The organism is Pantoea sp. SGAir0418, assembly GCF_043529865.1.
On record NZ_CP027911.1, the window covers coordinates 2233065 to 2461013 of the forward strand.

Below are 227949 nucleotides of genomic sequence, written 5' to 3' on the forward strand. Positions count from 1 at the left end.
GGTGGCACAGCGGGTGAAAAACATGGCGCCCAAGGTACGCTGTTTCTGGGATTTCGCGCTCACGGCACTGCCGCCGCGACTGCAGGCGGCCGCTGAATTTCCCGCGCCCGCCCGCAATTCCTGATCGCTGTCACTGGTAAAAATTTCTGGCAGTTTTATGCTGCTGTCATCACAACAACTCATCAGGAGAGGCCATGATGAAACTCTATTGTAAGCCCGGTGCCTGTTCGCTCTCGCCGCATATCGTTGCGCGCGAATGCGGGCTGGATTTTACGCAGGTCAATGTCGATCTGCAGAAGAAAGTCACCGAGCGCGGAGAAGATTACTGGCAGATAAACCCCAAAGGACAGGTTCCCGCGCTGCAGTTTGATGACGGCAGCATACTGACGGAAGGCGTGGCGATTGTGCAGTATCTGGCGGATCTCAAGCCGGATCGCAACCTGCTGGCACCGACCGGCAGCCTGACGCGCTATCACACGCTGGAATGGCTGAGCTACATCAGCAGCGAATTGCACAAAACCTTTTCCCCGCTGTTCCGTCCGGATACGCCGGAAGAGTACAAAGCCATAGTGCGTGCACAGCTGGAGCAAAAATTTCAGCGCGTTAACGATGCGCTGCAGGATAAACAGTGGCTGATGGGGTTACGCTTCACCGTCGCCGATGTCTATCTGTTTGTGGTTACGCGCTGGGCAAAAGCCATCAAACTGAATCTGGAAGGTTTGAGCGCGCTGGAGGCATGGTTTGCGCGGGTGGCCGCGCGGCCGGCGGTTCAGGCCGCACTGAAGGCTGAAGGTCTGGTCTGACGCCACAGGCCGGCGTGCTGGCCGGCCTGTGGCTTAGCAGCGGTTACAGCTGTTCGGCCGCAAAGTGCTGCGTGGGTTGCGCAATCGCATCCTGCGCCGCCACCAGTTGCAGTTCATACTCGCCCATCTCGTGGGTTTTCAGCATCACTTCATATACTGCCGCCGTGACATGTTCCAGCGCATCCTGCAGCGATTTGCCGTGCAGCAGGTCAACCAGCAACAAGCCACTGGTCAGATCGCCAACCCCCACCGGCTGACGCACACCAAAATCCACCAGCGGACGGCTGATGTGCCAGCACTGATCGGCGGTGACCAGCAGCATTTCAAAGCGATCGCTACGGCGTCCGGCGCGCGCCAGGTGTTTCACCAGCACCACGCGCGGCCCCTGCGCAATCAATGCGCGAGCGGCTACCACCGCCTGCTCCACGTTTGCAACCGTCTGGCCACTGAGCATCTCCAGCTCCAGCAGGTTCGGCGCGATAAGATCGCTGGCCGGCATCGCCTGCTTGCAGTGAAACTCCGCCACGCCGGGCGCGACGATGCAGCCTTTTTCCGGATGGCCCATCACCGGATCACAGAAATACCAGGCGTCAGGATTCGCCGCCTTCACCATACGCACGATTTCCAGGATCTGTTCGCCCTGCTCCGCCGAGCCGAGATAGCCGCTCAGCACCGCATCGCAGGTTTTCAGACGATCGATGGCGGCGATCCCGCTGACGATATCGGTCAAATGGGTGGCGGGCATCACGGTGCCGGTCCAGTGACCATACTGGGTGTGATTGGAAAACTGCACGGTGTTTAACGGCCAGACGTTGGCGCCCATGCGTCGCATCGGGAATTCGGCCGCGCTGTTACCGGCGTGGCCATAAACCACGTGAGACTGGATTGCGAGGATATTTTTCATTATTGCCCTGTACTGCTTGCCATAAAAAAGGGCCGGAGACCGGCCCTTGCACCTTACTGCCAGCTAATCAGGCAGTAGTGTTTTTTGCCGCGACGCAGCAGCGTGTAACGACCAAACAGTTTGTCGCTGTCGCTGAAACGATACTCGGCATCAGACTGTTTCTCACCGTTGACAGACACCGCGTTGGAGCCAATCATGGTGCGCGCCTGGCCGCGTGACGGCACCAGTTCCGCCGCCACCAGCGCCTGTTGCAGATCGTCGTCCGCATTCAGGCTAATGGTCGGCATACCATCCTGTGCCAGCTGCTCAAAGTCCGCTTCGGTCATGTCGCTCAGACTGCCGGAGAACAGACTGTCGGTGATGCGCTTCGCCGCGCTCAGACCGCTTTCGCCGTGCACCAGACGCGTCACCTGCTCTGCCAGCACATACTGCGCGCGCGGCGCTTTGCCACTGGTTTTGTCTTCTTCTTCCAGCGCATTGATCTCCTCAATGCTCATGAAGGTGAAGAACTTCAGGAAACGATAGACGTCCGCGTCGGCGGTGTTGATCCAGAACTGGTAGAACTTGTACGGACTGGTTTTCTTCGCATCCAGCCATACCGCGCCACCTTCGGTTTTACCAAATTTGGTGCCGTCCGACTTGGTGATCAGCGGCACAGTCAGTCCCCACGCCTGCTGCTGATGCAGACGACGCGTCAGATCGATGCCGGAGGTGATGTTACCCCACTGGTCGGAGCCGCCAATCTGCAGCACCACGTCGTAGCGCTTGTTCAGTTCGGCAAAGTCGTAACCCTGCAGCAGGTTGTAGGAAAACTCGGTGTAGGAGATGCCCTGATCTTCACGGTTCAGGCGCATTTTCACCGCTTCACGGTTGATCATCTGGTTGACCGAGAAGTGCTTACCGATATCGCGCAGGAAGGTCAGCACGTTCATGCCGCCAAACCAGTCATAGTTGTTGGCCGCGATGGCGCTGTTGTCGCCGCAGTCAAAATCGAGGAAAGGCGCAACCTGTTTGCGGATCTTCTCTACCCACTCGTTAACGGTTTCCGTGGTGTTGAGTTTACGTTCGGCCGCTTTAAAGCTGGGATCGCCGATCAGGCCGGTGGCACCGCCGACCAGGGCCACCGGCTTGTGGCCGGCATCCTGGAAACGTTTCAGGCACAGCAGCGGCACCAGATGGCCCAAGTGCAAGCTATCAGCGGTGGGATCAAAGCCGCAATAGAGTGCAATTGGCCCTTGCGCCAGCCGCTCTGCTAACGCTTCCTCGTCCGTTACCTGGGCTACTAAGCCTCTCTCTTGCAATTGTTGTATCAGGTTACTGCTGGTCATCACTGACTCCAAATTGATCAGACTGCACCTATGCTGGTACACAGCTGTCCGCTGACGTGCGGATACGAAAAAAATGAGGGCTATAGCATAAAGCGCTGACGAGCCGTGCGCCAGCGCTGAAAGGGGATAAAACGCAGTTTTACGGTGCTAAACGGTCGATTGTCCAGCCGCTGCCATCACGCTGATAAAGGAAGCGGTCATGCAGGCGATGTTCGCCGCCCTGCCAGAACTCCATGGTGTGGAATCTGACGCGGAATCCGCCCCAGAAACTCGGCAGCGGCACTTCCCCCTGCTGAAACTTCTGCTTGAGCTCAAGGAATTTGCCCTCGAGCACGCCGCGCGCGGAAATCCGGCTCGACTGTTTTGATACCCAGGCGCCAATCTGGCTGTCGCGCGGACGGCTGTGGAAGTACTTCAGCACTTCCAGCGGCGACAGTTTCTCCACTTCGCCCAGCACCATCACCTGACGCTCAAGGAAGTGCCAGGGGAAATGCAGGGAAATGCGCGGATTGTCCGCCAGCTGCAGCGCTTTACGGCTGCCGAGGTTGGTGTAAAACACCATGCCCTGCTCATCGTAGTGCTTGAGCAGCACGATGCGCTGATAGGGCTGGCCGCTGCTGTCCACCGTCGCCACCGTCATGGCGGTGGGATCGGGTAGCTGCGCGGCGCACGCCTGCTGCAGCCACTGCTCAAACAGCGCCAGAGGAGTATCTGGCAAATCTTTGCGCCGCAGCCCGCCGCGCGTGTACTCCCGACGCAGGTGGGCAATGTGTTGCAAGCTGTCACTGTCGCTCATGCTGGTATCCCGGTTCTCTCTTACTGTGCGGAGGCATCCGCGTTCTGCAGTTCACAATCATTAATCACGATTTTATCGTTGCGTTCAACAAAGGCGCCATTGCCTTTTGACCAGAAAACGTAGGTCCCATCGCTGTAGCGCGCGCCGGAGGCAGATACCGTCTGGGTCAGCGTGAGTGGTTTGCCGTCCAGAATAAAGCTCACCTGCTGCTTCGCGTTGTCCAGAGTGACCGTCAGCGGCAGCGTGCCACACTGGTAATGTAACGTCTCTGGCGCGGGTGCGGGTTTATGCCAGATACCACAGCCGCTGAGTAAGGTCAGGGTGCCGGCCAGCACGATCATCTTTTTCATGTTTGCTCCTTAACGTATTGCGTGGGGATTGGCGGGATAGATAGCACCCAGCACGCTCATTTCGCGCGCGCCGGTTACCGCCGGCAGATTGCCCGGCAGCCCGGACAGGGTGCGGAACGCCAGCCAGGCAAAGGCCAGCGCCTCCATATCATCACCGCTGATACCGGCCTGATCGGTGGTGCCCACCTCAGTGCCAGACAGATGCGCGGCCAGCCGCGCCATCAGCAGCGGATTGCGGCTGCCGCCGCCGCACACCAGCAGACGATCGCAGCCATCGTTGAGCTGTACCTGATGGGCGATGGTCAGCGCGGTCAGCTCGCACAGCGTTGCCTGCACATCCTGCGGGGCCAGCGCCGGGAAGCGCTGCAGCTGCTGTTCCACCCAGCCCAGGTTAAAGTATTCCCGACCGGTGCTTTTGGGTGGCGGCAGCGCAAACCACGGATCGCCGAGCATCTGCTCCAGCAGCGCGGGTACGACCTGGCCACTGCGCGCCCAGCCGGCATCTTTATCAAACGGCAGGCCTTTATGGCGCCAGATCCACGCATCCATCAGCATATTACCTGGTCCGGTATCAAAGCCGCGCACCGGCTGACCAGGGATCAGCAGCGACAGATTGGCGATGCCGCCAATATTCAGCACCATGCGCCGTTCAACACTGTCCATCAGCAGCGCCTGGTGAAAAGCCGGTACCAGCGGCGCGCCCTGGCCGCCCAGCGCCATGTCGCGGCGGCGAAAATCACCCACCACCGTAACGCCGGTCGCGGCAGCGATCTGGTTATTGTCGCCAATTTGCAGCGTATTTGGTGCCGCCGACTGCGGCTCGTGCCACACCGTCTGGCCGTGGCAGCCAATCGCCATGATATCGCTGGCCTCCAGCGCCTGCTGCTGCATCAGCGTCAGTACGGCTTCCGCAAACAGCTGGCCGAGCCGGGTATCAAGCTGACCGAGCTGCGACAGCGTCAGCGTCTGTCCCTGACAAATTTCCAGCACCTGCTGACGCAGCGCCAGCGGGATGGGATGGCAGTAGCTGGCCTGTTGCGCCACCATATGCTGGTCGATCGCGGCCAGCACGACGTCTACGCCGTCCAGGCTGGTGCCGGACATCACGCCGATATAGCGTCCTGATTTCATAGCGCTTCCTTACCCGTTTGCGGGCCTGCAATGCATCTGTGTTTAGCCTGGCAAATTACCGGGGCTAATTCTATGATAAATTTCCGCTTTTCAACTGCGCTGCGACACGCATTCCGGCAGCAAACTATTTTCATCCGGCAATTGAATTTTTGTTGATGGGCGGTGGTCTATGCTTCGGCCCAGCCGCATATTGTTCGGACATCGCGTCAATTGACCATTTTCTGACTTATACTGTTGCAGTACAGGACGAGAATATGGCGTTTTTTTGCATTAAGGAGCTTTCTCATGATTAAGCGTTTCGTAGCCGTAGCCCTGGCGGGTATCACGCTGGCTGGCTGTGTTAATAACGATACCCTTTCCGGCGATGTTTACAGCGCCAGCGAAGCCAAGCAGGTTCAAAGCGTCTCATACGGTACGCTGGTCTCCGTGCGTCCGGTAAAAATTCAGGGCGGCGATGACAGTAATGTGATCGGTGCCATTGGCGGTGCGGTGCTGGGTGGTTTCCTCGGTAACACCATCGGCGGCGGCGCGGGGCGCAGTCTGGCAACAGCCGGCGGTGCGGTACTGGGCGGCGTAGCCGGTCAGGGCGTGCAGGGTGCGCTCAACAAATCTGACGGCGTAGAGCTGGAGATCCGTAAGGATGACGGCAATACCATTATGGTGGTACAGAAGCAGTCCGCCAGCCGTTACTCGGTCGGCCAGCGCGTAGTGATGGCCTCCAACGGCAGCCAGGTCACCGTCTCTCCGCGCTAAGCGCGCAGATAAAAAAAACCGACGCCAGTGCGTCGGTTTTTTTATTTCTCGCGGTTCTGCAACTCGAGAATGTTTTTTTCCAGCCGGGCAATCAGCGTCACCATCTGATTGATCTCTTCCAGGCTGATGCCGGAGAGGATGTCGTCACGCGTCGCGTCTATCACGTTTTCGACCTGCTCAATGATCGGCTCAGCCTGACGGGTCAGCTTGATGCGCTTGGCGCGGCGATCGTTAGCGCAGGTGGCGCGGGTGATGAGCCCCTTCTCTTCCAGCTGATCCAGCGTACGCACCAGCGACGGCTGCTCAATACCGATGGCTTTCGCCAGCTGAATCTGCGACTGCTCTGGCGGGAGTTGATGAATATTGTGCAACGTCACCCAGTGGGTTTGTGTCAACTCAAGCGGCTTCAGACGCTGGTCGATCAACGCGCGCCAGATGCGCACCAGGCGAGACAGATCTGTTCCAAGCGGCGTATCCATTTCATCTCCTTATAATTAGCTTGCTAGCTATCAAGCCAGATTTTACACTATTCTGCGAGTTTACAGGACAAATTACAAATCCCGGGCCAGACGGCACGCCCGCTGTCTACACTTGATTTAACCGTGCCCGGGTAAAAAGGATGATGCCACGTGTCAATCTTCGCGCTCACCGCGACGGCGCCGCTGACCGATCTGGTATTCGGTGCCTCACTGTTCTTCCCGCCGCTGTTCAAAGCGGTGCTGCTGGGCTTCTTTTTCTGGCTGCTGATTCATCCGCTGCTGCGCGGCTGGATCTACTCCGGCGATGTCTGGCACCCCACCTTAATGGATCTCTCACTGTTTGTTCTGTGCGTGAGCGGCGCACTGTGGATACTGAGCCTCGGATAAATCACCATGAAATTCAACCCCTTTAAGTACTTTTCTACCCTTGTGGTGTTTGCCCTGGCGCTGCTCGCAGGCTGGTGGATGTGGAACTACTACATGCAGGCCCCGTGGACGCGCGATGGCAAAGTGCGCGCTGAATTGGTGGACGTGACGCCCGAGGTCTCCGGCCGCATCAGCGCGCTGGCCGTGCGCGACAATCAGTTTGTGCATAAAGGCGAGGTGCTGCTGACGCTGGATCCGGTGCCGTGGCAGATTGCGCTGACCAATGCGCAGGCCCAGCTGGCGAAGGCGCAGGCCGACCTCGCCAAAGCGCAGCATGAGGCGGATCGCCGTGCCAGCCTGCCGCGTAACGTGATCTCCGCTGAAGATATGGACGCGGCGCGCCTCAACGCGAATGCGGCGGCCGCCACAGCGAAAGCCGCACAGGCGATGCTCGATCAGGCGCGCTGGAACCTGCAGCAAACCACGGTGACGGCACCGACCGACGGCTGGGTCAGTAACCTGACGCTGCGTGCCGGCAATTACGCGACCGCCGGTACGCCACTGTTCGCGCTGGTCGACAGCCACTCTTACTATGTGATGGGCTATTTCGAAGAGACCAAACTGCGCCATATCCAGCCCGGCGCGGCGGCGCAAATCGTGCTGTATAGCAACGGCGCACGACTGCAGGGCCAGGTGGAGAGTATCGGGCGGGCCATTTACGACCAAAGCATCGCCAGCGACGGCGGTCTGGTGCCTGATATCAAACCCAACGTGCCCTGGGTCAGGCTGGCGCAGCGCGTCCCGGTGCGTATCCGGCTAAACGCGGTACCGGATAATGTGCCGCTGGTAGCCGGTACCACCTGCACCATCACTGTCGCGCACTGAGGCCGGCATGAATCTGCAGTGGCTGGCCTGGCACAATCTGCCGTGGATAAAGGCAACCGGCGGCGAGTGGCGCTATGCGTTGCGTAACGCAATCGCGATGTGTCTGGCGCTCACCCTGGCGTATGCGCTGCAGCTGGATCAGCCTTACTGGGCCATGACGTCCGCCGCAGTGGTGAGTTTCCCCACCGTCGGCGGCGCCATCAGCAAAAGCCTGGGTCGCATCGTCGGCAGCCTGCTCGGTGCCAGCGCCGCGCTGCTGATCGCCGGCCATACGCTCAACGAACCGTGGCTGTTTGCCTTTTTCATGGCCGGCTGGCTGGCGCTCTGCACCTGGGTCGCCAGCCATTTTCAAAACAATGTGGCCTACGCCTTTTCACTGGCCGGTTACACCGCCGCGATTATCGCCTTCAGCAGCGTCAATGTTAGCGACGTCAGCCAGCTGTGGGACATCACCCAGGCGCGCGTGTGCGAAGTGATCGTCGGGATTCTCTGCGCCGGGCTGATGATGATGATCCTGCCCAGCACCTCGGACGGCAGCGCGCTGATGCTTTCGCTGCGCCAGATGCACACCCGCCTGCTCGACCACGCGGTGCTGCTGTTGCAGCAGAGCAGCACGGAAAATGTGCGCACCGCCCACGAAACGGTGATCAGCCAGATCCTTACCATGAATCTGCTGCGCATTCAGGCCTTCTGGAGCCACTATCGCTTCCGCCGGCAAAATAACGTGCTTAACTACGTGCTGCATCAGCAGCTGCGCCTGACCAGCGTGCTCTCCAGCCTGCGTCGCATGCTGCTTAACTGGCCCGACGCGCCGCCGGCGCTGTACAGCGCAATGCAACAGCTGCTGCACGAACTGGCGCAGCCGCAGTGTGATAAATACCGGCTGGCGCAGATTCTGCGCAGCATCACGCCGGACGTGCACGGTGATTTCCGCCAGCGTGCTTTTGTCCAGCGGCTGCGCTACTTCTGCTGGGTGTGGCTGAATGTGGAGCGCTGGATTCGCCTGATTGAGCGCGCCGACGCTGACACCCGTTTCCAGCCGCCGTACGCGCCGGCACTGGCACGTGCCAGCGACAGTGCCGAAGCTGGCTGGAGTGCGCTGCGCACGTTTAGTGTGATCATGCTGGGCTGCGCGTTCTGGATCGGGACCCAGTGGGACGCTGGCGCCGCCGCGCTGACGCTTACCGCTATTGCCTGCGTGCTCTACTCGTCATCGCCTTCGCCCGGCGGCAGCGTGTCGCTGCTGCTGAAAACGCTGCTGTGGCTGTCGCTGTTCAGCTTTGTGCTGCAGTTTGGTCTGATGGTGCAAATCAGCGCGCTGTGGCAGTTTTTGCTGCTGCTGTTCCCGCTGCTGCTGACGCTGCAACTGTTTAAGCTGCAACAGAAGCAACGCGCCGCGCTCTGGGGCCAGTTTATTGTGTTTATGGGATCGTTTATCGCGGTAAGTAATCCGCCAGACTGGGATTTCCAGAGCTTCCTTAACGATAACCTGGCAAAAGTGTGTGGCGTCCTGCTGGCGTGGCTGGCGTTTCAGGTGTTACAGCCGGGTTCTGATGCGCGCCGCAGCCGACGCCATATCCGGGCGCTGCGCCACGCTTTTCTCGATCAGCTACGTCGCCAGCCGCGCCTGAGTGAAAGCCGGTTTGAATCGCAGATTTATCATCACATCAGCCAGCTGAGCCACAGCCGTGATGAGCAGGCGCGCCTGTGGCTGCTGCGCTGGGGCGTGGTGCTACTGAACTGTTCGCACATTGTCTGGCAGCTGCGCGCCTGGCAACCCCGCTCACCGGCGCTGGCGCAGCTGCGCGACAGCAGTCTGCAGGATTTGCAGCGCATTATGAGTCTGCGCGGTGTGCGTCACGACTCGCTGCAGACCGCGCTGGATACGCTGCAGCAGGCCATTGATCAGCTTCAGGGGCAGCCGGAGAGCGACGCGAATACCCTGGCGGGTATTTTGTGGCGCCTGCGCTGTTCGCTGGCGCAGCTGCGTCAGGCGGTGCCGGATTGATCATTCACAGTACTGGGTAAACTGCCGATCAAAGTCATCGTGCAGCTGCTGCAGGGTCTTCTGCCCTTCAAAGCGGGTTTTATCCTGCTCGGACATCGGTTCTATCACCAGCGCTTTCTCGTCCGACGAGTAGATAAAGCGCCGCGCCAGCGTGCTGCCGGTAAAACTGGTGCCCTGAATGCCGCCGCACACCACGGTGATGCTGTGACGGCGGATTTCGGTATGAGTGAAATTGGTTTCGGTGGCGCTGCGCAGGACGTTCTGACAGCCTTTGGCTTGCAGCCGCTGCAGGGTATGCTGCGTCAGCCATTCGCGGCCGCGGGCAATATTTTCACAACTGGCGCGCAGCGGATTGGTATCTATATCTCGCTGCAGCTGACGGCTGGCCTCCAGTCGCAGCTGGGTATCATTCGGGCGATCGCAGCCCACCAGCGCTAAACACAACAGCAAAATCCCACGCGTTTTCATGCCTGCCCCTGAGCGGTTCCGTTCCTGAATCAACATCATAGGATGGAATGTTGCCGCTGAGTAGCAGGAAAATGGGTCAGAATTTTTCTGCGCGGCGGCGGCGGGTCAGGCCCGTCGCCGCCCGGTAGTCAGATCACGCCGCAGGCCAGACGTGCCCCGCCACCGCCAAGCGGTAGCGGATGGTCTGCATGGTTATCGCCGCCGACATGCACCATCAATGCTTTGCCTTTGATCTCGCTCAGCGATTTCAGACGGGGCGCCACCACGGGATAGCTGGCTTTGCCGTCGTCGGTGACATACAGCGCGGGCAAATCGCCGAGGTGACCGTCAGCGTACGGACCGAGGTGCTTGCCGCTGTTGTGCGGATCGAGGTGACCGCCCGCCGCGCCGGCCGCCACGGTTTTGCCGGCGGATTCGCCGGGCTCACAGCTGCCTTTGGCGTGGACGTGGAAGCCGTGAATGCCGGGTTTCAGCCCGCTCAGCGCCGGCGCGAACTGCAGACCATACGGGGTTTCGCTGATGGTCACCTTACCGATCGACTCACCGATACCCTGCGCCGTCACCTGATGCAGCGTCACGTCTTCTGACGCCGCGTGTGCACCGGCAGCACACACCAGCGTCAGCACGGCCATAATGGTTTTTTTCATAACGTCTCCTTACGGTTCAGATTCCCTCTAAGCCTGGACCGCTTTTGCCCAGGCTGCCGTAGTTTGACGCAGATTTACGCTTCAGGGCACATCGTAGCCGAGTGCCGCCTTGCGAATGCGGAACCACTGCTGGCGATCCAGCGTCAGTTCGCAGGCTTTCACCGCGTCGCTCACGCGCGCAGTTTTACCGGAACCGATAATCGGCAGCGGACGACTGGGCAGCTTCATTACCCAGGCATAGACCACCTGATCGATATTGCTGGCACCGATCTCCTGACGCACCTGTTCCAGCTCATCGCGCAGCGGCTGGTAGTGCGGATCGTTAAACAGGCGGCCGCCACCGAGGCACGACCACGCCATCGGGCGCATACGCGTCTGCTGGCACTGGTCGAGCGTGCCGTCGAGCAGCGCCGACTGCTCCAGCGGTGAGATTTCCAGCTGATTGGTGACCAGGCTAAACGGCAGACGGGATTGCAGCAGCGTGAACTGCGCAGCGGTAAAGTTGGACACGCCAAAATAACGCACCTTGCCACTCTGATGCAGCTGCAGGAAGGCGTCGGCGATTTCATCCGCATCCATTAACGGATCCGGACGGTGAATCAACAGCAGATCGAGATAATCGGTGGCAAAGTGGCGCAGCGAATTTTCCGCACTGTGCAGGATGTGGCTGGCTTCGGTGATGTAGTGACCGATTTTATGCTCGGGTTTCGCGCGGGTGGCAATGCCGCACTTGGTGACGATTTGCAACTGCTGACGCAGCTGCGGTGCCAGGCGCAGCGCTTCGCCGAACGCGGCTTCACAGCGATAGTCGCCGTAGATGTCGGCGTGGTCAACGGTGGTGATGCCCAGCGCCAGATGATGCTCGATAAACTGCACCAGTTGCTGCGGCGTCATGCCCCACTCCATCAGCCGCCAGTAACCGGCGATCAGCGGCGAAAAAGCGGGTCCCTGTGGGGCAATAGCGTGCGGTTGTAACATGGTTAAACTCCCTTCTGCGCAATAGCGAAAGCGCGAGTATAACCAAATGCGCACGGCGCGTTTTCTTAAAACAGCTCCGGTTGCTGTGGATCAGGATTTTCATCCACTTTTTGCTGACGCTGCAGGCGCAACAGGCGCTGACGACACAGGCGCAGCACCTCGCGTTTTTGCGCATCGCTGAATTTCATCCAGTTGAAGCGCTCCTCCCGGCTGCGCAGACAGCCACGGCAATAACCGCGCGCATCGCTCTGGCAGATACCGCGACAGGGGCTCGGAACCGGAAAAAACTCTAATTGCTCAGCCACATCACCTCCGCAATGAACCTATCCACTCTTATTGATAACAGCTTAATGACATAGTGCAAGGCATAAACCGTTATTGCTGGTACTGTACACGGCGACAACCACGCCAGCTTCCGTCACCGTGGCAATAGTCAGGGAATCAATCAGGTAAGGAGACGCGGTTAAGGTTTTCCTCATCTTCAATTCATACGATTGTCATATTCCGTTATTCCGATGAGTCTCCATGAAACTGACCTCTAAGTTACAGTGTCACGACAACAGTTTTAATTTACTGGCCGCGTTGTTCTTTGCCTTTGTCCTCAATGCCCTGTTTTTACTGCGCGCGTGGGAAATTATCCCCTACACCCGCGTGCATGATTACCTGTTCGCCGCCAGCATGCCGGTGGTGCTGGTCGCGGCGTTTTATCTGCTTTTCTCGCTACTGGCCTGGCCGTGGTTACGCAAACCACTGCTGATTGTGCTGATTCTCGCCAGCGCCGCCGCCAACTACTTTATGCACAGCTTTGGTACGGTCATCGACACCAACATGATCGAAAACGTGTTTGAGTCGAATGCGCAGGAAACCGGCGCGCTGATGAGCCGCAACTATGTCATCTGGATGCTGCTGATGGGCATTCTTCCGGTCGCGCTGGTGTGCAGCGTCCGTATCAGCAATCGCCAGCGCTGGTGGTGGAACCTGCTGCAGCGCCTCGCCAGTGCGCTCGGTGCCGTACTGGTAATTCTGCTGATGGCCGTGCTGTTCTACAAAGACTACGCTTCGCTGATTCGCAATAATAAAGGACTGGTGAAGATGATCACCCCTGCCAATATTGTCAGTGGCACCGGCCATTATGTCGATCAGCGTTATCTGCAGGGCAGCCAGGCGCTGGTGAAGATTGGCGAAGATGCGAAGAAAGGACCGCTAATCACCGCCGGGCCGAAGAAGACGCTGGTGGTGCTGGTGGTCGGTGAAACTGCGCGCGCGGAGAACTTCTCCCTCGGCGGCTATGCGCGCGACACCAACCCACAGCTGAAAAAGCAGCAGGTGATTTATTATCCCAACGCCAGCTCCTGCGGCACGGAAACCGCCATTTCGGTGCCGTGCATGTTCTCGAATATGCCGCGCGAGCATTATGATGCGAACCTCGCCCATCATCAGGAAGGCGTGCTGGATGTGCTGGCCCATGCCGGAGTCAGTGTGCTTTGGCGCGAAAACGACGGCGGCTGCAAGGGTGCCTGTGACCGCGTGCCGCATACCGATATGACGCAATGGCAGCTGCCACAATACTGCCACGATGGCTTCTGCCTCGATGACGTTTTACTGCATCGCTTTGATAACTATGTCGACAGCCTGCACAATGACGGCATCATCGTACTGCACCAGATGGGCAGCCACGGTCCGGCTTACTTTAAGCGCTATCCGGCCGCGTTCCAGCGTTTTACGCCGACCTGCGACAGCAATCAGATTCAGGATTGCGATCACCAGGCGCTGGTTAACACCTACGATAACTCGCTGCTGTATACCGACGATATGCTCAGTCGCACCATCGATAAGCTGAAAGGCCTGAGCGATCGCTTTAACGTGGCGCTGGTGTACCTGTCCGACCATGGCGAATCGCTGGGCGAACACGGCATGTACCTGCACGGTGCGCCGTACCTGTTTGCGCCGTCGCAGCAGACGCACATCCCGCTGCTGCTGTGGATGTCGCCGGGCTACGCCGCGGCATATCACATTGATCAGGCCTGTCTGCGCCAGCAGGCGGCAGAGACAGCGGTGTCGCAGGATAATCTGTTCCACACGGTGCTCGGCCTGTTCAACATCCAGACGCAGCAGTATCAGCCACAGCTGGATATGATCAAATCGTGCCAGAATCGCGCCTGAGGATTGCATTAGACCGACTGGTCTAATACTCTGCCTGCCATGAACAAGACAGTGCAACGCAACGAAACCCGTGAACATCTGCTCGCCACCGGCGAGCAGGTCTGCCTGCAGCGCGGTTTCACCGGCATGGGGTTGAGCGAAATGCTGGCGCTGGCGGAAGTGCCGAAAGGCTCGTTTTACCACTACTTCCGCTCGAAAGAAGCGTTCGGTGTGGCGCTGCTGGAGCGCTATTTCGTCAACTATCAGCAGCAGGTTGAACAGCAGCTGACCCAGCCCGGCGTTACTGCACGCGAACGCTTACTGCAGCATTTTCGCTACGCGGAACAGCTGTTTATTGAGCAGGGTCACATCGTTGGCTGTCTGGGCGTTAAGCTTTCCGGTGAAGTGTGCGATCTGTCAGAGCCGATGCGCGATGCGCTGCAGCGCGGTGCTACGGCCATCACGGCGGCTTACGCACGCTGTCTGACGGAGGTCGCAGCCGAACAGCCGCTGCCCTATGGGCAAAGCCCGCAGCAGCTGGCGCAACGCTGTTATCTGCTGTGGCTGGGAGCCAGCCTGCAGAGCAAGATTTCACGTGAGCCCGGGCCGATTAGCCTGGCGCTCGACACCATCGAACAGTGGCTTAATCACCGCTGATTTTTAAAAACGGCAATTTCTAGACGACCGGTCTATTACAGGAGTCATCATGGCGAGTAAACAGCTGTTCACCCCGCTGAAAGTGGGCGCGATTACCGTACCTAACCGTGTATTTATGGCGCCGCTGACGCGTCTGCGCAGCATTGAACCGGGCGATATTCCTACCCCGCTGATGGCGGAGTATTATCAGCAGCGCGCCAGCGCGGGTCTGATCATTACCGAGGCCACCCAGGTTTCGTTCCAGGCGAAAGGCTACGCCGGTGCGCCGGGTTTACACACCGCAGAGCAAATTGCTGCGTGGAAAATGATTAACGAAGGCATTCACGCCGCGCACGGTCACAGCGCCGTTCAGCTGTGGCACACCGGCCGCATCTCGCATAGTAGCGTGCAGCCGGATGGCAAAGCGCCGGTTGCACCGTCCGCGATCGCCGCAGGCACTCGCACCTCGCTGCGCGCCGCCGACGGCAGCGTGTATCGCGAAGATACCTCCATGCCGCGTGAACTGAGCGTGGCAGAGATTCAGCAGATCGTTAAAGACTTCGGTCAGGCGGCAGCCAATGCGCGCGACGCCGACTTTGATCTGCTGGAACTGCACTCTGCGCACGGCTATCTGATGCATCAGTTCCTCGCACCGGGTTCTAACCAGCGTACCGATGAATACGGCGGTTCGATTGAGAAGCGCGGCCGTTTCGCGCTGGAAGTGGTCGATGCGGCAATTGCTAACTGGTCAGCCGATCGCATTGGTATTCGTATCTCGCCAATCGGCGCCTTCCAGAATCTGGAAAACGGTCCGGATGAAGAAGAAGCGGCACTGTGGTACATCAGCGAACTGGGCAAGCGCGGCCTCGCCTACCTGCACCTGTCTGAGCCAGACTGGGCGGGCGGTAAGCCTTACACCGATGAGTTCCGCCAGAAAGTGCGTGCCGCCTTCCCGGGCGTGATTATCGGTGCCGGTGCCTACACCGTGGAAAAAGCGGACGATCTGATTGCGCGTGGCCTGATTGACGCGGTGGCCTTTGGCCGTGACTTCATCGCCAACCCGGACCTGGTAGCGCGCCTGCAGCAGGATGCACCGCTTAACCCGCAGCGCCCGGAGAGCTTCTACGGCGGCGGCGCGGAAGGTTACACCGACTACCCGACACTGTAAGTCAAACGTGGCCGCAGCGGATGTGCGGCCGCGTGCTTTCTTCAGGGCATTCCCTCGCTATACTAAGCGGGTTCCCTGATGACTTTTAAAAAGAGGATGTTATGCGTTTACTTCACACTATGTTACGCGTTGGCGATCTGCAGCGCTCCATCGATTTTTACACCCGCGTGCTGGGCATGCGCGTGCTGCGTCAGAGCGAAAACACCGAATACAAATACACCCTGGCTTTCGTGGGTTACACCGAAGAGAGCGAAGGTGCGGTCATTGAGCTGACCTACAACTGGGGCGTGGATAAATACGACCTCGGCAATGCCTACGGCCACATCGCGCTGGGCGTGGATGATGTCGCGGCAACCTGCGACCGCATCCGTCAGGCGGGCGGTAACGTCACGCGTGAAGCCGGCCCGGTCAAAGGCGGCAGCACCATCATCGCTTTCGTGGAAGATCCGGACGGCTACAAAATCGAGCTGATCGAAAACAAACACGCCGGTCACGGCCTCGGCAACTAATGCCGTTAGTCAGCCTGCTAATTTGCGGGCTGACTTCCCTCTCCTGCTGCACCCTGCGCCGATTTTTGCCATAATGCGCGCTGCCCCATTTCCTGCAATGAGATCCTGATGTCTGAATCGAACGCCTTAAACGCTCTCCATCAACGCTTCCGTGGTTTTTATCCTGTGGTGATTGACGTTGAAACCGCCGGTTTTAATGCGCAAACCGATGCGCTGCTGGAAATCGCCGCCACCACGTTAAAAATGGATGAGGATGGCTGGCTGCACCGCGATGAAACCCTGCATTTCCACGTGGAGCCGTTCGAAGGGGCGATTCTCAATCCCGAAGCGCTGGCGTTTACCGGCATCGACCCCAGCAATCCGCTGCGCGGCGCGGTGAGTGAATATGAGGCGCTGCACGCCATATTCAAAATGGTGCGCAAAGGCACCAAAGACAGCGGCTGTAACCGGGCGATTATCGTGGCGCACAATGCCACCTTTGATCATAATTTTCTGATGGCGGCAGCAGAGCGCACCGGCATGAAGCGTAACCCGTTCCACCCGTTCGCCACCTTTGACACCGCCGCGCTGAGCGGGCTGGTGCTGGGACAAACGGTGCTGGCGAAGGCCTGTAAAGCGGCGGGGATAGATTTTGACAGCACTCAGGCGCACTCGGCGCTGTACGATACCGAACAGACCGCCACGCTGTTTTGCGAACTGGTGAATCGCTGGAAACGCCTCGGCGGCTGGCCGCTGGCGGTGAGTGAAGAGCCGGCCGAAGACGATGCCTCGGCCTGAGGCCCGTCAGACCGCAGCCAAAAAAAGGCCGACACTGCTGTCGGCCTTTTTCTTATTCTGCTTCTTTGTGCTTCTCAGCGGTCTCTTTGATCAGCGGTTGCAGTTCGCCGCGCTGGAACATCTCAACGATGATGTCGCAGCCGCCGACCAGCTCGCCATCCACCCACAGCTGCGGGAAAGTTGGCCAGTTGGCGTATTTCGGTAACTCAGCGCGGATATCCGGATTTTGCAGAATGTCTACGTACGCAAAGCGCTCACCACAGGCAGACAGCGCCTGTACCGCCTGCGCAGAGAAACCGCAGCTTGGCAGTTTCGGCGAACCTTTCATGTACAGCAGGATCGGGTTTTCTGCGATCTGGCGCTGAATTTTTTCAACAGTACTCATTTTTGCCTTCCTTAATCCTTCACTTCGTGTTTGTTTATTGTAGCGACTTCGCCCCGCGACTGAAAACGGGATTTTGCCTTAGCCGGCGCATATCGCCATGTTTGTTAAGTTCGCGCGCCACGAATAACATTTTCATATCATTAATAAGCATTAATCAATTAATAATTAGCAATAATTCCGCTGGGTTAAACAGCTGAAATCGCTCATTTTTGCCCCACTTTCAGTACCGTGACAGATTAATGGAAAAAGACCTTACCTTTTGCAAAAAAAGTGGATTAGAATTGCCCCGGTGCTGATCGTCGATCAGATTTTTCTAACTTTACCGCGGTCTGGCTTCCTGCCGACGGCTTAACCTGTAACCGGACTATGCGTTTACTGATTACGCTTTTCATACTGGCTTTTGCCCAACTGTTCTTTAATGTGGCGGCGGCTTCTCCGCATGCGCCGGTTAATGCCAGTTTGCAGAAAGCGGAGAAAAAGAACGCGCGTGAAGATGAGCGTCGCAAACGACGCCCGGTGAAAACCACCAGCAAAAAGTCACGCCTGACGTCAGTACAGAAGTTCAGGCTGAAAAAACAGCAGAAAAGCGAAACGGTACTTCAGCACACCACGCAGCGCAAATCCTCACTTAAGCTCAGTGCGAAAAAATATGGTCATCAGCGGCTGGCGAAAAAATCGCGTGACGTTGCCGTTGATGATGAAGTGCAGCAGCTGAGCGGCATTAAAATGAGCAAGGCCCACCGCCTGCGCTATCAAAAAGCACGTGAAACCGCGATGACGAAACTGATGGGCCAGCTGGGTAAACCGTATCAGTGGGGAGGCACCTCACCGCACACCGGTTTCGACTGCAGTGGTTTAGTGTGGTACGCCTACAAAGATCTGGTGAAGTTTAAATTTCCCCGTACCGCTAATGAGATGTATCACCTGCGCGACGCCGCGCCGATCAAGCGCGAGATGCTGGAGAAAGGCGATCTGGTGTTCTTCCGCATCAACAACCGCGGCACCGCCGACCATGTCGGGGTTTATCTGGGCAATGGTAAATTCATTCAGTCTCCGCGCACCGGTAAGGACATTCAGATTAGCGCGCTGGGCGAGGATTACTGGCAGAAGCATTACGTTGGCGCGCGCCGTATGATGACGCCGAAAACCGTGCGCTAACCTCAGCGTTGCGCAACAAAAAAGCCGGTGGCTGTTCAGCAGCACCGGCTTTTTTATTAATGCAGAATGGCGGTAAAGCTAAAGGCAATAATCATCAGCAGAGCAGCGGCGGTGGTGGTCAATGCCAGTTTTAAATCGGTACTCATCACAACTCCTTAGTCACACAGTTTGCATGGTTAAATAATTTTCGCACAGTGATGGGCAAAAATCTCGTGTTATCCGCCCCGGCTTGCTAGAATCGCCGCCTTTCGTTGCGCAACAGATTTAGCGCATGCTGCATTGACAGCCTGCTGAAGGATGTTTCCCTGCCCGATTAAGCAGATTAGCCCTGATATTCAGGGCGCAAAACCATTAGCAGACGCAAACGTTTAACAATATACTTATCAGTAAGTTGCGATAAGCCCAGGAGTACCATTTTCATGGCAACCATTAAAGATGTGGCGAAACGCGCCGGGGTCTCAACCACCACGGTTTCGCATGTCATCAACAAAACGCGTTTTGTCGCGGAAGAGACGCGTAACGCCGTATGGGAAGCGATTAAAGCGCTGCACTACTCACCGAGCGCGGTGGCCCGCAGCCTGAAGGTGAATCACACCAAGACGCTGGGCCTGCTGGCGACCTCCAGCGAAGCGCCCTACTTCGCCGAAATTATTGAAGCCGTGGAGAATCACTGCTTTGAGCGTGGTTACACGCTGATTCTCGGCAACGCGCATAACGATCTGCAAAAACAGCGCGCTTATCTTTCGATGATGGCGCAAAAGCGCGTCGATGGCCTGCTGGTCATGTGCTCCGAATATCCCGACGATCTGCTGCAGATGCTGGAAGAGAACCGCAATATCCCGATGGTGGTCATGGACTGGGGCGAATCGCGCGGGGACTTTACCGATACCGTGCAGGACAATGCGTTCCACGGCGGTTACCTCGCCGGGCGTTACCTGATTGAGCGCGGCCATCGCGACATCGGTGCCATCCCCGGCCAGATGGAGCGCAACACCGGTGGTGGCCGTCATGCGGGTTTTCTGCAGGCGATGCAGGAAGCGGGCATCAGCGTCCGTCCCGAGTGGATTGTGCAGGGTGACTTCGAACCGGAGTCAGGTTATCAGGCAATGCAGCAGATCCTGAACCAGAAACAGCGCCCGACGGCGGTGTTCTGCGGCGGCGATATCATGGCGATGGGCGCGATTTGCGCGGCCGACGAGATGGGACTGCGCGTGCCGCAGGATATTTCGGTAATTGGCTATGACAATGTGCGCAACGCGCGCTACTTCACCCCGGCGCTGACAACCGTGCACCAGCCGAAAGCGCAGCTGGGGGAAAAGGCACTGGAGATGCTGCTGGACCGCATCACCAGCAAACGCGAAGAGCCGCAGACCATTGAAGTGCAGCCCACGCTGATTGAGCGCCGCTCCGTGGCCGATGGCCCGTTCCGCGATTACCGCCGTTAAGCCGCCTTCTCGCTGAGCCACTCGTGGTTCAGCGTCTCCGCATCGCCCAGATATTCCAGTAACCACGCCAGCGCCGGTGACGCGCGCTGCTCAGACCAACTGACGCAACACGGGCTGTCCGGAAACGGCTGCGGCAACGCCAGCTCCACCAGCGCGCCGCTGTCCAGCAGCGGGCGCGCCAGGTGGCCCGGCACCATGCCCACGCACAATCCGGCCTGCAGGCAATCCAGCCCGGTTTCCCACTCCGGCACCACCAGCCGCCGCTGGTTATCCAGCGTCCACGTCATGCGGCGCGGCAGCGCGCGCGACGTATCTTCCAGCACCAGCGACGGCCAGGCGCGCAGGGTTTCGTCATCCAGCTGCGGACTGTGGGCCAGCGCATGCTGCGGACTCACCACGCAGCGCCAGTTGAGCGCGCCCATATCCTGAAAGGCGAAGCGGCCGCCGACCGGAATGGCCTGGGTGGCGCCAATCGCCACATCGACACGACCATCAGCCAGCGCGTCCCACACGCCGTTAAATACTTCGTAGCTGATGATCAGCTCCATATCGGGGAAATGGCGGTAAAAATCCTTTACCAGCTGGCGGGTACGCTGCGGTTTGACGATGCAATCTACCGCGATGCTGAGCTGACCGCGCCAGCCGTTAGCCAGCTGCTGACATTGACGGCGCGTGGCCAGCATTTTTTTGATAACAGAACGCCCTTCACGCACAAAATGCTCGCCTGCTGCCGTCAGCACCACTTCGCGATGCTGCCGCTCAAACAGCGGTACCGCCAGCCAGCCTTCCAGCTGGCGCACGGTATAGCTGATGGCAGAGGGCACGCGGTGCAGCTCCTGCGCCGCCGCGCTAAAACTGCCGGTGCGCGCAACCGCGTCCACCACTTCAAGCGCATATTCTGACCACATAATTTTCCCTTCAAAAATTTTAACAGCACCCTGCAAATATTAGCGTTTCACAAAGCCCGCTGCCCCCTTTTACACTCCCCGCCGTTCAACCTGCCGAATGAGAAAAACCATGCTGTCATCCAAAGGATTTCTGCCTTACCTTGCCGTGCTGAGCATGCTCGGCTTTCTGGCCACCGATATGTATTTACCCGCCTTCGGCGCCATGCAGCGCGACTTTGCTTCCGCACCGGGCACCATCAGCGCCAGCCTGAGCCTGTTTCTGGGCGGCTTTGCCTGTGCGCAGGTGCTGTGGGGCGTGCTGTCGGACCGCTTCGGCCGTAAACCCATTCTGCTGGCGGGCCTGAGCCTGTTTGCGCTGAGCTGTCTTGCCATGCTGTGGGTGACTAACGTCTGGCTGATGCTGGCGCTGCGCTTTGTGCAGGCGGTAGGCGTGTGCGCCGCGGCGGTGAGCTGGCAGGCGCTGGTGGTTGATCGCTATCCGCAGGCCAAAGCCAACAAAGTGTTTGCCACGATTATGCCGCTGGTGGCGCTGTCACCGGCGCTGGCGCCGCTGCTGGGGGCCTGGCTGATGGCCCATTTTCACTGGCGCGCCATTTTCCTCGCGCTCACGCTGGTGACGCTGGTGTTGCTGTTCGGCACGCTGAAACTGGCCAGCTCGCCGCGTGCGCGCCACAACAGCGCGCCGCAGCCGGGCTGGCTGACGCTGCTGGCGACGCGTATTTACAGCGGTAACGTACTGATTTATGCCGCCTGCTCCGCCAGTTTCTTCGCCTGGCTGACCGGCTCGCCGTTTATCCTCGCCGCCGCGGGTCTGAGCCCGGCGGACATTGGCCTGAGCTATATTCCGCAGACCATCGCCTTCCTGCTGGGCGGGTTTGGCTGTCGCGCACTGCTGAACCGTTTTCAGGGTGCGCAGCTGCTGCCGTGGTTGCTGATGATTTACAGTCTGAGCATTCTGGGTCTGTTTGCGGTGGCGCTGATCACCACGCCGCCGCTGGTGGCTCTGCTGCTGCCGTTCTGCGGCATGGCGCTGGCCAATGGCGCGATTTACCCGATTGTGGTGTCCAGCGCCCTCGCCCCGTTCCCGCAGGCCACCGGCAAAGCGGCCGGCCTGCAGAATCTGCTGCAGCTGGGCTTATGCTTCCTCGCCAGCCTTATTGTATCCGCCGGTCTGCAGCAGGCGCTGTTACATACCACGCTGGTCATGGTCGCCACGGTGATCCTCGCCTGGGCCGGTTTCCTGTGGCAGCGCAGCGCCAACGCACAAAGTGATATTGCTCACGCTTCCCGTCCCTGCGAAGATAATTGCTAAGGCAACGATTATCGTTAGCAAACTAACGATAAGCCATTGAATACTGACCTGCGTGAGCATATACTCAGTGGGTCAGCATTTCTGCAACAAATCAATAACATAATGATCGTATTTTTTAGCGACACTGTCGCTGGGATGGCGTCTGCACGATATTCACCTCCGGAGTTGTGGCAGACATTTCTATTCAGATTCATACCTCTGTAGTACGTCGGCTATCTGGCGCACGGATTTTCCGTGAGTTCTCTCACAGGCCTGAGGAATTTGACTATTCTTTTTCTCAGGTTCAAATCGGAAAGGTGATGGAGAAGCTATGAGTTCATCGTGTATAGAAGAAGTGAGCCTTGAAGAAAACCAATGGTTTCGTATCGCCCATGAATTACTGGAGCGGGCGGACATTCACATCAACGGCACACGCCCCTGGGATATTCAGGTCAGACATGCGGATTTTTTCAAACGGGTCTTGCAGGAGGGATCGCTGGGCCTCGGTGAAAGCTACATGGACGGCTGGTGGGAGTGCGAACGTCTGGATATGTTCTTCCACCGCGTGCTGAAACATCATCTGGATAAGCAGTTACCGCACCATTTTAAAGACACGCTGCGCATTGCTGCGGCGCGCCTCACCAATCTGCAGTCAAAGAAACGCGCCTGGATTGTTGGTAAAGAGCACTACGATCTTGGCAACGACCTGTTTTCACTGATGCTCGATCCGTTTATGCAGTACTCCTGCGGCTACTGGAAAAGCGCGGAAACGCTGGAGCAGGCACAGCAGGACAAGCTGGATATGATCTGCCGCAAGCTGCAGCTTGAGCCGGGCATGACGCTGCTGGATATCGGCTGCGGCTGGGGCGGACTGGCGGAATTCGCCGCGCGTCATTACGGGGTGAAAGTGCATGGCGTGACTATCTCTGCCGAGCAGCAGAAAATGGCGCAGCAGCGCTGTGCCGGTCTGGATGTGACCATTCTGCTGCAGGATTACCGTGATTTGAACCAGCAGTTTGACCGCATCGTGTCGGTGGGCATGTTCGAACACGTCGGGCCGAAAAACTATGCCACCTACTTCGATGTGGTTGATCGTAACCTGAAACCGGAAGGCCTGTTTTTGCTGCACACCATTGGGGCGATCAGAACCGACATGAACGTCGATCCGTGGATCGATAAATACATTTTCCCCAACGGCTGTTTACCGTCGGTACGGCAGATTGCCGATGCCAGCGAATCTCACTTCATCATGGAAGACTGGCATAACTTTGGCGCGGATTATGACACCACGCTGATGGCCTGGTACGAGCGATTCCAGGCGGCATGGCCGCAGCTGGCGGAGAAGTATGGCGAGCGTTTCAAACGGATGTTCAGCTATTACCTCAACGCCTGCGCCGGTGCGTTTCGCGCGCGCGATATTCAGCTGTGGCAGGTAGTTTTCAGCCGCGGCGCTGAAGGCGGTTTGCGCGTGGCGCGTTGATTTCCGAGCCAGGACAAAAGGCGCTTACCGCGCCTTTTTTATTCGCGATTACTCAGCGTCCGGCAGCGTTTGTGCCGCCAGCGCGGCCGCGGCATCACGCTGCGCCAGCACACGTTCAACGGTGTCGACAATCGCCTGGGTATGCGGATCGATTTCGATATTGACCCGGTGCCCCAGCTTCTTCGCGCCCAGCGTGGTGCGCTCCAGCGTTTCCGGGATCAGGTGCACGCAGAACTTACTTTTGGTGACATCACCGACTGTCAGGCTGATACCATCGATGCCGACGAATCCTTTATGCAGAATATATTTGATCTGCTCAGCGTCCTGTAATTTAAACCACACTTCGCGGTTATTCTCTGACTGGATAATTTTACAGATTTCGGCGGTGGTCATAATATGGCCGGACATCAGGTGTCCGCCAATTTCATCGCTGAATTTCGCGGCGCGCTCAATATTCACGATGTCACCAACCTGTAATTCACCGAGGTTGGTGATGCGCAGCGTCTCTTTGATGAGATCGAAGCTGACGCGATCGCCGTCAATGGCGGTCACCGTCAGGCAGCACCCGTTGTGCGCTACCGAGGCGCCCAGCGCCAGGCCGGGCAGCAGCTCAGCAGGCAAGCGCACGGTGTGGGTGCGGAACAACTCTTTTTCTTCAATGGCGACAATTTCTGCCGTGCCCTGCACAATTCCGGTAAACATAATTTCAGCCTCTGCGAAGTTTGTGGCAGTTTATCACAGCTTGCGCCGCAAGGTTTAATTTGCCGGCGCGCAAACTTTACACAAATGGCGCAGCCAAATGCGATCAATGTTTGGCGGAAGTGCGGGCTACCGCTACACTAGGTCGCGCATTCTTTGGGGATTTCACCCCGCTCTCTTCTTAAATTACGCAGGTGATACGTGCAGAAGTATTTAACAGAAGCGCGTCAATTGCTGGCCCTCGCGATCCCGGTCATCCTTGCTCAGGTGGCACAGACCGCGATGGGATTTGTGGATACCATAATGGCCGGTGCGGTGAGCGCCACGGATATGGCCGCCGTTGCTGTCGGCACCTCTATCTGGCTTCCCGCCATTTTGTTTGGTCATGGTCTGCTGCTGGCATTGACGCCAACCGTTGCGCAACTCAACGGATCCGGGCGACGCGAGCGCATCGCAGAACAGGTGCGCCAGGGGTACTGGCTGGCGGCGGGCGTGGCGCTGCTGATTATGGTGGTGCTGTGGAACGCTGGCTACCTGATTCACACCATGCATGACATTGATCCTCAGCTGGCGGCCAAAGCAGAAGGTTATCTGCACGCGCTGCTGTGGGGCGCACCGGGCTACCTGTTTTTCCAGGTGGCACGTAATCAGTGTGAAGGGCTGTCGAAGACCAAGCCGGCGATGCTGCTGGGTTTCCTCGGCCTGCTGACCAACATTCCGCTGAACTATGTGTTTATTTACGGCCATTTTGGTATGCCTGCGCTGGGCGGCGTGGGCTGTGGCGTCGCCACCGCATCGGTTTACTGGGTGATGTATCTGGTGATGCGCTTCTGGCTGAAGCGCATGCCGGCCATGCGCGATATTCGCATGCATAACCGCTGGTCGCCACCGTCGCGCACCATCCTGACGCGCCTGTTCACGCTGGGATTACCGGTCGCGCTGGCGCTGTTTTTCGAGGTCACGCTGTTTGCCGTGGTGGCGCTGCTGGTGTCGCCGCTCGGCATTGTGAAAGTGGCTGGTCATCAGATCGCGCTCAACTTCAGCTCGCTGATGTTTGTGCTGCCGCTGTCGCTCGGCGTCGCCACTACCATTCGCGTCGGCTACCGTCTGGGCCAGGGCTCGGCCGAACAGGCCCGCATCGCCGCGTGGACCGGTCAGGGCGTGGGTATCACCATGGCGGCGATCACCGCGCTGTTTACCGTAACCTTCCGCCACGATATCGCTGCGCTCTATACCGCTAATCCGGAAGTGATTACCCTGGCGGCGCAGCTGATGCTGCTGGCGGCCATCTACCAGTTCTCGGATTCGATTCAGGTGATCGGCAGCGGTATCCTGCGCGGCTATAAGGACACGCGCTCGATCTTCTTTATTACCCTGATCGCCTACTGGGTGCTGGGACTGCCGGTGGGTTACGTGCTGGCGCTGACCGACTGGGTGGTGGCACCGCTGGGGCCGGCCGGTTTCTGGTGCGGATTTATCGTCGGTCTGACGTCGGCGGCGGTGATGATAATCTGGCGCATCCGTCGTCTGCAGCGTTTACCGGCGCAGGTGATTCTGGCACGCGCCGCGCGCTAAGTGGCTGAGCGGGCGTTTATTTGGCCCGCAATGGCGAAAAAAACGACGCATAGCACAGTTGCTGGTCAGTCGTCAGGAAAAATCACTTTTCCGCTTGCCAGCATCACGGCCTGCCGTTAATATTCGTCCCCGCTGTCGCCCTGACAGCGTGTTGCGCTCTTAGCTCAGTTGGTTAGAGCACCACCTTGACATGGTGGGGGTCGATGGTTCGAGTCCATTAGAGCGCACCAAGTGCGTCCGTAGCTCAGTTGGTTAGAGCACCACCTTGACATGGTGGGGGTCGGTGGTTCGAGTCCACTCGGACGCACCAGATTTCTGAAATGCGCTCTTAGCTCAGTTGGTTAGAGCACCACCTTGACATGGTGGGGGTCGATGGTTCGAGTCCATTAGAGCGCACCACTTTTGCTGTTATCTCCCTTGCGCAACTCGCCTTTCCTTGATCTGAGTCGGTTTTCTCCCTCTGCTTTTATATTGGTTTTCGCATACTTAGCGACTATACTATGCCGCGTTGTTCCACCTGAAAGGTTTCAGCGCTAACGTGCCTATGCCAGCCACTTACATCATTTGCGCAACGCCGTCGCTACGGTCTCTCCGCCCGGCGCATAACTTCTCTGCACGCTTAGCCGTCGTCACCTATTCTTACTTCTGTGTCAAACGTACCAACACCAAACAGATTTTTACTTCGGTGCCAGGCGCATCGAACCCCGACCTTTATCATCCATCACAACTTACAGAAATCTGACATGAAAAAGACCAAGATCGTTTGTACTATCGGTCCGAAAACCGAATCCGAAGAGATGCTGACTCAATTGCTGGAAGCGGGCATGAACGTCATGCGCCTGAACTTCTCTCACGGGGATTATGCCGAACATGGTCAGCGCATCACCAACATGCGTGCCGTCATGGAAAAAACCGGTCGCCAGGCCGCGATTCTGCTGGACACCAAAGGCCCGGAAATCCGTACCATGAAACTGGACGGTGGCAATGATGTGTCCCTGAAAGCTGGCCAGACCTTCACCTTCACCACCGATCAGTCAGTGATTGGTAACAGCGAGCGCGTTGCCGTTACTTACGCCGGTTTCACCGAAGACCTGAAAATTGGTAACACCGTGCTGGTCGACGATGGTCTGATCGGCATGGAAGTCACCGAAGTCACCGAAAACACCGTGGTGTGTAAAGTGCTGAACAATGGCGACCTTGGCGAAAACAAAGGCGTCAACCTGCCAGGCGTGTCCATTCAGCTGCCGGCACTGGCGGAAAAAGACAAGCGCGATCTGATCTTCGGCTGCGAGCAAGGCGTGGATTTTGTTGCGGCTTCCTTCATCCGTAAACGTTCTGACGTGCTGGAAATCCGTGAGCACCTGAAAGCCCACGGCGGTGAGCACATTCAGATCATCTCCAAGATCGAAAACCAGGAAGGCCTGAACAACTTCGACGAGATCCTGGAAGCCTCTGACGGCATCATGGTCGCGCGTGGTGACCTCGGTGTGGAAATCCCGGTTGAAGAAGTGATCTTCGCGCAGAAGATGATGATCAAGAAGTGTAATAAAGCGCGCAAAGTGGTAATCACCGCGACGCAGATGCTGGATTCGATGATCAAGAACCCGCGCCCTACCCGTGCTGAAGCCGGCGACGTGGCCAACGCCATCCTCGACGGTACCGACGCGGTGATGCTGTCCGGTGAGAGCGCCAAGGGTAAATACCCGCTGGAGTCGGTCACCATCATGGCGACCATTTGCGAGCGTACCGATCGCGTGATGAAATCGCGCATCGATTCCCTGCAGGATTCGCGCAAGCTGCGTATCACTGAAGCAGTGTGCCGTGGCGCCGTTGAGACCGCTGAGAAACTGGAAGCGCCGGTGATTGTGGTGGCGACCGAAGGCGGTAAGTCGGCTAAATCCGTGCGTAAATACTTCCCGGATGCCACCATTCTGGCCCTGACCACTAACCAGACCACCGCGCGTCAGCTGATCCTCAGCAAAGGGATTGAAACGCGTCTGGTGAGCGAAATCGCCTCGACCGATGATTTCTACCGCATCGGCAAAGAGATGGCGCTGCAGAGCGGCTACGCGCAGAAAGGCGATGTCGTGGTGATGGTTTCGGGTGCGCTGGTACCGAGCGGAACCACCAACACCGCGTCGGTGCACGTACTCTGATCGAGCCGGTGATGTTTATTTAAAAGAGCGCCTTTCGGGGCGCTTTTTTTTATTCCGCGCCTGAGACAGAAAGCGGAAAATTCCAATCGATAATAACTATTCAATATCCCGCAGAATTAAGGTTAATCCGATTAAATCTCTCTGTTTTCGCTAAATATTTTCATCATGTTCTGCGAAACGCTGCTTCTTTGAGCGAACGATCAAATTTAAGCATGTTCTCATCAAAAATTTATTCTCAACTTAAAAAGCTTTGTGTAATACTTGTAACGCTACATGGAGATTAACTCAATCTAGAGGGTATAAATAATGAATCGTACTAAACTGGTACTGGGCGCGGTAATCCTGGGTTCAACTCTGCTGGCTGGTTGCTCAAGCAACGCTAAAATCGACCAGCTGTCTTCAGACGTTCAGACTCTGAACGCTAAAGTTGACCAGCTGAGCAACGACGTGAACGCAATCCGTTCTGACGTTCAGGCTGCTAAAGACGACGCAGCTCGCGCTAACCAGCGTCTGGACAACCAGGCTCACTCTTACCGTAAGTAAGAGTTCTGGTTTGAAAAATGGTGCCCTTGTGGCACCATTTTTTTTGTCCGGATTCTGCCGTCCGCTGGCCCTGAATCACGGTGTCGCAGCGGCTTCGCCCTGCGCCTGACTGATGGTGGCTTGCGCACCGCCTGTTGCCCCCTGCTGCGTCTGCAGCACTGCCGGCAGCGGCGTCGCCTCACTCACCGGTTCCCCACTGCTCACCAGTACCGGCATGCCTGAGCGACGTTCAATCGCCGCCTTAATCAGCGCACTGTCGCTCTTCGCACTCTTTATAAAGGCTTTCAGCGGCGCGCTCAGCGCAATTGGCATGGTCTGCGGATCGTCCTGTTCATTACGCGACAGCGGCTGGTGTACCTCGATGTAGCGTTTGCCGTCGGGTTCGATGGCATATTTGATCGGCTGGTTAATCACCTGTACGCGTGTACCCTGCGGCACGCTGTTAAACAGCGCTTCGATATCGTCCGGGCGCAAACGAATACAGCCGGAGCTGACGCGCATCCCGATGCCGAAGTCGGCGTTGGTGCCGTGAATCAGATACTGGCCGCTGCCGCGCGCCAGACGCAACGCAAACAGCCCCATCGGGTTATCCGGCCCGGCAGGCACCATCGCGGGCAGCGTGATGCCCTCTTTGGCGTAGCGTTTGCGGATATTGACGGTGGGCGTCCAGGTGGGGTTAGGGATTTTCTGGCTGATACTCGTCACCATGCTCGGCGTGGCGGCACCCAACTGACCGATGCCGATCGGATAAACCACGACGCGATTTTCCCCTTTGGGATAGTAGTAGAGGCGCAGTTCGGCCAGGTTGATCACGATGCCTTCACGCGGCGCATCCGGCAACAGCATCTGCAGTGGCACGGTAAGCTGCGTTCCGGCTTTCGGCAGCCAGGGGTCGACGCCCGGGTTGGCTTCCAGCATGCCGAGCATGCCTATCTTATAACGCGCGGCAATGCTCTCCAGTGGCCGTTTGTCATCCAGGACGGTGGTCAGAGTGTTTTCGCCAATCAAACGGCTATCAGCGGCTGGCAGGGGATATTCCGTAGCAAACGCAGGTGCAGACAGTCCGAAACAGGACAACAGCAATGCACCGGCTAAACGAAGCGCAGGTTTCATGCAATTTTCTCTTTGTCGGATGGAACAGACCCCGGTCATGGCCGGGGTCTGGAGAGTGTAACTTAGCTGAAAGACTGTGCGTTATGCCGGATCGCGCGAATCATCGCTTCCAGCCCCTGCGAACGCGAAGGGGTGAGGTGTTGCGTCAGGGCCAGTTCGCCAAACCAGTGGGCGACATCCAGTGCCAGAATCTCTGGCGCTTTAAGCCCCTGATACAGGCTAAATACCACGGCAATCAAGCCCTTAACGATGGCGGCATCGCTGTCACCTTCAAAAGCAATGGTGCCGTCTGCCTGTGGGGTCATGCGAATCCATACCTGACTCTGACAGCCGGAAATGACGTACTGCGGCTGATGCAAGCTTTCAGAGGATTCTGGTAATTTTGCCCCGAGTTCAATGATGTAGAGGTACTTCTCTTCCCAGTTGGCGCAACGATTGAAGTTGCGCACCAGTTTCTCTTTTTCTGGCAGGTTTGCCATGCATAACTCCTGAAATCTGCTCAACCGCCCAGAAGACGATGAATGCGCGTCAGGCCAGCCGCCAGGCGATCGGCTTCCTCTTCGCTGTTGTAGAGCGCGAAAGAGGCGCGACACATCGCGGGCACCGCATAATGACGCATCAGCGGCATGGCACAGTGGTGGCCGGTGCGGATGGCAATGCCGTACTGGTCGAGGAAGCTGCCAACGTCAAAAGCGTGGTGCTTACCGAGGTTAAACGCCACCACGCCGCTGCGCTCGGCCGGGCCGTAAATAACCAGGTCCGGCACCGACGCCAGCTTGTCCAGCGCGTAACGCATCAGCTGGCTCTCGCGCTGCTGGATCGTCTCCAGACCGAGTTCGCTGATCCACGTCAGCGCTGCGCCAAGGCCAATGATGCCGCCGGTGTTCGGCGTGCCGGCCTCAAAGCGCCACGGTGCGCCATTCCAGGTGGTGCCTGTGGGCAGCATGACCTGATCGATCATCGAACCGCCGCCTTCCCACGGCGGCATGATCTCCTGCAGCGCCTTACGCGCGTACAGCACGCCAATCCCGGTCGGCCCATAGATTTTATGGCCGGAGAACACGTAGAAATCGCAGCCGATATCCTGTACGTCAACCGGGTGGTGCATCACAGCCTGAGCGCCGTCTACCAGCGTCACTACGCCCGCAGCTTTCGCCTGCGCCACGATGGCTTTCACCGGGTTAACCGTGCCGAGCACGTTGGAAACGTGCGTCACGGCCAGCAGGCGCGTACGGCTGTCGATCAGCCCCGCCAGCTGTTCCAGCGCCAGCTCGCCGTTGTCGTTAAGTGGCAGCACACGGATTTCCGCGCCGGTGCGCTGGGCCACCATCTGCCATGGCACGATGTTGGCGTGATGCTCCATCTCAGTGACAATCAGGTTATCGCCCGGCTGCAGCTGACTGCCGCCCCAGCTGTTAGCCACCAGATTAATGCCTTCGGTGGTGCCTTTCACGAAGATGATCTCTTCCGGCGCGGCGGCATGCAGAAAACGCGCCGCCTGGGCGCGCACGTTTTCCATGTCGCTGGTCGCCTGTGCGCTCAGCGAGTGAATGCCACGGTGCACGGCCGCATAGCCGTGCTGATAGAAGTGACTTTCCGCGTTGATCACCGCGAGCGGGCGCTGTGCGCTGGCCGCGCTGTCAAGGTAGGCCAGCGGATGTCCGTTGACCTCACGACTCAGAATCGGAAACTCCGCTCTGACTCGTTCGAGATCGAAACTCATGACTCAACTCCCGGGAAACGATCGGTAATACGTTGTAGTACCACCTGACGCAGCGCGTCATCTTCCAGCGCTTCCGTCAGTTCAGCGGCGAAAGCATGGATGATCATCTGCTGCGCCGCGTCTTCGGCGATGCCGCGCGAGCGCAGATAGAACATCTGCTCGTCGTCGATGCGACCGATAGTCGCGCCGTGGCTGCACTTAACGTCATCGGCGTAGATTTCCAGCTGCGGCTTGGTGTCCACTTCCGCCAGGCGACCGAGCAACAGGTTGTTGTTGGTCATCTGGCCGTCAGTTTTCAGCGCGTGCTGCGCCACTTTGATGTGGCCGTTAAACACTGAGCGCCCTTTGTCACGCGAAATGGTTTTGTGCAGCTGGCGACTCAGGCAGTGGCCTTTGTTGTGCTCCAGATAGCTGCGCGTATCCGCCACTTCGCTGCCTACCGGCAGCACCAGGCTGTTCAGCGACAGCTGGGTGTTCTCACCGTTCAGCTGCACGCTGGTGTTGTGACGCGACAAACCGGCACCCAGCAGGAAGCTGGTGCTGCTCACCTGCGCGTCACGGCCAATCACGATGTCGTTGTGCGCAAAGTGGTAGCTGCTGCTCTCTTCAAACGCCAGCTTGGTATGCTTCATCTGCGCATTGTCGCCCACCGCAAAGGTAAAACGCGCGCCGGTGAAGTGGGCGCTGCCATTCAGCGTCACGTAATGCTCGATCACCTGCGCTTCCGCGCCGGACTCCAGCTCCAGATGGTGACGATGATGCACCGTGTTGAGCGCATCCGCCTGCCCGCTGGTAATGTGCAGCAGATAGAGCGGCTGCGCCGCAGCTTTGCCGCGCGGCAGACGAATCGAGGTCACCTCTTCCGCCAGACTTTCCGTCAGGTGCAGGAACACCTCCGGCTGTACTGCGGCCGGTAACGGACGTCGCTCAGCGGCACGGCTGTGCTGCACGTCAAACAGACCGGTGTCACGCGCGCTCAGCTCAGGCTGGAAGCGGCCGTCGACGAACACCAGGCAAATCGCGTCCAGCGGCAGCGCCAGCGCAGCCACCTGCTCAGCGCTCACGCCTGGCGCTTCCGCCTGCACGAACTGCTGTGCCAGCAGGCTGTCCAGCGCGGTGTATTTCCAGTTTTCATGCTTGCGCGTCGGCAGGCCGACACGCATCAATTGCTGCCAGTGCTGCTGTGCCTGCAGCGAACGCTGTTCGCCGCGTGACTCAAACAGGTGATGCCACTGCTGCAGCGCGTTATCACTCCTGGTCGGTAAGCCAGCCATAGCCTTGCTCCTCCAGCTGTTTCACCAGCGTAAAGTCGCCAGACTTCACGATTTTGCCCTGATACAGCACGTGCACGTGATCTGGCTTGATGTAATCCAGGATGCGCTGGTAGTGCGTTACGATGATGAATGAGCGCTTGCCGTCGCGCAGGCTGTTCACGCCTTCTGCAACAATTTTCAGCGCATCGATATCCAGACCGGAGTCGGTTTCATCGAGGATGCACAGCTCAGGCTCCAGCGCCGCCATCTGCAGGATGTCATTACGCTTCTTCTCACCGCCGGAGAAACCGACGTTGACGGAACGGGTCAGCAGATCTTCCGGCATCTTCAGCAGCTTGATCTTGTCTTCGATGAAGTCCTGGAAGTCGAAACGGTCCAGCTCTTCCTGCTCACGGTATTTACGCACCGCATTGACTGAGGTCTGCAGGAAAAACTGGTTGCTGACGCCCGGGATCTCGACCGGGTACTGAAACGCCATGAAGATGCCCTCACCGGCACGCTCTTCCGGCTCCAGCTCCAGCAGGTCTTTGCCTTTAAAGGTCACGGAACCGCCGGTGATTTCATAATCTTCACGACCGGCCAGCGTGGCAGACAGGGTGCTCTTGCCGGAACCGTTCGGGCCCATAATGGCATGCACTTCGCCCGGCTTAACCTCAAGGTTCAGACCGCGCAAAATCTCTTTGTCTTCAACGCTAACCTGTAAATCTTTAATGCTTAACATACTCTTTCCTTCACATTGCTTCCGGCAACGCGTGTGGCATCAGCCGACACTGTGCTCAAGGCTGATCGCTAACAGTTTTTGCGCTTCCACGGCGAATTCCAGTGGCAGCTCGGAGAAAACGTCTTTACAGAAGCCGTTGACGATCATCGAGATCGCATCTTCTTCGCTAATGCCGCGCTGCAGGCAGTAGAACATCTGATCTTCACCGATGCGCGACGTCGTGGCTTCGTGCTCAAGCTGCGCGCTGTTGTTGCGCGTTTCCACATACGGGAAGGTGTGCGCACCGCAGTCCGGCCCAATCAGCATCGAGTCACACTGGGTGAAGTTACGCGCGTTAGTCGCAGTCGGCATGATTTTCACCAGGCCGCGGTAGGTGTTCTGGCTCTTACCGGCCGAGATACCTTTCGAGATGATGGTCGATTTGGTGTTTTTACCAATGTGAATCATCTTGGTACCGGTATCGGCCTGCTGGCGACCGCTGGTCAGCGCGACGGAGTAGAATTCGCCCACTGAGTAATCACCGCGCAGGATGCAGCTCGGGTATTTCCAGGTGATGGCTGAGCCGGTCTCGGACTGCGTCCACGACATCTTGCTGTGCTCGCCTTCACACAGCGCACGCTTGGTCACGAAGTTGAGGATACCGCCCTCGCCTTCTCCGCCCGGGAACCAGTTCTGCACCGTGGAGTATTTCACTTCGGCGTTTTTGTGGATGATCACTTCAACCACCGCTGCGTGCAGCTGGTAGGTGTCGCGCACCGGCGCTGAACAGCCTTCGATGTAGCTGACGTAGCTGTCTTCATCAGCAATCAGAATGGTACGTTCGAACTGGCCGGTTTTCGCCGCGTTGATGCGGAAATAGGTCGACAGCTCCATCGGGCAACGCACGCCTTTCGGGATGTAAACGAAGGTACCGTCGGACGCCACCGCCGAGTTGAGCGCAGCAAAGAAGTTATCGTTGTGCGGCACCACGGTGCCAAGATACTTCTGTACCAGCTCCGGATGATCGTGGATCGCTTCACCGAAGGAGCAGAAAATAATGCCCTGCTCAGCCAGCTTGTCACGATAAGTGGTCGACACGGACACCGAGTCGAAAATGGCGTCCACCGCCACTTCTCTGCCTTCACGCACCGGCACGCCCAGCTGGTTAAACGCGTCTTCCACTTCTTTGGTCAGGTAATCGCTGGAGGCGACACTGCCGGACGTCTGGGTGGCACCCGGTTCAGAGGCACAGCTGTCATCGCAATTGCCGCAGGACGGCGCGGAATAGTAGCTGTAATCCTGATAATCGAGCTTGTCGTAGTGCGCTTTCAGCCAGTGTGGCTCTTCCATCTCCAGCCAGGCGCGAAACGCCTTGAGACGGAACTCCAGCATCCACTCGGGTTCGTTACGTTTGGCCGAAATGGCACGCACCACATCTTCATTGATGCCGTGTGCCAGTTCGTCGGTTTGCAGCTGGGTGAAGAAGCCTTCTTTGTAGTTCAGGCTGCCTTCCCAGGTTTGTACATCGTCAGATGCTTCGCTGTGTCGTGACATATTTCACTTACTCGACGCCAAAGCTTTCACCGCACCCGCAGGCGTGCTGAGCTTTAGGGTTGTTGAATTTAAAAATCTGGTTCAGGCCTTCGCGGACATAATCCAGCTCGGTACCGTCAACAAACGGCATCGCCTGAAGCGGCACAAACAGTTTTGCGCCATATTGCTCGAACTGCAGGTCGTCATCGGCAGGCGCTTTCACCAGATCCATAACGTACCCAAAACCGGCACAGCCGGACTGTTTCACACCCAGTTTCAGGCCCTTAACTTCCGGGTCCTGTTCCACCAGGCTGAGAATCTGTTTCGCTGCCGACTCGGTCAGCGTGAGCCCTTTCCAGACGAAATCGTCAGGTGAAAAAGACGCTGCATTTACTGATGACATAGTGCTACCTCGTAAGTCTGGGCCTTTTCAGGCTATCCCCCTATGGTAGTGATATCAGATATCACTTCAACCTCTTGTTTTGCAGGGATAATCATCTCGTGCTGTTTTTTACTGCTGCTTTATTAAGCATAGTCCCTTCCCACCAGCTTGTGCGCGCCATTCCCGCGCGCGCCGTCAGAACGTAACCTGTTCATAAGCCGTAAATTTTCCAGTTCGCTTTTTACGTTTATGCTCTGATTGATAGGTTACGCCTTTGCTGAATGTAAAGAGATTGTTATTGCCGATTTTTGTAACAGGCAAAGGAAATCAATAAAATTTCACGGCGGGAATTGCATTCCTGGCGCGGTTTAATATGATAATGATTATCATTAACCTACTTTGGGTGGCGACATGACGCTTTCCGTCTCAGCCTGGTTACAACACAAAATCGACGAATATAAGTTTTCGGTCCGCGATATCACCGTCGACTTCTATCTGGCTCAGGCAAAGCTCAACCGCACCGATTGTTCCATTGAACAACTGCGTCGTTTTAACGATACCTGTCTCGACATGGCCGAAATCTGCCAGCTGAACGGCGACGATCACAGCTACCTGCACGCGATGGGCAAGCTGCACCACCGCTTAGTACAGGAGATGGGCAATGCCGATCGCGATCGCCTGTTCCGTATTCAGGCTTACCAGCTGGCGCGCCTGTCGCTGACCCGTTTGTGTCATCAACTGGCGCTCAGCGGCGACTGGGACCAGGCTACCCGCCTGCAAAGTGATTTCGTCCGCCACGCAGGCTGGATATTCTAATCCAGCTTTGTGACGGCTCCTACAATTTGTTTACATCAATTCCAGCAAAGCCTGTAGCGGATGGCGCATACCGTTGCCCTCGGCGCGTTTCACCTGGCTGCGGCAGGAGAAGCCGGTCGCCAGACAGCGCTGACGCGGCAGCTTCTGCAGTTGCGGATGCCACGACAGTTCATAAATGCCCAGCGAGTTGGCCAGGTTTTTACTCTCGTGACCATAAGTGCCGGCCATGCCACAGCAGCCCACGTTGATGTTCTCCAGCTTCGCGCCAAAACGGGCAAAAATAGCCTGCCACTGATTGGGCGTTGACGGCAGCGCCGTGACCTCAGTGCAGTGGGCAAACAGATACCAGGCTTCGCCGCTGGCGATCTGCACCTCGCGCCCGGCCAGCACGCCGTGCAGCCATTCATGCACCAGCTGCACACTGAACGCGCCGCGCTGCTCGCCCAGCACCTGCTGATATTCGTCGCGATAGCACAATACCGTGGCCGGATCGACACCGACCATTGGCACACCGAGCTGCGCCACCCGGTTGAGGAATTCGGCGGTTTTGCCGGCGGTGCGGGCAAAGCGCTGCAGAAAACCTTTCACGTGCTGCGCTTTCCCGTTAGGTGAGAACGGCAGCAGCACCGGCCGGTAGCCGAGTTTTTCAATCAGCCGGATGAAATCGGTCACCAGCTGCGCTTCGTAATAGCTGGTAAACGGATCCTGCACCACCAGCACGTGCTGTTCGCGCTGGGCCGCATCCATCGCCTCCAGTTGCTCCAGCGTGACCCGCATCGCCGGGTGGCCGCTCAGCTGCTGCTTCAGGCTCGGCGAGGAGAGCAGCGGCAGATCCACCATGCCGATGTGGCGCTGGCTGAGGTCGCGCATCCACGGCTGTTTCAGGAAGAAGTTGAACACCCGCGGTGCTTTCGCCATCAGCGGCGCATAGCTTTCAACCGACGCCACCAGATGGTCGCTGACCGGGCGCAGATAGCGGGTGTGATAAAGCTGCAGGAAGCGCGAGCGGAAGTTCGGCACATCGATTTTAATCGGGCACTGGGTCGAACAGGCTTTACACGCCAGGCAGCCGGACATCGCCTCTTTCACTTCATGCGAGAAGTCATATTCGCCCTGCTTCGCATGCCACGAATTGCGCGTGCGCTGAATCAGACTGCGCAGGCTGGCGCCCTGTGATGGCAAGGCCTGCTCCAGCTTAAGCGGGTCAACGCCCTGCTCCGCCAGCAGGCGCAGCCACTCACGCGTTAGCGTGGCGCGTCCTTTTGGCGAATGGATACGATCGCGGGTGATTTTCATCGACGGGCACATCGGGCTGCGCACGTCAAAGTTGAAGCACAGTCCGTTGCCGTTACACTCCATCGCGCCGCGCCAGTCATTGCGTACCGTCAGCGGAATCTGGCGATCCCAGCTGCCGCGCGTGGCCGCATCGACCTGCATCATGGGCTCGTCGTTACCCAGCGGCGTACAGATTTTGCCGGGGTTGAGACGGTTATCCGGATCGAACGCCGCTTTGATGCGACGCAGCTCATTAAACAGCGTTTCGCCAAAGAACGCCGGACTGTACTGGGCACGGAAGCCTTTGCCGTGCTCGCCCCACAGCAGACCGCCGTAGCGCGCGGTAAGCGCCACCACTTCGTCCGAGATCTGCTTCATCAGCATCTCCTGCTGCGGATCGCACATGTCCAGCGCCGGACGCACGTGCAGCACGCCGGCATCCACGTGACCAAACATGCCGTAGCTCAGGCCGTGGCTGTCGAGCAGCGCACGAAAATCCACAATGTAATCCGCCAGATGCTCCGGCGGCACGGCGGTGTCTTCCACGAACGGAATCGGTTTGGCGCGCCCTTTGGCGTTGCCAAGCAGACCTACCGCTTTTTTACGCATGTTATAGATGCGCTCAATGCCCGCCAGATCATCACACAGCTGATAGCCCATCACGCCGCCCTGCTGCTGCGCCATCAGCTCATCCAGCCGCGCGCACAGCGTGGTCACCTGCTGCGCAATCAGCGCCGCATCGTCGCCGGCAAACTCGACAATATTCAGGCCGAGCATCTCTTTGCCTGGCACATCGGTGATCAGCTCGCTGACTGAATGCCAGACAATATCCTCGCGCGCCAGGTTCAGCACTTTCGAATCCACCGTCTCCACCGACAGGGCCTGCGCCTCGACCATAAAAGGCGCATTACGCAGTGCGGAATCGAATGAATCGTACTTAATGTTCACCAGCCGGCGCACTTTGGGAATGGGTGTGATATCCAGCCGGGCTTCGGTGATAAAGGCCAGCGTACCTTCGGCGCCGCACAACAGGCGCGTCAGGTCGAAAGTTTGCAAATCATCACTGAACACATGGCGCAGGTCATAACCGGTGAGGAAGCGGTTCAGTTTGGGGAATTTTGCCAGAATCAGTTCACGCTGCTCGCGGCAGCGGTTAAGCACTGCTTTATAGATGCGCCCTTCAGCGGTCGGCGTCGTGGCCAGCTGTTCCGCCAGCGCGGTGGGCATGGCGCGCGTATCAAGAATTTCGCCGCCCAGCAGCACGGCACGCAGGCCTTCGACGTGATCGGAGGTTTTGCCATACACCAGCGATCCCTGACCGGAGGCATCGGTATTGATCATGCCGCCCAGCGTGGCGCGGTTACTGGTCGACAGCTCCGGAGAGAAGAAAAAGCCGTACGGCCTGAGCCAGGCGTTAAGCTGGTCCTTCACCACGCCGGCTTCTACCCGCACCCAGCCCTGCTCGGTGTTGATCTCGAGGATGCGGTTCATGTAGCGCGACATGTCGACCACAATGCCCTGATTGAGCGACTGCCCGTTAGTACCGGTGCCGCCGCCGCGCGGGGTAAACACCAGGCTGTTGAAACGTGGCTCACCGGCCAGTCGGGCGATCAGCGCCACGTCCGCCGTTGAACGCGGAAACAGCGCCGCATCGGGCAGGAGCTGATAGATGCTGTTATCGGTGGAGAGCGTGAGGCGGTCGGCATAGCTGGTCGCGGTGTCGCCGGTAAAACCTTGTTCTTTCAGCGACTGCAGGAATGTCAGCACCAGTTGAACGAGGCCTGGCGCCTGAGAAATCTGTGGGATCATTATTTCGTGACCGGGATGTTGTAAACGTTTGCGTGGTTAATTTTTTTCAGCTCTTGGTTGTATCACATTTTTTTGCCGCCCGCTGTTTTTTCAGGAAAACGGCCGCGTCGCGCTGCTTTTTCTGTTTAATTTTCAGGAAATAGATCATCATTGTGAAGGCGCCGCGGAGCGCCCTCCTGAAGGATTACTGAGGTCTGTGTTGTGATGAAAAGCCTGCAACGCGGTGTGGATCTACCGCAAATGTTGTTCTCGCTGATGTTTATTTTGCTGATGATCATTGCCTGTCTGTGGGTGGTGCAGCCGTTCATTCTCGGCTTCGCCTGGGCCAGCATGGTGGTGATTGCCACCTGGCCGCTGATGATTCGTCTGCAGCAACTGCTGTGGGGTCGCCGTTCGCTGGCGGTGATTGCCATGACGATTCTGCTGTTGCTGCTGTTTATTATTCCTATCGCGCTGCTGGTCAGCAGCCTGATTGATAACAGCGCGCCGGTCATCGCCTGGGCGACCCAGCGCCATCTGGTGCTGCCGGATCTCGCCTGGCTGCGCGATATTCCCTACGCCGGACGCAAACTCTATTCCAGCTACCATAAACTGATCGACGGCGGCGGCGCGGCGATCATGAGCCAGGTCCAGCCTTATATTGGTCGCACCACCGGCTTCTTTGTCGCCCAGGCCGGACACTTTGGCCGTTTCATGCTGCACCTTGCCCTGATGCTGCTGTTCAGCGTGCTGCTGTACTGGCGCGGTGAGCAGGTTGGTCTCGGCATCCGTCACTTTGCCTACCGCATGGGCGGACGGCGCGGTGGTGACTGCGCTGGTGCAGGGCGTGCTGGGCGGCATCGGTCTGGCGATTTCCGGCATTCCGTATGCCACGCTGCTGACCGTATTAATGATTCTTACCTGCCTGGTGCAGCTTGGACCGTTGATTGTGCTGGTGCCGGCAATTATCTGGCTCTACTGGAGTGGTGACACCACCTGGGGCACGGTGCTGTTAGTGTGGAGTTGCGTAGTCGGCACGCTGGATAACGTGCTGCGTCCGATGCTGATTCGCATGGGCGCTGATTTACCGATGATTTTGATACTTTCCGGCGTCATCGGCGGGCTGATCGCCTTCGGTATGATTGGACTGTTTATCGGTCCGGTCGTGCTGGCGGTCTCTTACCGGCTGGTTTCGGTGTGGATGCATGAAGCGCCGGCGCCGGATGACGATCCGGAAACGGCCATCGAAGCACTGGCCGAACACGAAGAGCCGCAGCCGTAACGCGCTTCCGGCGCATAACCGGGCGTCCAGCCCGGTTTGCTTATCCGCTTTTCCCTCACATCACCCAACGCGATTTGCATTAGTCAGCCGTGGTTAACACTCATTAATCCGTACCACTTAATTTCGCGGCACAATAATTTTTTCCATTAGTGATTTTTAAGAAAAAACGCACTTTTCAGCGTTTAAGCCCGATCGCACCGATAAAATGATTATTTTTCGCACTGATTCCTGTGCCGGATGGGTCATAAAACGTAATGAAAGATTATCAGCTTTAAACTAATAAGAGGATTCTTAAAGACGCCAGCGGCGGCGGTGAATAACATGTTCACTATGTTTTAAATCAAGCCACTGATTTTTAAACAACCTTTTTCCCCTGAGTAAAGTGAAGAATTGCTGTGTGTAGTCTTTGCCCATCCCCTGTGATGGGCTTTTTTTTGCCTGCAATTCAGCGATAAACAGAGCGGCCCGGCGGCGAACGCCGTCAGCGCTGGGTTTATGGCAATCTTATGTTTTGAAAAGTGGGATGGGATAAGGGACAGGTGCCCGACGGTTGCCGGGCACCAGGCAGGTGTAACAGATTACGCTTTGGCCGCGTCCAGCTCAGCGAGGCTCAGCCAGGTTTCCACCACGGTATCCGGGTTGAGTGACAGGCTGTCGATGCCCTGCTCCATCAGCCAGGCAGCAAAGTCCTGATGATCAGAAGGCCCCTGGCCGCAGATACCGACGTATTTGCCCTGCTTCTTCGCCGCCTGAATCGACATCGACAGCAGCGCCTTCACCGCATCGTTACGCTCATCAAACAGCGCCGACACCACGCCGGAGTCGCGATCCAGCCCCAGCGCCAGCTGCGTCATGTCGTTGGAGCCGATAGAGAAGCCGTCAAAGTGCTGCAGGAACTGCTCTGCCAGCAGCGCGTTGGACGGGATCTCACACATCATGATCACCTTCAGTCCGTTCTCGCCGCGTTTCAGGCCCTGCTTCGCCAGCTCGGCCACCACGGCCTCGGCCTGATCGACGGTGCGTACAAACGGCACCATGATCTCAACGTTAGTCAGCCCCATCTCGTTGCGCACGCGCTTCACGGCTTCACACTCCAGCGCAAAGCAGTCGCGGAAGCTGTCGGCCACGTAGCGTCCGGCGCCGCGGAAGCCCAGCATCGGATTTTCCTCTTCCGGCTCGTAACGCTCGCCGCCGACCAGGTTGGCATACTCGTTGGTTTTGAAATCCGACAACCGCACAATCACCCGCTTCGGCGCGAAGGCCGCGCCCAGCGTGGCGATCCCTTCGGTCAGCCTCGCGATGTAGAACTCCACCGGATCGTCAAAGCCTTTCATCATCTGACCAATCTGCGCCTGCAGTTCCGGCGTCTGCTGATCAAACTCCAGCAAGGCTTTCGGGTGCACGCCAATCATGCGGTTGATGATGAACTCCAGACGCGCCAGCCCAACGCCTTCATTTGGCAGGCAGGCAAAGTCAAACGCGCGATCCGGGTTACCGACGTTCATCATAATTTTCAGCGGCAGATCCGGCATGGTATCAACCTGCGAGCTGGTAACTTCAAAGTCCAGCAGATCGTTATACACATAGCCGGTATCGCCTTCGGCGCAGGACACCGTGACCTTATGACCGTCCTTCAGGTGTTCAGTGGCGTCACCACAGCCCACCACCGCCGGAATGCCCAGCTCGCGCGCAATGATTGCCGCGTGACAGGTCCGCCCGCCACGGTTGGTGACGATCGCCGACGCCTTCTTCATGATCGGTTCCCAGTCCGGGTCGGTCATGTCGGTGACCAGCACATCGCCTTTTTCGATGCGGTGCATCTCGCTGATGTCGTGAATCACCTTCACTTCACCCGCACCGATGCGATGGCCGATGGCCCGGCCTTCCACCAGCACGCTGCCTTTGCCCTGCAGGCTGTAGCGTTCCATCACCTGTCCGTTGGAACGCACGGTTTCCGGCCGCGCCTGCACGATGAACAGTTTGCCGGTGTGGCCATCTTTGGCCCACTCAATATCCATCGGACGCTTATAGTGCTGCTCAATCAGCACCGCCTGGCGCGCCAGCGCCTGCACTTCGTCATCGGTCAGGCTAAAGCGGTCTCGCTGTTCCTGTTCCACGTCCTCAATGCGCACCTGTTCGCCGTGCTCCTGCGAATCGGCATACACCATGCGGATCTTCTTCGAGCCCAGGGTACGGCGCACAATCGCCGGGCGATTAGCAGCCAGCGTCGGTTTGTGCACGTAAAACTCATCCGGGTTAACCGCGCCCTGCACCACCATTTCGCCAAGACCGAACGCCGAGGTGATGAACACCACCTGGTCGAAGCCAGATTCGGTATCAATGGTGAACATCACGCCGGAGGAGGCGAGATCGGAACGTACCATGCGCTGCACACCGGCCGAGAGCGCCACGCCACGGTGGTCGTAGCCCTGGTGCACGCGGTATGAAATGGCGCGATCGTTAAACAGCGAGGCGAATACGTGCTTCACGGCCACCAGCACCGCGTCGAAGCCCTGCACGTTAAGGAAAGTTTCCTGCTGGCCGGCAAACGAGGCATCGGGCATATCCTCGGCGGTGGCCGAAGAGCGCACCGCAAAGGAGGCTTCGGCGTCATCAGCAGAAAGTTGTTCATAGGCGCTGCGGATCGCCGCTTCCAGCTCTGGCTGGAAAGGCGTATCCACCACCCATTGACGAATCTGTTTGCCGGCCTGCGCCAGCGCTGCAACATCATCAATATCCGTGTTGTCCAGCAATGCATAAATACGCTGATTCAGTCCGCTTTGGTCGAGAAACTGATTAAAAGCGTAAGATGTCGTCGCGTAGCCGTTTGGCACGGATACCCCGAGCGACGACAAATTGGTAATCATTTCTCCCAGGGAAGCATTCTTGCCCCCTACCCGATCAACATCATGCATGCCAAGCTGGTTGTACCAGAGCACTAGCGACTGTTGGTCTTGATTGGACATTGAGATTATCCTTTTAAATGATTGGAGCACATGGAACATTTTGCTATTCGCCAAGTCAGCCTGGCACAATCAATTAATAAAGACTAAGTGTTGAATCGTTAAACCAGAAAATCAGCGTTAAAATCGGATTACTCCCCGAAAAGCGTCTCGTTGCGCAACGCAGCTATTTTTTTTCAACCTATTGGCAATGCGATATTTTTCACTTTTTCATGAGGTTAGCCGCGTTTTTTGTTGCGCAACGCTTGCCGTTTTTATTTTGCGCCCGCGCAGGCAAAAGCGAGAAATTAGCGCTTAACAACCTGGCTTTTCATCTATGATGGGTAATCAGCGCAGCGTAAAAATATATTATTCGCCGGCCAGATATGGATATTTCATTTTACCCTTAGTGAAAATGAAATATTTTAGGCGATAATGTTACGCAAAAGTAAACAAAAGCATGAGGTCAACCATGAGCACTGAACGCAGCGTATTCTATATCTCTGACGGCACCGCCATCACCGCGGAAGTGCTGGGCCACGCGGTGCTGTCACAGTTTCCGGTGAATACCAACAGCGTGACGCTGCCGTTCGTGGAGAATGTGCAGCGCGCCCAGGCGGTGAAAGCCCAGATCAATGCGCTCTACCAGCAGAGCGGCGTGCGCCCGCTGGTGTTTTTCTCGATTGTCACATCAGAGGTGCGCGATATCATTCTGGAGAGCGAAGGTTTCTGCCAGGACATCGTGCAGGCGCTGGTGGCACCGCTGCAGAGCGAACTGGGCGTGGCCTCGATGCCGGTGGCGCACCGTACCCACGGCCTGACCGCCAGTAACTTAGGTAAATACGATGCCCGCATCGCCGCGATTGATTACACCCTGGCGCACGATGACGGTATTTCGCTGCGCGGGCTGGAAGATGCGCAGGTGATTCTGCTGGGGGTATCGCGCTGCGGCAAAACCCCGACCAGCCTGTATCTGGCGATGCAGTTTGGCGTCCGCGCGGCTAACTATCCGTTCATCGCTGATGACATGGACAACCTAAAGCTGCCGCCTGCGCTGCGCGCCCATCAGCACAAGCTGTTTGGCCTGACCATCGATCCGGAACGGCTGGCGGCGATTCGTCAGGAGCGCGCTGAAAATACCCGCTATGCGTCGATGCGTCAGTGCCGGCTGGAGGTCGGTGAAGTGGAAGCGCTGTTCCGCACCCATCAGATTCGCTATCTCAACAGCACCAATTACTCTGTCGAAGAGATCGCCACCAAAATCCTCGACATCATGGGCCTGCGCCGCAGCATGTACTGACCTCACCTGCCAGGTTGTAAAGCCTGGCTGCCGTCAGTAATGAATAGCCTTTTGATTTAGCTGGTTGAATTCACGGGCTAATGGTTTATTGTGATCATCATCACTTCCCGGTATTTCACCGCTGCGAAGAACAGATTTTTGAGAATCCCAATGAACAAAACTGATGAACTGCGCACCGCGCGCATCGGCACGCTGCTGACGCCGGCCGCGCTGGCGCAACAACACCCCATTTCGGCGGCGATTGCCGCTAACGTTACCGCCGCGCGTCAGCGTATCGCGCGCATCCTAACCGGTGAAGATCCACGCCTGCTGGTGATTATCGGCCCCTGCTCACTGCACGATCCCAAGGCCGCGCTGGAGTACGCAGAGCGTCTCAATCTGCTGCGTGAACAGCACAAGGACCGGCTGGAAATTGTGATGCGCGCCTACTTTGAGAAGCCGCGCACCGTGGTCGGCTGGAAAGGCCTGATTTCCGATCCGGATCTCGATGGCAGCTTCGACGTCAACCGCGGCATCGCTATCGCGCGCCAGCTGCTGCTGGATATCAACGCCATCGGCATGCCAACCGCCACGGAGTTTCTCGATATGGTGATCGGCCAGTTTATTGCCGACCTGATCAGCTGGGGCGCGATTGGCGCGCGCACCACCGAGAGCCAGATTCACCGTGAAATGGCCTCGGCGCTCTCCTGCCCGGTGGGCTTCAAGAATGGCACCGACGGCAACGTGCAGATCGCGGTTGATGCGATTCGTGCCGCGCGCGTCAGCCATATGTTCCTGTCACCCGACAAAACCGGGCAGATGACGATTTATCAGACCAGCGGCAACCCGCACGGTCACGTGATCCTGCGCGGCGGGCGTCAGCCAAACTACCACGCTGAAGATGTCGCCGCTGCGGCCGCCAACCTGCGCGACTTCAACCTGCCGGAACAGCTGGTGATCGACTTCAGCCACGGCAACTGCCTGAAGCAGCATCGCCGCCAGCGCGATGTGGCGCAGGACGTGGCGGCGCAGATCCGTGCCGGTTCGCGGGCAGTGGCGGGAGTGATGATTGAGAGTTTCCTGCAGGAGGGGAATCAGAAAGTGGTGAGCGGCCAGCCGCTGACCTACGGCCAGTCGATTACCGATCCGTGCCTCGGCTGGGATGACAGCGCGGAGGTGCTGGCGCTGCTGGCGGCTGCCGTGGACAGCCGCTTCTGATGCCTGCTAGCTGGAGCAGCTTACCTCCAGCGTTTTTCCCCACTCCGGCGGCCGCTGGCGCAGTTCCGGACTGATGGCCGCCTCGTTAAACGGCTGCTGCAGCGCCAGATGTAATCTGGCCAGCGCCGCCGTTTCCCCCTGCTCAACCTCATCGATCACCTGCTGGGCCAGATAGTTGCGCAACACCAGCGCCGGGTTAGCCGCTTTCATGACTGCCTGACGCTGCGCATCGCTGACGCCATCCTGCAGCAGGCGCTGGCGATAGCCGTGATACCAGCGGTCGAAGGCGTCACGGTCGATAAACTCATCGCGCAGCGGTGAACGCGTCTCTGCCTGCTGCGTCTCGCTCAGCAGGCGGAACGTCAGGGTGTAATCGCTGTGCTCTGCCGTCATCAGCGCCAGCAGGTCAGTGAGAATGGCGTTATCCCCCGCATCGGCGGTCAGTAACCCGAGCTTCGCGCGCATTTTCTCGCCCCACACCCGCATCAGCTCGCTCTCGTAATGGCTGAGCGCCTGTTTCAACTGTTCCGTGCTCAGCAAACCGGACAGCGCATGCGCCAGGCGGTTAAGATTCCACAAGCCGATCATCGGCTGGTTGCTGAAGGCGTAGCGCCCCTGATAGTCGCTGTGATTACAGATGAAATCCGCATCGTAGTCATCGAGGAAACCGTAAGGCCCGTAATCGAGCGTCAGGCCGAGGATCGACATATTATCGGTATTCATCACGCCATGCGCGAAGCCGACGCTCTGCCACTGGGCAATCAGGCTGGCGGTGCGTTTGACGATATCGGTAAACCACAACAGGTAGCGATCGGCCTCCTGCTCCAGCTGCGGCCAGTGATGATGAATCGCGTAGTCCGCCAGCTGGCGCACTTTCTCCGGCTCGCCGCCGTAATAGAAATGCTCGAAGTGACCAAAGCGCAGATGGCTGTCGGCGATGCGCATCAGCATCGCGCCGCGCTCGCGGGTTTCACGCTGGACCGGTTCGTCGCCAATGGCCAGCGCCAGCGCGCGCGTGGTCGGGATGCCAAGATGGTGCAGCGCTTCCGAGGCGAGAAACTCGCGCACACTGGAGCGGATCACCGCGCGGCCATCGCCCATGCGTGAATAGGGGGTCAGGCCCGCGCCTTTCAGATGCCAGTCAAGTTTGCGGCCGTCGGCAAGTTGCTGTTCGCCCAGCAGCAGACCGCGTCCGTCACCCAGCTGACCGGCCCACACGCCAAACTGGTGCCCGCTGTAGACCTGCGCCAGCGGCGACATGCCGGGAAGCAACGCTGCGCCATACCACACGCCGTGGCCCTGGCCAGCAAACAGCGCGGCATCCAGGCCCATCTCCTGCGCCAGCGCGTCATTGTGATAACACAACCGCCCGCCGGCAAGCGGCGTTGGGTCCAGCGCGGTGTAGAATCCCGGCAACGTCTGCTGCCAGCTATTAATAAATTGCATCGACACTCCGGAAGGTGCGCAACGGTGCGCCACCCGCATTGCGTTTAAAGATAAAGCGTAGTCTACCGTCGGGGTGACGGAGAAGACAGATGAAAGGTTACTGCTGTGAAGGCGTGGTGAGCGTGACGTGCGGATAGATGAGATCGCTTAACCGTTCCGCTTTAACCACCGGGAACAGGCTGCCCTGCAGCTGCGCCCCGCTCAGGGAACTGACTTTCTCCAGCAGGGCATTATCGTCAACGCCACAAATAATTATTTGCGGGGCGTAAGCGGAAAAATTATCGATAACAGTCTGAATAAATGGCGTAAATGAGGCACGTTTCGCCAGCGCATGAATAAACGCTTTGTCCATTTTTAACACGCTAAACAGATTTTCGTATACTGCCGTAGCCGGTGCTTTTCCTGCCCCAAATTGAGAAAGCGATAAGCGAAATTCCTGTTGCAGGCGTGCTAACAGCGGCTGCTTTTTACCAGCCGATAATTGCGGAAACGTTTCACTGATATCCAAAACAATAAAGGGAAGTTGTTTAAATTTCCTTAAGAGAAACTCACTGGCCAATAGCGTTGTGGCCATAGATTCATCAATACGAACCAGCGCGATAATTTGATGTAACTCAAAAAAGTCACGGTACTTTTCCAGCAGCACTAACTGGCTCTGCAGCAAACGTAATTGCTGGGCATCGTCAAGCTGCGGCAACAGCAAGTCCTGCGGCAGCGTAATCGGCGCACTGTCGTGAACAAACTGGGTGACCAGCTCAACCGCAGTCAGCTGGCCCGCCAGAGAATAGGCAGGATAAAACCAGGTTTCCGACTGATAGTCGGCAGATAAATGGACTTTCATTTTTTACAGCCAGATGCAGTGGCAATTGGCGCATCGTATATCAATGAAAACGGTCAGGCAATAGGACCAAACGTTAGAAGAGACGCCGTTTTCTGTCTAATTACCGACTTTTCTGCATCAAATAATACTTAAGCCAAATGATCCAGGTTAATGTCCATACTGATTAAATTCACTGACGTCTATTTTTAGTCGCAAACCCGATTGCGGTAAAGTGCCATTTTAAATGAGAGTTATATCTGGCGGAAAAAAACAAATAAATCGGATCAAAACCCATCTGTTTATTACGCCTTTTTTAACACTAATGGGTTAAGCGGATTAGATGCGACGCGCCTGCCAGAATACTTTGCGCCAGTAAACATTATCCAGCGAGGAGCGGATCACGCCCTGGCTGGTGGAAGCGTGAATGAAGGTATTGTCGGTGTCATAGATGCCTACGTGCAGGCCATTTTCGCCGCTGCCGGTTTTAAAAAATACCAGGTCGCCGGGCAGCAGATCGCTTTTATCGATGCGCGTGCCAATATCGGTCTGATCAATCGTTGAGCGCGGCAGCTGCAGGTCAAAGCGGTCACGAAAGGTCAGGTAGACAAAGCCAGAGCAATCTACGCCACCACGGCTTAACCCGCCATAGCGATAAGGTGTACCGCGCCAGCGGCTGAGCTGATCGTTAAGTTGCGCAATCACGGTGATGGAGTCAGACAGACGGCCATTGGGCGGCGGCGCATGATGGCTACAGCCCGCCAGCAGCAACACGAGGAGAAACAGGGTCAGCCGCATCAGAATAGTCCTTAAAAACGTCGTCCGGCTGACACTGTAGCGACAAAGCGGCGCGGCGCGCAAGTCAGGGAAGATAAAGCAGCGGCCCCTGTGGCGTCTCCAGCCGGGCAAAATCAGCCTGATAGAGCGGCGCCAGTCGCTCGGCGGTCAGCACCTCGCGCGCCCCGCCCTGACTGACTACGCGGCCCTGATGCATCAGCCAGACGCGATCGGCATGGCGCAGGCTGTGGTTGAGATCGTGTCCGCTGGCGACAATGGCGATGCCGGCCTCGCTGAGCTGCAACAGCAGCTTATCCACCGCGCGCTGCTGTGCGATGTCGAGCGCGGTGAGCGGCTCATCCAGAATCAGTAACGCACCGCGCGGATTAATTGCCGGATGGATCTGCAGCACCACCGCCGCCAGGCGCACCCGCTGCCACTCACCGCCGGAGAGCTGCGCCAGCGGACGCGTCAGCTTATCCTGCAAGCCAAGCTGCTGCAGCAGGTCAGTGAGCGTCGCCTGCGCGTTATCGCCGCCCGGCGGGCTGTGCAGCCGCAGATAGTGCCACACCGGCAGCGCCGCAGGTGCCGGCTGCTGCTGCGGGAGCCAGGCGCGCTGCTGCGCCAGTGCGGCCCCCGACCAGCTTCGCAGCGGCTGGCCGGCCAGCGTCAGCTGCCCTTCGGCGTCGAGCAGGCCAGCGAGCGCGGTCAGCAGCGTGCTCTTGCCAGCGCCGTTTGGGCCGACCACGTGCACGCGCTCACCGCGGCAGAGCGTCAGCTCCCCCGCGCTCAGCCGTCCGGGCACGCGCAGGTCGTGGCACTGCAGCAGCATTACGCCGCCAGCGCCTGCTCAATGCGCTTCAGAATGATCGGATCGTCCGGCGTCATGTCCGGCGAGAAGCGCGCGATCACCTCACCCTGTTTGTTGATGAGGAACTTTTCGAAATTCCACAGGATATCGCCCGGCGCTTTCGGCGCGCGGCCTTTGCTCTCCATGCGCTCAAGGAAACCGCTGCCTGCCGGGCGTTCGGCTTCCGGCTGCGCGGCGACCAGCTGACGGTACAGTGGATGCCGCTGCTCGCCGTTGACGTCCGTTTTGTCGAACAGCGGGAAGGTTACGCCGTACGTGGTGCTGCAGAAGGTTTTGATCTCTTCATTGCTGCCCGGTTCCTGCTCGAGAAACTGATTGCAGGGGAAGCCCAGCACGCTGAAATCTTTGTCCTGCCAGGCCTTCTGCAGCGACTCCAGCTGTTCATACTGCGGCGTCAGGCCGCATTTTGATGCTACGTTAACCACCAGCAGCACCTTGCCCTGATACTGTGCCAGCGTGGTTTTTTCACCGTCCAGCGTAACCAGTTCTGTCTGATAAAGGCTCATCGTCGATTCCCGTTGTTGATTGCACTGTGCCAGCCGCAGCTAGCGCGAAGACTTTACTAATAACATGATAAACAGCGGCGCGCCGAGCGTGGCAGTGACCACCCCAATCGGCAGCTCGGCCGAAGTGAGCACCAGCCGTGCCAGAATGTCCGCCGCCAGCAGTACCGCCGCGCCCGCCAGCGCCGCGGCCGGCAGCAGGTAGCGATGATCGCTCAGGCCGCTGAGGCGCAGCATATGGGGGATAACCAGTCCGACAAATCCAATCGCACCGGCCATCGCCACGCTGACGCCCACCAGCCAGCCCATCGCCAGCACCAGCAGATTGCGCCACAGCAGCAGTGGCAGGCCGAGCTGCCGCGCCGACACCTCCCCCAGCGCCAGCAGATTAAGCGTCCGGGCGCTGGCCAGCAGCGCCAGCGTCACCGGCAGCAGCGCCAGCATCATCCAGCCGTAGCGCCAGTCGATGCCGCTAAATCCCCCCATCATCCAGTACATCAGCTGGCGCAGATCGAGGCTGGTGCTAAAGTACACCGCCCACGTCATGATGGCGCTACAGATAATGCCGAGCGCCACGCCAGTCAGCAGCAGACGGCTGGCCGAGAGCTGACGATGGGCAAAATGCAGCAGGATCAGCGTGATCAGCAGCGCGCCCGCCATCGCTGCCAGCGCCAGGCTCCACAGTGCGCCGTTACCCAGCAGCACCGCCAGCACCAGGCCGATGCCGGCGCCGTTCGATACGCCCAGCAGCCCGGGCTCCGCCAGCGGATTGTTGAACAGCGCCTGCATCACCACGCCGCAGACTGCCAGCGCCGCGCCCACCAGCAGCACCGCCAGGGTGCGCGGCAGGCGAAGCTGCCACACGAACAGATCGCCGCTGGCAGAAAACCATTGCAGCGGAGATATCCAGCTGTCGCCCGTGCACAGACTGAGCACCAGCAGCAGCAGCACTGCGGCAGTAAGCGCGCCGAGCCAGCGCCGGCTGCGACGGTCGGCCTGTTGGGCCAGCTGATCCAGCAGAGTCATAAGTAAGATTGGCTGAGAAAACAGAGATTTGATTGTAGAGAGATTACGCTAAAAAGAAAGCCGCGCCTGCAGCGTGCTGCCGGGATTGCGCGCATAAAAAAGGCCGCTGAGCGGCCTTTTTGTCATACTGAAATCAGTCAGCATCCTTGGGTGACGCGTTCTCCACGCGACTTTTCAACTTCTGCCCCGGACGGAATGTCACCACGCGGCGGGCGGTGATTGGAATATCTTCCCCCGTCTTCGGGTTACGGCCCGGACGCTGGTTTTTGTCACGCAGATCAAAATTACCAAATCCGGACAGTTTTACCTGTTCTCCGTTTTCCAACGCGCGGCGAACTTCTTCGAAAAAAAGCTCTACCAACTCTTTGGCATCGCGTTTGCTCAACCCGAGTTTTTCAAACAGGTACTCTGACATTTCAGCTTTTGTAAGCGCCATAGGTTCAATCCCTCAAGGTTGCCTGGAATCGCTCTTTTAATGCTGCAACGCATTTGGCAACGGTCGCAGCAATCTCCTCTTCTTCGAGTGTCCGGCTGGTATCCTGCAAAATCAGGCTAATCGCGAGGCTCTTTTCACCCTCGTTTACGCCCTTACCACGGTACACGTCAAACAAGTTTACGCCAACTACCTGATTTACGCCAACTTTCTTACACTCCGCGATGATATCTGCTGCGGGCACATTTTCAGCCACTACCACAGCGATGTCACGGCGGTTTGCCGGGAAGCGTGAGATCTCGCGCGCGTCAGGCAGGACGCGGTCTGCGACCTTATTCCAAAGCAGTTCAAACACTAAGGTGCGACCGTTAAGATCCAGCTTACGTTCCAGCTCCGGATGAACCACCCCGATAAATCCGATTCGTTCGCCGGCTAAATAAATGCCAGCACTCTGTCCCGGATGCAGCGCCGGATTGGCTTCTGCACGGAACGAAATCGCGTCGGGTTTACCGGTCAAATCCAGCAGCGACTCTAAATCGCCTTTCAAATCATAGAAGTCAACCGTCTGGCGCGCCAGATCCCAGTGCTCTTCGTAGCGGTTACCGCTCAGCACGCCCGCCAGCATAAGATCCTGACGGATGCCGAGATCGGCCTGCGTATCAGGCACAAAGCGTAAACCGCTCTCAAACAGGCGCACGCGGCTCTGCTGACGGTTCTGGTTATACACCACGGCGCCGAGCAGACCGGTCCACAGCGACAGGCGCATCGCCGACATATCGCTGGAAATCGGGCTGGGCAGAATCAACGCTTCTTCGCCCGGATGCAGCAGCTGCTGCACTTTCGGATCGACAAAGCTGTAGGTAATCGCTTCCTGATAGCCTTTATCCACCAGCAGGTTTTTGGCACGCTTCAGCGACAGATCGGCTTCACGGTGCTGGGTCATCAGCAGGCTGGCTTTCACCGGCACATCCGGAATGTTGTTGTAGCCGTAAACGCGCGCCACTTCTTCGACCAGGTCTTCTTCGATGGCCATATCGAAGCGCCAGCTCGGGGCGACGGCTTGCCATTCGCCGTTGCCGACGGTGACGTCACAGCCGAGACGGGTCAGGATATCGGTCACCTGCTCATCCGCAATGACGTGGCCAATCAGGCGGTCCAGCTTCTCACGGCGCAGCGTAATGGTGGCGCGCGCCGGCAGTTTGCTGGCATCGGTCTGATCGATAACCGGGCCGGCTTCGCCGCCGCAAACCGCCAGCAGCAGCTGAGTGGCGCGCTCCAGCGCCTTATGCTGCAGCGCCGGATCGACACCGCGCTCGTAGCGGTGGGAAGCATCGGTATGCAGACCATGACGACGCGCACGACCGGTGATCGCCAGCGGATCGAAGAACGCGCACTCAAACAGTACGTTCTGCGTCGCTTCGTTGACGCCGGAGTGCTCACCGCCGAAGATGCCCCCCATCGCCAGCGCTTTGTGGTGATCAGCAATCACCAGCGTGTCGCTGTGAAGAGTGGCTTCGCTGCCGTCGAGCAGCGTCAGGGTTTCTCCCTCTTTCGCCATGCGCACCACGATACCGCCGTCAATGCGGTCGAGATCGAAGGCGTGCATCGGCTGGCCGAGCTCCAGCAGCACGTAGTTAGTGATATCCACTACCGGATCGATCGAGCGGATACCGCAGCGGCGCAGTTTTTCGCGCATCCACAGCGGCGTTTCAGCTTTCACGTTTACGCCTTTTACCACGCGGCCCAGGTAGCGCGGGCAGGCATCGGTGGCGTCAACACGAATCGGGAAGGTGTCGCTAATGGTGGCTTTAACCGGCTCGATGACCGGCGCCTGCAGCGGCAGGCTATTGATCACCGCCACGTCACGCGCGATACCGATGATGCCCAGACAGTCGGCACGGTTCGGCGTCACGCTGATTTCGATGGTGTTGTCATCCAGCTGCAGGTACTGGCGAATATCGGTGCCCACCGGCGCATCGGCTGGCAGCTCGATAATACCGTTGTGATCGTCAGAAATCCCCAGCTCGGAGAACGAGCACAGCATGCCTTCTGACGGCTCACCGCGCAGTTTTGCCGCTTTGATTTTGAAATCGCCCGGCAGTACCGCACCAACGGTCGCCGCCGCCACTTTCAGCCCCTGACGGCAGTTTGGCGCGCCGCAGACGATATCCAGCAGGCGATCGCCACCGACGTTGATTTTGGTGACGCGCAGTTTGTCGGCGTTCGGGTGCTGGCCGCACTCCACCACTTCACCCACCACGACGCCATGAAACGCGCCTGCCACCGGGTCGACGCCGTCGACTTCCAGACCGGCCATGGTGATTTGCTCAGACAGCGCGGCGCTGTCCAGGGCTGGATTTACCCATTCGCGTAACCAGAGTTCACTGAATTTCATTGGATAACCTGCCCTTATTTAAATTGTTTGAGGAAACGTAAATCGTTTTCGAAGAAGGCGCGCAGATCGGTCACACCGTAGCGCAGCATGGTCAGACGCTCCATGCCCATCCCGAAGGCGAAGCCGGAGTAGATTTCCGGATCGATACCGACGTTGCGCAGCACGTTTGGATGCACCATGCCGCAGCCCAGCACTTCCAGCCATTTGCCATTTTTACCCATCACGTCCACTTCCGCTGACGGTTCGGTGAACGGGAAATAGGACGGGCGGAAGCGAATCTGCAGGTTCTCTTCGAAGAAGTTGTTCAGGAAGTCGTGCAGCGTGCCTTTCAGATTGGTGAAGCTGATGTCTTTATCGACGATCAGGCCTTCCATCTGATGGAACATCGGGGTGTGCGTCTGATCGTAATCGTTACGGTAAACGCGGCCCGGCGCGATGATACGAATCGGCGGCTGCTGATTTTTCATGGTGCGGATCTGCACGCCCGACGTCTGGGTACGCAGCAGGCGCGTGGCGTCGAACCAGAAGGTGTCGTGATCGGCGCGCGCCGGGTGATGGCCCGGAATATTCAGCGCATCAAAGTTGTGATAATCGTCTTCAATTTCCGGACCGGTCGCCACCGCGAAACCCAACTCGCCGAAAAAGGTTTCGATACGATCGATGGTGCGGGTCACCGGATGCAGACCGCCGTTCTCGATACGGCGTCCCGGCAGCGACACGTCGATAGTCTCAGCCGCCAGGCGGGCATTCAGCGCCGCGCTTTCCAGCGTATCTTTACGCGCGTTGAGACGATCCTGTACCTGCTGTTTGGCGTCGTTGATGACCGCACCGGCCGCCGGGCGCTCTTCCGCCGGCAGTTCACGCAGGGTGGTCATTTGCAGCGTCAGGTGCCCTTTTTTACCCAGAAATTCGACGCGCACGGCGTCCAGGGCGGCGATATCCGACGCCTCGTCGATGGCGGCCGTGGCACGGGCCACCAGGTCTGCGAGTTGGGACATGATTTCCTCTTCTTCCAGCCGGGCTGGTCAGTTCTCGTTGGGATCGTGCGATCCGATTAAGTGTCGCCGGAAACAAAAAAGCCTCCACGAGGGAGGCTTTCAGCGCGATTTTTCGTTTCTTTTCTTATGCGCAAAAGCCCCTGACGATCAGGCGCTAAAGTAAAAAAAGAAACGGAAAATAGCAGCGTGCATGCTTGCGTTACCTTGTCTTGATAGAAACCGCACTATTGAAATGCCCTGCGGCTAAAATGTCAATCATTTGCGTGGGTTGCAGGCAATAAAAAAGGGAGCAAGCTCCCTTTTTTACCTGACTTACGCCAGAGCTGATTTTGCTTTTTCAACCAGTGCAGTGAATGCCACTTTGTCGAATACAGCGATGTCAGCGAGGATTTTACGGTCGATTTCAATGGACGCTTTTTTCAGGCCATTGATGAAACGGCTGTAAGAGATGCCGTTCTGACGCGCCGCAGCGTTGATACGTGCGATCCACAGCTGACGGAACTGACGCTTACGCTGACGACGGTCGCGGTAAGCATACTGACCAGCTTTGATAACAGCCTGGAAGGCAACGCGGTAAACACGTGAACGTGCACCGTAGTAGCCTTTAGCTTGTTTTAAGATTTTCTTGTGACGTGCGCGAGCAATTACACCACGTTTTACGCGAGCCATGTGAGCTCTCCTATATCATATTCTGTGATTTCCCCATCATCTTTCGTGCTGCAGTGGCGTTGGCTGCCTTCATTCATCCCGGTCACTTACTGATGTAAGCGCAGGGATTCATTCCGTTGCCGCCTGACTGCAACCCGAAATCTATCGGGGAATTAAAAAAAGGGTTTACTTATGCGTACGGCAGGCAGGCAACAACCAGACCCAGATCGCCTTTAGACACCATGCCTTTTGGACGCAGGTGACGTTTACGCTTGGTAGACTTTTTAGTCAGAATATGACGCAGGTTTGCGTGCTTACGCTTGAAGCCGCCAGAAGCGGTCTTCTTGAAGCGCTTTGCGGCGCCACGTACAGTTTTAATCTTTGGCATTTTTACAAATATCCACTTCGCATTGTTAATAAAATGAACCAGACAGGCGAATAAAAATCCGCGCAGCGCGAACGCTACGCGGCATTATTACTTGAAAGCCTACTGTTTCTTCTTAGGTGCGAGCACCATAATCATCTGGCGGCCTTCGATCTTCGTCGGGAAGGATTCGACCACTGCCAGTTCATTCAGATCTTCTTTCACGCGGTTAAGCACTTCCATACCGATCTGTTGGTGCGCCATCTCACGACCACGGAAACGCAGCGTGATTTTGGCTTTATCGCCCTCTTCCAGAAAACGAATCAGGCTGCGGAGTTTTACCTGATAGTCGCCTTCATCGGTACCAGGACGGAATTTGATTTCCTTGACCTGGATAACTTTTTGCTTCTTCTTCTGTTCCTTAGAAGATTTGCTCTTTTCATAAAGGAACTTGCCGTAATCCATAATGCGGCAAACCGGCGGTTCGGCGTTCGGGCTAATTTCAACTAAATCTACGCCAGCTTCTTCTGCTTTCTCAATCGCTTCGCGCAGTGAGACAATGCCAAGTTGCTCGCCGTCTACGCCAGTTAAGCGCACTTCGGTGGCACGGATTTCGCCGTTGATACGGTTCGGACGCGTCGGTTGTACTCGTTTTCCGCCTTTAATAACCTTATTCCTCTAATTGGTGAAGATGTCGGCTGCGAATCTCTTGTTGCAGCTTCTCAACAAACACATCTACGTCCATGCTCCCGAGGTCTTTACCACGGCGGGTGCGCACGGCAACCTTGCCTGCTTCAACCTCTTTCTCACCGCAGACCAGCATGTAAGGGACGCGACGTAATGTGTGCTCGCGGATTTTAAAGCCTATCTTCTCGTTTCTCAAGTCTGCTTTGACACGAATGCCAGCATTCTGCAATTTCTTTGTCAATTCACTGACATATTCTGCCTGGCCGTCGGTGATATTCATCACCACTGCCTGTACCGGCGCCAGCCAGCTCGGGAAGAAACCAGCGAATTCTTCGGTCAGAATCCCGATGAAGCGCTCCATCGAACCCAGAATCGCACGGTGAATCATCACTGGCGTCTGACGATCGTTGGTTTCGCCCACGTAGGTGGCGTCCAGACGTTTCGGCAGGGAGAAGTCTAGCTGAACGGTGCCGCACTGCCAGGCGCGGTCGAGACAATCGTGCAGCGTAAACTCAATTTTCGGGCCGTAGAAGGCGCCTTCACCCGGCTGATATTCGAACGGAATGTTGTTCTCTTTCAGCGCTTCGGCGAGGTCCACTTCGGCACGATCCCACATCTCATCGCTGCCAATACGCTTCTCAGGGCGCGTCGACAGTTTCACCACGATTTTTTCAAAACCGAAGGTGCTGTACATGTCATAGACCATGCGGATGCAGCTGTTCACTTCATCACGCACCTGATCTTCAGTACAGAAGATGTGGGCGTCATCCTGGGTAAAGCCGCGCACGCGCATCAGACCGTGCAGCGCACCTGACGGTTCGTTACGGTGACAGCTACCGAACTCCGCCATACGCAGCGGCAGGTCGCGGTACGATTTCAGACCCTGGTTAAAGATCTGCACGTGACCCGGACAGTTCATCGGTTTGATGCAATATTCACGGTTCTCGGAAGAGGTGGTGAACATCGCTTCTTTGTAGTTGTCCCAGTGCCCGGTTTTTTCCCACAGCACGCGGTCCATCATGAACGGACCTTTCACTTCCTGGTAGTCGTACTCTTTCAGCTTGGTGCGCACAAACACTTCCAGCTCGCGGAAGATGGTCCAGCCGTCATTGTGCCAGAATACCATACCCGGTGCTTCTTCCTGCATATGGTAGAGATCGAGCTGCTTACCGATTTTACGGTGATCGCGCTTCGCGGCCTCTTCCAGGCGCTGCAGATACGCCGCCAGCTGTTTCTTGTCTGCCCAGGCCGTACCGTAAATACGCTGCAGCATTTTGTTGTCGCTGTTGCCGCGCCAGTAGGCTCCGGAGATTTTCTGCAGTTTAAAATGATGGCAGAAACGCATATTCGGCACGTGCGGACCGCGGCACATGTCGATGTATTCTTCATGATGATACAGGCCAGGACGATCGTCATGGCTGATGTTTTCGTCGAGAATAGTGGTTTTGTAGCTCTCGCCCCGCGCAGCAAACACGTCACGCGCTTCCTGCCAGCTCACCTTCTTCTTCACGACGTCGTAATTGGTCTCAGCCAGCTGGTGCATGCGCTTTTCCAGCAGCTCAAGATCTTCCTGAGTCAGCGTATGGTCGAGATCGACATCATAATAGAAGCCGTTATCGATAACCGGACCGATGGCCATTTTGGTATTCGGCCACAGCTGTTTGATCGCATGCCCTAACAGGTGCGCACAGGAGTGACGAATAATTTCCAGACCGGCTTCATCTTTCGCGGTGATGATGGCGACCTGCGCATCGCTGGTGATCGGATCAACCGCATCCACCAGTTCGCCATTGACGCGACCGGCAATGCAGGCTTTCGCCAGACCCGGACCGATATCCAGCGCAATGTCCATCACGCTGACCGGACGGTCAAATACGCGCTGGCTGCCATCAGGAAGAGTAATTACTGGCATTTCATATCCTTAATTGCAGTGGTAAGCCACACGAAAGCCTACATGCAACACTGAGTTTTGTTTGGTTAACCTGGCGCGATGTCAGACCCACACTGTCGGAATGACGCCAGGCGCGTAAAGCGGCAACGATGATAACAGCTTTCCGCAGTGAGCAAAACCCGCGAAGAAATGCGCTAAGCCAAAGAGAGATCAAAAAAAACCGCCGCGCGGCACAGGCCGGGCGACGGTGTAACAATGCGCTCTGGTTTACATCGCGTAAGAGAGCTGGACCGTGGTTTTGGTGTCAGTACGGTCCGGCGCAGATTCTGGCGGATTGTTATTCCAGGTAACGTTGTAGCCCAGTTTCAGCGCGAAGTGGTCGTTGATCGCTACCTGCAGTGCGGTTTCGGAGTTCAGCGTGGTGTCTTCACCAAAGCTGCTCAGCACCGACACACCCTGGATGAATTTGGTGGTGTCAGTCAGCTGCCACTGATAGCTCAGCGCGCCGTAGCCCAGTGCTTTGGTTTCGTGGCCGCCATCGTGGAAGTCATCGTAACGTACACCCGGACCGAATTCAGCACGCAGCGAGTGCACCGGACCGTTGAGGATCTGACGACCGTAACCGGCGGTCAGGACATCGCGTGAATCATAACCGTTCAGGCGGTCGCTCAGCCAGCTCGCCTGACCGAACAGGTAGTCAGCGCTGTTGAGGTTATAACGGCTACGGCCACCGATGTTATAGGTTTCCGACGAGCGCTCATCGTTGGATGAGGTATTCGCGGCGTTACCCCACAGGCTGTACGCCGTTGAGGTCTGATACCAGGTCATGCTGGTTGACGCGGTCAGCGATGAGCTGGTGGTGTTACCGGTCTGTGCCAGGTAACCGGCTGACGCGGTGCCTTCAAACGGTTTTTTTGCCGTAGAAGGGTCATCCATTGAGGTGAAGACAGCGTTATCTGCAAAGGCCTGGTGACAAAATGCTCCGGCGGAGAGCAACAAAACAGCGGACAGCTTATTGAAGGCTTTCATTAAAAGGTAACCCGTACGACAGTTGAAAAAGAGATGAGTCTGGAGAATTTTCCCGGGCAATCAATGCAATTTACGGTAAGTTTTGTAAAAAAGTATGAAAGCACCAGAATCGGCAGGTTTTGCGCTGGCACCGCTTGTGGATTGGGAATCTTCCCATTTCCGGCGCGCATTATAGGCGGCAAATAACCAAATAACAGCTTAAATGCTACAAGAATTTTCTGCCGACCCTGACAGGACTTTACGCTGTGCGCCGCAGGGCGATTGTGCAGAATTCGCTCTATCGCAGGCGCTGGTCTACGCTGAAATCTGTTCGATAACAATGAGGTGAAAAGATGAGCGATCATGATCTCAAGCGTTACGTTGTCACCTTCCGTTATCAGGAAAGGGGTCTTGGCGATCTGCAGGCGCTGAACAGCGCGATGGTTAACGGCGGTTACAGCACCACGTTACACGATGCGGACGGCCATCCGCACGAGCTGGGCACCAACAGCTTTGGCATTGTCAGTGCGCTGGAGGAGCAGGCGCTGGCGGAACACGCCGCCGGGCTGGCGGCAGTGGCGCTTGATCAGCAGCCGGACGCTGACGTCACCACGCTGGAGGCGTTTCTCAAAGCGCAAGCCTGACGCAATCCGCAAATTGCGCATTGCCGCTGGAGTTGTGCAAGTTTTGCGCGTTACAATCGATCTTACGCAGCGAATAAAGAGGATTACCCGATGTGGTCAGCCATTAGTCGTCTGTTAAGCGAGTACGCCGGCGATGCCGAAATCACCGAACGTCATGAGTTGCCCGGTGGCGATATTCATCCGGCGTGGCGCCTGCGCTACGGTGAGCTGGAGGTGTTCGTCAAATGCAACACGCGCGACATGCTGACGCTGTTCAGCTGGGAAGCCGACCAGCTTGATCTGCTGGCGCGCACCCACACGGTGCGCGTGCCGAAGGTCTACGGCGTCGGTAACGATCGTGACACCAGCTTTCTGCTACTGGAATACATTCCCCCGCAGCCACTCGACGCCCAAAGCGCATTCCAGCTCGGCCAGCAGCTGGCCCATCTGCACCAGTGGAGCGAGCAACCGCAGTTTGGTCTCGACTTCGACAACAACATTACCACCACGCCGCAACCCAACAGCTGGTTACGCAAATGGTCGGTGTTTTTCGCCGAACAGCGCATCGGCTGGCAGCTGCAGCTGGCGGCGGAGAAAGGCGTGCACTACGGTGACATGGAGTTGATCGTGGATTGCGTGCAGCGCAGCCTCGCTAATCACCATCCGCAACCGTCGTTACTGCATGGTGATTTGTGGCCAGCCAACTGCGCCGGCAGCGCCAGCGGCCCGTGGCTGTTCGATCCCGCCTGCTACTGGGGCGATCGCGAATGCGACCTGGCGATGCTCAGCTATTACGCCGATCTGCCGCGCCAGATTTACGAAGGGTATCATGCGGTGTGGCCGCTGCCGGAAGGCTTCTCGCAGCGTCAGCCGGTGTATCAGCTCTACTATCTGCTCAACCGCGCCAACGTCTTTGGCGGCAACTGGGCCGGCGAAGCGCAGTTCGCTATCGGCCAGTTGCTGGAGGAGGATGCGCTGGGCCAGCGCCAGGTCAGACCGGCCTGACGCCTTACAGCATGCCGAGCAGTTTCAACACGAAGTAACCGGCCACGGCGATGATCACCGGCAGAATATACAGCGGAAAAATCTGCAGCAAAATGGTGTGGCGCGGCACATGGATTTTCTCTTCCAGCTGCGCCCGCGTGCGCCCTTCGCTGCCCTTCGCCTGTTCCAGGATCATCTGGTCTTCAATGCCTTCTTTGATATGGCGCGCCTGACGCCACATGCGTGCGCCCGAGGCCTGCAAAGCGATGCCCACGAATATCAGGATATAGATCAGCCAGAAGCCAATATTGGCCCCGCCGTTAAATTCCGGCACCGGCGAATTGTTCCAGAACACATTGAGAAACGGCGTGTTGAACTTAATCATATCCACCATCACATGCACGAAGTCGAGCATCACGGCGTCAATGCCGGGCTGCTTTTCGCTGTGTTTAAACATGAAGCCTAAGATGGAGATAAGGGTGGATAACAGCGCCGGAATAAAAATCACCCAGCCAGCCACTCGCTTGAGGATGGCGATGCGGCCAGCCTGTTGATACGTCATGGTGTCTTCCCTTCACAAACAGTAGTTTTGCCCTAAGTCTACCTGCACTACAGCAAATTTTCCTGAAAAATGCGTAACCTGCCGTAAGTCGGTTTTCGCCGCCGCCCATGTTAAGGTAGGGCAAACTGTCAATGGAGCTGTTGTATGACCTATCGTCGCCCTGTGTTGGCCGCTATTTTTGATATGGATGGCTTACTGATTGATTCTGAACCGCTATGGGATCGCGCCGAGCTGGAGGTGTTTGCCAGCCTGAATGTGGATATTAGCCGCCGCCACGAGCTGCCGGATACGCTCGGCCTGCGCATCGATCAAACCGTGCGCATGTGGTACGAGGCGCTGCCGTGGAACGGACCGGATCAGGCCGAAGTCACTCAGCGTATTATTGCCCGTGCGCTGGCGCTGGTCGAAGAGACGCGGCCGCTATTGCCCGGCGTAGAGCAGGCGCTGCAGCTGTGTCAGCAACAGGGCCTGGCGATTGCGCTGGCCTCGGCGTCTCCGCTGGCGATGCTGGAACGCGTGCTGGAGATGTTCAATCTGCGTCACTACTTTAGCGCCCTCGCCTCGGCTGAAGCGCTGCCTTACAGCAAACCGCATCCGCAGGTGTATCTGAATGCTGCAGCAAAGCTGGGGGTTGATCCGCTCAACTGCGTGGCGCTGGAAGACTCGTTCAACGGCATGATCGCCAGTAAAGCCGCGCGCATGCGTTCCATTGTGGTGCCTGCCGCCGAACATCGCCACGATGCGCGCTGGGCACTGGCCAATGTGCAACTGGAAAACCTGACGCAGCTGCAGGCGGAACATCTGTTTAACTGATCGATGTGCGAGGCGCGTTACGCCTGGCTGATGGTTCGCCCGGTTGGCAGGTGCAAAAGTAAGCCAGACCGTTAATTTCCCGCGCTTTTTTCAGGCGCGGGTCAGCAAAAAATTCACTCTTCGTTACAGCGTCACCGTTCTCATTTACTGGATAAATCCCTATACTGGATGCATCGACAGTTTTTGCAGCCAGGTTCCATCATGACGGCCGAAGGCCATATCATTTTTGCCATCGCCAGTGCGATATTTGCCAAACGCGCCGAACTGACGCCGGTGATGGCCAGTGCCGACTGGTGGCATCTGGTGCCGGCTGCGCTGCTGACCTGCCTGCTGCCGGATATCGATCACCCTAAATCGGTGCTGGGCCAGCGGCTAAAGTGGCTGTCGCAGCCGATAGCCCGCGCTTTTGGCCATCGCGGCTTTACCCATAGCCTGCTGGCGGTGGCGGTCAGCCTGTGGCTGTTTCAGATTAACGTGCCGGCTGACTGGTTCCTGCCAGCGGATGTCCTGCAGGGCATGACGCTCGGCTATCTGAGCCACATTGTCGCCGATATGCTGACGCCCGCCGGCGTGCCGCTGCTGTGGCCGTGCCGCTGGCGCTTTCGCCTGCCTATCCTCAACAGCCAGCAAGGCAATCAGCTGGAGCGTGCGCTATGCCTCGCCCTGGTGGGTTATGCGCTGTGGTTTCCGCCCGGTATGCCGTCATTTGGCGCTAACGGCTGGCCGGAGCAGCTGTTCAACAATCTGCAGAACGGGATTGGCCGGCTGGTGAACGGCAGTACGCGCTGATGTGTTTTTCCTTCTGCCAGCGATTGCTGAAATAATCGCCTTAAATTCCATTTAGTTATAACCCAGACGATTTAGATATATTGTTCCCGCAGGGCCAACTGGTACCATGCCGCGACAGTTACAGAGGATCCCTCTGCTATTTTCGGTTACGCGGCGCGATCGCGTGGCGACCTTCAGGAGTTAACAATGAATATTCCTCTGATCATCAATATCGTGGCATTTGTCGCGCTGCTGATTGCGTTAAACCGCGTCGGCAACCAGAGCTGGAGCCTGTCGAAGCGCGTGCTGACCGGCCTGGTGCTGGGGGTGATCTTTGGCCTGGCACTGCAGGCCATTTATGGCGAAAACAGCCCGGTGGTGAAAGAGTCGATTGGCTGGTTTAACATCGTCGGCAACGGCTATGTTCAGCTGCTGCAGATGATTGTCATGCCACTGGTATTTGCCTCAATCCTCAGTGCGGTGGCGCGGCTGCATAACGCCTCGTCGCTGGGCAAAATCAGCGTGCTGACCATCGGCGTGCTGCTGTTTACCACCGCTATTTCCGCACTGGTGGGCGTGCTGGTGACCGGCCTGTTCCACCTTAGCGCCGAGGGACTGGTACAGGGCGCGCAGGAAACCGCGCGTCTGAGCGCCATCCAGAGCAACTACGTTGGTAAAGTCGCGGATCTCAGTACGCCGCAGCTGCTGCTCTCCTTTATCCCGAAAAACCCGTTTGCCGATCTGGCCGGTGCCAATCCAACGTCGATCATCAGCGTAGTGATTTTCGCTGCTTTCCTCGGCGTGGCGGCGCTGCAGCTGCTGAAAGATGACAAAGCCAAAGGCGAGCGCGTGCTGGTGGCGATTGACACCCTGCAATCCTGGGTGATGAAGCTGGTCCGTCTGATCATGAAGCTGACGCCGTACGGCGTGCTGGCGCTGATGACCAAAGTGGTTGCCGGTTCCAACCTGCAGGACATCATCAAGCTGGGCGGCTTTGTGGTGGCGTCGTATCTCGGCCTCGCGATCATGTTTGGCGTTCACGCGCTGCTACTGTCAATCAACGGTATCAACCCGCTGCGCTTCTTCCGTAAAGTCTGGCCGGTGATTACCTTTGCCTTCACCAGCCGTTCCAGCGCCGCCAGTATTCCGCTGAACGTGGAGACGCAGACGCGTCGTCTGGGCGTACCGGAATCCATCGCCAGCTTCTCGGCCTCATTTGGCGCGACCATCGGCCAGAACGGCTGTGCCGGCCTCTATCCCACCATGCTGGCGGTCATGGTAGCGCCGACCGTGGGTATCAACCCGTTTGACCCGGTATGGATCGCCACGCTGGTCGGTATTGTCACGCTGAGCTCAGCCGGTGTGGCGGGCGTCGGTGGCGGCGCGACCTTTGCCGCGCTGATCGTCCTGCCGGCGATGGGACTGCCGGTCACGCTGGTGGCATTGCTGATCTCCATCGAACCGCTGATTGATATGGGCCGTACCGCGCTCAACGTTAACGGCTCGATGACCGCCGGTTCACTGACCAGCCGCTGGCTGGGTATGACCGACAAAAAAGTGCTGGAGAGCGACGAACACGCGGAACTGGCGCACCGCTAATTAACCCGTTTTCCCGTAACGGCAGGCCGCAAAGCCTGCCGTTTTTTTTGCCGTTTTCTGCACTTTTTTCCGCAATCATGGCGCTAACGTCAGGAAAACGTTAAGCATGGTAAACGGAGGCAAAATCGACGGTTTTTTGCTTGAGTTTGCGCGCTGAAAGGCGAATGCTGCGGGGAGTTACCGCAGGAGAACCCTCATGAGAAACGTTATCGCCTCAATGCTGGCGTTAACCCTGATAGCGCCAACTGTAAGTTTTGCTCATCCGTATGGCTGGGGTCCGGGCCCCGGCCCGCACTGGGGTGGTCCGGGACCCCGCTGGGGCCATCCCGGACCGCTGCGTTTTCTGCCGGAGGCCGCGACCGCCGTGCTGATTGGCGGACTGACCTACTATCTGCTAAACGGTAGCTACTACCAGCGGCAGGGCGACACCTACGTGGTGGTCCAGCCGCCGGATGGCCCACCGGCCAGCGCCATGCGCGTTCTGGATTACAACGGCAAACGCTATTACGTGCAGGATGGTCACTACTATCAGCGCGAGATCAGCGGCAGCTACATTGAGGTGCCGCGGCCGTATGGGCTGTAAGCGCACAAAGAAAAACGGCCCGTCTGAGACGGGCCGTTTGTTATTCTGCTGCCGTTACTGCGCGGCTTGCGGATCGGTATCGTAATCCTTACAGCTCTGGAAGCCGTAGTTCATGACGCGACCGGTGTCGTTATAGCTCACAAAGTAAGTCTGCTGTTTGCCATCACGCTCACCAATCACGTAGGTCTGGCAGGTACCCCGTGCGTGAACCATGGTGATTTCGGTTGACGCCGGTCCGGCAATCTGGCGCACCTGTTCACGCGTCATGCCTTTTTTCACATCCTTCACCACAGGCTTAGTCACGTAGCTTTCCGCACGATCGTAAGTTGTACAACCAGACAGGGCTGCCAGCGTCATAGCGGCAGCGATACATCCCAGCACTTTATTCATCTTGTTGTTCCTCATACTTTGTCCATGTCCCACTAAGCCTGGAACATAATTCCAGATTTATCAACTCAATGGCGGTGCTTTCGGTCAGTTCTGAAGCGTCAGGATTACGTAAAGATGCTGTGTTGCCGTCACCGGCTCCGTATAATCGCGGCGCAAGATACATCTTAAAGCCAAAAATAACACAGAGGTTCAATGACACCTGCACACCCTAACCGGTTGGTTTATGCCATTACGCTCGGCCTGCTCGCCGCGCTCGGGCCGCTTTGTATCGATCTCTATCTGCCTGCCCTGCCTGAACTGGCGCGCGACCTCGGTACCGAAACCGCCACCGCCCAGCTAAGTCTGACCGCCGGTCTGCTGGGGCTGGGCGCCGGACAGCTGCTGTTTGGTCCGATGAGCGATAAGTTTGGCCGTATTCGTCCGCTGCTGCTGTCGCTGGCGCTGCTGTTCATCGCCTCGATTGGCTGTGCGCTGGCGAAGGATATTCACGCTCTGCTGGTGGCGCGCCTGTTTGAAGGGCTGGCCGGTGCAGGCGGCGCGGTGCTGTCGCGTGCCATTGCCCGCGATATGTATAGCGGCCATGAGCTGACGCGCTTTTTTGCCCTGCTGATGCTGGTGAATGGCCTGGCGCCGATTGGTGCGCCGGTGCTGGGCGGTGCGCTGATGACAGTGCTGAACTGGCGCGGCATCTTTGTGGTGCTGGGCGCGATTGCCGTGCTGCTGATTCTGCTGGCGCGCTGGAAGCTGCGCGAAACCCTGCCGGCCGAACGCCGTAGCCAGGGATCGATCTTCTCCGCCTGGGCAGCGCTCGGCCAGGTCATCACCCACCGGCCGTTTATGGGCTTCTGCCTGACGCAGGGCTTCATGATGTCCGGCATGTTTGCTTATATCGGCGCCTCGCCGTTTGTGCTGCAGCAGATTTACGGCCTGTCACCGCAGGCGTTCAGCTTGTGCTTTGCGGCGAACGGTATTGGCCTGGTGATTGCTTCCCAGACCAGCGCCCGGCTCTGTCCGCTGTGGGGCGAATATCGCGTGCTGAAGGGCGGCCTGACGCTGGCGTTTGTCGCCTCCAGCTGCCTGCTGCTGGCCGGCGTGAGCGGCGCGCCGCTGCCGCTGGTGCTGGTGGCGCTGTTCTTCACCATCGCCAGTAACGGCGTGATCGCCACCACCGCGTCATCGCTGGCGATGCAGAGCCAGGGCCACCGCGCCGGCAGCGCCTCGGCGGTGATCGGCGTTGCGATGTTCTCGCTCGGCGCGCTCAGCGTACCGATCACCGGCCTTGGCGGCACCTCGGTCATCAGCATGACGGCCACCATCTTTGGCTGCTTTATGCTGGCCATCATGATGTTCATGCTGCTGGCGCAGAAACCAAAAAGCGCCTGAATTGCCAACAGAAACACCGGACAACAAGCCGTTCGGCTTGTTGTTTTTCTGCGGAGGCGTTAGCTTTAGCACATGATTCGCATTGTGCCGTCAGACTACCGACTTGAGGAGAGGTTCATGTCACTGCAGCAGGAAATCATTCAGGCCCTGGGTGTTAAACCGGTTATCGACCCGCAGCAGGAGATCCGCGTCAGCGTCGATTTTCTGAAGTCCTATCTGAAAGCCCATCCGTTTATTAAGACCCTGGTGCTCGGCATCAGCGGCGGTCAGGACTCAACGCTGACCGGCAAGCTGGCGCAGACTGCCATTACTGAACTGCGTGAAGAGACCGGCGATCACGACTACAGCTTTATCGCCGTGCGCCTGCCGTATGGCGTGCAGGCTGACGAGCAGGATTGTCAGGATGCGCTGGCCTTTATCCAGCCGGATCGCACGCTGGTGGTCAACATCAAAGAAGCGGTACTGGCCAGCGAGCGCGCACTACAGGAAGCGGGCATTGCCCTGTCGGATTTTGTGCGCGGTAACGAGAAAGCGCGCGAACGCATGAAAGCTCAGTACAGCATTGCCGGCATGACCAAAGGCGTCGTGGTTGGCACCGATCACGCCGCAGAAGCAGTGACCGGCTTCTTTACCAAGTACGGCGACGGCGGCAGCGACATCAACCCGATTTTCCGCCTCAACAAAGGCCAGGGCAAACAGCTGCTGAAAGCGCTCGGCTGCCCGGAACACCTCTATCTCAAGCACCCTACCGCCGATCTGGAGGACGATCGTCCCGGTCTGCAGGATGAAGTGGCGCTGGGCGTGACCTATCAGCAGATTGATGATTTCCTCGAAGGCAAAACCATCGACGCCGACGCGGCGAAAATCATTGAAGGCTGGTATACAAAAACCGAGCATAAACGTCGTCCGCCGATCACCGTGTTCGACGACTTCTGGAAGAAGTAATCCCTGCGGCTTCCCGATCCCCCGGCGGGAAGCCTGCCTTTTCACGTCCCCGCTGGCGAGAAAACGCGCACGCTGATATACTGTATGCACAACCAGTAAGCGGAGCGTTCTTTGGTCAGACGAGCAAACCGCCATCGCCTCGAATTTGATGCGGCGGCTATCTATCAATATCCCGAACATCTGCGTCAGTGGCTGGAAGGCTTGCCTAATCAGCCGGGCGTTTACACCTTCCACGGTGATAACGACAACCTGCCGCTGTACATCGGCAAGAGTATCAACCTGCGCAGCCGGGTGATGGCCCATTTTCGCACGGCGGATGAAGCCAGCATGCTGCGCCAGGCGCGGCGCGTCAGCTGGATCCCCACCGCCGGGGACGTGGGCGCACAGCTGCTCGAAGCGCAGATGATCAAAACGCAGCAGCCACTGTTCAATAAGCGCCTGCGCAAAAACCGCCAGCTGTGCTCGCTGCAGCTGGGCGACGGCGCACCGCAGGTGGTGTACGCACGCGATCTCGATTTCTCCTCCTCGCCTGACCTGTACGGGTTATTCCGCAGCCGCTTTGCCGCGTTAGAGAAGCTGAAAAGCCTCGCCGACGAGTTGCGCCTGTGTCACGGCCTGCTGGGATTAGAGCGCCTGCAGCCGGGACGCGGCTGTTTCCGCGCGGCGCTTAAACGCTGTGCCGGTGCCTGCTGCGGGGCGGAACCGCTGGCGGCGCATCAGCAGCGCCTGCTGGCAGGGCTGGAGCAGCTGCGCGTTGTGTGCTGGCCGTGGCAGGGCCCGGTGGGTATGGTGGAGCGCGGGACGGAGATGACGCAGATTCACGTCATCGATCACTGGTTCTGGCTGGGTTCGGTCAGCAGTGAGCAGGAAGCGCGTCAGCTGCAGCGTGCGCGTCACGGCTTCGACCATGACGGCTACAAAATTCTCTGCCGACCGCTGCTGTCCGGCGTTTATCCGCTGATTGAGCTGTAACGCAAAACCGCCGACGCTGCCCAAAGCACAGTGTGCCATGGACAACGTCGGCGGTCTCAAACCGGTGAGCTAAACGGCTTATTCGCCATCAGCCGGCGGTGGCGGCATTTTACCGTCGTGCGGGCCTTTTTCTGTCAGACGTTTCTCAAAGTTGGCGTTGTACTGCTTCTTCTGGTCTGGCGTCAGCACGTTATAGATCTTGTTCTGGGTTTCCAGCATCTTCAGCGCATGCTCTTTCGCATTGGCGCTCATTTTGTCTGCCTGCGCTTCTGCTTTGGCACGGTCAAAGGTGTCGGATGCAATGATGCTGTGGTTAGCACGACGCTCTTCCAGCGATGGACGCTTCATGTCTTTGTGGCTGTCACGCAGGATGTCGCGAATCTGGGTTTTCTGCGCGTCGGTCAGGTTGAGGTCTTTGAACATCATGTCCATGCCGTGGTGGCGCATCGGCTTGTGCATCGGTTTTTCACTGCCCGCTGGCGGCGGCGTCAGGTTGTCAGCCGCAGCATGGACGATATTGGCGGCACCGAAAGCCATTGCGGTAGCCAGAAACAGGGAGGTCAGTTTACGCATAATATTGTCCTTACTTTTCAGTTTAATGACGACAGCCTGTGTCGCGTCTTCGGAAACAAGCATACGACGCTGAACGTCAACTACTCAGAGGCTGAGTAAAGCCCTGCAAGCATAAAAGACAGATATCGGGCAATCATGGAGAGATTGCGAAGAAATGCGTGAGGAATTGCAAAAGAGTATGACGATCAAGGGGAAAGCGCAGGAATTAAGGAGGAGTGTAATGGCTTTGTCGGTTTTGCGGAAGGAAAAATGTCGTTAATTTGCACACATTCTCTGCTCACCCGTGACCTCTCCCGTCACAGGGAGAGGACGCATTGCCGGGTAAAGATTTCGATTACAACTCCAGCGCCTGGGTCTGCTCACTCTCCTCTACCAGCATCAGCCCGGCGCGCAGGCCCGGTGCCACGTTGGGATTGGGGAACAGCACATATTCACGCGCCTGCTGCACGTAATAGCGCCGCTCACCCTCTTCTGCCAGCAGCGTGCCCTGCGGGAAAGCCGTGAAGTTGAGAGTTTCCGGGCCCATATGCAGAACGAACTGCTCGCCGTGCCGGGTGATTTGCTGCGCCACGCGGTAATGACGCGGCGTCTCGCGCACCGGCGGCAGCGCCTCACCGTACAGCAGCGCTGCCAGCGCACGCTGCACGCCGCTGAACTGAGTGAGATCGTTCTCGCCAAACGGCAGCGCCTTTCCCAGCTCCAGCGTACAGCTGGCTGCCGCGTAGTGTTCACAGCTGAAGTGGGTAAAAGTGCCGCCCGGCGCACGGTGGAACACCAGCGCTTCCAGTTCGGCCGCTGCCAGCCAGTGTAAAAAATCCGCTGGCCACGGCTGGCTGTTGAGCGGCATCACGCCAAAGCGCGTATGCCACGAACCGCGAATCGCGGTGTGCAAATCGAGATGCCAGCGAATTTCGTGATCGAGGCACTCACACCAGAAGTTCTCCAGCGCCTGCTCCAGCTGGAGCGCGCGCTGCGCCTCCGGTACGTCGGCCACCTGTTGCCAGCGGCCACCGAACAGCCGATTGATATCATAATGCTGGTAGCGTTTGCCGCTGCGCAGCGCCGCCGGGTTGCCGAGGATCACCAGCAGGCGCACGGCCAGCGGTTTTTCCCCCTGCAGCAGCGGCGTCAGCAACAGGTTGAGGATCTCCACCGGGGCGGTCTCGTTGCCGTGAATCCCGGCAGAGAGAACCAGCGCCTGCTGCGTGGGCGTATGCGGTGTCAGGGATAGTATGCCCTCATCATGCCACTGCCAGTGCAGGTGGGCGTTACTGCCCTGCCGCTGCGCGGGCGGGCGGCCTGACAGGGTTTGCTGTAAAAAGTCCTGCATGTTCACTCCTTTCTGACACAGGGGGTAACACATTTGCCCCCGGCGTTAACGCTGAAACGCGTAGACACTGCCTAAGTCTAGCAGCTGTGTCAGCTCGTCCAGCGCGCTTCGCCCTTCGCTCAGCAGCTGCGGATCGGCCAGGTCGGCCTGCGTCAGGCGGTCGCGATAGTGACGGTCCACCCAGTCATTCAGACGCGTAAACAGGCGATCATTCATCAGCACCGCCGGATTGACGGCCTGACGCTCCGCCTCGGTTAATACCACGCGCAGACGCAGACAAGCCGGTCCGCCGCCGTTGCACATGCTCTCACGCAGATCAAACACCTGCAGCGCGCGAATCGGGCCGCCGCTCTCCACCAGTTCGCTCAAATAGCGCCACACGCCGGGATGCTGGCGCGACTCTTCCGGCAGCACCAGCCGCATGCCGCCGTCCGGATGCTGCAGCAGCTGGCTGTTAAACAGATAGGTGTTCACCGCATCAGCCACTGACACGCGATCGCGCGGCACCACAACCGGCTGGAAGCCCGGCACCTGATCCGCCAGCTGTTGCAGCAGCTGCGGCTGGTCGACAAACGCCTCTTCGTGGCAGAAAAACACCTTCTGATTGCTGACGGCGATTACATCATTGTGGAACACCCCCTGATCGATCACCGCCGGATTTTGCTGAGCAAACAGCGTGCGCGCGTCATCCAGCTGATGCAGTCTCGCCACCGCCGCGCTGGCTTCACGCGTCTGGCGCGCCGGATAGCGCGCCGGTGCGCTGCCCTGCTGCTGGCCGTCGCGACCGTAGACAAACAGCTGCACGCCGGGCGCGCCATAGTCAGCGCCGAAGCGGTTATGGTTGGCTGCGCCTTCGTCACCAAACAGCGCCACCTGCGGCAGCGCGTCGTGTACGCTGAAGTGGCGGCCATCGCGGAAGATGGCGCGCAGCAGGTCGGCGGTTTCCGGCGCTTCAATCGCCCGGTGGAACTTATTGTTCAGGTTGGCAACGGTAAAATGCACTTTGCCGTCGGCGCTGTCGGCAGAGGGCGAAACCGTGGCCGCATTGGCCACCCACATCGCCGACGCCGAACTGGCCGCTGACAGCAGTTGCGGTGCCTTCTGCGCCGCTTTGGCCAGCACCTGCGCATCGCTGCCGCTGAATCCCAGCTGGCGCAGCAGCGGCAGATTAGGCCGCTCGTGCGGAGGGATAACCCCCTGCACATAGCCCATGTCGGCCAGCGCCTTCATTTTCAGCAGCCCCTGTTTGGCCGCCAGTCGCGGATTGGAGGGCTGCAGCTGATTGCGCGTGGAGGCTTCGTTGCCAAACGACAGGCCAGCGTAGTGGTGCGTCAGGCCGACCAGACCATCAAAGTTTGCTTCAAACGCCTTCATGATGTCGCTCCTGAAGCAGTAAAATCGAGCCCTGGCGACAGGCTGCCCGGTAGCGCTAAGCTGCTGCTCTCCAGCGAGGCCATCGGCCAGGCGCAGTAATCCGCCGCGTACCAGGCGCTGGCACGGTGATTACCGGAGGCGCCTACGCCGCCAAACGGTGCCGAACTGGCGGCGCCGGTCAGCGGTTTATTCCAGTTCACGATGCCGGCGCGCGCTTCCAGCAGCAGCTGATCAAACTGGTCACGCTGCGGTGACACCAGTCCGCACGACAATCCGTAGCGCGTATCGTTGGCGAGGCCAATTGCCTGCGCGTAATGGTCGTAGCGGATGACCTGCAGCAGCGGTCCGAACACCTCTTCGTCAGGCAGTCCGGCGACGCCGGTCATGTCGATGATGCCGGGCGTAATAATCGCGCTGTCGCGATCCGGCCAGCGCATCGCCAGCAACTCCTTTCCACCCAGCGCAATCCGCTGCTGCCAGGCAGCGAAGATCTGCCCGGCGGCGGCGGGCGAAATCACGCTGCCCATAAACGGCTGCGGTTTGGCGTCCCACGCTGCCGGTTTGAGGCGCGCACTCACCTCGACCAGGCGCTGCAGAAAGGCATCGCCTGCCGCACCGCGTTTCACCAGCAAACGACGCGCGCAGGTGCAGCGCTGGCCGGCGGTAATGAACGCCGACTGAATGGCGATATGCACCGCGCCATCAATGTCGACCGGATCTTCCACAATCAGCGCATTGTTGCCGCCCATCTCCAGCGCCAGCATTTTCTCCGGCTGTCCGGCGAACTGGCGATGCAGGTGATAGCCGGTGGCCGCGCTACCGGTAAACAGCAGGCCGTCAATCTGCTCCGCCTGCGCCAGCGCCTGGCCGGTATCACGTCCGCCCTGTAACAGCGCCAGCGTACCCGCCGGCAGGCCCGCTTCCTGCCACAGCTGCACGGTTTTCTCTGCGGTGGCGGGGGTCAGTTCGCTCGGTTTAAACAACACGCAGTTGCCCGCCAGCAGCGCCGGCACGATATGTCCGTTCGGCAGATGGCCGGGGAAGTTATACGGCCCAAACACCGCCAGCACGCCATGCGGCCGGTGGCGCAGTGAACTCTCACCCTCGGCCTGTTCGCCGGTGCGGGTGTGATAAGCCTTAATCGAAATGGCCACTTTATTGATCATCGCCTGCACTTCGGTCAGCGTTTCCCAGCGCGGTTTGCCGGTCTCACGTGCGATGATCGCCGCCAGCTCGGTTTTATCCCGCTCCAGCAGACGGGCAAAGTCCTCTACCCGCGCCTGGCGGGCAGCAAACGGCAGACGTGCCCATGCCGGGAACGCTGCGCGAGCCGCTTCACAGGCCGCCGCCACCTGCGCGGCAGAAGCAGCGTTGCCCTGCCATAAGATCTCGCCGCTCACCGGATTGTGTTTACTCAGCGTCTCCGCGCTGCCCGGCTGCCATTCACCGTTGATAAAATGCGTCATGCGTTATTCTCCTCGCGACCCAGGGTAACCACCCGCAGCAAATCGCCATAGTCGCAGCGCAGCGCGGTGCGCTGCTGCTGATTAATCAGAACCTGACCGGATGCGACATCGACCGGCAGCAGCGCCACGCGGAACTGCTGATAGTCGCAGTTCGCCACCAGACACAGCGGCCAGTGCGCCTCAGCTTCGCCTTCGCTGGCGGTCAGCACTTTGCTCTTGCGGATGGCGCGGATGCGGTCGATCTCACACTCCAGCGTCGGGCCGCCGTCAAAGATGTCGATATAGTTGAGATAGCGGAAACCCTCGGCTTCCAGCACCGCGCGCGCCGGCGCGGTTTTCGGGTGGACTTCACCAATCACCTGCTGTGCCGCTTCCGACAGATAGTGGATATACAGCGGATGCTTGGGCATCAGTTCTGCGATAAAAGCTTTTTGCCCGGTGCCGCTGAGAAAATCGGCCTGGCGAAACTCCATCGAGAAGAAACGGCTGCCCACGCTGTCCCAGAACGGCGAATGTCCCTGCTCGTCGCTGACGCCGCGCATCTCCGCGACCACGTGCTTCATGAAGCGCTCGCGGAAGTTCGCCATAAACAGAAAGCGCGACTTGGACAGCAGATGGCCATTTTTTCCGTCGCGGTAGTCAGGATCGAGGAACAGCGTGCACAGTTCGCTGCTGCCGGTGTGATCGTTACTCAGCGACAGCGTCGGCAAACTGGCGTAGACGTTCAGCTCTTTCGAGGCGTGCACCTGGGTACCGACGCGGAAGTTGTACCAGGGATCCTGCAAACCTACCGCCACTTCAATGGCGCAGATGCCGACGGCGCGGTTGTCACTGCTATCCGCCAGCACAAACACGTAGCCCTGTTCAGCGCGCGGCAGCGCGTCCTGCCAGGTTTGCAGCGAGCGCTCAATGCGCGCCTTCAGCGTCTCGCTGTCAGCGGGCAGCGAGGTCAGACCGCCGCCGGTTTTCCCCGCCAGCGCCAGCAGCTGCGGCAGATCGTCACGTTCGACGGGGCGGATCACCATCATGATGTGGCTCCTTTGAGCACGCGTGCGCAGGCGCGTTCGAAGCGCGCCAGCCCTTCTTTTACTTCACGCTCGCTGATGTTCAGCGCCGGGGCAAAGCGCACCACGCTGGCACCGGCGATCAGAACCATCACGCCCTCTTCCGCCGCCGTCAGGTTGAACTGTTTGGCTTTACCGGCAAAATCGTCATTCAGTACCGCGCCAATCAGCAGGCCCAGGCCGCGAATCTCTTTAAACACCGGCAGCCGCTGGTTGATCTCCTGCAGCGCCGTGACAAACCACTGGTGCCGCTCGGCGACGCCAGCCATAAACTCAGGCTGATTGATCAGCTCCAGCACTTTACCGGCCACCGCACCGGCCAGCGGGTTGCCGCCGTAGGTGGTGCCGTGCGTGCCGACGCCCATCACCTGCGCCAGATCTTCACGCGTCAGCATCGCACCGATGGGGAAGCCGCCGCCCAGCGCCTTGGCGGTGCTCAGCACATCAGGCGTGACGCCGTAATGCATATAGGCATACAGCGAGCCGGTACGGCCGACGCCGCTCTGCACTTCATCAAAAATCAGCAGCGCCTGATGGCGGTCGCACAGTTCGCGCAGTCCGCGCAGAAACGCCGGATCGGCCGGTAATACACCGCCCTCGCCCTGAATCGGCTCGACGATGACCGCGCAGGTCTGGTCATTAATTAAGGCCGCCGCCGAGGCCAGATCGTTAAAGGTGGCATGCTGAATGGCTGGCGGTAACGGGGCGAAATCGCGCGAATAGGCGGGCTGTCCGCCGGCTGAAACGGTGAACAGGGTGCGGCCGTGGAAGGCATTGGTGAAGGCGACGATACCGTTTTTTTCGGCACCGAAACGGTCGTGCGCCACTTTACGCGCCAGCTTCAGCGCGGCCTCGTTGGCTTCCGCCCCGGAGTTACAGAAGAACACGCGGTCGGCAAAGGTGGCATCAATCAGCTGCTTCGCCAGGCGCAGAATCGGTTCGTTGGTGTAGCCGTTGCCGGTGTGCCACAGTTTACCGGCCTGCTCGGTCAGTGCCTGCTGCAGCGCGGGATGGGCATGGCCAAGCGCGTTCACCGCGATGCCACCGGCAAAATCGATGTACTCTTTGCCCTGCTGATCCCACAGCGTAGAACCTTCGGCACGCACCGGCACAAAAGCCGCAGGGGCATAAACCGGCATCATCCATTGATCGAAATCGTGACGTGAAACCTGCAGTGACATAGCCATTTCTCCTGCCTCACTTCGGGTGAAGCTTTTGTTTTAAAATTGTTAAAAGTTGCTGAGTTGCAGCTCGACTATAGAGTGCAGTTAACGTGCCAGCCAGAGGAAAAAATGCATAAATCAGGTTCGATAACGAAATATCAATAAGTTACACCCTTTCGCTATGCACATTTAATGCATAAAAAGTGAATAACCATCCGATGACAGCGGCACCGCAGTAATTTGTTTAGCGGATTTATGCATTCGCAAAATGAAATATTGCTTTTGTGATCGCACAGCGGATATTTCGCCAAAATGAGGCGTCTGCTGCGCCATTTTGGGGCGCACTGCGCTTAACGGGTGCAAGTGACAGTCCGGTTCAGGCATCGGCATGGTGCATGTTAGCCGTTTATTAGTAACAACTGATTAACTTATTTTGGCTACCTTGTGCCAGGCTGGCCGGTAATTAAACGTATTAAAGATCGGGATATTATTTAGCCTGAAATAAACCGACACAGTGCGTCAATGCGGATAATTTACGGGGTGACTATCAGCCTGCTTTGATTCATAAGCATTGAACTTTAAGGCATAGGCTTGTGCTATTTAAGGCAATAAAACGCTATTTTTATTAAGTCATATCCCTCTTACTTTAATCATTACTTATCAATAAGATAAATATTAATCGTCGATTAAACGCTCACTTAATCATGATAAGTAAAAGCGATTCCCATTTCCGAATAATGGAATTGGCGTATGAAAATCGCACAAGTAGCCAATAAGAAATTATTTGTTACAACTATTGCACTACTGATCTTTATCCTTTTGTGTCATTTTCTTGTCACCCCACCAGGGGCTTAAAAAATTAAAAAATAACACAGGGTAAAAATATAAATGATGAAGCGCACTTTACTGGCAGCAGTCATGCCATTACTGCTGGGATTTTCTGTGGCTCAGGCCGCTGAAATCTATAATAAGGATGGTAACAAGCTGGATCTGGTCGGCAAAATTAACGTGTCGCACCTGTTCTCCGATGACACCACCAATGATGGTGATACCTCATCGTATGTCCGTATCGGTTTTAAGGGCGAAACCAAAATTACCGATAAGCTGACCGGCTACGGTTTCTGGCAATCGCAGTTCAGCCTGCGTAACACGGAAGGCGCCGATGCGCAGGCCGGTAATAAAACCCGCCTCGGCTATGCGGGTCTGAAGTTTGCGCAGTTTGGTTCGATCGACTATGGCCGTAACTATGGTCTGATTTATGACGTGCTGGGCTATACCGATATGCTGCCTTTCTTCGGCGGTGATTCCGGTTATGTCGATGCTTTCCTGTCCGGTCGCTCCACCGGCGTGCTGACCTGGCGTAACAAAGATTTCTTCGGTCTGGTTAAAGGCTGGAACGTCGCAGCGCAGTACGAAGGGAAAAACGAGCGCAGCGACAGCGCGGCAACGCCAAACCTGGCGGTACGCCGCTCCAACGGTGATGGTTTCGCGCTTTCCACCTCGTATGACACCGACTTTGGCCTGAGCGCGGTTGCCGCCTATGCCAGCCTCAATCGCGTCAGCGCGCAAAACCTTGCCACCTACGGCAGAGGTGAGAAAGCCGAACACTGGGAAACCGGGGTGAAATATGATGCTAACCAGCTCTATCTGGCGACCATCTACGGCGAATCCCACAACGCCACGCCAATCGGTAACAGCGGGTTCGCCAACAAAGCGGTGAACTTTGAAGCCGTGGCGCAGTATCAGTTCCTGAACGGTTTCCGTCCGTCGCTGGGCTACGTGAGCTCAAAGGGCAAAAATATTGAAAACGTCGGCGACGCCTGGCTGTTCAAATACGCGTCCGTGGGTGCCACCTACTACTTCAACAAGAACATGTCGGTCTATAGCGAATACCGCATCAACCTGCTGAAAGATGACAACGCGCTGCGCCTGAAAACCGACGATATTACCGCGGTCGGTCTGGTGTACCAGTTCTGATGATGATTTACCCTCATGGCATCCCGGCAAGTGTCGGCTGAGGATGCAGCAAAGGGCAGCTCCGGCTGCCCTTTTTCTTTGGTGCCGCGCTGATTATGGCGCCAGCAGGTCGAAGCGGTTTTCGCCCCCCTGCTCCAGCATCACCGGCGGCTGCACCTGCAGCGTAATCCAGTTGGAAGTCACGCGATTTTGCTTGCTGTCCTCCAGCGTCACCGACAGGCGATAACTGTTGTTCGCCTCAGGCGACGCATCCCACGCCGGCATAATGATACTCCAGCCCTGTGGATCGTTGGGATCGGCTCCCGGCGTCAGGCTCAGCGCCTGCGTATCGCCCTGCCAGCTGACTTTACTGATTGGATGCGCACTGCGGATCTGCAGTTTCAGCGGCAAACTCTCGCCCGCATTAAGCTGCCACGGCGGCGTGGCGAGGAATACCGACAGGGTTTTACGCTGGCGGAACTCCAGCACCGGCGTATTGCTGCGTGTGACCAAATCATAGCGGCTACCGCGCAGCGAACGCGCGGCGGCGACGTTATCCGGATTGAGCTGCTGACTGAGCGCCACGCCAAAGCGGTAATTAAGACGTAAACCGAGCTGATCCTGGCTCTCGCCTTCATTACTGGTTTTGTGGCTGGCCGATACGGTGACCAGCGGCACTGGCGTATAGGAGACGCCCAGCGTCAGCGCTGAAGGATTGTGATAACTGTTGCCGGAATTAAACAGATCGACATTGTTGCCGAGATACTGCTGCCAGCTGACCGACACGCCCAGCTGGCGGTAAAACGGCAGATAGCCCTGAGTGGTGACATCATACCCGCGCGCCAGCCGCTGCTGCTGGAACGGGTTGCGATTGCGCCAGCCGGACAGCGGCGTGTAGTAGTTGGCGGATAAGCGCAGGTAATCGCTCCAGGCCTCGGTGCCCAGCGAAGCGCGCTGCAAGCCGCTGTCAAACAGCCGATCAACGAAGCCGTTATAGCCCAGCAGCCAGCTGCCGGCCACCCAGCGCTGTCCCAGCCCGGCATTGCCCACCAGCCCGTCATCGGTCTGGTGCACACCCAGCTGGCTGAACGTGAGGTAATTGTAGCGATCGGCCCATGGCGTCAGCAGCGAAGCCCCGCTGCCGCTGAAGTTACCTTCCATATCGACGTTGAGATCGATCTGTGCCTGGCCATAAGGCGACAGCAGCGACTGCCCTTCATCCGCCACCCGGGTAGCAACCTCATCACGAAAATGGTTAAACGCCCAGATTCCGGCCTGCTGACCCAGCGTGGTATCGCTGTCGCTGTTCTGGCTGGCCTCACCGATGCTTTTGGCAATGCCCGCCAGCTTTTTACTGAACGCCGACGTATCGTCCTGATAGCCCAGCGCCGGTAATTCATCAGCAATTTTCTGGAAACGTGCCGGATCGGCAAACGGCGTGGCGGAGACGTCGCTGTTGCCGGTGAAGGCCTGCGCAGGCGCAACGGCCACCAGTACAGGGGCCCCTAAGCTTACAGCAGCGAAAATTTTGCGGGTCAGAACCAATGGCAGCATAGCAAAAGAGTAGTCGTTTCAGTTTAGAATTTGAAGTAGCTCACAAAACTGTACGAGATTACCTTAACATATCCTCGCGCCAACGTAGGACTTGTCTTGCTATGTTTCAGATTTTACGCCACCTAAGGGCATGAAAGGCGAGCAGACGGGAAAGCGCGTCGTGCGGTCCCCTCTCCCGGGCGGGAGAGGGTTCGGATGCGGGTTGAACACCCGATCAGCATTAAAAACCTAAACTGTCCAGCAGGTCGTCAACCTGGTCCTGGCTGGATACCACACCTGGCGCGTTAGCATGGATCTGCGGACCGTTCAGCAGGCTGTTGCCCTCTTTACGTGCCGCCGCATTGGCTTCCGGCATGTTCTCCAGCAGTACCATCAGCAGCTGACGTTCGATCTCCTGGATCACATCCATCATGCGCTTGATTACCTGACCGGTCAGGTCCTGGAAATCCTGCGCCATCATAATTTCCAGCAGCTGCTTGTTGGTGTACGCCGTGTGAGACGGAACGTCGTCAAGGAACTGGCGCGTATCCGAAACCAACTCGCGTGCATCCGCCAGCTCGATCGGGTTTTCAAACCAGGCATCCCAGCGGCCTTTCAGCTGGGTGGCGCCGGCTTCCATCTGGTCCTGGTGTGGCTGCGCCGCTTCCACACAGTTCAGCGCACGTTCCGCTGCCTGTGCGGTCATCTGCACCACATAATCCAGACGGTCACGCGCGTCCGGAATCGCTTCTGCCGCTTCGGCAATGGCCTGATCCAGCCCCAGTTCGCGCAGGCTGTCACGCAGCATACGTGTCAGAGAGCCAATCCGGGCAATAATCTCGTGTGCCGAAGCTTCTTCAGTTGGTTTCGGAAGGTCGCTCATCACATCTCCTTACATACCCAGTTTTTCGAAGATTTTGCCCAACTTCTCTTCCAGCGTGGCGGCAGTGAAAGGCTTCACCACGTAACCGCTGGCACCGGCCTGCGCGGCGGCGATGATGTTCTCTTTCTTGGCTTCGGCTGTGACCATCAGCACCGGCAGTTTGCCCAGCGTGGCGTCGGCACGAATGGTCTGCAGCAGTTCCAGACCGTCCATGTTCGGCATGTTCCAGTCAGAGATAACGAAATCGAAGCCGCCTGCACGCAGTTTGGTCAGGGCGTCGACGCCATCCTCGGCCTCTTCCACGTTATTGAATCCCAGCTCTTTCAGCAGGTTACGGACGATACGACGCATCGTGTTGAAGTCGTCCACTACCAAAAAGCGCATGTTTTTATCAGCCATATCTACTCCTGTGTTGTCTTGTCCGGCAGGACCGGCTCGTTAAATTCGCAATGCCTGTCCGGCGCTAATTTTGGCCAGCATATGCTGGCTGATGTGACCCAGATCGACCACTTCACTGGTGCCGCCCATCGCTATCGCTTCGCGCGGCATACCAAATACCACACAGCTGGCTTCATCCTGGGCGATGGTCCACGCGCCGGCGCGGTGCATTTCCAGCATCCCGGCCGCGCCGTCGTTGCCCATGCCGGTCAGAATGACCCCCACTGCATTTCGCCCGGCGTTGACCGCAACCGAGCGGAACAGGACGTCCACCGACGGTTTATGGCGGTTCACCGGCGGTCCGTCGTTCAGTTTCACCACGTAGTTGGCACCGCTGCGCGCCAGCTCCATGTGCATCGCGCCCGGCGCGATATAGGCGTGACCGGGCAAAATACGCTCGCCGTCTTCCGCCTCTTTCACGGTGATCTGGCACAGCTTGTTCAGCCGCTCGGCAAACGAGCGGGTAAAACCGGGCGGCATATGCTGCGTAATCAGCAGCGCCGGGCTGGTGGCCGGCAGCGGCTGCAGCACATGGCGAATCGCCTCGGTGCCGCCGGTTGAAGAGCCGATAGCAATCAGCTTTTCACTGCTCAGCAGCGGTCCCGCTTTCAGCATTACCGGCTGCGGCGTGGCAGCACGCGCATGCAGTTTGGCGCGCGCGGCGGCGCGAATCTTGTCGGCGATCATCTGGCTGTAGGCCAGCATGCCTTCACGGATGCCGAGCTGCGGCTTGGTGACGAAATCCACCGCGCCTAACTCCAGCGCACGCAGCGTCACTTCCGATCCTTTACCGGTCAGCGACGAAACCATCACCACCGGCATCGGCCGCAGGCGCATCAGTTTTTCGAGGAAGTCGAGGCCATCCATACGCGGCATTTCGACATCCAGCGTCAGCACCTGCGGGTTGTACTGTTTGATCAAATCCCGCGCTACCAGCGGGTCCGGCGCCGTCGCGACCATCTCCATATCGGGATGGCTGTTGATGATCTCCGTCATCAACTGGCGCATCAGCGCGGAATCATCCACGCACATCACGGTGATTTTGCTCATCGTCTTTCCTTGGTCAGTCCATAGACAGTCTGTCCACGCAGCCAGAACTCTTTACTGATCTGACTGAAGTTTTCCGAATGCCCGGCAAACAGCAGACCGCCCGGCTTCAGCAGGGGGACAAAACGGCGCAGAATTTGTTCCTGCGTCTCTTTATCGAAATAGATCATCACGTTACGACAAAAAATCGCGTCGAACGGCCCCGGCAACGCCCAGTCGTGCGCCAGTAAATTGAGCTGCGCATAGTTCACCATGTTGGCCAGCTCGCTGCGCACGCGCACCATGCCGGCGTGCGGACCGGTGCCGCGCAGGAAGAAGCGCTGCAGCTGCGACTGCGATAAGGTGCGCAGCTCCTCCTGGCGATAAACGCCCGCTACCGCTTTCTCCAGCACCTGCGTATCGATATCACTGGCGTGGACGGAAAATTTCCCCGGTCCGGTGCCCAGCGTTTCCGCCAGCGTCATGGCAATCGAGTACGGCTCTTCACCGGTTGAAGCGGCGGTGCTCCACACGCTGTAGTTGCCGCTGCGTTTGCGCGCATGCTCTGCCAGAATCGGGAAGTGGTGCGCCTCACGGAAAAATGATGTCAGGTTGGTGGTCAGTGCGTTAATAAACGCCTGCCACTCGGCACTGTTCGGGTCCTGCTCCAGCAGCGCCAGATAGCGACCAAAATCATCAATATTCAGCATGCGCAGCCGACGTACCAGACGGTTGTAAACCATCTCGCGTTTGTGGTCGGCCAGCACGATGCCCGCACGCTGATAGATCAGCTGGCTGATACGACGAAAATGTGTATCGGAAAGCGGCAGGCGCTGCACCATTTGTGAGAGCAGCGTCGTGGCTTCATTTTGATCCAATAACGTCGATTTCTTCATTTCGGGTCACCCGGCAACAAACTGATTAAATTGTGATACTGCGGTTGCTACTGTGCTGCCAGTGCACACCATTCACACGGGCCGCCCTGCGGCGGCCACAAGGGTTAAAAGGTTTCCCAGTTATCGTCAGCGCCACGAGCTCCTGCCGCTGGCGCCAGCGCCTGCGGTGCAGACTGACGCGCAATTTTTGGCGCTGTAGTTACGTTAACGGCCTGGGCGACAAATTCTTTACCAATATTGAACACCGCCACCGACTGTTTCAGTCGGCTGGCCTGATCTTCCAGCGCCGCCGCCGCCGTCGCGGACTCTTCCACCAGCGCGGCGTTCTGCTGGGTGACGCGGTCCATCTCGTTCACCGCCAGGCCAACCTGGTCGATACCGCGGCTCTGCTCATCGGAAGCCGAGGCGATTTCGCCCATGATGTCGGTCACGCGGGTCACCGCGTTGACGATCTCGCTCATGGTTTCGCCCGCGCTCTCTACCAGCACCGAACCGGTATTGACGCGGCTGACCGAATCTTCAATCAGGCCTTTGATCTCCTTCGCCGCCTGCGCGCTGCGCTGAGCCAGACTGCGCACCTCGCCCGCGACCACGGCGAAACCACGCCCCTGCTCACCGGCGCGTGCCGCTTCCACTGCGGCGTTCAGCGCGAGGATATTGGTCTGGAAGGCGATACCGTCAATCACGCTGGTGATATCGGCAATCTTCTTCGAACTGCCGGCGATGTCCTTCATGGTGCTGACCACGCCATCGACCACTTTGCCGCCCTGCTGCGCCGTTTCGGACGCGTTCAGCGCCAGCTGCGACGCCTGACGGGCGTTTTCCGCGTTCTGCTTCACGGTGGCGGTCAACTGCTCCATGCTGGCCGCGGTCTGCTCCAGCGATGCGGCCTGCTGTTCGGTACGCGAAGAGAGATCGTTGTTGCCCATGGCGATTTCGCTGGCGCCGGTGTAGATGGCGTCAGAACCGTCGCGCACGATGCGTACGGTGCGCGCCAGCTCCTGCTGCATGTGCTGCAGCGAACTGAGCAGGTCGCCCATTTCGTTGCGCACGCTGAGATCGACTGGCTGCGTCAGATCGCCGCGCGCAATATGGCGGATGTGCTCAATGCTCTGCTGCAGCGGACGGATCAGCGCCGTACGCATACCGCTCCACACCAGCGCAATCACCAGCAGCGTCACCAGCAGCGTACCGACCACCAGCATAATCGCGTGTTGGTAAGCGCTCTCATTGGCGTCAATGCCCTGTTTTGCCAGCACAATGTTGTAGGCGAGCCAGGCGTTGTAATCCTTTTCAAATTTGTCCTGAAAACCCTGCGTTGGCTGATCGACAAAGCCTTTAAAGTTACCGGCACTGAGAAAATCAATCAGCTCGGCCAGCGCCCCGCGAAACGCGTTGTAGTTAGCCTGCAGCGTCAGCACGTTCTCCGCGCTTTTGCCCTTTTCCGACAGGTTAGCGTTGAACTCGGCAAAGCTCTGATCGGCGGTTTTCAGCTCCGTATTGGCCAGCGCCACCAGATCTTTTACCGTGGCACCGGAGCCGGCCTGCTGACTGTCCAGCAGATAGCGGATACCGGCACGGTTCAGTGTGTTACGCGCCTGTACCAGCGAAACCCATGAGGTGCCCATCGCCCGCTGCAGGGTGCTAAGACGTTGGTTGTACGCAAAATTATCTTTATCGGCTTTCACCGTTGAAAAAAACATTCCTCCGGAAAACAGCTGCAGTAAGGCAAATAACGCCAGCACGCACAGCAGGCCGGATACCACTCGAACACGACTAAACATAAACACCTCATTAATTGGCGGATCGCTGGTGTTATCGGCGCGCAGGCGCGGATCTTTATGTGAGGTGAAAGGGGTAAGACCAGCAGCAAACCGGTGAAGGGCCAGCCATGCGACCCTCTCCCGCGGCGGGAGAGGGGACGATTCAGGCAGTGATTAAAACGTTTCCCAGTTTCCGTCACTCACCGGGGCCGCAGCGGCTTTGCGCGCCGCCGGCGGTGTCGTGGTCAGCGGGGGACGCACAGGGGCCGCTGCCGACGCGCGCGGAATGCGGAACACCGACACCGACTGGCTCAGGCGGCTGGCCTGCTCCTCCAGCGAGGCCGCGGCGGCGGCCGACTCTTCTACCAGCGAGGCGTTCTGCTGCGTGACGCGGTCCATCTCGGTCACCGCCTGGCCCACCTGGTCGATGCCACGGCTCTGCTCATCCGAGGCCGAAGCGATTTCGCCCATGATGTCAGTCACGCGCGTCACCGCACCGACGATATCCTGCATGGTGTCACCTGCGGTGCCGACCAGCTGCGAACCGGCGTTAACCCGGCTGACCGAATCGTCAATCAGTCCTTTGATCTCCTTCGCTGCCTGCGCGCTGCGCTGCGCCAGGTTACGCACCTCGCCCGCTACCACGGCAAAACCACGGCCCTGCTCACCGGCGCGCGCGGCTTCGACCGCCGCGTTAAGCGCCAGGATATTGGTCTGGAAGGCAATGCCGTCGATCACGCTGGTGATATCCGCGATCTTCTTCGAACTGCCGGCGATGTCATGCATGGTGCGCACCACGCCCTCAACCACGTCACCACCTTTGCGTGCCGTCTCCGACGCGCTGAGCGCCAGCTGCGAGGCCTGCCGGGCGTTCTCGGCGTTCTGCTTCACCGTGGCGGTGAGCTGCTCCATGCTGGCCGCGGTCTGCTCCAGCGACGCCGCCTGCTGTTCGGTACGCGCCGAGAGATCGTTGTTGCCGGCGGAAATTTCGCTGGCGCCGGTAAAAATGGCGTCCGAACCGTCGCGTACGTTGCCGACGGTGTGCACCAGCGACTGCTGCATCTCATGCAGACTGCTGGCCAGCTGGCTCATTTCGTTACGCCCTTCAACGGTGATGGTCTGCGTCAGATCGCCTGCGGCGATATGGCGAATGTGGCCGAGCAACTGATGCAGCGGCTGAATCAGCACCGTGCGCAGGCCAAACCAGCAGGCGACGATTACCGCGATCACCATCACGGCGACAATCGCCAGCAGCCACATCATGGTGTGGAAGGCACGCTGGTTCTGCGCCACGCCCTCAGCGGCTAAAGCACTCTGCGCGCTGCGCCACTCCTCGTAGGTGGCTTTCATTTTGACCTGTTTGGCTTCAATGTTCTGATCAAACATGCCCTGCAGATCGTTGGCTTTCAGCCGGGCCAGCATCGCCTTCAGGCCGTTATTGAACGCGGCATAATCCGCTTCCAGCCGGTCGCGCAGCGCATCAGACAGTCCTGGCGTCGCGGGCAAATCGTAATAGCGCTGATAGTGGCCGGCCGCGGTGTCGAGCTGTTTCTCCGTCTGCGCGATCAGTGCGTTAAGCTGGCCGCCGTTGGTCTGTGACGCCATGCTGCCCTGCATGCGCAGCATGGCGCGGTTGAGCACGGTACGGGTTTGATTGAGTTCAATCCAGGCATCGGACATGGCAGCGACGTTATTACTTGACGTTTGTGCCACAGCAAACGCCTCTTTATCTTTTTGTAATGCCGACCAGAACAGCCCACCGGACAGTAATTGCATAGCACCGAACACCAGCAGGACTGCGATCAGGCTGGTGACGACGTTGATTCGTTTTAACATGGTGTCTCCAAAAAGGGGGTTACGCCCTGTTTATCGACCGCTGCGCTGAATATTTGAGAGGGTTTACCGGACTTTACGAGGGATAATGCTGAATTAAAGCTTTTTTACAGCGTTTTATAAGTAAAGAAAGCAGCTGATGCGGGAGCGGCGCGTTGTCCGCTCCCGTTTCAGCTTAGAACGTTTCCCAGTTGGCGTCGCTGACCGGCGCGGTCAGCGCTTTGCGTGGCACGCTGGCCTGCGGGGGGGCGATCTGCGGATGGCGCACACCCGTGCTGCTGACAGGCTGAGCGCCACGTGGAATGCGGAACACCGCCACCGACTGGCTGAGACGGCTGGCCTGCTCCTCCAGCGAGGCCGCCGCCGCCGCCGACTCTTCCACCAGCGAGGCGTTTTGCTGCGTGACGCGGTCCATCTCGGTCACCGCCTGGCCGACCTGATCGATACCGCGACTCTGCTCGTCTGACGCCGAGGCGATCTCGCCCATGATGTCGGTGACGCGCGTCACCGCATTGACGATTTCGCCCATAGTATTGCCCGCCGTGCCGACCAGCTGTGAGCCGCTGTCAACGCGACGCACCGAGTCTTCAATCAGCCCTTTGATCTCCTTCGCCGCCTGCGCGCTGCGCTGGGCAAGGTTGCGCACTTCACCGGCCACCACCGCGAAGCCGCGGCCCTGCTCACCGGCGCGTGCCGCTTCGACGGCGGCGTTGAGCGCCAGAATATTGGTCTGGAAAGCGATACCGTCAATCACGCTGGTAATGTCGGCAATCTTCTTCGAACTGCCGGCGATATCGTGCATGGTGCGCACCACGCCTTCGACCACTTCTCCGCCTTTCTGCGCGGTTTCCGATGCGCTGAGCGCCAGCTGCGAGGCCTGCCGCGCGTTCTCGGCGTTCTGCTTCACCGTGGCGGTGAGCTGCTCCATGCTGGCCGCGGTCTGCTCCAGCGACGCCGCCTGCTGTTCGGTACGCGCCGAGAGATCGTTATTGCCGGCGGAGATTTCGCTGGCGCCGGTAAAAATGGCGTCCGAGCCGTCGCGCACGTTGCTGACGGTGCGCACCAGCGCCTGCTGCATCTCCTGCAGCTTGCTCGCCAGCTGGCTCATTTCATTACGTCCTTCGACGGTGATGGTCTGGGTTAAATCGCCCTGCGCAATGTGTTCAATGTGCTGGATGCTGTCGTTGAGCGGCTTAATCAGCACCTTACGCAGGCCGAACCAGCACAGCACGATCACGCCCACCACCAGCGCCAGTACCAGCCCCAGCAGCCACATCATGTGCTCGTAAGCGGCACTGTTCGCCGCTACGCCGGCCGCCGTCAGACGATCCTGATCGGCGCGCCATTGGGTGTAGTTTTCCAGAAAGGCACTTTGCGTCGGGGCCACCGGTACTTTGCCGGCTGCGGCGGTATCGTTGTGCTGCAGTACCTGCTGCATCTCATCCAGCGCACTGGCGTAAGCTTTATAGGTCTGCTCCAGCTGCTGATTGAGCTGCAGGTTCTGGCCCGGCGTGTCCGGCGTGTTTTTAAACAGGGTGAATTTGTCCTGCGCCGTCTGCTGGAACGTCCTGCTCTGCCCGAACAGCGTACTGATGTCAGCTTCGGTGCCGGTCAGTTTACTGGTGGCAATACGCAGCTGGATGCGCGTCAGGATCACGCGGCTTTGGTTAAGGCTCATGTAAGCATCATTGATGGCGGCAATGTTTTTGCTCGCCAGCTGAGAGGTATTGAAACTTTTTTTGTCGTCACTCAGCGCTTTAAAAAACAGCGAGCCGGAAGCCAGCTGCAGTACGCCAAACACCAACAACACCAGCAACAGGCTGGTCACAACGCGGATTTTCGTAAACATAGTTTGCCCTGGGAAATGAAGAAAAATCGTGCAATACAGTTATCGACCTGGCGGCGGGAATATTGAGCGAGGGCAGGAAATATTTGTGGGCTTTGCTATTGATTTATAACGGTTTAATAAAGAATGTAATAGTCACGGGCCGCATCAGCGACCCGTGACTCTCTGCGAACGATTATGCGCTACGCAGCGTATCCACCAGCGCCATCTCTTCACTGCTCAGCAGTTTTTCGATGTCGACCAGAATCAGCATACGCTCGCCCAGCGCACCGAGACCGGTGAGGTACTCGGTCGACATGGTGACGGCAAATTCCGGTGCCGGACGGATCTGATCCTGCGTCAGCGACAGCACGTCAGACACGCCATCCACCACGATGCCGACCACGCGATGCTCAAGATTCAGCACGATCACCACGGTGTTTTCGTTGTACTCCACGTCCGGCTGCGAGAACTTCACGCGCAGGTCGATAATCGGCACAATCACGCCACGCAGGTTAGTCACGCCCTTGATGAACTCCGGCGTGTTAGCGATACGCGTTACCTGATCGTAACCACGAATCTCCTGCACTTTAAGGATATCGATGCCGTACTCTTCGTCACCGAGGGTGAAAACCAGGAACTCCTGGCCGACGGTTTCGCCGGCGATTTTCGTCACGGTTGCCATGTCAGTCATTTTTTTACCCTTTCGTTATCTGTTACGCTGCGGCACCGGCCACACGCTTCTCACGGTTCAATGATTGCAGTGCCGATACGTCGACAATCAGCGCAACGCTGCCATCGCCGAGGATGGTGGCGGCGGAAATGCCCGGCACTTTGCGGTAGTTGCTTTCCAGGTTCTTCACCACCACCTGATGCTGACCAATCAGCTGATCGACCAGCAGCGCATAGCGACGTCCTGCGCTCTGCAGGATCACCACGATGCCCTGCGTGGCGTCGGTTTTGGCGTTCTGCACGTCAAACACATTCCACAGCTCAACCAGCGGCAGGTACTCGCCGCGCACTTCCAGTACGCGCTCGCCACCGGCCAGCGGTTTCAGCTCTTCAGCCGTGGGCTGCAGTGACTCCATCACCGCGTTCAGCGGCAGGATGAACACTTCGTCTGCCACGCGCACCGACATCCCGTCGAGGATCGCCAGCGTCAGCGGCAGCAGAATGCGAATGGTGGTGCCTTTGCCCTGCTTTGAGGAGATTTCGACGTGACCGCCCATCTCCTGGATATTACGTTTCACCACGTCCATGCCGACGCCGCGGCCTGATACGTCGGTCACCTGCTCGGCGGTCGAGAAGCCTGGCGCGAAGATCAGCATGCCGACTTCTTCATCGCTCATGCTGTCGCTGACCGGCAGGCCGGACGAGAGCGCTTTCGCCAGGATACGTTCACGGTTGAGGCCGGCACCGTCATCGATCACTTCAATGCAGATGTTGCCGCCCTGGTGTTCCGCGGACAGCGTCAGATTGCCGACCGCCGTTTTGCTGGCGGCCAGCCGTTTTTCCGGGGTTTCGATGCCGTGGTCGAGGCTGTTACGCACCAGGTGCGTTAACGGATCGATGATGCGTTCAATCAGGCTCTTATCCAGTTCGGTTGAGCTGCCGAGCAACGTCAGTTCCACCTCTTTGCCCAGCTTGCTGGCCAGATCGCGCACCAGACGCGGGAAGCGGCTGAACACGTACTCCATCGGCATCATACGAATCGACATCACCGATTCCTGCAGGTCGCGGGCGTTACGCTCCAGCTGACCCATGCTGTTGAGCAGGTCACCATGTGCCACCGGATCCAGCGCACCGGAGCGCTGCGCCAGCATTGACTGGGTAATCACCAGCTCGCCGACCAGGTTGATCAGCTGGTCAACTTTTTCTACCGCCACGCGAATACTGCTGGATTCGCTGCTTTTGGCGGGCGCGGCGGCACGCTTGCTCTCACGCTTCACCGCCGGGGTAATGTCGGTGACGGTCGCCGTTTGCTGCACCGGCGCTGCGGCTTCGGCCTCTGCGACTGGCGCGGCGGCAACGGCGGCGGGTGCGGCGTCCTGCGGGAACTGAATCTGCGCTTCATCAATCACGAAACACAGCACCGCCACGATATCGTCTTTGCCGACACCGTCGATGGTGGCTTCCAGCGAGCTGGCGCCTTTCACCACATCGGTCAGGGTGCCGAGGTTGCCCAGCTCTTCCAGCAGCAGATCCGGCTCTTTCTCTTTCAGATTGATCAGCTGCAGGCGCAGGCCGCTGCTGGCGGGCGCGGCAGGTGCTGCCACGTCGGCGAGCGCCACCACCGGTGCGGCGGCTTGCGGGGCTATTCCTTTGGCTTCCAGCGCCAGCTGGCGCAGGGCTTCACAGATGTAGTTAAAGCTTTCTGCGTTTGGCTCCTGCGCGGTTTTATAGGCATCGAGCTGTTCCTGCATAATATCTTTGGTTTCCAAAAACAGGTTGATGATGTCGGTGCTGAGCTGCATTTCGCCACGGCGCGCACCATCCAGAATGTTTTCCAGGATGTGGGTGGTTTCCTGTAAAACCGTAAAGCCAAACGTACCGGCTCCGCCCTTAATAGAGTGGGCGGCGCGGAAGATGGCATTCAACTGCTCGGAATCGGGCTCCTGGGGATCCAGTCCCAACAGGTGTTGCTCCATATCCGCTAACAGCTCATCGGCTTCATCAAAAAACGTCTGGTAAAAATCGCTGATGTCCATGCTCACGGGATCACCTCGGCTGTGAGGGTTGGTCTGGTGTCACCGCGCTGGCGGCGGGCGGTGCCGCTGCCGGCGGATTCGCCGCGGCTGCCGGTGTGGCCGGTGCTGCGGTAGAACCCGTGGGGGCAGTTGGCGCCGCCGGACCAGCCGGTGCGGTAATGCTAGGTAAAATCTGCGCCGGGTCACTCACCTGAACGGCATCGCTCTCGGCATTCTCTTTTTCAATCGCCGCTTCGGTGTCATGGTTCAACACCAGCAGGCTGATACGACGGTTCACCGCGTCGTTGGCGCCGCGGTTTTTCAGTTTCATGGTGTCGGCCATGCCGACCACGCGCAGCATTTTGCCGCCGTCCAGTCCGCCCGCCACCAGCTCGCGGCGTGAGGCATTGGCACGATCCGCCGACAGTTCCCAGTTGCTGTAGCCGCGATCGCCGCTGGCGTACTGGAAGTCATCGGTATGACCGGACAAACTGATTTTGTTAGGAATATCATTCAGCAGCGGCGCTATGGCGCGCAGGATATCGCGCATGTACGGCTCCACTTCCGCGCTGCCGGTTTTAAACATCGGGCGGTTCTGGCTATCGATAATCTGAATGCGTAGCCCCTCTTCCACCATGTTGATGATCAGATGCGGACGCAGCGCTTTCAGGCGCGGATCGGCCTCAATCAGCTGGTCGAGTTTTTCACGCAGCCGGTTCAGGCGAATGTCATCCAGCTGGCGCTTTTGCGCATCCATATCGACCTGTTTTTGCACTTCGCCTTTCTTCTGCGTCGGATCATCGCCGCCGCCGGGAATCGGACTTTCGCTGTCGCTGCTACGCTGACCGCCGGTCAGGGCGACCTTGAGCGGTGTTTTAAAATATTCGGCAATCTGCACCAGCTCCTGCGGATTGGCGATCGAGATCAGCCACATCACCATGAAGAACGCCATCATCGCCGTCATAAAGTCGGCATAGGCAATCTTCCATGAGCCATGGCTGCCTTCATGCTTTTTATGTTTGCGCCGTTTGACCAGCACAATCGGGCGATTACCGTGCTTCATGAAGGCGTATCCGAAGTCTGCTTAGCCGGGTTTTTCGCGTTACGCACGTGCTCTTCCAGCTCGGTAAAGGACGGACGCTCGGTGGAATACAGGGTTTTACGCCCAAACTCGACAGCGATCTGCGGCGCATAACCGTTCAGGCTGGAGAGCAGCGTGACTTTGACGCACTGCATCATCTTGGTGGTTTCCGCGCACTTCTGGCGCAGCACGGATGCCAGCGGCGAAATGAAGCCGTAAGCCAGCAGAATACCGAGGAAGGTTCCCACCATGGCGTGCGCAATCAGCGCGCCCAGTTCTGCCGCCGGGCGGTCCGCGGAGGCCAGCGCGTGCACCACGCCCATTACCGCGGCGACGATACCAAACGCCGGCAGGCCATCACCGACTGCCGCTAAGCTTTGTGCTGGTACTTCGCACTCGTGTTCATAGGTTTCGATCTCTTCATCCATCAGGGCTTCGATCTCGAAAGCATTCATATTTCCGCTCACCATCAGACGTAAATAGTCGGTAATAAAATCCACTAAAGGTTTATCGGACAAAATACGCGGATAGTTAGCGAAAATTTCGCTCTGGCTGGGATCTTCAATATCGCGTTCCAGCGACAGCATGCCCTGCTGACGTGATTTCGCCATCAGGCGATACAGCAGTGCCATTAAATCCATGTATACGGCTTTGTTATATTTTGAGCCGCGCATTAACAAGGGCAGCGCTTTTAGCGTCTTTTTAATCGATTTGCCGTTGTTGCCCACCAGAAACGCACCAATGCCGGCGCCGCCAATAATCAGCAACTCCGACGGCTGGTAAAGCGCGCCCAGATGGCCGCCTACCATCATGTAACCGCCCAGCACGGAACCGAGGACTACGATATAACCCACAATAATCAGCACAAAAACATCCTTACGTCCGTAACGTGTTGGTGGAAGTTAAGCCAGAGAGCCGCAGGTGTTATTCACAGGGTGTGGGCAAAAAAAAAGCAGCGGTATTAACCGCTGCTGGATGCTTTCCACGATGCGAACAAACTTAAACGGCGCGTTTAACCTGTTCATCCAGCAGTTGTGGAAAGGTATCGGCAGAATCTGCAGAAAGTTTACGTCTTTTTACGGCACGTGATGGCGGCTGGCACAGGCTGCAAACAAAGCTGCCCGGCGGCTGATGCGCGTGGTTGATGAAGCTTCCGCCACAGCATTTACAGTCAGACAATTCCAGCATGCCACTTTCAACAAATCGCACCAGGGTCCAGGCGCGGGTCAGCGCCAACAGCGGGCCCTCGTCCGATTGCGGACACTGCTCAAGATACAGGCGATACGCTTTGATAACCGCCTCTACGCCACTGCTCAGCCGGGTTTTCAGCAGAAACTGCCAGGCGTTGCAGAACATCGACGCATGAATATTTTGTTCCCAGGTCATGAACCAGTCGGTAGAGAATGGCAGCATGCCTTTCGGTGGTGGTGCACCACGCAGCTCTTTGTACAGTTTAATCAGGCGACCGCGGCTCAGCTGGGTTTCACTTTCCAGCATCTGCAGTCGTGCGCCCAATGTAATCAGCTCCATTGCCAGCTGAATATCACGCGCTTCCTGAACAATACTTTTTTCGGTCATTACACCGCCCTCTTTTTAGCAGAGACATCATCTTTCGATGCGCTGCGCAATAAACGGCTGGATAATAAAATACCGGTGTGGATTTGCTGCAAATCATCCACACGTGATTCCTGCGTTAAACGGTTAATAAGATTGTGATCGGTAAAGCGGAACTGGCAAACCAGTTGATTGGTTTCCGCTAATTTTACCATCTCAGGTAAAGTCAATTGCTGCAATGCATCCGCCATTGGCTCATCGATACCTAAACGAAACATTGCTGAAGCTTTTTCCTGGTTTATCAAACGCTGTGCAAGCAATAAATATGACAGATTGATGTCATATATGTGTTTTAGTAATTCTGATGTACCCATTTTTTTCCATCCTGATAGACGCGACATATATACGGCCACAGAATTAAGTGTTCTATGGTTCGGGTTGCTGGTTGGTAAATCTAAAGATGGCAAAAAATAATCAGGCATAAGCCAACGCGTACTGAACTGTTTCACTTCCCACCGGGATATTGATCAGTAGTAGTCAAAACTCCAGGCCAATCTTTTCTTGAGTTGTAACCATCTTCCGTGACGTCTGCTTACAGTTTTTTAAGACTAATCCGAAAACAAGGCAAATCTATATCGTCTGATTTCGACATACAACGTGATTGGTATGAAATTTTAGATAAAGTGTGATCTGCGTCACACTTTTAAGGCAAATTTTTCAAGTGAAGCTTCAGTAATGCTTTTCTGTTGTTCTTTTTTTGAGCGATTTTGAAACGTTTCGCTAATATTTCACAGGAAAAGTCTGAATTTTGAAGCGTGTCGCAGATCGCCGCCATGGGACGATCTTTTATCTGCTACGTTGGCTTTAGGCAAACACAAGACACCGAAATAAACCAAAAAGGCAGCATAAAACACCAAAAATCACTGTAATTATTCGCTTTTAAATTAATCACTTACAGGGAATATTGCCACACAGGACTAATGGCGCTGTGCTAGCGAAGCGTGAAGAGTGGATGCGGCGCGCTTGTGGTGTGTAAAGAGTTTGTAGGGAGGGTTTAGCGAGTCACAAGGGATGTAACAGCACGTTACATTAGCGATATGAATGAATTGACTAACTAACACACTGATGTATCAGAACTATCGGCCTGGCCAGCCAAATCTTTAGGGTCGGAAGAAAAAAATCATCGTTTCAGCGCTTAAGCGGCTTAATTTTAACCAATTCGTGCGTTTTTTGGTGCCGGGTCAGCGGGTTAGCGCTTAACAAAATGAAATCGATTTCATCCGGTGAGGGTGTCGCGTGAAAACGCTACGCAGCACGGTCCTGCCTGCGTCGTCTGACGGATACCTCTCCCGCGTACGGGAGAGGCATTGCCTGAGGGAAAATCGCGCCTTGCGGGGCTACTTACGCCAGCTTCTGAAACGTCGCGACCTTGTTATCGCTACCGTGGCTGGCGCTGCGTGCCGGCAGCGTGTTCAGATCGTTCAGGAAGCTTTCGCGCCAGTGCGAAATGTCCTGCTTACGCAGTACGGCCATCATGTCGTTATAGCGCGAGATACGCTCGGTGCGCGGCATGGTCAGCGCGCGGTCCAGCGCCGCCGCCACATCATCACGATCGTACGGGTTAACGATTAGCGCAGAAGTCAGCTCGTTAGCCGCTCCGGCAAAGCGCGACAGCACCAGCACGCCCGGATCGTCCGGATCCTGCGCCGCGACATACTCTTTCGCCACCAGATTCATACCGTCACGGAGCGGCGTAACCAGCCCCACGTCGGTCAGGCGGAAAATCTTCATCAGCAGGCGGCGATCAAAATGCTGGTTGAGATAATAGAGCGGCGTCCAGCCCAGCGTGCCGTATTTACCGTTAATGCGCCCTGCTTCTGTCTCCAGCTGGTGACGAATATCCTGATAGGCCTGCACGTCGCCGCGCGAGGTCGGCGCAATCTGTGAGTAGCGGATTTTGCCGCGGTGCTGCGGGAAGTTTTCCAGCAGCGCCTCATAGGCAAGGAAACGCTCCGGCAAGCCTTTGGAATAGTCGAGACGCTCACAGGCGATAATATTCTGCAAATCGCCCAGCTCACGCTTCATTGCGGCCATCTTCGGTGGCAGCGGCCCTTCTGCCATCTCTTTAATGCTGTCCGGCTCGATACCGATGGGGTAAACCTCGGTCATAAAGGTGTTGCCAAAGGCGCGATGCTTCTTCTCGCCTTTATTCTGCAGCTGCGTCAGCTGGCTCAGGCTGTCGAGAAACGCCACGCGATCGGATTCTGTCTGGAAACCCAGCAGATCGTATTCACACAGCATTTCCAGCAGTTCCTGATGCGGCGGCAGCGCATTGAAAATTTCCGGCGTCGGGAACGGGATATGCAGAAAGAATCCGATTCGGTTATTGATGCCCTGTTTACGCAGTTCAGCGGCAAACGGCAGCAGGTGGTAATCGTGGATCCACAGGATATCGTCCGGCTTGATCAGCGGTTTAAGCCGCTGCGCCAGCAGGGTATTCACGCGGCAGTAGCCTTCCCAGGCTTCACGCTGATACTGCACCAGATCGAGACGATAATGGAACGCGGGCCAGATCACCGTGTTAGAAAACTGGCAGTAGTACTGATCGTAATCGTTTTGATTGAGAGGGAATGAGGCATAGGTAATGCCGTCTTGTTCGATCTGGGTAAGTTCCTCATCTTCTTCACCGGAAAACTCACTGATCTCTCCGTTCCAGCCAAACCACAATCCTCCGGTGGTCTGCAGCGCATCCAGAATGCCGACGGCGAGACCGCCTGCGTTGGTTTTGCTTCCATCAGGAATAGCGATACGGTTAGATACGACGACTAAACGACTCATAACCTAAACTCCTTACCGACGTTGTCATGTTCTAGTTGTAATAATAGTTGTTCCAGCCAGTGCCAGACCGCTGCCACATCGGGCAGACGATAGCGCGCCTGGCTTGGACCTTCACCGACCTTGACCGAGATGCCGTGCATAGCATTGACAGCAAGAAAGCCTTTCTCATCGGTCAGATCGTCGCCCACAAATACCGGAATGCGACCGGTAAATGGCGCTTCCTGCATAAATTCGCGTACCGCAGCACCTTTATCGATGCCCTGCGGTTTCAGTTCCACCACGCATTTACCTGGCTGCAGCGCCAGCGCCGGAAAGCGGGTTACCGCCTCTTCGGCCAGCTGCATGATGGCGTTTTCATACTCAGGCGCGTTGCGGTAGTGCAGCGCAAAGGCCATGCCTTTCACTTCCAGCAGCGTACCGGGCCACTGGTCGAGGGTCTGCTGCAGTTCAACCTGCAGCGTTTGCGCCACCTCATCGGGCAGCGACTGACGGTGCAGATGTCCGCTGGCATCGCGGCGCTCAGCGCCGTGCACGCCCGCTGCCGGGGCTTCCAGCGGCGCGACCAGCTCATCCAGCTGGCTGATCGGACGGCCGGAAACCAGCGCCAGCGCGCCGTGACTTAAATTAGAAATTTGTTGCAGATGCTGGCGCACCGATGCGGGGATGGAAACCGACTCGGGCTGCGACTGAAGCGCGGCCAGCGTGCCGTCCACATCAAAAAAGAAGGCGTAAAGTCCGCCACTTAGCGACGGCAGGGTGCTGTTCTCATTAACCGCAGGGGTCACGTCTCCTCCTGTATCTGAACGTAAACGGGCAGTCTGTTCGCAGGCAGGCAGGAAGTGAGGAGGTTTTTCCGTAAACACGGTAATCGAAAGGGTAACGCTCCAGAACTAAACGAAATTTTCATCAACACTGCAACCGCACTACGAACATCGGCAACATTAAGTGTAGACAACAATTGAAGTTTCGCCAGACGGGCGCACAGAGTGCTTAGCGAAGAGTGCACTTTTCAGCGGTTTGCGCGGCAAAAAACTGAATTCTGCTGTTTTTCATACGCTTCGCTTTTTTTACCGCGGGCAGACTTGATCATAGCAAAAATCGCCTGATACTGTATATAAAAACAGTATCTATGGAATGTTCGCTATGACGCGTTTCTTTTTGCCACAGCTTTCACCGCCTTCGCGCTCCCGCCCGCTATTCCTTGACGCGGTGCACGGCGGTTTCCCCTCGCCCGCTCAGGACTACATTGAGCGCCAGATTGATCTCAATGAGCTGCTGGTGACTCGCCCGAGCGCCACCTATTTTGTGCGTGTCGAAGGCGACTCGATGCGCGATGCCAATATCCGCGAAGGCGACCTGCTGGTGGTCGACAGCTCACTCAATGCCCGGCACGACGACATCGTAATCGCCGCCATTAACGGCGAGTTCACCGTCAAGCGGCTGCAGACGCATCCCTGCGTACAGCTGATGCCGATGAATCCGCGCTATCAGCCCATCCGGCTGCGTGAAGAGGAGGAGTTAGAAATTTTTGGCGTGGTGACGTTTATTATTTACGCCGCACGCATCCAGCGTTAGCGCATCGTTTCGGCGCGGATCATCTCAATCAGCCGGCGTAAACCCGGGTGCAGCTGGCGACGGTCGGGGTAATACATCACCAGCGGTTCGTCTTCGCTGCACCAGTCCGTCAGCACGCGCACCAGCTGCCCGCTCGCCAGCTGTGCCTGTACGTAGCGCTCCGGGCAGTAGCCGAGACCGTAACCGCCGGCGACCGCATCAATAATCATGTCGCTCTCATTGAGCGTCAGCGTGCCCGGCACATCGACCTCATACGCCACCTTGCCCTGCGCCAGCGGCCACTTATACAGCGTGCCATTGCCAAGGCGCATGCGAATACAGCGATGGTTGCGCAGATCGTCCGGATGCTGCAGCGGCGGCGCGTCGCGCAGGTAATCGGGTGACGCCACCACAATCCAGCGCAGTTTGGGCGTCAGCGGCATGGCGATCATGTCTTTCGGTACGCTGGCGCCGTAGCGGATCCCGGCGTCATAGCCGCTGCCGATGATATCCACCAGATTGTTATCCACCGTAATTTCCAGGCTGAGCTCCGGATAGGTCGCCATAAAGCGCGCCAGGATCGGCCGAAACAGCAGCTGCCCGGCATCACGCGGGATGTTCAGCCGCAGGCGGCCGCTGGGTGATTCGCGATACAGGTGCAGATCGTTCAGCGCCAGCTCAATCTGCGCAAAGCCGGTTTCCAGATGGCGCAAAAAAGCGGCACCGGCGTCCGTCGGCACCACCGCCCGGCTGGTGCGGTTGAGCAGGCGCACGCCAAGACGCGCTTCAAGACTGCGCAACGTGTGGCTGATGGCCGACGTGGTGACCCCCAGTTCCAGCGCGGCGAGGCGGAAGCTCTTGCGCCGGCAAATCAGCAGAAAAACATTCAGATCGGCCAGTTCATTACGTTGCAGGGCGGGCATTTTCGTATCTCCTGACTCATTGCCACGTTGAATCTGATTCAACTTCAGATGAGCTATGATAGCGAAGCTGCCGTACCGGATGCTATACGCGCGTGGCATGGCAGGCAAAACGTCACTTTTAACCCCGAGCTCAACATGCTGCCCGAAGACCGAAAAGACGCTATTTATCGCTACCTGTTTGCGAAACGATCGGCCACCATTCACGAACTGGCCACGCTGATGGCGGTGTCGGCGATGACCATCCGCCGCGATATTAAATTCCTGCAGGACGCCGGCCTGGTGGTCGGCATACACGGCGGTGCCAGGTTGCCTGCCGTGGTCCATCAGGCATTACCGTATGTGGAGAAGGCACAGCTGAACGTGCACGCCAAACAAAGCCTTGGCCGTTATGCTGCGTCACTGGTAGAGGATGGCCAGGTGGTCTACCTCGATGCCGGTACCACCAGCTATGAAATTGCGCGTGCGTTAGGCGATCAGGCAAGTCTCACCGTGCTGACTAACGACTTTACGATTGCCGCCTGGCTGATGCGTCACAGCCACATCACGCTATTTCATACGGGTGGCAAAGTCGATAAACGGCATATTGCCAGCGTGGGTGCCATGGCGGCGACCGCCCTTGCCTCGTTCAATATTGATCTGGCTTTCCTCAGCGCCAGCGCGTGGGATGTCACGCACGGCCTCTCGACACCCGACGAAAACACCTTGCTGGTGAATCAGGCGGTGCTGGCCGCCTCAGCGCAGCGTTATCTGGTGGCTGACAGCAGCAAATATGGTCGTTACAGCGTGTATTCCCTGTGTAAGCTGCAGCAGCTGGACGGTGTGATCACCGATGACGATTGCCCCTGTGCTGCCGTTGAAGAGATGAAACAGCGTGATATTCGTCTGCACCGGGTAAATCGCCGCGGCTGAGCGGCTCTCTGCGCATCCCGGTAAAGGTCATTAATTAAAAAGGAGGCGCGAACGCCTCCGGTGGCTACAGGGAAATCACATCAACTATTTATTATGGGGCACGGTTTACGGCGTAGGGGCGACTTTAGGATTGGAGCTGAACCAGCCGCGGCGATCCTGCCAGTTGCCATATTCATCCACAATCGCCCCTTTACTGTTGGCCATCAGGAAATGATAACTCTCCAGTTTTTTCAGCGACAGCGTTTCGCCCTGATGCTGAATGACGACATTGTGGCTTTGCACCGGACCAAAACTTTTCGGCGTCGGCGGAATATCCGCTGATGCGGCGCCAATTTCTGAGAAGTTATATACCCAGCCATCGAGGACGCGCCATGATTCATGTTTTGCCGGACGTGCCGGCGGCGCGCTAATCGGCATGTGTCGATGCTCCGGAATCATCTGGTTCGGCAGCAGATACATGGTCATAGCGTAATAACCGTAATCCAGATTATTGACCCAGGTGATGCTGGCCAGGCCAACATGCTGATAATCGCCCAGCCCGAAATCATTGACCCACAGCTGCTGGCGCATGGCCGGCGTCAGCGTATGACCATAAGAGGCGAGCAGTTGCGCTATTGCATCTTTCGCCACCTCTTTCTGGAAGACGCCATTTTTATAGAAATCTTTATTGGTATAAACGTGATGCGGCTGAGCCGCAACGGATGCGGTGGCATTGAGCGCCAGTAAGGCCGCAGCGAACGCCAGAGCAGGTTTTGTCATAATTCACCTCCTGTTTATGACAGCCATGTTGATGCAAATAAAAATTTCACCGGCCGGTAAAACGCAAGGGTGGCCAGCGCGGAGAACAGAGTTGCAGATGGCGATGCGGAGGGGAAATTCATTTAGAGAATCGGATCTATCTAATTATCAGATACGGCTGTGCTTTTTTGTGATTATTAACAAATAATCACAGGCTATTCTGCCCGGTAAAGCATCCAGCTGCTGACGGGCACAATTTATCTGCTGCTAAAGAAATTCTTAAAATGTTGGTTGCGCTCGCAATTGTGACAGGCGCGCGGCCAATTGTGTTTGACCTGCTTTTCACATCAATGCACACTGGCGGGCGTGAAAAACGGCAGATGAAGAGCCAAGAGATGTTGCAGAATTATAGTCAGCGCGTCCATTTCTATTACTGCATTCTGGTTGCGTTAAAACTCTATGTGAACAGCAAGAAGTCCGGCGGCGTACGCGGGAAAAATAACTTTTTGCTGAAGTGGTTACGCAACGCGCAAAACAACACCATCTTTCATCCTGATATCACCAGTGAAATTGAATGGCTGCGCGGAAAAATTATCAGCGCCGGACCGGATGCCGATTTAGAACCGATGCTGCAATACGTTTACGAGACAGCAAAACGCGCCGAAACGCTGCGTCTCGGGCCGTAATCGCACGGGCTGCGCATTGCATTACCCCTGTCTGCAGGCAAAAAAAAGGGGGCAACGCGCCCCCAACCACTACAAAAATTTCATCCCTGACGCCCTGGTGCGGATTCCCTTCCGGCTGGCGCTAATTCTCTTCGCACTGGCTACGCGTTACAGGGTTAGCACCAGCACGCTGATCAATAACCAGCAGCCCGCGCAAAATGCGCCCGCCGCCACCCAGGTTAACGCCCGGGTATTTAAATTGCAGACATCGCGTTGCCAACGTTTAACCGGCTGCATAATCACTCCTGAAAATTTATTCTCATTATGCCTGGCAGAGGATTGCTGTGAACTGCGGATAAGCTTGTCACGTATTAATATTCCTGACCATCGGATGTGCTTACCGGTTATGTAGGCGCAGGACTACAATCCATTAATTACCGCTTATATCGCCGTCGAGACGAAAAATGCCGCAGGTGTGCAGATCGCAATAGCGTCGTTTTCGCGCCGTTTGTCATCCGGAAATGCGGTTTCACATCGTTTAGTTTTCCTAAAAAACAGGCGCAGATTTAATCGTTTTTATTTACCCCTGCTCAGGGTTATTAATAAGCACACCGGACGCGATAATTTGCAGATGATAAAGGGATGTGGCGTGACCAGTCTCTTGATGCACAGCCTGACCGCGTTCAGTGCCCTTTCTCAGGTTCTGAATTACGTTAGCATTTAACTTTGGATTCAATTATCAATGAAAACCCGTCTGGCCGTTATGGCCTCTGTTGCTGCGATATTATTTTCACAGCAGGCATTCGCCAAAAACCTGTGCACCCTGATTGTTGACGCTGAATCAGGCAAAGTCCTGCTGGAGAGTGGCAACGACTGCAGTGGAGAAGTCACACCCGCATCCACCTTTAAAATAGCCATCAGCCTGATGGGATTTGATGCCGGCGTGCTGAAAAATGAAAAGGAACCCGCCTGGGATTACCAACAAGGATACCCGGACTGGGGCGGTAAAAACTGGATGAATAAAATCGATCCTACGGCGTGGCTAAAATATTCGGTCTTCTGGTATTCGCAGCAGGTTGTTAAAAAAATCGGGCAACATCGCTTTGAAGACTATGTAAAGGCGTTTGCTTATGGAAACGAAGATGTTTCCGCCGTTGACGTCAGCGCCCCCGGTCAGAATGGGGTGTGGGTTATGTCATCCCTGCAGATTTCACCGGTTCAGCAGATTGGCTTTTTAAGGAAAGTCGTTAACCGTGAGCTGCACGTAAACAAGCATGCCTATGACATGACAGATAATATTACCCGCTACGACGTCAGCGTTAAGGGCTGGACGGTGCACGGCAAAACAGGAACCGGCTCGCCGGGGAAAAATAATCAATACGATCCGCACCATGCCTATGGCTGGTATGTCGGCTGGGTGACCAAAGGCAGGAAAAAAATTGTTTTTGCCAAACTGATTCAGGATGAACAGGTGTTAACGCCGAATGCTGGCCTGAGAGCACGTGACGAAGTGTTGAAGCAGATGTCGGCGGTCATTGCGCCGTGATGGCGTAACACATGGATGCCACGGATTTTTATTAACCTCCCGGTTTTCATGCGGCTGACAGATTGCGGCGAGGTCCTTCATTATGAAACTGACGGTTAGCCAGCCGATGAAGTGACCTCCGGACCGCCGCTTATCTTTCTTTACGCAGCGTCGTCAGCAGTGACTGCGCAGCAACAGAAGACTGACCGGATGGCGAACACACCAGTCCAAACTGACGGTGAATCGCTGGCCTGCGCTACTGGCGTATATGGCACGGATCAATGCGCGCCCAACTGTGCAGGCGGCGTTGCTGGCAGAGGCGTCTTAGTGAGACTGGCAGACAGAGTTTTGTGCCAGCGACCAGGCTCTGTCTGCAAAGTTAGATGTCAGTGTTATTGTGACAACGGCGCGCAGAAAGTTATGCTGTGCGCGCCAGGCTATGAAGCCCGCTATTGGGCCCGCGTGGCAACATCAACATCGAACCTGTGCTGTTTTGAGGACACTGACATGCCCCCTTCTTTTTATCAGTTTTCGGCCACCAGCCTGACCGGTCAACCTATCTCTATGGCCGACTACGCTGGCAAGGTGGTTCTGGTGGTGAATACCGCCAGTCATTGCGGCTTTACGCCCCAGTACGCCGGCCTTGAAGCGCTCTATCAGAAATATGCCGCACAGGGTCTGGTGGTGCTTGGCTATCCCTGCAATCAATTCGGTAAGCAGGAACCGGGAAACGCTGATGACATCTCACAAACCTGTCATGTTAATTACGGGGTAAGCTTCCCGATGTTCGGCAAAGTCGAGGTTAACGGCAGCGCAGCGCACCCGATATTTCGCTATCTGAAAGCGGAACTACCCGGCGTGCTGGGCGGACGGATTAAATGGAATTTCACCAAGTTTCTCATCGGACGCGACGGCAAACCGCTGAAACGCTTTGCACCGATCACGCCCCCGGAGAAAATGGAAGCCGCGATACTCGCTGCACTTTAAGGTAGAGCGTTACCGGATTCGCAGCATTAATTTTAGAGCACAGCGGAAATTGATGGCATCCGGCGGGAGGCTGGTTAAGTCGGGCGCCTTTCCGCCCATTTCAGCATGGCATCAAGAGCAGGACAAAGTGCCTGTCCCCATTCAGTGAGTCGATATTCCACTTTCGGTGGCACCTGAGGATACACCATCCGCGACACTATACCGTCGGCTTCCAGCTGTCTCAGTTGTTGCGCCAGCATCTTCTGCGAAATACCGGGAATTAATTTTTCAAAATCTGAATAGCGCTGTACTTTGCCGTCGAACAGATGAAAAAGGATGATTAATTTCCAGCGCCCTTCCAGCAGTTGAATAACCTGCTCCACTCCGCTTGCGGCTGATTCCGGACTGTATAACTTACTCATCATTCAGTAACTCACTTTTTTGTGCGTACTTGTCAATTTAACAGTCTATGTGGAATATGACCGTACTGTAAACAAAGGGAGTACAGGTCTATGTCATTCACATTACCGCTCGCTATTTATGATGACTTCGCGCTCAGCAAGGGTGGCGATATTGCCAGCATTACTGATTATGGTACTGCCACATCAACAGACCGGAGATTCTTCAATGCCATGTGATCTCGATTTCAACGGTAAACGCATATTGGTCACTGCGGGTACCAAAGGTGTGGGTAAAGCGGTAGTTGGGCTATTCAAACAGCTGGGTGCAACAGTATTAACAACCGCACGCCACGCATCCGCAGAATGTAGGGCAGACGCTTTCGTAACGGCAGACCTGACCACGGTTACAGGGTGTAACTCAGTCGCGGAAGCCGTTCAGACACATCTGGGAGGCGTCGACATCATTGTTCATGTGGCCGGCGGTTCTACCGCACCCGGTGGTGGCTTTGCAGCATTGGGTGAAGAGGAGTGGCAACAGGAGCTCAATCTTAATCTGTTGCCCGCGGTACGTTTAGATCGTGCGTTGTTGCCTGGCATGCTGCAGCAGGGGGGCGGAGTGATCATCCATGTCACTTCTATCCAGCGAGAACTGCCCTTACCAGAATCAACCACGGGTTATGCAGCAGCGAAAGCGGCGCTGTCAGCCTACAGTAAAAGCCTGTCGAAAGAGGTTGCGTCGCAGGGGGTTCGGGTGGTTCGCGTGGCACCCGGCTGGATCGAAACCGAAGCTTCAGTGGCCATGGCGGAACGGCTGGCGCAGCAGGCAGGAACAGATTACGAAGGCGGTAAGCAGATCATCATGAAGGCACTTGGCGGTATTCCGCTGGGACGCCCTTCCCAACCCATTGAGGTAGCTAATCTCATTGTCTTCCTCGCATCATCTTATGCTGCCGCGATCACCGGTACTGAATTTGTCATCGATGGCGGTACTATTCCAACGGTGTAGTCAGATATCCTCATCGACCCATTCGGGTAGCGATCCGGATATTTTATATACCTTAATAAGGCGCCAGCGGCTATTAGATCAAGCCATGTGCGATATCGACCTGGCCGCTGTGTGATATTCCCCGGCTCTTTGTCGCTAATATCCGCTCCTCGCTCATGGCGAATACGCAGTCCGCCTGGTGGCCGAAACGGACATGTATAGCGAAAATAAGGATGATTATTTGTGCACAAATCAGGGCTTCTTTGGCCGTCCATTGAAAAACGTTTATGACGCTTTTTCATTCACCGTCATGATAAAGTTCAGCGTGTTTTCCCCCTGGTTTGCATAGAAGTGTGGAACATCGGTTTTGGCTGTAACGGAAAATCCCGCCGTTACCTGAAATACACTCTCTTTCACGCCAAGCGTGAGGGTTCCGGATTTTACGTGCAGTAGCTCCAGCGTGCCTGAGGTATGCCCGGGTGATTCAAACTTTTCGCCTGGCCGCATTTCCCACAGCCACAGCTCAAGCATATCGGGTCCACCTGAGCCGGCCAGCAGCCTGGCGCTTCCCCCTTTGTCTCCTGTCCAGAGTTCGGGGATGTCCGTATCAGCGATGATGTGCACATCTGGCCTGGCGCTGACATCAACAAAATCCGCCACGGACACGCCCATGGCAGCAGCAAGCCGGCATAACAGCGCAATGCTGGGATTAGCCTTGCACCCTTCTATCTCAACCAGCATCCCCTTACTGACACTGGCTTTGCGGGATAACTCATCGAGAGAAATTTTTCTTTGTTTACGAAACTGCTTAATCCGCAGGGATACGGCTTCATTAACCGTGTTGACATCTGCGCCGGCAAAGGTCACTAAATTGACTTTTTTGGTCATTGGTCGCTATTATGAAATAAAATGGTCATTACAGGATTATCGCGTGTTAATCGTATCTGCGTCAATTTCCCCTGAAGTCTATCAAATCGCCCCCGGTTTTCGGGCGCTCAGCATCAGTGTACAGGCAGCGCCTGTCGTGGATCCGCACGTCGGGGTAACGGCACTGAAGGCGGCCTGTGAAGCGGTGCTGTCAGATTCCCCCGACTGGGCTGAATCCCATCTGGCCGCATGGGCAGATGTGTTTCAGAAATTTGGTGCCAAACCCAAACGCACGCCCTGTTCTGCTGATGCGCTACGCAAACGCGTGCTTCGCGATGGCACCCTGCCCGCGCTCGATCCGGTCGTTGATCTTTATAACGCTGTCAGTCTGCGTTATGCCGTGCCCGTAGGGGGAGAAAATATTGCCGCGTACAAGGGTGCACCTCGCCTGACGGTGGCAACAGGCACGGAACCCTTTGATACCATGAAAGAAGGGGTTATGGCGGTGGAATATCCTGCGCCTGGCGAAGTCGTCTGGTGTGATGATGCCGGCGTAACCTGCCGTCGCTGGAACTGGCGGCAGGGAATCAGGACTCGCTTAAGCGTTGAAGCGCAACACATGTGGTTTATTCTGGAAAGTCTGCCGCAGATGCCGCTCGATCAGCTGCATGAAGCTGGAAAGATGCTGACCGACGGCCTTGAAGAAATGATGCCCGGACGGCAGTGTAACGTCACCCTCATCGGCGAGTAACACCTTTAACTCAGTTCTGGAGACTCTGCATGTTCACCGGCTTGTCTGCTTTCCCGTTAACGCCTGTCACCGCGCGTGGTGTCGATGAACAGGGATTCACGAAGATCCTGGCTCGCCTGACGGCAGCCCGTGTCGATTCTTTGGGTGTTCTGGGTTCAACCGGCAGCTATGCTTACCTGAGCAGGGAACAGCGCAAACGCAGCGCAACGCTGGCGTGTCAGGTTGCCGGGGAGATTCCCGTGATGGTTTGCGTGGGTGCTATCAGTACCGATGCCGTACTGCATCTGGCTGAAGATGCGCAGTCCGCAGGCGCGGATGCGCTGCTGCTGCCGGCGATGAGTTACCAGCCGCTGCGTAATGAAGAGGTGTATGCCCTCTTTGAGACGGTTACCCGCCATGCTTCAGTACCGGTTTGTGTTTATGACAACCCCGGCACCACGCATTTCCGCTTTACCGACGAACTGCTCGGGCAGCTGTCGTCACTGAAAGGTATTCGCTCAATTAAAATTCCGGGAGTACCGGATACCCCCATCGCTGCAGCTGAACGCGTCGCTGCATTACGACAACATCTTCGTCCTGGCGTGACCCTGGGTATTAGTGGTGACGCCAGTGCCGGGCTGGGGCTGAATGCCGGTTGCGAAGTCTGGTATTCCGTTTGCGGCGGTATCTTCCCGGAAACCGCTAAACAAATTACGCAGGCCGCAGCCATTAACGACGCTGAACGCGTTACTGCCTTAACTCACCGCCTGAAACCTTTATGGGAGCTGTTCCGTAAGCATGGCGGAAGTATCCGCGTGATTGCAGCGGCAGCAGGCATACTGGGGCTGACCGATGCCGACTGTCTGCCTCGCCCACTGTTACCCTTATCGGCCGCAGAGGTGGCAGAAGTAGCAGCAGTGATGGCCGCTCTGGACCTGAAGTAACGCGCCGGCGGAATCGGTCCTGCACCAGGACGTTGATAGAAAGTAGGGTTTGAAGGGTGCACAAAAGGTCATGGTGCCTGCATGTATCAGCTTCTGATAAAGAATGCCCGGAGATAAACATCACCGGGCATAAAGCGGTGTTTAAGCTGATTTGTAACGCGCTTCGAGCTTATCCATGAAGCCAAAAAGTACCTGATTCATTTCGCTGTAGTCGTGCGCACGAAGTTCTTCTGGCGTATGAACAAAGCGATACTCTGCGGCTCGGCTCAGGTCTTGCTGCGAATGAGCGATGAGCCGTTCTACAACATCCAGCGTCAGTTCCATGTGGCACTGAAAACCAAAGACGCGATCTGAATAGGAAACGATCTGGCGGGGACAGCCTTCGCTGTAGGCGATGATTTTTGCATCCGCGGTCAGGCCCGGCATGTCGTTATGCCAGTGACCGACCTCAAGCGACTTCGCAAAGTGAGAAAACAACGCATCCTCGCGAGCCTCTTCAGTTAGCGTGATCGGGAACTTACCAATCTCTTTTTCAGGGCTGTGAGCAAACGGCGCGCCCAGCGCCTCACCGATCAGCTGTGAGCCAAGGCAGATACCGATAACGGCTTTACCGGTTTTAACAGCAGCAGCAATCAGCGCCTGCTCGCCTTTCGCATCGAAGTACGGACACTCTCTCTGGGTCGTGGACGGGTCCTGCGGACCGCCCATCACGATCAGGAAATCAATACCTTCGGCGTCCACGGGTAGCTCATCGCCTGCGTATACACGCGAGTAAGTCACCTTATGACCTTGATTTCTGGCCCATGTTTCATAAGCCCCTGGCGCTTCAAAACTTTCATGTACGATAAAGTGTACCCGCATAAGGATAGGCTCCTGTTATACCTGTGATAATCTGACCGATAAACGACACACTCATCCAGTGAGTTGGTACACCGGATGGTTTCGAGGCAGCATCATAGTTGCAGGACCCTAATCTGAAATGCCAGGTAGTATAGATAAAGCGCCAAGACATGAAGCATCCACTGGCTGGTCCGGCACAGCGATTAGCTATCAGCGAGGAGAAACCGATCCTCCTCATCATCACCTTGAAGGGCAACTCCTCTATGCAACCAGAGGCGTTATGCTGGTCGAAACGGAAAACAACCGCTGGGTTATCCCCCCTCAGCGTGCATTGTGGCTACCGCCTCTGCAGATACATAGTTACAATCTGCTGTCTCACACAGATCTCAGGGCCGTCTATTTCAGTGGCAGCCTTATCGCGGAATGTACAAATTTTGCGAAGAGTGACCAGGTGCATGTCATTACGGCTACGCCACTGGTGAAAGAACTGATAACCGGTCTGTTCAGTGATAACTACAACAGACCGAGCCAGCGGAAAATGGCACTGTTGCTTCTGGAAATACTCAGCGAAGCGCCTTCTCTTACTGCGGAACTTCCAATGCCACGTGATGAGCGATTATTCTCTGCGGCCAGAGAACTTGTGGTAAATCATCGCTGGGAAATACCACTGAGCGATCTGGCTTTTATCGCGTCAATGTCTGAACGTACTTTTTCGCGATTGTTTATTAAGGATACGGGTTTTAGTTTCAGAACCTGGAAGCAAAGAGCAAGAATTTATGCTTCGTTAGATCTCCTTGCGAATAACATCCCTATCAAACAGGTCGCTTATAAGCTCGGTTTTTCATGTCCGGCTGCCTATACCGCTGCTTTTCGTTCCATCCTGAATGCAACGCCGCGCGATTATTTGCCTTGATCTATGAATCAATGCCTGCTTCTCGCTCCAGACAGACATTTTCCTGTGAGTCAGTCTGCCTTATCCCAGGAACTGACGCTGCCGTTTCAGGCCATTTAATGGCTGTGCGCTGTGTCAGGGTAAATTTATCAGGCGATGTCTCTTAATCACCTGAGCAATAGCCACCCTGAGTTTCCACATCCTGTTAAACCCGGGTCCACGATGCCCCCCGATGAAGCAAGGGGGGTCATTCAGCCTTTAGCATTTTCGTGCTGGCACCGGTGTTCAGCGCCAGCACGGCAGCCTCTAGGGTTGCAGCGGTTCCGCCAGCGTTATGATAAACAACTCACTGTCCGAGCTGGCTTTATCCAGCGGCTTCACGCTGATGGTGGTGGCAACCGGCTTGTCATCTACCGTCAGCCTGCCCTGGTCGTTGACCCGATAATCCTTGCGCTTCTTACCTTCCACCGGATTTTGCAGCACCATTTTCACGCCGAAGTCATTGTCATTGATGACCGCCAGCGTGTTGCTGTCGATCAGCGCCAGCCCTTCGGCCTTCTCCTGCTGCCAGCCGAGTTGACGCAGATCCACCACCCGCGTTTTCGTTGCCAGCACGATGCCGCGCTGCGCCAGCGTTTTTGCGTCGTCAAACTCCGGGTAGTCACCGGCCTTATCGAATGCGGCCAGATCGCTAGCCTGGCTGAGATCCACCTTATAGATAAGGTTACGCATCGCGTCGTCTTTGTCGCTGCCCTGCTCAATCAGCAGGATGTGCTGATTATCGATCGCCACGATATCGCCAATTTTCGCGTCGCTGTTTTTACTGTACGCCTTGCTGTCGATAGGGTAACCATACATCGCGGTTTTCCCGGTGGCCGGATCGAAGCTAACCAGGCGGGTAAAGCGTGCCTGCTTTTTACTTTTCCCGTTGATATCCAGCGTACTCTGCACCGCGGCGATGATGCGTCCATCCGGCATGCGCGTGATCCCTTCAAAGCCACGATTTGGCTGGCGCCATTTAAGAACGTTCGGCAGACCACCCGCGATCGATTTTTCCCCTTCCATGGCCTGCGGCCCGTGAATCGCCAGGATCCTGCCCTGCTTATCAACGTTAATCAGGAACGGACCATACTCATCGCACAGCCAGTATCCGCCCTTCCCGTCCAGCGTAATGCCTTCCGTATCCAGACCCCGGTTATCGCCCTGCAGCACGTGCAACTTATCGCTTAGCGCGATTTCATTGGTTGACCCGATGACGCCATTCTGCAGCGGCAAGCCGTTAATATTGCCCTTTGCGTCGTGCAGCGGTCGGGCGTCCGTCGCCTGCGCTTTGCCGTTCTTCACCTGGATATTCATCAGCAGCGGCGCGAAGTCCGGCGTGACGAAAATTTTCGACTCCTGTTTACCCATGTCAGGCGAGTCGGCATTCGGTCCGCGATCGGTGACGGTCACAAAGTTGAGCGTATCTCCCTGCCTGCCGGTAAACAGCAAACCGGAACCGATGCCTACCGGCAAACCCTCCGGAAACGCGCTGGCGAACGCACCGCTGTAGCTGACGCGCGTCCTCTCAGGAAAAGTGACGCTATAGTGTTCGGTTGGCGGCTGCGCCGCCAGCGTGGATAACGAGAGGGTACAACCGAGAATCAGGGGAAGCGTTTTTCTTTTCATATTATTCATGTCCATACAGAGGAGCTGACACCCTAAAGACTAAAAATGACAGGAAAATGAAATGGCAGAGCAACAGTGGCGGCTGACATCCTCCCGGGCAATCTCCCCGGTTCGCAACCGCAGCGGTTTTGCTTCATTCATCAGGAACCGGCTTTCCTGTTGTCCTCCTGCAGCTCAGCCCTGCCAGACATTTCTCAGCCTTTTCCTACAACCTGACGCAGGCCGTCTGATATCGGCTCAGCGCGGTTTCCGTTCAAATGGGTTAACCGCGAGCACAGGAGGAAACAATGCTGAACATCTTCACTATGGATAGCGACCGCTGGATTACGGAAGGTCTGCGCCTCTATTTTTCCGGGCAGATGATAAGCTGCCTGACGCTCACCTCGCCGGATGACCCGATCCCCACCGGACGCGGGCGTAACGTGGTAATCAGCGAGCTGCATTTTGCCAATAAAAACCTGGAAGAGACGCTGCGTAGCCTGCTGCTGATGCAGCTCAAAACACCGGGCGTCGAGCTGGTGATTCTCACCGACATCAGCGATGAAGCCGTGCTGAATTACGTCGCCCGCTACCTGAAGAAAGCGCTGATCCTGAGTAAAAAATGCCCGCTGGCGACGCTGGTCAGTGCGGTGCTGACGCCGGAAAACGTTGCCACCGTCGCCGCACCGCACGGCAACGCCGATGTGCTGACCGAGCGCGAGTTCACGCTGCTGCGCTGGCTGGCGGGTCCGCGCCGCATGACTGAGATCGGGCATGCGCTGCACCTCAGCAATAAGACCATCAGCCACTACAAGAACACCATCTCACGCAAGCTGGGGTGTAAAAACCACATGGATTTTTACCATCGCCTCACCAGCTACGGCTTTTAATTCGCGCCTCCCGCCTCAATTCAGGATGTTCAGCCCGCTGGACATCCTGCGCCTGCCTCCTTTCCTGTTAAAAAATCAAGACATTCAGCCAATTTCCTTACCGCAAAAGGGATGACACCCGGTTTGATTCGCGCATAATGACGGGTCACCTGTACGGGCAGGATGCCCGCTGACACCCCCACTCTGCCGTAACGCAGGATAAAACATAAAAACTGAAGGAAGACTGGCATGGAATTCACCATACGCAACGCGCAGCCTGATGATGCCGAACTGCTGCATCAGCTGGGGCGCATGACCTACAGCGCCCACTTCAAACATATGTGGGTCTCCGAAGCCGAGCTGGATGAATTCATCGACAAAGAGTACGGCCTGGCCGAACTGCGCAGCAGCCTGGTAGCCCCCAACGAAAGCTGGCTGATTGCCGAAACCAACAAACCCATCGGCTTTGCCAAAGTGACCTGGAATACGCCGGTACCGGACTCCGGCATGAGCGGTGCCCAGCTGAATAAGCTCTATCTCAATCCGCAGGAAACCGGTAAAAACTATGGCCGGCGCATGTTCGAAAGCATTATCCACGCCGCGCGCGATAAGCAGGAAGGCTATCTGTGGCTGGAAGTGATGGGCGAGAACGTGCGCGCACGCAAATTTTATGAAGCCTTTGGCATGCAGCACATCAAAGACATTCCTTTTATTACTGCTTCGCAGCAGAGCATCCTGCAGATTTTAGGCATGGTTATTTAGCGTGGCTCACGGCGCCGGGTCAGCTGTCTGGCCCGGCCGGTTGGGTGCACTGGAGTGTTTCATTTTATTACTTCACCGCCGCAAAAGTTTTAAATAAGCGCAGCGACAGCGCAGAACTATTGTTATTTCAACAAACTAAGATAAAAAATAAAAACGCCCTTTTTTATGCGCCGTCACGCTTGCAGAAATAGCACCAGCGATTAGTATTAAATACGCAACACGCACATGACAGCGCAACAACGTCATGTTATTTATTACTCATGAAGAGGATATATTATGACTCAGCATCGAGGCGGTTCAGGTAATTTCGCAGAAGATAAACAGAAAGCATCAGAAGCCGGTAAAAAAGGCGGACAGCACAGCGGCGGCAACTTTAAAAACGACCGCGAAAAAGCGTCCGAAGCCGGTAAAAAAGGCGGTCAGAGCAGCAATCGCGGCTCGTGATTAGCCGGCCAGCACAGGATGAGGCGGCCATGGCGCAGGGAGCGCGCCGTTACCCCCGGATTATTATCTTACCCTGCGCTGACTTTCCTCACGTTTAACAGATAACTCTGAAACCGCCTGAATCTGGCAGAAAACGTTATATGATCAATTAACTATTTATTGCCTTACAGGAACAGCCTGACGTGATATTGCGCTATTTTACCTCTCTTTTTTCCAGTCCGGAATCATTACTGCAGGTGATGAGCCGCCAGGATATTCGTGAATCCATTCAGGAAGGTGACCGGATTATTATTGACGAAGACGGTAACGCTTCGGTTAATCCCCTCAGCCCGCAGGTACAGCAGGACTTCGCCGATCATATTAAGCGCTTAAAGGATATCTGATGGGAACCGCGATATTTATGGTGCTGATGGTCTGCGGCTACTGGTACACCAGTCGCGATATGTCCAGCCGCCTGAAAATAAAACGCTCCTTTGGCTGGGACGTCTATTTTCTCATTGCGCTGTACGGCTGCATTTTTGTCGTTCAGGGCGTGGTCGCCACCGGCCTGGTCTGGCTGCTACTGCTGGCGGCATCGGCCATCAATAACAGCCTGGCGCTGTCTGCCGATCTCCATGCGCGCTGGCACGTCGATTTCATGACCTGGAGTTTTCTCGGCATTCAGGCACCGGTGGTGATCATGCTGGCGTTTGCCGTGCTGTTTTGTGTGTATCGTTCCAATTCCGGCAGCGCGCGGCTGACCGCCGGCAGTCGCAAAGAGCTATATCAGCGCCTGTCCCGCTCTAACGGTATTGAACAACTGCTGCTGCACTGCATGGAAGAAGGCGAACTGGCATGGGTCACGCTGAAATCGCGCCGTATCTACATCGGCATGATTCACGCTGCCACCTTTGAATATCCCAGCACCGCCAATATCGTGCTGATTCCGATGCTCAGCGGCTACCGCGATTCGCGCACGCTGAATCTGGCGATTGAGCATAACTACAGTCGCTGGTATCACCAGCACGAGATTAGCTTTGTCTCCAAACCCAAAAGCGCGCTGGAGTTCCGTAAGGTGCTGATGGTCGACCAGATTGAAAGCCTGTCGCTGTTCGATCCGGCCAGCGCCAGCGCACTGGCTATGGGGAAACATCAGCACACAGAGAAGCGGCAGAATGTTCCGGGCTGAGCCGCGCAGCCACCCTTTACATCCGCGCAGCTGGCAACGGTGGCGCGGGTTCACATGGTAACCGTTAAGGAGTATAAAATGACCGATCGTCCCGTTCACGGCGACCAGCCGGATTACGATCCGCGTAAAAACAGCCCCGACCAGAAGCCGAAAGATGACGAAACCAGCGCGCCTGAATCCGGGGATAAACAGGCCGAATAAACCATAAACCGCCTTTTCAGGCGGTTTTTTTTCGCGCCCGGGTCGGGTTAGCCCGGCCACAGCCAGTTACGTACTTCCGGCACGTCTTCACCGTATTCGCGCACATAGCGATGGTGCTCCGCGATGCGCTGCTGCAGGTCGTCGAGCAATTCAGGATGGCGATCGGCCAGGCCCGGCACATGCAAAATCGCCGCCTGCGCCAGATGATAGCGGTCCAGCTCGTTGAGCACCGTCATATCAAACGGCGTGGTGGTGGTGCCCTCTTCGTTGAAGCCGTGCACGTGGAAATTGGCGTGATTGCTGCGCTGATAGGTCAGACGATGAATCAGGCTGGGATAGCCATGAAAGGCGAAAATTACCGGTTTGTCGCGGGTAAACAGCGCATCGAAATCCTCTTCCGACTTGCCGTGCGGGTGCTGCTGCTGCGTCTGCAGCGCCAGCAGATCCACCACGTTGACTACGCGAATGCGCAGCGTGGGCAGATAGTTTCGCAGCAGATCCACCGCCGCCAGCGTCTCCATGGTGGGCACATCGCCGGCGCAGGCCATCACCACGTCCGGCTCGCCGTCATCGCTCGCCCAGCGCCATTCGCCCATACCCGCCTCACAGTGGGCAATGGCGCTGTCGATGTCCAGCCACTGCGGTGACGGCTGCTTGCCGGCGACAATCACGTTGATGCGATCCCAGGTGCGCAGACAGTGATCGCCCACCCACAGCAGGGTGTTCGCGTCCGGTGGCAGATAGATGCGCACGATATCCGCCTTTTTGTTCGCCACGTGATCGATAAAACCGGGATCCTGATGGCTGTAACCGTTGTGATCCTGGCGCCAGACATGTGAAGACAACAGATAGTTGAGCGAGGAGATCGGCTGGCGCCAGCCCAGTTTGCGCGTCACCTTCAGCCATTTGGCGTGCTGGTTAAACATCGAGTCGACAATATGGATAAAGGCTTCATAACAGTTAAACAGCCCGTGTCGTCCGGTGAGCAGATAGCCCTCCAGCCAGCCCTGACACTGATGCTCGCTGAGAATTTCCATCACCCGACCGTCACGCGCCAGCTGCTCATCATACGGTTCGATATCTGCCATCCAGCTGCGGCTGGTGACGTCAAAAACCGGCGTCAGGCGATTCGAGGCGGTCTCATCTGGCCCGAACAGCCGGAAGTTATCGGCGTTGCTCTGAAAAATCGCGCTGAGGTAGTGGCCGAACTGCTTAGTGGCTTCGCCGCGCTGGCTGCCCGGCGCGCCGGTGTCGAGCGCAAACTCGCGGATGTCCGGCGTGTTGAGCGTGCGTCGCAGCCGGCCGCCGTTGGCATAGGGTGAGGCGCTCATGCGTTTATCCCCCTGCGGCGCCAGCGCACGCAGTTCCGGCCTGAGTTTACCCGCCTCGTCAAACAGATCCTCCGGCTGATAGCTGCGCAGCCACTGCTCTAACACCTGCCGATGCGACGCGTCTTCGCGACACGACGCCACCGGCACCTGATGCGCACGCCAGAAATCTTCCACCTTTTTACCGTCCACCTCTTTCGGGCCGGTCCAGCCCTTCGGGCTGCGCAGCACAATCATCGGCCAGCGCGGGATCGCCTGCTCTGCCTGGCCGCTGCGTGCCTGCTGCTGATAAGCGGCAATCTTATCAAACGCGTTATCCAGCGCTGCCGCCATCTGCTGGTGCATGTCGGCCGGCTCGTGCCCGCAGACAAACAGCGGCTCATAACCGTAACCGCTGAACAGCTGCTGCAGATCGTCATCACTGCTGCGCCCCAGCAGCGTCGGGTTGGCAATTTTGTAGCCGTTCAGATGCAGAATGGGTAGCACTGCACCATCGCGCTGCGGATTGAGGAATTTGATGCCGTGCCAGCTGGCGGCAAGCGGCCCGGTTTCGGCTTCGCCGTCACCAATCACGCAGGGTACGATCAGCTGCGGATGATCGAAAACCGCGCCAAACGCATGCGACAGCGAATAGCCCAGCTCGCCGCCTTCATTAATCGAGCCCGGCGTTTCTGGTGCCGCATGGCTGGGAATGCCTCCGGGAAACGAAAACTGCTTAAACAGCCGCTGCATACCGGCGGCATCTTCACTGACGTGCGGATAGATTTCGCTGTAGCTGCCTTCGAGCCAGCTGTTCGCCACCATCCCCGGCCCGCCGTGCCCCGGGCCGCAGACGTACAGCAGATCCACCTCGCGCTGGCGGATGATGCGGTTGAGGTGCGCATAGATAAAGTTCAGGCCGGGCGTCGTGCCCCAGTGGCCGAGCAGACGTGGCTTGATATGCCCGGGCTGCAGTGGTTCGCGTAACAGCGGGTTGGCCATCAGGTAGATTTGCCCGACGGACAGATAATTGGCGGCGCGCCAGTAGCGATCGATCAGCGCCAGTTCATCGGCGGCACTCGGATTGGTCATGCCTCTTCTCCTTTGGTTAGCCATCAGTTAACCCTAATAGAGGATAGGCGATGCTGCGAGCCAGACGGTATTTCTGCACTGTTGCTATTAACCGCTGCGCTTATTCAATCTTTCACGAAAATATAAGCGCAGCGGTAAAAGCTGTACACGTAAATATTTTTTCCATTTTGTGCACTATTTAATGGGTCGTGACCCGCAAAACTGGCGCTTTTTCACTTTTGGTCTATTGTGCCTTCTACAGGTAATACCAGTAGAAAATAGAAAAATAAAAGGATCCTAAAATGGACTACAAAATGTTCGCTAACCGACTGCAGCAGTGGCCGCAGTTACATTTTACGGCGATTGAACTGCAGCAACGCGAGATGACCTGCGAGATCTACGCCACGGCGGCTGAGCACCAGACCATGAGCCAGCTGTTTATTTGTCGCGTCAGTGATGAAAAAAATGCGCAGGAATTAATCAGGCAGTATCGCAGCTGGCTGCATAAATTTAATCTCGGTCGCAGCAGGCGCGATAATTCCCGCCCGCCGCGCAGCGTGTCGGTGAATGTTCCGGGCGCAATAAGCGCAGCGCTAAAATAGAGTTATCGGCATGCTTAACCATTTTTTAGTTGCATGAGTCTGCTACAGCAGCGTATTACTATTCGCGCAGCGTGATAACACCTGGCAATGTGTCTGACTAATAACCTGTGCCATTTTCACTGACAGCAGAAAAAGGTGTTGGGTTGTTATCACCTGTGTAACACTGTACGGATATACAAGTCCCGGAGGTGACGTGAAACAAGTTAACCGTCCTGCACCGGATCTGTATGCGCTGATAGGCATCGCGGTGACGGAATTTATCAGGGAAGGTAGCGTATTCAGGATACATGACGTGACGCAGGTGCTGCATACGATGAAAGCAGAAGCGCGTGATGAGGATTTCCGGCATCGCTGCGATGCCGCAATAAGGCTACTGGCAGATCTTATGCACTGAACCGATCCCCGCCTGCGCGGGGACCACTACCTCAGGCGTCGTCTGGCGTATAACCCACCACAATTTCCAGCGTTCTGCGCAGCACACTTGCCTGCGCTTCGTCCTGTGTCGCTTCCAGCGCCATAATCAGACATAGAATGATGGATTTGTTACTGACGCGGCCTTCGCTGGCCAGCACGCTACGAATGACATCATTCAGTACCGCGGCCTCTTCACTCAATGCCACTCCGGCATCGCGAAAATGCGCCGCCAGTTCCGTGTCCGGCAGCGCAGAATAGAGAGAGTGATTCTCCGACATCGTTCTTTTCCCGTACTGTGAGCAATACAGTCAGATTATAATTTAACTGTCAGTCAGTGCTTGCGGCTGCCGCCACCCTGACCGTTGTGGCCAAACAGCGGATGCACATTATCGCGATCCGATTGTTCGCCACGCCGCTTTTGTCCAGCCGTCATGCTCGACCGGACTTCATCGATTGCCGTGCGAATCGCAGCCGCCTGCGCATCATCGCTGGCCTGCTGCTGCATAATGTGGAGCTCATCAAGCAACGCCTGGGTGGTGACCGGCCCGGAACGCTGCAGCAGCGTTAACGCCGCTTCGCCGATGATCTCATCAATAAGAGTCTGGTGTTCGCTTCTGTTCATAACATAATAAATCTCTGCATGCTGCCTGCCCCGACCGGGAACGCGACAGAAAAACAGCGCCGCTATCCTGCGGCGCGATACAGCCCGTCACAAGTCATACATGCAGTGATACGTTATCAGAATGGCGTTTTCGTGTGTACAACCTGGACGCTTTCGCTTCGCTCTCAGCTCTCGCGTTCAAATAGCAAGCCAATCAGCTGGTGATAATGGTGCTCTTCTTCCGTGGTAGAAGCGAGCTCCAGACGACGCAGCAGCTTAGTACACAGCGATTTACGGTTCAGATTACGGCCTTCACGCAGGATTTCGACCACGACCTGGCCCAGCGTCTCCTGCTGCGAAGGCAGCGTGGCTTTGCTAAAATAGTTGGCAATCGCCTCGACTGAGTTCGGAGTGTATCCGTTCTGGCGCATAAGTGACTCCCGTTAACATTAAATTGTCAGAAAAATGTTCTGGCTAAGTTGTACAAGTTTTTCAAAATCTGTACAAGAGGATAAACAAGAGAATGGGTTTTTTTTGTTGCAAAAAGTGCTACCGAAAAGTTATTAACCCATGCATAAATTGAAATTTTTTAACATCGCCAACGCCCGATCAGGTCCACATTAATAATGAGTCGATAACGTATCGCTTCGTTATCAGTGCCACCTAATCTGCCTGTTACTTATTTCCTCTCGCGCTAACAATCGTTATTGGTGGTTGCAACCGCTGCGCTTATCAGATATTACCGCGCGTCATTTTTTCGTTCCCTGCAGCACGGCAGCTGGTGATATAAAATGCGTGCGGCGCAATGGACCACTCCCTGAATTGCGCCGCTGCGTTACCGATTAAGCCGCCTCAGGGAAGCTTAACTGATTACGCTGACTGCATTTATATTAAAGAAGGCAGTTTAAGCTTCCGCCGCTGCGGTTTTGCCGCGACGACTTACTTTTCCACCGCGTCTGCCCGCTTCTACTGCCCTTTCAGGACAGTTTTTAAAATTCCCGCTGCTGACGCTGCCGCCTTTTTTACCCGCTTCGCGAGCACGCTCGGTATTTTCTGCAAAATTACCTGCACCACCACGTCGTTGTGTCATATGTCACCCCATCCTGCACCACCACGTCGTTGTGTCATATGTCACCCCATTGATAAAAATAATTAAGTAGTTAAACGACAGAATATCTCCACACAGGAACAATATGGATGGGATTGGAGATAAAACAACATTTAATATGCATATTTGCGCTGACAAAAAGCCATGCGCAAATGGTTATTTTCACCGCTGCGCTTATAGCGGGTTGCTTGTAAAGATTTTTTTTTCAAACTTGTACAAAATAATTTTAGTGGTATAAAATCAATTAATTAACAAAAGCGTGATCTGCGTCACAAACAAGTATTGAGAGATTGTTGCTATTTTTCAGTTTTATCTGAATTTTCCGGGATGATGGAAATATGACCGCTCACTTCCAGCACCGCGTATTTAATTTGATCGATGCGTTCCAGTCCCTGACCTGAACGCGCGGCCTCGAGGATATCTTCCCGACTGATGCCCGACATTTTTAGCCGCTGCGTTAATATCCGGCCATGCTCCACCAGAATCAGCGGTCCTCCCTCCGCCATTTGTTCGAATAGCGGAAAGCGCGCTTTGAGTTTGCCCAGCACAATATCAATAGTGATTAAGGTAATGATGGTGAGGCTGGCACCGGTAACGGAAAAGTCATCACCCAGCAATGCCTGCTGCGTGGCTTCGCTAATAATCAGCAGCAGAATCAAATCGAATGAGGTCATTTGCAGCAGTGTGCGTCGACCGGCAATTTTAAATACCACCATTAACAACAGATAAATGGCGGCTGCGCGTAATACCGTTTCCATAACGCTCTCCTTTTATGGGTAAATCCACTGCGATACCTTTACCGGTACCTGATGATTGACGTGCACGCTCAGCGCAACCCGTCCCGCCGCCTGCGGCTGAATCCCCAGCCAGATCACATGACCTTCTGCCGCCTCGCTGGCGTAAGTCAGCTGCAGCGTGTTATCCCGCGTGATGGCCTGCTGTGGCTGTGGCTGTAGCGTCTGGATCTGCAAATCGTCTAACGCGCCGCTGCCTAGCGTGACGGTGAAATGCTCGCCGCTCTGCGGTGCCACGCGAATCCGCAGGTTCATATTGCTGTCGATGCGACCAAAACGTTCATAGCGAATGCTGACGGAACCATCAGCCGACTGCGCCTGTCCGTCGCTTAATATGCCTTTGGAAAACAACCCACAGGCACCCAGGATCACAATCACCATTAGCACGTATTCACCGATACGCTGTATAACGCTCTCCCTGCGTTGCCAGCGCATATCCTCCTGCACCGGATAATCACGGCTGGCTAACTCATCTTTCTTCATGGTGTTATTCCTCTTGCAGTTAATTAGCTGACATCATGTCGCTCCGGTTATTCCCTCTTCGTTCTGAATTTTAAGCTTAGCGGTAAACGCCGGGAGCTTCGGTAACAGTTTAATTCGGCTGAGCAGCGGTGCAGAAATTACTCCTATAATTCGGATGCACGCCGCTGGCAATGCATATGAGCAGCGGCAGAGACGGCGTTTATTAATTTCACTCTGACAAGGGATACAGAATATGGATGAAGAACTGGTTAATTTAGCGACCGAAGTGGGTAATAAATTACTGGCCGCCGGCCTGAGCGTCACCACCGCCGAATCCTGCACCTCTGGCTGGGTCGGTTCCGCGCTGGCGGCCGCCAGCGACAGTAGCCGCTTTTACAGCAGCGGCTTTATTACTTACACCAATCAGGCGAAGCAGCGCGTGCTGGGCGTCAGCGCAGAGACGCTGGCGCGTGATACCGCCGTCAGTGAAGCCGCGGTACGGGAGATGGCCTGCGGCGCGAAAAAGCTCTCCGGGGATACGCTGGCTATTGCCGTCAGTGGCTATGCCGGCCCGGACGGCGGTGAGGACGGCACGCCAGCCGGCACCGTGTGGTTTGCATGGTGTCTGGCAGATGGCAGCGTGCACACCAGCCGGCAGTGGTTTTCAGGTGAAGGTGAAGAAGTGGTGCGCAAAGCAACCCTTTTTAGTCTGGCGGAATTGAACCGTCTGCTCGACGCTATTTAGCGCCGCTTCGCCGTTCAATGATTAAACGTAAATAAATAAGCCGGGCGGATAAAATTCCCACCGGAGGAAAATGTGTTGAGCATAAATAATCATCAGGCGGGTTAAAAGCGAGACCGTAATATGGACCGGCTCGCTAAAAATAGCGTGGTTATTTTACACCACAATCTCCAGCCTTCTCATTAATATAGCGTTAGCGAGGCGTGAAAAATATAACCGTCGCGCTTGTCAGTGAGGCAGCCTGCATTAGTATTAAGTGTGCAAAACATGCATGGCGGCAGATGCGTCATGTTATTTATTACTCATCACGAGGTAATAGTATGACAGAGCATAGAGGCGGTTCAGGTAATTTCGCAGAAGACAAAGAGAAAGCATCTGAAGCGGGTAAAAAAGGCGGACAAAACAGCGGCGGTAATTTCAAAAACGACCGTGAGAAAGCGTCCGAAGCCGGCAAAAAAGGCGGACAGAATAGCCATCGCGATTCCTGATGCGCTGTAACGCAGAGTAAGGAATGTCTCGGAGCAGGGAATGCTCCGTCATCAACAGGATGACAGGGATTTATTGCTTCGTTTCATTCCCTCTCTTTAATCGCGTTATCACTTAATGGCTTCAGCCTCCCGTTAATCACCGATTCGGAGAATATTTCATGAAAGTTAAATCGCTACTTGATCTTTTTATTCACGATCTTTCGGACGTTTACAGCGCGGAGAAACAGATCACCCGTGCGTTACCCAAACTGGTCCGGGCAGCCTCCGATGAAAGTTTAAAAAACGCTTTTCAGCAACATCTGGAAGAGACCCAGGGACAAATTGAGCGCCTCGATCAGGTCGTAGAGAGCCACGATGAGCTGCGCATCATGCGTATGAAGTGCCACGCGCTGGAAGGCCTGGTCGAAGAAGCGCAGGAGCTGATTGAATCCACCGAAGCCGGCCCGGTGCGCGATGCTGGCCTGATCGGCGCAGCGCAGAAGGTTGAGCACTACGAAATTGCCACTTACGGCACGCTGGTGGCCATGGCGAAAAAGCTGGAGCTCAACCAGGCCGCAGAGTTGCTGGCTGCCACGCTGGCAGAAGAAAAATCCACCGATGAAAAACTCACGGATATCGCGGAAAAACAGTAACGCGACTGCCGTACAACGGAGGTAGATATGACGACCACATCCGCACTCTCGCATTATCACGATTGGCTGCGCGACGCTCACGCCATGGAAAAACAGGCCGAAACCATGCTCGAGCAGATGGCAAAACGCCTGGAAAACTACCCGCAACTGCGGGCCCGCATTGAGCAGCATATCGAAGAAACCCGTCAGCAGCAGTCTCTGCTGGAATCCATTCTCGACCGCCACGGTATTTCCCACTCCAGCGTGAAAGACGTGATGGGGAAAATGGCCGCCATGGGCCAGGCGTTTGGCGGTACCTTCGCGGAAGACGAAGTGGTGAAAGGCGCTATCAGCGGCTACGTGTTCGAGAATGCCGAGATTGGCAGTTACACCAGCCTGATCAGCGCCGCCACGCGTGCCGGGGATCAGGAGAGCGTGGCCATTCTTAAACAGATCTGTGAACAGGAGATCGCGATGGCGGACTGGATGTTAACGCACATGCCTGAACTGACCGATCAGTTCCTGCTGCGCAGCGAAGACCCGGACGCGAAAGCGAAACGCTGATTTTCTCTTTTCGTAAGAGACTTTTTGAGGTGAGCTATGTTTCGACACGTTAAGAAATTGCAGTATACGGTGCGCGTCAGTGCGCCGAACCCGGGCCTGGCCAATCTGCTGCTAGAGCAGTTTGGCGGTCCGCAGGGCGAACTGGCTGCGGCCATGCGCTATTTTACCCAGGGCCTGGGCGATGAGGATTTAGGACGCCGCGACCTGCTGATGGATATCGCTACCGAGGAGCTCAGCCATCTTGAGATTATCGGCTCGCTGGTTGGCATGCTCAATAAAGGCGCCAAAGGCAAGCTGGCCGAAGGCACTGAAGAGGAAGGCGAACTGTATCGCTCAATCACGGGTGCCGGTAACGATAGCCATCTGACTTCGATTCTTTATGGCGGTGGTCCGCCGCTGACCAACTCCGGCGGCGTGCCGTGGACCGCGGCTTACGTGGATACCATCGGGGAAGTGACAGCCGATCTGCGTTCTAATATCGCCGCCGAAGCGCGCGCCAAAATCATCTATGAACGCCTGATCAACGTCACTGACGATGTCGGCGTGAAGGATGCGTTAGGCTTCCTGATGACGCGTGAAGCCGCGCACCAGCTTTCATTTGAGAAAGCGCTGTACTCCATTCGCGACAACTTCCCACCGGGCAAGCTGCCGCCAATTGAGCAGTATGCGCACAACTACTACAACATGTCGGAAGGTGATGACGTGCGCGGTAGCTGGAACTCCGATGACAACTTCGATTATGTGGCCGATCCGCAGCCAGCCGTTGACGGCGGAGATGGTCTGCCCTCCGTGATGCTGTCGCCGGATGAGCAGCGCGACATCGATGCGCTGGCCGCACGCACCGCATCCGACCCGCTGATCGATCCGATCACCGGCGCGGAAGCGGGCAGCAAGAAGTCGCCCTGACGTTCAGTCAGACCAGGCAGTGACGCGTTTTTTTCTCGCGCAGTAACTGGCCCCTGGCCCACGGCGTTTCCCTGAGGGGAACGCCGTTTTTTCGTCCTGCTGTCTGTAACCACCCTGTTCTTTTCCCCACCAGCAACCTGGCCAGACAGATTGATTTCTGCTTCTCATTTTTCCTGCATCTGACCTATACTGTTTTTATATACAGTATTTTCAGGGTGCCGATGATGTATGCATTGGTCGACGTAAACTCTTTCTACGCCAGCTGCGAAACCGTGTTTCGCCCGGATCTGCGCGGCAGGCCGATCGTGGTGCTGTCAAACAACGATGGCTGCATTATCTCGCTGAGCCGCGAAGCGAAGGCGCTCGGCATCAAAATGGGTGCGCCCTGGTTTAAACATCGCGACGAGCTGATGCGTCATCAGGTGGTGGTGTTTTCATCTAACTATGCGCTGTACGGCAACATGTCGGCGCGCGTGATGGAGACGCTCGACCGGCTGGCGCCGCGCGTAGACGTCTATTCGATTGACGAGGCCTTTCTTGATGTCAGCGGAATTGAAGGCTACACCTCGCTGACGCGCTTTGGACAGCAGGTACGTGACTGCCTGTGGAAAGAGACGCACCTGAAAGTGGGCGTCGGCATCGCGCCAACGAAAACCCTCGCCAAGCTGGCTAACTGGGCGGCCAAACGCTGGACCAAAGCCGAAAACGTCATGGACCTCTCTGATCCGGCGCGCCAGCGCGGCCTGATGCAGCGGGTGGGCGTAGAGGAAGTGTGGGGCGTCGGCCGCCGTTTATCCAGCAAGCTGAACCTGATGGGCATTCAAACCGCCCTGCAGCTGGCGGAGACGCCCACTGCGCTGATTCGCAAGCATTTCGGCGTGGTGCTGGAGCGCACCGTGCGCGAGCTGCGCGGCGAACCCTGCCTGGCGTTTGAAGAGGTGATTCCGCACCGGCAAAATATCCTCTGCTCGCGCTCGTTTGGCGATCGCATTACCGATTATCAGGATATGCGCGAAGCCATCGCCAGCTATGCGGCACGCGCAGCGGAGAAACTGCGCAGCGAGCGTCAGTATTGCCGCTACATCGGCACCTTTATCCGCACCAGCCCGCACGATCCGCATCAGCCCTACTATGCCAACGCCGCCAGCCAGACGCTGATTACCCCTACCGCCGACAGCCGCGACATTATTCAGGCCACGCTCAACTGTCTGGATCGCATCTGGATCCCCGGCAAGCGCTACCTGAAAGGCGGCGTAATGCTGGGCGACTTTTTCAGCGACGGGGTGGCGCAGCTTGATCTGTTTGCTGACTATCAGCCGCGCCGTAACAGCGATCAGCTGATGGCGCTGATGGATAAGATCAACGCCCACCAGCGCGGTGCTTTGTGGTTTGCCGGTCAGGGGATCCAGAAACCCTGGGCAATGAAACGCGACATGCTGTCTCCGGCTTACACCACGCGTATTAGTGACGTGCCGCGCGTGAAGGCCAAATGACGCTGCGCGCGATAAGCAAGGCGCGGCGGGCTAAGCAGCGCGACGTTGCGCCCGAAATGTTAACAGAAAGCGGCTTGAATTCAGCGTGCTGAACCCCCACTCTAACGCTTTCGCCCTGACAGGAGTAAAACAATGGCAACCGAATATGCGATTATCGCGGGTGGCTGTTTCTGGTGCACCGAAGCAGTATTTAAAGATGTGATTGGCGTCGAGTCAGTCGAAAGTGGTTACACCGGCGGTGAACGTCCTAATCCCACCTACGAGCAGGTGTGCAGCGGCGCGACCGGCCACGCCGAAGCGATTCGCGTAGGCTTCGATCCGGAGAAAGTGAGCTACGGCGATCTGCTGGACATCAGCTTTGCCACCCACGATCCTACCCAGCTGAACCGTCAGGGTAATGATGTCGGCACCCAGTACCGTTCGGCGATTTTCCCGGCTAACGCGGAACAGGAAGCCGAAGCGATTGCGGCAATTGCCCGCGCGCAGGAAGATCACAGCGTGCCGGTGGTGACCACCATCGAGCCGCTGAAAGCCTGGTACCCGGCAGAAGATTATCATCAGGATTACTGGGATGGTGCGGGTCAGCGCAACGGTTACTGCCTGGCGGTGATCCCGCCGAAGCTGCAGAAACTGCGTAAAAGCTTCGCTAACCGGGTGAAACAGGGTTAACCCGCCCGCTCTCCCCCACGGAAGGTCGTCATCGCTGACGGCCTTCCTGCATTTAGCGCGACCCGCTGCGGATTATCCGTCATAATAGCCCCCCGTTTTCCGCAGAGCACGACCATGATCTCACCACAGCAAGCCACGCCAGTGCGCAGGCGACCGATGAAGCTCAACACCCTGGTGACGCTGATGCTCAGCGCGGTGATTGTGCTGGTGCTGCTGAGCGTACACATGTTTTATTTCTTCCAGATTGGCGCCGCGACGCGCAGCCAGCTGGAGGATAAAGCCATGGCAGTGGCGCGCACGCTGGCGAAATCACCCGAAATTCAGCAGGCGCTGCGCCTGCCGCCCGACCGGGCCGCTATCCAGCCCATCGCCAAAGCGGTGGAAGAGAGCAACCATCTGCTGTTTATCAGCATCACTAACATGGATGGCATCCGCTACTCACACCGTAATCCGGAGCTGGTGGGCAAACACTTTATCGGCCCGGACATCGAACCGGCGCTGCGTGGCAACGAGAATGTCTCCGTGAATCAGGGCTCGCTGGCCAAATCGCTGCGCGTGTTTACCCCGGTGTACGACGCCCAGCAGCGGCAGATTGGCGTGGTGGCTATCGGCATCTCGCTGGAGGCGGTCACCGACCAGATCAACCAGAGTCGCTGGAGCATTCTGTGGACCATTCTGATCGGCACTTTTGCCGGCGCGGTTGGCACCTTCATTCTGGTGCGCGTGCTGAAGCGTATCCTGTTCGGCCTCGAGCCATACGAAATTTCCACCCTGTTTGAGCAGCGCCAGGCGATCCTTAACTCCGTCAAGGAAGGCGTGGTGGCGATGGACGATCAGGGCGAGGTGACGCTGGTCAATCAGGCGGCGCGCCAGCTGCTGAGCGATAAAATGGGCAGCAGCGTGGTGAGTACCGCGCGCATTTATGATGCCTCGGTGATCGACCAGCATCTGCAGGAAGTGCTCAACGGCGGTCGCGCACGGCGCGATGAGGAGCTCAACGTCAATGGCCGACTGCTGCTGAGCAACACCGTGCCGGTGCGCAGTCAGGGACGCATTATCGGCGCGGTCTGCACCTTCAGGGACAAGACCGAAATCAGCCAGCTGATGCAGCGTCTGACCGGCATGGTAAACTATGTTGATGCCCTGCGTGAGCGCTCGCACGAGTTCATGAATAAGCTGCATGTGATCCTTGGCCTGCTGCACATGAAAAATTATGCGCAGGTAGAAGCCTATATTCTGAAGACCGCTAATAACTATCAGACGGAAATCGGCTTCCTGCTGGAGAAGATCAAATCACCGGTGATTGCCGGTTTTCTGCTCAGCAAAATTAACCGCGCCTCTGATTGCGGCCATCGTCTGACCATCAGCGATGCCAGTTACCTGCCGGACAGCGGCAACGAGCAGCAAATGGCGGCGCTGATCACCGTGGTCGGCAACCTGGTGGAGAATGCGCTGGATGCGATGAGTGAGCAGACCGAGGGCGAAATCCACGTCATGCTGCACTATCAGAACGGCTGGCTGACCTGTGAAGTGAGCGATGACGGACCGGGTATTGCGCCGCAGCATCTGGCAACCGTGTTCGACAAGGGCTTCTCTACCAAAGGCGAGGATCGCGGGGTCGGCCTGTTCCTGCTGAAACAGCAGACGGAGCACCTCGGCGGCAGCGTCAGCGTGGAGTCCGAGCCTGGCGTGTTCACCCAATTTTTAGTCCAACTTCCGTGGGATGGAGGAACCAAACCGCATGATTAACGTGTTAGTGGTCGACGATGACGCCATGGTGGCCGAGCTGAACCGCAGCTTTATCGGCCAGGTGCCGGGCTTTCACTGCGTGGGTACCGCCGCGACGCTGCAGCAGGCGCGCGAGTTCCTGTTTAATAGCGAAACGCCGATCGACCTGGTGCTGCTGGATATCTATATGCAGCAGGAGAACGGGCTCGATCTGCTGCCGGAGCTGCGCCAGGCGCAGAGTTCAGTGGAAGTGATCATCATTTCGTCAGCGGCCGACGCGGAGAATATCAAAACCTCGCTGCACTACGGCGTGGTCGACTACCTGATCAAACCGTTCCAGTTCCCGCGTTTTGAAGAGGCGCTGACCGGCTGGCGGCAGAAAAAATCGCTGATGGACAACCAGCACTACTACCAGCAGTCGGACCTCGATCTGCTGATGCACGGCAGCCCGGCCACCCAGCACGACAACAAACGGCTGCCGAAAGGCTTAACGCCGCAGACGCTGCGCACGCTGTGTCAGTGGATTGACGCCCACCCCGGCCATGAGTTTTCTACCGACGAGCTGGCGGCCGAAGTGAACATTTCACGCGTTTCGTGTCGCAAGTACCTGATCTGGCTGGCGCAGATTAATATTCTGTTCACCAGCATTCACTACGGCGCCACCGGCCGCCCGGTGTATCGCTATCGCCTGCAGCCGGAGTACCATTCGCTGCTGCAGCAGTACTGTCAGTGACGCAGCTGCCAGCTGAAATCCAGCTGGCTGAAGCGGAAATGGCGCGCCGGCGAGCAGATAATCTGCCGATCGCGGGTGACAAACACCGCGTCAATATCAGGCTGGCCGGCGAGATACGCCAGCCCCTGCTCTGGGCCCATGCCGTACAGCAGCGTGGTATAGATATCGCCATCCAGCGAGCGATCGGCAATCACCGTCACGCTCAATAACTCATTGTCCAGCGGATAGCCGGTGTGCGGATCAAAGATGTGATGCCAGCAGCGGCCGTCGCGTTCAAAGTAGCGCTCATAAATCCCGGACGTCACCACCGATTTGCCCTGCACCTGCAGCGTACCCAGCAGCTCATCGTCCCGGCCAAACGGTTTTTTGAGCCCGATGCCCCAGCCCTGCGGCTGATGCGGCGGGCTGCCGAGCGTCTGCACATTGCCACCGAGATTAATCAGCGCCTGCGCAACACCCTGCTGACGCAGAAATGCCTGCACCACATCGGCGATGTAGCCTTTCGCGATGGCGCCCAGATCGATCTCCATGCCCGGCAGCGGCAGAAACACCGAGCGCTGTTCGGCATCCAGTACCACCTGATGTGGATCGGTCAGGCGCAGCAGCGTCTCAATCTCCGCTGCGGGCGGCACTTCACGCCCCTGAAAACCAATCTTCCAGCGTTTCACCACCGGACCGATAGTGAAGTTAAACGCGCTGTCCGGCAGGATGCTCACCGCGTGCGCCACGCTAATCAGCGCAAAAACCGGCGCGCTCACCACCACCGGATGGCGTCCGGCGGCCTGATTAATGGCCATCACTTCAGATTCGGCGCGGTTGACGGTAAACAGGTTTTCCTGCTGTTTGATCAGGCGAAAGACCTGGCTGGCCAGCGTGGGATTGTCTTCGAACAGTTTAAGCAGAATGGGCGAACCCATGAGGACGGCAGAATAGGAATGGACGCCAGCGTCGCTTGTCATTGTGGCCCCGCAAAAGAACGATGCCCGCGGGCGCGGGCATCGTGATAGCTTAGTTACCTAACGCCAGTTTAGCGGCATTACGGCCCGCTTTGATACCAAAGATAATGATATCGGCGACGGCGTTACCGCCGATGCGGTTCGCACCGTGGATACCGCCGACCACTTCACCCGCCGCCCAGGCACCAGGAATCACCTGTTTCTGCGCGTCAAGCACCGCGGTCTCGGTATTGATGGTCACGCCGCCCATGGTGTGGTGCACGCCCGGTGCGATACGAATCGCGAAGAACGGACCCTGATTGAGCGGATGACGCAGCGCGGTGGCACGGCCAAAGTCTTCGTCTTTCTGGTTAATCACAAACTCATTGTAACGGCCCAGCGTGCTTTGCAGCGTTTCCTGATCCATGTTGAGTTTCACCGCCAGTTCGTGTGGCGTTGGCGCGCTAATCACAAAGCCTTTGGCGATGTATTCGTCCGCCGCTTTGTTGTTGGCACGTACCTGCTCATCGAACACGATCCACGCGCTTTTTTCCGGCAGCGCGATAATCTCGGCAGAAACTTTGTCACGGGTTTCCATTTCATTGTAGAAACGCTTACCGGCCTGGCTGACCAGAATCGCCCCGCCGCCGCGCATCGCTTCGGAAATCAGGTACGAGGTGGTCTGCTCAACCGTTGGGTGAATCTGGATTTCGCCCATGTCGACGGTCTCAGCGCCAATTTTCTGCAGCATGGCGATACCGCTGCCGGTGGCGCCTTTGTGGTTGGTGGTGACGAAACCATCCAGCTCCGGACGGTATTTCACCACCATCTCGCGGTTGGCACTGAAGCCACCGGTGGCCACAATCACGCTTTTCGCATTCAGGATGCGGCTGTCGTTATATTCATCGACCACTTTCACGCCGGTCACCGCACCGTTTTCAAACAGAATCTCGGCCACTGAGGTTTCCAGCAGCACTTCGATGTTGCGCTGGTTAACGTTTTTCACCAGGCCGCTAATCAGGAAGCCGCCCACCGCCGAGCGATCTTCCGGACGGTGCGTACGGTCAATGCTCATGCCGCCGGTGATGGTGATATCGCTCAGCTCAATGTCTTTCGCCGCCAGCCACTCAATGGCTTCTGGCGCACGCTCAACGAACTCACGCAGCAGCACCGGGTTGTTTTTGAATTTGCCACCTTTCAGCGTTTCCTCGTAGAACAGCTCTTTACTGTCTTCGATGCCTTTCAGTTTCTGATAACGGGTTTCCGCGGCATTCATCCCCACCGACGCTTTGATGGTGTTACCGCCAATGGTGGGCATCTTCTCAATGATCACCACGCGCGCGCCGTCATCGTGCGCCTGAATCGCCGCCGCCAGACCGGCCCCGCCGGTACCAACCACCACCACATCGTAATTGACCGGCGCATTCGGGTTACCGCCCTCTTCAATCACATACTCTTTGCTGGAAGTGGTCAGCGCGCGCGATACCGCTTTCTTCAGCGCCTCACTCTGCGTGGTAGCGCCGGTAATGGCATCGACGTGCGGACTGTTCGCCACCAGAATACGTTCACGCAGGCTTTCAAAGGTGCTGGTGAAATCGACGTCGAGGTTAGGATCCGGCACCAGCGAGATGTCGGTGATACGGTCGGTGTCGAGCGTCACGTTGATTTTCAGCTTCAGCGCTTCGGCTTCCACTTTCGCCTGGTAAACGCCGGCTTTGTACTTACGATGGCCATCGCTGACGTCACGGATCATCGCATCCACCAGCGAGAAGCGCCACAGCGGTTCCGGAATGGTCAGCGCTTCGCGTTTGGTGCTGTCGATGTACAGATCCATGTGCTCGTTTTTGATGATGCGATCGGCCCAGTCCGGATAGGCAATACAGGCTTTACCAATCGCCACCAGATCGAAGCCCGAGGCCAGCGCCAGTTCGGCATCCTCTTTGTTCACCACGCCGCCAACGCCAATCACCGGCACTTTCGCCAGCGTTGCCGAGCGCTGTTCAATGTATTTGCTGATTAAAGGCGTCGGATCCTGAGTGTCGACAATCGACGGACGCAGCAGCTGGCCGACAGAGAAGTGCACGTAATCCAGCCCGCGCGCCGCCAGTTTTTCCAGCAGGTACAGCGTGTCGTCCCAGCGGATACCGGGCACTTCCAGCTCTTCCGGCGAGAAGCGATAGCCGATGATGAAATCCGCTGCGGCGAAGCGCTCCGCCATTTTATGGGTGATTTCCAGCACTTCCAGCGGGAAGCGCGCGCGGTTGTCGCGGCTGCCGCCCCATTTGTCGTCGCGCTGGTTAGAGTTAGGCGAGTAGAACTGTTGAATCAGGTAGGTGTTAGCGCCGTGGATCTCCACGCCGTCGAAGCCGGCTTTAATGGCGCGGTTCACCGCATCACCAAACTTGGTGATCATCACCTCCACTTCTTCCGCCGTCAGCGCCTGCGGGGTGCTGGCACCTTCACGCGGCGCGGCGATAGCGCTGGGCGCGACCGGGGTTTTCCCGCCGATAAGCGCGGGCTCAACCATGCGGCCGCCGTGGTAAATCTGCAGAATGGCTTTGGAACCCTGGGACTTGATGGCGTGCGCGATTCTGGCCAGGCCAGGGATTTTGTTGTCGCTGTCGATGCCGATAGCGCCCGGGAACGCCGGACCGCGGTTATCGATAAAGGCGCACTCGACGATCACGGTGCCGATGCTGCCGGCACGCACGCGATAATACTCAACGAGATCGCTGGTCACGCCGCCGTCGTAATAGCCGGTACAGGTGGTCATCGGGGCCATCACCAGGCGGTTTTTCAGCACCGCCCCTTTCGGTAATGTCAGCGGATTAAGAATCGGGGTGAGCGTATTCATGATGAGCAACTCCAGAATTAAGAAATCGTGTATTCAATTCTTTGGCAGTTCGGAGGTCTTTATAATTAATTTAAGTGGTCCGACTTCATGGTATAAATATACCATTTTATTTAGTTACATAACCCAGAATGTTAGTTATATAAGTTTTACGCGTGAAAATACTTTTTATTGCTCATTGCTGAAATCCGCGCTCCGCTAAGTTTTAACCAATACTTGACAAAAATCAACTTTTTCCTTACATTTAAAACAAATGAAGTAATATCAAAGAGATAAAAAGAGCTTTTCGACCGACTCTGGCGCTATTTTTGCCGTTTCGTTCACTTTTAACACATATTTTACACCTGTTGGTTCATTTATTACGGCGCAAAACGTTAAAACAAAAAACCCGCTAATAATTTTATTGATCCAGATCAAAATAGATATTTTAATTAATCGCATCATAGCGTCATTCAATTGATAATTCGCGAAGCAAAATTGCAATAACGAAGATTCATGTAAAAGACACTTTAAAACGTCCCGGTTGATCTGCTACAAGCGTTTCGTAACTAAAAAAATCAACCCGACCGGGCCGTCAATCGCATTCCCATAACTTGCAGACCAAAACTATGAATACACAAACAACCCAGAGTGAACCCCTAAAGGCGCCACCTGCCGCACCGGGGAAAAAGAACCGGCTAGTCATGTTGTGCCTGCCGATCGTGGTTGCCGTGCTGTTGCTGCTGGTACCTACCCCTGCCGGGCTGGAGCCGTATGCATGGCACTTCTTCGCCATCTTCGTCGGGGTGATTGTCGGCCTGATCTTCGAACCGCTGCCGGGCGCGGTCATCGGCCTGACCGGTGTGGTGATCATCGCGCTGTTCAGCCAGTACGTGCTGTTCAGCCCGGCAGAACTGGCCGATCCGAAGTTCAAAACGGCCGGACAGGCGTTTAAATGGGCGGTGAGCGGCTTCGGCAACTCCACAGTGTGGCTGATTTTCGGCGCCTTCATGTTTGCCGCCGGCTACGATAAAACCCAGTTTGGTCGCCGCCTGGCGCTGATTCTGGTGAAATATCTCGGCCGTCGCAGCCTGACGCTCGGCTATGCCATCACCTTTGCCGACCTGCTGCTGGCACCGTTTACGCCGTCCAACACCGCGCGCAGCGGCGGCACCATCTATCCCATCATTGCCAACCTGCCGCCGCTGTACGGTTCTAAACCTAACGACCCAAGCGCACGCAAAATTGGTTCTTACCTGATGTGGGTTGCTATCACCGCCGCCTGTATCACCAGCTCAATGTTCCTCTCCGCGCTGGCCCCTAACCTGCTGGCGCTGGCGCTGGTAAAAAGCGTGGTTGGCTTTGATATCTCGTGGGGCATGTGGTTCCTCGCCTTCCTGCCGCTGGGGATCCTGCTGATTCTCACCATGCCGCTGCTGGCTTACTGGCTCTATCCACCAGAAGTGAAAGTGAATGACGAAGTGCCACGCTGGGCTAAAGCCGAGCTGGAGAAACTGGGTCCGCTGTCGCGCAATGAAATTCTGCTGCTGGTGTTCGTGGTCGCTGCGCTGATGATGTGGATCTTCGCGACCGCATGGATTGAACCGGCGATGGCCGCCCTGCTGGTTATCGTGCTGATGCTGTGGACCGGCGTGCTGAACTGGAACGATATCACCAGCAACAAAGCCGCATGGAACACCTTTGCCTGGTTTGCCACCCTGGTCGCGCTGGCCGATGGCCTGGCACGCGTGGGCTTCATCGCCTGGCTGGGTAAAGAAGGGGCGCTGCTGCTGCACGGCTACGACCCGCAGGTTTCAGCGGTGGTACTGCTGGTCGCCTTCTACCTGCTGCACTATCTGTTCGCCAGCACCACGGCGCACACCACCGCCCTGCTGCCTGCCATGCTGACCATCGCCGCGTCGATTCCAGGCATCAACATGCCGGTGTTCTGCCTGATGATGTGTACCTCACTGGGTGTGATGGGCATTATCACCCCGTACGGCACAGGCCCAAGCCCGATTTACTACGGTAGCGGCTACCTGCCAACCAAAGACTACTGGCGTCTCGGTACCATCTTTGGTGCCCTGTTCCTGGTGGCGCTGATGGTCATTGCCTACCCGTGGATGGTGATGATGTTCTGATGATGTTGCTTTGATGTTAAAAACGCAGCCGCGTAATAACGTTAAAGTGGTATGATACTCGCCAGTCAGCTCTTGCCGCGGACTGGCGAGAGAAAATCGAATAACAGATCGCCTAATTTGTCGCCCGTCATGCTGGCGGGCAACACGAAGCTAAGTGAGCCAACATGTCGAACAAACCCTTCTACTACCAGAATCCCTTTCCTCTCGCCAAAGATGATACCGAGTACTATCTGCTGAGCCGCGACCATGTTTCGGTGGCCAACTTTGACGGTGAAGAAGTCCTGAAAGTCGACCCGAAAGCGCTGACGCTGCTGGCGCAGCAGGCGTTCCACGATGCCTCTTTCATGCTGCGCGCGTCACATCAGCAGCAGGTGGCGTCGATTCTGGCGGACGATGAAGCCAGCCAGAACGACAAATACGTGGCGCTGCAGTTCCTGCGTAACTCAGAAATCGCCGCCAAGGGCGTGCTGCCGACCTGCCAGGACACCGGCACCGCCATCATCATGGGTAAAAAAGGCCAGCGCGTCTGGACCGGCGGCGGCGATGAAGCCGCGCTGTCTCAGGGCGTTTACAACACCTTTATCGAAGATAACCTGCGCTACTCGCAGAACGCGCCGCTCGATATGTACAAAGAGGTCAACACCGGCACCAACCTGCCGGCGCAGATCGATCTCTACAGCGTTGACGGCGACGAATACAAATTCCTGTGCATCGCCAAAGGTGGCGGTTCTGCTAACAAAACTTATCTGTATCAGGAAACCAAAGCGCTGATCACACCAGCGAAGCTGAAAAACTACCTGATCGATAAAATGATGTCGCTCGGCACGGCGGCCTGTCCGCCGTACCACATTGCGTTTGTCATCGGCGGCACTTCCGCTGAGAGCACGCTGAAAACCGTGAAACTGGCGTCAACCCACTATTACGATTCGCTGCCGACCGAAGGTAACGAACACGGTCAGGCGTTCCGTGACGTGCAGCTGGAACAGGAACTGCTGGAAGCCTCGCAGAAACTCGGCCTCGGCGCGCAGTTTGGCGGTAAGTATTTTGCTCACGATATCCGCGTGGTGCGTCTGCCGCGTCACGGCGCATCCTGCCCGGTGGGCATGGGCGTTTCCTGCTCGGCTGACCGCAACATCAAAGCCAAAATTAACCGCGAAGGCATCTGGATCGAGAAGCTGGAAGACAACCCAGGCCGCTATATCCCGGAAGCGCTGCGTCAGCAGGGCGAAGGCGAAGTGGTCAGCGTCGATCTCAATCGCCCGATGAGCGAGATCCTCGCCCAGCTCTCCGCTTACCCGGTGGCAACACGTCTGTCGCTGAACGGCACCATCATCGTGGCGCGTGATATTGCGCACGCCAAACTGAAAGAGCGCATCGACAACGGCGAAGGTCTGCCGCAGTACATCAAAGATCACCCGGTGTACTATGCAGGCCCGGCGAAAACGCCGGAAGGTTACGCGTCCGGTTCACTCGGTCCGACCACCGCCGGCCGCATGGACTCCTACGTCGATCTGCTGCAGGCTAACGGCGGCAGCATGGTGATGCTGGCCAAAGGTAACCGCAGCCAGCAGGTGACTGATGCCTGCCATAAACACGGCGGCTTCTATCTGGGCAGTATTGGCGGCCCGGCGGCGGTGCTGGCGCAGCAAAGCATTAAGAGTCTGGAATGCGTGGAGTATGCCGAACTGGGCATGGAAGCGATCTGGAAAATTGAAGTGGAGAACTTCCCGGCGTTCATCCTGGTGGATGACAAAGGCAATGACTTCTTCCAGCAAATCCACAACCAGTGTGCTGCCTGCGTGAAATAAGCCGGCCTGCAATAAAAAAATCCGCGGCGTAAAAGCTGCGGATTTTTTTGTCTGCCAGCCCCTGCGGCGCTCACACACCGCGCAGCTGCACGTCCAGCAACAGATCGGCATCGTCGTCGTTCTGGCCAATCACGTAGATCGCCTGGCGGCCCGGCAGATTTACGGTAATGATATTCTCTTCGACCGCATCCAGCACTTCGTCGTGCTGCTCCTGAAAGTGGTACAGGGTGTTCATCTTCTCTCCTTAAAAACGGTGCGTTACTGTATAAACTCACGTCTCTTAATATCGACAAGACGCGTCTTAATAACAGGGGGAATAATCTGTTTTTTCTGTCAGCACTGTGACAGGGCTGTGTGACGTTGCCATGAAGGCGGCAGCGGCGCGCACCGCTGCCGGTTAAATCAGAAAAAGCCGAGAGGTTGCGTGCTGTAGCTGACCAGCAAATTTTTGGTCTGCTGATAGTGATCGAGCATCATTTTGTGGGTTTCACGGCCAATACCGGATTTTTTATAGCCGCCAAACGCGGCGTGCGCCGGATAGAGGTGATAGCAGTTGGTCCAGACGCGACCGGCTTTGATCGCGCGACCTACGCGGTAAGCACGGTTAATATCGCGCGTCCACACGCCCGCACCGAGGCCGTAAATCGAATCGTTGGCGATGGCAATCGCTTCCGCTTCGTCTTTAAAGGTCAGCACGCCGACCACCGGTCCGAAAATCTCCTCCTGGAAGACGCGCATGCTGTTATCACCTTTCAGCAGCGTCGGCTGTATGTAGTAACCGCTGGCAAACGCCTCACCGATTTTCTCCACCCCGCCGCCGTGCAGCACCTGCGCGCCCTCCTGCTGAGCAATCTCCAGGTAAGAGAGAATTTTGTCGAACTGCTGCTGCGACGCCTGCGCGCCGATCATGGTCTCAGTGTCGAGCGGATCGCCACGCTTAACGGTCTGAATGCGCTTCATCACCGCCGCCATAAACGGCTCAAAAATCGACTCCTGCACCAGCGCGCGTGACGGGCAGGTACAGACTTCGCCCTGATTAAGGAAGCCCAGCACCACGCCTTCGGCTGCTTTTTCGATGAAGCTCTCCTCCGCCTGCATGATGTCTTCGAAGAAAATGTTGGGCGACTTGCCGCCCAGCTCGACGGTGGACGGGATCAGGCTTTTTGCCGCCAGCTCAAGAATGTGGCCGCCGGTGGCGGTCGATCCGGTAAAGGCGATTTTGGCGATACCCGGATGCGAAGCCAGCGCCTCGCCGGCCTCTTTGCCGTAGCCGTGCACCACGTTAATCACGCCCGGCGGCACCAGGTCTTTAATCAGCTCCATCAACAGGGTAATGGAGAGCGGCGTCTGTTCAGCGGGCTTCAGCACCACGCAGTTACCGGCACCCAGCGCCGGCGCCAGTTTCCACGCCGCCATCAGCAGCGGGAAGTTCCACGGGATAATTTGTCCGACGACCCCAAGCGGCTCATGAAAGTGGTAGGCGGCGGTGAACTCGTCAATCTCTGCCGCGGTGCCTTCCTGGGCGCGCACGCAGCCGGCAAAGTAGCGGAAGTGGTCAACCGCCAGCGGTAAATCAGCCGCCAGGGTTTCACGCACCGGCTTACCGTTATCCCAGGTTTCATTGACCGCGATGGCTTCCAGATTGGCTTCCAGCCGGTCGGCAATTTTCAGCAGCAGCAGCGAACGCGCCTGCGGCGAGGTTTTGCCCCATGCGTCCGCAGCGGCCTGTGCGGCGGCGATGGCGTTGTCGATATCCTGTTTATCCGAGCGCGGGAATTCGCCGATGGTCGAGCCGTTGACCGGCGTGGTGTTAACAAAATAGTTACCGTTTACCGGCGGAACAAATTCGCCGTTGATGAAGTTGCCATAACGCGATTGCAGGTGGATGAGAGAACCGGTTTCTCCCGGAGCAGCGTAACGCATGGTGTTTCTCCTTGCGGGACAGAGTGGCGATTAACAACATTTAAACTTGTTATTAACATTGAGCGAACAATGCCAGCCTGTCAGATCGCTCAGCGGGAAACTGTGACCGCATCGAAGGAAAAGAGGGCATTAAGAAACTGCCCTGCCGTCACGCCATAACCTGCGCCTGTCGCAGACAGATAATTCCGAGTTTGGCCATAAGCGTGATGAAAAGCGGAACATGTGCGAATTGTGCGGTCAATATGAAGCAGACCCGTGAACAGGAGAACAAGATGCTGGCTTCAGCCCTGATGGTAATGCGCGCCAAAGCGAACTTCGTTCAGCAATTTATCCGCAATCCGCGCAAAATGGGCAGCATCACGCCCTCTTCAGCCGCCCTGTGTCGCGCCATGTGTGAAACGGTCAACTGGGAGCACAGCCTGCGCATTGCCGAGCTGGGCGCCGGCGACGGCGTGCTGACCCGCCATCTGCTGGCACATATGGCACCGCAGGCGCAGCTGGATGTGTTTGAAATCAGTCCCGAGCTGGTAAAAGGGTTACGCCGCTGGAACGATGCGCGCATGCAGGTGCGCGCCTGCTCCGCAGAGTATTTGTCCGGCGAGTACGACGTGATTTTTTCCGGCCTGCCGCTGCTGTCACTGCCGCCCGCAACGCGCGACGCCATTCTTAGCGCGGTGCATGAAGGACTGGGGCCGCGTGGCGTCTTTATCCAGTTTCAATACACCTCGCTGACGCAGCCCAGCCTGTCACGCTACTTCACCTGGCAGCGCCAGCGGGTGCTGAAAAATATGCCACCCGCCTGGGTTTATCGCTGCACGCGGCATTACGCGCCCTGAGCCTGCGCCTGCGGGCGCGTTTGCTGCCAGAAACGCTGCAGCAGCTCGCGCGCCCAGTCTTCGCCTGACAGCTGCGCGCCATCATCGCTGACGCCGGAAGGCAGACAGGCGGTCATGATGTTATGGTCGAACTCCGGATGGAACTGCACCGACAGCGCCTGCGGCGAATAGCGCAGGATCTGACAACCATCCAGCGCTGAACGCGCCAGCACCTGTGCCTGCGGCGGCGGTACCAGCACCGACTGGCGGTGCGACAACCACGCCGGGAAGGCCTCCGGCAACTGTGCCAGCCACGGATCGCGGTGCGGGGTGCGCGTCAGGGTTTTCAGCCCGCGCTCCCAGCCGTTCGGGTTATCGCCCACTTTACCGCCCAGCGCATAGGCCATCAGCTGATGGCCATAGCAAACGCCGAGCAGCGGCAGTTGCGCGTCGATGGCTGCACGAATCCAGGCGGCGGTGCGCTCGCTCCAGTCGGCGTGATCGGTCACCATCGCCCACGAACCGCTGAAAATCGCGCCGCTGATGCCAGAGAAAGCCGGCAACTCTTCCCCGAGATGCGGCCGCACAATGACATAATCATCCGGCTGTAGCGCCAGGGCTGCAATAAACCACTGTGGTTGTTCACCAATTTTTGCCACCACCTGCGGCGGCGGCGTTTCGAGTTGAATCAGAGCAAGGGGTAAGGTGCGGATCTGTGTCATGCCGAATACGGTCCTCAAATGATCGTGTTTCGGACATCCACTCTGACAGTAAATTTGCCCCCTGTCCTGGATTTTTCGGCATAAGCTAATGCCATTACGAAAAAAAGCGTCGCCCGCGTGCGCTAACCGATCGCCTTCGTGCCATCATTAGACGGTGACAACATCGATAAAACAAAGGACAGCAGCGTGGCGGTGCGGCATTTTTTTCTGGTTCTGATGGTAGTTTGCATCTGGGCCTTCAATAACGTGGCGGTGAAGTGGGGATTGCTGGAGCTTCCGCCGCTGTTTCTCACCTGGATGCGCTTTGTGGTGGTGGCTATCGTGCTGGTGCCGTTTTGCCGCATCACGCGCGCCCAGCTGCCGTGGCTGCTGACGCTGGCGTTTACTTTTGGCTTCATGCACTTTTCGCTGCTGTTTGTCGGCATGCGCTATACCGATGCCGGCACCGGCGCCATTGTGGTCCAGCTGGGCACACCGATTGCCATGCTGCTGGCGATGGTGGTGCTGAAGGAGAAACTGCGGCTGGTGCAGCTGTGCGGTATCGCCATCTCGCTGGCCGGGGTGGTGGTGCTCTCCGGCAGCCCGACAATTCCGGCGTGGTGGGTGCTGTGTATTCTGCTGTGCAGCGCCACTGGCTGGGCGGTGAGCAACATGATTGTGAAAAAGTCACCGCCGATTAAACCGCTGACGCTCACCGGCTGGATCTCTTTCCTTGCGGTGCCGATTGTCGGCGCGGCCTCGTGGCTGACCGAATCGCAGCAGTTTACCGCGCTGAGCCACGCCGGCTGGCGCGGCTGGTTTGGCATCCTGTACAGCGCCCTCGCCTCGTCGATTGTCGCCTACACGCTGTGGTACGCGCTGCTGAAAAAATATAACGTCAACCTGATCATGCCCTACTCGCTGCTGACGCCGGTGCTGGCGGTACTGATGGGCGTGCTGGTGCTGGGTGACAGCATGAACAGCTTCAAAATCCTTGGAGCCTCGCTGGTGGTGCTGGGGACGGCGATTGCGGTGATTAACCTGCGTAACCTGCGTATGCATGCCCGCTTTCCGCGCCTGCGCCGCCGCTGATCCACTCTGCTATGCTTGAAGCTCGCGTGTTTTCCGGAGGTTTAGCATGGATTCTCAACGTGCTGCCGCATTGTGGCAGCAACTGTGGCAGGGATTGCGAGGTGCGGAACACGCGCCAACGATCCACTTTATTCAGACCGACAGCTTCCCCTCGGCTTTTGCCGTTAGCGAACTCGCCGCCACCAGCATCGGCCTCGCCAGCCAGGCGCTGAGCGATCTGCTGGGGCGTCCGGCCCCGGTCAGCGTCAACGTCCGCCTGGCCTCGCGCTGGTTTCAGCACAGCCTGACGCCGCTGAACCGTCCGCCAGCCGCCCAGTGGGATGCGCTGGCCGGTGACTATCCGTGCGAGGATGGCTGGATCCGCCTGCACACCAACGCACCGCATCATCGCGCCGCCATGGCGCGCGTGCTGGGCGAGCACGCCGAACGATCATCGCTGGCGGCGGTGGTGGCACGCTGGCAGGGACACGCGCTGGAGCAGGCCGTGGTCGACGCCGGCGGCTGTGCCGCCTGGATGCGCAGCTCACAACAGTGGCAGCAGCACGCGCAGGGGCTGGCGGTAAGCGAAGAAGCGCTGATTGCCCAACGGGCAACCGGCGAAGCGCCCACGCCGGGCTGGGCGCTGCTGCCGGCGCGACCGCTGCTGGGCGTGCGGGTGCTGGATCTGACGCGCATCATTGCCGGACCGGTAGCGACCCGCTTTCTGGCCAGCCTCGGCGCGCAGGTGCTGCGCATCGATCCGCCCGGCTGGCGTGAACCGACGCTGGAAGAGGAGATCAACTGCGGCAAACGCTGCACGCAGCTGGATATCAAAACCCGCGCCGGGCGCGATCGGCTGATTACGCTGCTACAACATGCGGATGTGCTGGTGCACGGCTACCGCGCGGATGCACTGGAAAAGCTGGGGCTGGATGCGGAGAGCCGTCAGCGGCTGGCGCCGGGGCTGGTGGATGTCAGCCTCAACGCCTGGGGCTGGCACGGGCCGTGGCGCAACCGGCGCGGTTTTGACAGCCTGGTGCAGATGGCCTGCGGCATCGCCGAACAGGGTATGCGCTGGCAGGCAGGCGTTAAACCGACGCCGCTGCCGGTGCAGGCGCTGGATCACGCCACCGGCTATATGATGGCGGCCGCGGTGCTGGAAGGATTACGCCAGCGCCGAATTAACGGCACCGGCTGGCAGGCGCGTTTGTCGCTGGCGCGTACCGCGCTGCTGCTTCAGCAGCACGGCGCAGCGCCACAAGGCGAACAGCGCGGCATTACGCCGCAGCCGCACGATGCGCTGAGCGCGCTGGAGATCAATCGCTGGGGGATTGGCGAGCGCCTGCGCGCCGCGGCTTATCTGCCCGGTACGCCGATGCTGTGCGCGGCACCGGCGCAGCTGCCCGGCAGCAGCCATCCCTGCTGGTGACGACTCAGGCGTCGTCGCCCTCTTCACGCAGTTCGTCATACATCGCCTGAATCGCCTCACGGCTCAGCGCCGCCAGCGTGCGATAAAACGCGGTGGTGGCGTGGGCTTCCACTTTACCGAGGAAGGCGCCGCACCACGGCAGCAGGTAGTCATCGAACAGCGCCAACTGGGCCGCCGCCTCATCTTCCGCAGACTGATCTTCCAGCCAGGAGGCCGCCAGCAGCAGCACGCCAAAGTGATCGGCCGGCGACTCGCTCAGTGGCATACCGCGTGAGGTTAAAAACGCCCGCACCTCGGCTTCCTGCGGTCCGTTCGGCCACTGTGAGGCGTACGGCGGTACGCTGCAGTCGCTGCCGACGAACAGCGCGTTGTAATCCGCCGCCAGCGCCTGCGGATCGCTATTCTGCTGCAGCCGGGTCAGCAGTTCATCCTGCTCCAGCGGCCACTGATCTTTCAGTTTGCCTTCGCGCAGCAGGGTGAACAGCGGCACCAGCAGCGGGTCCTGCGGCTGGCGATTAAACAGCGAGCCGATGACGCGGCAGAGAATGGAAAACTCATTCATGCAACAGAATTCCTTGAGGCAAAAAAGTTAAAAGTCGGCAAATTCCGCAATGTGTTTGCCGGTGCGCTGTTCGAGAAAGTCGAGCAGGCGACGCGGCGTGACATTTAACACGCGATCCTGCGGAAAATCCACTTCGCGCGTAATACGCAGGCAGTGTTCGAAATCACCGAGCGTAAAGGCGGTGTGCGAATCAGAGCCAAACGCCAGCCGGCCACCGGCGTCACGCACCGCTTCCGCAATCGCGCGGCAGTTAGGTTCACTGCCCGGACGCGAATGGGTAAACGACGAGTTGTTGATCTCCAGCGCCACATCGTAGTGCGCGGCGGCTTCCGCGATGGCGCGAATATCCACCGGGAATTTCGGGTTGCCCGGATGACTGATGATGTGCACCAGTCCGCTGGCCATGGTGGCGATCATCGCTTCGGTGTGGTGGGCCTTGTCGCGCGGCGCATAGACCGGCTCATGGAAGCCGGCGACAATCAAATCCAGCGCATCCAGCATCGGCCCGCTGCAATCAATCTCACCCTGCTGATTTTTGATGTTGGCTTCAATGCCGCGCAGCACGCCGACGCCGTCAATCACGCGCGGCCAGATGCGCATATTCACAAAATGCCAGTAGTGCGGCGCATCGGCCATGTCCGGACCGTGATCGGTAATGGCGAACAGCTTCAGGCCGTTCTGTTTCGCCTGCGCGACGTAATCGTGCAGCGTGCTGTAAGCATGGGTGCTGGCCACGGTGTGCATATGTAAATCGACGGGATACATCCTCTTCTCCTCTGCTGAATTAATAGCCACGCTGGCGATCGACCAGACCGCGCGGCTGTTGGCCCTGCTCCAGTGCCGTGATGGCACCGGCGATATAGTCCATCGCCTCATGCGGCAAGGTGGTGGCGGCATTATGCGGGGTAATCATGACACGCGGATGAGACCACAGCGGACTCGCGGCCGGCAGCGGTTCCACCTGGAACACGTCCAGCGCCGCAGCGGCCAGCTGCCCGCTCTCCAGCGCCGCCAGCAGATCGGCCTCCACCACGTGCGCACCGCGTGCGAGGTTGAGGAAACAGGCGCCGCGCGGTAGCGCGCTGAGAAAGGCGCCATCGATCAGGTTGCTGGTTTCCGGCGTGGCGGGCAGCAAATCAATTAATACCTGACTGTCAGCGAGAAAATCCGCCAGCTGGTCGCGGCCATGAAAGGTGGTGACCCCCGCTATCTGCTTCGGCGAGCGGCTCCAGCAGCGCAGCGGAAAGCCCCACTGGCGCAGGCTCTCCAGCACGCTGCGGCCAAGCACGCCGGCCCCCAGCACGCCAATGGTAAAAGTAGCACGTTCACGGTCCGGCAGCGGCTGCCATAGCGCCTGTCGCTGCTGCTGGTGATAGTCGGCGAAGCGGCGGAACCAGCCCAGCACGCACCAGTTCGCATACTCCTGCATCTGGCGTGCCATGCCGGTGTCTTCCAGCCGGTAGAGCGGCACCGCATCAGCCAGCATCTCAGGGTGCGTGCGCAGCTGCCGCAAAATTTCGTCTACGCCGGCCCCCATGGCGAATACGCCACGCAGCGCCCGTCCCGCCAGCATCTCCACCGGCGGCGATCGCACAATGGCGTAGTCGGCGGGGGCACTGTCGCCCGGCTGCCACTGGCGGATGCGCACCGACGGCAGACGCTGGCGCATGCCGTCCAGCCACGGCTGCGGATTCAGTGACGGGTGATACCAGATGATCTCCATACTGCTCTCCTTTTTTTCTTTCAGCCTCAGTCAAATAGAGGCGCAGGGCAAGTAAAAACCCGCACCGCACCGCAATTTTCCGGCGATTAATCGCGAAGGCTTCACATTTCCGCCGCTGCAAAAGGCTAAGCGGCGCGTTAACGTCTAAAGTTGTTCGGGTGGTCAATGCGTTAGCGCACCACCTTTTCGGACAAGGAGAAAAACCGATGATAAAAAATGTAGTGTTTACGCCTGCGCGTCTTACCCTGTTGCTCAGCGCGGCGCTGCTGAGCGCGTCTGCTGTGCACGCTGAGGATAACAGCCGCATGCTCAGCGCCCAGCCGCAGCCGCCGGATGTGCGACTCGGCCCACTATTCAGTGCCGTGCAGCAGGCCAGATTTTATCCGGACCAGAAAACCTTTGCCGATGCGGTCCCCAAATATGACCCGGCGTCGATTCTCGCCGACTGGCAGATGCAGAAAAATCAGCGTAATTTCGATCTCAGGCGCTTCGTGGACACCAACTTCATCCTGCCCAAAGCGCAGGATAAATACGTGCCGCCCGCCGGCCAGAGCCTGCGCGCGCACATCAATGGCCTGTGGCCGGTGCTGACGCGCAGCACGCCAACGGCCAGCCAGTACGATTCGCTGCTGCCACTGCCGAAACCGTACGTGGTGCCAGGCGGGCGTTTCCGCGAAGTCTATTACTGGGACAGCTACTTCACCATGCTCGGGCTGGCAGAGAGCGGCCACTGGGATCGGGTGCAGGATATGGTGGACAACTTCGCCAGCGAGCTGGACAAGTACGGCCACATCCCTAACGGCAACCGCAGCTACTATCTCAGCCGCTCGCAGCCGCCGTTCTTCAGCCTGATGGTGGATTTGCTGGCCAGCCACAAGGGAGATGATGTCTACCGCCAGTATCTGCCACAGCTGCAAAAAGAGTATGACTACTGGATGGCGGACAGCGATAAGGTGGCTGCCGGCCAGGCGAGCAAGCGCGTGGTGAAGCTGAGCGACGGCACCCTGCTCAATCGCTACTGGGATGACCGTGACGTGCCGCGCACCGAATCCTGGCTGGACGATGTCAACACCGCGAAAAAAGCGCCTGAGCGCAATAAACAACAGGTGTATCGCGATCTGCGCGCGGGCGCCGCCTCGGGCTGGGACTTCAGCTCACGCTGGTTCACCGATGCGCACAATCTGGCCTCGATTCGCACCACCCAGCTGGCCCCGGTGGACCTCAACAGCCTGCTGTTCCACCTGGAGCAGACGCTGGCGAAAGCCGCGAAGCTGGCAAAACAGAATGATAAAGCGCAGCAGTTTGCGGCGGATGCAGAGAAGCGCCAGGCGGCGATCAATCGTTACCTGTGGGATGACAAACAGGGCTGGTATGCCGACTACGATTTCCAGAAAAAGCAGGTGCACAATCAGCTCACCGCCGCCACGCTGTTCCCGCTGTATATGCAGCTGGCGGGCGACAAACAGGCTGAACGTACCGCCGCCGCCGTGGAAAAACAGCTGCTGAAACCGGGCGGGCTGGTCACCACGACGGTAAACAACGGCCAGCAGTGGGATGCGCCTAACGGCTGGGCGCCGCTGCAGTGGGTAGCGGTTGAAGGTCTGGAGCACTATAAGCAGAACCAGCTGGCGCAGCAGATTGGTCTGCGCTTCCTGCAAAATGTGCAGCAGACTTACGATCGCGAGCACAAGCTGGTCGAGAAGTATGTGGTCGACGGTGCCCAGCTGGGCGGTGGTGGTGGTGGCGAGTATCCGCTGCAGGACGGTTTTGGCTGGACCAACGGCGTAACGCTGAAGCTGCTGGATAAGTATTGTCCGAAAGATAAAACCTGTAACAGCACGCGCGACATCCCCTCAATGCCGACGCTAAACGCGGCGAAATAACCCTAACGTCAGGTGCGCCGCCGTGCGCACCTGCTTCTCAGGCCCGATGCCACAGCCAGGCGATGACCACGCCCGGCGCTGCAGCATCCCCCTGCGCATCACACTTTTCCATTACTTATCTTTTACATCTTGAAACACCCCTTACTAAAAGATAATAATTCTCAATCTTAAAATGACTCTTTTTCTCATCGTTAACCGCCGCGCTGGTGTGGTGCGGCTTTTGTTCTCAGCCAAAGGAATCATTATGACCGCGCTGTTCCCCCTCAACCGTGGCCGGCTGCTGTGCGCGCTGGCGCTGGCGTTTCCGGCACTCGGCGTAGCCGAACCCTCTCTGGTGGTCACCGCACAGCCGCAGGAGAGCGCCACCTCGCCCACGGCGGACTATCTCGCCACCCGCAGCGGCGCCACGAAAAGCGATCGTCCACTCGTCACCACGCCGCAGTCCATTTCCGTGGTGACGCGTCAGCAGATTGACGATCAGGGCGCGCAGGATATGAACCAGGCGCTGGGCTATACCCCGGGGGTTTTCACCAACTTTGGTGGCACGGCCACGCGTTACGACACCATTTCGCTGCGCGGTTTCCACGGCGGTGACGTCGACAACACCTTCCTTGACGGTCTGCGCGTGATGAGCGACGGCGGCAGCTTCAACATCCTGCAGGTGGATAACTGGTTCCTTGACCGCATCGACGTAATTAAAGGCCCCTCTTCTGCCCTTTATGGTCAGACGGTGCCGGGCGGACTGGTGAACATGGTCACGAAGCGGCCGCAGTTTGCTTCACAGGGCCATTTACGCTTCGCCACCGGCAGCAATGCCAGCAACAGCGCCGCCTTTGATTACACCGATGCGATTAACGATCAATGGGCGTACCGCCTGACCGGCATCACGCGCAACAGCGATACCCAGTACGACCACACGCGCGAAGAGAAATATGCGCTGTCACCCCAGCTGCTGTGGCAGCCGGATGAAGACACCAGCCTGCTGCTGCGTGCTTATCTGCAAAAAGATCCCTCAGGTGGCTATCACGGCTCGGTGCCGGCGGAAGGCACGCTGTACAGCCACAATGGCCGCTGGCTGAACGACGGCTTCTATGAGGGCGACAGCGCGCTGGATCAGTTCAAACGTCATGAGCAGATTTACGGCTACGACTTTTCGCACCGTTTCGATGAGGTATGGTCGGTGCACAGCACCGGCAGCTACAGCCATTCCAGCGTGGCGCTCGACCAGGTGTACCAGATTGGCTGGAACAGCGACAATCCGGACCTGCTCAATCGCTACTACTCCGGTGAGCGCTCTTCGCTCAGCGCGTGGGCGACTGATAACCAGCTGCAGGCGGAGTTTGCCAGCGGTGCGCTGCAGCATCGCGTCACGCTGGGCGCGGAGTATCACCGCTACAAAAATGATTTGAGCGACGCCAGCGGTGCTGCCTCACCGCTGAATGCCTGGAGCGGCGAGGCCATCGGCAGCCAGCCGGATTACCTCTGGACAGCGCAGACGCGCCGCTACTATCAGAGCGGCCTCTATCTGCAGGATGAGATGGCGTGGCAGCGCTGGCATCTGGATTTGTCTGGTCGCTATGACCGCATCGTGTCAGAGAATGGCAATAGTCGTCGTCAGGACGATCACGTCAGCGGCCGCGCCGCGCTGCTGTACGCCTTTGATAACGGCGTGTCGCCGTACGTCAGCTGGAGCCAGGCGATTACCCCGGCTTCGCTGACCGATCCCGACGGAAATCAGCTAAAACCGACCACCTCAGAACAGTATGAAGCCGGGGTGAAATACCAGCCGAACGGCACGCGCGATCTCTACAGCGTGGCCCTGTACGATCTGACACAGAACGATGTGGCCAACCGTAACGTGCAGGACGGCACCTACACCCCGTCCGGCAAAGTGCATGCACAGGGCATTGAACTGGAGGCGCGCAGCCAGCTGACCGAACGGTTCAGCACCATTGCCGGTTATACGCTCAACCATCTGCGCTTTAAGGATTCCGTGGACGGCAACGATGGCCATACGCCGTACGTCACGCCAAATAGCATGGCGTCGCTGTGGGGGCATTATCAGTTTGATTACGGCCTGAGCGCGGGTGCCGGGGTGCGCTATATTGGCCGCCAGTGGGCCGATAACGAAAACACCACCCGTTTGCCGTCGGTGACCCTGTTTGACGCCTCGCTGCGCGCCGATCTGGGCGCGTGGCAGCCGAATCTGAAAGGTGCCTGGCTGCAGCTGAATGCCCGCAATCTGACGGATAAAAAGTATCTGGCAGCCTGCTACGGCACCGGTTACTGCTATCGCGGCGCGGAGCGGACGCTGACCGCCACAATCGGCTACGATTTCTGACGACATAAAAAAATCCGCAGCCCCGGACGGGACTGCGGATCTTGTTGAATCGTGATTTGGCGTCAGCTGCGGACTTTACGGTAGATCCACAGCACCACAATGGCACCGATCACCGCGACCACAAAGCTGCCAAAGTTGAAGCCGTCAACCCGGCCAAAGCCGAACAGGGTACTGATCCAGCCGCCCACCACCGCACCGACAATCCCGAGTACCACGGTCAAAATAAATCCGCCGCCATCTTTACCTGGCATGATCCATTTAGCGATAATCCCGGCAATCAGACCAAAAATAATCCATGAAAGAATACCCATTTGCTGCTCCTTACGTTATGAATCAAGGTGTTCATCGCGCTAAGTATAGCCGGGAATTTTTTCTCTGCTACATCAACATCATGATGAATTCGTTCACGCCGGCTAAAGCTTTTACCGCCCCGGTCGATAACCGACGAAGAGCAGTGGCACTCGTAAAATAGCAATCGGACAGGTGGAGCAGGACGTGAAAGACGCCGATAAAGAACAATATCTCAAGCGCGGTACGCTGGCGGTGTTGAACGTGATGAAGGATTTGTTGCGTTATCAAACCCTGCTGATGGTCAATTTCTCCCGTGGTCAGTTCATCAGCCGGCTGCTGGCCGCGGATGAAGATCGGGTGATTTTTGATCTCGGCAGCAACGCGCTGGACAATGATTTGGCACTGCAGGGTGGCGAAGTGAATATTGCGGCCGAAACCCACGGTGCCAAAGTGGAGTTTGGGCTGCAGGGATTAACCCGCATCGATTATGACGGCCTGCCCGCCTTTGCCGCCGCGCTGCCCGACCTGGTGTGGCAGATTCAGCGCCGGGAATTCTTTCGCGTCAACGCGCCGCTCGAACCGGTATTTTACTGCCACAGCCAGTGGCCGGACGGCAGCACAGCGCGCTTTCGCCTGCAGGATCTGTCGCTCGGCGGCGTCGGCGTGTTGCTGGATGAGGCACTGCCGGAAGGTCTTAACCGTGGCGATACCTTCAAAAAGCTGCGCGTTGAGCTGGGCGAATATGGCCAGTTCGAAGTGACCGCACAGCTGCTGCACATCGGCGAGCGCAGCACCGTGACCAGCAAGAACGAAACCCGCATCACGCCGCGACTCAGCTTCCGTTTTACCGCCATCGAACCGGTGCAGGAGCGTCAGCTTCAGCAGGTGATTTTTGCGCTGGAACGGCTGGCGCGCGACAAGGCCAATCGCTTCCAGTAAACCGCCGGCGTCCCGCGCGGCGCCAGCGTAGTCTATGCTTTCTCCTTGCACATTCTTTTCACCGGCTCCCAGCAAGGAGATTCTCCCCAATGGAAAACTGGCTTTCTGCCCATCGTTTGCAACTTATCTTTCTCAATCAAAACTTCTGGATTAATAGCGCCATCATTGTGTTCGGCACGCTGATTGTTTACTGGCTGCTGCGCACCGTTATTCGCTTTGTCTCTAACCGTATCGCCCACTACAGCGAACAGCGCCACGTGCGCTTCACCGGCATTCTGGTGGAGATTCTGCGCAGCACCAGTCAGCTGCTGCTGCTGATCTTCTCGCTGCTGATCGCGCTGAAATTTGTCGACCTGCCGGACAGCTGGAGCGTCGCCATCGCCCACGGCTGGTTCCTGGCGCTGATTCTGCAGCTCACGCTGTGGATTGACGGCGGCATTCGCCTGTGGCTGCACTCGTTGCTGCGCGATCCGCTGCACGTGCGCAATCCGGTCACCACGGTGATCCTTGGCATTCTGCTACGCGTCGTGGTGTGGGTGATGATGCTGCTGGCGATCCTCTCCAATATGGGGATCAATATCACCGCGCTGGTGGCCAGCCTCGGCGTCGGCGGTATCGCCATCGCGCTGGCGATTCAGACGGTACTGAGCGATGTATTTGCTTCGCTGGCGATTGGCTTCGATAAGCCCTTTGAGCACGGCGACTTTATTGTGTTCGGCGACATCGCCGGCTCCATTGAGCACATTGGCCTGAAAACCACCCGGCTGCGCAGTCTCGGCGGCGAACAGATTGTCTGCTCCAACACTATTCTGCTGCAGCAAACCATCCACAACTACAAACGCATGCAGCAGCGGCGCATCGTGTTTAAGTTCGGGATTAATTACGGCACGCCGGCGGAGAAAGTGCGGCAGATTGGCGGCATGGTGCAACGCATCATTGAAGGCGTGCCGGACACGCGTTTCGATCGCGCCCATTTCCTGTCGTTTGACGAATCGCAGCTGACGTTTGAGGTGGTCTATTTCGTGCTGAGCGCCGATTACAACAAATACATGGACATTCAGCAGGAGATTAACCTGCAACTGATGGCGCAGCTGGAGCAGAAACAGATTCGTTTCGCCTTCCCGATGCGCCGCGTGGAGTTCACCGGCGGCGTGCTGCCGCGCATTAACCTCAGCGATGCCTCAAATGAGGGCGCGGCAGAGCGCGCACAGCACTGAGCCCCGCCAGCGGCATTAGCCGATGGTGCGATAGGCGGTGGTGACTTTCCACAGGTAGCGCGGCGCCTGGGCAGCCGGATGCTTGTTCTGCACGTGCTGGTAGAACTCATCCGGCGTCATGGCGTTGATCATTGCAATGGCGCGATCGCGGTCGCGCGAGAAGGTACGTAGCAGCGCGCCGGCACCGTTGGCATAGGAAACAATGGTGGCATAGCGCAGCGTCAGCGGATCGCGAATGCCCGCCAGCGCGGAATCCTGCAGAATCCGGATATAGGCCGCGCCGATATCAATATTTTTCGCCGGGTCGCGCAGTTCGGAGTTACTCGGCTGGCCGTGGCGTCCCTGTGCGCGATACACCTCGCGTCCGGCGGTGGCGGCTTTGATCTGCATCAGCCCGACCGCGTTAGAACGGCTTACCACGGTTGGGTTGCCCCCGGATTCGACACTAATAATGGCGCTGATCAGCTTCTCATCAACGCCATAATGACTGGCGGCATCTTCGGTAAACAGTGACCATGCATCATTCACTTTCGACGGCGGCGCCTGGGTTAATGGCGTATTCTTCTCCGGCGTCACCGGTTTTTCCGGCTCGCTGGCACAGCCAGCCAGCAGCAAAGCAGACAGCATAAGTAGTCGGATTTTCACTGATTTTTGGTTCCGCTATAGGATTGGCGCAAGCTATCATAACCATGACGGTAAAAGGTAAAATTACCGTTTATCCTAAATACGTAAAAAACCTTGTGCTACCGTGACTTCGGTAACGCATTTCGTCATCATCGGCAGGCCAACAGACAGCAGGATGGAAGTTATGCTCGCCCCTCGTTCAATACGCCTCATCGCCCCTTCCGGTTATTGCCACAATCAGGATGCCGCCCGCCGCGCGGTGGAGCGCCTGCAGGCGGAAGGCCATCAGTTGCAAAACCCGGAAGCCATTACGCGCCGCTGGCAGCGTTTTGCCGGCGATGACGCGCAGCGCCTGCAGGATGTGAATGCGCTGGCGTCGCTGGCGTCGCTGCCGGATATCGTACTGGCGGTGCGCGGCGGCTATGGTGCCTCACGCCTGCTCGATCACCTCGACTATGTGGCGCTGCAGCATCGCCTGCTTAATCAGCCTGTCGCGCTATGCGGCCACAGTGATTTCACCGCTATTCAGCTGGCGCTGCTGGCGCAAACCGGGCTGATCACCTTCAGCGGACCGATGCTGGCCGGCAATTTTGGCGCGGAGGCTTTATCTGAATTTACCGTCAGCCACTTTTGGCTGGCGCTAACATCTCCTACAGTCAATCTGGCGTGGCACAGCGCCAGTCCGGATCGCGGCCGCTGGCAGGGCACGCTGTGGGGTGGCAATCTGGCGATGATCTGCTCCCTGATTGGCACGCCGTGGCTGCCGCAGATTGAAGACGGCATTCTGGTGATCGAGGATGTGAATGAGCATCCGTTCCGCATTGAGCGTATGCTGATTCAGCTGCAGCAGAGCGGTATTCTGGCGCGCCAGCGCGCCATTGTCACCGGCAGCTTCACCAGCACCACCCTGTCCGATTACGACAACGGCTTTGATTTCGCCACGGTGTGGCAGCGGTTGCGTGACGAGTACCAGATTGCGGTAATCAGCGATCTGCCGTTTGGCCATGATGCCGATACCGTGACGCTGCCGCTCGGCGCCAGCGCCACGCTTGAGATTGACCAGGGCGCCGCGCGGTTAGCCTTTACCGGCCATCCGACGTTGCGCTGACGTGTTGCCGCAGGAGACCGCTATTGAAGCCGCTGTACGAAGACTTGTGGATCTCCACGCCGGAATTTCCCGCCGAAGAGACGGCAAATGATTTAATGATGCACGGGTTTATGCTGCGCCATCCGCGCGGCAACCTGTTGATTGGTCGCGTTGAGCAGCTGCTGGATCATGAAGTGCTCGCGGACGCGGGCGGCGTGATTCGCCACTATTTTACCCACTGGCACGAAGCCGCGCCGGGCGCACGGGCCATTCAGCAGCGCTTCAATAGTGCGCTGTATTGCCACAGCCGATCGCTCGGCCCGGTGAGCCTGGTGATTGAGCCGGACGAAACCTTCACGCATCAGGACGTGCACTTTGGCGACTTTCACCTGCTGCCCACGCCGGGCCATACGCCGGGCAGCTGCAGCTACCTGTACCATTCACCGCTCGGCCAGACCTACCTGTTTGTCGGCGACACCCTGACGCGGGATTACCATCGCTGGATCAGCGTGCTGGTGCCGGACAGTAATCCTGCGGAGCTGCAGCAGTCGCTGGAGCTGTACCGCTCGCTGCGTCCGGATGTAGTGCTGATGAGCACCACGCGCGGACATCTCTCCTGGGCGAAGGTCGATTTACAGAGCTGGCTGGCCGCGATTGATGAAGCGGAACAGTCGCCGCTGGATCTGCGCCAGCAGCCACTGCTGTGATTACAGCGTCTTGCTCAGATAGTGACGCTGATGTTCGCGCGGATAGTGATCAAGGCTAAAACGTAGCGTATAGCCAAGCTTTTCATAAAACGGCCGCGCCTGAAAGCTGGCGGTATCCACCTGCGCGTAACGGCAGCCGCGTGCGCGGGCTTCCTGTTCGGCAGCCTGAATCAGCTGGCTGCCGGCGCCCTGCCCGCGTAACCCATCGCTGACCCACAGCATATCAATGCGTAACCAGTTGCCATAGGTTGAGCCCGTCAGCCCCGCCAGCTTTTTCCCGGCGCCGTCTTTAATGAACACACCGATGGCTTTCATCTCATTGATGTCAATAAAGCGGCTGTTGAAGGCGTTCAGGCCGAGGCGCATTTCATCCAGATCCTGATGCGTGACGCTATCCGTAACGCTTAATTGCATGGTCGGCTCCTTGTGGCGGCATTATGAAGAGGGGTGCTGGCGGTCGTCGTAGCGCTCCAGCGACAGAATATCAGCATCGCGTTTTTCCGTGCGGTTGCAGGGCAACAGCTTATCGCTGTCGGCGTAGACGAAAAAGGTTTCGCCGCTGTTTTTATTCACGATCAGCTGATCGCCATTGCGGAAACGGGTGATGGCGACCTTATCACCGTCCTGCAGACGCGTGCGCTGCTGCCCGGCGGCAATCTGGAAATGCCGGGTTGGCCACATCAGCGTGCTAAGCCCGTAAGCGGCACGCGATACCGTCATGGTGGGGCGGCCCGGGCAGGTGATCTGGAATTCGCTTTCGCTCCTCGCGGGGGCAATCTGGCAGGCCATCAGGAGCGCGGCAAGGGTTATCGCCTTCATGGGGGGTCTCCACTGAGGTTAGATCATGATTTTACAGGAATTTAATTGGCCAGAGGGTAACATACAACCGCCGCCGGTGCGGTAATCTGCGACCGCGGGTCAGCCAGCGCGGGCAGGAAGAACGCCTCCACATCACTGATTTTGTGAGGTTTTATGCGATCGGGATATCTTTGTAACGAGTTAAGTAAAATGCGCTAAGATCGCGTCAGGAGGATGTTATGCGAGATGAACAGGCATTATTCGCGCGGCTGGCGCAATCGCCGTTTCGCCGCCGCTTCCATTTAGGCGCGAAAGAGCGGCAGTACTGTATTGAGAAAGGCCCGGCGGTGATCGACCAACACGCGGCCGATTTTATCCAGCAAAGACTGGCCGCAGCCGAACCAAAGAATGATGGCAAACAGACGCCAATGCGCGGCCATCCGGTATTTATCGCCCAGCACGCCACGGCAACCTGCTGCCGCGGCTGTCTGGCAAAATGGCATGGCATTGCTGCGCATCAGCCGTTAACGGCAGAGCAGCAGCAATATATGGTGCGGGTGATTCACCGCTGGCTGGTGGGTGAAATAAATGGTTAAGACCGGGATGGGATGGAGCTACTCTGCCGCGACCTGCGCGGCCACCAGCATCAGCGCCAGTCCGGCATCGTCTGGATCGAAACGCTGCATAACTTCATGGATCGCCGTCACGCAGTTCATCACCTGCTGTTTTTTGTCGGCGTCTAACTTATCAATCGCGTGCTGAAGAATCATTAAACTGGCTTCTTCTTCTCTCATGGATTTACCCTTGTTTTGCTTACCTGGTGCGCAACGCTGGCAAGAATAACGTTTATCTGCTAGCAAAGTCACCCCTTTACATGCTTACCGCTTAACGATTAAACAAATGGCAAATGGGCAGTGGCGTCAGACATGCTATGATCGGATCAGTGGCGCGCATCGTCAGGCCAGCATAAATCAGGGAATGCACCAGGAACAGGACCATGTTAAGACTCAGTTTTCTACTCACACTTATCCTGCTGGCTGGCTGCAGCTCCACGCCGAAAGGCGTCGATTGCCCCGGCGAGGTCGCAACGCTCTATGGTCAGTCGCTGGGCCACACCGAAGGGCGCATTTTCGATTTGGTGAATTCGTTTTCGGTGGCGCGCGATGGCGTAACGCTGAGCAGCGGCGCACTGCACTCCACCGACCGTTTCCGCTATGTCCCTTCTGCCGTGACGCCGGAAGGCTTTTATGCACAGCGGCTGAACGACAAGCAGTTCCGCCTGATCAACCCGGCGCGTAACACCATGATTACCTGGACGTGTCCATAAGCCGTGCGTGGCGCGCGCAGATGGTTTATTGTCAGCGTTTGTCATGCTGCGGACCTGCATTATGGAAAAGAGTCTGGACAATAACGGTTATATCGATTTCCCCTTTCCGGCCACCCGAGACGCGGATGGCTCGGTCAACCCGTGCGGTTTTGACCTGACGCTGGAAACCGATCGCATTGATGAGATCGCCGCCGGTAAACATTCTGAAAATTTGCGTCGTCTGCTGGAAGAGGTCAATCTGCAGGATGGCCTGTTTATGACGCTGGCCTGTGACTGGCAGCAGCGCGCAGATGGCGTGTGCGGCTTTCTCGACGTGGCGTTCCGCCCCACGCTGGACAGTAGCAGCGAAGAGACACAGAGCCTCGATCAGTTCTTTGAGATGTATCTGCGCCGCCAGGAGCAGCAGCACAGCATGCCACGCGACGCGCTGGTCAACTATGCGCGCGCGGTGCTGGACTGGAGCTGGTCGCCGCTGCAGCAGCGCCATCGCCGCTATGAGAAGGTCACCATTCGCTATTACTGCCAGCAGGCGGACGATGCCGAATGGTGTTTTGATCACCTGCGCCACTTCCTGGTGAGCTGGTACCCGGCGTATCGCAACCAGCAGTGAGGGCGTCCGCGTGACGCCCTGCGCTTACGGCCGTACCAGACGAATCGCGTGCTCGAGCATACGCTGTTCATCGCGTTCGTCGTGGGCGCGATGGTGGCGCGTACGCTGCAGCAAACGGGCAATCTCCTCCCGTCTGGTTTCATGGCCGCACTCAGAAAGGACAATCACCGCATCACCAATCACCCGGCAAACTTCATCGTAATCGTCTTCATTCAGGATATCGCGTTTCATTTCTCCTCCGTTCAGTGGGCGCTGCGTGAGGTTGGTGCAGCTTAACGTGGTCCTTACCAGGTATGGACAGCAATGCCGATTCCTGCAAACCACTGTTACATCCTGAAAAGCCACCAGGTTGCTGGTCTGCACTTCTCTGTCTACGCTGAAAGAGACATTCACCACTCTCAGGGAGTCAATATGACCGATAAAGCGGAAGCAAAATTGAATGAAGCGGCGGGTGCCGTACAGGAAAAATTTGGCGAGTTCACCGGTTCACGCCGCCATCAGGCACGCGGTGCCGCGCGACGCTATCCGGCGCAGGCCAGTTATGCGGTGCAGGATGCAGCAGACTGCGTGGTGAGATCGGTACGCGACAACCCGGCGACCGGGCTGGCCGTTGCCGCCAGCATCGGCGTGATTGTCGGTTTCCTGCTGGGCCGTAAATAATCCCCGGCGATCGGGGCCCGTGCGGCCCCGATACTCAATGCCGCTGCGGCACGCCGTCCCGTCGTTCCTGAATATGTTCATCCGGCGTTTCGGCGACATCTGCCGTACTGCTGTGCCCGGCAAGGTGGCGCCCATGCTGTCCCGCTATCACCACAGGCCCTACCGGTAATTGTGCACTGGCCGCCAGTGATAGCAGCAATAAAAACCATCCCGTCAGTAACGTTCTTCCCATCCTGCCCGCCTTACACGCTGATTAGTGAGCGCTCAGCTTGCCGGATGTCATGCAAATTAGCGTCAGCGCGACGCAAAGCTATGTCGGCAGTTGTGAATAATCAGGCCTGTGCGCGCCGCGCTTTGTAACGCGCCACCATGGTCATTAATGCCTGATAAATCAAACCGGCATACAGGCTCATGACAATCATCATGCCCGGCGTTTTGCCCTGTGCCTGCCAGGATACAAACCACATAAAAATGCCCCACAGCAGGGAAAAAATCAGCCAGCCTTTTACAAACTTGATCACACCTTGCATAGCACCTCCGGATTGATGAAGGCTGAAGATAGCGGTTCAGCCAGCAAATGGCACGCGCGCCAGTGCCGGGATGTTAACTGTTTCAAAGTTTTACGCAAACCCCTATCGCAGCGGGAAAAAGCCGTGGAAAACAGCACGCAGAACGCAGCATCAACGGGTGCCTGTCATGGCCGTCCCGGTTAGTTTGGCCATGACCCGCCGATGTGATGGCAGAGACCGCCTTGCATCAGTGTGTATTGTGTGTATAATTTCACCTACAGGAAGTCCGATGAAGAGCGCGACGCTGATTAAACTGCTGCAAAAGAATGGCTGGAAGCTGGAGCGCATACGCGGCAGTCATCATCAGTTCTCACATCCGGATTTTGCTCATCTGATCACCGTGCCGCATCCGCAGAAGGATATGAAGACAGGCACGCTGATGCAGATTCTGAAAGACGCCAGGCTGGATTGATCCATGCTGGTTTTATTCCGCTTGCTCAGAGGTGACATGATGCTGTTTCCCGCTTTGGTAGAGATTGACGCTGACGGCTCGGCCAGTGGTTATTTCCCGGATGTCACCGGCTGTTATTTTGCCGGTGATACGCCCGAGCAAACGCTGCAGGATGCGCAATCTGCGCTGCATGCCCACTTTGAACTGATGGCGGAGAAAGGCTTGTTGATTCCGGAGCCGGCGCAGCACTGGCAGCAGGAATTTAGCCAGCCCGGCGTGTGGATCTACGTTGATATTGATGTCACCCGCTATCTGGGCAAATCCGAGCGCATCAATATCACTATGCCGCATCTGCTGATTGAGAAGATCGATAAGATGGTCAGTAATAACGCGCGCTACAGCAGCCGCAGCCATTTTCTTGCCGAGGCGGCGCGCAAAGCGCTGGTCTCGTAGCAACACTATTGCGCACGCGTCGCTTATCGTCCGTGGCCGCTTTATGTTTGAATTCCCGCCTCAACCGGCCGGCATGTGGTTAAAATGAATTACTTACGCGACATACAAACGTTTATTGAAGGCAATACAGTGCTCGCCGCCACCTTCAGCCTGCTGCTGTTACTGGTTGCCGGCATGGTCACCCATCTGATCTGTAAGTTCTTCGTGGTAAAAGTGGTGCGCCGCGTGTTCTTTAGCACGCATAAAAACCAGGTGCCGCTGGATAAAGACGTCCGGCTCTCAGAAAAGCTGTCGAATTTTATTCCGGTGATCACCGTCTATTACCTGCTGCAGTTTATGCCGGATTTGCCCGAGCATCTGCTGATCGCGGTGAAAACCATCTGCGGCATTCTGTTTTTTGTTTATCTGTCGCTGTTCTTTAACGAAGTGCTGGAGATCGTTAATAACTCCTATTCGCGTAAGTCGAAGCGCAAGAACCACTCGATAAAAGGCTATATCCAGATCGGTAAGATTCTGGTGCACATCATTTCCGCCATCATGATTCTGGCTATCATGTCGAACAAATCGCCGGTGATTATCATCTCCAGTCTGGGTGCGGTCGCGGCGGTATTGATGTTAGTGTTTCAGCACACCCTGCTGTCGCTGGTGGCCAATATTCAGGTGTCATCGAACGATGTGCTGCAGCTTGGCGACTGGATTGAAATGCCGGATAACGGCATCAGCGGTGAAGTGATTGATATCGCTCTGCATACCATTACCATCCGCAACTGGGACAATACGCTGTCGCGGATCCCGACCAAAAATTTCCTGACCGAAACCTACACCAACTGGCAGGCGATGTTCTCCTCCGGCGCGCGGCGTATCATGCGCAGCTTTCATCTCGACCAGACCTCGATTCGCTTTCTCGATCAGCAAATGGTGCAGCAGATGAGCCAGATTCGCGGCGTCAGTGAGCAGCTTTCAATCCTGATGGATGGCCGCGATAGCAGCGTGGTCGGTGACCGCTGGTTTGCGGAAAACGGCATTACCAACCTCACGGTGTTCCGTCACTATCTTACCGCCTGGCTGGCGCAGCGCGACGATATAAAAAAAGATATGTATATCGTGGTGCGCGCGATGAAACCCTCACCGGAGGGATTGCCGGTAGAGGTTTATTGCTTTACCTCCTCGGTGCTGTGGGTCGATTACGAGAATTCCCAGTCGGCGATATTTGAATTCATCTACGCCATCGTCGGTCAGTTTTCGCTGCGGATTTACCAGCATCCGGCCGGCAATGATTTCTGGCGTTTGTCGCAGGCGCGCGATAGCCAGATCGGTCAGTTACAGCCTCCGGCGGAATAAAGCCACGCATCGCACGGTCGTCATGCATGGCAAACCGGCGGTGACAGAAGTCCTTCCCGCTGCCAGCATAAAAAAAGGGAGCCCTGCGGCTCCCTTTCATGTTGCATTTGCTCAGGGCAAATTACATGTTCGCGATGATCGCGTCACCAAACTCTGAACATTTCAGCAGCTTAGCGCCGTCCATCAGACGCTCAAAGTCGTAGGTCACGGTTTTGGCAGCGATTGCGCCTTCCATGCCTTTAACAATCAGGTCAGCCGCTTCGAACCACTCCAGGTGACGCAGCATCATTTCTGCAGACAGGATCACGGAACCAGGGTTCACTTTATCCTGGCCCGCATACTTCGGTGCAGTACCATGGGTAGCTTCGAACAGTGCGCACTCGTCACCGATGTTGGCGCCCGGTGCGATACCAATACCGCCTACCTGTGCCGCCAGGGCATCAGAAATGTAGTCACCGTTCAGGTTCATACAGGCGATAACGTCATACTCGGCTGGACGCAGCAGGATCTGCTGCAGGAAGGCGTCGGCGATCACATCTTTAACGATGATCTCTTTACCGGTGTTCGGGTTTTTGAACTTCATCCACGGACCGCCATCGATCAGCTCGCCGCCGAACTCTTCTTTCACCAGCTGGTAGCCCCAGTCTTTGAAAGAGCCTTCGGTGAACTTCATGATGTTGCCTTTGTGCACCAGCGTCAGGGAATCACGGTCATTGGTGATGGTGTATTCAACCGCGGCACGCACCAGACGTTTCGTGCCCTCTTCTGAACACGGCTTCACGCCAATACCACACTGCTGCGGGAAGCGAATTTTCTTCACGCCCATCTCTTCACGCAGGAATTTGATCACTTTGTCCGCTTCCGGCGTACCGGCTTTCCACTCGATACCGGCATAGATATCTTCGGAGTTTTCGCGGAAGATCACCATGTCGGTATCTTCAGGACGTTTAACCGGGCTTGGCGTGCCTTTGTAGTAACGTACCGGACGCAGACACACGTACAGATCCAGTTCCTGGCGCAGTGCCACGTTCAGGGAACGAATACCGCCACCTACCGGGGTAGTCAGTGGGCCTTTAATGGCCACGCGGTACTCTTTGATTAAATCGAGGGTTTCCTGCGGCAGCCAGACATCCTGGCCATAGAGTTCGACGGATTTTTCGCCGGTGTAAATTTCCATCCAGGAAATTTTTCGCTCGCCGTTGTAGGCTTTCTTCACAGCGGCATCAACCACTTTCAGCATCACCGGGGAAACGTCAACCCCAATACCGTCACCTTCAATGTAGGGGATGATCGGGTTATTCGGGACATTCAGTTTGCCCTGATCCAGGGTGATTTTTTGACCTTCCGCCGGAACAACTACTTTGCTTTCCATTAACCTCTCCTTCGAGCGATTTTTTGTTAATGATTTGTAAGATGCGCGTCAATACTACTTGAATATTTCCGCCACGCCAATCACCGCAGTTTCGCGCTATAATGCGCCGATTGTTACCAACTGCAAAGCCCATGCGAAAAACTTCTCAACGAATTCACCAGCATAAGCGCCCTGCTGCGCCGGCGCGCCAGCCCGCGCGGCGTGACACGCGGCCAAAAGGTCCGCGTCGCGTCATACTCTTTAACAAACCTTTCGATGTTCTGCCGCAGTTCAGCGATGAGGCTGGCCGCCGCACGCTGAAAGATTTTGTGCCGGTGAGCGAGGTGTATGCCGCAGGCCGTCTCGACCGCGACAGCGAAGGGTTGATGATTCTGACCAACGATGGCGCACTGCAGGCGCAGCTGACGCAGCCGGGCAAGCGCACCGGCAAAATCTATTACGTTCAGGTGGAAGGCGTACCGCAGGAATCAGATTTATCCCGCCTGCGCAGTGGCATCACCCTCAACGATGGTCCAGCGTTGCCGGCGGGCGCAGAAGTGGTGCCTGAACCCGCGTGGCTGTGGCCGCGCACCCCGCCGATTCGCGAGCGCAAAGCTATCCCCACCTGCTGGCTGAAAATCACGCTGTATGAAGGGCGCAATCGCCAGGTCCGAAGGATGACGGCGCACATTGGCTTTCCAACGTTACGCCTGATCCGTTTTGCCATGGGTGATTACCAGCTGCAGGATTTGGCACCGGGCGAATGGCGCGACATCAGCGACCGGACGTAGTTCATACATTTCGATAACGTCAGGTTAACTATTTGGGAGGAACGATGTTTAAACCTCATGTAACCGTCGCCTGTATGGTGCACGCGCAGGGCAAATTACTGGTGGTGGAAGAGCGCGTTGACGGCCGCGTTACCTGGAATCAGCCGGCCGGCCATCTTGAGGCCGATGAAACGCTGCTGGAAGCCGCGCAACGTGAGCTGTACGAAGAGACCGGCATCAGCGCGCAGCCCGACTATTTTCTCGGCGTGCAGCAGTGGATCGCCCCGGACCATACACCTTTTGTGCGTTTTCTGTTTGGCCTCGATCTGCCCGCCACCGTGACCACCACGCCACACGACAGCGATATTGACTGCTGCTGGTGGCTGTCGCCCGCGCAGATTCTCAGCGCAGAGACGCTGCGTTCGCCGCTGGTGGCCGAAAGCGTGCGGCTGTGGCAGCAGGGGGCCCGCTATCCGCTGCAGCTGATAGCCCCGTATCAGTGGCCGTTTCATGAGGGTGCGCACAACGCTTCCGCGTGATAGAATGCGCCGCCTGTTTTTATCGTAATCAAGAGTGCGTCATGTCTGACAACAGCCAGAAAAAAGTGATCGTCGGGATGTCCGGCGGCGTCGATTCTTCCGTTTCCGCCTGGTTACTGCAGCAGCAGGGCTATCAGGTTGAAGGCCTGTTCATGAAGAACTGGGAGGAAGACGATGGCGAGGAGTATTGCACCGCCGCTGACGATCTGGCTGACGCACAGGCCGTGTGTGACAAGCTCGGCATCAAACTGCACAAAATCAATTTCGCCGCTGAGTACTGGGACAACGTATTCGAGCACTTTCTGGAAGAGTACAAGGCCGGACGCACGCCGAACCCGGATATTCTGTGTAACAAAGAGATCAAGTTCAAAGCGTTTCTCGAATTCGCTGCAGACGATCTCGGCGCAGACTACATTGCCACCGGCCACTATGTCCGCCGTGCCGATGTCGACGGCACCAGCCAGCTGCTGCGCGGTCTCGACGGCAACAAAGATCAGAGCTATTTCCTCTACACGCTCAGCCACCAGCAGATTGCACAGAGCCTGTTCCCGGTCGGCGAACTGGAGAAGCCTGAGGTGCGCCGCATCGCCGAACAGCTCGATCTGATTACGGCGAAGAAAAAAGACTCCACCGGTATTTGCTTTATCGGCGAGCGTAAATTCCGCGACTTCCTCGGTCGTTACCTGCCGGCACAGCCGGGCGTCATCGAAACCGTTGACGGTGAAGTGGTCGGTGAACACCAGGGGCTGATGTATCACACCCTGGGTCAGCGTAAAGGGCTGGGCATCGGCGGACGCAAAGAGAGCAATGACGATCCGTGGTATGTGGTCGACAAAGATGTCGCGCGCAATACGCTGATTGTGGCACAGGGCGGCGATCATCCGCGCCTGATGTCGGTGGGCCTGATAGCACAGCAGCTGCACTGGGTCGATCGCCAGCCAGTGACCGCTGCGCTACGCTGCACGGTGAAAACCCGCTATCGTCAGAGCGACATTCCCTGCGAGATCATTCCGCACGGCGACGATCGCATTGAAGTGCGTTTCGATGAGCCGGTCGCGGCCGTCACTCCGGGCCAGTCCGCGGTATTTTACCTCGGTGACGTGTGCCTTGGTGGCGGTATTATTGAACAGCGCCTGCCGCTGACAGAGGCCTGAGTCGGCACTGCCGACGCGTCTACAGGAGTGAAGCGTGGCTAAAAACTATTATGAGATAACGCTGGCGCTGGCCGGCGTTTGCCAGGCAGCCCATCTGGTGCAACAGCTGGCACACCAGGGGCACTGCAACAACGCGGCGCTGCAGGCGTCGCTGCGCAGCCTGCTGGATTTAAATCCAGGCTCAACGCTGGCGGTGTTTGGCAACGATGAAGCCAACCTGCGCCCCGGGCTGGAAGCACTGATGGCGGTGCTGAACAGCGGCAGCCGGCAGGGTGCCAGCGCCGACCTGACGCGTTACACCCTGAGCCTGATGGTGCTGGAGCGTAAACTGCACGGTAACAAAACCGCGCTAAACACCCTGGCACAGCGCATCAGCCAGCTTGATCGTCAGCTGGCGCATTACGAACTGGAATCAGACACCATCACCAGCGCTATGGCCGGCATTTATGTTGATGTGATTAGCCCGCTCGGCCCGCGCATTCAGGTGACCGGCTCACCGCAGGTGCTGCAGAATTCGCAGGTGCAGAGTAAAGTTCGCGCTGCGCTGCTGGCCGGTATCCGCGCGGCGGTGCTGTGGCAGCAGGTCGGTGGCGGTCGTCTGCAGCTGATGTTTGCGCGCCAGCGTCTGCTGCGCGAAGCGAAAACCCTTTTATCCCGGCTGGGTCCGGCGTATTAAGCGCCGCCCTGCCCTATATTGTTAACGATTCAGGAGTTGCACTGATGGAATTATCCTCTCTGACCGCCGTCTCACCTGTCGATGGTCGTTACGGCGATAAAGTCAGCCCGCTGCGTGCGATTTTCAGTGAGTACGGTTTGCTGAAATTCCGCGTTGAGGTTGAAGTTCGCTGGTTACAGAAACTGGCCGCGACCGCAGAGATCAAGGAAGTTCCTGCATTTGATGCCGACGCAAACGCTTTCCTTGATGCAATTGTCGCCGGTTTCAGCGAAGAAGATGCGGCGCGCATCAAAACCATTGAGCGCACCACCAACCATGACGTGAAAGCCGTCGAATATTTTCTGAAAGAGAAAGTGGCCAACGTGCCGGCGCTGCACGCGGTGTCTGAGTTTATCCATTTCGCCTGCACCTCCGAAGATATCAATAACCTGTCACACGCGCTGATGCTGGAAACCGCACGCCGCGACGTGATCGTGCCGTTCTGGAACCAGATCATCACCGCCGTGAAGGGCCTGGCGCAGGAGTATCGCGACATTCCGCTGCTGTCGCGCACCCACGGTCAGCCGGCAACGCCGTCCACCATGGGCAAAGAGATGGCCAACGTGGCCTACCGCATGGAACGCCAGCTGCGTCAGCTGAGCAAGGTGGAAGTGCTGGGCAAAATCAACGGCGCGGTGGGTAACTACAATGCGCATATCGCCGCGTATCCGGAAGTGGACTGGCATCAGCTGAGCGAGCAGTTTGTGACCTCGCTGGGTATCAGCTGGAACCCGTACACCACGCAGATCGAGCCGCATGACTACATCGCCGAGCTGTTTGACTGCATCGCGCGCTTCAATACCATCCTGATTGATTTTGACCGCGACATCTGGGGTTACATCGCCCTGAACCATTTCAAACAGAAAACCATTGCTGGCGAAATTGGCTCTTCAACCATGCCGCACAAGGTTAACCCTATCGACTTCGAAAACTCCGAAGGGAATCTGGGGCTGGCCAATGCGGTAATGCAGCACCTGGCCAGTAAACTGCCGGTATCACGCTGGCAGCGCGATCTGACCGATTCTACCGTGCTGCGTAACCTCGGCGTCGGCGTCGGCTACGCATTGATCGCCTATCAGGCCACGCTGAAAGGTATCTCCAAGCTGGAAGTGAACCGCGATCGCCTGCTGGACGAGCTGGATCACAACTGGGAAGTCCTGGCAGAGCCGATCCAGACCGTGATGCGCCGCTACGGCATTGAAAAGCCGTACGAGAAGCTGAAAGAGCTGACGCGCGGCAAGCGCGTGGACGCAGCCGGTATGCAGGCGTTTATCGACAGCCTGGAGCTGCCGGAAGCAGAGAAAGTGCGCCTGAAGCAGATGACGCCAGCCAACTACCTCGGCCGCGCGATTCAGATGGTTGACGACCTGAAGTAATTCCTTGCTCTGAAAACTCAGGCTATGGCAAGTTGGTGTTACCTCAGTCACGCACGTCACGTGGTGGCTGAGGTTCCCCTGCCAGTGCATCACAGCGGAGTGTTAATCTGCGGTTTAGCTGGCGTAGCGTATACTTTTCGCCATCATCACTGAGTTGAAGGTAAGGAAATTCTATGCGTGTTCTGGTTGTGGAAGATAATGCCCTGCTGCGCCATCACCTCGCAGTCCAGTTACGTGACATGGGTCATCAGGTGGATGCCGCCGAAGACGCCAAAGAAGCCGACTATTTCCTGCAGGAACACATTCCCGATATCGCGCTGGTCGATCTCGGCCTGCCCGACGAAGACGGCATGTCGCTGATTCGCCGCTGGCGTGGCGATGCCATTCGTCAGCCGATTCTGGTGCTGACCGCGCGCGAAGGCTGGCAGGCGAAAGTTGAAGCGCTGGAAGCCGGTGCCGATGACTACGTGACCAAGCCGTTCCACATTGAAGAGGTCGCCGCCCGCTTACAGGCGCTGATGCGTCGCAATAGCGGACACGCCTCGCAGATTATCTCCATGCCGCCGTTCCAGGTTGACCTGTCGCGCCGCGAGCTTACGGTGAACGACGCGCCGGTCAAGCTGACCGCGTTTGAGTACACCATTGTTGAAACGCTGATCCGCAATGCCGGTAAAGTGGTCAGCAAAGACTCGCTGATGCTGCAGCTGTATCCCGATGCGGAACTGCGCGAAAGCCATACCATTGATGTACTGATGGGCCGGCTGCGCAAAAAAATTCTCGCGCTGCACCCGACCGAAGTGATCAACACCGTGCGTGGCCAGGGATACCGCTTTGATCTCTGATTTATGAAGCTGTTCCGCCGTCAGCGCCCTTTCTCCTTACGCGCGCGTTTTCTGCTGGCGACGGCGGCGATCGTGCTGTTTTTGTCGCTGTCGTATGGCATGGTGGCGGTTATTGGCTACGTGGTCAGCTTTGATAAAAATACCTATCGCGTGATGCGCGGCGAGAGCAATTTGTTCTTCACCCTCGCGCAGTGGAAAGACAACAAGCTCACCATCGCCCAGCCGGAACGCATGACGCTCAATTTCCCGACGCTGGTGTTCATCTATGACGAGCACGGTAAGCTGCTGTGGCAGCAGCGCGACGTGCCGGAAATCCGCAAAAACATTCGCCGCGACTGGCTGATGAAGCCAGACTTTTACGAGATCGATACCAGCAATCGTACCAGTATGGCGGCGATGGGTAACAATCCGCAGGCACAGCAGCGGCTGCACGCGCTGGACAGTGACAGCAATGACACCTTCACCCACTCGGTGGCGGTCAACCGCTACGACGCGACCACCAATCTGCCGGCGCTGACCATTGTGGTGGTGGACTCGATCCCCCAGGAGCTGCAGCACTCAGACGTGGTGTGGTCGTGGTTTAGCTATGTGCTGGCGGCCAATCTGCTGCTGGTGATTCCGCTGCTGTGGCTGGCGGCACACTGGAGCCTGCGTCCGATTGGCCACCTGACTTCGCAGGTGCGCGAGCTGGAAACCGGTCACCGGGAAAATCTCGACGACAACCCGCCACAGGAGCTGCGCAGCCTGGTGCGCAACCTCAATTTGTTGCTCACCAACGAACGGCAGCGCTACACGCGCTATCGCACCACGCTGTCGGATTTGACGCACAGCCTGAAAACGCCGCTGGCGGTGCTGCAAAGCACGCTGCGCTCGCTGCGCGGTGGCAAAGAGCTGACCATCGAACAGGCTGAGCCGGTCATGCTCGAACAGATCAGCCGCATCTCGCAGCAGATTGGCTACTACCTGCATCGCGCCAGCATGCAGGCGGATCACAACCCGCTGCAGCGCGATCTGCACTCGGTCTCGGCCCTGCTGGATAGCCTGTGTTCCGCGCTCAATAAGGTGTATCAGCGCAAGGGCGTTGAGATCACGCTGGATATTTCGCCGGAGCTGACCTTTATCGGCGATCAAAATGACTTTATGGAAGTGCTGGGCAACGTGCTGGATAACGCCTGCAAATACTGCCTCGAATTTATTGAGGTCAGCGCGCGCCAGACGGAAAACGCGCTGCATCTGTTCATTGACGACGACGGCCCCGGCATTCCCGAAAGCAAGCGCGATCTGATCTTTGTGCGCGGCCAGCGTGCCGATACGCTGCGTCCCGGTCAGGGACTGGGACTGGCAGTAGTGCGCGATATTCTCGAGCAGTATGCCGGTCAGGTAATCGCCACGACCAGCCCGCTCGGCGGCGCACGCATGGAGGTGATTTTTCAGCGGCAGGAAGTTGAACATCACCGCGAGTAGAACCGGGCGCGGGCTGTTATACTTGGCAGCAATTATGGCCCTAACCGGAATCCTCGCATGGACTATCAGCTCGACATCAACTGGCCCGACTTTATTCAGCGCTACTGGCAAAAACGCCCGGTGGTGCTGAAACGGGGTTTCAAAAACTTCATTGATCCGATTTCTCCGGATGAGCTGGCCGGTCTGGCAATGGAAAACGAGGTGGACAGCCGCCTCGTCAGCCACAACAACGGCAAGTGGCAGGTCAGCCATGGTCCGTTTGAAAGCTACGATCACCTGGGTGAAAGCAACTGGTCGCTGCTGGTCCAGGCGGTGAACCACTGGCATGAACCTTCTGCTGCGCTGATGCGCCCGTTCCGCTTTCTGCCCGACTGGCGTATCGACGACCTGATGATTTCGTTCGCTGTGCCCGGCGGCGGCGTAGGCCCGCACTTTGATCAATATGATGTGTTTATTATTCAGGGCACAGGCCGCCGTCGCTGGCGCGTGGGCGAAAAAGTGCCGATGAAACAGCACTGCCCGCATCCGGACCTGCTGCAGGTTGAACCGTTCGACGCCATCATCGATGAAGAGCTGGAACCGGGCGACATTCTGTATATTCCACCGGGTTTTCCGCACGAGGGCTATTCGCTGGAGAACGCGCTCAACTATTCAGTCGGCTTCCGCGCGCCTAACGGACGCGAGCTGATCAGCGGCTTTGCGGACTACATGCTGGCGCATGAGCTGGGCAGCTACCGCTTCAGCGATCCGGATGTGCCGGCGCGCGACTGCCCATCGCAAATTCTGCCGTCGGAAGTAGAAGGGATCCGCAAGGTGATGCTGGATGTGATTAATCAGCCGGAGCAGTTTAACCAGTGGTTTGGCGAATTTATTTCCCAGTCGCGTCACGAGCTGGATGTGGCTCCGCCGGAACCGCCGTATCAGCCGGATGAGATTTATGACGCGCTGCAGCAGGGTGATGCGCTGACGCGCCTCGGCGGCCTGCGCGTGCTGACGCTGGGCGACGCGGTGTACGTCAACGGTGAGCGCGTTGAGTGCGCGCATCCGTCGGTACTGGCTGCGCTGGCACACAAACACGTATTGACGCTGGAAGATTTCGGCGATGCGCTGGATGACCCTTCGCTGCTGGCTCAGCTGGCGGCACTGGTGAACAGCGGGTACTGGTTTTTTGCTGATTGAGTTGATCAGGTCCTCTGCGCCCGTTTCCCTCACCCCGGCCCTCTCCCGCCCGCGGGAGAGGGAGAAAACCGTGCGACGATTGCAGTAAAGCGCCGGCCATAAGATGCGTAAGAAAACAGGGGCACAAACAGGAGTTAAGGCAATAAACAAAGCCTGATTCCCGCTCGATCGGTCCTCTCTCCCGCCCGCGGGAGAGGGAGAAAACCGCGCGATGATTGCAGTAAAGCGCAGGCCATAAGATGCGTAAGAAAACAGGGGCATAAACAGGAGTTAAGGCAATAAACAAAGCCTGATTCCCGCTCGATCGGTCCCCTCTCCCGCAGGCGGGAGAGGGTTAGGGTGAGGGCAAGCCCCTCTCCGCCCTACTTCTTCTCCGCCGCGAGCGCGGCCAGGCGCACGATCACCTCAACCGACTTCGCCATCACATTCAGCGACGCAAACTCATGTTTACCGTGGTAATTGTAGCCGCCGGTAAACAGATTCGGACACGGCAGTCCTTTCCATGACAGCGCCGATCCGTCCGTGCCGCCGCGAATTGGCTTCACGTTCGGTTCGATACCGCAGTCGCGCATCGCCTGCAGCGCCAGTTCAATGATGTGCGGATGCGGTTCCACCTTCTCCCGCATATTGCGATAGCTGTCGCTGATCTCCACCTTGATGGAGCACTCAGCCTGCAGACCTTTACTGACGCGGCGGCCAATCTCCTGCAGCAGCTGCTTACGCTGTTCGTAGCTGTCGGCATCAAAATCACGAATCAGGTACATCAGCTCGGCGTGCTCTACCGATCCCTTAATAGTGTGCAGGTGGAAAAAGCCTTCATAGCCGTCGGTAAACTGCGGCTTCTCTTTGGCCGGCAGCTCGGCGTGGAAGCGCATTGCCAGGTCCAGCGCGTTCACCATCACGTTTTTCGCACTGCCGGGATGCACGTTGTTACCGGTGATTTTGACCAGCGCCGTCGCGGCATTAAAGTTCTCGAACTCAAACTCGCCGAGATCGCTGCCGTCAACGGTATAAGCCCAGTCAGCCGCGAACCCCTCAACGTCGAAGTGCGACGTGCCGCGACCGATCTCTTCGTCCGGAGTAAAGGCCACGCGAATGGCGCCGTGCGGCACATCCCCTTTGGCCAGCTCGGCCATTGCCGTCATGATCTCAGCGATACCGGCTTTATCATCAGCGCCCAGCAGCGTTTTACCGTCGGTGGTGATCAGCGTATGCCCGGTCAGCTTGTGCAGCACCGGGAACATCACCGGCGAGAGCACTTCATCCCCGTTGCCCAGCGCGATATCGCCGCCACGATAGTTTTCAATGATCTGCGGATTGACATTTTTCGCGGTGAAATCCGGCGAGGTATCCATGTGGGAAATAAAACCGATCACCGGCGTCGGCCAGTCGACGTTTGCCGGCAGTGTGCCCATCACACAGCAATGATCGCTTAAGGTGACGTCCACAAAACCCAGCGCAATAAGCTCTTCCTGTAACTGACGCGCCAGCGTCCACTGCCCTTCGCTGCTCGGCACCTGCCGCGCCTGAGGTTTTGCCTGGGTTTCTACTGCCACATAACTGAGAAAACGCTCAAGTAATTGATCCATCTGTCATCCCTCTAAAGAACCTGCATTATTATCATGGGGCCTGATTATCGCCATGTTGCGTCAAATCATTATCCTTCAGGTTAGCCCTCTCAGCCCAATCGTGCGCTGAAATTCGCCCTGCCAGCCACCCGTCCGGCTGGCCCGATGAGCATACTCCAGCAATTTGCAGACTTTTCAAGGTTATTCCGTGTCTGAACATGGCAATGGCGCATTTTTCAGGTATTATCGCGCCCTTCATCACGGCAAGCTGTCGCCGGCGGCTATGCTGTAACCTGATTCTCATCAGACTGAGTGACTAAAATGACGCAAACACGCGCGCAGCAGGCGCTGGTTACGCTTTCTGGCATCAGTAAAGCTTTCGATGGCAAAACCATCATCCCGGATTTCGACCTGACCATCGGTCATGGCGAATTTATCACCCTGCTTGGCCCCTCCGGCTGCGGTAAGACCACGATTCTGCGCCTGATCGCCGGGCTGGAAAACGCCGACAGCGGACGTATCCATCTGGATGAGAGCGACATCACTGAAACGCCCGCCGAGCATCGTCATATCAATACCGTGTTTCAGAGCTACGCGCTGTTTCCGCACATGTCGGTGTTTGAAAACGTCGCGTTTGGCCTGCGCATGCAGAAAACCCCGGCGGCAGAGCTGACGCAGCGCGTCAACGAGGCGCTGGCGATGGTGCAGCTGGAAAGCTTTGCCGCGCGCCGGCCGCATCAGCTCTCCGGCGGCCAGCAGCAGCGCGTGGCGATTGCGCGCGCGGTGGTCAACCGGCCCAAAGTGCTGCTGCTTGATGAGTCGCTCTCCGCGCTGGATTACAAACTGCGCCGCCAGATGCAAAACGAGCTGAAAGCGCTGCAGCGCAAGCTGGGCATCACGTTTGTGTTTGTCACGCACGATCAGGAAGAAGCGCTGACCATGTCCGATCGCATCGTGGTGATGCGCGACGGGCGCATCGAGCAGGACGGCACGCCGCGCGAGATCTACGAAGAGCCCGCGAACCTGTTTGTGGCGCGCTTCATTGGCGAAATCAATGTGTTCGATGCAGAAGTGATCGGCAGCGCGCACGCGCCGCAGGTACGCGCTCGCGTCGAAGGTCGCGAGTGTGATATTCACTGCCCGTTCCCGGTCAAACCCGGCGATCGGCTGCATGTGCTGCTGCGGCCGGAAGATTTGCGCGTCGAGGAGATTGATCACGACAGCCGCAGCGAAAACCTGATCGGCTATGTACGCGAACGCAACTATAAAGGCATGACGCTGGAATCCACCGTTGAGCTGGAGAACGGCAAGCTGCTCACCGTCAGCGAGTTCTTTAATGAGGACGATCCGGATTTTGACCACTCGCTGAACCAGAAAATGGCGGTCAGCTGGGTGCCAAACTGGGAGGTGGTGCTGCCGTATGAAACGGATGCGTAATCGTCTGCAGAAAGCCATTGTGGCGCTGATCGTCGGCTGGCTGACGCTGTTCGTGTTGCTGCCGAATCTGATGATCTTCGTCACCAGTTTTCTGACGCGCGACGACGCGCACTTTGTCAGCATGGTGTTCACCCTGAACAACTACGGCCGGCTCCTCGATCCGCTGTATGCCGACGTGCTGCTGCACTCACTCAACATGGCCTGCATCGCCACGCTGTGCTGCCTGCTGCTCGGCTACCCTTTTGCCTGGTGCCTGACCAGACTGCCGGCGCGTCTGCGTCCGCTGATGCTGTTTCTGCTGATTGTGCCGTTCTGGACCAACTCGCTGATTCGCATTTATGGTCTGAAAATTTTTCTCAGCACGCGTGGCTGGCTCAATGAATTTCTGCTGTGGCTCGGCGTCATCGACAAGCCGTTTCGCATCATGTTTACCCCGGAAGCGGTGATCCTCGGGCTGATCTATATTCTGCTGCCATTTATGGTACTGCCGCTCTACTCCAGCCTTGAAAAGCTGGACAAATCCTGCCTGGAAGCGGCGCGCGATCTTGGCGCCAGCAGGCTACAGACCTTCATCCGTATCATTTTGCCGCTGACCCTACCCGGTATCGTTGCCGGCGCGCTACTGGTATTTATCCCGGCGATGGGGTTGTTCTACGTAGCGGATTTAATGGGCGGGGCAAAGAACCTGTTGATCGGTAACGTAATCAAAAGCCAGTTCCTCAATATTCGTGACTGGCCGTTTGGTGCCGCCACCAGCATTGTCATGACGCTGCTGATGGGGCTGATGCTGCTGGTTTACTGGCGCGCAGCGCGTCTGCTGAATCACAAGGCGGCGTTGCAATGATGGCGCGCGGATTACGCTACGGCTTCATGGCCGTGATTTATGCCTGGTTCTACATTCCGATCATCATCCTGATCGTCAACTCCTTCAATGCCTCGCGCTTCGGCATCAACTGGCAGGGCTTCAGCACCCAGTGGTATCGCCTGCTGGTCAATAACGACAGCCTGATTCAGGCAGCGCAGCATTCGCTGATCATGGGCGTGCTGTCGGCCAGTTGCGCGACGCTGATCGGCTCGCTCACCGCCGTGGCGCTGTACCGCTACCGTTTTCGCGGCAAGCCGTTTGTCAGCGGTATGCTATTTGTGGTGATGATGTCGCCGGATATCGTGATGGCGATTTCTCTACTGGTGCTGTTTATGCTGCTGGGGATTTCGCTCGGCTTCTGGTCGCTGCTGTTTTCCCATATCACCTTCTGCCTGCCGTTTGTGGTGATTACCGTCTATTCGCGCCTGAAAGGCTTTGACGTGCGCATGCTGGAGGCGGCAAAAGATCTCGGCGCCAGCGAAGTGACTATTCTGCGCAAGATTTTGCTGCCGCTGGCGCTGCCGGCAGTGGCCGCGGGCTGGCTGCTGAGTTTCACCCTGTCGATGGATGATGTGGTGGTGTCGTCATTTGTCACCGGTCCCGGCTTCGAAATTTTGCCGCTGAAAATTTATTCCATGGTGAAAGTGGGCGTGTCGCCGGAGGTGAACGCGCTGGCTACCATTTTGATGCTGCTGTCGCTGCTGCTGGTGGCAGCCAGTCAGCTGTTGCTGCGTGATAAAACCAAATAGAGGATAACCGATGAAAAAATGGTCTCACTGGCTGGCGGCTGGGGCGCTGGCACTGGGTATGCAAAGCGCTCAGGCGGATGACAACAACACGCTTTACTTCTATAACTGGACCGAATATGTGCCGCCCGGGCTGCTGGAGCAGTTCACCAAAGAGACCGGCATCAAAGTGATTTATTCCACCTATGAATCCAATGAAAGCATGTACGCCAAGCTGAAAACCTGGAAAGCAGGCGCTTACGATCTGGTGGTGCCGTCGACCTACTTCATCGCCAAAATGCGCAACGAGGGCATGCTGCAGAAGATCGACAAGTCACAGCTGAGCAACTTCCGCAATCTCGATCCTGACCTGCTGAACAAGCCGTTTGATCCGAACAACGACTATTCCATTCCCTATATCTGGGGCGCAACGGCGATTGGCGTGAATACCGACGAGGTGGATGCGAAAACCCTGACCCAATGGGCCGATCTGTGGAAACCACAGTATAAGCAGAGCCTGCTGCTGACCGATGACGCGCGTGAAGTGTTCCAGATGGCGCTGCGCAAGCTCGGCTACTCCGGTAATACGCAGGATCCAAAACAGATTGAAGCCGCCTATGAAGAGCTGAAAAAACTGATGCCGAACGTGCTGGCGTTCAACTCGGATAATCCCGGTAATCCGTTTATGGAAGGCGAAGTCAACGTCGGCATGATCTGGAATGGCTCCGCCTGGGTAGCGCGCCAGGCTGGCACGCCGCTGCAGATTATCTGGCCGAAAGAGGGCGGAATTTTCTGGATGGATAACCTGGCGATCCCGGCGAATGCGAAAAATAAAGCGGGCGCGCTGAAGCTGATTAACTTCCTGCTGCGCCCGGATGTGGCGGCTAAAGTGGCGGAAACCATCGGTTATCCGACGCCCAACCTGGCGGCAAGAAAGTTGCTGCCACCCGAGGTGGCCAGCGATCCGTCACTCTATCCACCGGCTGAAGTGATCAAAAACGGCGAGTGGCAGAACGATGTCGGTGCCGCCAGCGTGCAGTACGAAACGCTGTTCCAGAAGCTGAAAGCGGGACGGTGAGGTTCTGAGGTGGAGGTTGTGCGGCCTGGCCCTCACCCTGCCCTCTCCCAGAGGGAGAGGGTTCATGCGTGCCGGGTTTAGCTGAGTTTCAGTCGGGCGCGTTTTTCCCCTTCTCCCGCCGGGAGAAGGCCGGGATGAGGGGAAACGCGCAGTACGCTGACTATTTATACAAGCCGCGCAAAAAAGTATGCACGAATTCGGGCACCACTTCGCTGGCTAAGCCGTAATGTGCTTCAGCGAATTCGTTACCGACCTGACTGGGGGCCAGATTCAGCTCCACGGTATGCGCGCCCTGCAGTTTCGCCTCGTGCACAAATCCTGCCGCCGGATAGACGTGGCCTGAGGTGCCGATGGCAATAAACAGATCGGCCTGTTCCAGCGCCTGATAAATCTCCTCCATGCCGAGCGGCATTTCACCAAACCACACCACATGCGGACGCAGCCGCGACGGGAACTGGCAGCAGGTACAGCGATCGTCCGGACCGACGTCCTCTGTCCACGCCAGCACCTGACCGCTGTGCTCACAGCGCACCTTCAGTAACTCACCGTGCATATGCAGCACGCGCTGGCTGCCGGCGCGCTCGTGCAGGTTATCGATGTTCTGCGTAACCAGCAGGAAATTATCGCCCAGCACCTGCTCCAGTTCGGCCAGCGCTTTGTGCGCCGCGTTAGGCTGGATCTCTGGCTGCTGCAGCTGACGCCGGCGCGCGTTGTAGAACCCCTGCACCAGCGCCGGATCGCGGCGAAAGCCTTCGGGCGTCGCCACATCTTCCACGCGATGCTCTTCCCACAGGCCATCTTCCGCGCGGAAGGTGCGAATGCCGGATTCTGCCGAAATTCCGGCACCGGTCAGCACCACCACGTGCGGCTGCGGATGGGCGGCAAGTTCGACCTGACGATCGCGCTCAAAGATGCGCTGGCGAAAGCGCTGATGCACTTTGCGGCGGTTCTTTTTGTAGCGGGCGAGTCGAAGGCGGCGGCGCGGTTGGCGCATAAAGGCTCCTTAATCTGCGGCGCTGAACGCCGCGCTGCGGGTGTTTTCCGGGTTACTCAGACCCGATAATAGCGGCTGGGTATGACGGCTGCATGCCGCAGACGCTGAAAATGTGCGCAGCCGCGAAGGCGGCTGCGTGTTTTGTCTTTACTGACCGCTCAGCACGCGGGCAGGATCGATGCGGCTGGCGCGCCGCGCCGGATACCAGCTGGCAATCAGGCTCAGGCCAATCGCCGTCGCCAGCACGATGGCCACATCCAGCCAGTGCAGCTCAGACGGCAGAAAGTCGATAAAGTAGATGTCGCCCGCCAGCAGCTGATGCCCGGAAAGGTGCTCCACTACGCGCATTACCGGCGTCAGATTGAGCGCCACCAGCACGCCGACCACCACACCGCTGACGCTGCCCAGCAGCCCGGCCAGCAGGCCATACCAGATAAAAATGGCACGAATCAGGCCGTCTTTCGCGCCCAGCGTGCGCAGCACGGCGATATCGCTGCTCTTGTCCTTCACCGCCATCACCAGCGTCGATACGATATTAAAGCAGGCCACGCCAATCACCAGCACCATCGCCAGATACATAATGGCGCGAATCATCTGGATATCACGATACATGTAGCCGTAAGTGCCAATCCAGCTGCGGATGGTGACATAGGAGTGGGTGGCTTCGCCGGCATCGCGCACCAGCTTCTGTGCCTGGAACGGATCGCTCATCTTCAGCGCAATGCCGCTGACGCTGTCGCCCAGATCCAGATATTTTTGCGCATCGGCCAGCGGCACCAGCGCCAGACTGTGATCCAGCATGCCGCTCAGCTGCAGAATACCGCTCACCTGCAGACGAATGCGTTTTGGCTGCAGCAGTTTGTTCTCGCCATCATTATTCGGGATCATGATGGTGATCCAGTCGCCCTGCTTCACGTTGAGCGATTTGGCGATGCCGCCGCCCAGAATGATCTGCTGCCTGCCGGCGCTGAACTGCGACCAGGCATCGCCGCTGACAAAACGCGGCAGCGCGCTGAGCCGCGACTCCTGCTGCGGATCAACGCCCTTCACCTGCAGCGCCTGCAGCTTCGCACCGCTCTCAATCAATCCGGTAAAGTTAACGTAAGGCGCCGCCGCGGCGATGCCCGGCACCTGTTCGATGGGCGCAATCATCGGCTGCCAGTTGCGAAATGGCTGGTTCACCGCCTCAATTTCGCCGTGCGGCACCACGGCCAGAATGCGGTTGTTGAGCTCCCGCTCGAAACCGTTCATCGCGCTCAGCCCGATGATCAGCACCGCCACGCCAAGCGCAATGCCGATGGTCGAGATGATGGAGATCAGCGACACCATGCCGCCGCGCCGCCGGCCGCGGCTGAAGCGCAGCCCGAGCAGCAGGGATAAAGAGGACACCATTAGATCGCTCCCAGCGTCAGGTGATCGCTCAGCTGGCCGTCGCGCATTTCCATCTGCCGGCTCAGGCGCTTCGCCAGGTTGAGGTCGTGCGTCACCACCAGAAACGCGGTGCCCTGCTGCACGTTGAGCTCGCCGAGCAGTTCAAAAATGGCGTCCGCGTTGCGCGCATCGAGGTTACCGGTGGGCTCATCGGCCATCACCAGCCGCGGCCGGTTCACCAGCGCTCTGGCGATCGCCACGCGCTGACGTTCACCGCCCGACAGCTCAGAAGGCCGGTGCGCCGCGCGCTTTTCCAGGCCAACCGCCGCCAGCATCTCGCGTGCGCGCGCTTCCGCTTCGGCTTTGCCGGTTTTGCCAATCAGCAGCGGCATGGCTACGTTCTCCAGCGCGCTGAAGTCCGGCAGCAAATGGTGAAACTGATAAATGAAGCCGAGTTCACGGTTACGCAGCTCTGCTTTGGCCGCCGACGACATGCCGTTAAGCGATTTCCCGTCAAACACCACGTCACCGGAGGTCGGTGCATCCAGCCCGCCCAGCAGGTGCAGTAAGGTACTTTTGCCGGAGCCGGAGCTACCGACGATGGCCGTCAGTTCGCCCGGCTGCAGGCTAAAAGCCACATTGCGCAGCACATCGGTCTGCACGCTGCCTTCCTGATAGCGTTTGCACAGGTCACGACACTGCAACAAAGGGGTATTACTCATAACGTAAAGCCTCAGCGGGTTGAACGGCGGCAGCGCGCCATGACGGATAGAGGGTAGACAGCAGCGCCACGGCCATCGAGACCAGCGCAATGGTGATCACCTGCCAGACATTGATATCTACCGGCAGCGCCGCGCCATCAAGGAACAGGCCGATCACCGGCATTAAATTGTTGAGCTGGCTGGCCAGCAGCACGCCCAGCAGTGTACCGAGCAGCGCACCGATAATACCGGCGCTGGCGCCCTGCACCATAAATACCGCGACGATTTGCCGCCGCGTTAAGCCCTGGGTTTGCAGGATCGCCACTTCCGCCTGCTTCTCCATGATCAGCAGGCCCAGCGAGGTAATGATATTGAAGGCGGCCACGGCAATGATCAGGCTGAGCAGCAGCCCCATCATGTTTTTCTCCATGCGCACCGCCTGGAACAGGTCGCCCTTGCGTTCGCGCCAGTCTTTCCACGTCAGCCCCTGCGGCAGCGGCTGCTGGCTCAGCGCATCGACATTCAGCGGCTTATCCAGCCACAGGCGCCAGCCGGTAATGTTGCCGAGCGGATAGCGCATCACGCGCGAGGCATCCTGCTGGTTCACCAGAATCTGATAGCCATCGACTTCGCTATTGGCCGCGTAGGTACCGGCAACGGTAAAGATGCGCTGGCTCGGCACGCGCCCCACTGGGGTAAACTGACTGACCGATGGCACCATCAGGCGCAGCTGATCGCCGCGCTTCACGCCCAGCTGCGAGGCCAGCAGTTCACCGAGAATGACTTTATACTGGCCCGGCTGCAGCACGCTCTGCTGGGTATTGACCAGATAAGGCGTCAGCGGATCCGGCTCGTCAGGATTGATGCCCAGCATCACGCCCACCGACACGTTGCGCGCACTCTGCAACACCACATCGGCGGTGGTCAGCGGCGCGATCCGCGTCACGCCCTGCAGCCTGAGATCCTGTGCGCGCATCTGCTGCGGATTGATGCTGCCGGTGTCGCTGGTCACCAGCGCCTGCGGCATCAGGCCGAGAATGTTGCCTTCCAGCTCGCGCTCAAAGCCGTTCATCACCGACAGCACCGTCACCAGTGCCAGCACGCCGAGCGTGATACCAATAGTCGAGAGCCAGGAGACGAAACGACCGAAACGGTCTGAAGCACGTCCACGCATGTAGCGCAAACCGATGAATAACGCGACTGGTTGATACATGAGATCCGTCTTGGCCGTTGCCCAAATTAAGTAGAGCGATGATAAAGGAGCCGTCTGCTTTATGAAACCTCTAACCCGCTGAGTCAGTTGCAAAGTTGCGTCAAAATGCGTCCTGCTGCGCGACAATGCACAAAATTACGACAAAATAGTGACGCTATTAGTACGATTATTCGTCAGCAGGTGGGTTAGACTTAGCTTGCAGTACCGGTTTTCGCATCACAGTAAGCGCAGTACGGAGGTTCTTACCATGAGCAGGTTTCCTAAAGGCAGTATCGTTAAACATAAATCTGGCGAGATCAAAGGCGAAGTGGTCAATGTCTTTGAGCAGGGAGACGCGCTAACCGGTTATTATGTGAAGTGGGACGATGGCAACAACAGCTACCATGTCGAGCGCGAGCTGTCATGGGCCAATGTGGATCGTCCTCGCATGCACTACACACAGCAATCCAGTAAATAACCTGACGCGGCCAGGTCGCCATCAATGACGACCTGGCAACCGGCCATACTGGCGGCCCTTCAGGGTGCCGCTGAGGTAAGGTGCGCATTCATGCACCCTGACATAAACTCAGAAAGGAGAGATGATCCTCACGGCGGAATGTGGAATGATGACGCCCTGGAAACTGAGGAGAGAATGTCGGACCTTATGTCGGAACAGCGTCGTTATACCCTGCCTGCAAAAGCAGGCGACCATCGTCAGCTCGGCCAGCTGGTCGGCGCCGCGCAGGCGGTTGAGTGTGCCAGCATCACCGAACGCCACCACGGTCCGGTGCTGATGATTACCCCGGATATGCAATCGGCCCTGCGACTGCAGGAGGAGATCAGACAGTTTACCGATCTGCCGGTCACCAATCTTGCTGACTGGGAAACGCTGCCCTACGACAGCTTCTCGCCCCATCAGGACATTATCTCCGCCCGTCTCTCCACCCTGTACCAGCTGCCCACCCTGACGCGCGGCATGCTGATTCTGCCGGTTAACACGCTGATGCAGCGCGTTTGCCCGCACAGCTTCCTGCACGGCCATGCGCTGGTGATGCAGCAGGGCCAGAAGCTGTCGCGCGATGCGCTGCGCGACCAGCTGGAGCAGGCCGGTTATCGCCATGTCGATCAGGTGATGGAGCATGGCGAGTACGCGACGCGCGGCGCGTTGCTCGACCTGTTCCCGATGGGCAGCGATCAGCCTTACCGCATCGATTTCTTTGATGATGAGATCGATAGTCTGCGCCTGTTTGACGTCGACTCACAGCGCACGCTGGAGGCGGTGAGCGCCATCAACCTGCTGCCGGCGCATGAATTTCCCACCGACAAAGCGGCCATTGAGCTGTTCCGCAGCCGCTGGCGTGAAACCTTCGACGTGCGGCGCGAACCCGAGCACGTCTATCAGCAGGTGAGCAAAGGCACGCTGCCGGCCGGGATTGAGTACTGGCAGCCGCTGTTTTTCGAGCAGGAACTGCCTACCCTGTTTAGCTATCTGCCCGCCAGCACGCTGGTGCTGAACAGCGGCGATCTGCACGCCAGCGCTGAACGTTTCTGGCAGGATGCTAACGCACGCTATGAAAATCGTCGCATCGATCCTATGCGCCCGCTGCTGGAACCGGCCACGCTGTGGCTGCGCCCGGATGCGCTGCTGAGCGAGCTGAAAAACTGGCCGCGCATGCAGCTCAGCGCTGAGACGCTGCCGGAAAAAGCCGCGAACAGTAATCTGGGCTATCAGCCATTGCCGGAGCTGACGGTGCAGGCGCAGGCCAAAGCGCCGCTCGATCTGCTGCGCCAGTTCCTCGAGCAGTTTACCGGTCAGGTGATTTTCTCAGTAGAAAGCGAAGGTCGCCGCGAGAGCCTGCAGGAGCTGCTGTCCCGCATCAAACTGCGCCCGCAGCCGATCGATCGCTTCGAGCAGGCCGATGAGCAGCCGTACAGCCTGATGATTGGCGCCAGCGAGCGCGGTTTTATCGACACCCAGCGCCAGCGCGCGCTGATTTGCGAAAGCGATCTGCTCGGCGAGCGCGTCAGCCGGCGGCGTCAGGACAATCGCCGCACCATCAATCCGGATGTACTGATTCGTAACCTCGCCGAGCTGCACCCGGGCCAGCCGGTGGTGCATCTTGAACACGGTGTGGGGCGCTACATCGGCCTGACCACGCTGGAAGCCGGCGGTATCGTGGCTGAGTATCTGATGCTCTCCTATGCCGGCGATGCCAAACTTTACGTCCCGGTGTCATCGCTGCATCTGATCAGCCGTTACGCCGGCGGCGCCGATGAAAATGCGCCGCTGCACAAACTGGGCAGCGATGCCTGGTCACGCGCGCGCCAGAAAGCGGCGGAGAAAGTGCGCGACGTGGCCGCTGAGCTGCTGGATATCTATGCCCAGCGCGCGGCCAAGGCCGGCTTTGCCTTTAAGCACGACCGCGAGCAGTATCAGCTGTTCTGCGAAGGTTTCCCGTTTGAAACCACGCCGGATCAGGCGCAGGCAATTAACGCCGTGCTCAGCGATATGTGCCAGCCGCTGGCCATGGACCGCCTGGTGTGCGGCGATGTTGGCTTTGGTAAAACCGAAGTGGCGATGCGCGCTGCCTTCCTTGCGGTGGAGAACGGCAAACAGGTGGCGGTGCTGGTGCCAACCACCCTGCTGGCGCAGCAGCATTACGACAACTTCCGCGACCGCTTCGCCAACTGGCCGGTGCGCATTGAGATGCTGTCGCGCTTCCGCAGCGCCAAAGAGCAGGCGCAGGTGCTGGAGCAGGCCAGCGAGGGCAAAATTGATATTCTGATCGGCACCCACAAGCTGCTGATGAGCGATCTGAAGTGGCGCGATCTCGGTTTGCTGATCGTCGATGAAGAGCACCGTTTCGGCGTGCGTCACAAAGAGCGCATCAAAGCGATGCGCGCTGACGTCGATATTCTGACGCTCACCGCAACGCCGATTCCGCGTACTCTGAACATGGCGATGAGCGGCATGCGCGATCTGTCGATTATCGCCACGCCACCGGCGCGCCGTCTGGCGGTGAAAACCTTCGTGCGCGAGTATGACAGCCTGGTGGTGCGCGAAGCGATCCTGCGTGAAGTGCTGCGCGGCGGCCAGGTTTACTATCTCTACAATGACGTCGAGAACATCGAGAAAGCAGCGCAGCGGCTGGCCGAGCTGGTGCCGGAAGCGCGCATCGCCATCGGCCACGGTCAGATGCGCGAGCGCGATCTGGAACGGGTGATGAACGATTTCCACCACCAGCGCTTCAACGTGCTGGTGTGCACTACCATCATCGAAACCGGGATCGACGTGCCCAGCGCCAACACCATCATCATTGAGCGTGCCGACCACTTCGGCCTGGCGCAGCTGCACCAGCTGCGTGGCCGCGTCGGCCGTTCGCACCATCAGGCCTATGCCTGGCTGCTGACGCCGCACCCGAAAGCGATGACGACCGATGCCCAGAAGCGACTGGAAGCGATTGCCTCGCTGGAAGATCTGGGCGCTGGCTTTGCGCTGGCGACGCACGATCTGGAGATTCGCGGTGCCGGTGAACTGCTGGGTGAAGATCAGAGCGGTCAGATGGAGACCATTGGCTTCACGCTCTACATGGAGCTGCTGGAAAACGCGGTGGATGCACTCAAGGCCGGACGTGAACCGTCGCTGGAAGATCTCACCAGCAATCAGACCGAGATTGAGCTGCGCATGCCTGCCCTGCTGCCGGATGATTTTATTCCGGACGTCAATACGCGCCTGTCGCTGTATAAACGCATCGCCAGTGCAGCCGATGAACAGGAGCTGGCTGAGCTGAAAATTGAGATGATTGACCGCTTCGGCAAGCTACCCGACGCCGCGCGCAACCTGCTGGACATCGCCGCGCTGCGTCTGGTGGCGCGCCAGCTGGGGCTGCGTAAAATCGAAGCCAGCGAAAAAGGCGGCTTCTTTGAGTTCGCGCCGCAGAATCAGGTTGATCCCGGCTGGCTGATCGGCCTGCTGCAGCAAGATGCGAAGCAGTGGAAGCTGGATGGCCCGACGCGACTGAAATTCACCCGCGATCTCAGCGAACGGAAAACACGCATGGAATGGGTGCAGAATTTCGTCGCCGAACTGGCGAAGAACCGGGTTTGATCGCCCAGCCGTTACGCAGCAGCGCTATGCGACGCGCTGCTGCGTACGGTGCGGGAGCCTGAGCATTAAAAAAAGCGCCTTGCGGCGCTTTTTTTGTTACTGCTGCTGTGAAGTAGCTTTGCCCAATCAGGCCTGATTCGAATTCAGGATCAGCTGACCATTACGGTCGAGCGGGATGCGGGTGCCAGGGTCATTCTCCATGCGGATTTTGCCCTGCTGGTCGCCTATTTTATAGGTCACGTCATAACCCAGCATTTTTTCCTGTTTATCGTACACGGTTTTGCAGCGCTGCTCGCTGGTGGTGTATGTGTCACGATCCTGCAGCGCACCCTGTACCTGGTTACCGCCGTAGCCGCCTGCCAGCGCACCGGCTACGGTCGCGATATCCCGGCCGCGGCCACCGCCGAACTGGTGACCAATCACACCACCGGCCACGGCACCCAGTACGGAACCGGCGATGCGGTTCTCATCCTGCACCGGACGACGGTGCGTGAGGGTAACGTTGCGGCACTCCTGACGCGGTTGCTTAATGCTCTCTTTGATTGGCGTTGCCGAAAGCACCTGAGCATACTGCGGGCCACGATCAAACACATCCATGCTGGCGACGGCGGCCACGCCCAACGCTGCTGCTACGCCGATTCCAATACCCGCTAACATTGATTTATTCACAGGAATGTCCTCCTGAAGTTGTTACCGCGCATTCCTGCCGCAACCCGATCCCGGGTTACCGAGGCATAACCGGCGTGCGCGCCGCGCCGTGTTCGTTGGCATAAGTTTTACAGATGGTCCGAAAATGCAACATCAGATTAATGGAGGAAACGCAGCGGAAAGCCAGCAGGACCAGCTTTTAGGAGAGTTCTGAGCGGCAGTGTCATTGCACCGTAACCTGGCGCTGAACGAACGGCAATCAGCAGGTTACGGCAGCCGGGCAGGCAGCGGGCGGGGGTGACCGCCCGCCAGCGATTAATGCAGTTTGAGACGCGGACGCAGCACGCGGTTGAGGCTGCCGACCAGCATCATCAGACCGGTCTTGAAGTATCCATGGAGCGCAATCTGGTGCATACGGTACAAGGAGATGTAGACAAAACGCGCAATACGCCCTTCCACCATCATCGAACCGCGCATCAGGTTCCCCATCAGGCTGCCGACGGTACTGAAGCGGGACAGCGACACCAGCGAGCCGTGATCTTTATACACGTAGGCTTTGAGCGGCTTGCCTTTGCGCTGGGCGAGGATGTTTTCCAGCGCACGCGACGCCATCTGATGCGCCGACTGCGCGCGCGGCGGCACGAATCCGCCGCCCGGCAGCGCGCAGGAGGCGCAGTCGCCGATGGCGTAAATATCGTCGTCCAGCGTGGTCTGCAGCGTCTCTTTGACCACCAGCTGATTAATGCGGTTGGTCTCCAGCCCGCCAATCTCTTTCATGAAGTCTGGCGCTTTAATACCCGCCGCCCACACCATCAGATCGGCTTCGATGAATTCGCCCCCTTTGGTATTCAGACCGTTGGCTGCTGCGCTGGTGACCATGGTTTGCGTCAGTACGCGCACGCCAAGCTTGCTCAGCTCCTGATGCGCCGCTGCGGAGATGCGCGGTGGCAACGCAGGCAGAATACGCTCGCCGGCTTCCACCAGCGTAACGTTGAGCGCGCTGCTATCGAGACCTTTATAGCCGTAGCTGTGCAGCTGTTTCACTGCGTTATACAGTTCTGCCGACAGCTCGACGCCGGTCGCGCCGCCGCCGACAATGGCGATATTGACTTTCTGCAGCTGCCCTTCGCTGGCAGAGAAGCGCAGGAACAGGTTGAGCATCTCATTATGGAACCGACGCGCCTGATGCGGGTTGTCGAGGAAGATGCAGTGATCTTTCACGCCTGGCGTGCCGAAATCGTTCGAGGTGCTGCCCAGCGCCATCACCAGACGGTCATACGCCAGCTCGCGCTGCGGTACCAGCAGCCCACCCTCCGCGTCGCGGATCTCCGCCAGTTCAATGGTTTTTGTGTCGCGATTAATTTGCGTCAGCGAACCCAGCTGGAACTGGAAACCGTGGTTGCGCGCATGCGCCAGATAGCTGAGCGCATCAATACCTTCATCCATCGAGCCGGTCGCCACTTCATGCAGCAGCGGTTTCCACAGATGGCTGTGGTTACGATCGACCAGGATGATCTCCGCCTTTTTTTTGCGGCCGAGTTTATGGCCGAGCTGCGTTGCCAGCTCCAGCCCTCCGGCACCGCCACCGACGATGACGATTTTTTCCATGCTTGTAGTCAATGAAGACCCCCTCAAAGTTGTAAACCAAAAGTTAATTAATGGTTATATAAAACCTTAATAAACATAGGGTTGGCGACATTTAATCGCGAGCTGAGGGCAGAATAGCACGGCATAATCATCCGGACATAAGAAAATTGATGTACATCAATCTTTGCACTGCATTATCAGAATGTTACACGTTTTGTGCGCCGCATCACACGGCGCAGCAGCACTCAGGCAAGGGTTTTGAACGCTTTGATGCGTTGCAGATGCGGGGCAATATTTTTGAATTTGTGGCTGGCCTCCTCGTCCCACACGATTTCGTAGTACGGGTGCAATGCGGCCGCGCTGCGCTGATTATCCAGCGCTTCATCGTGACGTGACAAAATGGTCAGGCAGCGGTCGCGGTTCTTTTCACGGAAGTTGCTGACGCATTTGGTGGCGATATCAAGATACTCTTCCGGCCGGTCGATCTTGCCTTCCATGTTTTCATCAGGAAACAGGTTGGGATTGAATATCGCCTGGCGCATGCCGCAAAGGAAGCCGATGCGTTCCGCCCAGTAGCCGCCCAGGCCGACGCCACAAATCAACGGATGCGCATCGCTGCCCTGCTGGAGCAGTTTGTCGCACTCTTTCAGCAGAAACTGCATATCGTGTTTCGGATGGCGGGTGCTGTAGCTGATAAGTCTGACGTCCGGGTCAATAAACTGCAGCTGCAACACCTTTTCATGGTTGCCCGGACTGTTGGAATCAAAACCGTGCAGATAGATGATCATGATTATCCTCAGCGTGGAGTGAGATCCGGGCAGCGGCGATTATCTGCCCGACGCTTTGTGCGCCAGCCAGCGATCCTGCAGGTCACTGAGCTGACGCTGATTTTGCCGCCAGCGCTCGCTGGCCTGCAAACTCTGACGGTCAAAACGTCCCTGATGGTATAACTGCGTGACGCGCGTCGCCTGGATCGGCGTCAAATTATCCAGCACGCTCACCGCGCCAGCACGCTGATTGCACACCAGGATCATATCGCAGCCGGCATTCAGCGACTGCTGAGCCCGTTCCGCATAGCTGCCCATCACCGCCGCGCCCTCCATCGACAGATCGTCTGAGAAGATTACCCCGTTGAAGCCCAGCTCCTGCCGCAGCACCGTTTGCAGCCAGTAAGGCGAACCACTGGCCGGCAGCGGGTCCACTTCAGTATAGATAACATGCGCGGGCATCACCGCATCCAGCAGCTGCTCATCAATCAGCTGCTGGAAGATTGCCATGTCGTGCTGGCGCAGCGTGGCCGCATCGCGCGTGTCGCGCGGCGTCTCTTTGTGCGAATCCGCGCTGACCGCGCCGTGGCCCGGGAAGTGCTTACCGGTGGTTTTCATGCCGGCTTCGTGCATGCCGTGGATAAACTGGCGCGCCATCTGCAGCGCAATCGCCGGATCGGCGTGGAAAGCGCGATCGCCGATGGCCGCGCTGATGTGGCCGATATCCAGCACCGGCGCAAAGCTGATATCGATATCCATGGCGATCATCTCCGCCGCCATTTGCCAGCCGGCCTGCTGCGCCAGCTCGCCGGCACGCGCCATGTCGTGCAGCGCGGCGAACGATTGCATCGCCGGCAGCTGAGTAAAACCGTCGCGGAAGCGCTGCACGCGTCCGCCTTCCTGATCGACCGCCACCAGCAGCCGGTTGCGCGACGCCGCGCGAATCTGGCGTACCAGCTCCGCCAGCTGCGCAACATCATGGAAGTTGCGGGCGAACAGGATCAGTCCGCCTGTCAGCGGATGTTGCAGAATTTCGCGCTCTTCGGCGTCCAGCTCGTAGCCTTCGACGTCCAGCATCAGCGGTCCGGGCGTTGTCATCGTCATGTTTCGGTTCCTGAATTAAAGATCCTGCCAGCTGGCCTGCGCCAGCCGTTGCAATGTTTGGTCATGGCTCTGCTCGGCGCGCAGCTGATACCAGCTGGCCATCAGCAGCTGCAGCCAAGGCTGCCAGCGCCGGCTTTGACGCCGCAACGCCGTTGCCGACAGACGCGCCTCGGCGGCATAGTCGGTTATCCAGTAATCGTGTTCAGCGCCATCCACCGCGCCGATAGCGGCCAGCTCCAGCGCCACGTCGCCATCCGCAGCATATTCCCAGTCAATTAAACGCAGGCCATCCGGGGTGGCAATCAGATTGCCAGGGTGGACGTCCATGTGCAGCGGTGCCAGCCGCAGCGGCGACGGTTCGCCGCGCTGCAGCAACTGGTTTAAGCGCCGCTGCCAGCGCCAGTGCCGCTGCTGACACAGCTGCCAGTAGCGCTGCAGCAGCGGTGCCAGCCGTAAGCGATAACCGGTCAGCGGCTGGTGATGCAGGCGCAGCAGCAGCGTCAGCACCGCTGCGCGCTGCGCGCTGAACTGATCCGGCGACAGCACCTCGCCCGGCAGCCAGCGCTGCAGCAGCCACGGCGCCTGCCACGTCAGCGGCTGCGGCGCCAGCGCCGTAGTACGCAACTGACGCAGGATGCGGTATTCGCGCTGACGATCGACAAACGGGATGGGCTGCGACGGTGTCCGGCGCGCCAGCAGATCGCCCTGCTCGCTGCGTACCTGCACGCTGTTACCGCTCAGTCCTGGCAGCGCGAAAAAATGACCGGCAGCTTGCGCCGTCGGCCATTGTTGCTGAACCAGATGCTGCAGCCGGGGATCAGGGTTGTGCAACGCCGTTGCCCGACCAGATGATTTCGCCGGTTTGCACCAGCATCAGCTGCATTTGCAGCGCAGGGGCTTTCACATCGCCCTGCGCGTTGCTGTACAGCACATACTGCGCGTTGACGATGCGCGCCAGGCCAATCGCTTTGCTGCGCGAGTTGAGGCTATCCTCTGGCGACAGGCCGAGCGTTTGCTTGGCCTGATTAAGCTGATCGTTTGAGACCAGGCTGAACTTGCCGTTATTGGCCAGCGCGTTCTCAATCGCTGCCGTGGCTTTTTCCGTTTGCAGCGAGCCGTTGGTGCTGTTTTTGATGCGATCCACCAGCAGCACGCTGCCCGGATTGACGCCCGCCGACTGCACCATGTTGGCGACTAACGGCTGGACGCTGGCATTCCAGTTGATGGTTTTCAGCTTCGGCGGCTGCGGCACAGTTTGCGGCGGCGGCACCGGCTGCGCGGGTGGTTGTTCTGGCTGGGTTGGCGTGGTCGGCTGCGTCGGTTCAACCGGCGCCGGGGTTTGTTGTTTCACCACACAACCGGTGAGCATCAGCGCAAACAGTAGCGCGCCGGAACGTTGTACACTGCGAATCACAGGTTACTCCTCAAAGATAAAGATAGAGACGCACCTTGCTGGCGGTCGGGTTACCCATTTGCGAGGCCACTTCTACGCTGCCGTGCGCCGGTACGGTTTGAGTCTGCGCCGGCTCCTGCGGCTCAATCTCCAGCCCTTTGTCATCGTACCAGTAGAAACGATAGTGCACGGTGACCGGCGTTTCACGCAGATTTTGCAGCACGCTGGCGGCGCGCTGCTGGCCGTCACGGCTGGTCAGCGCAGGCTCATCGGTGATGATGCCCGCCGACAGTACGGCAGACTCCATCACCAGCGACTGGGAGGTGTTGATCATCGGCTTATCGCTGCTGCAGCCCACCAGGGTCAGCAACAGCAAGCCGCTCAGCCATTGACGCATCACAAGGTCCGCCTGAGGTTAGATGGCCAGCATCGGGCCCAGCGGCTGTCCGCCGACCAGGTGCATATGAATGTGGTAAACCTCCTGCCCACCGTGACGGTTGCAGTTGATGATCAGGCGATAGCCATCCCCGGCGATGCCTTCATCACGGGCAATTTTTGCGGCGGCGGTGACCATGCGGCCCAGCGCCTGCTCATGCGCCGCCTGTACATCGTTGGCGGTCGGAATCAGTACGTTGGGGACAATCAGTATATGGGTAGGCGCTTTGGGCGCGATATCGCGGAAGGCGGTGACCAGTTCGTCCTGATAAACCACGTCGGCGGGAATTTCGCGACGAATGATTTTACTGAAAATGGTTTCTTCAGCCATGGTGCAGTTCCTTAAGCCTGAGTTCAGTCAGGCAGTATGCGTGAGGAATTCCGTTTCTTTCAACCTCGGGACCACTTTTCTTCATTAAATGGCTGCCTTTGCATCACTTTTTCACGCTGGCGCGGCGCGGCGGGTGGCGTCTGGCGGCAGTAAAATAAAAAACCCCTCGGATGAGGGGTTTTGTCGCACCGAAGTTGCAGTGCGGTGAAGCGGCGGTAGAGGAGTAAAGCGTCCCGCGACAGGGATGTCGCGGGACGAGCCCCAGGGATGGTTTTAGCGTCTTTACGATCTGACGCCGCTTCACCGCACCGGCCCGGCCTGCCGTCATGTCACTTACATACTGCGGATATAATCATCCATCTCGGTTTTCAGGTTATCGGACTTGGTGCCGAAAATCGCCTGCACACCGGAACCGGCCACCACCACACCACGCGCGCCGAGGTTTTTCAGTTCAGCCTGATCCACCTTCGCTACGTCCGCCACGCTGACGCGCAGACGGGTAATACAGGCATCAAGGTTAGTGATGTTCTCTTTACCACCGAACGCCGTGACCAGCTTGCCCGCCATTTCACTGCCGGTCGCGCTGCTCTGCTCCATGGCCGTATCTTCACGACCCGGGGTTTTCAGATTCAGTTTTGCGATCAGCACGCGGAACACGGTGTAGTACACCAGACCGTAGATGATACCGACAATCGGGAACAGCCAGATTTTGCTGCTGTTGCCGCTCAGCACGATGAAGTCGATCAGACCGTGTGAGAAGCTGGTGCCATCACGCATGCCCAGCAGAATACAGATTGGGAACGCCAGGCCCGCCAGGATGGCGTGGATCACGTACAGGATCGGTGCCACGAACATGAACGAGAACTCGATCGGCTCGGTGATACCGGTCAGGAACGAGGTCAGCGCAGCGGAGATCATGATACCGCCCACTTTGGCGCGGTTTTCAGGTTTAGCAGAATGCCAGATGGCGATAGCCGCAGCCGGCAGACCGTACATCTTGAACAGGAAGCCGCCAGACAGTTTACCGGCAGTCGGGTCACCCGCCATGTAGCGCGGAATGTCACCGTGGAAGACCTGACCAGCCGCGTTGGTGAATTCACCAATCTGCATCTGGAAAGGAACGTTCCAGATGTGATGCAGACCAAACGGCACCAGCGCACGCTCAACCACACCGTAAATACCGAACGCCACCACCGGGTTCTGATAGGCCGCCCACTGGGAGAAGTCCTGAATCGCGGTACCAATAGGTGGCCAGATGAAGGACAGCACCACACCGGTGAAAATCGCGGTCAGACCGGAAATGATCGGCACAAAGCGCTTACCGGCAAAGAAGCCGAGGTATTCCGGCAGCTTGATGCGGTAGAAGCGGTTGAACATGTAGGCCGCAATCGAACCAGCAATAATGCCGCCCAGCACCCCGGTATCGGCGAGGTGTTTGGCTTCGATCTCGGCTGCCGGCAGATGCAGCACCAGCGGCGCGACCACAGCCAGGGTTTTCACCATAATGCCGTAGGCGACCACGGCGGCCAGCGCCGACACGCCGTCGTTATTGGTAAAGCCCAGTGCCACACCGATCGCAAAGATCAGCGGCATGTTAGCAAATACCGAACCACCCGCTTCGGCCATCACGTGGGAAACCACTTCCGGCAGCCAGCTGAAGTTAGCAGAACCAACACCTAACAAAATACCGGCAATCGGCAGAACCGATACCGGCAACATCAGCGATTTACCTACCTTTTGCAGGTTCGCAAATGCGTTCTTGAACATAGAAGCTCCTGAGTATGAGTGCATTTTTTAGCGCAGTGCGCATGGCAAAGGGGGAGGATCCTTAGCCGGGGTGACGCTGAGCGTCTTTTGATTTATTACGAAGGGTAAAATAAATGACGACACGTTACTTTGACGGCTATCACGTTTCACCAAACACAGCGCTGAAATTTCAGTCATTTCTTACTGACTTGCTGCTATAAACAGCAATAAATCACTGCCTGCGCCGCGAAACACGCAGCGCAGATGAGTGATTTCAGATTAATTACAGAGTTTGAAATAAAGCGCGTTAGCCGCCGAGTCGGCTCATCGGCACCTTAAACAGGCGGGAGAAGTTTTCCGTGGTGGCGGCCGCCAGGGTCGCAAGATCGACGCCCTTCACCACGGCCATATACTCAGCTACGTCGCGGGTGAAGGCCGGCTGGTTTTCTTTGCCGCGATGCGGTACTGGCGCCAGATAGGGTGAATCGGTTTCAACCAGAATGCGATCCAGCGGTACATAGCGCGCTGCTTCGCGAATCTGTTCGGCGTTACGGAAGGTCACAATGCCGGAGAAGGAGATGTAGAACCCAAGATCCAGCAGCTGCGCCGCCGTCTCTTTGTCTTCGGTGAAACAGTGCAGCACGCCGCCGCATCGCTCTACCTGCTCTTCACGCAGAATAGCCAGCGTGTCTTCGCGCGCATCGCGGGTGTGCACAATAATCGGCTTGTTCAGCGCAATGCCGGTGCGGATATGCTCACGGAACGAGGCCTGCTGCTGGGCTTTGGTCTCCTGCTGGTAAAAATAATCCAGCCCGGTTTCGCCCAGCGCAATCACCTGCTCTTCCGCCGCCAGACGGCGAAACTCTTCCACGTCATACGGCGTTTCCTGATTGAGCGGATGCACGCCGCAGGCCAGCGCGATGTTGTCACGTTCGCCGACCAGCTGCTTGATTTTGTAGTAATCCGGCAGCGAGGTGGCAATCGCCAGCATGAATTTCACATCCCGCGCCGCCGCTTTGGCAATCACGTCATCCAGATCGCGGTGCTGGGTTTCATAATCAAGGCCATCGAGATGGCAGTGCGAATCAACAATAAACATAAATTTCTCTTTTACCCTTAGCCGACCGTAGCGGGAGACAGCAAACGTCCCCAGGCAAGCAGACAGTCGGTCAGAATCAGTTCACGATTAAGCGCCGCCACGTGCAGCAGCTGCTCGCGACACTGCAGCCACTGCTGCACGCTCGCATTCAGCGCGCTGCTGCTGAACTGCTGCGCCAGCTGCGTCACCACGTCCGGGCGATCGCCATTACTCAGCCAGTTGCTGGCGCCCTGCTGCACCTTCATCGCATCCACCAGTAGCGAAAGCAGCCAGCCGAGGCGAACCGCCACATCGTCGCTGTTGAGCGCCGGCAATAGCTGCAGAATATCGCCGCTCAGTGCGCTGTTCAGGCTGTCGCACAGCGTTTGCCGTGCCTGCCAGCGGTCCGGCTGTAACAAGGCCAGCGCCGCAGCCGGTGCACCGTTGCTCAGACGCAGCGCCGCGCGCAATATCGCTTCCGGCTGCGGCTGCTGTTTCTGCAGCCATTGCAGGCTGTGCGTCTCTTCCGGCGGCGACAGATGCCACGTCATACAGCGGCTGCGCAGCGTGGCCAGCAGTCGCGACGGCTCGCGCACGCTGAGGAAAAACCAGCAGTTGGCGGGCGGCTCTTCCAGCGTTTTCAGTAGCGCGTTGGCGGCGGCTTCGGTCAGTTGCGTCGCATCCGGCAGCCAGACAATTTTCGCGCCACCCTGCTGGGCAAAATGGTACAGCTTCTCACTGACGTCGCGAACCGCATCAATGCCGAGCGAGGCTTTTCCCTTTTCCGCTTCCAGCCGATACCAGTCCGGATGGGTGTGCGCCTGCATCAGCTGGCAGCCGTGACACTGACCGCAGCTTTTCAGTCCCTGCGGCTGCTGACACATAAGCCAGCGGCTGACGCCCCACACCAGCGCATCGTCGCCCATGCCCTCAATGGCCTGAATCAGCAGCGCATGATGTGCCTGTCCACTCTGATGGCGGGCAATGATCTGTCGGTACGGCTGGTTCAGCCACGGATACCAGTTCATGCCGCCTGACCTGCCAGCCACTGACGCAGCACGGCTTTAAGTGACGCTGTCACATTCTCAATCGGCTGTGTCGCATCGATGGTTTTGATGGTCGGATCGGCAGCAGCCAGCGCCTGATAGCGTTCGCGCGTGCGGGTAAAAAAGTTCAGCGACTCCTGCTCAATGCGATCCAGTTCGCCGCGCGCCCGGGCACGCTGCAGGCCAATCTCCGGCGTGACGTCGAGATAGAGCGTCAGGTCGGGACGAAAATCGCCCAGCACCGCATCACGCAGCGTGGTCATCAGTTGGGTGTCGAGCCCGCGGCCACCGCCCTGATACGCCTGCGACGAAAGATCGTGACGGTCGCCCACCACCCAGGCACCGCGTGCCAGCGCCGGTTTGATGACGTTTTCTACCAGCTGCACCCGTGCCGCATACAGCATCAGCAGCTCGGCTTTATCACTCACCTGTTCGCCATCAATGCCCTGTTTCACCAGCACGCGCAGCTGTTCGGCCAAAGGCGTGCCGCCCGGCTCACGGGTAAAGACCACGTCTTCAATACCCTGCTCATGCAGGACCGCAACCACCGCCTCACGCGCGGTGGTTTTGCCGGCGCCTTCCAGCCCTTCGATGACGATAAACTTACTTTTCATTTTTTTCCTTCATCGCCAGCCGGTAAACCTGCACGGCTTTATTATGACTGGCCAGATTGGTGGTAAAGGTGTGACCGCCTTTGCCATCCGCGACGAAATAGAGGTAATTGGTCTTCTCCGGATGGGCCGCCGCTTCCAGCGAGGCGCGCCCCGGCATGGCAATCGGTCCCGGCGGCAGACCGCTGATGGTATAGGTATTGTACGCGGTCGGGGTCTCAAGATCCTTGCGCGTCAGCGTACCGGTATAGCTGTCGCCCATTCCGTAGATCACCGTGGGATCGGTCTGCAGTTTCATACCGGTGCGCAGGCGATTGATGAATACCGAGGCAACGCGCGCGCGCTCTTCGCTGACGCCGGTCTCTTTTTCGATAATCGACGCCATGGTGACCATCTGCTGCGGTGTTTTATACGGCAGACTGGCCATCCGCCCCTGCCAGATCTCATCCACCAGCTTGTTCATGCGCGTGTGCGCCCGCTCCAGCAGTGCCACATCGCTGGTGTTGGCAGTATACAGATAGGTATCCGGATAGAAACCGCCTTCCAGCTGGCTGACATCAAGCTTAAGCGCAGCCGCAACGCTGGCAAATTCATCATCCGGCAGCGTGTGTTTAAGGTATGGCGCTTTACGCAGCTCAGCCAGCCACTCTTTCAGCCGGGAACCCTCGACAAAGCGCAGCGGAAATTGCGCCTCTTTGCCGCTGGCCAGCAACTGCAGTAGCTGGCGCACCGTCATACCGGTTTCAAGGCGATACGTCCCGGCTTTGAAGTTAGCCAGATCGGGCTCCAGCTTCAGCAACGGGCCAAACCAGATGCTTTGTGGAATGATGTGCTGGCTCTCCAGCTGCGCTTCCAGCACCACGCGACCGCTGCCGGCCGGCAGGGTATACAGGGTTTCCTGGTGAATGGTTAATGGCGTCGCGGCAAAGCGTTTAATCTGCCAGTAGCTAAATGCGGCAGCCAGGCCAGCGATGACTACGGCGCCGGCAACTATTTTTTTCATTCGGGTCATGATGCTTCCATCGTCTGGCAACTGGCGAGCAGTTGCTGGTACAGCGTGCGTGCGGAAAAGGTGACGTCGTCAATTTGCCGCACGGGTAATACTGGCATCAGCGCGTTACAGATCACCACTTCATCGGCGCTTAATACCGCCGTTCGGCTGGCCTCCACCTGCTGGCAGTCGTGACCGGCCTGGGCCAGCTGCGCCAGCAGATAACGACGCATGATGCCATCAACGCCGGCCTGCGCGAGGCGCGGCGTGAAAATGACCTCACCGCTGCGCCAGAATAAATTGGCCGCACAGCATTCCACTACCGTCCCGGCGGTGTCAAGCACCAGCGCTTCGTCAGCGTCGCACGCGTCCAGCTGCTGGCGAATCAGCACCTGCTCCAGCCGGTTGAGATGTTTGATGCCGGCCAGCAGCGGGTTCTGCGCCAGCCGCACCGGGCTGGTCACCAGCCGCGCGCCCTGCTGCTGCAGCGTGGCGTAGTGCTGTGGCCAGGGTGCGAGCGCGATGATACGCGTGGGTTGCGTGCAGCCGGCGCGACTGTAGCCGCGTCCGCCCGCGCCCGGCGTGAGGATCACTTTGAGCACCGCTTCGCGCTGGCCCGCCGCAGCGCGGCGCATCTCCTCCGCCAGTAAGGCGCGATCCGGCGCGGCCATCAGCAAACGCTGGCAGCCGTCCTGCAGACGCTGCAGATGCGCCTCCAGCAGCTGGATTCGGCCCTCTCTGACTGCCGCCGTGGTGAAACAGCCGTCACCAAACTGCACCGCGCGATCGCGGGCAGAAAGGGTGTCCTGTACCACTCCGTTAATCCACATGCGCTTCTCCTCTGCCGCTGGCGACAGCGTTGAATAGCACTGTGGCGCGTAACATTCCACGCCACTGCGTGACAAAATATAAAAAAGGCCCGCATTGCGGGCCTCTGTTCGGCTGGATAGCGCTTATACCTTGCGGAAGATCAGCGAGCCGTTGGTGCCGCCGAATCCAAAGGAGTTACACAGCGTGTACTCCAGTCCGCTGACCTGGCGCGCCGTGTGCGGCACAAAGTCCAGATCGCAACCTTCGTCAGGATTGTCGAGGTTGATGGTGGGCGGAACCGCCTGGTCGCGCAGCGCCAGAATCGAATAAATCGCCTCTACCGCGCCCGCCGCACCCAGCAGGTGACCGGTCATCGACTTGGTCGAGCTGACCATCACGCTGTGCGCTGACGCACCAAACACCGACTTCACCGCCTGCGCTTCGGCTTTGTCACCGGCCGGCGTTGAGGTGCCGTGCGCGTTAACATAGCCAATCTGCGCCGGATCCAGCTGCGCGTCACGCAGCGCGTTAACCATCGCTGCGGCTGCACCTGAACCGTCTTCCGGTGGTGATGTCATGTGGTAAGCGTCGCTGCTCATGCCGAAACCAACGATTTCCGCATAAATCTTCGCACCGCGTTTTTTCGCGTGTTCGTACTCTTCCAGCACCACGATACCGGCACCGTCGCCCAGCACGAAACCGTCACGATCTTTATCCCACGGACGGCTCGCCGCCTGCGGATTGTCGTTACGGGTAGAGAGCGCACGCGCCGCGCCGAAACCGCCCACGCCCAGTGGCGTACTGGCTTTCTCAGCACCGCCGGCCAGCATCACATCCGCGTCGTTATACGCGATGATGCGCGCTGCATGACCAATATTGTGCACGCCAGACGTACAGGCAGTCGCAATCGAGATGCTCGGGCCTTTCAGGCCGTACATAATGGTCAGGTGGCCAGCGACCATGTTAACGATGGTTGAAGGCACAAAGAATGGGCTGATTTTGCGCGGACCGCCATTGACCAGCGAGGTATGGTTATCTTCGATCAAACCCAAACCGCCGATGCCGGAACCGATAGCCGCACCGATGCGTCCGGCATTCTCCTCGGTTACGACCAGACCGGAGTCCGCCATAGCCTGAATACCGGCCACAATGCCGTACTGGATGAAGTCATCCATCTTGCGTTGATCTTTGCGCGAGATGTATTCATCGCAGTTAAAATCTTTCACCAGACCCGCAAAACGCGTTGCGTAGGCACTGGTATCAAAATGGTCGATCAGGTTAATGCCGCTCTGACCGGCAAGGAGAGCACGCCAGGTAGACTCTACGGTATTGCCGACAGGAGACAACATGCCAAGACCGGTCACAACTACACGACGCTTAGACACGTTCGTCCTCCAGGGAGGGAAATAATGACGCTATGTGGGGCAAACATAAAACTCAGGCGGTCGAATGACCGCCTGAAGATATTCATTAACCTTTATGGTTATTGATATAGTCGATCGCTGCCTGAACGGTAGTGATTTTCTCAGCTTCTTCGTCTGGAATTTCAGTATCAAACTCTTCTTCCAGAGCCATTACCAGCTCAACGGTGTCAAGAGAATCTGCACCCAGGTCTTCAACGAAAGAAGCGCCGTTAACCACTTCGTCTTCTTTAACGCCCAGCTGCTCAGCTACGATTTTCTTAACGCGTTGTTCGATATCGCTCATACTATTTAATTTCCTATCAAAACTCGCTTTCGCGATGGTTTTCGTAGTGTATAAAATGTTGAAAAAGATGCAACAAAATCCCGGCTGGTCGAACCACGATTTTGCGTTATTCTGCGGTGTTTACCGCAGATAATGCAAATGATTTCGTGATTATCAGACCATGTACATGCCGCCATTGACGTGCAGCGTCTCACCCGTGATGTAGGCGGCTTCGTCAGAGGCTAAGAATGCAACAGCATTGGCAATCTCCTGCGGGTCGCCTAAACGACCTGCCGGCACTTCTGCCAGAATGCCCGAGCGCTGATCTTCGTTCAGTGCACGCGTCATGTCCGTCTCAATAAAGCCCGGAGCCACGACGTTTACGGTAATGCCACGTGACGCAACTTCTCGCGCCAGTGATTTGCTAAAGCCAATCAAACCTGCTTTTGCTGCCGCATAGTTTGCCTGACCCGCGTTACCCATGGTTCCAACTACCGAACCGATGGTAATGATACGGCCCACGCGCTTTTTCATCATGGCACGCATGACCGCCTTCGACAGGCGGAACACCGATGTCAGGTTGGTATCGAGGATATCCGCCCACTCATCGTCCTTCATGCGCATCAGCAGATTGTCACGCGTAATGCCTGCATTATTGACCAAAATGTCAACTTCGCCAAATTCGGCGCGAACTTTCTCGAGCACGCTCTCAATAGAGGCCGCATCGGTCACGTTCAGCAGCAGACCTTTGCCCTTGTCGCCGAGGTAAGCACTGATGGCTTCCGCGCCGCTTTCGCTGGTGGCAGTACCCACCACTTTTGCACCGCGTGCCGCCAGCGTTTCCGCGATGGCACGTCCGATACCGCGGCTGGCGCCGGTCACCAGCGCTACTTTACCTTCAAAGCTCATGATTTTCCTCTTATTCCTGGCCAGGCGCCGCAGCCAGTGACGACGGATCGTTCACCGCTGCAGCCGTCAGGCTGTCCACAATTCGTTTGGTCAGGCCGGTCAGCACTTTACCCGGGCCGATTTCCAGCAGTACGGTCACGCCCTGCGCAGCGATAAACTCAACCGCCTCAGTCCAGCGTACCGGGCTGTAAAGCTGACGCACCAGCGCGCTGCGGATTGCTGCAGCGTCGCTTTCGCATTTAACGTCAACGTTATTCACCACCGGCACCGAAGGTGCATTGAAGGTCACGCTTTCCAGCGCCACCGCCAGCTTATCAGCGGCCGGCTTCATCAGCGCACAGTGCGACGGCACGCTGACCGGCAGCGGCAGCGCGCGCTTGGCACCGGCCGCTTTACAGGCGGCACCGGCACGTTCAACCGCTTCTTTATTGCCGGCGATAACCACCTGACCCGGCGAGTTGAAGTTGACCGGCGAAACCACCTGGCCCTGCGCGCTCTCTTCACAGGCTTTGCGAATTGCCGCGTCGTCGAGACCGATAATCGCCTGCATGGCGCCCGTGCCTTCCGGCACCGCTTCCTGCATCAGTTTGCCGCGCAGTTCTACCAGCTTGATGGCGTCAGCAAAATTCAGCACGCCCGCACACACCAGCGCAGAGTATTCACCGAGGCTGTGTCCGGCCATCAGCGCGGGCTGCGCGCCATTTTTGCTCTGCCAGACGCGATAAATCGCGACCGAGGCTGCCAGCAGCGCCGGCTGGGTCTGCCAGGTTTTGTTCAGCTCTTCAGCCGGGCCCTGCTGGACCAGCTGCCATAAGTCGTAACCCAGCGCGTCAGAAGCTTCACGGAAAGTGGCTTCAACCTGTGGATTTTCCGCTGCCAGATCGGCCAGCATGCCGACGGTCTGCGATCCCTGTCCCGGGAAAACAAAAGCAATTTGCGTCATCTTGCGTTCCTGTCAATCAAAAGCGAACCAGCGCCGAGCCCCAGGTGAAACCGCCACCAAAGGCCTCGAGCAAAATCAGGTGTCCGGGCTTGATGCGGCCATCACGTACCGCTTCGTCCAGCGCGCTTGGCACCGACGCTGCCGAGGTGTTGCCGTGTCGATCCAGCGTCACCACCACTTTATCCATGCCCATGCCGAGCTTTTTGGCGGTGGCGCTGATGATGCGCAGGTTGGCCTGATGCGGCACCAGCCAGTCAAGCTGTTCACGATCGAGATTATTCGCCTGCAGCGTTTCATCGACGATATGCGCCAACTCAGTTACCGCGACCTTAAACACTTCGTTGCCGGCCATGGTGAGGTAAGCCGGCTCATCCTGATGCGCGCGATCCTGGTACGGCAGCGTCAGCAGCTTACCGTAGCGGCCATCGGCATGCAGATGTGTGGAGAGAATGCCCGCTTCTTCGCTTGCGCCGAGCACCACGGCACCCGCGCCATCACCAAACAGGATGATGGTGCCGCGATCCTCAGGATCGAGGGTGCGTGCCAGCACATCCGCGCCGATTACCAGCGCGTGCTTCACCGCACCGTTTTTGATGTATTGATCGGCCACGCTTAGTGCATAGGTAAAACCGGCACAGGCGGCTGCGAGATCGAAGGCGGCGCAGTCGTTGATTTCCAGCATCTGCTGAATCATGCACGCTGAGCTCGGGAAGGCGTGGCTGGACGAGGTGGTTGCCACGATGATCAGGCCAACGTCGCTGGCTTCCACGCCCGCCATTTCCAGCGCACGCTGGGCAGCGGTGAAGCCCATGCTGGCTACCGTTTCATCCGGTGCCGCAATGCGACGTTCACGAATACCGGTCCGGGTGACAATCCACTCGTCCGAAGTCTCCACCATTTTTTCCAGGTCCGCGTTGCTGCGAACCTGCTCAGGCAAATAGCTGCCCGTACCGATAATTTTGGTAAACATCTACGCTTTGTCACTCCTGGCTAATACAGCGTCAAGGCGCGCGGCAATTCTCTCGGGAACTTGCTTGCGCACCGCCTGCTCTGCCTGTTCTATCGCCACGGCAAACGCGCGTTGATTCGCCGCGCCGTGGCTCTTGATCACTGTCCCGCGCAATCCTAACAGACAAGCGCCATTGTACTGGTCGGGGTTGAGATGACCGAAACGTTTAGCCAGACGCTTTTGGATCCAGCGTCCCAGCCATTTCAGCCACCAGGCCCGTTTTTTTCCTTCACCTGACGATTTGAGCAGAGAAAGAAACATTCTTACCACGCCTTCCATGGTCTTCAACGTGACATTACCCACGAAGCCATCACAGACCAGCACATCCGTCTTGCCGGTGAGGAGATCGTTCCCCTCAAGGTAACCAATATAGTTGATCTGCGGCGAGGCCCGCAGCACCGACGATGCGGCGCGGATCGTCTCCAGCCCCTTCGTCTCTTCCTGACCAATGTTGAGCAGCGCGACGCGCGGCTGGCTGATTTCCAGCACTTCTTCCGCCATCACCGCACCCATCACTGCAAACTGCACCAGCATTTCACTGTCGGAATCGACGTTAGCGCCCAGATCCAGCACCACCGTCTTGCCGTGCTGCTGATGCGGCAGCACGGTCATCAAGGCCGGACGCTCAATGCCATCCAGCGGCTTCAGTAATAATTTTGCCAGGCCCATCAGCGCACCGGTATTGCCGGCACTGACGCACGCCTGCGCTTTCCCCTCTTTCACCAGTTCTAACGCCACGCGCATGGAACTGCCGCGGCTGTTACGAATCGCCTGCGAGGGTTTGGCATCACTTGCAATAACCGATTCGGCAGGGATTACCTGCACACGCCCCAGTAACGAGGAATCCGCTTTGGCAAGAAATGACGAGATAATGTCGGGATCGCCGACCAGAAGAAGAACCAGCTGCGAATGAGAGGCCAGTGCCTGCAAGGCTGCAGGCACTGTCACGCAGGGACCGAAGTCCCCGCCCATGGCATCAACTGCCAGGGTCAAACGTGTCAAGGTATCGCCTTGCGTAACCGCAAAGAATTACTTGGTGATAACCTTGCGACCGCGGTAGTAACCATCCGCAGTGATATGGTGACGCAGATGAGTTTCACCAGAAACTTTATCTACTGACAGAGTGGTAGTGGTCAGCGCATCGTGCGAACGACGCATACCACGCTTAGAACGGGTTGGTTTATTCTGTTGTACGGCCATGGACCTTACTCCTATTACTTACGCTTTAAACTGGCTAATACGGCAAATGGGTTTGGTTTTTCCGCCTCTTCAGGCAGCTGGCCAAAGACCATGTCCGCGTCGGACACTTCACAGTGTTCAGAATCATGCACCGGAACGACCGGCAGCGCGAGGATGAGTTCATCTTCGATCACCGCCAGCAGGTCGATTTCACCGAAATCGTTGACATCGACCGGCTCGTAGGCTTCCGGCAGTGCCTCGGCCTGCTCATCAGAAGAGACAGGACTGAAGCAATAGCTTACGTGCACAGCATGCGGGAACGGTTGGTTGCAGCGTTGACATAACAACGTTACCTGCACATCGGCTGTTCCTTGCAGAACCGCGAGGCGCTGGTTGTCAACCGCAAACGACATGGCACATTCCACATCACTGTCCACACTCACGACCGTTTCGGCCAGGCGCGCCACCAATTCAGGTGCGTAAACACCGTGATAATCCAGGCGTTTTTGCGCGGCGCGGACCGGATCGAGCGTCAGGGGTAATTTTACCTTTTGCATAGGGCGCGCATATTAACTTTGTAACGTCATAGAGTCAAAGAAAAAGGCCGGTTTACAGCATCTTTCACCCGTTAGTCGCATCCAGTGCGGCGCATAGTTTAAAATGCCTGTCATCTTTACGCTATCACTTCTGCAAAAAAATGATGACACCGCTGGTTTTAGCCTCAACCTCTCCGTTCCGTCAGGCGCTGCTACGCAAGCTCGGCCTGCCGTTTATCACTGCCGCCCCTGAAAGTGATGAAACGCCGCTGCCGGGAGAAGCCGCGCCGCAGCTGGTGCAGCGTCTGGCCATTGCCAAAGCGCAGGCACTGGCCGCGCGCTATCCTGCGCACTGGATCATTGGGTCCGATCAGGTCTGTGTACTGGATGGCCGCATCGCCGGCAAGCCGCATACCACCGAGAACGCCTGCCAGCAGCTGGCGCTGGCGAGCGGCAAAGCCATTACCTTTTACACCGGCCTGGCGCTGATTCACCCCGCCAGCGCGCAGCAGCATGTGCTGTGTGAACCCTTTACCGTGCATTTTCGACAACTGAGCGCGGCAGAGATTGCGCGCTACGTCGAGCTGGAGCAGCCGCTGCAGTGCGCCGGCAGTTTCAAAAGTGAGGGACTGGGGATTTGTCTGTTCGAACGGCTGGAGGGGCGCGATCCCAATAGCCTGATTGGCTTACCGCTGATCGCGCTGAATGGCCTGCTAAGGCAGGCGGGCATCAATCCGCTGGGCTGATGCCACGCTCTCAGGCTTTTTTCTGCTGGCGCAGCTGGGACAGGCAGTGCTTCAGAGCCTTATCCAGCGGCGCTTCCATACGCAGGCTTTCGCCGGTGTTGGGATGGGTAAACGTCAGCGCGGCAGCATGCAGGAACAGCCGCGCCAGACCGGTTGATGCCAGCTGGCGATCGAATTCGCGATCGCCATAGCGATCGTCAAAGGCAATCGGGTGCCCGCCATGCAGGGTATGCACGCGAATCTGATGCGTACGTCCGGTCACCGGACTGGCTTTAACTAATGTCGCCAGGCCAAAACGTTCTTCAACTTTAAAGCGCGTTTCTGAGGGCTTGCCCTCGGCGCTGACCCGCACCACGCGCTCGCCGCTTTGCAGAATGTTTTTCAGCAGCGGTGCCTGCACCACTTTCAGGTGCGATGGCCAGTCGCCGCGCACCAGCGCCAGATAATCCTTCTGCATGCCCTTCTCACGCAGCTGCTCGTGCAGTGAACGCAGCGCCGAGCGCTTCTTCGCCACCAGCAAAATGCCGGACGTGTCACGATCGAGACGGTGCACCAGTTCAAGGAAACGCGCATCCGGGCGCAGCGCGCGCAGCCCTTCAATCACGCCGAAGCTCAGCCCGCTGCCGCCGTGCACCGCGGTGCCGGACGGTTTGTTCAGCACCAGCAGATAATCGTCTTCATACAGAATGCATGACTCCAGCGCCGCTACTTTATCCAGTTTGGGCGACACTGCCTGCTCTTCACGCTCGGCCACGCGCACCGGCGGCACACGCACTTCGTCGCCGTCTTCCAGCTTATATTCAGGTTTTACGCGCTTCTTATTCACCCGCACCTCGCCTTTGCGCAGAATGCGGTAAATCATGCTTTTCGGCACCCCTTTCAGCTGGGTGCGCAAAAAGTTATCAATGCGTTGACCGGCATTTTCAGCCGTGATGGCGACAAACTGTACGCCGGGATTCTCTGTTTTCATGGCGGCGATTCTAAATAGTGTCCCCGGATAGCGCCACCCCTTTTTCTGTGCTTAACTCTGACTTTATCGCCGCGTTATGCGGCCAGAATGCTGGCTTTTTCAACGATGCGATGATTACCCCTGCAAATGAACAGGTTAAGGATGAACAAACTTCACAGCTCGGTAAAAGTCGCCTTGCTATAAGTTGCTAAGCAATGGAATAATGCAGAGGTTTCTGTCCTGGAAAGAGTCAGGCAGGAAAAAGAGCGAAATTAAGGTATTTTGCCGGATGAAACGGACACGCAGCAATGGCGTAAGACGTGATGTTTAATCAGGCACTTAGCGGGCTGCGGGTTGCGGCCTGGACGACAGACTGGGATGTGTGGATTTTTGAATACTCTGTAGCACTTCCACCTTCAGGCGCTGGTTTTCCTTATGAAAAACAGGCCACCGACAAGATTTGCGCCCCTTTAGCCGCCGACAACCGTGAGGTTGACGTCAGTGCATGCAGACACGGGGCCATCGGTTGATTCTCGTCCAGGGTAACGATGCCCGCAGCTTTATCACTCATGTGAGAATAACGAGTAAGTCACGATGAAAAGAATGTTAATCAACGCAACTCAGCAGGAGGAGTTGCGCGTTGCCCTTGTTGACGGACAACGTCTGTACGATCTGGATATCGAAAGCCCCGGACACGAGCAGAAAAAAGCCAACATCTACAAAGGTAAAATCACCCGTATTGAACCCAGCCTCGAAGCTGCGTTTGTTGATTACGGTGCCGAGCGTCACGGTTTCCTCCCTCTGAAAGAAATTTCCCGCGAATACTTCCCTGCTAATTACAACGCGCATGGCCGTCCGAACATCAAAGATGTGCTGCGTGAAGGCCAGGAAGTGATCGTACAAATCGATAAAGAGGAGCGCGGTAATAAAGGGGCAGCACTGACCACCTTTATTTCGCTGGCCGGTAGCTATCTGGTGCTGATGCCCAACAACCCGCGCGCTGGCGGCATTTCCCGCCGTATCGAAGGTGATGACCGTACCGAGCTGAAAGAGGCGCTGTCAGCGCTGGAGCTGCCGGACGGCATGGGCCTGATCGTGCGTACCGCTGGCGTCGGCAAATCTGCCGAATCGCTGCAGTGGGACCTCAGCTTCCGTCTGAAGCACTGGGAAGCCATCAAAAAAGCCGCAGACAGCCGCCCGGCACCGTTCCTGATTCATCAGGAAAGTAACGTGATTGTGCGCGCCTTCCGCGACTACCTGCGTCAGGATATCGGTGAAATCCTTATCGATAACCCGAAAGTGCTGGAGCTGGCGCGTCAGCACATCGCCGCGCTCGGTCGTCCGGACTTCAGCAGCAAAATCAAACTGTACACCGGTGAAATTCCGCTGTTCAGCCATTACCAGATCGAATCGCAGATTGAATCGGCGTTCCAGCGCGAAGTGCGTCTGCCGTCCGGCGGTTCTATCGTTATCGACAGCACCGAAGCGCTGACCGCCATTGATATCAACTCCGCCCGCGCGACACGCGGTGGTGATATCGAAGAGACCGCCTTCAACACCAACCTGGAAGCCGCCGACGAGATTGCCCGTCAGCTGCGTCTGCGCGACCTCGGTGGTCTGATTGTTATCGACTTCATCGATATGACGCCTGTGCGCCATCAGCGCGCCGTGGAAAACCGTCTGCGTGAAGCGGTACGTCAGGATCGGGCGCGTATCCAGATCAGCCACATTTCGCGCTTTGGTCTGCTGGAGATGTCGCGTCAGCGCCTCAGCCCGTCACTGGGTGAGTCCAGCCATCACGTCTGCCCGCGCTGTAGCGGTACCGGCACCATTCGTGATAACGAATCGCTGTCGCTGTCGATCCTGCGTCTGATTGAAGAAGAAGCGCTGAAAGACAACACCAAAGAAGTGCACGCCATTGTGCCGGTTCAGGTGGCCTCTTACCTGCTGAACGAAAAACGTGAAGCGGTCAGTGCGATTGAGAAACGTCAGGGCGGCGTGCGTGCCATCATCGTGCCAAACGATCAGATGGAAACGCCGCACTATTCGGTGCTGCGCGTGCGCAAAGGTGAAGAGACGCAAACCCTCTCCTATCACCTGCCGAAACTGCATGAAGCTGAGATGGCGCTGCCTTCGGAAGAAGAGCACGCTGAGCGTCGTCGTCCGGAGCAGCCTGCACTGGCCGCCTTCGTGATGCCGGATGCACCACCGGCTCCGGTTGAAGTGAGCGAAGAGAGCCAGCCGGCAGCGGTTGACGTCAAAGCCAAACCGGCGGTCGCAGCACCCGCGACGGTCAGCACCGGTTTTGTTGCGCGCCTGCTGGGTGGCCTGAAAAAACTGTTTGCCGGTGATGCCCCCGCCGCAGCCCCTGCTGAAGAGAAGACCGAAGCGAAAACGGCTGACGGTGAGAATACGCAGCAGCGTGGTGAGCGTCGTAACAATCGCCGCAACAACAACAATCGCCGCGAGCGCACGCCGCGTAACGGTGAGCATGCGCAGAGCCGTGAAGGCCGTGAGCCACGTGAAGCGCGCGAGCCGCGTGAACCCCGTGAGCCTCGTGAAGCCCGCGAGCCACGCGATCAGGATAACCGCCGTAACAAGCGTCAGAATGACGCGCGCGGCGAGCGTCCGGCGCTGACTGAAGAGCAACTGCAGCAGCGTGATGAGCAGCAGCAACAGCGTCGCGAACAGCGTGCTGAGCGCCAGCGTCGTCGTCAGGAAGAGAAGCGTGCGCAGCAGGAGCCGCAGGTTGCTGAGCAGGTGCCTGTTGTTGATAGCGTTGATGACAGCGTTGCGCAGGAAGACGAACGCGTTCAGGTTATGCCGCGTCGCAAACAGCGCCAGCTCAGTCAGCGCGTGCGCGTAGGTGAAAACGCTGACGCGATGCCTGCTGAGCTGCCTGCCGCTGCCGTTACTGAAGCGGTGCAGGAAAATAGCCAGCGCGCCCAGCTGAAAGAGCAAGCCGAAACCGCTCAGGATGAGCAGGATGACAGCGAGAACCGTGACGGGGCCAACATGCCGCGCCGTTCACGTCGCTCACCGCGTCATCTGCGCGTCAGCGGTCAGCGTCGTCGTCGCTATCGTGACGAGCGTTACCCTACGCAGTCTGCGATGCCGCTGGAAACAGCAGCTGCCTCACCAGAGATGGCGTCAGGCAAAGTGTGGATCACCTATCCGGTCACGCAGACTCACGAGCACTTCACCTCTAACCAGGCGCTGAACGAAATGCCAGACTATGGCTATCAGGATGCCGCCCCGGCGGAAGAACTGCCTGTGGCTGTCGAAGCCACAGCCGTGGCACAGCCAGAAACGCCAGCGCCAGAAGTGGTGCATCAGGCTGAACCGCAGGCGCACACTGAGGTGCCGGTGGTGAATACTGATGACCTGACGCCAGTGGCGGCACCGGTTGATCACCAGCCAGCAGTGATTTCCGCAGCCGATGAAGCGGTTGCACAGGAAACCGCAGCAGAAGCGCAACCGGCTGTTACGCCTGCCGAAGAGACGCCGCCAGTGGTTACCGAAGCGGTTAGCGCAGCTGAACAGGCTCCGATCGAGGTGTCACCCGCGGTTGAAGCGCAGGTAGAAGAGGTGCTGTCCGCGCCGGTCGCGGCCGAAGAGCCTGTCGCGCCGGTCACCGAACCGCACGCACCGGTTGCCGCCCGTGATACCGGGGTTAGCCATGCTGAGACCCGCTTCAAGCATCACGCTACGGCGCCGATGACAAAAGCACCGGCACCGGCATGGGAACCTGAGCCCGAGCGCCACAGTGACTGGGTTCGTCCGGCCTTCAACTTCGAAGGACGCGGTTCAGCCGGTGGTCACAGCGCCACGCATCAGGCTACCGCACCGGCTACCCGTCCGGAAAGCGCGTAAGTCTCTGCTGTAGAGCACTACCGTCTCCAAACCCCGGCTGGTCCGGGGTTTTTTATTGCCCGCATTCTCCCCTTCCACCTGACTGAACACTCTGAATAAAAGCCAAAAAAAATCCCACGGCCCTCGCAGGCAGTGGGAAAAACTAAGCGTACCCGGTTTAAGTACGCTCAAACAGTCAGGTTTATTTATTCATCTGGAACAGCGACATCTTCGACATATCGCTAAAGGTGGTGTACGACGCCTGCAGCAGCTGCTGCTGCATGGTGTAGGTAGAAATGGCTTCGGTGTAATCGACGTTAACCAGCGTGCTCATCTGATCTTTCAGCGTCACCTTGCGGTCGTCACCTTTTGCATCCAGCGTATCCAGTTCGTCCAGCTGGGTACCAATCTCAGAACGCACCGCCAGCACGTTGTTCAGCGAGTTGCTGAAGCCACGGTTGGCTTTGTCCATCGCCGCGCTGAAGGTCTGTTTAGTGGCATCGTCAGCGTCATTCTGCGGCACTTTCAGCGCCGCAATGGCGTCATCCAGCATATCGAACAGGTTAGTCTGGCTGGCGCTGCCATCCGGCTCCGGCTTGGCGTTGCTGGTCAGCTGGTCAAAAATTGAATTACCGGTATGGCCCACCGTCATGGTGCGTTCGCTGTCGACTTTCTGGGTGATCGCGTCGCTGCCACCGCTATAGATGATTTTACCGCTGGCATCTTCGGTGAACGGCGGCTTGTCGGACGCATAGCCGGCAAACAGGTAGCGGCCGTTCCCGTCTTTGCTGTTGGCCAGGTTGAGCAGCTGCGAGCGAATGCCCTCCAGCTGGGTAGCATAAGACGCACGGTCATCGTCACTCAGCGAGCCGTTACCGGCGCTGATCAGCGTGGATTGCGCCGACTGAATCGCCGTCGTGACATCACTCAGCGTGCTCTCTTCCAGCGACAGTCCCTGATTCGCGAACGAACGCGCCAGCGCGAACTGGCTGTCGCGCGCCTGCGTCTGCGACAGCACCACGGCGCGCGAAGCGGCGATCGGATCGTCAGACGGATTGGTCACGCGGCGACCGGTTGACAATTGTTCACCCGCTTTCAGCCAGGAGGATTGCGCGTCAGTGACGCCGCGCACCTGCTGGTCGAAAATCATATTGGTACTGAGTCTCATCGGTCAGGCCTCCCGTATTAACCGCGAATGCTCATCAGAGCATCGAAAATGGTATTGGCGGTTTGCAGTACCTGCGCGTTCGCCATGTAAAATTGCTGATATTTGCTCAGGTTGGCGTACTCTTCGTCGAGGTTTACGCCAGAAACCGACTGCTGACGTTCAGTCAGCTGCGTCACCACGCCCTTCTGGGTGGTGGCAGCGGTTTCGAGGTTTTTGGTTTTGTTGCCGACGGTGCTCACCAGGCTGGCATAACCCTGCGCCAGCGTGGCGTTACCATTAATCAGTTTGGCATCCTGCAGGTCCAGCAGCTTTTGCGCGTTACGGTTATCGCTGGCGCCACCCGCAGCCGAAGCTGCCGCGATCTGTGATTCACTGGTGATAGCCACTGACATGCCGCTAATCACATCCTGCACCGGTTTGACCAGGAAGCTGTCTTTGGCGTTAGCCGTTCCATTTACCGTTAATGACAGTCCATCAAAGCTCATGGTGGTATTACCGGCACCATCGCTGCCCATGGTCGGCGTCACTTTCACGTTGTCCGAAAGACGCGTCACCGACCAGTTGCTGCCGTCATAGCTGACGCTGTAGTTAGAGGCTTTCATCGCCCCGGTATCGGTCCAGCTGGCACTGACGGTAGCGGCTGAGGTGTTTTTGCTGTTGGTCACCACTGTCGGGCTACCAATATTGAAGAAGTTGATGCCGGTGTTGCCTTTGCTGTCATAGCCCTGGCTGTGCACCTGGTTGAAGCTGGTGGTGAATGCCGCTGCCAGCTGCCCGAGCTGGTTCTGCGCGTTATCCAGATCCTGGGTACGGAACGCCAGCAGGCCCCCGAGCGAACCGGTGGTCAGCGTTTTTTCCGGGATCTCAACGTTACCGGCCTGCTTATCGACATAGCCCACGGTAATGCGCGACGCATCGCTGCTGGAAGGCATGGCGATCAGCGAGGTGGTTTTGCTGCCGTTGACCAGCGTGGTGTTGCCCATCGAGACGATATAGTTACCGTCCTGCTGCGACACGTTCACGCCGACCAGGCCATTCAGGTTATTAACCAGCTGATCGCGCTGATCGAGCAGGTCGTTAGGCGCAGAGCCGCCGCCGGTGGTCAGCTTGGCGATCTGCGTGTTGAGATCGGCAATCTGGCTGGAGTAAGTGTTGATCTGCTCGACGCTGGCTTTGATGTCCGTATTGACGCTGTTTTGCATGCTGGTCAGATACTGTGCGGTAGTCTGGAACTGGTTTACCAGTCCCTGCGCATAGCTCAGCATAGACTGACGCGCAGAAGGATCGTCGGCGTTACTCACCACGTTCTGCACGTTAGTGAAAAAGCTCTGAATCGAGTCAGACAGGCTGGTGGTCGACGTCGACAACAGATCATCAATATTCGAAATCTGGTTGTACTGTGAATTGACCGCGCTGTAGTTGGCGCTGTTACCGCGCAGCTGGGCGGTAATAAACTCATCGTATTCACGCTGCACGCCGGTCACATTGACGCCGTTGCCATAATAGTTGCTGCCCTGCAGCGTACTGTTGGCCTGCGACAGCAAAATCGTCTGGCGCGAATAACCGGCCACGGTGTAATTACTGATGTTGTTACTGGTGGTGCTTAATGCGGCCTGTGCGGCGCTCAGCCCGCTCATCGCGGAGTTAATTATGCTGGACATCTCGGTTCCTTTTTCCCGTTAACCGGGCTGGCAGTCATCAGTGCGATTGCGCGGGCCACAACGCCCGCGGCATGTGAAGGTTATCGGCGTGCTTAAGCGAAACTTGAGCGGAAAAATCAGAACAGGTCGGTGAAATCCTGGCTGTAAGCCTTAACCACTTTTTCGCCCATGTTTTTGAATTGCTGAATCATTCCTACCAGTTTCTGCGCATATTTCGGGTCAGTCGCGTAGCCGGCTGCCTGCAGCGCGCGCGCGCCCTGCTCGGCGCTCGGTGCGTTCGCTACTGCCGCATAGCGTGGGTTACTGGAAATCAACCGCACGTAATCGCTGAGCGCTTCGAAGTAGGAGCCATAAACGCGGAAGGTGGCGCGCACTTTCTTCGCTTCACCGCCCTCGTATTCCGTGGTCATGATGTCGGTGGTTTCGCCCTTCCAGTCGCCGCTGGCTTTGATCCCGAACACGTTGTAGCTCGGCTTACCGTCGCGCGTCAGGATCTGCCGCTGGCCCCAGCCGGACTCCAGTGCCGCCTGCGCCAGAATCAGATGGTGAGGAATGCCGCTCTGCTGGCTGGCCACTTTCGCCGGCTGCGCCAGCTGGGCGATAAACTCATTGCTGTCACCGGGCAGGCTGGCCGGCGAGACCGGCAGACGCGGCACCGCTTTGCGCACCATCTGCTCCAGCTGCGTGGGCGCCATGCTGCTATAGATGAAGCTGTTATCCAGTTTCATCGGCACGGTACCGGCGCTTTCGTCCGGTGCCTGCGCCGGCTGCATCTGTTTGACAATGGTGTCGGCCAGACCCAGCCCGCGCTTGCCGATTTCCTGCGCAATCTGCTGATCGTAAAGCGAGGTGTAAAGCCGCGTCTGATCGTTGCTCAGCATGCCATCCTGCGGCAGCGCTTCACGCATGCTCTTCAGCATCATCTGCACGAACATCCCTTCGACCTGCTTCGCCACCTGCAGCGCTTTGCCTTTCGGGTCCACGGCAGCCTGGCGTTTCAGTTCGTTCAGCGAGCGGCTGTCATACGCCGCGTTCATCAGCGATTGCGTATCGGTCATCAGATAATTTCCAGCTTCGCGCGCAGGCAGCCCGCGCTCTCCATCGATTGCAGAATCGACATCAGCTCAATCGGTGTCGCACCCAGCGCATTCAGCGCCCGCACTACGTTGTTCAGGTTGGCACTGGCGTTAACCCGCTGCAGCGCGCCGCCGCTCTGACGCAGATCGATCTGCGTTTGCGTGGTGGCAACCGTCTGACCACCGGCAAACGGCGTATCCGGCTGGCTGACATTCTGCTGCTGGTTAACCGTGACCGACAGGTTGCCCTGCGCCACCGCACAGGTGTTGAGCGTCACTTCGCGATTCATCACCACCGAACCGGTGCGCGAGTTAATGATCACTTTGGCGTCTTCCAGCGGTACCGACACGTCGATGTTCTGGATCTCCGCCAGCAGACGTACCTGCGAGCTGTTATTTGGCGACACGCGGATTTGCACGGTACGGGCGTCCAGCGGCAGCGCTGACCCCACGCCACGACTGTTGATGGCATCAGCAATGCGCTGCGCCATGGTGAAATCTTCGTTGTTAAGCTGCAGGTTGATGGTGTTCTGGCTGCCGAAGTTGCTCTGCAGCTCACGTTCCACAGTGGCGCCACCGGTAATGCGGCCGCCGTTGAGCTGGTTAACCTGTACGCTGCTGCCACCGGCCGAGGCGCCCGCCCCGCCGACCAGGATGTTACCCTGCGCCAGCGCGTAAACCTGGTTATCGACGCCCTTCAGCGGCGTCATCAGCAGCGTACCGCCGCGCAAGCTTTTGGCGTTACCCAGTGAGGACACCACCACGTCAACCGTCTGTCCCTGACGGGCAAACGACGGCAGTTTGGCGGTGACCATCACCGCCGCCACGTTTTTCAGCTGCATGTTGGTGCCGGCAGGCACGGTGATGCCCAGCTGCGACAGCATGTTACTCACCGTTTGCGTGGTGAACGGCGTCTGGGTGGTCTGGTCACCGGTGCCGTCAAGGCCAACCACCAGACCGTAACCAATCAGCTGGTTATCGCGTACGCCCTGCACGCTGGTGAGATCGCGGATGCGATCGGCCTGCGCCATCAGGCTGCTGATGCCGAGCAACAGGCCCATGCCCAAACGCAGCAGTGTAGTGTTTTTCATCATGACCTCTTACATCGGCGAGACGTTCAGGAAGAAGCGCTGGAACCAGCCCATGGTCTGCGCCTCATTGATATAACCGTTACCGACGTACTCAATACGTGCATCGGCGACCTGCGTTGACAGCACCGCGTTGCTGGCGCTGATGGTGCGCGGGTTCACTACGCCAGAGAAGCGAATAAATTCGGTGCCCTGGTTGATTTCAATCTGTTTCTCGCCGACCACGCGCAGGTTGCCGTTCGACAGCACCTGGTTAACGGTGACGGTGATGGTGCCGGTAAAGGTGTTGTTGGCGGTTGCGCCACCTTTGCCAGCGAAATCGTTTTTGCCGTTGGCGTCGAGCGCGGCTTTTTCGCCGCCGGCACCCACCAGTCCGGCCAGGCCGGTTGGGATGGCGCTCAGGCCAAAGCTATTGCTGCCATCGCGGCTGGCATTGGCTGAAGAGCTTTTGCTGGCGCTGACGTTTTCCTGCAGCGTAATGGTCAGGGTGTCACCAATGTTACGTGGACGACGATCCTCAAACAGCGGCTGATAGCCGTAGTTGAGCGGCGCCACGCCCTGAAAAATGGAACCGTTCACCACCGGCGGTGCAGATGGCGTCGGCTCAGCCGTCGTCGCGCCCTGTACCAGTGGCGTGCGCGGCACCAGCGCACAACCGTTAAGGGTCAGTAGCAGCGTGGCTACTAACCAATGCCCAGGCTTGAGAATCACTTGCTTCGCCACGGAGTTCTGACCTTTTTCATGTTCTTAATCGGGCCAGACGCGCTGGCCCAACGATCCCGGCATTACAGCTGGGTTAACTTCTGCAGCATCTGATCGGAGGTGCTGATCGCTTTGCTGTTGATCTCATAAGCGCGCTGCGTCTGGATCATGGTCACCAGCTCTTCCGCCACGTTGACGTTGGAGGTTTCCACGTAACCCTGATACAGCAGACCGGCCCCGTTCTGACCCGGCGTGCTTTCGGTCGGCGCGCCGGAAGCCTGGGTTTCCTGATAGAGGTTTTCCCCGACGCTATCCAGTCCGGCATCGTTCATGAAGGTGCTGAGCGTCAGCTGGCCAACCTGCGCCGGCTGCGTCTGCCCCTGCTGCGTCACCGTCACCACGCCGTCACGCGCAATGGTGATGCTGGTGGCGTTCGCCGGAATAGTGATGCCTGGCTGCACCGGGAAACCGGCGTTGGTCACCAGCTGGCCGTTCTGGTCCACCTGGAAAGAGCCGTCGCGGGTATACGCCGACGTACCGTCCGGCATCTGCACCTGAAAATAGCCCTGACCATTAATCGCCACATCTTTTGAGTTGCTGGTCTGCGACAGGTTGCCCTGGTTGTGCAGACGCTCGGTGGTCACCGGACGCACACCGGTACCGATCTGCAGGCCCGACGGCAGCGTGGTCTGTTCTGACGACTGCGCACCCGGCTGACGCAGGGTCTGGTACATCAGGTCTTCGAACACCGCGCGTGAACGCTTAAAGCCGTTAGTGCTGACGTTCGCCAGGTTGTTGGCGATGACGTCCATGTTGGTCTGCTGTGCGTCAAGACCGGTTTTCGCGATCCATAAAGAACGAATCATTGTGTTTTCCTTAAGCCTTAGCTGCTCATATTGAGTAGCTGATTAGCCCGCTGTTCGTTTTCATCGACGTTGGAGATCACTTTCATCTGCATCTCGAAACGTCGGGCGTTGGCGATCATGTCGACCATGGTTTCCACGGGCTTCACGTTGCTGCCCTCCAGCACGCCCGGCATCACCTGCACGGTCGCGTCATTCGGCAGCGCCGCGCCGCGCTGTGCCTGAGTGGCGGCGCTGGGACGGAACATGCCGTCATCACCGCGCGTCAGTTCCTGGCCTGTGGCACGTACCAGCTTCAGCCGTCCGAGCTGCACCGTGGCGTTCGGCGCGTCACCGGCGTTAAGCGCGGTGATGGAGCCGTCGGCGGCAATGGTCAGTTGCGCGCCCTGCGGCACGGCAATCGGACCGCCATCGCCCATCACGGGATTGCCCTGAATGGTCAGCTGGCCGGTCGGGCTGATCTGCATGTTACCGTTGCGGGTATAAGCTTCACTGCCGTCAGCGGTACGCACCGCCAGCCAGCCATCCTGCTGCACCGCCACATCGAGCGGACGCTCGGTGTAATCGAGCGAGCCCTGCGACATATCGGCACCCGGCGTCGAAGCAGCCACCAGCGTACGTGTTGGCAGCGACCAGCCGTTGACCGGCACCGCGCGCAGCGCATTGAGCTGAGCGCGAAAGCCCGGCGTCGAGGCGTTGGCGAGGTTGCTGGCGGTGACAGACTGTTGCTCCATCGTCTGACTGGCCGCGCCCATCGCGGTATATATTGCGTGATCCATAAAGCAATCCCGTTAGCGTATTAACGAAGGTTGACCAGGGTGTTAAGAATCTGGTCCTGCGTTTTGATGGTCTGGCTGTTGGCCTGATAGTTACGCTGGGCAACGATCATATTCACCAGCTCTTTACTCAGGTCGACGTTGGACGCTTCCAGCGCGCCGGAGGTCAGGTTGCCGTAGGTACCGGTGCCTGCCAAACCGACTGCCGCCTGGCCCGAGGAGTTGGTCGCCGACCAGACGTTATCGCCTTCGGACTTCAGCCCTTCCGGGTTAGAGAAACTCGCCAGCACAATCTGACCCAGCAGCTGGGTTTTCTGGTTGGAGTAAGTCCCGGTGATGGTGCCGTCGTCGTTGATGGTGTAGCTGGTCAGATCGCCCGGTGCATAGCCATCCTGGGTTGGGTTACCGAAGTTGGTTTTGCCGGTGTTCTGCTGCAGGCTGCCGAGCACGCTGAGGCTGACCGCCTGGTTGGCCGCAGCACCGTTCGCACCCTGAATGGTCAGCGCCACGGTGCTGGCCGAGGTCAGGTTACCGCTGGTATCGAATACCATGTTGAAGTTACCGGCAGCCTGACCGGTGGTGGAATCAATCGCGTGCACCGTCCAGTTGTTGTCGGCCGTTTTGACGTAGTACAGATCCAGCGCGTGGTCGTTACCCTGCGAGTCGTATACGGTCACGGTGCTTTTAGCGTTGTAAGTATCCACGTTGGTCGCCGTGAACGCACCGCCGGTTGGCACCGCATCGGTTGAGTTCAGGTTGGATACCATAGTGGCGGTAGTGGTGGCGCGTGCCGACATCTGAGTGGTCGGAATGCTCAGCGCGACCGGGTTGGCACCGGCCTGAATGGTTGGCGGTGTGCCGTTAGCCGGATAGCCGGTTACGGTCAGGCCCTGGGTGTTCACCAGGTTACGGTTTTCGTCCAGCGTGAACTGGCCGTTGCGCGAATAGAACACGCCGCCGCTGGCGTCGGTCAGACGGAAGAAACCGTTGCCGCTCAGCGCCACGTCCAGCCCACGGCTGGTAGAGGTGGTGGTGCCGTCGTTAAAGTTCTGAATCACCGCTGCGACTTTGGTACCCATACCGACGTTCGAACCGGCGAACATATCGGCAAACGCGATGGTGCTGGATTTAAAGCCGGCCGTCGCCGAGTTGGCGATGTTGTTACCAATAACGTCGAGGTTGCTGGAGGCAGCGCCCAGGCCGCTCACCGCTTGTGAAAATGACATGCTATTTCTCCTGCTAAGAGGTTAGTCAGAGAATCTGACGAATTTCATCGAGGGTCGCGGAGCCCATGGTGCCGAGATCCAGTTTTGCGGTGTTATTCACGGTGCTGACGCCGTTGACATAGGCGTAGTTCAGCGGCTGTGCCACCAGTTGGGTGCTGCCATTGCTGGCGGCGAGTGAAACCGTATATTTGCCGTCCGGTGCGGCGCTGCCATCGTCCATCTTGCCGTCCCACGAGAAGGTGTGAACGCCGGCGCTGAGACCGCCGAGATCGATGGAGCGCACTACGCTGCCGTTGCCATCTTTGATGGTGACGCTGGTGGCGGTCGACGCGGTGCCCAGCTCCACGCCAAACGGCGTGCTGGTGCCGCTGCCGACCAGCACCTGGCTGCCCTTCACCATCACGCCATGGCCGATCAGCGTTGAGCTCTGCAGCGACTGGCTGGTGCTGATCTGACCGGAGATCGATCCCAGCGTGGTATTGAGTTTTTCAATCCCGCTCAGGGTGTTGATCTGCGTCAGCTGGGTTGTCAGCTGACTGTTGTCCATCGGGTTAGTCGGGTCCTGATTTTTCAGCTGCGTCACCAGCATGTTCAGGAACTGGTTTTGCAGATCCTGCGCGCTGTTGCCGCTGCCGGTGCTGCTGCTGGAGCTGAGGACCGTGGGGTCGAGGTTGTCTTTAATCCCTACTGCAAGGCTCATAATGCGTCTCCGTTACTGACCCATGGTGAGGGTTTTCATCATCATTGACTTCACCGTGTTTAGCACTTCGACGTTGGCCTGATAGCTGCGCGACGCGGACATGGTGTTAACGGTTTCGGCGACCACGTCGACGTTAGGCATTTTGACGTAGCCTTTCTGGTCAGCCAGCGGATTACCCGGGTCATACACCAGTTTGGCGGGCGTCGGGTCGTTCACGACACCGGCTACTTTGACGCCGCCGGTGGCCGCGCCCTGAGCGGCATCGGTCTGGAAAATCACCTGCTTCGCCACGTACGGCTGGCCGTCCGGCCCGGTGACGCTGTCGGCGTTGGCCAGGTTACTGGCGCTGACGTTGAGCCGCTGTGACTGTGCGGTCATCGCAGAACCGGCGATATCAAAGATATTCAGCAATGCCATGATTATTGCCCCTGCAGAACGCTCATCATGCCTTTGATCTGGCTACTGATGAGGGTGAGATCGGTTTGGTATTTCAGGCTGTTATCCGCAAACTGCGTACGCTCGCGATCCATATCCACGGTGTTACCATCCGCGGCAGGCTGATCGGGAATGCGGTACAGCAGATCCAGTGCGGGCTGTGAGTTGGTCTGCGCTTCAATGTGACGTGATGACGTGACATTGAGCGCCAGGCTGCTGCCTTCGGCACGGCCGTTCTGCATCACCTTGCTCAGCTGGCTGGCAAAGTCGATATCCCGCGCCTGGTAGCCCGGGGTATCGGCGTTGGCAATGTTAGACGCCAGAATCTCCTGGCGCTGCGCCCGCAGGTTTAATGCTTCTGTACCAAATCGCAGCGCGGCATCGAGTTTGTCGAGCATGCTTCCTCCGCGAATGAGAATTTCGAGCTGACAGCTTAATGGGACAAAAGCAAGGGCTATCGTCTGAATAGCAGCAAAAATCGTGGCTATTTTTCACCTTGAATTTTTGGTGCGCGGAGTAGACTCAGTGCCATCTTTTCGACAGGAGGCGTTGATGCGTACAACTTCTTCCCTGCTGGCCCTGCTGTGGCTGGCCTTCGCGACGCCCGGCTATGCCGCCGATCTCAGCGCGCAGCTGACTCAGTTCTTTCAGGCGCGCGATCCGCAGCACGCCGCCGGTATGACCGTGGTGGTCCGCACGCCGCAGACGCAGTGGCCCGCCTGCGACACACCGCAGCTGCTGCTGCCGGGTAACAGTCGCCAGTGGGGCAATCTGAGCATTGCCGCCAGCTGCGGCCAGAATCGTCGCTATCTGCAGGTGCAGGTGCAGGTCACCGGCGAGTATCTGGTGGCCAATCGTCAGCTGGCGCGCGGCAGCAACGTCAGCGCCAGTGATTTCCGTCTGGAGAGTGGCAGGCTGGATACGCTGCCGGCGCGCGCGCTGCTCAGCAGCAGCAATCTGGCGGACGCCATTGCCCTGCGTGACATTGCGCCAGGCCAGCCGGTGACGGCCACCATGCTGCGCCAGCCGTGGCGGGTGAAAGCCGGTCAGAATGTGATGGTGATTGCCAGCGGCAACGGCTTTAATGCCAGCAGTGAAGGTCGTGCGTTAAACAACGCCAGCGCGGCGCAGACGGTGCGCGTGCGCATGAGCAATGGCCAGGTGGTAAGCGGTCGTGTCAGCGAGGATGGGAATATTCTGATATCGCTATAAAGCGTTAAAGAACGCTGTTGTTCTGCCGATAGAGATATCAACAATGATATTACCCTATGCTGACTCAGTTGGCTGATCCCCAACTGACCCTAACAGGAGCCACACCATGAGTATCGACAGAACGCAGCCTTTAAAACCGGTGAGCACTGTACAAACCCGTGACAGCAGCGACAACCAGGCAAAAGTGCGTCAGAACAGCGCACCGGCCGCCAGCACCAGCCAGAATGGTGCGGAAGTGACGCTGAGTCCCGCTCAGGCGCAACTGATGCAGCCGGGCAGCAAAGATATTAACACAGCGCGCGTAGAGCAGCTGAAGACCGCCATTCGTAATGGTGAACTGAAAATGGATACCGGTAAGATCGCCGATGCGCTGATCGCCGATACCAGGGCGTTTTTAGAGGGTAAATAGTCCCGATGGATAATCTGCTGACCACCTTAGATAAAATGCAGGATGTGCTGAGTTCGCTTAACGTCGTGATGGATGAAGAGCAGCAGCAACTTTCTGCCGGACGGATTAATGGCAACCTGCTGCAGCGCATTACAGAAGATAAAAGCGCGCTGCTGACGACGTTGAATTATCTGGACGAAATGCGCCGCAAAACCGAGCTGTCGCTGGGTACCAAAGCGCCTTATCGTGGTCACAGTGATATCGCACGCCGCTGGCACAGCATTCAGCAACATACCCAGCGTCTGCGCGACGCCAATCAGCACAATGGCATGCTGTTGCAGCATCAGATGACCTTTACCGAACAGGCACTTTCGGTGCTGAAACCGCATCAGACCCAGTCCTTTTACGGCCCGGACGGCCGCGGTTTAGGCCAGAGCACGCTGAGCCGCAAAGGCTAAACGCAGCCGTGCTGCGGGTCCGCTGAATCAGGGTCGCCACACCGGGCGACCCTTTTTTATTGTGCGCTCACACCGCCGTGCGGCGGGCAAAATCGCGCGGGCGGAAGCCCAGTAAACCGAGCATCACGAAGTAAGCGCCGCCGCCAATGGCGCACACCGCCGCCAGCCGCAGTAGCCGCCACCACATCTGCCCCTCTTCCCACGCCGGCATCACCTGCAGAATGCCCAGCAGCGCAGCAGCCATCACCGCGACGGCGACCAGCAGACGCAGCAGGAAACCGTGCCAGCCCGGCTGCGGCTGAAAGATTTGCTGTTTGCGCAGCTGCCAGTAGAGCAGCGCCGCATTCAGGCAGGCAGCCAGACCAATCGACAGCGACAGACCGGCGTGCTTCAGCGGGCCGATAAACGCCAGGTTCATCAGCTGGGTCATGATCAAGGTGGCGATAGCAATCTTTACCGGCGTTTTGATGTCCTGCCGCGAATAAAAGCCCGGCGCCAGCACTTTCACCACGATCAGCCCCATCAGCCCAACCGAATAGGCAATCAGCGCGCGCTGGGTCATCGCCGCATCAAAAGCGGTAAATTTGCCGTACTGGAACAGCGCCACGGTGAGCGGACCGGAAAGAATGCCCAGCGCAACCGCGCTCGGCAGCGCCAGCAGGAAGCACAGACGCAGGCCCCAGTCCATCAGACGGGAATATTCATCGTGGTTGCCGCTGGCAAAACTCTTCGCCAGCGACGGCAGCAGGATGGTGCCGAGCGCCACGCCCAGCACGCCAGAGGGAAACTCCATCAGACGATCGGCGTAGTACATCCACGACACCGAGCCGGAGACCAGAAACGAGGCGAAAATGGTATTGATGATCAGCGAGATCTGGCTCACCGACACGCCGAGAATCGCCGGGCCCATCTGGCGCATCACCCGCCACACGCCGGCATCGCGCAGGTTGACGCGCGGCAGTACCAGCATGCCAATCTTTTTCAGGTGCGGCAGTTGATAAAACAGCTGCAGCAGCCCGCCCACGACCACTGCCCACGCCAGCGCCATCACCGGCGGATGGAAGTGCGGCGCGGCAAACAGCGCAAAGCCGATCATGCTGATATTCAGCAGCGTGGGCGCGAACGCCGGGACGGAGAAGCGGTTCCAGGTATTAAGAATCGCCCCGGCCAGCGACGCCAGCGAGATCAGCAGAATATAAGGAAAGGTGACGCGCAGCAGCGAACTGGTTAAGGCGAACTTGTCGGCGGTATCGGCAAAACCCGGCGCCGTTACCACGATTACCCAAGGCGCAGCGACCATGCCCAGCACTGTCACCACTGCCAGCACCAGCGTCAGCAGGCCTGATACATAAGCAACAAACACCCGCGTGGCGTCTTCGCCCTGCTTGCTTTTATATTCGGCAAGAATTGGCACGAAGGCCTGTGAAAAGGCGCCTTCGGCGAAAATACGGCGCAGCAGATTGGGCAGTTTGAACGCCACAAAAAAGGCATCGGTGGCCATGCCAGCCCCGAAAACGCGCGCCACGATGGCGTCGCGGGCAAAGCCCAGCACGCGGGAAAACAGGGTCATCGAACTGACCGCAGCCAGCGATTTCAGCAAATTCATAATGAGTGGCGCATCCTGAAAAGTGTCGGATAAATGAGCAACTTAGCGCGGACATCCTGCGATGTCCGGCGATAGTCTACTGCTGCGGTGGGAAATGACCAGCATTGAGTGTTACAAGGGGTTATTCCTGTACGGCGTCGCGCCACAGTTTTTCCACCAGACGCTGCGCCGCCAGCGCCTGTTCACCGCTGGTTTCAGGCATCGTCTGATTTTCCACGCACTGGATAAAATGGTGTGCCGCACCGCTGAAGCCACGCTGGGTCAGATGACTTTGCCAGGCCGGCGGGACATCACTGCGCAGGCCACTAAGCGTCTCTTCACGCCAGTCGCGCATCTCATTAATCTCGATGTAACGCCCGTCGCAGATGGCGCTGACCACTTCACGCTGCGTGCCCGCGCGGCGATGCATACTGGTAGTAATTTGCAGCGATCCGGCCGAGAAATGGTGCTCGCCGTAGAGCATTGCGCCGTCATCATGGGTGTCGATATGGCCGAGCTCCAGCCTGAGCTTGCCGCCGGCCAGCCACAGCGCGGTATCGACCACGTGCAGATAGTCATCCAGCAGGGTAAAGCGCAGGTCGTGCGGGCCGACGCTGTCTGCCCGGTGTTTTTCAATGCGCAGCGAGGATGCGCCCGGCAGCTGCGCTTTCAGCTGCTGGTAGCGCGGTGCAAAGCGCCGGTTGAAGGCCACCATCAGTTTGCGTTTGCGCTTTTCCGCCAGCGCCACCAGCGTCTCGGCCTGCTGCAGCGTTTCGGCCAGCGGCTTATCGACACAAACATCTTTACCGGCCAGCAGCAGCGCCTGCACTACCTCAAAATGACTGGCGGTGCTGCTGTGTACAAACACCGCATCGCTGGCCGCCGCCAGCGCATCCAGCTGACTAAAATAAGGAATACGGTAACTGTCGCAGATCGGCTGCGCCCGCGCCTGGCTGGGCGAGAACGCGCCCACCAGCTGCCAGCCGCTGGCCTGTGCCAGCACCGGCAGCCAGGCTTTCTGCGCGATACCGCCAAGCCCGACCACACCAATACGCAGCGTCATTTCACGCCTCCCGCTGCAGCAGTTGCTGCAGCTGAGCATCAAGGCGCGCCACCTGCGCTTCCAGCTGAGCAACGCGCGCGGCCAGATCGTCGGGTTCAGGCGACGCTGTGTGGCTCGCGGGTAGCTCATCCACCACCTCGCCGCCAAACAGGTGCATATAGCGGCTTTCACGCTTGCCCGGCTCGCGCGCCAGACGCACCACCATGGGGCCGTCGTCGCGCGTTGTCAGCCCCTCCAGCGTGCGTTCCACCTCGGCCATGTCCTGAAACTCATGCAGACGACCACTGCGGGTACGCAGTTCGCCCGGCGTCTGCGCGCCGCGCAGGAACAGCAGCGTCAGCACCGCCACTTCGGCGGCATTCAGCTGCAGATTGCCAAACGCCGAGTTGCAGAAACGCTGTTCATATTTGCTGACACGCTGACCGAAACCGCTGTTAGCGGTGACCAGATGCTTTTTCACCAGCTCATCGAGCTGAGCCTGCACCTCGCTTTCGCTCAGGTTCATTACCGGCTCACGGTTAGATTTCTGATTACAGGCGGTGACCACGCCATTGAGGGATAACGGATATTGATCCGGCGTGGTGACCTGCTTCTCCAGCAGGCAGCCGATCACGCGCAGTGCCTGCGCGGAGAGAACCATCTTCATTAAGTGTTCCTTTTATTATTGTCCGCGACGATCCGGGTTCCATTCGCGCCAGGTAAGCGCCGTCAGCACATGATCCTGCCAGCGGCCATCAATCAGTAAATAGTCTTTGGCGTAGCCCTCTTTTTCAAAACCGAGGCGCGCCAGCAAATCACCACTGCGCTGATTGTGCGGCATATAGTTGGCCATGATGCGATGAATGCGCTGCTGGCGCTGCATATAGCGAATCGCCGCCTGCAGCGCCTCAAACATCATGCCCTGCCCCTGCCACTTCTCTCCCAGCGAGTAGCCGAGATAGCAGGCATGAAACGATCCGCGCAGCACATTGCTGAAGTTGGCGACGCCGCGCACTTCATGCTCTTCCGGGTCCATCAGCACAAAATAGAACGCGGAGCCCTGTTTATGCATGTCGGCAATTAAACCCAGGCGTGCCTGCCAGCCAGAGGGATAACAGTGGCTCTCATCGCGCACCGGTTCCCAGGGTTTAAGAAAGGCGCGGTTTTCGGCGTAGTAATCCGCCAGACGCCAGGCATCGCGTTCATGTACTAAACGCACCACCAGACGATCGGTGGTAAGCCGCACGCGCGGGCCAGCAGAGCGATAGCCAAACATCATGACTCCTGAAATCCATAACGAAAGAAAGATGTACGCCAGCGGCGTTACTTCTCACTATAACCGTCACCCCGGCTGCGGTAAAACCCCGCGCATCGCTCACGGCAATTGATTCCGATTAAGGATTAATTTCTCTTCAGGCTGGATAAAAAAATATCATCCTGAAAACGCTATTTTTCCCGCCGGAGCAGGCAGAAAATAGACCAACTGGTCACTTTTCCTTCTCACTTGCTCAGGATTCAGCATGTCACGGGTTGCGCGGGCACGACGCCTTGGAAAAACGTTTCTGTTAGTCGATAACATGCTGGTGGTAATGGGATTCTTTGTGGTGTTTCCCCTGATCTCCATTCACTTTGTGGAACAGCTTGGCTGGGCCGCGCTGCTGGTGGGCATTGCGCTCGGCCTGCGCCAGCTGGTGCAGCAGGGGCTTGGCATCTTCGGTGGGGCCATTGCTGACCGTTTTGGCGCGCGGCCGCTGATTGTCACCGGCATGCTGATGCGCGCTGCCGGTTTCGCCTGTATGGCGCTGGCGCATCAGCCGTGGCTGCTGTGGCTGGCCTGCCTGCTGTCCGGACTGGGCGGCACGCTGTTCGATCCGCCACGCAGCGCGCTGGTGGTGAAACTGGTGCGGGCACGCGAGCGCGGACGCTTCTTTTCGCTGCTGATGATGCAGGACAGCGCCGGCGCGGTGCTGGGCGCGCTGATTGGCAGCTGGCTGCTGGCGTGGGATTTCCGTCTGGTGTGCTGGGTCGGTGCGGCGGTGTTTGTCGTCGCCGCCATCTTTAACGCCGTGTGGCTGCCAGCATGGCGCATCTCTACGGAGCGTATCGCCATGCGCGAGGGAATGCAGCGCGTGTGGCGCGACCGCCGTTTCCGCCTGTATGTCTTTACCCTGACCGGCTATTACATTCTCGCCGTGCAGGTGATGCTGATGCTGCCGGTCATGGTCAATCAGGTGGCGGGCGCACCGGCGGCGGTGAAGTGGATGTACGCGATTGAAGCGCTACTGTCACTCAGCCTGCTCTATCCGCTGGCGCGCTGGAGTGAAAAGCGCTTCCGCCTTGAGACACGCCTGATGGCCGGGCTGTTTCTGATGACCTTCAGCCTGCTGCCGGTTGGCATGACCGATTCGCTGCCGTCGCTGTTTTTGCTGATCGCCGTTTTCTATCTCGGATCGATCATCGCTGAACCGGCACGTGAAACCCTGAGTGCGTCCCTGGCCAGCGCCCGGGCACGCGGCAGCTACATGGGGTTCAGCCGGCTCGGTCTGGCAATTGGCGGGCTGATTGGCTACTCCGGTGGCGGCTGGATGTTCGATATGGGCCAGCAGCTGGCCCTGCCGGAGCTGCCGTGGATGCTGCTCAGCACCGTCGGTATGATCACGCTGCTGGCGCTATGGTGGCAGTTCCAGCCGCGCCAGGTGGCACCAGCGATCTTCAGCAGCTAGTTTGCCGGTTCAGGCGTTCTCTTCCATACTTCCCGCACGTCCGGAAAAAGGGTGACCTCCGTCACCCTGAGAATCACAGGAGAAACGGGATGAAACTTTACATCTACGATCACTGCCCTTTCTGCGTCAAAGCACGCATGATATTTGGCCTGAAAAACCTGCCGGTTGAGCTGATTGTGATGCTCAATGACGATGAAGCAACGCCGAAAAAGCTGATTGGCCAGAAAATGGCGCCGATTCTGCAAAAAGCCGATGGCAGTGCGATGCCAGAGAGCATGGATATCGTGCGCTTTGTCGATAATCAGGATCGCCAGCCGCTGCTGACCGGCAAGCAAAATCCCGCCATCGCCGACTGGCTGCGACGGGTCAATGGCTACATCAACAAGCTGCTGCTGCCGCGCATCGCTGAGGCCGCGTTTGCTGAATTTGCCACCCCCGAAGCGCGTGATTACTTCCGCGAAAAGAAACAGGCCAGCCTCGGTGACTTTGCCGAACTGCGTAAGCATGCCCCGGGTTTCATCAAAAATATCAGTGATGATCTGCGCCAGCTGGATAAATTGATCGTCAAACCCAATGCGGTGAACGGCGAGTTGTCTGAGGATGACATTCATCTGTTTCCGCTGCTGCGCTCGCTGACGCTGGTTTCCGGTATCGAATGGCCGAGCCGCGTCGCCGACTACCGCGATAACATGGCGAAACAGACGCAGGTGAATCTGCTGTCGTCGATTGCGGCCTGATGGCGCTGTGATGAGAAGCGCGCGGCTGCGTTTCTCATCTCTCTCCTGGTGACACCTGGCCCTGAATCAGGCAGGCTTAAGGCTGTTTGGCCGTATCAACCAGGAAGAAGAAATCATGAAGAAGGCGTTTCCCGGGCTGTTTGCCCTGTTTTTTGCCGTGCTGCTCAGCGGCTGTAACCAATTGACGCAATACACCATCAGCGAGCAGGAAGTGAATCAGGCGCTGCAAAAGCGCAACAACTACGAGAAAGACATCGGCGTGTCCGGGCTGGTGAATGCCCATATTGTACTGACCGATCTGAGCAGCCAGATTGGCCGCGAAGAACCCGGCAAAGTGACGCTGTCTGGTAAAGCCAACATCAACGTCAGCTCGCTGTTTGGTCCGCAGCAGGCCGAAATGCAGCTGAAGATGAAAGCGCAACCGGTGTATAACGCGCAGCAGGGCGCCATTTATCTGCAGGACCTCGAAATCGTCGACGCACAGGTGCAACCTGAGAAGATGGCGTCGATCATGAAAACCCTTACGCCGTATCTGGACGAATCCCTCAAGCGCTATTTCAATGAAAAACCCGCCTACGTGCTAAGCGCCGACCGCAGCAAAGGCGAGGCGCTGGCGAAGAAACTGGCTAAAGGGCTGGAAGTGAAGCCTGGCCAACTGGTGATTCCGTTTACCGATTAACGTTGCAAGCGGCCGTTCTCAGTGGCGGCCATGCATAGCGTGGCAGGATGCCGGCATGATTCTGCACGCGCCTGCCACGCTGCTACGCAATTTGCCGCGCCTGCGGTTATTTCTCTCCCGCACTGCAAAATCCCGTGCAAACGGTTGCCCGCCCCCTTATGATTAGTCCCCGGCCTAAACGAGCCATTTCGTTTTCACCTCAGCCGGAGCCTTTTTCAATGACAGCCCAACCCCAGCAAATCACGATTCGCCGCCCTGACGACTGGCACATCCACCTGCGCGATGGCGCGATGCTCAATGCAGTGCTGCCCTATACCAGCGCGGTGAATGGTCGTGCGATTGTCATGCCAAATCTGGTTCCGCCGGTCACCAGCGTTGCGGCTGCCGAAGCGTATCGCGCACGCATCATGGCGGCGCTGCCTGCTGGGCATCACTTCACGCCGCTGATGACCTGTTACCTCACCGATTCGCTCGATGCGGACGAAATCGAACGCGGCTTCCTCAGCGGTATTTTTACGGCGGCAAAACTCTATCCGGCACACGCCACCACCAACTCCAGCCATGGCGTCACCAACATTGCCTCCATTGCCAGCGTGCTGGAGCGCATGCAGGAAATCGGTATGCCGATGCTGGTGCACGGCGAAGTCACCGATGCGCACATTGATATCTTTGATCGTGAAGCGCGTTTCATCGAAACCGTGCTGCAGCCGCTGCGCCAGCAGTTCCCGGGCCTGAAAGTGGTGATGGAACACATCACCACGAAGGAAGCTGCGGAGTATGTGGCCGCCGGCAATGAACTGCTTGGCGCGACCATTACGCCACAGCATCTGATGTTCAACCGCAACCACATGCTGGTGGGCGGCGTGCGCCCGCATCTCTACTGTCTGCCCATTCTGAAGCGCAACATTCATCAGGAAGCGCTGCGTAACCTGGTGGCAAGCGGCAACCGTCGTGTCTTCCTGGGCACCGACACGGCACCGCACCTGCGCCATCTGAAAGAAGCCAGCTGCGGCTGTGCCGGCGTATTTAATGCGCCGACGTCGCTGCCCGCTTATCTGACCGTGTTTGAAGAGCTTGGCGCACTGGAGCATTTTGAAGCCTTCTGCTCTGAGAACGGCCCCAGGTTCTACGGCCTGCCGCTCAACGACGGTACCCTGACGCTGGTGCGTGAGCCGTGGACGGTGCAGGAGAGCATCACGGTCGCTGACGATACGCTGGTTCCGTTCCTCGCCGGTGAAACCCTTAACTGGCGCATCAAAGAATAATCATCTGCCGCTTGCCTTC

The 227949-nt window shown here is 57.7% G+C and carries 233 protein-coding genes, 3 tRNA genes, 1 other RNA gene, 2 pseudogenes and 1 other annotated feature (1 of these 240 cut by a window edge); of the genes and pseudogenes, 105 read left to right on the forward strand and 134 right to left on the reverse strand.

Going from position 1 to position 227949, the window contains the following annotated elements:
• Positions 1-124, forward strand: partial view of a LysR family transcriptional regulator gene (locus C1N84_RS10235; protein ID WP_058776276.1) — the final stretch only. Its footprint begins 785 nt before the window's first position; only the last 124 of its 909 coding nucleotides appear in the window; its start codon lies off the left edge, out of view; the stop codon is at positions 122-124.
• A gap of 73 nt (positions 125-197) precedes the next feature.
• A complete protein-coding gene (gene gstA / locus C1N84_RS10240) occupies positions 198-803 on the forward strand; it encodes a glutathione transferase GstA (RefSeq protein WP_031279159.1) in 606 nt (201 codons plus the stop codon).
• A gap of 43 nt (positions 804-846) precedes the next feature.
• Here the strand turns inward: gstA and pdxY are convergent, their stop codons facing one another.
• The 5 genes from pdxY to anmK all read right to left on the reverse strand — a co-directional run bounded on the left by pdxY (position 847) and on the right by anmK (position 5312).
• A complete protein-coding gene (gene pdxY / locus C1N84_RS10245) occupies positions 847-1707 on the reverse strand; it encodes a pyridoxal kinase PdxY (RefSeq protein ID WP_058776274.1) in 861 nt (286 codons plus the stop codon).
• A gap of 53 nt (positions 1708-1760) precedes the next feature.
• On the reverse strand, positions 1761-3035 hold the full coding sequence (tyrS, locus tag C1N84_RS10250) for a tyrosine--tRNA ligase (protein ID WP_058769710.1): 1275 nt from the start codon (positions 3033-3035) through the stop codon (positions 1761-1763).
• A 139-nt stretch (positions 3036-3174) separates the two neighbouring features.
• Positions 3175-3831: a pyridoxamine 5'-phosphate oxidase gene (pdxH, locus tag C1N84_RS10255; RefSeq protein ID WP_021506201.1), complete on the reverse strand. Its 657-nt coding sequence runs from the start codon at positions 3829-3831 to the stop codon at positions 3175-3177.
• Between the two features lie 20 nt (positions 3832-3851).
• A complete protein-coding gene (locus C1N84_RS10260) occupies positions 3852-4181 on the reverse strand; it encodes an MliC family protein (protein ID WP_021506202.1) in 330 nt (109 codons plus the stop codon).
• A gap of 9 nt (positions 4182-4190) precedes the next feature.
• Positions 4191-5312 carry an anhydro-N-acetylmuramic acid kinase gene (anmK, locus tag C1N84_RS10265; RefSeq protein WP_088515851.1) on the reverse strand — a complete coding sequence of 374 codons (1122 nt, stop codon included), beginning with the start codon at positions 5310-5312 and terminating at the stop codon, positions 4191-4193.
• Between the two features lie 285 nt (positions 5313-5597).
• Between anmK and slyB the strand changes: the two genes are divergently transcribed.
• Positions 5598-6065, forward strand: a complete 468-nt coding sequence (slyB, locus tag C1N84_RS10270) for an outer membrane lipoprotein SlyB (RefSeq protein WP_021506204.1) — start codon at positions 5598-5600, stop codon at positions 6063-6065.
• A gap of 41 nt (positions 6066-6106) precedes the next feature.
• Here slyB and slyA read toward each other — a convergent pair whose 3' ends face one another.
• Entirely contained in the window at positions 6107-6544 is a 438-nt protein-coding gene (gene slyA, locus C1N84_RS10275) for a transcriptional regulator SlyA (protein ID WP_010618966.1), read from the reverse strand.
• A gap of 150 nt (positions 6545-6694) precedes the next feature.
• Between slyA and C1N84_RS10280 the strand changes: the two genes are divergently transcribed.
• Genes C1N84_RS10280 through C1N84_RS10290 form a run of 3 tightly spaced genes read left to right on the forward strand, consistent with a single transcriptional unit; the run spans position 6695 to position 9803 of the window.
• Complete coding sequence (locus tag C1N84_RS10280; RefSeq protein ID WP_021506205.1) at positions 6695-6931, forward strand: DUF1656 domain-containing protein; 237 nt, start codon at positions 6695-6697, stop codon at positions 6929-6931.
• A gap of 6 nt (positions 6932-6937) precedes the next feature.
• Positions 6938-7795 (forward strand): efflux RND transporter periplasmic adaptor subunit, encoded by an 858-nt coding sequence (locus tag C1N84_RS10285; RefSeq protein ID WP_264441310.1) that lies wholly within the window; start codon positions 6938-6940, stop codon positions 7793-7795.
• 7 nt (positions 7796-7802) lie between these two features.
• On the forward strand, positions 7803-9803 hold the full coding sequence (locus C1N84_RS10290) for an FUSC family protein (protein ID WP_215480252.1): 2001 nt from the start codon (positions 7803-7805) through the stop codon (positions 9801-9803).
• Here C1N84_RS10290 and C1N84_RS10295 read toward each other — a convergent pair whose 3' ends face one another.
• The 4 genes from C1N84_RS10295 to C1N84_RS10310 all read right to left on the reverse strand — a co-directional run bounded on the left by C1N84_RS10295 (position 9804) and on the right by C1N84_RS10310 (position 12201).
• Positions 9804-10271, reverse strand: a complete 468-nt coding sequence (locus C1N84_RS10295; RefSeq protein WP_021506208.1) for a hypothetical protein — start codon at positions 10269-10271, stop codon at positions 9804-9806.
• Between the two features lie 128 nt (positions 10272-10399).
• On the reverse strand, positions 10400-10918 hold the full coding sequence (sodC, locus tag C1N84_RS10300; protein WP_264441311.1) for a superoxide dismutase [Cu-Zn] SodC: 519 nt from the start codon (positions 10916-10918) through the stop codon (positions 10400-10402).
• 81 nt (positions 10919-10999) lie between these two features.
• Entirely contained in the window at positions 11000-11896 is an 897-nt protein-coding gene (locus tag C1N84_RS10305; RefSeq protein ID WP_394541618.1) for an aldo/keto reductase, read from the reverse strand.
• A gap of 65 nt (positions 11897-11961) precedes the next feature.
• Entirely contained in the window at positions 11962-12201 is a 240-nt protein-coding gene (locus tag C1N84_RS10310) for a DUF1289 domain-containing protein (protein ID WP_021506211.1), read from the reverse strand.
• A 220-nt stretch (positions 12202-12421) separates the two neighbouring features.
• Between C1N84_RS10310 and eptA the strand changes: the two genes are divergently transcribed.
• From eptA to rnt, 5 genes are all read left to right on the forward strand, one after another.
• Positions 12422-14059, forward strand: a complete 1638-nt coding sequence (gene eptA / locus C1N84_RS10315) for a phosphoethanolamine transferase EptA (protein ID WP_394541619.1) — start codon at positions 12422-12424, stop codon at positions 14057-14059.
• A gap of 39 nt (positions 14060-14098) precedes the next feature.
• Positions 14099-14695, forward strand: a complete 597-nt coding sequence (locus tag C1N84_RS10320) for a TetR/AcrR family transcriptional regulator (RefSeq protein ID WP_264441314.1) — start codon at positions 14099-14101, stop codon at positions 14693-14695.
• A gap of 49 nt (positions 14696-14744) precedes the next feature.
• Positions 14745-15842, forward strand: coding sequence for an alkene reductase (locus tag C1N84_RS10325; RefSeq protein WP_264441315.1), 1098 nt, complete (start codon positions 14745-14747; stop codon positions 15840-15842).
• A gap of 101 nt (positions 15843-15943) precedes the next feature.
• Positions 15944-16351, forward strand: coding sequence for a lactoylglutathione lyase (gene gloA / locus C1N84_RS10330; RefSeq protein ID WP_021314698.1), 408 nt, complete (start codon positions 15944-15946; stop codon positions 16349-16351).
• A 108-nt stretch (positions 16352-16459) separates the two neighbouring features.
• Positions 16460-17128 carry a ribonuclease T gene (gene rnt, locus C1N84_RS10335; RefSeq protein WP_021506216.1) on the forward strand — a complete coding sequence of 223 codons (669 nt, stop codon included), beginning with the start codon at positions 16460-16462 and terminating at the stop codon, positions 17126-17128.
• A gap of 52 nt (positions 17129-17180) precedes the next feature.
• Here rnt and C1N84_RS10340 read toward each other — a convergent pair whose 3' ends face one another.
• Positions 17181-17513, reverse strand: coding sequence for a Grx4 family monothiol glutaredoxin (locus C1N84_RS10340; protein ID WP_021506217.1), 333 nt, complete (start codon positions 17511-17513; stop codon positions 17181-17183).
• 366 nt (positions 17514-17879) lie between these two features.
• On the opposite strand from C1N84_RS10340, the gene C1N84_RS10345 reads away from it, so the two are divergent.
• The gene (locus C1N84_RS10345; protein WP_058757687.1) at positions 17880-18671 is read left to right on the forward strand and encodes a C40 family peptidase; all 792 of its coding nucleotides are present in this window, start codon (positions 17880-17882) and stop codon (positions 18669-18671) included.
• A gap of 56 nt (positions 18672-18727) precedes the next feature.
• On the opposite strand, the gene C1N84_RS10350 is transcribed toward C1N84_RS10345, so the two are convergent.
• Positions 18728-18817 carry a cytochrome bd-I oxidase subunit CydH gene (locus C1N84_RS10350; protein WP_021506219.1) on the reverse strand — a complete coding sequence of 30 codons (90 nt, stop codon included), beginning with the start codon at positions 18815-18817 and terminating at the stop codon, positions 18728-18730.
• 273 nt (positions 18818-19090) lie between these two features.
• Between C1N84_RS10350 and purR the strand changes: the two genes are divergently transcribed.
• Positions 19091-20116: an HTH-type transcriptional repressor PurR gene (gene purR / locus C1N84_RS10355; protein WP_021506220.1), complete on the forward strand. Its 1026-nt coding sequence runs from the start codon at positions 19091-19093 to the stop codon at positions 20114-20116.
• On the opposite strand, the gene punR is transcribed toward purR, so the two are convergent.
• A complete protein-coding gene (gene punR, locus C1N84_RS10360) occupies positions 20113-21024 on the reverse strand; it encodes a DNA-binding transcriptional activator PunR (protein WP_059011034.1) in 912 nt (303 codons plus the stop codon). The genes purR and punR overlap by 4 nt on opposite strands.
• Positions 21025-21133: 109 nt before the next feature.
• Here punR and punC point away from each other — a divergent pair, with 109 nt between their 5' ends.
• Entirely contained in the window at positions 21134-22336 is a 1203-nt protein-coding gene (gene punC / locus C1N84_RS10365) for a purine nucleoside transporter PunC (RefSeq protein ID WP_264441316.1), read from the forward strand.
• A 310-nt stretch (positions 22337-22646) separates the two neighbouring features.
• Positions 22647-23795: a cyclopropane fatty acyl phospholipid synthase gene (cfa, locus tag C1N84_RS10370; protein ID WP_088515859.1), complete on the forward strand. Its 1149-nt coding sequence runs from the start codon at positions 22647-22649 to the stop codon at positions 23793-23795.
• A 48-nt stretch (positions 23796-23843) separates the two neighbouring features.
• Here cfa and C1N84_RS10375 read toward each other — a convergent pair whose 3' ends face one another.
• Positions 23844-24497: a riboflavin synthase subunit alpha gene (locus C1N84_RS10375; RefSeq protein WP_127833971.1), complete on the reverse strand. Its 654-nt coding sequence runs from the start codon at positions 24495-24497 to the stop codon at positions 23844-23846.
• Positions 24498-24695: 198 nt separating this feature from the next.
• Here C1N84_RS10375 and C1N84_RS10380 point away from each other — a divergent pair, with 198 nt between their 5' ends.
• From C1N84_RS10380 to C1N84_RS10405, 6 genes are all read left to right on the forward strand, one after another.
• Positions 24696-26069 (forward strand): MATE family efflux transporter, encoded by a 1374-nt coding sequence (locus C1N84_RS10380; RefSeq protein WP_264441317.1) that lies wholly within the window; start codon positions 24696-24698, stop codon positions 26067-26069.
• 153 nt (positions 26070-26222) lie between these two features.
• A tRNA-Val gene (locus C1N84_RS10385) sits at positions 26223-26299 on the forward strand.
• 3 nt (positions 26300-26302) lie between these two features.
• Positions 26303-26379: transfer RNA gene (locus tag C1N84_RS10390), tRNA-Val, on the forward strand.
• Positions 26380-26391: 12 nt separating this feature from the next.
• Positions 26392-26468 (forward strand) — tRNA-Val (locus tag C1N84_RS10395).
• A gap of 344 nt (positions 26469-26812) precedes the next feature.
• Positions 26813-28225: a pyruvate kinase PykF gene (gene pykF, locus C1N84_RS10400; RefSeq protein WP_021506226.1), complete on the forward strand. Its 1413-nt coding sequence runs from the start codon at positions 26813-26815 to the stop codon at positions 28223-28225.
• Between the two features lie 306 nt (positions 28226-28531).
• Positions 28532-28768, forward strand: a complete 237-nt coding sequence (locus C1N84_RS10405) for a major outer membrane lipoprotein (RefSeq protein ID WP_007374746.1) — start codon at positions 28532-28534, stop codon at positions 28766-28768.
• 75 nt (positions 28769-28843) lie between these two features.
• Here the strand turns inward: C1N84_RS10405 and C1N84_RS10410 are convergent, their stop codons facing one another.
• The 7 genes from C1N84_RS10410 to sufA all read right to left on the reverse strand — a co-directional run bounded on the left by C1N84_RS10410 (position 28844) and on the right by sufA (position 35514).
• Positions 28844-29881 carry a L,D-transpeptidase family protein gene (locus C1N84_RS10410; protein WP_264441318.1) on the reverse strand — a complete coding sequence of 346 codons (1038 nt, stop codon included), beginning with the start codon at positions 29879-29881 and terminating at the stop codon, positions 28844-28846.
• Positions 29882-29943: 62 nt separating this feature from the next.
• On the reverse strand, positions 29944-30360 hold the full coding sequence (gene sufE / locus C1N84_RS10415) for a cysteine desulfuration protein SufE (protein ID WP_264441319.1): 417 nt from the start codon (positions 30358-30360) through the stop codon (positions 29944-29946).
• A 20-nt stretch (positions 30361-30380) separates the two neighbouring features.
• On the reverse strand, positions 30381-31604 hold the full coding sequence (gene sufS, locus C1N84_RS10420; protein WP_264441320.1) for a cysteine desulfurase SufS: 1224 nt from the start codon (positions 31602-31604) through the stop codon (positions 30381-30383).
• The gene (gene sufD / locus C1N84_RS10425; RefSeq protein WP_264441321.1) at positions 31601-32878 is read right to left on the reverse strand and encodes a Fe-S cluster assembly protein SufD; all 1278 of its coding nucleotides are present in this window, start codon (positions 32876-32878) and stop codon (positions 31601-31603) included. Before sufD ends, sufS begins: the two co-directional genes overlap by 4 nt.
• A complete protein-coding gene (gene sufC / locus C1N84_RS10430) occupies positions 32853-33599 on the reverse strand; it encodes a Fe-S cluster assembly ATPase SufC (protein ID WP_021506231.1) in 747 nt (248 codons plus the stop codon). Before sufC ends, sufD begins: the two co-directional genes overlap by 26 nt.
• Before the next feature lie 39 nt (positions 33600-33638).
• A complete protein-coding gene (sufB, locus tag C1N84_RS10435; RefSeq protein WP_021506232.1) occupies positions 33639-35132 on the reverse strand; it encodes a Fe-S cluster assembly protein SufB in 1494 nt (497 codons plus the stop codon).
• 7 nt (positions 35133-35139) lie between these two features.
• Complete coding sequence (sufA, locus tag C1N84_RS10440) at positions 35140-35514, reverse strand: Fe-S cluster assembly scaffold SufA (protein ID WP_058776260.1); 375 nt, start codon at positions 35512-35514, stop codon at positions 35140-35142.
• 390 nt (positions 35515-35904) lie between these two features.
• Between sufA and C1N84_RS10445 the strand changes: the two genes are divergently transcribed.
• On the forward strand, positions 35905-36309 hold the full coding sequence (locus C1N84_RS10445) for a hypothetical protein (RefSeq protein WP_021506233.1): 405 nt from the start codon (positions 35905-35907) through the stop codon (positions 36307-36309).
• A 30-nt stretch (positions 36310-36339) separates the two neighbouring features.
• On the opposite strand, the gene C1N84_RS10450 is transcribed toward C1N84_RS10445, so the two are convergent.
• Positions 36340-39393: a D-2-hydroxyglutarate dehydrogenase YdiJ gene (locus tag C1N84_RS10450; RefSeq protein WP_264441322.1), complete on the reverse strand. Its 3054-nt coding sequence runs from the start codon at positions 39391-39393 to the stop codon at positions 36340-36342.
• A 204-nt stretch (positions 39394-39597) separates the two neighbouring features.
• On the opposite strand from C1N84_RS10450, the pseudogene ydiK reads away from it, so the two are divergent.
• Positions 39598-40654: pseudogene (ydiK, locus tag C1N84_RS10455) on the forward strand (AI-2E family transporter YdiK).
• A 330-nt stretch (positions 40655-40984) separates the two neighbouring features.
• An RNA gene (gene rprA / locus C1N84_RS10460) (antisense sRNA RprA) lies at positions 40985-41092 on the forward strand.
• Between the two features lie 140 nt (positions 41093-41232).
• Here the strand turns inward: rprA and ppsA are convergent.
• Positions 41233-43620: a phosphoenolpyruvate synthase gene (ppsA, locus tag C1N84_RS10465; RefSeq protein ID WP_031279179.1), complete on the reverse strand. Its 2388-nt coding sequence runs from the start codon at positions 43618-43620 to the stop codon at positions 41233-41235.
• A 448-nt stretch (positions 43621-44068) separates the two neighbouring features.
• Here ppsA and C1N84_RS10470 point away from each other — a divergent pair, with 448 nt between their 5' ends.
• Both C1N84_RS10470 and C1N84_RS10475 read left to right on the forward strand, forming a co-directional pair.
• Positions 44069-44896: a posphoenolpyruvate synthetase regulatory kinase/phosphorylase PpsR gene (locus C1N84_RS10470; protein ID WP_264441323.1), complete on the forward strand. Its 828-nt coding sequence runs from the start codon at positions 44069-44071 to the stop codon at positions 44894-44896.
• Positions 44897-45046: 150 nt separating this feature from the next.
• Positions 45047-46093: a 3-deoxy-7-phosphoheptulonate synthase gene (locus tag C1N84_RS10475; RefSeq protein WP_021506238.1), complete on the forward strand. Its 1047-nt coding sequence runs from the start codon at positions 45047-45049 to the stop codon at positions 46091-46093.
• Between the two features lie 6 nt (positions 46094-46099).
• On the opposite strand, the gene C1N84_RS10480 is transcribed toward C1N84_RS10475, so the two are convergent.
• The 15 genes from C1N84_RS10480 to C1N84_RS10550 all read right to left on the reverse strand — a co-directional run bounded on the left by C1N84_RS10480 (position 46100) and on the right by C1N84_RS10550 (position 59978).
• Complete coding sequence (locus C1N84_RS10480) at positions 46100-47539, reverse strand: protein adenylyltransferase SelO (RefSeq protein ID WP_150058231.1); 1440 nt, start codon at positions 47537-47539, stop codon at positions 46100-46102.
• Positions 47540-47636: 97 nt separating this feature from the next.
• A complete protein-coding gene (locus tag C1N84_RS10485; protein WP_021506240.1) occupies positions 47637-48380 on the reverse strand; it encodes an EAL domain-containing protein in 744 nt (247 codons plus the stop codon).
• Positions 48381-48695: 315 nt separating this feature from the next.
• Positions 48696-49154, reverse strand: coding sequence for an NlpC/P60 family protein (locus C1N84_RS10490; RefSeq protein ID WP_021506241.1), 459 nt, complete (start codon positions 49152-49154; stop codon positions 48696-48698).
• Between the two features lie 64 nt (positions 49155-49218).
• Complete coding sequence (btuD, locus tag C1N84_RS10495) at positions 49219-49965, reverse strand: vitamin B12 ABC transporter ATP-binding protein BtuD (protein ID WP_264441324.1); 747 nt, start codon at positions 49963-49965, stop codon at positions 49219-49221.
• On the reverse strand, positions 49965-50510 hold the full coding sequence (locus tag C1N84_RS10500; protein ID WP_021506243.1) for a glutathione peroxidase: 546 nt from the start codon (positions 50508-50510) through the stop codon (positions 49965-49967). The genes btuD and C1N84_RS10500 overlap by 1 nt, the downstream gene beginning before the upstream one ends.
• 39 nt (positions 50511-50549) lie before the next feature.
• Positions 50550-51533: a vitamin B12 ABC transporter permease BtuC gene (btuC, locus tag C1N84_RS10505; RefSeq protein ID WP_166710024.1), complete on the reverse strand. Its 984-nt coding sequence runs from the start codon at positions 51531-51533 to the stop codon at positions 50550-50552.
• A 133-nt stretch (positions 51534-51666) separates the two neighbouring features.
• Positions 51667-51969 carry an integration host factor subunit alpha gene (ihfA, locus tag C1N84_RS10510; RefSeq protein WP_021506246.1) on the reverse strand — a complete coding sequence of 101 codons (303 nt, stop codon included), beginning with the start codon at positions 51967-51969 and terminating at the stop codon, positions 51667-51669.
• A 4-nt stretch (positions 51970-51973) separates the two neighbouring features.
• On the reverse strand, positions 51974-54361 hold the full coding sequence (gene pheT / locus C1N84_RS10515) for a phenylalanine--tRNA ligase subunit beta (protein ID WP_394541620.1): 2388 nt from the start codon (positions 54359-54361) through the stop codon (positions 51974-51976).
• Positions 54362-54375: 14 nt separating this feature from the next.
• Positions 54376-55359 carry a phenylalanine--tRNA ligase subunit alpha gene (gene pheS, locus C1N84_RS10520; protein WP_021506248.1) on the reverse strand — a complete coding sequence of 328 codons (984 nt, stop codon included), beginning with the start codon at positions 55357-55359 and terminating at the stop codon, positions 54376-54378.
• Positions 55360-55430: 71 nt separating this feature from the next.
• Positions 55431-55556, reverse strand: a sequence feature (Phe leader region).
• Complete coding sequence (pheM, locus tag C1N84_RS10525) at positions 55507-55551, reverse strand: pheST operon leader peptide PheM (protein WP_121626058.1); 45 nt, start codon at positions 55549-55551, stop codon at positions 55507-55509. It overlaps the preceding feature by 45 nt.
• 115 nt (positions 55557-55671) lie before the next feature.
• The gene (gene rplT, locus C1N84_RS10530) at positions 55672-56028 is read right to left on the reverse strand and encodes a 50S ribosomal protein L20 (protein WP_010616241.1); all 357 of its coding nucleotides are present in this window, start codon (positions 56026-56028) and stop codon (positions 55672-55674) included.
• A gap of 169 nt (positions 56029-56197) precedes the next feature.
• Complete coding sequence (gene rpmI / locus C1N84_RS10535) at positions 56198-56395, reverse strand: 50S ribosomal protein L35 (RefSeq protein WP_006118955.1); 198 nt, start codon at positions 56393-56395, stop codon at positions 56198-56200.
• A gap of 99 nt (positions 56396-56494) precedes the next feature.
• Positions 56495-57037: a translation initiation factor IF-3 gene (infC, locus tag C1N84_RS10540; protein ID WP_058757673.1), complete on the reverse strand. Its 543-nt coding sequence runs from the start codon at positions 57035-57037 to the stop codon at positions 56495-56497.
• 4 nt (positions 57038-57041) lie between these two features.
• Positions 57042-58970, reverse strand: a complete 1929-nt coding sequence (gene thrS / locus C1N84_RS10545) for a threonine--tRNA ligase (RefSeq protein WP_021506250.1) — start codon at positions 58968-58970, stop codon at positions 57042-57044.
• Positions 58971-59216: 246 nt separating this feature from the next.
• On the reverse strand, positions 59217-59978 hold the full coding sequence (locus C1N84_RS10550) for a DUF481 domain-containing protein (protein WP_031279185.1): 762 nt from the start codon (positions 59976-59978) through the stop codon (positions 59217-59219).
• 332 nt (positions 59979-60310) lie between these two features.
• On the opposite strand from C1N84_RS10550, the gene ghoS reads away from it, so the two are divergent.
• Both ghoS and C1N84_RS10560 read left to right on the forward strand, forming a co-directional pair.
• Entirely contained in the window at positions 60311-60601 is a 291-nt protein-coding gene (gene ghoS, locus C1N84_RS10555) for a type V toxin-antitoxin system endoribonuclease antitoxin GhoS (RefSeq protein ID WP_058757672.1), read from the forward strand.
• A gap of 90 nt (positions 60602-60691) precedes the next feature.
• Positions 60692-61585 (forward strand): fructosamine kinase family protein, encoded by an 894-nt coding sequence (locus tag C1N84_RS10560; RefSeq protein WP_058757671.1) that lies wholly within the window; start codon positions 60692-60694, stop codon positions 61583-61585.
• 4 nt (positions 61586-61589) lie between these two features.
• Here the strand turns inward: C1N84_RS10560 and C1N84_RS10565 are convergent, their stop codons facing one another.
• Positions 61590-62126, reverse strand: a complete 537-nt coding sequence (locus C1N84_RS10565; protein WP_021506254.1) for a YniB family protein — start codon at positions 62124-62126, stop codon at positions 61590-61592.
• 144 nt (positions 62127-62270) lie between these two features.
• On the opposite strand from C1N84_RS10565, the gene hxpB reads away from it, so the two are divergent.
• The 4 genes from hxpB to C1N84_RS10585 all read left to right on the forward strand — a co-directional run bounded on the left by hxpB (position 62271) and on the right by C1N84_RS10585 (position 65889).
• Positions 62271-62939 (forward strand): hexitol phosphatase HxpB, encoded by a 669-nt coding sequence (hxpB, locus tag C1N84_RS10570; RefSeq protein WP_264441328.1) that lies wholly within the window; start codon positions 62271-62273, stop codon positions 62937-62939.
• Positions 62940-63140: 201 nt separating this feature from the next.
• Positions 63141-63728: a metal-dependent hydrolase gene (locus C1N84_RS10575; RefSeq protein ID WP_021506256.1), complete on the forward strand. Its 588-nt coding sequence runs from the start codon at positions 63141-63143 to the stop codon at positions 63726-63728.
• A 186-nt stretch (positions 63729-63914) separates the two neighbouring features.
• A complete protein-coding gene (locus tag C1N84_RS10580; RefSeq protein ID WP_021506257.1) occupies positions 63915-65306 on the forward strand; it encodes an L-cystine transporter in 1392 nt (463 codons plus the stop codon).
• Between the two features lie 196 nt (positions 65307-65502).
• Positions 65503-65889, forward strand: coding sequence for a DUF6515 family protein (locus C1N84_RS10585; RefSeq protein WP_031279187.1), 387 nt, complete (start codon positions 65503-65505; stop codon positions 65887-65889).
• A gap of 54 nt (positions 65890-65943) precedes the next feature.
• Here C1N84_RS10585 and osmE read toward each other — a convergent pair whose 3' ends face one another.
• On the reverse strand, positions 65944-66279 hold the full coding sequence (gene osmE / locus C1N84_RS10590) for an osmotically-inducible lipoprotein OsmE (protein ID WP_021506259.1): 336 nt from the start codon (positions 66277-66279) through the stop codon (positions 65944-65946).
• 192 nt (positions 66280-66471) lie between these two features.
• Here osmE and C1N84_RS10595 point away from each other — a divergent pair, with 192 nt between their 5' ends.
• The 3 genes from C1N84_RS10595 (at position 66472) to cho (ending at position 69579) form a co-directional block, all read left to right on the forward strand.
• Positions 66472-67662 (forward strand): multidrug effflux MFS transporter, encoded by a 1191-nt coding sequence (locus C1N84_RS10595; RefSeq protein WP_264441332.1) that lies wholly within the window; start codon positions 66472-66474, stop codon positions 67660-67662.
• A 117-nt stretch (positions 67663-67779) separates the two neighbouring features.
• Positions 67780-68607 (forward strand): ammonia-dependent NAD(+) synthetase, encoded by an 828-nt coding sequence (gene nadE, locus C1N84_RS10600; protein WP_021506261.1) that lies wholly within the window; start codon positions 67780-67782, stop codon positions 68605-68607.
• 111 nt (positions 68608-68718) lie between these two features.
• Entirely contained in the window at positions 68719-69579 is an 861-nt protein-coding gene (gene cho, locus C1N84_RS10605; protein ID WP_058757668.1) for an excinuclease Cho, read from the forward strand.
• Positions 69580-69657: 78 nt separating this feature from the next.
• On the opposite strand, the gene spy is transcribed toward cho, so the two are convergent.
• From spy to C1N84_RS10635, 6 genes are all read right to left on the reverse strand, one after another.
• The gene (gene spy, locus C1N84_RS10610) at positions 69658-70152 is read right to left on the reverse strand and encodes an ATP-independent periplasmic protein-refolding chaperone Spy (RefSeq protein WP_021506263.1); all 495 of its coding nucleotides are present in this window, start codon (positions 70150-70152) and stop codon (positions 69658-69660) included.
• Between the two features lie 334 nt (positions 70153-70486).
• On the reverse strand, positions 70487-71482 hold the full coding sequence (gene astE / locus C1N84_RS10615; RefSeq protein ID WP_058757667.1) for a succinylglutamate desuccinylase: 996 nt from the start codon (positions 71480-71482) through the stop codon (positions 70487-70489).
• Positions 71483-71527: 45 nt separating this feature from the next.
• Complete coding sequence (gene astB, locus C1N84_RS10620) at positions 71528-72856, reverse strand: N-succinylarginine dihydrolase (protein WP_264441333.1); 1329 nt, start codon at positions 72854-72856, stop codon at positions 71528-71530.
• A complete protein-coding gene (astD, locus tag C1N84_RS10625; protein ID WP_394541621.1) occupies positions 72853-74322 on the reverse strand; it encodes a succinylglutamate-semialdehyde dehydrogenase in 1470 nt (489 codons plus the stop codon). The genes astB and astD overlap by 4 nt, the downstream gene beginning before the upstream one ends.
• Positions 74319-75350, reverse strand: coding sequence for an arginine N-succinyltransferase (gene astA, locus C1N84_RS10630; protein WP_264441336.1), 1032 nt, complete (start codon positions 75348-75350; stop codon positions 74319-74321). Before astA ends, astD begins: the two co-directional genes overlap by 4 nt.
• Positions 75347-76567, reverse strand: coding sequence for an aspartate aminotransferase family protein (locus C1N84_RS10635; protein WP_058757664.1), 1221 nt, complete (start codon positions 76565-76567; stop codon positions 75347-75349). Before C1N84_RS10635 ends, astA begins: the two co-directional genes overlap by 4 nt.
• An 870-nt stretch (positions 76568-77437) precedes the next feature.
• On the opposite strand from C1N84_RS10635, the gene C1N84_RS10640 reads away from it, so the two are divergent.
• Positions 77438-78526: a porin gene (locus C1N84_RS10640; protein WP_132462829.1), complete on the forward strand. Its 1089-nt coding sequence runs from the start codon at positions 77438-77440 to the stop codon at positions 78524-78526.
• Between the two features lie 93 nt (positions 78527-78619).
• Here the strand turns inward: C1N84_RS10640 and C1N84_RS10645 are convergent, their stop codons facing one another.
• The 16 genes from C1N84_RS10645 to otsB all read right to left on the reverse strand — a co-directional run bounded on the left by C1N84_RS10645 (position 78620) and on the right by otsB (position 97647).
• Entirely contained in the window at positions 78620-80059 is a 1440-nt protein-coding gene (locus C1N84_RS10645; RefSeq protein ID WP_262255834.1) for a YchO/YchP family invasin, read from the reverse strand.
• A 220-nt stretch (positions 80060-80279) separates the two neighbouring features.
• On the reverse strand, positions 80280-80921 hold the full coding sequence (gene cheZ / locus C1N84_RS10650) for a protein phosphatase CheZ (protein ID WP_058757663.1): 642 nt from the start codon (positions 80919-80921) through the stop codon (positions 80280-80282).
• 9 nt (positions 80922-80930) lie between these two features.
• The gene (cheY, locus tag C1N84_RS10655) at positions 80931-81320 is read right to left on the reverse strand and encodes a chemotaxis response regulator CheY (protein ID WP_021506272.1); all 390 of its coding nucleotides are present in this window, start codon (positions 81318-81320) and stop codon (positions 80931-80933) included.
• Between the two features lie 39 nt (positions 81321-81359).
• Positions 81360-82409 carry a protein-glutamate methylesterase/protein-glutamine glutaminase gene (locus C1N84_RS10660; RefSeq protein ID WP_021506273.1) on the reverse strand — a complete coding sequence of 350 codons (1050 nt, stop codon included), beginning with the start codon at positions 82407-82409 and terminating at the stop codon, positions 81360-81362.
• Positions 82406-83281, reverse strand: coding sequence for a protein-glutamate O-methyltransferase CheR (gene cheR, locus C1N84_RS10665; RefSeq protein WP_031279190.1), 876 nt, complete (start codon positions 83279-83281; stop codon positions 82406-82408). Before cheR ends, C1N84_RS10660 begins: the two co-directional genes overlap by 4 nt.
• A 104-nt stretch (positions 83282-83385) precedes the next feature.
• Positions 83386-85065, reverse strand: a complete 1680-nt coding sequence (locus C1N84_RS10670) for a methyl-accepting chemotaxis protein (protein ID WP_031279193.1) — start codon at positions 85063-85065, stop codon at positions 83386-83388.
• A 153-nt stretch (positions 85066-85218) separates the two neighbouring features.
• On the reverse strand, positions 85219-86880 hold the full coding sequence (locus C1N84_RS10675) for a methyl-accepting chemotaxis protein (protein WP_058785636.1): 1662 nt from the start codon (positions 86878-86880) through the stop codon (positions 85219-85221).
• Positions 86881-87052: 172 nt separating this feature from the next.
• Complete coding sequence (locus tag C1N84_RS10680; RefSeq protein WP_264441339.1) at positions 87053-88726, reverse strand: methyl-accepting chemotaxis protein; 1674 nt, start codon at positions 88724-88726, stop codon at positions 87053-87055.
• A gap of 172 nt (positions 88727-88898) precedes the next feature.
• A complete protein-coding gene (gene cheW / locus C1N84_RS10685; protein WP_021506278.1) occupies positions 88899-89396 on the reverse strand; it encodes a chemotaxis protein CheW in 498 nt (165 codons plus the stop codon).
• A 22-nt stretch (positions 89397-89418) separates the two neighbouring features.
• The gene (gene cheA, locus C1N84_RS10690; protein WP_168714941.1) at positions 89419-91410 is read right to left on the reverse strand and encodes a chemotaxis protein CheA; all 1992 of its coding nucleotides are present in this window, start codon (positions 91408-91410) and stop codon (positions 89419-89421) included.
• Between the two features lie 10 nt (positions 91411-91420).
• On the reverse strand, positions 91421-92452 hold the full coding sequence (gene motB, locus C1N84_RS10695) for a flagellar motor protein MotB (protein WP_021506280.1): 1032 nt from the start codon (positions 92450-92452) through the stop codon (positions 91421-91423).
• The gene (gene motA, locus C1N84_RS10700; protein ID WP_021506281.1) at positions 92449-93336 is read right to left on the reverse strand and encodes a flagellar motor stator protein MotA; all 888 of its coding nucleotides are present in this window, start codon (positions 93334-93336) and stop codon (positions 92449-92451) included. Before motA ends, motB begins: the two co-directional genes overlap by 4 nt.
• Before the next feature lie 133 nt (positions 93337-93469).
• Positions 93470-94048 carry a flagellar transcriptional regulator FlhC gene (flhC, locus tag C1N84_RS10705; protein WP_021506282.1) on the reverse strand — a complete coding sequence of 193 codons (579 nt, stop codon included), beginning with the start codon at positions 94046-94048 and terminating at the stop codon, positions 93470-93472.
• A complete protein-coding gene (gene flhD, locus C1N84_RS10710) occupies positions 94048-94398 on the reverse strand; it encodes a flagellar transcriptional regulator FlhD (RefSeq protein ID WP_021506283.1) in 351 nt (116 codons plus the stop codon). Before flhD ends, flhC begins: the two co-directional genes overlap by 1 nt.
• A 1027-nt stretch (positions 94399-95425) precedes the next feature.
• On the reverse strand, positions 95426-96862 hold the full coding sequence (gene otsA / locus C1N84_RS10715) for an alpha,alpha-trehalose-phosphate synthase (RefSeq protein WP_021506284.1): 1437 nt from the start codon (positions 96860-96862) through the stop codon (positions 95426-95428).
• Positions 96859-97647 (reverse strand): trehalose-phosphatase, encoded by a 789-nt coding sequence (gene otsB / locus C1N84_RS10720; protein WP_021506285.1) that lies wholly within the window; start codon positions 97645-97647, stop codon positions 96859-96861. Before otsB ends, otsA begins: the two co-directional genes overlap by 4 nt.
• A gap of 358 nt (positions 97648-98005) precedes the next feature.
• Between otsB and umuD the strand changes: the two genes are divergently transcribed.
• Positions 98006-98437, forward strand: a complete 432-nt coding sequence (gene umuD, locus C1N84_RS10725; RefSeq protein ID WP_058757656.1) for a translesion error-prone DNA polymerase V autoproteolytic subunit — start codon at positions 98006-98008, stop codon at positions 98435-98437.
• Here umuD and C1N84_RS10730 read toward each other — a convergent pair.
• Entirely contained in the window at positions 98434-99339 is a 906-nt protein-coding gene (locus tag C1N84_RS10730; protein ID WP_058769675.1) for a LysR family transcriptional regulator, read from the reverse strand. The two genes, umuD and C1N84_RS10730, sit on opposite strands and share 4 nt — an antisense overlap.
• Before the next feature lie 48 nt (positions 99340-99387).
• Here C1N84_RS10730 and C1N84_RS10735 point away from each other — a divergent pair, with 48 nt between their 5' ends.
• Entirely contained in the window at positions 99388-100248 is an 861-nt protein-coding gene (locus C1N84_RS10735; RefSeq protein WP_394541622.1) for a DeoR/GlpR family DNA-binding transcription regulator, read from the forward strand.
• 105 nt (positions 100249-100353) lie between these two features.
• Here the strand turns inward: C1N84_RS10735 and C1N84_RS10740 are convergent, their stop codons facing one another.
• Positions 100354-101007, reverse strand: a complete 654-nt coding sequence (locus C1N84_RS10740; RefSeq protein ID WP_058769674.1) for a cupin domain-containing protein — start codon at positions 101005-101007, stop codon at positions 100354-100356.
• A 374-nt stretch (positions 101008-101381) separates the two neighbouring features.
• On the opposite strand from C1N84_RS10740, the gene C1N84_RS10745 reads away from it, so the two are divergent.
• From C1N84_RS10745 to C1N84_RS10760, 4 genes and pseudogenes are all read left to right on the forward strand, one after another.
• On the forward strand, positions 101382-101672 hold the full coding sequence (locus C1N84_RS10745; protein ID WP_031279201.1) for a hypothetical protein: 291 nt from the start codon (positions 101382-101384) through the stop codon (positions 101670-101672).
• A 721-nt stretch (positions 101673-102393) separates the two neighbouring features.
• Positions 102394-103197: a class D beta-lactamase gene (gene blaOXA, locus C1N84_RS10750; RefSeq protein WP_264441343.1), complete on the forward strand. Its 804-nt coding sequence runs from the start codon at positions 102394-102396 to the stop codon at positions 103195-103197.
• A gap of 214 nt (positions 103198-103411) precedes the next feature.
• Positions 103412-103504 (forward strand): annotated as a pseudogene (locus tag C1N84_RS10755) (glutathione transferase GstA); the annotation flags it as partial.
• 179 nt (positions 103505-103683) lie between these two features.
• On the forward strand, positions 103684-104163 hold the full coding sequence (locus C1N84_RS10760; RefSeq protein ID WP_264443697.1) for a glutathione peroxidase: 480 nt from the start codon (positions 103684-103686) through the stop codon (positions 104161-104163).
• A gap of 74 nt (positions 104164-104237) precedes the next feature.
• On the opposite strand, the gene C1N84_RS10765 is transcribed toward C1N84_RS10760, so the two are convergent.
• On the reverse strand, positions 104238-104564 hold the full coding sequence (locus C1N84_RS10765) for a winged helix-turn-helix transcriptional regulator (protein WP_058769857.1): 327 nt from the start codon (positions 104562-104564) through the stop codon (positions 104238-104240).
• Positions 104565-104654: 90 nt separating this feature from the next.
• Here C1N84_RS10765 and C1N84_RS10770 point away from each other — a divergent pair, with 90 nt between their 5' ends.
• Together C1N84_RS10770 and C1N84_RS10775 are read left to right on the forward strand one after the other, a co-directional pair.
• Positions 104655-104780 carry a hypothetical protein gene (locus C1N84_RS10770; RefSeq protein WP_264239643.1) on the forward strand — a complete coding sequence of 42 codons (126 nt, stop codon included), beginning with the start codon at positions 104655-104657 and terminating at the stop codon, positions 104778-104780.
• Positions 104770-105549, forward strand: coding sequence for an SDR family oxidoreductase (locus C1N84_RS10775; RefSeq protein WP_264239642.1), 780 nt, complete (start codon positions 104770-104772; stop codon positions 105547-105549). Before C1N84_RS10770 ends, C1N84_RS10775 begins: the two co-directional genes overlap by 11 nt.
• 264 nt (positions 105550-105813) lie before the next feature.
• On the opposite strand, the gene C1N84_RS10780 is transcribed toward C1N84_RS10775, so the two are convergent.
• Positions 105814-106416, reverse strand: coding sequence for a helix-turn-helix domain-containing protein (locus C1N84_RS10780; RefSeq protein WP_059010376.1), 603 nt, complete (start codon positions 106414-106416; stop codon positions 105814-105816).
• A gap of 43 nt (positions 106417-106459) precedes the next feature.
• Between C1N84_RS10780 and C1N84_RS10785 the strand changes: the two genes are divergently transcribed.
• Both C1N84_RS10785 and C1N84_RS10790 read left to right on the forward strand, forming a co-directional pair.
• The gene (locus C1N84_RS10785; protein WP_264443700.1) at positions 106460-107146 is read left to right on the forward strand and encodes a B3/B4 domain-containing protein; all 687 of its coding nucleotides are present in this window, start codon (positions 106460-106462) and stop codon (positions 107144-107146) included.
• A 29-nt stretch (positions 107147-107175) separates the two neighbouring features.
• Positions 107176-108069, forward strand: coding sequence for a dihydrodipicolinate synthase family protein (locus tag C1N84_RS10790; RefSeq protein WP_264239640.1), 894 nt, complete (start codon positions 107176-107178; stop codon positions 108067-108069).
• Positions 108070-108210: 141 nt separating this feature from the next.
• On the opposite strand, the gene C1N84_RS10795 is transcribed toward C1N84_RS10790, so the two are convergent.
• Entirely contained in the window at positions 108211-108930 is a 720-nt protein-coding gene (locus C1N84_RS10795; protein ID WP_264239639.1) for a type 1 glutamine amidotransferase, read from the reverse strand.
• Between the two features lie 118 nt (positions 108931-109048).
• Between C1N84_RS10795 and C1N84_RS10800 the strand changes: the two genes are divergently transcribed.
• Entirely contained in the window at positions 109049-109822 is a 774-nt protein-coding gene (locus tag C1N84_RS10800) for an AraC family transcriptional regulator (RefSeq protein ID WP_058769667.1), read from the forward strand.
• Positions 109823-110107: 285 nt separating this feature from the next.
• Here C1N84_RS10800 and C1N84_RS10805 read toward each other — a convergent pair whose 3' ends face one another.
• Positions 110108-111469 carry an esterase-like activity of phytase family protein gene (locus C1N84_RS10805; protein ID WP_264441344.1) on the reverse strand — a complete coding sequence of 454 codons (1362 nt, stop codon included), beginning with the start codon at positions 111467-111469 and terminating at the stop codon, positions 110108-110110.
• A 287-nt stretch (positions 111470-111756) separates the two neighbouring features.
• Between C1N84_RS10805 and C1N84_RS10810 the strand changes: the two genes are divergently transcribed.
• The 6 genes from C1N84_RS10810 to C1N84_RS10835 all read left to right on the forward strand — a co-directional run bounded on the left by C1N84_RS10810 (position 111757) and on the right by C1N84_RS10835 (position 114892).
• Positions 111757-112338, forward strand: coding sequence for a response regulator transcription factor (locus C1N84_RS10810; protein WP_150361706.1), 582 nt, complete (start codon positions 111757-111759; stop codon positions 112336-112338).
• Between the two features lie 228 nt (positions 112339-112566).
• Complete coding sequence (locus C1N84_RS10815; protein ID WP_021506315.1) at positions 112567-113079, forward strand: GNAT family N-acetyltransferase; 513 nt, start codon at positions 112567-112569, stop codon at positions 113077-113079.
• 276 nt (positions 113080-113355) lie between these two features.
• Positions 113356-113523: a con-10 family general stress protein gene (locus C1N84_RS10820; protein ID WP_021506316.1), complete on the forward strand. Its 168-nt coding sequence runs from the start codon at positions 113356-113358 to the stop codon at positions 113521-113523.
• Positions 113524-113708: 185 nt separating this feature from the next.
• The gene (locus tag C1N84_RS10825; protein ID WP_031279223.1) at positions 113709-113906 is read left to right on the forward strand and encodes a hypothetical protein; all 198 of its coding nucleotides are present in this window, start codon (positions 113709-113711) and stop codon (positions 113904-113906) included.
• The gene (locus tag C1N84_RS10830; protein ID WP_058776510.1) at positions 113906-114691 is read left to right on the forward strand and encodes a hypothetical protein; all 786 of its coding nucleotides are present in this window, start codon (positions 113906-113908) and stop codon (positions 114689-114691) included. Before C1N84_RS10825 ends, C1N84_RS10830 begins: the two co-directional genes overlap by 1 nt.
• Positions 114692-114769: 78 nt before the next feature.
• Positions 114770-114892 (forward strand): hypothetical protein, encoded by a 123-nt coding sequence (locus C1N84_RS10835; RefSeq protein WP_255412066.1) that lies wholly within the window; start codon positions 114770-114772, stop codon positions 114890-114892.
• Positions 114893-114939: 47 nt separating this feature from the next.
• Here the strand turns inward: C1N84_RS10835 and C1N84_RS10840 are convergent, their stop codons facing one another.
• Positions 114940-117291 (reverse strand): phosphoketolase family protein, encoded by a 2352-nt coding sequence (locus C1N84_RS10840; protein ID WP_394541623.1) that lies wholly within the window; start codon positions 117289-117291, stop codon positions 114940-114942.
• A gap of 281 nt (positions 117292-117572) precedes the next feature.
• On the opposite strand from C1N84_RS10840, the gene C1N84_RS10845 reads away from it, so the two are divergent.
• Complete coding sequence (locus tag C1N84_RS10845) at positions 117573-117872, forward strand: hypothetical protein (RefSeq protein WP_211075038.1); 300 nt, start codon at positions 117573-117575, stop codon at positions 117870-117872.
• Positions 117873-118065: 193 nt separating this feature from the next.
• Positions 118066-118266, forward strand: a complete 201-nt coding sequence (locus tag C1N84_RS10850; protein WP_058769662.1) for a hypothetical protein — start codon at positions 118066-118068, stop codon at positions 118264-118266.
• A gap of 31 nt (positions 118267-118297) precedes the next feature.
• On the opposite strand, the gene C1N84_RS10855 is transcribed toward C1N84_RS10850, so the two are convergent.
• The 6 genes from C1N84_RS10855 to C1N84_RS10880 form a co-directional block, all read right to left on the reverse strand.
• The gene (locus C1N84_RS10855; RefSeq protein ID WP_021506323.1) at positions 118298-118564 is read right to left on the reverse strand and encodes a biofilm development regulator YmgB/AriR family protein; all 267 of its coding nucleotides are present in this window, start codon (positions 118562-118564) and stop codon (positions 118298-118300) included.
• A gap of 53 nt (positions 118565-118617) precedes the next feature.
• On the reverse strand, positions 118618-118908 hold the full coding sequence (locus C1N84_RS10860) for a hypothetical protein (RefSeq protein ID WP_058769661.1): 291 nt from the start codon (positions 118906-118908) through the stop codon (positions 118618-118620).
• Between the two features lie 164 nt (positions 118909-119072).
• A complete protein-coding gene (ycgZ, locus tag C1N84_RS10865; RefSeq protein ID WP_021506325.1) occupies positions 119073-119318 on the reverse strand; it encodes a regulatory protein YcgZ in 246 nt (81 codons plus the stop codon).
• Between the two features lie 473 nt (positions 119319-119791).
• The gene (locus C1N84_RS10870) at positions 119792-119977 is read right to left on the reverse strand and encodes a con-10 family general stress protein (protein WP_071813571.1); all 186 of its coding nucleotides are present in this window, start codon (positions 119975-119977) and stop codon (positions 119792-119794) included.
• A gap of 314 nt (positions 119978-120291) precedes the next feature.
• Entirely contained in the window at positions 120292-120753 is a 462-nt protein-coding gene (locus C1N84_RS10875; RefSeq protein ID WP_021506327.1) for a DUF421 domain-containing protein, read from the reverse strand.
• Positions 120754-120765: 12 nt separating this feature from the next.
• The gene (locus C1N84_RS10880) at positions 120766-121272 is read right to left on the reverse strand and encodes a hypothetical protein (RefSeq protein ID WP_021506328.1); all 507 of its coding nucleotides are present in this window, start codon (positions 121270-121272) and stop codon (positions 120766-120768) included.
• A gap of 232 nt (positions 121273-121504) precedes the next feature.
• Here C1N84_RS10880 and C1N84_RS10885 point away from each other — a divergent pair, with 232 nt between their 5' ends.
• The 9 genes from C1N84_RS10885 (at position 121505) to dcuR (ending at position 129185) form a co-directional block, all read left to right on the forward strand.
• The gene (locus C1N84_RS10885) at positions 121505-121996 is read left to right on the forward strand and encodes a nicotinamide-nucleotide amidohydrolase family protein (protein ID WP_058769659.1); all 492 of its coding nucleotides are present in this window, start codon (positions 121505-121507) and stop codon (positions 121994-121996) included.
• 317 nt (positions 121997-122313) lie between these two features.
• On the forward strand, positions 122314-122481 hold the full coding sequence (locus C1N84_RS10890; RefSeq protein ID WP_021506330.1) for a con-10 family general stress protein: 168 nt from the start codon (positions 122314-122316) through the stop codon (positions 122479-122481).
• 158 nt (positions 122482-122639) lie between these two features.
• Positions 122640-123113 (forward strand): YciE/YciF ferroxidase family protein, encoded by a 474-nt coding sequence (locus C1N84_RS10895; RefSeq protein ID WP_021506331.1) that lies wholly within the window; start codon positions 122640-122642, stop codon positions 123111-123113.
• Positions 123114-123140: 27 nt separating this feature from the next.
• Complete coding sequence (locus tag C1N84_RS10900; protein WP_021506332.1) at positions 123141-123656, forward strand: ferritin-like domain-containing protein; 516 nt, start codon at positions 123141-123143, stop codon at positions 123654-123656.
• A 36-nt stretch (positions 123657-123692) separates the two neighbouring features.
• Positions 123693-124562, forward strand: a complete 870-nt coding sequence (locus C1N84_RS10905) for a manganese catalase family protein (protein WP_394541624.1) — start codon at positions 123693-123695, stop codon at positions 124560-124562.
• Positions 124563-124786: 224 nt separating this feature from the next.
• Entirely contained in the window at positions 124787-126055 is a 1269-nt protein-coding gene (gene umuC / locus C1N84_RS10910) for a translesion error-prone DNA polymerase V subunit UmuC (protein ID WP_211725515.1), read from the forward strand.
• Between the two features lie 132 nt (positions 126056-126187).
• Positions 126188-126724, forward strand: coding sequence for a peptide-methionine (S)-S-oxide reductase MsrA (msrA, locus tag C1N84_RS10915; RefSeq protein WP_021506337.1), 537 nt, complete (start codon positions 126188-126190; stop codon positions 126722-126724).
• A gap of 114 nt (positions 126725-126838) precedes the next feature.
• Positions 126839-128473, forward strand: coding sequence for a sensor histidine kinase (locus C1N84_RS10920; protein WP_058769658.1), 1635 nt, complete (start codon positions 126839-126841; stop codon positions 128471-128473).
• Positions 128466-129185 (forward strand): two-component system response regulator DcuR, encoded by a 720-nt coding sequence (gene dcuR / locus C1N84_RS10925; protein WP_021506339.1) that lies wholly within the window; start codon positions 128466-128468, stop codon positions 129183-129185. Before C1N84_RS10920 ends, dcuR begins: the two co-directional genes overlap by 8 nt.
• Here the strand turns inward: dcuR and C1N84_RS10930 are convergent.
• Positions 129179-130144 (reverse strand): FAD:protein FMN transferase, encoded by a 966-nt coding sequence (locus tag C1N84_RS10930; protein WP_238560970.1) that lies wholly within the window; start codon positions 130142-130144, stop codon positions 129179-129181. The genes dcuR and C1N84_RS10930 overlap by 7 nt on opposite strands.
• Positions 130145-130193: 49 nt before the next feature.
• On the reverse strand, positions 130194-132974 hold the full coding sequence (locus tag C1N84_RS10935; RefSeq protein WP_021506341.1) for a flavocytochrome c: 2781 nt from the start codon (positions 132972-132974) through the stop codon (positions 130194-130196).
• 605 nt (positions 132975-133579) lie between these two features.
• On the opposite strand from C1N84_RS10935, the gene C1N84_RS10940 reads away from it, so the two are divergent.
• Positions 133580-135091 carry an anion permease gene (locus C1N84_RS10940; protein WP_058769656.1) on the forward strand — a complete coding sequence of 504 codons (1512 nt, stop codon included), beginning with the start codon at positions 133580-133582 and terminating at the stop codon, positions 135089-135091.
• A 164-nt stretch (positions 135092-135255) separates the two neighbouring features.
• Positions 135256-136899 carry a class I fumarate hydratase FumA gene (gene fumA, locus C1N84_RS10945; RefSeq protein WP_058769655.1) on the forward strand — a complete coding sequence of 548 codons (1644 nt, stop codon included), beginning with the start codon at positions 135256-135258 and terminating at the stop codon, positions 136897-136899.
• Positions 136900-136969: 70 nt separating this feature from the next.
• Here fumA and C1N84_RS10950 read toward each other — a convergent pair whose 3' ends face one another.
• Complete coding sequence (locus tag C1N84_RS10950; protein ID WP_021506344.1) at positions 136970-137134, reverse strand: hypothetical protein; 165 nt, start codon at positions 137132-137134, stop codon at positions 136970-136972.
• A 167-nt stretch (positions 137135-137301) separates the two neighbouring features.
• Entirely contained in the window at positions 137302-138822 is a 1521-nt protein-coding gene (locus tag C1N84_RS10955) for an acetaldehyde dehydrogenase ExaC (RefSeq protein ID WP_394541625.1), read from the reverse strand.
• A gap of 272 nt (positions 138823-139094) precedes the next feature.
• Between C1N84_RS10955 and C1N84_RS10960 the strand changes: the two genes are divergently transcribed.
• Positions 139095-139658: a class I SAM-dependent methyltransferase gene (locus C1N84_RS10960; RefSeq protein ID WP_058776501.1), complete on the forward strand. Its 564-nt coding sequence runs from the start codon at positions 139095-139097 to the stop codon at positions 139656-139658.
• Here the strand turns inward: C1N84_RS10960 and C1N84_RS10965 are convergent.
• The gene (locus C1N84_RS10965) at positions 139646-140359 is read right to left on the reverse strand and encodes a glutamine amidotransferase (protein ID WP_058769654.1); all 714 of its coding nucleotides are present in this window, start codon (positions 140357-140359) and stop codon (positions 139646-139648) included. The two genes, C1N84_RS10960 and C1N84_RS10965, sit on opposite strands and share 13 nt — an antisense overlap.
• A gap of 186 nt (positions 140360-140545) precedes the next feature.
• On the opposite strand from C1N84_RS10965, the gene C1N84_RS10970 reads away from it, so the two are divergent.
• Positions 140546-141430: a DMT family transporter gene (locus C1N84_RS10970; protein ID WP_125309416.1), complete on the forward strand. Its 885-nt coding sequence runs from the start codon at positions 140546-140548 to the stop codon at positions 141428-141430.
• Positions 141431-141476: 46 nt separating this feature from the next.
• On the forward strand, positions 141477-142838 hold the full coding sequence (locus tag C1N84_RS10975; RefSeq protein ID WP_264441355.1) for a CoA transferase: 1362 nt from the start codon (positions 141477-141479) through the stop codon (positions 142836-142838).
• Positions 142839-142842: 4 nt separating this feature from the next.
• Here C1N84_RS10975 and C1N84_RS10980 read toward each other — a convergent pair whose 3' ends face one another.
• Genes C1N84_RS10980 through ghrA form a run of 3 tightly spaced genes read right to left on the reverse strand, consistent with a single transcriptional unit; the run spans position 142843 to position 145123 of the window.
• The gene (locus C1N84_RS10980; RefSeq protein WP_021506350.1) at positions 142843-143400 is read right to left on the reverse strand and encodes a TorD/DmsD family molecular chaperone; all 558 of its coding nucleotides are present in this window, start codon (positions 143398-143400) and stop codon (positions 142843-142845) included.
• Positions 143401-143427: 27 nt separating this feature from the next.
• Entirely contained in the window at positions 143428-144165 is a 738-nt protein-coding gene (locus tag C1N84_RS10985; protein WP_021506351.1) for a phosphatase, read from the reverse strand.
• Positions 144166-144184: 19 nt separating this feature from the next.
• On the reverse strand, positions 144185-145123 hold the full coding sequence (gene ghrA, locus C1N84_RS10990; RefSeq protein ID WP_141495544.1) for a glyoxylate/hydroxypyruvate reductase GhrA: 939 nt from the start codon (positions 145121-145123) through the stop codon (positions 144185-144187).
• 206 nt (positions 145124-145329) lie between these two features.
• Here ghrA and treA point away from each other — a divergent pair, with 206 nt between their 5' ends.
• Together treA and C1N84_RS11000 are read left to right on the forward strand one after the other, a co-directional pair.
• Positions 145330-147006, forward strand: a complete 1677-nt coding sequence (gene treA / locus C1N84_RS10995; RefSeq protein ID WP_211725093.1) for an alpha,alpha-trehalase TreA — start codon at positions 145330-145332, stop codon at positions 147004-147006.
• Between the two features lie 244 nt (positions 147007-147250).
• Complete coding sequence (locus tag C1N84_RS11000) at positions 147251-149347, forward strand: TonB-dependent siderophore receptor (RefSeq protein WP_394541626.1); 2097 nt, start codon at positions 147251-147253, stop codon at positions 149345-149347.
• A gap of 62 nt (positions 149348-149409) precedes the next feature.
• Here C1N84_RS11000 and C1N84_RS11005 read toward each other — a convergent pair whose 3' ends face one another.
• Entirely contained in the window at positions 149410-149658 is a 249-nt protein-coding gene (locus C1N84_RS11005; RefSeq protein WP_021506355.1) for a GlsB/YeaQ/YmgE family stress response membrane protein, read from the reverse strand.
• Between the two features lie 184 nt (positions 149659-149842).
• Between C1N84_RS11005 and C1N84_RS11010 the strand changes: the two genes are divergently transcribed.
• Positions 149843-150577 (forward strand): flagellar brake protein, encoded by a 735-nt coding sequence (locus C1N84_RS11010; protein ID WP_058757616.1) that lies wholly within the window; start codon positions 149843-149845, stop codon positions 150575-150577.
• 89 nt (positions 150578-150666) lie between these two features.
• Positions 150667-151794: a mechanosensitive ion channel family protein gene (locus tag C1N84_RS11015; RefSeq protein ID WP_264441361.1), complete on the forward strand. Its 1128-nt coding sequence runs from the start codon at positions 150667-150669 to the stop codon at positions 151792-151794.
• 15 nt (positions 151795-151809) lie between these two features.
• On the opposite strand, the gene emtA is transcribed toward C1N84_RS11015, so the two are convergent.
• Complete coding sequence (gene emtA, locus C1N84_RS11020; protein ID WP_021506358.1) at positions 151810-152421, reverse strand: membrane-bound lytic murein transglycosylase EmtA; 612 nt, start codon at positions 152419-152421, stop codon at positions 151810-151812.
• 181 nt (positions 152422-152602) lie between these two features.
• On the opposite strand from emtA, the gene ldcA reads away from it, so the two are divergent.
• Together ldcA and C1N84_RS11030 are read left to right on the forward strand one after the other, a co-directional pair.
• Complete coding sequence (gene ldcA, locus C1N84_RS11025; RefSeq protein ID WP_394541627.1) at positions 152603-153526, forward strand: muramoyltetrapeptide carboxypeptidase; 924 nt, start codon at positions 152603-152605, stop codon at positions 153524-153526.
• 23 nt (positions 153527-153549) lie between these two features.
• Entirely contained in the window at positions 153550-154212 is a 663-nt protein-coding gene (locus C1N84_RS11030) for an MBL fold metallo-hydrolase (RefSeq protein WP_021506360.1), read from the forward strand.
• On the opposite strand, the gene C1N84_RS11035 is transcribed toward C1N84_RS11030, so the two are convergent.
• Both C1N84_RS11035 and C1N84_RS11040 read right to left on the reverse strand, forming a co-directional pair.
• Positions 154213-154626, reverse strand: a complete 414-nt coding sequence (locus C1N84_RS11035) for a GNAT family N-acetyltransferase (protein WP_058757613.1) — start codon at positions 154624-154626, stop codon at positions 154213-154215.
• A gap of 21 nt (positions 154627-154647) precedes the next feature.
• Entirely contained in the window at positions 154648-155031 is a 384-nt protein-coding gene (locus C1N84_RS11040; RefSeq protein ID WP_021506362.1) for a hypothetical protein, read from the reverse strand.
• A gap of 218 nt (positions 155032-155249) precedes the next feature.
• On the opposite strand from C1N84_RS11040, the gene C1N84_RS11045 reads away from it, so the two are divergent.
• Entirely contained in the window at positions 155250-155606 is a 357-nt protein-coding gene (locus tag C1N84_RS11045; RefSeq protein ID WP_010617204.1) for a DUF4186 domain-containing protein, read from the forward strand.
• Positions 155607-155624: 18 nt separating this feature from the next.
• On the opposite strand, the gene C1N84_RS11050 is transcribed toward C1N84_RS11045, so the two are convergent.
• Positions 155625-155804: a hypothetical protein gene (locus tag C1N84_RS11050; protein WP_031279245.1), complete on the reverse strand. Its 180-nt coding sequence runs from the start codon at positions 155802-155804 to the stop codon at positions 155625-155627.
• 203 nt (positions 155805-156007) lie between these two features.
• On the opposite strand from C1N84_RS11050, the gene C1N84_RS11055 reads away from it, so the two are divergent.
• Both C1N84_RS11055 and C1N84_RS11060 read left to right on the forward strand, forming a co-directional pair.
• Positions 156008-156337 carry a hypothetical protein gene (locus C1N84_RS11055; RefSeq protein ID WP_264441367.1) on the forward strand — a complete coding sequence of 110 codons (330 nt, stop codon included), beginning with the start codon at positions 156008-156010 and terminating at the stop codon, positions 156335-156337.
• A gap of 61 nt (positions 156338-156398) precedes the next feature.
• Positions 156399-156947: a hypothetical protein gene (locus tag C1N84_RS11060; RefSeq protein WP_264441368.1), complete on the forward strand. Its 549-nt coding sequence runs from the start codon at positions 156399-156401 to the stop codon at positions 156945-156947.
• 24 nt (positions 156948-156971) lie between these two features.
• Here C1N84_RS11060 and C1N84_RS11065 read toward each other — a convergent pair whose 3' ends face one another.
• Complete coding sequence (locus C1N84_RS11065; protein WP_058769647.1) at positions 156972-157178, reverse strand: DUF2767 family protein; 207 nt, start codon at positions 157176-157178, stop codon at positions 156972-156974.
• A gap of 180 nt (positions 157179-157358) precedes the next feature.
• Between C1N84_RS11065 and C1N84_RS11070 the strand changes: the two genes are divergently transcribed.
• Positions 157359-157607: a DUF883 family protein gene (locus C1N84_RS11070; RefSeq protein WP_021506368.1), complete on the forward strand. Its 249-nt coding sequence runs from the start codon at positions 157359-157361 to the stop codon at positions 157605-157607.
• A gap of 332 nt (positions 157608-157939) precedes the next feature.
• Here C1N84_RS11070 and C1N84_RS11075 read toward each other — a convergent pair whose 3' ends face one another.
• Entirely contained in the window at positions 157940-158137 is a 198-nt protein-coding gene (locus C1N84_RS11075; protein WP_021506369.1) for a DUF6404 family protein, read from the reverse strand.
• Positions 158138-158405: 268 nt separating this feature from the next.
• Between C1N84_RS11075 and C1N84_RS11080 the strand changes: the two genes are divergently transcribed.
• The 3 genes from C1N84_RS11080 to C1N84_RS11090 all read left to right on the forward strand — a co-directional run bounded on the left by C1N84_RS11080 (position 158406) and on the right by C1N84_RS11090 (position 160361).
• On the forward strand, positions 158406-158588 hold the full coding sequence (locus tag C1N84_RS11080) for a type II toxin-antitoxin system HicA family toxin (RefSeq protein WP_058757609.1): 183 nt from the start codon (positions 158406-158408) through the stop codon (positions 158586-158588).
• A gap of 39 nt (positions 158589-158627) precedes the next feature.
• Positions 158628-159020, forward strand: a complete 393-nt coding sequence (locus C1N84_RS11085) for a type II toxin-antitoxin system HicB family antitoxin (protein ID WP_022548759.1) — start codon at positions 158628-158630, stop codon at positions 159018-159020.
• 84 nt (positions 159021-159104) lie between these two features.
• Positions 159105-160361, forward strand: a complete 1257-nt coding sequence (locus tag C1N84_RS11090; RefSeq protein ID WP_264441371.1) for a mechanosensitive ion channel family protein — start codon at positions 159105-159107, stop codon at positions 160359-160361.
• Positions 160362-160482: 121 nt separating this feature from the next.
• On the opposite strand, the gene icd is transcribed toward C1N84_RS11090, so the two are convergent.
• A complete protein-coding gene (gene icd, locus C1N84_RS11095) occupies positions 160483-161733 on the reverse strand; it encodes an NADP-dependent isocitrate dehydrogenase (protein WP_010617214.1) in 1251 nt (416 codons plus the stop codon).
• 101 nt (positions 161734-161834) lie between these two features.
• Here icd and rluE point away from each other — a divergent pair, with 101 nt between their 5' ends.
• The 8 genes from rluE (at position 161835) to C1N84_RS11135 (ending at position 169751) form a co-directional block, all read left to right on the forward strand.
• The gene (rluE, locus tag C1N84_RS11100; protein WP_150058306.1) at positions 161835-162503 is read left to right on the forward strand and encodes a 23S rRNA pseudouridine(2457) synthase RluE; all 669 of its coding nucleotides are present in this window, start codon (positions 161835-161837) and stop codon (positions 162501-162503) included.
• Positions 162504-162547: 44 nt separating this feature from the next.
• Positions 162548-163021 (forward strand): NUDIX domain-containing protein, encoded by a 474-nt coding sequence (locus tag C1N84_RS11105; protein WP_031279253.1) that lies wholly within the window; start codon positions 162548-162550, stop codon positions 163019-163021.
• Between the two features lie 41 nt (positions 163022-163062).
• On the forward strand, positions 163063-164175 hold the full coding sequence (gene mnmA / locus C1N84_RS11110) for a tRNA 2-thiouridine(34) synthase MnmA (protein ID WP_058780735.1): 1113 nt from the start codon (positions 163063-163065) through the stop codon (positions 164173-164175).
• Between the two features lie 34 nt (positions 164176-164209).
• Positions 164210-164851 carry a high frequency lysogenization protein HflD gene (gene hflD / locus C1N84_RS11115; protein ID WP_264441373.1) on the forward strand — a complete coding sequence of 214 codons (642 nt, stop codon included), beginning with the start codon at positions 164210-164212 and terminating at the stop codon, positions 164849-164851.
• A gap of 44 nt (positions 164852-164895) precedes the next feature.
• Entirely contained in the window at positions 164896-166266 is a 1371-nt protein-coding gene (gene purB, locus C1N84_RS11120; protein ID WP_021506377.1) for an adenylosuccinate lyase, read from the forward strand.
• 173 nt (positions 166267-166439) lie between these two features.
• A complete protein-coding gene (gene phoP, locus C1N84_RS11125) occupies positions 166440-167108 on the forward strand; it encodes a two-component system response regulator PhoP (protein ID WP_010617222.1) in 669 nt (222 codons plus the stop codon).
• Between the two features lie 3 nt (positions 167109-167111).
• Positions 167112-168572 carry a two-component system sensor histidine kinase PhoQ gene (gene phoQ / locus C1N84_RS11130; RefSeq protein ID WP_264441375.1) on the forward strand — a complete coding sequence of 487 codons (1461 nt, stop codon included), beginning with the start codon at positions 167112-167114 and terminating at the stop codon, positions 168570-168572.
• Positions 168573-168629: 57 nt separating this feature from the next.
• Complete coding sequence (locus tag C1N84_RS11135; protein ID WP_058776487.1) at positions 168630-169751, forward strand: ribosomal protein uL16 3-hydroxylase; 1122 nt, start codon at positions 168630-168632, stop codon at positions 169749-169751.
• Between the two features lie 362 nt (positions 169752-170113).
• Here C1N84_RS11135 and pepT read toward each other — a convergent pair whose 3' ends face one another.
• A complete protein-coding gene (pepT, locus tag C1N84_RS11140) occupies positions 170114-171340 on the reverse strand; it encodes a peptidase T (protein ID WP_021506380.1) in 1227 nt (408 codons plus the stop codon).
• 300 nt (positions 171341-171640) lie between these two features.
• Between pepT and potA the strand changes: the two genes are divergently transcribed.
• The 4 genes from potA to potD are packed head-to-tail and all read left to right on the forward strand — an operon-like array spanning position 171641 to position 175424.
• A complete protein-coding gene (potA, locus tag C1N84_RS11145) occupies positions 171641-172756 on the forward strand; it encodes a spermidine/putrescine ABC transporter ATP-binding protein PotA (protein WP_058759491.1) in 1116 nt (371 codons plus the stop codon).
• Positions 172749-173600 carry a spermidine/putrescine ABC transporter permease PotB gene (gene potB / locus C1N84_RS11150; RefSeq protein ID WP_104092825.1) on the forward strand — a complete coding sequence of 284 codons (852 nt, stop codon included), beginning with the start codon at positions 172749-172751 and terminating at the stop codon, positions 173598-173600. The genes potA and potB overlap by 8 nt, the downstream gene beginning before the upstream one ends.
• Complete coding sequence (potC, locus tag C1N84_RS11155) at positions 173597-174370, forward strand: spermidine/putrescine ABC transporter permease PotC (RefSeq protein WP_088517712.1); 774 nt, start codon at positions 173597-173599, stop codon at positions 174368-174370. The genes potB and potC overlap by 4 nt, the downstream gene beginning before the upstream one ends.
• Positions 174371-174380: 10 nt before the next feature.
• Positions 174381-175424 carry a spermidine/putrescine ABC transporter substrate-binding protein PotD gene (gene potD / locus C1N84_RS11160; RefSeq protein ID WP_088517713.1) on the forward strand — a complete coding sequence of 348 codons (1044 nt, stop codon included), beginning with the start codon at positions 174381-174383 and terminating at the stop codon, positions 175422-175424.
• Between the two features lie 160 nt (positions 175425-175584).
• On the opposite strand, the gene cobB is transcribed toward potD, so the two are convergent.
• From cobB to lolC, 4 genes are all read right to left on the reverse strand, one after another.
• Positions 175585-176418, reverse strand: coding sequence for a Sir2 family NAD+-dependent deacetylase (gene cobB / locus C1N84_RS11165; protein WP_010617227.1), 834 nt, complete (start codon positions 176416-176418; stop codon positions 175585-175587).
• A gap of 147 nt (positions 176419-176565) precedes the next feature.
• Positions 176566-177810 (reverse strand): lipoprotein-releasing ABC transporter permease subunit LolE, encoded by a 1245-nt coding sequence (gene lolE / locus C1N84_RS11170; RefSeq protein WP_125309344.1) that lies wholly within the window; start codon positions 177808-177810, stop codon positions 176566-176568.
• The gene (lolD, locus tag C1N84_RS11175; protein WP_125309346.1) at positions 177810-178511 is read right to left on the reverse strand and encodes a lipoprotein-releasing ABC transporter ATP-binding protein LolD; all 702 of its coding nucleotides are present in this window, start codon (positions 178509-178511) and stop codon (positions 177810-177812) included. Before lolD ends, lolE begins: the two co-directional genes overlap by 1 nt.
• A complete protein-coding gene (lolC, locus tag C1N84_RS11180) occupies positions 178504-179703 on the reverse strand; it encodes a lipoprotein-releasing ABC transporter permease subunit LolC (protein WP_264441382.1) in 1200 nt (399 codons plus the stop codon). Before lolC ends, lolD begins: the two co-directional genes overlap by 8 nt.
• A gap of 247 nt (positions 179704-179950) precedes the next feature.
• On the opposite strand from lolC, the gene C1N84_RS11185 reads away from it, so the two are divergent.
• Both C1N84_RS11185 and mfd read left to right on the forward strand, forming a co-directional pair.
• Positions 179951-180160 carry a hypothetical protein gene (locus C1N84_RS11185; RefSeq protein ID WP_021506388.1) on the forward strand — a complete coding sequence of 70 codons (210 nt, stop codon included), beginning with the start codon at positions 179951-179953 and terminating at the stop codon, positions 180158-180160.
• A 186-nt stretch (positions 180161-180346) separates the two neighbouring features.
• The gene (gene mfd / locus C1N84_RS11190; RefSeq protein WP_264443708.1) at positions 180347-183790 is read left to right on the forward strand and encodes a transcription-repair coupling factor; all 3444 of its coding nucleotides are present in this window, start codon (positions 180347-180349) and stop codon (positions 183788-183790) included.
• 126 nt (positions 183791-183916) lie between these two features.
• Here the strand turns inward: mfd and C1N84_RS11195 are convergent, their stop codons facing one another.
• The 22 genes from C1N84_RS11195 to yceD form a co-directional block, all read right to left on the reverse strand.
• Positions 183917-184459, reverse strand: coding sequence for a glycine zipper 2TM domain-containing protein (locus C1N84_RS11195; RefSeq protein WP_031279257.1), 543 nt, complete (start codon positions 184457-184459; stop codon positions 183917-183919).
• 294 nt (positions 184460-184753) lie between these two features.
• Complete coding sequence (locus C1N84_RS11200; protein WP_031279261.1) at positions 184754-186058, reverse strand: NAD(P)/FAD-dependent oxidoreductase; 1305 nt, start codon at positions 186056-186058, stop codon at positions 184754-184756.
• Positions 186059-186270: 212 nt separating this feature from the next.
• Positions 186271-186813, reverse strand: coding sequence for an alpha/beta hydrolase YcfP (gene ycfP, locus C1N84_RS11205; RefSeq protein ID WP_021506392.1), 543 nt, complete (start codon positions 186811-186813; stop codon positions 186271-186273).
• A gap of 39 nt (positions 186814-186852) precedes the next feature.
• The gene (gene nagZ / locus C1N84_RS11210) at positions 186853-187896 is read right to left on the reverse strand and encodes a beta-N-acetylhexosaminidase (RefSeq protein WP_127833925.1); all 1044 of its coding nucleotides are present in this window, start codon (positions 187894-187896) and stop codon (positions 186853-186855) included.
• A 15-nt stretch (positions 187897-187911) separates the two neighbouring features.
• The gene (gene thiK / locus C1N84_RS11215; RefSeq protein ID WP_058780745.1) at positions 187912-188727 is read right to left on the reverse strand and encodes a thiamine kinase; all 816 of its coding nucleotides are present in this window, start codon (positions 188725-188727) and stop codon (positions 187912-187914) included.
• Positions 188714-189310 carry a penicillin-binding protein activator LpoB gene (gene lpoB, locus C1N84_RS11220; RefSeq protein WP_021506395.1) on the reverse strand — a complete coding sequence of 199 codons (597 nt, stop codon included), beginning with the start codon at positions 189308-189310 and terminating at the stop codon, positions 188714-188716. The genes thiK and lpoB overlap by 14 nt, the downstream gene beginning before the upstream one ends.
• A 10-nt stretch (positions 189311-189320) precedes the next feature.
• Entirely contained in the window at positions 189321-189686 is a 366-nt protein-coding gene (locus tag C1N84_RS11225) for a YcfL family protein (RefSeq protein ID WP_021506396.1), read from the reverse strand.
• A gap of 18 nt (positions 189687-189704) precedes the next feature.
• Positions 189705-190055, reverse strand: a complete 351-nt coding sequence (gene hinT, locus C1N84_RS11230; RefSeq protein ID WP_058759480.1) for a purine nucleoside phosphoramidase — start codon at positions 190053-190055, stop codon at positions 189705-189707.
• A 333-nt stretch (positions 190056-190388) separates the two neighbouring features.
• Positions 190389-191822 carry a PTS glucose transporter subunit IIBC gene (gene ptsG, locus C1N84_RS11235; protein ID WP_021506398.1) on the reverse strand — a complete coding sequence of 478 codons (1434 nt, stop codon included), beginning with the start codon at positions 191820-191822 and terminating at the stop codon, positions 190389-190391.
• A 286-nt stretch (positions 191823-192108) separates the two neighbouring features.
• Positions 192109-192900 (reverse strand): metal-dependent hydrolase, encoded by a 792-nt coding sequence (locus C1N84_RS11240; protein WP_264441384.1) that lies wholly within the window; start codon positions 192898-192900, stop codon positions 192109-192111.
• A gap of 17 nt (positions 192901-192917) precedes the next feature.
• On the reverse strand, positions 192918-193907 hold the full coding sequence (holB, locus tag C1N84_RS11245; protein WP_058780746.1) for a DNA polymerase III subunit delta': 990 nt from the start codon (positions 193905-193907) through the stop codon (positions 192918-192920).
• Complete coding sequence (tmk, locus tag C1N84_RS11250; RefSeq protein WP_104092814.1) at positions 193904-194539, reverse strand: dTMP kinase; 636 nt, start codon at positions 194537-194539, stop codon at positions 193904-193906. Before tmk ends, holB begins: the two co-directional genes overlap by 4 nt.
• The gene (gene mltG / locus C1N84_RS11255) at positions 194529-195548 is read right to left on the reverse strand and encodes an endolytic transglycosylase MltG (RefSeq protein WP_264441385.1); all 1020 of its coding nucleotides are present in this window, start codon (positions 195546-195548) and stop codon (positions 194529-194531) included. Before mltG ends, tmk begins: the two co-directional genes overlap by 11 nt.
• Positions 195545-196357 carry an aminodeoxychorismate lyase gene (gene pabC, locus C1N84_RS11260; protein ID WP_264441386.1) on the reverse strand — a complete coding sequence of 271 codons (813 nt, stop codon included), beginning with the start codon at positions 196355-196357 and terminating at the stop codon, positions 195545-195547. Before pabC ends, mltG begins: the two co-directional genes overlap by 4 nt.
• 123 nt (positions 196358-196480) lie before the next feature.
• Positions 196481-197722 (reverse strand): beta-ketoacyl-ACP synthase II, encoded by a 1242-nt coding sequence (gene fabF / locus C1N84_RS11265; RefSeq protein ID WP_394541628.1) that lies wholly within the window; start codon positions 197720-197722, stop codon positions 196481-196483.
• Positions 197723-197807: 85 nt separating this feature from the next.
• Positions 197808-198044, reverse strand: coding sequence for an acyl carrier protein (gene acpP / locus C1N84_RS11270; protein WP_010617251.1), 237 nt, complete (start codon positions 198042-198044; stop codon positions 197808-197810).
• Positions 198045-198197: 153 nt separating this feature from the next.
• Positions 198198-198932, reverse strand: a complete 735-nt coding sequence (fabG, locus tag C1N84_RS11275; RefSeq protein WP_021506405.1) for a 3-oxoacyl-ACP reductase FabG — start codon at positions 198930-198932, stop codon at positions 198198-198200.
• Positions 198933-198942: 10 nt separating this feature from the next.
• On the reverse strand, positions 198943-199875 hold the full coding sequence (gene fabD, locus C1N84_RS11280) for an ACP S-malonyltransferase (protein ID WP_058775428.1): 933 nt from the start codon (positions 199873-199875) through the stop codon (positions 198943-198945).
• Between the two features lie 16 nt (positions 199876-199891).
• Complete coding sequence (locus C1N84_RS11285) at positions 199892-200845, reverse strand: beta-ketoacyl-ACP synthase III (RefSeq protein ID WP_104186882.1); 954 nt, start codon at positions 200843-200845, stop codon at positions 199892-199894.
• Entirely contained in the window at positions 200846-201886 is a 1041-nt protein-coding gene (gene plsX, locus C1N84_RS11290) for a phosphate acyltransferase PlsX (protein ID WP_141495564.1), read from the reverse strand.
• Positions 201887-201913: 27 nt separating this feature from the next.
• A complete protein-coding gene (gene rpmF / locus C1N84_RS11295; RefSeq protein ID WP_016192161.1) occupies positions 201914-202084 on the reverse strand; it encodes a 50S ribosomal protein L32 in 171 nt (56 codons plus the stop codon).
• Positions 202085-202098: 14 nt separating this feature from the next.
• Positions 202099-202620, reverse strand: a complete 522-nt coding sequence (gene yceD, locus C1N84_RS11300) for a 23S rRNA accumulation protein YceD (protein WP_058759469.1) — start codon at positions 202618-202620, stop codon at positions 202099-202101.
• 143 nt (positions 202621-202763) lie between these two features.
• Between yceD and C1N84_RS11305 the strand changes: the two genes are divergently transcribed.
• A complete protein-coding gene (locus C1N84_RS11305; RefSeq protein WP_185749254.1) occupies positions 202764-203345 on the forward strand; it encodes a Maf family protein in 582 nt (193 codons plus the stop codon).
• Between the two features lie 10 nt (positions 203346-203355).
• On the opposite strand, the gene rluC is transcribed toward C1N84_RS11305, so the two are convergent.
• Positions 203356-204315: a 23S rRNA pseudouridine(955/2504/2580) synthase RluC gene (gene rluC, locus C1N84_RS11310; protein WP_264441389.1), complete on the reverse strand. Its 960-nt coding sequence runs from the start codon at positions 204313-204315 to the stop codon at positions 203356-203358.
• A 573-nt stretch (positions 204316-204888) separates the two neighbouring features.
• Between rluC and rne the strand changes: the two genes are divergently transcribed.
• The gene (gene rne / locus C1N84_RS11315; RefSeq protein ID WP_264441390.1) at positions 204889-208167 is read left to right on the forward strand and encodes a ribonuclease E; all 3279 of its coding nucleotides are present in this window, start codon (positions 204889-204891) and stop codon (positions 208165-208167) included.
• Between the two features lie 181 nt (positions 208168-208348).
• Here rne and flgL read toward each other — a convergent pair whose 3' ends face one another.
• The 11 genes from flgL to flgB all read right to left on the reverse strand — a co-directional run bounded on the left by flgL (position 208349) and on the right by flgB (position 218239).
• Positions 208349-209314, reverse strand: a complete 966-nt coding sequence (flgL, locus tag C1N84_RS11320; protein ID WP_059010446.1) for a flagellar hook-associated protein FlgL — start codon at positions 209312-209314, stop codon at positions 208349-208351.
• Positions 209315-209331: 17 nt separating this feature from the next.
• Positions 209332-210975, reverse strand: coding sequence for a flagellar hook-associated protein FlgK (flgK, locus tag C1N84_RS11325; protein WP_021506414.1), 1644 nt, complete (start codon positions 210973-210975; stop codon positions 209332-209334).
• 116 nt (positions 210976-211091) lie between these two features.
• Complete coding sequence (gene flgJ / locus C1N84_RS11330) at positions 211092-212033, reverse strand: flagellar assembly peptidoglycan hydrolase FlgJ (protein WP_021506415.1); 942 nt, start codon at positions 212031-212033, stop codon at positions 211092-211094.
• A complete protein-coding gene (locus C1N84_RS11335) occupies positions 212033-213112 on the reverse strand; it encodes a flagellar basal body P-ring protein FlgI (RefSeq protein WP_241797958.1) in 1080 nt (359 codons plus the stop codon). Before C1N84_RS11335 ends, flgJ begins: the two co-directional genes overlap by 1 nt.
• A 39-nt stretch (positions 213113-213151) precedes the next feature.
• Positions 213152-213862 carry a flagellar basal body L-ring protein FlgH gene (locus tag C1N84_RS11340; RefSeq protein WP_021506417.1) on the reverse strand — a complete coding sequence of 237 codons (711 nt, stop codon included), beginning with the start codon at positions 213860-213862 and terminating at the stop codon, positions 213152-213154.
• A gap of 62 nt (positions 213863-213924) precedes the next feature.
• On the reverse strand, positions 213925-214707 hold the full coding sequence (gene flgG, locus C1N84_RS11345; RefSeq protein WP_021506418.1) for a flagellar basal-body rod protein FlgG: 783 nt from the start codon (positions 214705-214707) through the stop codon (positions 213925-213927).
• A 17-nt stretch (positions 214708-214724) separates the two neighbouring features.
• Complete coding sequence (locus C1N84_RS11350; RefSeq protein WP_058759464.1) at positions 214725-215483, reverse strand: flagellar basal body rod protein FlgF; 759 nt, start codon at positions 215481-215483, stop codon at positions 214725-214727.
• A 20-nt stretch (positions 215484-215503) separates the two neighbouring features.
• Positions 215504-216706, reverse strand: a complete 1203-nt coding sequence (flgE, locus tag C1N84_RS11355; protein WP_021506420.1) for a flagellar hook protein FlgE — start codon at positions 216704-216706, stop codon at positions 215504-215506.
• Positions 216707-216731: 25 nt separating this feature from the next.
• Positions 216732-217406 (reverse strand): flagellar hook assembly protein FlgD, encoded by a 675-nt coding sequence (gene flgD, locus C1N84_RS11360; RefSeq protein ID WP_021506421.1) that lies wholly within the window; start codon positions 217404-217406, stop codon positions 216732-216734.
• Positions 217407-217418: 12 nt separating this feature from the next.
• Positions 217419-217823, reverse strand: coding sequence for a flagellar basal body rod protein FlgC (gene flgC, locus C1N84_RS11365; RefSeq protein ID WP_021506422.1), 405 nt, complete (start codon positions 217821-217823; stop codon positions 217419-217421).
• A 2-nt stretch (positions 217824-217825) separates the two neighbouring features.
• The gene (gene flgB, locus C1N84_RS11370; RefSeq protein ID WP_021506423.1) at positions 217826-218239 is read right to left on the reverse strand and encodes a flagellar basal body rod protein FlgB; all 414 of its coding nucleotides are present in this window, start codon (positions 218237-218239) and stop codon (positions 217826-217828) included.
• A 154-nt stretch (positions 218240-218393) separates the two neighbouring features.
• On the opposite strand from flgB, the gene flgA reads away from it, so the two are divergent.
• The 3 genes from flgA (at position 218394) to flgN (ending at position 219899) form a co-directional block, all read left to right on the forward strand.
• Positions 218394-219053, forward strand: coding sequence for a flagellar basal body P-ring formation chaperone FlgA (gene flgA / locus C1N84_RS11375; RefSeq protein ID WP_021506424.1), 660 nt, complete (start codon positions 218394-218396; stop codon positions 219051-219053).
• 106 nt (positions 219054-219159) lie between these two features.
• The gene (flgM, locus tag C1N84_RS11380) at positions 219160-219462 is read left to right on the forward strand and encodes a flagellar biosynthesis anti-sigma factor FlgM (protein WP_058775421.1); all 303 of its coding nucleotides are present in this window, start codon (positions 219160-219162) and stop codon (positions 219460-219462) included.
• Between the two features lie 5 nt (positions 219463-219467).
• Positions 219468-219899: a flagellar export chaperone FlgN gene (gene flgN / locus C1N84_RS11385; protein WP_058775420.1), complete on the forward strand. Its 432-nt coding sequence runs from the start codon at positions 219468-219470 to the stop codon at positions 219897-219899.
• Between the two features lie 67 nt (positions 219900-219966).
• Here the strand turns inward: flgN and murJ are convergent, their stop codons facing one another.
• The 4 genes from murJ to rimJ form a co-directional block, all read right to left on the reverse strand.
• Complete coding sequence (murJ, locus tag C1N84_RS11390; RefSeq protein WP_058759461.1) at positions 219967-221505, reverse strand: murein biosynthesis integral membrane protein MurJ; 1539 nt, start codon at positions 221503-221505, stop codon at positions 219967-219969.
• A 121-nt stretch (positions 221506-221626) separates the two neighbouring features.
• The gene (locus C1N84_RS11395; protein WP_088516464.1) at positions 221627-222547 is read right to left on the reverse strand and encodes a Gfo/Idh/MocA family protein; all 921 of its coding nucleotides are present in this window, start codon (positions 222545-222547) and stop codon (positions 221627-221629) included.
• A gap of 1 nt (position 222548) precedes the next feature.
• The gene (locus tag C1N84_RS11400) at positions 222549-223193 is read right to left on the reverse strand and encodes a DUF480 domain-containing protein (protein WP_264441394.1); all 645 of its coding nucleotides are present in this window, start codon (positions 223191-223193) and stop codon (positions 222549-222551) included.
• A 15-nt stretch (positions 223194-223208) separates the two neighbouring features.
• Complete coding sequence (rimJ, locus tag C1N84_RS11405; protein WP_021506430.1) at positions 223209-223802, reverse strand: ribosomal protein S5-alanine N-acetyltransferase; 594 nt, start codon at positions 223800-223802, stop codon at positions 223209-223211.
• Between the two features lie 244 nt (positions 223803-224046).
• On the opposite strand from rimJ, the gene mdtH reads away from it, so the two are divergent.
• The 4 genes from mdtH to pyrC all read left to right on the forward strand — a co-directional run bounded on the left by mdtH (position 224047) and on the right by pyrC (position 227930).
• Positions 224047-225249 carry a multidrug efflux MFS transporter MdtH gene (mdtH, locus tag C1N84_RS11410; RefSeq protein WP_104092805.1) on the forward strand — a complete coding sequence of 401 codons (1203 nt, stop codon included), beginning with the start codon at positions 224047-224049 and terminating at the stop codon, positions 225247-225249.
• Positions 225250-225338: 89 nt separating this feature from the next.
• Positions 225339-225986 (forward strand): glutaredoxin 2, encoded by a 648-nt coding sequence (gene grxB / locus C1N84_RS11415; protein WP_021506432.1) that lies wholly within the window; start codon positions 225339-225341, stop codon positions 225984-225986.
• Between the two features lie 115 nt (positions 225987-226101).
• The gene (locus C1N84_RS11420) at positions 226102-226665 is read left to right on the forward strand and encodes a lipoprotein (protein WP_264441396.1); all 564 of its coding nucleotides are present in this window, start codon (positions 226102-226104) and stop codon (positions 226663-226665) included.
• 218 nt (positions 226666-226883) lie between these two features.
• Positions 226884-227930, forward strand: a complete 1047-nt coding sequence (gene pyrC, locus C1N84_RS11425) for a dihydroorotase (RefSeq protein WP_264441397.1) — start codon at positions 226884-226886, stop codon at positions 227928-227930.
• Positions 227931-227949: the final 19 nt, after the last annotated feature.

Coding starts and splice junctions, on each gene's coding strand:
- fabG (WP_021506405.1), bottom strand. CDS start 198,932: ATGAGCTTTGAAGGTAAAGTAGCGCTGGTGACCGGCGCCAGCCGCGGT.
- C1N84_RS10950 (WP_021506344.1), bottom strand. CDS start 137,134: ATGAACACCCTGTACCACTTTCAGGAGCAGCACGACGAAGTGCTGGAT.
- C1N84_RS10975 (WP_264441355.1), top strand. CDS start 141,477: ATGGATTCTCAACGTGCTGCCGCATTGTGGCAGCAACTGTGGCAGGGA.
- C1N84_RS10670 (WP_031279193.1), bottom strand. CDS start 85,065: ATGTTTAGTCGTGTTCGAGTGGTATCCGGCCTGCTGTGCGTGCTGGCG.
- umuD (WP_058757656.1), top strand. CDS start 98,006: ATGACGCGTTTCTTTTTGCCACAGCTTTCACCGCCTTCGCGCTCCCGC.
- C1N84_RS10320 (WP_264441314.1), top strand. CDS start 14,099: ATGAACAAGACAGTGCAACGCAACGAAACCCGTGAACATCTGCTCGCC.
- C1N84_RS10815 (WP_021506315.1), top strand. CDS start 112,567: ATGGAATTCACCATACGCAACGCGCAGCCTGATGATGCCGAACTGCTG.
- flgG (WP_021506418.1), bottom strand. CDS start 214,707: ATGATTCGTTCTTTATGGATCGCGAAAACCGGTCTTGACGCACAGCAG.
- gloA (WP_021314698.1), top strand. CDS start 15,944: ATGCGTTTACTTCACACTATGTTACGCGTTGGCGATCTGCAGCGCTCC.
- cheR (WP_031279190.1), bottom strand. CDS start 83,281: ATGAAGAAATCGACGTTATTGGATCAAAATGAAGCCACGACGCTGCTC.
- nagZ (WP_127833925.1), bottom strand. CDS start 187,896: ATGACGATGACAACGCCCGGACCGCTGATGCTGGACGTCGAAGGCTAC.
- otsA (WP_021506284.1), bottom strand. CDS start 96,862: ATGAGTCGTTTAGTCGTCGTATCTAACCGTATCGCTATTCCTGATGGA.
- sufA (WP_058776260.1), bottom strand. CDS start 35,514: ATGTCATCAGTAAATGCAGCGTCTTTTTCACCTGACGATTTCGTCTGG.
- C1N84_RS10640 (WP_132462829.1), top strand. CDS start 77,438: ATGATGAAGCGCACTTTACTGGCAGCAGTCATGCCATTACTGCTGGGA.
- cheZ (WP_058757663.1), bottom strand. CDS start 80,921: ATGAGCGACCTTCCGAAACCAACTGAAGAAGCTTCGGCACACGAGATT.
- C1N84_RS11040 (WP_021506362.1), bottom strand. CDS start 155,031: ATGAAGGCGATAACCCTTGCCGCGCTCCTGATGGCCTGCCAGATTGCC.
- flgD (WP_021506421.1), bottom strand. CDS start 217,406: ATGAGCCTTGCAGTAGGGATTAAAGACAACCTCGACCCCACGGTCCTC.
- C1N84_RS10840 (WP_394541623.1), bottom strand. CDS start 117,291: ATGACCAATCCGAGTGCCGCCGATGAACTGGCGCTGATCGATCGCTAC.
- C1N84_RS10470 (WP_264441323.1), top strand. CDS start 44,069: ATGAGCACTGAACGCAGCGTATTCTATATCTCTGACGGCACCGCCATC.
- C1N84_RS10575 (WP_021506256.1), top strand. CDS start 63,141: ATGACGGCCGAAGGCCATATCATTTTTGCCATCGCCAGTGCGATATTT.
- pheT (WP_394541620.1), bottom strand. CDS start 54,361: ATGAAATTCAGTGAACTCTGGTTACGCGAATGGGTAAATCCAGCCCTG.
- thrS (WP_021506250.1), bottom strand. CDS start 58,970: ATGCCAGTAATTACTCTTCCTGATGGCAGCCAGCGCGTATTTGACCGT.
- C1N84_RS10880 (WP_021506328.1), bottom strand. CDS start 121,272: ATGAAGAAAGATGAGTTAGCCAGCCGTGATTATCCGGTGCAGGAGGAT.
- eptA (WP_394541619.1), top strand. CDS start 12,422: ATGAAACTGACCTCTAAGTTACAGTGTCACGACAACAGTTTTAATTTA.
- ycgZ (WP_021506325.1), bottom strand. CDS start 119,318: ATGCGCCAGAACGGATACACTCCGAACTCAGTCGAGGCGATTGCCAAC.
- C1N84_RS11075 (WP_021506369.1), bottom strand. CDS start 158,137: ATGCAAGGTGTGATCAAGTTTGTAAAAGGCTGGCTGATTTTTTCCCTG.
- C1N84_RS10845 (WP_211075038.1), top strand. CDS start 117,573: ATGGACTACAAAATGTTCGCTAACCGACTGCAGCAGTGGCCGCAGTTA.
- icd (WP_010617214.1), bottom strand. CDS start 161,733: ATGGAAAGCAAAGTAGTTGTTCCGGCGGAAGGTCAAAAAATCACCCTG.
- C1N84_RS10375 (WP_127833971.1), bottom strand. CDS start 24,497: ATGTTTACCGGAATTGTGCAGGGCACGGCAGAAATTGTCGCCATTGAA.
- C1N84_RS11080 (WP_058757609.1), top strand. CDS start 158,406: ATGAAGAGCGCGACGCTGATTAAACTGCTGCAAAAGAATGGCTGGAAG.
- motB (WP_021506280.1), bottom strand. CDS start 92,452: ATGAAGCACGGTAATCGCCCGATTGTGCTGGTCAAACGGCGCAAACAT.
- C1N84_RS10350 (WP_021506219.1), bottom strand. CDS start 18,817: ATGAGTACCGATTTAAAACTGGCATTGACCACCACCGCCGCTGCTCTG.
- ghrA (WP_141495544.1), bottom strand. CDS start 145,123: ATGGAGATCATCTGGTATCACCCGTCACTGAATCCGCAGCCGTGGCTG.
- C1N84_RS11285 (WP_104186882.1), bottom strand. CDS start 200,845: ATGTTTACCAAAATTATCGGTACGGGCAGCTATTTGCCTGAGCAGGTT.
- C1N84_RS10900 (WP_021506332.1), top strand. CDS start 123,141: ATGACGACCACATCCGCACTCTCGCATTATCACGATTGGCTGCGCGAC.
- C1N84_RS11055 (WP_264441367.1), top strand. CDS start 156,008: ATGTTAAGACTCAGTTTTCTACTCACACTTATCCTGCTGGCTGGCTGC.
- phoP (WP_010617222.1), top strand. CDS start 166,440: ATGCGTGTTCTGGTTGTGGAAGATAATGCCCTGCTGCGCCATCACCTC.
- rluE (WP_150058306.1), top strand. CDS start 161,835: ATGCGCCGATTGTTACCAACTGCAAAGCCCATGCGAAAAACTTCTCAA.
- C1N84_RS10920 (WP_058769658.1), top strand. CDS start 126,839: ATGATCTCACCACAGCAAGCCACGCCAGTGCGCAGGCGACCGATGAAG.
- C1N84_RS10810 (WP_150361706.1), top strand. CDS start 111,757: ATGCTGAACATCTTCACTATGGATAGCGACCGCTGGATTACGGAAGGT.
- C1N84_RS11065 (WP_058769647.1), bottom strand. CDS start 157,178: ATGAAACGCGATATCCTGAATGAAGACGATTACGATGAAGTTTGCCGG.
- umuC (WP_211725515.1), top strand. CDS start 124,787: ATGTATGCATTGGTCGACGTAAACTCTTTCTACGCCAGCTGCGAAACC.
- mfd (WP_264443708.1), top strand. CDS start 180,347: ATGTCGGAACAGCGTCGTTATACCCTGCCTGCAAAAGCAGGCGACCAT.
- rluC (WP_264441389.1), bottom strand. CDS start 204,315: ATGAAAACAGAGAATCCCGGCGTACAGTTTGTCGCCATCACGGCTGAA.
- C1N84_RS10760 (WP_264443697.1), top strand. CDS start 103,684: ATGCCCCCTTCTTTTTATCAGTTTTCGGCCACCAGCCTGACCGGTCAA.
- C1N84_RS11135 (WP_058776487.1), top strand. CDS start 168,630: ATGGACTATCAGCTCGACATCAACTGGCCCGACTTTATTCAGCGCTAC.
- rimJ (WP_021506430.1), bottom strand. CDS start 223,802: ATGTTTGGCTATCGCTCTGCTGGCCCGCGCGTGCGGCTTACCACCGAT.
- C1N84_RS11035 (WP_058757613.1), bottom strand. CDS start 154,626: ATGCAATTAAGCGTTACGGATAGCGTCACGCATCAGGATCTGGATGAA.
- C1N84_RS10325 (WP_264441315.1), top strand. CDS start 14,745: ATGGCGAGTAAACAGCTGTTCACCCCGCTGAAAGTGGGCGCGATTACC.
- C1N84_RS10890 (WP_021506330.1), top strand. CDS start 122,314: ATGACAGAGCATAGAGGCGGTTCAGGTAATTTCGCAGAAGACAAAGAG.
- cobB (WP_010617227.1), bottom strand. CDS start 176,418: ATGCGCCAACCGCGCCGCCGCCTTCGACTCGCCCGCTACAAAAAGAAC.
- ptsG (WP_021506398.1), bottom strand. CDS start 191,822: ATGTTCAAGAACGCATTTGCGAACCTGCAAAAGGTAGGTAAATCGCTG.
- phoQ (WP_264441375.1), top strand. CDS start 167,112: ATGAAGCTGTTCCGCCGTCAGCGCCCTTTCTCCTTACGCGCGCGTTTT.
- C1N84_RS10745 (WP_031279201.1), top strand. CDS start 101,382: ATGTTGCAGAATTATAGTCAGCGCGTCCATTTCTATTACTGCATTCTG.
- hinT (WP_058759480.1), bottom strand. CDS start 190,055: ATGGCTGAAGAAACCATTTTCAGTAAAATCATTCGTCGCGAAATTCCC.
- C1N84_RS10645 (WP_262255834.1), bottom strand. CDS start 80,059: ATGCTGCCATTGGTTCTGACCCGCAAAATTTTCGCTGCTGTAAGCTTA.
- osmE (WP_021506259.1), bottom strand. CDS start 66,279: ATGAATAAAGTGCTGGGATGTATCGCTGCCGCTATGACGCTGGCAGCC.
- C1N84_RS11240 (WP_264441384.1), bottom strand. CDS start 192,900: ATGTTTATTGTTGATTCGCACTGCCATCTCGATGGCCTTGATTATGAA.
- flgJ (WP_021506415.1), bottom strand. CDS start 212,033: ATGACCGATACGCAATCGCTGATGAACGCGGCGTATGACAGCCGCTCG.
- flgK (WP_021506414.1), bottom strand. CDS start 210,975: ATGTCCAGCATAATTAACTCCGCGATGAGCGGGCTGAGCGCCGCACAG.
- C1N84_RS10410 (WP_264441318.1), bottom strand. CDS start 29,881: ATGAAACCTGCGCTTCGTTTAGCCGGTGCATTGCTGTTGTCCTGTTTC.
- C1N84_RS10285 (WP_264441310.1), top strand. CDS start 6,938: ATGAAATTCAACCCCTTTAAGTACTTTTCTACCCTTGTGGTGTTTGCC.
- potC (WP_088517712.1), top strand. CDS start 173,597: ATGATGGCGCGCGGATTACGCTACGGCTTCATGGCCGTGATTTATGCC.
- holB (WP_058780746.1), bottom strand. CDS start 193,907: ATGAACTGGTATCCGTGGCTGAACCAGCCGTACCGACAGATCATTGCC.
- C1N84_RS10560 (WP_058757671.1), top strand. CDS start 60,692: ATGTGGTCAGCCATTAGTCGTCTGTTAAGCGAGTACGCCGGCGATGCC.
- acpP (WP_010617251.1), bottom strand. CDS start 198,044: ATGAGCGATATCGAACAACGCGTTAAGAAAATCGTAGCTGAGCAGCTG.
- C1N84_RS11085 (WP_022548759.1), top strand. CDS start 158,628: ATGCTGTTTCCCGCTTTGGTAGAGATTGACGCTGACGGCTCGGCCAGT.
- C1N84_RS10955 (WP_394541625.1), bottom strand. CDS start 138,822: ATGCGTTACGCTGCTCCGGGAGAAACCGGTTCTCTCATCCACCTGCAA.
- fabD (WP_058775428.1), bottom strand. CDS start 199,875: ATGACGCAAATTGCTTTTGTTTTCCCGGGACAGGGATCGCAGACCGTC.
- dcuR (WP_021506339.1), top strand. CDS start 128,466: ATGATTAACGTGTTAGTGGTCGACGATGACGCCATGGTGGCCGAGCTG.
- grxB (WP_021506432.1), top strand. CDS start 225,339: ATGAAACTTTACATCTACGATCACTGCCCTTTCTGCGTCAAAGCACGC.
- astB (WP_264441333.1), bottom strand. CDS start 72,856: ATGAAGGCGTTTGAAGCAAACTTTGATGGTCTGGTCGGCCTGACGCAC.
- emtA (WP_021506358.1), bottom strand. CDS start 152,421: ATGCTGTCTGCTTTGCTGCTGGCTGGCTGTGCCAGCGAGCCGGAAAAA.
- pykF (WP_021506226.1), top strand. CDS start 26,813: ATGAAAAAGACCAAGATCGTTTGTACTATCGGTCCGAAAACCGAATCC.
- slyA (WP_010618966.1), bottom strand. CDS start 6,544: ATGGATACGCCGCTTGGAACAGATCTGTCTCGCCTGGTGCGCATCTGG.
- C1N84_RS10800 (WP_058769667.1), top strand. CDS start 109,049: ATGCCAGGTAGTATAGATAAAGCGCCAAGACATGAAGCATCCACTGGC.
- cheW (WP_021506278.1), bottom strand. CDS start 89,396: ATGACTGACATGGCAACCGTGACGAAAATCGCCGGCGAAACCGTCGGC.
- slyB (WP_021506204.1), top strand. CDS start 5,598: ATGATTAAGCGTTTCGTAGCCGTAGCCCTGGCGGGTATCACGCTGGCT.
- sufC (WP_021506231.1), bottom strand. CDS start 33,599: ATGTTAAGCATTAAAGATTTACAGGTTAGCGTTGAAGACAAAGAGATT.
- lolC (WP_264441382.1), bottom strand. CDS start 179,703: ATGTATCAACCAGTCGCGTTATTCATCGGTTTGCGCTACATGCGTGGA.
- C1N84_RS10295 (WP_021506208.1), bottom strand. CDS start 10,271: ATGAAAACGCGTGGGATTTTGCTGTTGTGTTTAGCGCTGGTGGGCTGC.
- purR (WP_021506220.1), top strand. CDS start 19,091: ATGGCAACCATTAAAGATGTGGCGAAACGCGCCGGGGTCTCAACCACC.
- C1N84_RS10980 (WP_021506350.1), bottom strand. CDS start 143,400: ATGAATGAGTTTTCCATTCTCTGCCGCGTCATCGGCTCGCTGTTTAAT.
- flgA (WP_021506424.1), top strand. CDS start 218,394: ATGCGTACAACTTCTTCCCTGCTGGCCCTGCTGTGGCTGGCCTTCGCG.
- sufE (WP_264441319.1), bottom strand. CDS start 30,360: ATGGCAAACCTGCCAGAAAAAGAGAAACTGGTGCGCAACTTCAATCGT.
- astD (WP_394541621.1), bottom strand. CDS start 74,322: ATGACGCATTTTATCAACGGTGAATGGCAGCCGGGCAGCGCGGAGACG.
- mnmA (WP_058780735.1), top strand. CDS start 163,063: ATGTCTGACAACAGCCAGAAAAAAGTGATCGTCGGGATGTCCGGCGGC.
- mdtH (WP_104092805.1), top strand. CDS start 224,047: ATGTCACGGGTTGCGCGGGCACGACGCCTTGGAAAAACGTTTCTGTTA.
- C1N84_RS10550 (WP_031279185.1), bottom strand. CDS start 59,978: ATGAAAGCCTTCAATAAGCTGTCCGCTGTTTTGTTGCTCTCCGCCGGA.
- C1N84_RS10930 (WP_238560970.1), bottom strand. CDS start 130,144: ATGACAAGCGACGCTGGCGTCCATTCCTATTCTGCCGTCCTCATGGGT.
- yceD (WP_058759469.1), bottom strand. CDS start 202,620: ATGCAAAAGGTAAAATTACCCCTGACGCTCGATCCGGTCCGCGCCGCG.
- cfa (WP_088515859.1), top strand. CDS start 22,647: ATGAGTTCATCGTGTATAGAAGAAGTGAGCCTTGAAGAAAACCAATGG.
- rpmI (WP_006118955.1), bottom strand. CDS start 56,395: ATGCCAAAGATTAAAACTGTACGTGGCGCCGCAAAGCGCTTCAAGAAG.
- C1N84_RS10960 (WP_058776501.1), top strand. CDS start 139,095: ATGCTGGCTTCAGCCCTGATGGTAATGCGCGCCAAAGCGAACTTCGTT.
- pdxY (WP_058776274.1), bottom strand. CDS start 1,707: ATGAAAAATATCCTCGCAATCCAGTCTCACGTGGTTTATGGCCACGCC.
- C1N84_RS10490 (WP_021506241.1), bottom strand. CDS start 49,154: ATGCGGCTGACCCTGTTTCTCCTCGTGTTGCTGCTGGCGGGCTGTAGC.
- C1N84_RS10885 (WP_058769659.1), top strand. CDS start 121,505: ATGGATGAAGAACTGGTTAATTTAGCGACCGAAGTGGGTAATAAATTA.
- lolE (WP_125309344.1), bottom strand. CDS start 177,810: ATGGTGTCCTCTTTATCCCTGCTGCTCGGGCTGCGCTTCAGCCGCGGC.
- flgE (WP_021506420.1), bottom strand. CDS start 216,706: ATGTCATTTTCACAAGCGGTGAGCGGCCTGGGCGCTGCCTCCAGCAAC.
- blaOXA (WP_264441343.1), top strand. CDS start 102,394: ATGAAAACCCGTCTGGCCGTTATGGCCTCTGTTGCTGCGATATTATTT.
- C1N84_RS10735 (WP_394541622.1), top strand. CDS start 99,388: ATGAGCTATGATAGCGAAGCTGCCGTACCGGATGCTATACGCGCGTGG.
- C1N84_RS11395 (WP_088516464.1), bottom strand. CDS start 222,547: ATGACGCTGCGTATTGGTGTGGTCGGGCTTGGCGGTATCGCGCAGAAA.
- sufS (WP_264441320.1), bottom strand. CDS start 31,604: ATGAGTTTCGATCTCGAACGAGTCAGAGCGGAGTTTCCGATTCTGAGT.
- flgN (WP_058775420.1), top strand. CDS start 219,468: ATGGATAATCTGCTGACCACCTTAGATAAAATGCAGGATGTGCTGAGT.
- rplT (WP_010616241.1), bottom strand. CDS start 56,028: ATGGCTCGCGTAAAACGTGGTGTAATTGCTCGCGCACGTCACAAGAAA.
- flgL (WP_059010446.1), bottom strand. CDS start 209,314: ATGAGACTCAGTACCAATATGATTTTCGACCAGCAGGTGCGCGGCGTC.
- sufD (WP_264441321.1), bottom strand. CDS start 32,878: ATGGCTGGCTTACCGACCAGGAGTGATAACGCGCTGCAGCAGTGGCAT.
- msrA (WP_021506337.1), top strand. CDS start 126,188: ATGGCAACCGAATATGCGATTATCGCGGGTGGCTGTTTCTGGTGCACC.
- potA (WP_058759491.1), top strand. CDS start 171,641: ATGACGCAAACACGCGCGCAGCAGGCGCTGGTTACGCTTTCTGGCATC.
- flgM (WP_058775421.1), top strand. CDS start 219,160: ATGAGTATCGACAGAACGCAGCCTTTAAAACCGGTGAGCACTGTACAA.
- C1N84_RS10445 (WP_021506233.1), top strand. CDS start 35,905: ATGACGCTTTCCGTCTCAGCCTGGTTACAACACAAAATCGACGAATAT.
- ppsA (WP_031279179.1), bottom strand. CDS start 43,620: ATGTCCAATCAAGACCAACAGTCGCTAGTGCTCTGGTACAACCAGCTT.
- C1N84_RS10340 (WP_021506217.1), bottom strand. CDS start 17,513: ATGAGTACTGTTGAAAAAATTCAGCGCCAGATCGCAGAAAACCCGATC.
- anmK (WP_088515851.1), bottom strand. CDS start 5,312: ATGAAATCAGGACGCTATATCGGCGTGATGTCCGGCACCAGCCTGGAC.
- C1N84_RS11420 (WP_264441396.1), top strand. CDS start 226,102: ATGAAGAAGGCGTTTCCCGGGCTGTTTGCCCTGTTTTTTGCCGTGCTG.
- gstA (WP_031279159.1), top strand. CDS start 198: ATGAAACTCTATTGTAAGCCCGGTGCCTGTTCGCTCTCGCCGCATATC.
- C1N84_RS10485 (WP_021506240.1), bottom strand. CDS start 48,380: ATGAAAGTCCATTTATCTGCCGACTATCAGTCGGAAACCTGGTTTTAT.
- C1N84_RS10730 (WP_058769675.1), bottom strand. CDS start 99,339: ATGCCCGCCCTGCAACGTAATGAACTGGCCGATCTGAATGTTTTTCTG.
- C1N84_RS10905 (WP_394541624.1), top strand. CDS start 123,693: ATGTTTCGACACGTTAAGAAATTGCAGTATACGGTGCGCGTCAGTGCG.
- C1N84_RS11350 (WP_058759464.1), bottom strand. CDS start 215,483: ATGGATCACGCAATATATACCGCGATGGGCGCGGCCAGTCAGACGATG.
- C1N84_RS11070 (WP_021506368.1), top strand. CDS start 157,359: ATGACCGATAAAGCGGAAGCAAAATTGAATGAAGCGGCGGGTGCCGTA.
- C1N84_RS10450 (WP_264441322.1), bottom strand. CDS start 39,393: ATGATCCCACAGATTTCTCAGGCGCCAGGCCTCGTTCAACTGGTGCTG.
- sufB (WP_021506232.1), bottom strand. CDS start 35,132: ATGTCACGACACAGCGAAGCATCTGACGATGTACAAACCTGGGAAGGC.
- pyrC (WP_264441397.1), top strand. CDS start 226,884: ATGACAGCCCAACCCCAGCAAATCACGATTCGCCGCCCTGACGACTGG.
- flhC (WP_021506282.1), bottom strand. CDS start 94,048: ATGACCGAAAAAAGTATTGTTCAGGAAGCGCGTGATATTCAGCTGGCA.
- C1N84_RS10805 (WP_264441344.1), bottom strand. CDS start 111,469: ATGAAAAGAAAAACGCTTCCCCTGATTCTCGGTTGTACCCTCTCGTTA.
- mltG (WP_264441385.1), bottom strand. CDS start 195,548: ATGACCCGAATGAAAAAAATAGTTGCCGGCGCCGTAGTCATCGCTGGC.
- ldcA (WP_394541627.1), top strand. CDS start 152,603: ATGCTCGCCCCTCGTTCAATACGCCTCATCGCCCCTTCCGGTTATTGC.
- C1N84_RS10860 (WP_058769661.1), bottom strand. CDS start 118,908: ATGAACAGAAGCGAACACCAGACTCTTATTGATGAGATCATCGGCGAA.
- pheS (WP_021506248.1), bottom strand. CDS start 55,359: ATGTCCCAACTCGCAGACCTGGTGGCCCGTGCCACGGCCGCCATCGAC.
- rnt (WP_021506216.1), top strand. CDS start 16,460: ATGTCTGAATCGAACGCCTTAAACGCTCTCCATCAACGCTTCCGTGGT.
- C1N84_RS11050 (WP_031279245.1), bottom strand. CDS start 155,804: ATGAGAGAAGAAGAAGCCAGTTTAATGATTCTTCAGCACGCGATTGAT.
- C1N84_RS10790 (WP_264239640.1), top strand. CDS start 107,176: ATGTTCACCGGCTTGTCTGCTTTCCCGTTAACGCCTGTCACCGCGCGT.
- C1N84_RS10740 (WP_058769674.1), bottom strand. CDS start 101,007: ATGACAAAACCTGCTCTGGCGTTCGCTGCGGCCTTACTGGCGCTCAAT.
- C1N84_RS11005 (WP_021506355.1), bottom strand. CDS start 149,658: ATGGGTATTCTTTCATGGATTATTTTTGGTCTGATTGCCGGGATTATC.
- ghoS (WP_058757672.1), top strand. CDS start 60,311: ATGAGCGATCATGATCTCAAGCGTTACGTTGTCACCTTCCGTTATCAG.
- cheY (WP_021506272.1), bottom strand. CDS start 81,320: ATGGCTGATAAAAACATGCGCTTTTTGGTAGTGGACGACTTCAACACG.
- C1N84_RS10935 (WP_021506341.1), bottom strand. CDS start 132,974: ATGAATACGCTCACCCCGATTCTTAATCCGCTGACATTACCGAAAGGG.
- btuC (WP_166710024.1), bottom strand. CDS start 51,533: ATGACTCTGCTGGATCAGCTGGCCCAACAGGCCGACCGTCGCAGCCGG.
- C1N84_RS11090 (WP_264441371.1), top strand. CDS start 159,105: ATGAATTACTTACGCGACATACAAACGTTTATTGAAGGCAATACAGTG.
- C1N84_RS10595 (WP_264441332.1), top strand. CDS start 66,472: ATGACACCTGCACACCCTAACCGGTTGGTTTATGCCATTACGCTCGGC.
- tmk (WP_104092814.1), bottom strand. CDS start 194,539: ATGAAAAGTAAGTTTATCGTCATCGAAGGGCTGGAAGGCGCCGGCAAA.
- nadE (WP_021506261.1), top strand. CDS start 67,780: ATGTCACTGCAGCAGGAAATCATTCAGGCCCTGGGTGTTAAACCGGTT.
- C1N84_RS11185 (WP_021506388.1), top strand. CDS start 179,951: ATGAGCAGGTTTCCTAAAGGCAGTATCGTTAAACATAAATCTGGCGAG.
- C1N84_RS10675 (WP_058785636.1), bottom strand. CDS start 86,880: ATGTTAAAACGAATCAACGTCGTCACCAGCCTGATCGCAGTCCTGCTG.
- C1N84_RS10765 (WP_058769857.1), bottom strand. CDS start 104,564: ATGAGTAAGTTATACAGTCCGGAATCAGCCGCAAGCGGAGTGGAGCAG.
- C1N84_RS10770 (WP_264239643.1), top strand. CDS start 104,655: ATGTCATTCACATTACCGCTCGCTATTTATGATGACTTCGCGCTCAGC.
- C1N84_RS10780 (WP_059010376.1), bottom strand. CDS start 106,416: ATGACCAAAAAAGTCAATTTAGTGACCTTTGCCGGCGCAGATGTCAAC.
- murJ (WP_058759461.1), bottom strand. CDS start 221,505: ATGAATTTGCTGAAATCGCTGGCTGCGGTCAGTTCGATGACCCTGTTT.
- C1N84_RS10895 (WP_021506331.1), top strand. CDS start 122,640: ATGAAAGTTAAATCGCTACTTGATCTTTTTATTCACGATCTTTCGGAC.
- pabC (WP_264441386.1), bottom strand. CDS start 196,357: ATGTGGATTAACGGAGTGGTACAGGACACCCTTTCTGCCCGCGATCGC.
- C1N84_RS10680 (WP_264441339.1), bottom strand. CDS start 88,726: ATGTTTACGAAAATCCGCGTTGTGACCAGCCTGTTGCTGGTGTTGTTG.
- C1N84_RS11045 (WP_010617204.1), top strand. CDS start 155,250: ATGCGAGATGAACAGGCATTATTCGCGCGGCTGGCGCAATCGCCGTTT.
- C1N84_RS11015 (WP_264441361.1), top strand. CDS start 150,667: ATGGAAAACTGGCTTTCTGCCCATCGTTTGCAACTTATCTTTCTCAAT.
- cheA (WP_168714941.1), bottom strand. CDS start 91,410: ATGGACATCAGCGATTTTTACCAGACGTTTTTTGATGAAGCCGATGAG.
- C1N84_RS10835 (WP_255412066.1), top strand. CDS start 114,770: ATGACCGATCGTCCCGTTCACGGCGACCAGCCGGATTACGATCCGCGT.
- C1N84_RS10305 (WP_394541618.1), bottom strand. CDS start 11,896: ATGTTACAACCGCACGCTATTGCCCCACAGGGACCCGCTTTTTCGCCG.
- C1N84_RS10475 (WP_021506238.1), top strand. CDS start 45,047: ATGAACAAAACTGATGAACTGCGCACCGCGCGCATCGGCACGCTGCTG.
- C1N84_RS10820 (WP_021506316.1), top strand. CDS start 113,356: ATGACTCAGCATCGAGGCGGTTCAGGTAATTTCGCAGAAGATAAACAG.
- C1N84_RS10985 (WP_021506351.1), bottom strand. CDS start 144,165: ATGTATCCCGTCGATTTACATATGCACACCGTGGCCAGCACCCATGCT.
- C1N84_RS11305 (WP_185749254.1), top strand. CDS start 202,764: ATGACACCGCTGGTTTTAGCCTCAACCTCTCCGTTCCGTCAGGCGCTG.
- C1N84_RS10830 (WP_058776510.1), top strand. CDS start 113,906: ATGGGAACCGCGATATTTATGGTGCTGATGGTCTGCGGCTACTGGTAC.
- astE (WP_058757667.1), bottom strand. CDS start 71,482: ATGCAGGACTTTTTACAGCAAACCCTGTCAGGCCGCCCGCCCGCGCAG.
- rpmF (WP_016192161.1), bottom strand. CDS start 202,084: ATGGCCGTACAACAGAATAAACCAACCCGTTCTAAGCGTGGTATGCGT.
- flhD (WP_021506283.1), bottom strand. CDS start 94,398: ATGGGTACATCAGAATTACTAAAACACATATATGACATCAATCTGTCA.
- C1N84_RS10500 (WP_021506243.1), bottom strand. CDS start 50,510: ATGAGCCTTTATCAGACAGAACTGGTTACGCTGGACGGTGAAAAAACC.
- C1N84_RS10260 (WP_021506202.1), bottom strand. CDS start 4,181: ATGAAAAAGATGATCGTGCTGGCCGGCACCCTGACCTTACTCAGCGGC.
- C1N84_RS10585 (WP_031279187.1), top strand. CDS start 65,503: ATGAGAAACGTTATCGCCTCAATGCTGGCGTTAACCCTGATAGCGCCA.
- potD (WP_088517713.1), top strand. CDS start 174,381: ATGAAAAAATGGTCTCACTGGCTGGCGGCTGGGGCGCTGGCACTGGGT.
- C1N84_RS11225 (WP_021506396.1), bottom strand. CDS start 189,686: ATGCGTCAATGGCTGAGCGGCTTGCTGTTGCTGACCCTGGTGGGCTGC.
- C1N84_RS11000 (WP_394541626.1), top strand. CDS start 147,251: ATGACCGCGCTGTTCCCCCTCAACCGTGGCCGGCTGCTGTGCGCGCTG.
- sodC (WP_264441311.1), bottom strand. CDS start 10,918: ATGAAAAAAACCATTATGGCCGTGCTGACGCTGGTGTGTGCTGCCGGT.
- flgC (WP_021506422.1), bottom strand. CDS start 217,823: ATGGCATTGCTGAATATCTTTGATATCGCCGGTTCTGCGATGACCGCA.
- tyrS (WP_058769710.1), bottom strand. CDS start 3,035: ATGACCAGCAGTAACCTGATACAACAATTGCAAGAGAGAGGCTTAGTA.
- C1N84_RS10795 (WP_264239639.1), bottom strand. CDS start 108,930: ATGCGGGTACACTTTATCGTACATGAAAGTTTTGAAGCGCCAGGGGCT.
- C1N84_RS10580 (WP_021506257.1), top strand. CDS start 63,915: ATGAATATTCCTCTGATCATCAATATCGTGGCATTTGTCGCGCTGCTG.
- C1N84_RS10965 (WP_058769654.1), bottom strand. CDS start 140,359: ATGACACAGATCCGCACCTTACCCCTTGCTCTGATTCAACTCGAAACG.
- spy (WP_021506263.1), bottom strand. CDS start 70,152: ATGCGTAAACTGACCTCCCTGTTTCTGGCTACCGCAATGGCTTTCGGT.
- C1N84_RS10480 (WP_150058231.1), bottom strand. CDS start 47,539: ATGCAATTTATTAATAGCTGGCAGCAGACGTTGCCGGGATTCTACACC.
- C1N84_RS11105 (WP_031279253.1), top strand. CDS start 162,548: ATGTTTAAACCTCATGTAACCGTCGCCTGTATGGTGCACGCGCAGGGC.
- C1N84_RS11335 (WP_241797958.1), bottom strand. CDS start 213,112: ATGGGCCTGTTGCTCGGCATCAGCAGCCTGATGGCGCAGGCCGATCGC.
- C1N84_RS10290 (WP_215480252.1), top strand. CDS start 7,803: ATGAATCTGCAGTGGCTGGCCTGGCACAATCTGCCGTGGATAAAGGCA.
- potB (WP_104092825.1), top strand. CDS start 172,749: ATGCGTAATCGTCTGCAGAAAGCCATTGTGGCGCTGATCGTCGGCTGG.
- C1N84_RS10870 (WP_071813571.1), bottom strand. CDS start 119,977: ATGACACAACGACGTGGTGGTGCAGGTAATTTTGCAGAAAATACCGAG.
- pdxH (WP_021506201.1), bottom strand. CDS start 3,831: ATGAGCGACAGTGACAGCTTGCAACACATTGCCCACCTGCGTCGGGAG.
- hxpB (WP_264441328.1), top strand. CDS start 62,271: ATGACCTATCGTCGCCCTGTGTTGGCCGCTATTTTTGATATGGATGGC.
- fumA (WP_058769655.1), top strand. CDS start 135,256: ATGTCGAACAAACCCTTCTACTACCAGAATCCCTTTCCTCTCGCCAAA.
- C1N84_RS11060 (WP_264441368.1), top strand. CDS start 156,399: ATGGAAAAGAGTCTGGACAATAACGGTTATATCGATTTCCCCTTTCCG.
- treA (WP_211725093.1), top strand. CDS start 145,330: ATGATAAAAAATGTAGTGTTTACGCCTGCGCGTCTTACCCTGTTGCTC.
- C1N84_RS10775 (WP_264239642.1), top strand. CDS start 104,770: ATGCCATGTGATCTCGATTTCAACGGTAAACGCATATTGGTCACTGCG.
- C1N84_RS10405 (WP_007374746.1), top strand. CDS start 28,532: ATGAATCGTACTAAACTGGTACTGGGCGCGGTAATCCTGGGTTCAACT.
- ihfA (WP_021506246.1), bottom strand. CDS start 51,969: ATGGCGCTTACAAAAGCTGAAATGTCAGAGTACCTGTTTGAAAAACTC.
- C1N84_RS10565 (WP_021506254.1), bottom strand. CDS start 62,126: ATGACGTATCAACAGGCTGGCCGCATCGCCATCCTCAAGCGAGTGGCT.
- astA (WP_264441336.1), bottom strand. CDS start 75,350: ATGATGGTGATCCGCCCCGTCGAACGTGACGATCTGCCGCAGCTGCTG.
- C1N84_RS10855 (WP_021506323.1), bottom strand. CDS start 118,564: ATGTCGGAGAATCACTCTCTCTATTCTGCGCTGCCGGACACGGAACTG.
- ycfP (WP_021506392.1), bottom strand. CDS start 186,813: ATGATCATCTATCTGCACGGTTTTGATTCCAACAGTCCGGGCAACCAT.
- C1N84_RS10345 (WP_058757687.1), top strand. CDS start 17,880: ATGCGTTTACTGATTACGCTTTTCATACTGGCTTTTGCCCAACTGTTC.
- punR (WP_059011034.1), bottom strand. CDS start 21,024: ATGTGGTCAGAATATGCGCTTGAAGTGGTGGACGCGGTTGCGCGCACC.
- rne (WP_264441390.1), top strand. CDS start 204,889: ATGAAAAGAATGTTAATCAACGCAACTCAGCAGGAGGAGTTGCGCGTT.
- C1N84_RS10875 (WP_021506327.1), bottom strand. CDS start 120,753: ATGGAAACGGTATTACGCGCAGCCGCCATTTATCTGTTGTTAATGGTG.
- C1N84_RS10940 (WP_058769656.1), top strand. CDS start 133,580: ATGAATACACAAACAACCCAGAGTGAACCCCTAAAGGCGCCACCTGCC.
- flgB (WP_021506423.1), bottom strand. CDS start 218,239: ATGCTCGACAAACTCGATGCCGCGCTGCGATTTGGTACAGAAGCATTA.
- C1N84_RS10635 (WP_058757664.1), bottom strand. CDS start 76,567: ATGTCACTGCAGGTTTCACGTCACGATTTCGATCAATGGATGATGCCG.
- C1N84_RS10660 (WP_021506273.1), bottom strand. CDS start 82,409: ATGAGCAAAATCACCGTGATGTGCGTGGATGATTCCGCGCTGATGCGC.
- btuD (WP_264441324.1), bottom strand. CDS start 49,965: ATGCTGCTGCAGTGCCACGACCTGCGCGTGCCCGGACGGCTGAGCGCG.
- purB (WP_021506377.1), top strand. CDS start 164,896: ATGGAATTATCCTCTCTGACCGCCGTCTCACCTGTCGATGGTCGTTAC.
- C1N84_RS11400 (WP_264441394.1), bottom strand. CDS start 223,193: ATGAAGATGGTTCTCTCCGCGCAGGCACTGCGCGTGATCGGCTGCCTG.
- lolD (WP_125309346.1), bottom strand. CDS start 178,511: ATGAGTAATACCCCTTTGTTGCAGTGTCGTGACCTGTGCAAACGCTAT.
- punC (WP_264441316.1), top strand. CDS start 21,134: ATGCTGTCATCCAAAGGATTTCTGCCTTACCTTGCCGTGCTGAGCATG.
- pepT (WP_021506380.1), bottom strand. CDS start 171,340: ATGGATCAATTACTTGAGCGTTTTCTCAGTTATGTGGCAGTAGAAACC.